The organism is Kitasatospora sp. YST-16 (assembly GCF_026802215.1).
Classification (GTDB): Bacteria; Actinomycetota; Actinomycetes; order Streptomycetales; family Streptomycetaceae; genus Kitasatospora; species Kitasatospora cineracea.
The window spans coordinates 6,539,324-6,770,009 of the sequence record NZ_CP113837.1 but is presented as its reverse complement, the minus strand read 5'-3'; the positions used below and the strand labels follow the sequence as shown (position 1 = coordinate 6,770,009).

The window sequence follows — 230,686 nt, the reverse complement described above, 5'->3', positions numbered from 1 at the left end:
CGGAACTCGTTGACCACCAGGGCGGTGACGAAGGGGGCGAAGAAGCCGAAGAACAGGGCGATGCCGGTGAACTCGAAGGTGTTCTTCCAGGCGGGCCAGAACTCGGGGTCGGCGAAGATCTGCCGGAAGTTGTCGAACCCCACCCAGTGGGTCTCGCCGTAGCGGACCTTCTGGAAGGACATGACGATCTCACGGACCATCGGGTACCAGGTGAACAGCGCGAAGCAGAGCAGTGCGCCGATCAGGAAGGCGTGGGCCCGCAGGTTGCGGGCGACCGCCCGGCGCAGTCCGCCCGGGGTCCGGCCGGGGTGGCGGGTGCGGGTGCGGACCGCTTCGGCGTCGGGGCGACCGCGGGTCAGTGCGGTGGTCATGGTGGTGACTCCTCGTCAGGTGGCCGGCCACCGGCCGGGCCGCGGGAGGCTGCGGCCCGGCCGGTGGCGCGGGGTCACTGGTTGGCCAGGATCTGGTTGGCCTGGGACTCGGCGGTGGCGAGCACGCTGTCGAGGTTCGCGTTGGCGTCGGTCATCGCGGCCGACATCGCGGTGTCGAGGATCTTGTAGAGCTGCTGCGCGGCCGGGGGCTCGGTGATCGACTTGGTGGGGTTCTTGACGTACGGGTCGTAGTTGGACAGCGGCAGGTTGCCGTTGGTCTTCAGCGACTCGGTGATGGCCTTGATCTGCGACGACTCGGCGGACCAGAAGTAGGGCTGCGGGACGGCGATCGCCACCGGGTCCTTGCTGCTGCCGGCGAGGGTCTTGGAGCGGGCGAAGTTGAACTGGCCGGCGTCCGGGGTCTGGTACTGGAAGTTGATCCAGGCGATCTCGGCCTTGATCTGGTTCGGGGTCTGGCCCTTCTTGATGTAGTAGAGGTCGCCGCCGCCGAGGCTGTTGCCGGGGCCGGTGGCGCCGGGCATCGGGCCGAGGCCGTACGCCTTGGCGTCGGCGCCGAGGACCTCGATCAGGTGCTTGACGACGTCGGGGGCGCCCAGGAACATGCCGACCTTGCCGGTGGCCAGCGGCGGGAAGGCGTCGGCCCACTGGGTGACCGGGGTGGCGCTGATGCTCTGGTCGGTGAAGCGCATGTCGTGCAGGCGCTTGAGGACCTGCTTGCCCTCGGGCGAGTTGAACGCGGCCTTCTTGCCGTCGTCGGTGACCATCTTGCCGCCGAGGCTGTAGAGCTCGGAGGTGAAGTGCCAGCCGCCGGTGTTGCCGCCGGAGTAGTCCTCGTAGCCGCTGATGCCGTTGCCGAGCGCGGCGATCTTCTTCGCGGCGGCCTGCACCTCGTCCCAGGTGGTCGGCGGCTTGTCGGGGTCGAGGCCGGCCTGCTTGAACAGGTCGCGGTTGTAGATCAGGCCGGTGGTGTAGTAGTTGATCGGCAGGGCGTAGACCTTGCCGTCCACCGTCATGTTGTCCTTGACGGACGGCAGCATCGAGGAGAAGCCGGGCAGCGTCTCGTCGTTGACGTACTTGGTGATGTCCTGGGCGTCGCCCGAGTTGAGGGTGGCGTCGCGGTCGGTGAAGTAGGCGTGGAACGCGCCGGTCTCGTTGTGCGCCTTGTACTGCGCGGTCTGCTGGGCCGGGACCTCGCACTGGCCGACGTACGGCTTGGCGTTGATGGTGACGTTCGGGTACTTCGTCTTGAACAGCGCCAGGTCGTCGGCGTAGTTGGCCTTGCCCGCCGCCTGGTCCGCGCCCGGGGCGCAGTCGATGGAGATGGTGACGGTCGCGTTCGGGTCGAGCGGCTTGCCGTCCGCCACCCCGGCGGCGGCGTCCGTCTTGCTGTCGGAGGAGCCGCTGCTGCACGCGGCGGTGGTCAGCAGCATGCCCGCGGCGAGGGCGACAGCGGCCATCCTGCTCGATCTGTTCAGCTTCATGCGTGTACCCCATGGGTGGGAGAGGTTTCGGAAGAGGCCGGGACGAAAACCGACGTGTGAGGAACGTAGGTCCTTGAACCACTTCACGCAAGAGGTTGACGAGAAAGTGAAAAGTTACGACTGAGCATCGACGGGCGGATGCCGCCCCGGCGAGCGCTCCGCGCCAGGCAGAACCCGGCCTCGGCCTGCTTGCAGACATCCTTGCCGCTTCTTGCTTGATTCTGTTCTACTTTTGCGCATGAAGAGCAAGCTCTCCGTGGTGGCGCAGCATGTCGGAGTCAGTGAGGCCACGGTCAGCCGGGTCCTGAACGGCAGACCCGGCGTCGGCACCGCCACCCGGCTCGCCGTCCTCACCGCGCTGGACGTCCTGGGCTACGAGCGGCCGAGCCGGCTGCGCGGCGAACGCGCCCGGCTGATCGGCCTGGTGCTGCCCGAGCTGCAGAACCCGATCTTCCCGGCGCTGGCCGAGGTGGTCGGCGGCGCGCTCGCCCAGCGCGGCTTCACCCCGCTGCTGTGCACCCGCACCGCGGGCCTGGGCGAGGCCAGCCACGTCGGCGCGCTGCTCGACCAGCACGTCTCTGGGGTGGTCTTCGCCGGCGGGCACTGCGCCCAGGCGGACGCCTCGCACGAGCACTTCGCGCAGCTGCGCGAGCGCGGCGTCCCGGTGGTGCTGCTGAACGCCTCGGTGGAGGAGCTGGGCTTCCCGCAGGTCGCCACCGACGACGCCGTCGCGGTGGCCCAGGCGTTCGCCCACCTGGACACCCTGGGGCACCGCCGGATCGGGCTGCTGGTGGGACCGGAGGACCACGTGCCGTCCCGCCGCAAGCTCGCCGCCTTCACCCGCCAGTACGCGCTGCGCGGCCGCGAGCCGCGCCCGGAGTGGGTGGCGCACACCATGTTCGGCCTGGAGGGCGGCCACGCCGCCGCCGAGCGGCTGCTGGAGGCCGGGGTGACCGGTGTGGTCTGCGCCAGCGACCCGCTGGCCCTGGGGGTGGTGCGGGCCGCCCGGCGGGCCGGGCTGGACATCCCCGGCGACCTGTCGGTGATCGGCTTCGACGACTCGGCCTTCCTCAACTGCACCCGGCCGCCGCTGACCACCGTCCGGCAGCCGATCGAGGCGATCGGCCGGGCCGCGGTCTCGCTGCTGGTCGGGCGGATCGACGGCGCCCCGGCGGGCCCGGGCGAGCTGCTGTTAGAACCCGAGCTGGTGGTGCGGGGCTCCACCGGCCCGGCCCCGCGGCGGCCCGCCTGAGCGCTCCCGGTGACCGCTCCCGGTGACCGCTCCCGGGCACGACGAAGAGGGCGGGCGCCCGGGGCGCCCGCCCTTCCCGCGTGCGGGGTGCTACGGGTTGACGGTGATGTGCATCGTCGAGGTGGTGTTCTGGATGTCCTTGTAGTTGTTGCTCAGGGTCAGGTGGTTGAAGGTGACGTCACCGACCGCCGGGCCCTGGCCGGACTCCGGCATCTCGTTGGCCCACAGGCCGAACCCGGACTTGGCGTCGAAGGCGTCGCCGCTCTTCTGCGCCCCGCTGATCGACACGTTGGTGAAGACCGTGTCCTTGATCGGGTTCTGCGGCTGTCCGCCCACGTAGTTGGTCTGGAACATGATGCCGCTGTAGGTGGGGTCGACGATGTCCACGTCGCTCACCCGGATGCCCTGGAACACCTTGGAGGCGGAGAACACCCAGATGCCGGGGAAGGTCTGCCCGCCCCAGAAGTGGCCGCCGGCCCGGACGATGGAGATGTTCTGCAGGTTGGTCGGGTCCGTCCCGAAGCCGTTCATCGGGTAGCCGAAGTCCAGCGAGGAGATGGTGATGCCCGAGTAGCAGAGGGTGTCCGCGATGTAGATGTTGCGGAAGGTGTTGGCGTAGCCGCCGTACACCGCGACGCCCGCCGCGCGCCAGGTCAGGATCGAGGTGAGGTTCTGGAAGACGTTGTTCTTCTCGTCCGCGCCGCCCGCGTCGATCGCGGAGAACAGCGCGAAGGAGTCGTCACCGGTGGCCCGGGCCTCGTTGTTGGAGACCAGGTTGTCGGTGGAGCCGTTGGTCATGTTGATGCCGTCGGCGAAGGTGTCCCGGATCCGCGAGTTGGTGATCGTCATGAAGTCCGTGTTGGCACCCCAGTACATGCAGACCATGTGCTCGGTCCAGATGTTGTCGATCGTGATGTTCGCGACGTTGGCGAAGTCGAACACCTTGCCGGGGCCGTCGATCCGCGAGGTGTAGTTGCCGAAGTAGGCGAACCCGCTGAAGGTCGAGCCGTTGGCGGTGGCCTCGGCCCGGAAGCCGACGTCGGTGTTGGACTGGCTGGTCGGGGCGTAGAACCGGGTGAACCAGGGGCCCGCGCCGATCACCTTGACCGGCTTGCCGTAGACCTGGAACTTGCTGGCGGTCTGGTAGTCGCCGGCCGGCAGGTAGACGCCGACCAGGGTGCCGGTGGTGTCCATCCGGACCTTGTCCAGGGCGTTCTGCACGTCCTGGTGCGCGAAGCCGGTCGGGACGACGTACTTGGCCGGGTCCGGGTTGGCGATCTGGGTGGCCTGCTCCAGGCTGACGAAGTCGATCGCGTACTGCGAGGTGTTCGCGGCGTCCTTCTGCAGCTTGATCTTGTGCCCGGCCGGGACGGTGGTGCCGAGCAGGACGTTGGCCTCGTCGTAGACGTGCCGCGGGCTGCCGGCGCTCGGGCCGTTGCCGGGGCTGGTCTCCGAGCCGTACAGCCAGGCGTACTTGGAGGTCAGGTCGATGGCCTTGAGGAAGGTGCCGTCCACGTAGACGTTCAGGGTGGCGCTGGTGCCGTCGCCGCCCGCCGCGTCCGGGATGGAGAACCGGGTGACCAGGGTGTTGGTCGCGGCCTTGGTGGTGAACTCCACCGAGGAACCGGTCGAGTTGAGCGTGACGGCCTTGCGGCCGGACGCCTCGCCCGCCAGGTCGCCGATGGTGCGGTTGGGGCCGACCACCTGGGCGCCGCCGCCGAGCACGCCGTCCTCGGCCTCGTAGTTGTCGAACGGCATGTTGGCGCCGCGGCCGACGTAGAGCGACTGGGTGCTGGTGTTGTTGGCCTGCTTGACCGGCAGCTCGTTGCCGTCGTTGGCGATGACCGTCTTGATCGTGTAGCGGCCGTTCGCGGCGGTCCAGCTGCCCAGCGAGACCGGGCTGCCGGTGGCGCCGGGCGCCAGGGTGCCGCTGTAGGCGCCGGTCAGGGTCTTCAGCACGGTGCCGGTGGTGGCGTCCGCGACGGTGACCGTGATGCCGTGGCTGCCGGCGGAACTGGCCACCGTGCCCTGGTTCTTGACCGCGACGGTGAAGTTCACCGCGCTGCCGTCGGCGGGGTTGGAGGGCGACCAGGTCGAGGGGGCGGCGACCAGGTCGGAGGAGGCCACCTGGGTGACGGTGAGCGGGCTCGCGGCGGTGAACGAGTTGTTGGTCTCGTCCTGCTCGATGACCTTGTTGTCCTCGTCGACCTTCGCGGTCAGCTGGTAGCTGCCCGCGTTCTGCGCCGGGACCTGCGCGGAGACGGTGGTGGAGGCACCGGCCGCGAGGGCGCCGACACTGGCCGTGCCGACCTTGGTGGTGCCCAGGTAGAAGTTGACCGAGGTGGCACCGGAGGGGTTGGTGCCCGCGTTCTTCACCACGGCCGACAGGGTCGGGGTGTCGGTCTCCACCGGGGTGGCCGGGTTGCTGCTCACCGAGCTGACGGTCAGGTCCGGGTTGGGGGCCGGGACGCCGATCACCTGGAACTCGGCGGCCTGGCCGCCGGTGGAGCCGGAGTTGGCGGTGATCTTCAGCTGGACGTCGGCGACGGTCGCCGACACCGGGATGGTGACGGTGTTGCCGCTCGCCGGGTCGAAGGTGTAGCTCTGCGCCGGGACGAGGGTGCTGAAGCCGCTCGCGCTCTGCTCGCGGCCGTCCACCTCGATGGTCTGGGTGCGGGTCGACCAGGCCGAGGCCGGGTTGAGCTTGACCACCACCGCGCTGGTGGTGGCGTTGGCGCCCAGCTTCACCCCGAGGGTGTTCGGGTAGCTGCCCGCGGCGGCTTCCCAGTAGGTGGAGGTGTCGTTGTCGTTGGCGTTGGTCGCCACGAAGGTGAAGGTGGACGAGGAGGCCGAGATCGGCTTGCCCGCCGCCAGGTTGGTCCCGGTGCCCGTCCCGGTGCCGGTGCGCACCACCGTGTTGGAGGCCGCGGAGGTGTTGCCCGCCGCGTCCTTGGCCTTCACGTAGTAGGAGACGGTCGCGGTGTCCGGCTGGCTGTCGGTGTACGTCAGGGTGGTGCCGGACACGCTGCCGCGCAGCGCGCCGTTGGCGTACACGTCGTAGCCGGTGACGCCCACGTTGTCGCTGGAGGCCGCCCAGGTCAGCTTGACCTGCCCGGAGCCCGCCGCGGCGTACGCCAGGCTGCCCGGCGCGCTGGGCGCCTGGGTGTCGCCGGACTGGCCGGTGCGGGTGACGGTGTTGGAGGCCGCGGACTGGTTGCCCGCCGCGTCCTTCGCCTTGACGTAGTACGAGACGGTCTCGCTGTCGGCGCGACTGTCGGTGTACGTCAGGGTGGTGCCGGACACCGAGGTGAGCAGCGTGCCGTTGGCGTACACGTCGTAGCCGGTGACGCCGGTGTTGTCGGTGGCGGCGTTCCAGGTCAGCTTGATCTGGCCGGCGGCGGGCGAGGTGTAGGCGAGGCCGGACGGGGCGGTGGGGGCCTGGGTGTCGCCGGTGGTCGGGCCGTACGCCTCGAACTCGGAGAGCTGGCCGGCCGGCCACGCGGTGTTGGCGGTGAAGGTCAGCCGCAGGTACCGGGTGGTGGTGGTCGACAGGTTGACGGTGACCGTGTTGCCGGCGGCCGGGTCGAACACGTAGCCGGCCGAGGCGACCAGGTCGGTGAAGTTGCTGCCGTCGGTGGAGCCCTGGACCTTGAGCGTCTCGGTCCGCTTGTCCCAGCCGGCCGGCAGCTTGAGCACCAGCTTGTTGACCGGGACGGCGGAGCCCAGGTCGCCCTGGATCCACTGCGAGAAGGCGTTGTTGGTGCTCTCCCAGTAGCTGGCCTGGTCGCCGTCGCCGACGTTGGCCGGCCCGTAGTTCTGCGAGGTGCCGCTGGCGGTGAAGGTGCGCCCGGCCAGCAGGTTCGCCGAGGCGGAGGTGGTGCCGTAGACCTCGAACTCGGAGATCTGGGCGGCCTGCCAGCCGGTGTTGGCGGTGACGTTGACCCGCACGTAGCGGGCGGTGGTGGCGCCGAAGGAGATCGTCGCCCTGTCCCCGGAGGCCGGGTCGAAGGTGTAGTTCGCCGAGGCGGTGATGGTGGAGAAGTTGGTGCCGTCGGTGGAGCCGAGCACGCTGAGCGTCTCGGTCCGGGCGCCCCAGGAGCCGGGGACCTTCAGCACCACCGTGTCGATGGAGGCCGCCGAGCCCAGGTCGACCTGGACCCACTGCGCGGAGGCGATGCCGTTGGACTCCCAGTAGCTGTCCTGGCTGCCGTCGTTGACGTTGGCGGCCGTGTAGCTGCCGTTGGCGCTGGAGGCGGTGACGGTCTTGCCGAGGGCCAGGTTGGGCCCTCCGGCCGCCTGTGCCGCCGGGAGCAGGGGCCCGGCGAGCAGGAGCATTCCCAGCGTGGCCGACGACGCCGTCAGCCGCGTGGTTATGCGCTTCGATCTCATGATGTCCCTTCATAAGGTCGAGAAGATGACAATCTTCTGTCCATCTTTTGCGTGATGGCAGCCAAGAGTTACAGCGGGGCTACGGGCATGTCAACGGATCGGTGCAAGCGTGCGCATACGAAAAGCGGGCGGGCACCGAAGTGCCCGCCCGCTCGGCGGTCCTGTCCTGTCGCCCCGTCAGGGGCCCGCTACCCGCCGGCCGGTCAGCCCCGCTCGCGGGCCGGCGCGGTCGATCCGCGCACCACCAGCTCCGGCTCGAACAGCAGCTCGTCGTGGGTGACCCGGACCCCGGCGATCTCGCCGACCAGCAGGTCCACCACCGCGCGGCCCATCGCCTCGATCGGCTGCCGGACGGTGGTCAGCGGCGGGTCGGTGCACATCATGAACGAGGAGTCGTCGTAGCCGACCACCGACACGTCGTCCGGCACCGCGAGCCCGGCCCGGCGCACCGCGCGGACCGCGCCCAGCGCCAGCGGGTCGCTCGCGCAGACCACGCCGGTGACGCCCCGGCGCAGCAGCCGGGTGGTGGCCGCCTGGCCGCCCTCCAGGCTGAACAGCGCCCGCTCCACGTGCTCGTCCGGCAGTTCGAGGCCCAGTTTGGCCACCACCGCCCGGGCCGCGGCCAGCTTGCGCTGCGAGGGCATGTGGTCCAGCGGGCCGAGCACCAGGCCGATCTTCGTGTGCCCCAGCTGCCGCAGGTGGCCGAAGGCCTGCTCGACCGCCACCGCGTCGTCGCAGGAGACCCGGGGGAAGTCCAGGTGCTCGATCGCGGCGTTCAGCAGCACGGTCGGCAGGCTGCGCTCGGCCAGCCGCTGGTAGTGGTCGTGCGGGGCGTCGCCCTGGGCGTAGAGGCCGCCGAAGAACACCACGCCGGAGACGTGCTGCTCCAGCAGCAGGTCGACGTAGTCGGCCTCGGAGACCCCGCCCGCGGTCTGGGTGCACAGCACCGGCGTGAAGCCCTGGCCGGCCAGCGCGCCGCCCACCGCCTCGGCGAACGCCGGGAAGATCGGGTTGCCCAGCTCCGGCAGGACCAGCCCGATCAGCCGGGCCCGCTCCCCGCGCAACTGGGTGGGCCGCTCGTAACCGAGCACGTCGAGGGCGGTGAGCACGGCCGCCCTGGTCGCTTCGGAGACACCGGGCTTCTCGTTCAGCACCCGGCTGACGGTCGCCTCGCTGACCCCGACCTTCTTCGCCACCTCGGCAAGTCGTCGTGTCATGGGTGGAGTGTACGACAGAAAACGCAAGCGGCTTGCGTGGATTTGCAGAAGAGGACGGAACCGACCGGTTCCGTCCTCCGCCCGCGGCCCGCGGCTTGCGGGGTCAGCGCAGGTCGAACACCAGCCGGGCCGAGACCTTCCCCGCGAGCACCTCCTCGAAGCAGGCGTTCACGTCCTCCAGCTTGCGGGTCTCCCGGATCACCTTCGTCCGGCCCAGCTGGTGCAGCCGGAACACCTCGGCCAGGTCCTGCCGGGTGCCGACGATCGAGCCGATCACCTTCGTCCCGTTCAGCACGGTGTCGAAGACCGGCAGGGTCAGCTCGCCCCCGGCGGGCAGGGCGACCAGGGCGAGGGTGCCGCCGCGGCGCAGCGCGTCGTAGGCGGCCCGGAACGAGGCGTTGGAGACGGCCAGCGAGACCGCCGCGTCGGCGCCGCCGAGCTTGTGCACCTCGGCCGCGACGTCCTGGGTGCGGGCGTCGATCACGTGGTCGGCGCCGAGCTGCTTCGCCAGCTCCAGCTTCTCGTCGGTGATGTCGACGGCGACCGTCTCGGCGCCGAAGATCCGGGCGTACTGCAGCGCCAGGTGGCCGAGGCCGCCGATCCCGGAGATCAGCACCCGGGAGCCGGGGCGGGCACCGGCCAGCTTGACCGCCTTGTAGGTGGTGACGCCCGCGCAGGACAGCGGGGCGGCGTCCATCGGGTCCACCCCGTCCGGCACCGGGACGACGTAGTCGCCGTGCGCCAGCGCGTACTGGGCGTACGCGCCGTCCACCGAGTAGCCGGAGTTGTGCTGGCTCAGGCACAGCGTCTCCCAGCCGGTCACGCAGTGGTCGCACCGGCCGCAGGCGTCGGCCAGCCACGGGATCGCCACCCGCTCGCCGACCTGGACGTGCCGGACGTCCGCGCCGGCCGCCTCCACGATGCCGACGCCCTCGTGGCCGGGCACGAACGGCGGGGTCGGCTTGACCGGCCAGTCGCCGTGCGCGGCGTGGATGTCGGTGTGGCACAGGCCGGAGCACTCGATCCGCACCAGCACCTGGTGCGGGGCCGGGGCGGGCACCTCGCGCTCCTCGATCCGCAACGGCTCGGTGAAGTCCCGGACGACGGCTGCCTTCATGTCCTGCTCTCCTCGCGGTGCTGGGCAATTCCCAGGATTCCGACAATTCGGGGCACATCCCCACCCCCAGCCTGCTGGCTCCCCGTCCGCCCGGCGAACGGACGCGCCGCAGCCCCGGCGGCCGGGCCCCGCCGGGGGGCGTCCGGGGGACGTCCGGGGGCGTCCGGAGCTGACGGTCCCTCACGGTAGGTTTGACGAAAACCCGTCACGCCAGGGCGGGTTGGGCGGTTAGCCTGCCCCACGGACCACCGCACGGGTACGGAGGAAGACCCATGACGCGCACCCTCACGCGCACCGCCGTCAGCGCCCTCGCGCTGCTCACCACCGGGCTGCTGCTGGTCGGCTGCGAGTCCGCCAAGAACGCCGGGGCCGCGCCGCCCGGCCCCAGCGTCGGCGCCGGTGCCTCCCCCTCGCCGACCGCGACCGGGCCCGGCGGCTCCGCCAGCGCGTCCTACCGCGCCCCCACCGGCGCCGCCGTCCCCAGCTACCAGCCGCCCAGCCGGCTCGACGACTCCTACTTCGCCGAGGGTTCCTGCGCCCGCGTCGTGCCCGGGTCCTCCTCGCGGTACGAGACGGTGCCCTGCGACTCCCCCGAGGCCGAGGCCAAGGTCACCAAGCGCAGCAGCACCGCGACGGGCGTGGCCGCCGCCCTCCCGCGCGGCGCGGACTGCCCCGACGGCACCGACGCCGCCCTCGACCTGACCCAGAACGCCCTGGTCGACGTCAAGCAGAACCGGGCCGCCTGGGCCTGCCTGCGCAACCTGCACGACCCGCACCCCGGCGACCCGGGCGGGGGCGGCGGCACCGGCATCGTGGTCGGCGACTGCGTCTACCGCACCGACTCCGGCGGCGCCGCCGAGACCCGCTGCGACGGGAAGGGCGAGCACCCGCCCCAGTACAAGGTGGACAAGGTCTTCATCCGCCAGACCCTGATCGACACCACCAAGCCCAAGCCGACCTGCCCCGAGGAGGCCACCGTCAGCTTCACCCTGCCCAACCCGCCGGGCACGCTCACCCTGGACCCGACCACCGCCTGCGCCGAACCGGTGGACTGACACCACTACGCTGGGCACTTCGACCGGCCCGCGGCGGCATTCAATGCCCGTAGGCTGGGCAGTAAGGGACAACGGGGGCGGCAGTGCCCCCGCCACTGACGGAGGGAGATGCCGGGTGATCGAGCTGGAAGACCTTCCCGAGTTGATCGACCCGGTGATGATCTGCGCCTTCGAGGGCTGGAACGACGCCGGCGACGCGGCCTCCGCCGCGCTCGGGCACCTCGACGAGACCTGGGGCGGCAAGGTGTTCGCCGCGCTCGACGCCGAGGACTACTACGACTTCCAGGTCAACCGGCCCACCATCTGGCTCGACGGCGGGGTCCGCCGGATCACCTGGCCCACCACCCGGCTCTCGGTGGTCCGGGTGACGGAGCCGAAGCCACGGGACCTGGTGCTCGTCCGCGGCATCGAGCCCAGCATGCGCTGGCGCTCGTACTGCAACGAACTGCTGGGCTTCGCCCACGAGTTGGGCGTCGAGCTGGTGGTCGTCCTGGGCGCGCTGCTGGGCGACACCCCGCACACCCGCCCGGTGCCGGTCTCCGGCGTCACCTCGGACCCGACGGTGGCCCGCTCGCTCGACCTGGAGGAGAGCCGGTACGAGGGCCCGACGGGCATCGTCGGCGTCCTCCAGGAGGCCTGCGCGCACGCCGGGGTGCCCGCGGTGACGTTCTGGGCCGCCGTGCCGCACTACGTCTCCCAGCCGCCCAACCCCAAGGCCACCCTCGCCCTGATCAACAAGGTCGAGGACCTGCTCGACCTGCGCATCCCGCCGGGCGAGCTCGGCGACGACGCCCGGGCCTGGCAGCTGGGGGTCGACCAGCTCGCCGCGGAGGACTCCGAAGTCGCGGAGTACGTCCAGCAGTTGGAGGAGGCGCAGGACACCGCGGAGCTGCCGGAGGCGTCCGGGGACGCGATCGCCCGGGAGTTCGAGCGGTACCTGCGGCGGCGCGACAACCAGGGGCCGAAGGGCGAGAAGCCGATCACCGGTCATGCGACCGAGCGGCCGAAGGACGACGACGAGGAGTAGGCGCTTTACGCGCAGCGTGACGCGCACCGCGTGGATCGGCCCCGGGAGGGTGGTGACTCTCCTGGGGCCGATCTTGCTGTGGGTGCCGGGTTGCCCGCGCAGTTCCCCGCGCCCCTGGCAGGGGCGTAGGAAACTGCGTTAGAGGGCGACGCCGAGCAGGGCGTCCACGGTGCGGGAGACCAGGCCGGGGGCGCCGGTGTCCTCGCCGCCCTCGGCGTGGGCGGTGGCGGCCCAGCGGTCGACGGCCGCGAGGGCCGCGGGGGCGTCGAGGTCGTCGGCGAGGGCCGCGCGGACCTCGGCGAGCAGGGCCTCGGCGGGCGGGCCGTCGGGGCGGGAGACGGCGGAGCGCCAGGTGGCGAGGCGGGTGAGGGCGGCGTCGAGGTCGGCGGCCGTCCACTCCCAGTCGCTGCGGTAGTGGTGGGCGAGCAGGGCGAGCCGGATCGCGGCGGGGTCGATGCCGTCGCGGCGCAGGGCCGAGACGAAGACCAGGTTGCCGCGGGACTTGGACATCTTGTGGCCGTCCAGGCCGACCATGCCGGCGTGCACGTACGCGCGGGCGTAGGGGTGCTCGCCGAGGGCGGTCTGGGCGTGGGCGGCGCCCATCTCGTGGTGCGGGAAGGACAGGTCGCTGCCGCCGCCCTGGATGTCGAAGTCCATGCCGAGGAACTCCAGCGCGATGGCCACGCACTCGATGTGCCAGCCGGGGCGGCCGCGGCCGAGTTCGGTCTCCCAGGCGGGTTCGCCGGGGCGGGCGGAGAGCCAGAGCAGGGCGTCCAGCGGGTTCTTCTTGCCGGGGCGCTCGGGGTCGCCGCCGCGCTCGGCGAAGACCGGGAGCATCTGCTCGCGGGTGAGGCCGGAGACCTCGCCGAAGCGCGGGTCGGCGTCGACCGAGAAGTAGACGTCGCCGTCGACCTCGTAGGCGGCGCCGGAGGCGAGCAGCCGCTGCACCAGCGGGACGATCCACGGGATGGACTCGACGGCGCCGATGTAGTGCGCGGGCGGGAGCATCCGCAGCGCGGTCATGTCCTCGCGGAACAGCGCGGTCTCGCGCTCGGCGAGCGCGGTCCAGTCCTGGCCGGTGGCCGCGGCCCGCTCGATCAGCGGGTCGTCGACGTCGGTGACGTTCTGGACGTAGAGGACGTCGTGGCCGGCGTCCTTCCAGACCCGCTGCACCAGGTCGAAGGTGTTGTAGGTGGCGGCGTGGCCCAGGTGGGTCGCATCGTAGGGGGTGATGCCGCAGACGTAGAGCCGGGCGGTCGGGCCGGTGGGCACGACCTCTCGGACACTGCTGGTGGCGGTGTCGTGAATGCGCAGGGGAAGCCCCTGACCGGGAAGGGCGGGAACCTCGGAGGCGGGCCAGGCATGCATGGCACCGACTCTAACCTTGCGATCATTTGAAAGACCAACCTATGGACGCGATCGGCCGGAATCCGTTCGTCCTCGGTTTCGGATCGGTATCAGACCGGCGGCCAGGGAATAGAAGGCCACTCCGCTGACGGCAGCGGATGCCGTCCGGCGGTCCGCAGCGCGGCGGTCCGGGCCTTCAGCGCGGCGAGCTCACCGGGCGTCAGGTGCGGGCGCAACCGCTCGCCGAGCGGTCCGTCGAGGTCGGCGGCGAGCGCGGCCAGCACCTCCAGGGCCTCGGCGGTGAGCGGCTGCTCGGCCCAGCCCCAGAGCAGGGTGCGCAGCTTCGGGTCGGTGTGGAAGGTGACGCCGTGGTCGATGGCGTAGATCCGGCCGTCGGCGGCGGGCAGCCAGTGGCCGCCCTTGCGGTCGGCGTTGTTGAGGACGGCGTCCAGCACGGCGAGGCGGCGCAGCCTGTCGTCGTCGCGGTGCACCAGCCAGACCTGGCGCCCGGCCTCGACCTCGGCCCGGACGACCGGGAGCCAGCCGTCCCGGACGCCGTCCAGGGGCTGCAGGTCGAGCAGTTCGGGCGCCTGCGGGTCGGGTTCGATCCACAGCTGCACCATGCCGGGCCCGGCCGGGCCGTCGCGCAGCACGGTCGGCGGGACGAGGTTCCAACCGGTGGCGGCGGAGACCTCGTGCGCGGCGGTCTCCCGGCCGGCCAGGGTGCCGTCGGGGAAGTCCCACAGCGGGCGCTCCCCCGCGACCGGCTTGTACACGCAGGGCGCGGTGACGCCGTCCAGGGTGGCGGTGCAGTACAGGACGGCGTTGGAGGCGTCGGTGACCCGGCCGTGCACGGCCAGGGCGCCCGTGCGCAGCAGGGTGAGCGCGGTGGCGGGGTCGGCGGCCAGGGCGGCGCTGGTGGCCGGGTCGGTGCCGGGGGCCTCCACCTGTTCCACCTGCTCCCCCGTCCCTTCCGGTTGCTCGCTCAGCGCCGGTAGCCGTTCGCGCGCGGGCACAGGTGGCCCTCCGGGTCGAGCGGCAGGTTGCAGAACGGGCAGGGCTTGCGGCCGGCCGCGACCAGGTCCAGGGCGCGCTTGGCGAACACCCGGGCCATCGCGCCGCTGAGCCGGACCCGCAGCAGGTCGGGGCCGTTCTCGTCGTCGAAGACCTCGGCCTCGTTCTCCTCCTCGGACTCCTCGACGTACGCCTGCGCCTCGACCACCAGGCACTCGTCCCGGGCGTCCCAGGCCAGCGCCATCGTGCCGACCCGGAACTCCTGTTCCAGCGGCAGGTCGAGCGGGGCGGTGTCGAGCAGTTCGACGGGGGCGACGGCCGGGATCGCGGCCTCGCCGCCGCTGCGCCGCAGCGCCTCGTCGAGGACCTCCTCGACGCGCTCGGCGAGCGCGGCGACCTGGGTCTTCTCCAGCAGGACGCTGGTGATCCGGCCGCGCGAGGACGCCTGCAGGTAGAACGCGCGGGCGCCGGGCTGGCCGACGGTGCCGGCCACGAACCGCTCGGGCTGGTCGAAGAAGTGGACCTGACGGGACACGCTGTTCGCTCCGGAAGGGGTTGCGGTCTTCTCGATCTCACCCTACGGCCAAACGGGCCGTGAGCGGCACGCGGGGCGGGCGGTTTCCGCGTGCGGTCGGGCAGTTGTGCGCGGGCGCGGCGGCCGGGTGCCGGGACGCTCAGGCGGTGCCGGTCTCGCCGCCGACCACCGCGTCGTCGCCGGCCGAGTGCCCGTGCGGGCGCGGGGCCAGCGCGGTGAGCGAGCCGGTGTCGCCCAGGCGCAGCAGGTAGGGGCGGTGGGGGGTGTAGCGGATCGCGGTGACCGAGCAGGGCTCGACCGAGATCCGCTGGAAGTGGTCGAGGTGCAGGCCGAGGGCGTCGGCGACGATCGTCTTGATCACGTCGCCGTGGGTGGCGACGGCCCAGAGCGCGTCCGGCCCGTGGTCGACGGCGACCTTGTCGTTCCACTCGCGCACCGCGTCGACGGTGCGGTGGCTGAGCGCGCGCAGCGACTCGCCGCCGGGGAAGGCGGCGGCCGAGGCGTGGTCCTGGACGGTGCGCCAGAGCGGCTCGTCGGCGAGCTCGGACAGCGGGCGGCCGGTCCACTCGCCGTAGTGGCACTCGCCGAGCCGCTCGTCCAGCGCGGGGGCGGCCAGTTCGGGGCGGGCGGCGAGCAGCGGCTCCAGGGTCTGCCGGCAGCGCTCCAGCGGGCTGCTGACCAGGCGGGCGATCGGCAGCCCGGCGAGCCGCTCGGGCAGCGCGGCGGCCTGGGCCCGCCCGGTGTCGTCCAGGTCGACTCCGGGCGTCCATCCGGCGAGGATCCCGGCGGAGTTGGCGGTGGACCGGCCGTGGCGGACGAGCAGCAGGGTGGGCATACCTGAAAGGGTACGGGGTCCGCCCCTGCCCGCGGGCGGCGCCGGTCGGTCACAATGGCGGGCATGATCGTGGACTGCGGCACCTACCGGGACGGCAAGCGCACCGAGGGCCCCGAGGACTTCTCGGACGCCCTCGCGGAGGTCCGCGCGGCCGGGGACGGGTTCCTGTGGATCGGCCTGGCGGACCCGACCGCGGCGGAGTTCGACCACGTCGCCGAGGAGTTCGGCCTGCACCCGCTGGCGGTCGAGGACGCGGTGACGGCGCACCAGCGCCCGAAGGTCGACATCTACCAGGACTCGGTGTTCACCGTCCTGAAGACCGCCGCCTACCACCAGCAGGACGAGACCGTCTCGATCGGCGAGCTGATGATCTTCCTGGGCGACTCGTACGTGATGACCGTCCGGCACGGTCCGGAGAGCCCGCTCAAGGACCTGCGGGCCAAGCTGGAGAAGCAGCCCGAACTGCTCGCGCACGGGCCCGCCGCCGTCCTGTACGCGGTCTGCGACCTGGTGGTCGACCAGTACCTCGACGTGGCCACCGAGCTGCAGACCGACCTGGACGAGCTGGAGGAGGAGATCTTCTCCCCCGGCCGCTCGCGCGGCGCCGCCGAGCGGATCTACGGCTTCAAGCGGCAGGTGGTGGGCTTCCGCAAGGCCACCTTCCCGCTGATGGAGCCCGCGCTGCGGCTGACCCGGGTCGGCGCCGACGTGCAGGTGCCGTTCGTCGCGGACGGGCTGCGCCCGTACTTCCGGGACGTGGCGGACCACCTGGCCAAGGTCAACGAGGTGGTGGAGAGCCTGGACCGGCTGCTGTCCGACATCCTCTCCGCCAACCTCGCGCAGGTCAGCGTGCAGCAGAACGACGACATGCGGAAGATCTCCGCGTGGGCCGCGCTGGCCGCCGTCCCGACCATGATCGCCGGCATCTACGGGATGAACTTCGAGCACATGCCGGAACTGCGCCAGCCCTGGGGCTACCCCGTCGCCCTCGGCCTGATGGCGGGCGTCTGCGTCGGCCTGCACCGGCTCTTCAAGCGCGCGGGCTGGCTGTAGGCCCCGGGCCGGGGGCGATCGACCGGCGGATGTTCAAGGGTCCCCCGGGGAAGCGGTGCGCGTGGGAGCCACCGTCGCGGTGCGTGGTCACACGGCGGTGTGCGCCGGGGTTCGTATCGGAACCTTTCGCGCGGTCATGACGCCTGCTTTTCCCGCCCTTTGCCTTCGGCCGGCCCGTCGCGTCCGGTTTCCGCCGCCCCCGGAAAGGGGCGGGCCCGGGCCGGTGGATCACTTGTCGGCGAGGGCCGCTACGTTTCTCGCCAGTCGAAAGCAGCAGCTGGGAGGGCGTCGTCGTGGCGTGGGTGGCAGCGGGTGACTACGAGGTCGCGCTGGAGGGGGACGGGAAGGTCGCGTGCCGGAACGCGGCCGGGCGCCGGTTGAAGGCGGTGCCGTCGAAGCTGAAGGACGACCCGGCGGTGGTCGGGCTGCGGCAGCTCGCGGAGTGGCTGGCCGGGCACGAGCGGCAGTGCCTGGCGGACGTGGAGCGGTGGATGGTCCGCTCGCTGCCCGTCCCGGCCGCGGTGCTGGTCGCGGTGTGGGCGGACGAGGCCTGGCGTTCGGTGCTGCGCGACCTGGTGGTGACGGGTGCGGACGGCGCGGTCGCCGGGTTCCTGCGCGACGCCGATCCGGAGCGCGGCATCGGCGTGGTCGACCTGGACGGCGACACCGTCCGGCTGGCCGATCCCGAGATCCGCGTCCCGCACCCGGTGGTGCTGCCCGACCTCGACGAACTGCGGGAGTTCGCGGCCGAGTTGGGCGTCACGCAGCGGCTCGGGCAGCTGCACCGGGAGGTCTGGCACCGCCCGGCCGACCACGACCCGGCGGCCACCCGGGTGGATGCGTACGCGGGCGGCCGCTACAAGGAGCTGCGCGAGCTGCTGGGCCGCTGCGCCCGGCTCGGGTACCGGGTGCGGGGCGGGTACGCGGTGGTGCCGCTGGTCGAGGGTGGGCGGGCGCTGGAGGCCCGGCTGTGGGTGGGCGACTACTACGAGTACGACGAGTGCGAGACCGGGCCGCTGAGCTGGGCCGCCCCGGACGGGCGGCTGCTGCCGCTCGCCGAGGTGGGCCCGGTGGCCTGGTCCGAGGGCATGCGGATGGCTGCCGCGCTGCACGCCGGCCGCACGATCGAAGGGGAGGAGTCGGCATGACGGGGAGCACCCTGACCGACGCGCAGTACACCGAGCGGCTGCTCGACGCGGGGGCGGTCCTGCCGGCCGGCACGGCGACCCGGGACGACGGGGCCGACGGGGCGGACCGCACGGTGGACGTGCTGACCGCCCGCGGCTACCGGCACCCCGGGCTGGACGGGCGGACCGTGGTCCGGCTGGTGCCGGGGGCGCTGGGCGCCGCCGAGGACCTGGCGGCGGAGTTCCTGGGCCTGCGCCCGGCCGCCGACCCGGTCGAGGTGGGCCTGGTCCGGCAGGAGGCGCTGGGCTTCCCCGCCTGGGCGCTGGTCCACGACCCGGCCAACGGGCACCACGCGCTGGCCGTGGTCAAGGAGATGGAGCGGCTGGCCCGCCAGGCCAAGTCCAAGCCGGGCCACGCCAAGGACGGCTTCGAGGAGCTGGCCACCCGCCTCGGGCGGGCCGTCCCGCACTTCCTGCCGACGTACTGCGAGCAGGTCGGCCGGATCTTCCTGGAGCAGGGCAACCAGACGTACGCGGCGATGTTCTTCGGCCGGGCCCGCGAGGCCGAGCGCACCCACGGCCTGGAGGTCGACGAGGAGCGGCTGCGCGCCGTCTTCCTGGAGTTCGCGCTGAACGGGGCGCTGACCGTCAAGGCGCTGCGCCAGTACGTCAAGGAGCTCGCCGCCCGCTCGGACGCGCTGACCGCCTGGCAGCGCTTCCGCCAGCTGTGCACCGAGCGCTCGGCGGCCGGCATGGCCCCCTACGCGGGCATCGCCGAGGACGCCCGGTCGCTGATCCGGGCCGCCGGGCTGGACCAGCGCGAGCAGGAGCAGGCGCTGATCACCGAGCTGCTGGCCTCCTCGGCGGTCGGCCGCACCCCGTCCGCCGTCTGGAAGGCCTGGCGCGCGCCGCTGGTCGAGGCGGCCCGCCGGGACACGGCCGTCCGGGCCCGGCTGCTGGAGATCCTGCCCGACCCGTCGGGTGCGAAGGACAACGCCGCCGTCGACGCCGAGTGGCTGGACATCCTGCGCGACAGCGGCGCCGAGGAACTGCTGACCGGCCCCCGGGAGGACGGCGCGGAGCCCGCCGCGCGCTGGCTGCAGCGCTGGACGGCGCACCTGAACCGGGGCTGGCGGGCCCGCTCCGCCTGCGAACCCACGCTGGAACTGGCCGCCCGGATGGTGGAGCGGCTGCGCGCCGACGCCGTCCCGGTCGAGCTCCAGCAGAACCACCCCACCGCGCTCGACCTGCTCGACCTGCTGCTCGCCGCGGGCGTCCCGGTCGCCGACCCGTCGTCCGGCCCGTCCTTCCAGCTCGCCCCCTGGCTGGCCGGGGAGCGCCCCGGCCGCCGCGACCTCACCGCGGTCGCCGCCGACCCCCGGTTCCGCCCCGCCCTGCGGCAGGCCGTCGCCCCCGTCTGGGGCGAGGCCGCCGCCGACCGCCTCGCCGCCCTGCAAGAGCAACTCCCGGCACTGCACGAGCTGTTCGTCGAATGGGCGGACAACTGGGCCGAGGAGCTGGAGGCCACCCGCGGCCTGGCCGGCCTCCACCGCCTGCTGACCGGGCTGTCCCGGTTCCGCCCCGCCCTGGCCCACGCCAACCCGGCCGCCGCCGCCCGGATCGCCGGCCTCGACATCGCCGCCCGGCTCGGCCGCACGCTGCGCGCCGGCATCCTGGACGAACTCGGCTGGCCCGCCCTGGAGGAGGGCCTGCGCCGGCTCGGCTACGACTACTCCGCCGGCGCCCCCGGCCGGGTCGTCCCCAAGGACCTCCAGGTCGAGAACGCCTGGCCGGAGCTGGTCCTGGTCCGGCACGACAAGGCCGTCGTGGTCGGCCCCGAGGGCATCCTGCTGGAGCACGACCTGCGGGTCCCCGCCGGCCTGTCGCGCTGGCACCGCCCCCGGCTGCGCTACGTCGACGGCGAACTGCTGGTCGCCTGGATCGAGGACAACGAGCAGCGCGCCTACTGGTCCGGCCGCCCGGACCGGCAGTTCACCCTGACCGGCGAGCGGATCGTCTCCGGCTACCACGGCGCGCACAGCCTCAACCCGCTCTCGCTGCCGCTGCCCGGGGGCGGCCGCGCCACCGGCGGCCGGGTGCTGCACGCCGGCGACACCGCGATGCCCGACGAGCAGGAGGTGTACGGCGACGGCACCGGCCACTGGGTCCGCCGCTACAGCAACGGCCGCCCCGTCCTCACCGAGTACGACCCGCAGACCGGGCAGCACGGCCGGACGTCCGTCCCGCCGCTGTTCGCCGCCGGCGGCGAGAACGGCACGCTGCGCCCCGAGCGCTCCCGGCTGCTGCCGCTGCAGCCCGGGCTGGAGCGCACCCCGCTCGGCACCGACGGCACCGTGCTGGGCGGCGCGGTCCGCTCCGAGGGCGGCCGGACGGTCTTCCGCGGCGTCGACGGCCGCCGGGCCGAACTCTCCTGGACCGGCGTGCCCCGGTACGTCCCGGTCGGCCTGCTCACGCTGCCCGGCGACCCCGCCCCCGTGCTGGCGGAGACCACCCGCGACCTCGACCTGATCGACCCGGACGGCGACGGCCGCCCCGGCGACGTGCTGTCCGGCGTCACCGTCCTCGCCCCCGGCCGCCTGGACGCCGCCGGAACGGCCCTGGTGCCGCCGCTGGAGTTCTGGCACGCGCTGCGGCTGCGCGACGAGGCCGGATCGAAGCTGCTGCGCGACCTGACGGACCGCCAGGCGTTCGAGCTGATCGAGGCGGGCTGGCCGGTGGACGCGCCCGACACCGAGCCGGCCCGCCGGCCCGAACGGCTGCTGATCCAGGGCACCGTCCGGCAGCTCGCACAGACCTCCGCCGCCACCGCCGTCCCGCTCACCGCGACCGCCGACCTGCTCCCCGGCCTCACCGACCCGCTGCTGCTGGCCGGCGTCGCGGGCCTGGTCCGGATGGCCACCGACGCCGCGACCCGGGCCGCCCGCTTCGTGCCGCTGCCGCAGCCCGGATCCGAGGCCGGTGCCGCCGCCGGGCGCCCCGCCGAACCCCCGCGTACCGGCCCGAGCACGGCCGGGACGGCGAGCTGGACGAGGCGCTCAAGGAGGCCTTCGGCAGCGTCGACGGCTTCCGGACCTGGAACCACTCCACCGACCGCTGGCACGTGCTCGGCAACCTGCGGACGGTCGCCGAACTGCTGGCCGCCGGACCGGCGGAGCAGCCGGCCGACTGGACCTCCGGCTCCGTGCCGCTCGCCCCGCCCGGCCGGCACGACGGCGAGGGCCTGCGGCTGCCGCTGCTCGGCGGCGACCACTACGGCTGGGCGCCGCTGCTCGGCCGCACCGCCGCCATGGTGCTGGCCGCGGCCTCGCCGCTCACCGGCGAGCCGGCCCGCGCCTCGCTGCTGCTGATGCTGTCCGAACTCACCTCCGGCCCGTTCGCCGACCGCGGCCCGGCGTTCCGTCAGGTCACCCTCGGCGAGCAGGGCGACCGGCACGGATCGACCGCCCGGATCGGCCAGGTGCTGCGGCGCGGCGGGCGCACCGTGGTGGTGCTGGCCTGCCGCCGCTACGGCGAGGAACTGCAGTGGGAGGCCCTCGACCACGACCCGTCCGGCGCGTTCGGCCCGATCGGGCACTTCACCGTCGTCCGGGAGCGCCGGGTCCGCGACGAGCTGCCCGCCGCCTGGATCGCCCGGTTCGCCGAACTGCTGCGCGCCCACGGCCCGGTGGCGTGGCGGCCCGAGCAGGCCGCCGCCTTCGATGCCGCCACCGGCATCGGCCTGGCCCGCGCCACCCTGCTGCTCGCCGCGCCCCCCGGCCGGCTGCGCCGCTACGGCGGCCCGGTCCCCGCCGACCGGCTCGCCGAGTACGGCCTGAAGAACGCCCAAGTCGACCCGGCGCGGCGCTGGCTGCACGAGACCGGCTCCGCCGACCTGGACGCCGTGCTGGCCGCGCTGCTGCCCGCCGACCCCGCCGAGCTGTGGACCACCGGCCTCGACGCGGACGCCGCCGCCGCGTGCTGGACCGCCCGCCGCGGCCGCCTGGTCACGCTGCCCGACGAGGTCCAGGCAACCGTCAACGGCGCCGACATCTCCACGATCGAGGACCTGCTGAACCCGGCCGCCACCCCCTGGCTGGCCCGCACCACCGTGCAGCGGGTCCGCACCACCGGCTCCGGGCTCGAACTCGCCGCCGACGACCCGCGGGCACTGCCCAGCGCCCGCACCCTGTCCGGCGCCGTCCGGGCGCTGCGCTGGCTGGCCCACCAGCTGCCCTACGGCTCGGAGTTGCGCCCGCTGCTGCCCCCGGCCCTGGCCGCGGTCCGGGCCCGGATCGCCGACCCCGGCCTGCTGCTCGACCTCGGCTCCTACTCCAGCGTCCGCGACCGCACCCTCCCCGACGTGCTGCGCGCCCACTTCGGCCTGCCGGAGCAGGGCACCGTGCGCAGCGAGCAGCCGGTGGCGTGCGGCGAGGCGATCGTGCTCGCCCCGAACCCGTACGGCGAGCGGGCGTACCTGCGCCCGGCCGCGCTCACCGGGGCCGACGACCCGCTGCTCGACCTGCTGGCCGGCCTGACCGTCCAGCACTACGGCCACGACGACCTGGAGGCGCTCCGCGCCCTGCTCGGCGAGGACCTGAACGCCCTCGTCACGCACGGTAGTTCGGCCGACGAACCGGCCGGCTGGCCGCAGGACCCGCAGCGCAGCGCTCCCGAGCTGGTCGCCGAGGTGGCCGCCGCCACCGGCCTCGGCCCGGACGCCGCCGCCCTGTACCTGCAACTGCTCGCGCTGCCCGACCCGACCGACCGCAACACCGTCCGCTGGACCGGCTGGAAGCCCGCCCGCACCAAGCGGGCCCGGGCCGAACTCGCCGCCACCGACCTGGTGCTGGAGGCCAAGCGGTCCCGGGCCGGCCGCAGCCTCTTCCTGCCCGGCGGCTGGCAGGAGTCCAAGGCCCCCGGCCTGCCGGTGGAGGTCTGGAAGGCCGGCCTGTACGGGATCCCGGCCGGCCTGGTGATCCTGCCGCCGGTCGCGGCCCCCGAACTGTTCGCCCGCGCCTGGCGCCGGATCACCGCCGGCGACCGCCCCGGCTACGAGCAGCTCGTCACCAACACCCGGGGGAGGAAGCGCAGTTGACCTCCCGAACCGCCCACTCGACGTCTCCGTGGAACAGTGAGGACCAGGCATGAGCACCACCCCCGCGCCGGACCGGCAGATCGTCCCGCCCGAGGAGAGGTACGCCGCCGAACTGGAGTTCCTCGCCGCGTACGACAGCGGCCCGCGCCCGCCGGGCTGGCGGCTCACCCCGCGCGCCGTGGTCACCTTCGTGCTGGGCAGCGACGGCGCGAAGCTCAAGCACGGCCGCCGGAGCCTGGCCGTCGAGCGGAAGTTCGTCGGCGAGCGCGCCCTGGTCGAACGCTGCGTGGTCACGCTGGCCGGCGAGCGCGGCCTGCTGCTGGTCGGGGAGCCCGGCACCGCCAAGTCGATGCTCTCCGAACTGCTCGCCGCCGCCGTCTGCGGCACCAGCGCGCTCACCGTCCAGGGCACCGCCGGCACCACCGAGGACCAGCTCAAGTACGGCTGGAACTACGCCCTGCTGCTCGCCAAGGGCCCCAGCCGGGAGGCCCTGGTCCCCTCGCCGGTGCTCACCGCGATGACCGGTGGCGCGGTCGCCCGGGTCGAGGAGGTCACCCGCTGCCTGCCCGAGGTGCAGGACGCCCTGGTCTCGCTGCTCTCCGAACGGCGGATCGCCGTCCCCGAACTCGCCGGCAGCCCCGACGCCCAGCTCCACGCCGCCCCCGGCTTCACCCTGATCGCCACCGCCAACCTGCGCGACAAGGGCGTCTCCGAGATGTCCGCCGCGCTCAAGCGGCGCTTCAACTTCGAGACGGTCGGCCCGATCGGCGACCTCGACGCCGAGATCGACCTGGTCCGGCGCCAGTCCACGGCCGCCGTCGCCCGGGCCGGCGCGCCCTACGCCGTCGACGACGCCGTCCTGGAGGCCCTGGTCACCGCCTTCCGGGACCTGCGCACCGGCCGCTCCGTCGAGGGCTGGGACGTCGAGCGCCCCTCCACCGTGATGAGCACCGCCGAAGCCGTCTCGGTCGCCACCGCGCTCGGCGTCACCGCCGCCTACCTGGACGGCGACGGCGACGTCCTCGGCCGCCTGCCCGGCCAACTGGTCGGCGTGGTCCGCAAGGACGACCCCGCCGACGCCGCCCGGCTGCTCGGCTACTGGGACGGCGCCGTCCGCCGCCGCGCCGAACGGGGCTCCGCGACCTGGCGCACCCTGTGGGACCTGCGCCCGGAACTGGGGGACTGACCCCCGTGACCCCCGCGGCCACCGACCTCTCCCCCGATTCCCCCGATTCCCCCGATTCCCCCGCTGAGGGCCTGGCGGCCCTCGCCGCCTCCGGCACCGACCGGCCCGGGCCGCACCTGATCGGCGTCCGCCACCACGCCCCGTCGGTCGCCGCCGTCCTGCCCGCCCTGCTCGACGCGGCCCGGCCGGACGTCCTGCTCGTCGAGCTCCCCGCCGAGTTCCAGCCCTGGCTGGACCTGCTCGCCGACGCACGCACGCAGGCCCCGGTCGCCCTCGCGGCCGCCGCCCCCGAGGAGGGCGCCACCCCGGCCTTCTACCCCTTCGCGGACTTCTCCCCCGAGCTCGCCGCCCTGCGCTGGGCCGCCGCCCACGGCGTCCCCGCCGTGGCCTGCGACCTGCCGCTCGCCGCGGGCCTGCCCGGCGGCGGCCGGAACGGGAACCCCGGCGGGGACCGCCCGCCGGGCCTCGCCGAGGCGCTGCGCCGCCGCCTGACCGGCCGTCCGGACGAGGACCTCTGGGACCGCCTGGTCGAGGCCCCCGCCCCCGGCTGCACCCCGGAGGCGGTCCGGCGGGCCGCCCTGCTGGTCGGCTGGGCCCTCCGCCGGGACGCCGGCACCGTCGACCCGCACGACCTGCGCCGCGAAGCCTGGATGCGGGACCGGATCCGGGACGCCGCCACCGGCGGCCGCCGGGTCACCGCCGTCGTCGGCGCCTTCCACGCCCCGGCCCTCCTGCCCGGGCCCGCGCCCTCCGAGGCTGCCGCCGCGGGCCGGGGCACCGACGGCGGGGCCGAGACCCCCGCTCCCGCCGGGGTCGTCGTGTCGTTGATCCCGTACACCTACCCGTTGCTGGACGCCCGTTCCGGGTACCCGGCCGGGATCCGTGATCCCGAGTGGCAGCACGGGGTGCTGGCCGCCGGCGGGGATCCGGGGCGGCTCGCCGAGCAGCTCACCGGGGCCGCGGTGCGGGTCTGCGGGGCGCTGCGCGGGCAGGGGCATCCGGCCGGGCCCGCCGATGCGCGGGAGATCGTCCGGCTGGCCGGTGACCTGGCCCGGTTGCGGGGGCTGCCCGCGGCGGGGCGGGGAGAGCTGGTCGAGGCGGTCCAGACGGTGCTGGCCCAGGGCGAGCCGCTGGGTCGCGGCCGGGCCGTGGCCCGGGCGCTCGAACGGGTCCTGGTCGGTACCCGCACCGGCCGGCCGACTCCGGCGGCGCCGCGGAGCGGTCTGGGTCCGGCGGTCGAACTGCTGGCGACGGAGCTCGGCCTGCCGGGGCCGGACGACGCCGCCGAGCCGGCGCCCCGCGACCTGCGGCTCGATCCGCTCCGTTCGCCGCTGGACGCCCGCCGCGAGCTGCTGCTGCGCCGCCTGGGGGTGTGCGGGGTGCCGTACGGCGAGCAGCTCGCCGTCGTCGGGGCGGGCGGGACCGATGCCCTGGGTTCCCGTTGGCGGGTGCGGTGGACGCCCGCGGTCGCGGCCATGCTGGCGGTCGCGGGGGTGCGCGGGGTGACGCCGGGTCAGGCCGCGGAGGGCACGCTCCGCGAGCGGCTGCGCCGGGAGGACGAGGAGGGCGGGCCGACCGCCCGGCAGGTCGTCGACGGCCTCGCCGCCGCCGCGGACTGTGCGCTGCCCGCGCTGGCGGGCGCCCGGCTCGAACAGCTCGCCGAGCGGCTGCCCGCCGTGGCCACGCTCCCCGAACTGCTGGACGGGCTGGCCCTGTTGGACCGGTTGGCGGCCGGCCACCTGGCCGGGCAGGAGGCGGTGGCGCCGCTGCTCGGGCGGGTCACCGAGGCGGCCGGCCTGCTCACCGCCGCCGCCGTCCGCGGGCTCGACGGCCTGCTCGGTTCGGACGAGCCGGCCGACGCCCGCGCCCTGGTGGAGTTCGCCCGCCGGGCCGACCCGGACGGCGGCCTCCGGCTCGGGCACACGCTGCGCCGGCTCGCCGACGGCGGTTCGCCGCTGGTGCGGGGCGCGGCCGGCGCGGCCCGGGTGCTGCTGGGCCACCAGCCGCCCGCGGCCCTCGGCGAGCGGGTGGTCTCCTGGGTGGACGCCGCGTCCTCCCCGACCGGCCGGGCCGCGCTGGGCCGCGCCCTCACCGGTCTGCTCACCGCCGCGGAGGGCCTGCTCGCCGCCGCCCCGGCCGCGCTGGAGCCGCTGCTGACCCGGGTCACCGAGCTGTCCGACGACGCCTTCCTGGAGCGGCTGCCCGCGCTGCGCGGCGGCTTCGACGCCCTCAGCCCCGCCGCCCGGGACCGGCTGCTCGCCGTCGTCGAGGAACGCCTCGGCACCCACGTCGACACCCTGCCGGCCGACCTGGCCCCGGCCGCGCTCGCCGCCTGGGCCCGGGCCGACCTGACGGCACGTCAGGCGCTCGCCGCCAGGGGGCTGCTGCCCGAAACCCCCGCCGTGGCCGAACTCCCGCCGCCTGCTCGTTCCCCGTCCGTCCCCTCCACCCCTTCCGCTTCCCCGTCCGCCCTGCGGCCCGCCGACCGCTGGCGGCTGGTGCTCGGCCGGCCCGGCAGCGGGGCGGAGCCGGGCGGGCGGGCGGCCCGGCTGGCCCTCGCGCTGGACGAGCTGTACGGCACCGGGCGGGGCGAGGGCTCCGGCCCCGGCCTGACCGGCGGCGACGGCGGCGGCCGGGAGGCCCCGTACCCCGGGGTCCGCGAGTGGGCGGAGGAGTTGACGGCCCTGTTCGGGCCGGGCATCCGCGAGGAGGTGCTCGCGGCGGCGGTCGCCCACGGCCGCACGGACGTCCTGCCGGCGGTGGACCCGGACGCCGTCCGCCCCTCCGTCGAGCTGCTGCGCACGGTGCTGCAGCACGCGGGCGGCCTGCCCGAGTCGCGGCTGGCCGCGCTGCGCCCGCTGGTGAAGCGGCTGGTGGACGAGTTGGCGCGGGAGCTGGCCAGCACCCTGCGCCCGGCGCTGACCGGTCTGACCCTGCCGCGGCCCAGCCGCCGCCCCGGCGGGCGGCTCGACCTGGACCGGACGATCCGGGCCAACCTGGCCGGTGCCCGTCCGGGGCCCGACGGCGCTCCCCTGATCGTGCCCGAGCGTCCGGTCTTCCGGACCAGGGCGGGCCGGGCCAACGACTGGCGGCTGGTGCTGGTCGTCGACGTGTCCGGCTCGATGGAGGCCTCCACCGTCTGGGCCGCGCTGACCGCCTCGGTCCTGGCCGGCGTCCCCGCGCTGACCACGCACTTCGTGGCGTTCTCGACCGAGGTGGTCGACCTGAGCGGGCAGGTCGAGGACCCGCTGGGGCTGCTCCTGGAGGTGCGGGTCGGCGGCGGCACGCACATCGCGGCGGGTCTGCGGTACGCCCGCGGCCTGGTCACCGTGCCGTCCCGGACCCTGGTCGTGGTGGTGAGCGACTTCGAGGAGGGCTATCCGCTCGGCGGCCTGCTCGCCGAGGCCAGGTCGCTGGTCGGCGAGGGCTGCCACCTGCTGGGCTGCGCCGCCCTCGACGACACCGGCCGGCCCCGCTACTCGCAGGCCGTCGCCGGACAACTCGTGGCGGCGGGCATGCCGGTGGCGGCGCTCAGCCCGCTGGAACTGGCCCGCTGGGTGGGGGAGAAGATCGCATGACGGAGAACGCAACGGGTGCCCCCGCCGGGTCGTGGCCCGCCGTGTCGGCCGAGGTCGTCGCGGAGGTGGTGTCGGCCCTGTCGGAGCGGCTGCGCAAGCGGCTCGACGGCGCGGCGGCCAAGCTCGCCGCCCGGCCGGTCGTCCGGGCCGGTGACGAGTGGACCGTCCGGATCGACGAGGAGGCGGTGCTCGTCCTGCGCGCCCCCGGCGGCACGGTCCGCGCGGCCGCCGACGTCCGGTGCACCTGCCTGCTGGCCCCCGGCTGCCTGCACCGCGCCGCCGCCGTCACCGCCGCGCCGCTGGCCGAACCCGAAACCGGGGCTGGTGGCGGGGCCGAACCGCCTCCGGCCCCGGAGGCCCCGGACACCGGAGCGGCGCAGGAGCCGCTCACCCCGGCCGAGGCCGAGGCCGTCCACCGGCTGCGCCGGGCCGCCGCCCACACCCTGGCGGCGGGGATCAGCGGCGCGGGCAGCGTCGTCCAGGCGGAGCTGCTGCGCACCGCCCACCAGGCCCGGCTGCTCGGCCTGCACCGCCCGGCCGCCCTGGCCACCACCGTCGTCACCCGGCTGCGCGCGGCCCGCGCCGCCGAGCCCGACCACCGGCTCGCCGACCTGGCCGCCGCCCACCGCGACCTGCTCGACGCCACCACCGTCACCGCCGCCACCGACCCGCGCACCCTGCGCGGCACGGCCCGGCAGACCTACCGGGAGGTCGGCTCGCTGCGCCTGTACGGGCTGTTCGCCGAACCGGTGGTGACCGCGACCCACGCGGGGGTCGCGGTCTGGACGGTGGACGCCGACGGCACCCTCGCCACGGTCTCCGAGGTCACCCCGCACGGCGACCCCGCCGAGGCGGCCCGGCTCGCCCGGGCCGCGGCCGACCGGCCGCTGCGGCTCGGCGAGACCTCCCTGACGCACCGCGACCTGGCCCGGGGCGGCCTGATCCTCCGGGGCGCCACCCGGACGGCCTCGGGCGGCTCGGCGCGGGCGCCGGGGTCCGCGCGGTGGGCGCCGCCGGGGCCCACTGGCACCAGCCGCCGGTGGCCCGGCTCTGGGAGGTCCCGGCCGGGGCCCAGGTCGAGCGCGCCCTGCGCGCCGAGCGCACCCCGTACGAGCTCCGGGCCGCCGGGTCGGACCTGCTCTTCCTGGACGTCACCCTGCTCGGCGCGCGGACCGTCCCCGGCTCGGCCGCCCCGCTGCTGTTCGCCGACTGCGCGGGCCTGCCGGTGGCGCTGCTCGCCGCCCAGGGCCATCCGCGGCTCGCCTTCGCGGCCAATCTGGCGCTGCTCGCCGCCGTCCCCGGCCTGCGGCTGCGGATCGTCGGCCGCCTGGAGCGCGCCGCCCACCCGCGTCTGCACCTGCTGGCGGCCGCCCCGGCCCCGGAGTCTGGTCCGGGGCCGTCCCTCGCCCTTCCCGAGGCGTACCGGCAGCGGGTCAGCCTCGGCTTCGACGCGTTGCAGCACGCCGACCTGCCGCCCGCCCCGGCCGGCCCGGCCGGCGCTCCCCCGGCCGCCGACCTGGCCCCGCAGCCGCCGCTCCACCTGCTGGCCCGTCCGCTCGAACAGGCCGTCACCGGCGGCCGCAGCGCCCTGTCGGCCCGGCTCGCCCGGAGCGCCGCCGGGGAGGAGGCCCACCTGCGCACCGCGGGCCTGGCCACCGCCGGGCACCTCCTCACCGCGCTGCGCGCCGCCGCGGCCGACCAGCGGCGCGACACCTTCGGCCGCCTGCGCACCGACGACCACCACGCCTACGCCACCGCCTGGTTGGCCGCCGCCGCCTACCGGGAGGAACTCGCCACGGCCCTGTGCGCCGCCGCCTGGTCGGCCGGCTGACCGGCACCGCCCGGAACGCGGCGGCCCCGTGGCCGGACCCTGCCCCAGGAGGGTCCGGCCACGGGCTGCCGCCTCCGTTGCCACCCCGCGCGAACGCGGCAGTCCTGCGGCCGGAGCCGTCCCACGACGGGTCCGGCCGCAGGAGTGTGCGGGACCGGTCAGCCGATGGCGACGTCGTCGATCAGGAAGACGGTCGCCAGGTAGGCGTCCTCGGTGCCGGCGAACTCCAGCTTCACGCTCCGGCCCTTGTAGGCGGACAGGTCGACGGTCTTCTGGACGTACCCGGCCGAGGCGTTGGCGTTGGAGTAGGTGGCCAGCGTGGTGCCGTTGACGTTGACCTTGAGGGTGTCGTAGGCGGTGGCACCGCTCTCCTGGGTGCTGACCTTCAGCCAGAAGGTGAGCTTGGGGCTGCCGGTGGCGGGCACCGCGATGTTCGACTGGGACAGGGACTCGATCGCGGAGGTGCCGTAGCCCATCATCCAGGCGTACCAGGAGCCGCCGTGCGCGGCCTGGAGGGTGGAGTTGGTGATGTCGTTGTCGCTCTGGGTCCAGCCGGCGGTGCCCTGCTCGAAGCCCCCGTTGGTCAGCGCGTTGCCCGGGTTGGGGTTGTCGGTGGACGACGGGGACGGGGACGGGGAGGGGCTGGTGGAGGTGGAGGGCGACGGGGAGGGGCTGCCGGTGCCCGGGTCGGGCAGGGCGGTGCCGACGCTGACGGCGGCCCACGCCTTGGAGACGAGGTACCGCTCCTGGGAGTTGGTGCCGTACAGGTCGGCGGCGGCCTGGAGGGTCGCGGTGCGGGCCGAGGAGTAGGTGGTGGTGGAGGTCATGTAGGTGGTGAGCGCCCGGTACCAGACGGCCGCGGCCTTGTCCCGGCCGATGCCGGAGAAGGTGTCGTTGTTGCAGGTGGTGCCGTTGTGCGGGAGGCCGCCGATGGTCTTGGCGCCGGTGCCCTCGGCGGTCAGGTAGAAGAAGTGGTTGGCGATGCCGGAGGAGTAGTGCACGTCCACCGAGCCCGCGTTGGAGCTGTAGCAGGACAGCGAGTTGCCGTCGACGGCGGGGTTGTCCATCCGGCGCATGTAGCCGCCGGGCATGTTGAGCTTCTCGCCGATGTAGTAGTCGCCGGGGTCGGAGCTGTTGTTGGCGTAGAACTCGACCATGGTGCCGAAGATGTCGCTGGTGGCCTCGTTGAGGCCGCCGCTCTCGCCGGAGTAGTTGAGGTTGGCGGTGGCGGCGGTGACGCCGTGGCTCATCTCGTGGCCGGCCACGTCGAGCGCGGTGACGGGGGTGTTGCCGTTCTGCGAGGAGCCGTCGCCGAAGGACATGCAGAAGCAGGAGTCGTCGTAGAACGCGTTCAGCAGGCTGCTGTCCACGTGCACGTAGGCGGGCGCGCCGCGGCCGTCGTTGCGGATGCCGGAGCGGTTGAACGTGCTCTGGTAGAAGTCCCAGGTCTTGGCCAGGCCGTAGGAGGCGTCGACGGCGGCGCTCTCCCGGCTCGAAGTCGAGCCGGTGCCCCAGGAGTTGGTGGTCTTGCTGAAGGTGCGGGCGTTCTGCTTCGGGTTGGACTGCGGGCTGTTGTACGAGTCGTAGACGATCGTGCCGCCGTGGGAGGCGTCGGTGAGGGTGTAGCCGGTGCCGGACTGGGTGGTCTCGATGGAGACCTGGCCGACGGTGACGCCGTTGCCGGTGCCGGTGACGCCCTGGTGCAGTTCGTACTGGTCGAGCGGCGCGCCGCTGCCCGCGTCGACGATCACCGCCTCCCGGGAGCCGGGGCCGCTCTCGCCCTCGCCGGTGACGGTCGAGCGGTACGCGAGGACGGGGACCTTGCCGACCGCGTACACCACCAGGGTGCTGCCGTCCGCGGCTTCGGTCCTGGCGTTCTTGACGTGCTTGGCGTGCTTGACGGCCGCGGCCGAGGCGTCGGAACCGCTGAGCTTCGGCGTGGTGCCCGCGACCTTGATCGCGCCCTGGTGGGCCCAGGTGGTCGAGGTGGACTTGCCGTTCTTGTCGTAGTGCACGACCAGGTCGCCGCCGATGACGGGCAGGCCGCGGTAGGTGCGGTCGTAGCGCACGTGCCGGGCGCCGTCGGTGTCGACCAGCACGTCCTTGGCCACCAGGCGCTCGTCCGCACCGAGGCCGAGTGCCTTCGCCACGGCGGCGGCCTCCCGGTCGGCGGTGCGCAGCGCCTCGGCGCGGACGTCGGCGCTCACCGCCTTGAACCCGGCGCCGGGTCGGGCGGTGGAACTGGCGGCGGCGGTGGACTGGGTGGCCACCACGGTCACGGTGCCCAGGGTGAGGGCAGCCGCCACGGCGGCCGCGAGGGCGTTCTTGCGGGACATCGGATTCCTCCCGCCGAGCTGGGGTTGAGGGGGAGGGCCGCGGGACGTCGTCGGGGGTGGGGGCGTCCGGCGGCCGGATGACAGCTCGACTGTGGCGATGAGGCTAGGGAAGGCCGGGGGCCGCCCACATCAGGGCAATCCCTTGACCTGGACCGCAGCGGCGCCGGGGGCGCACCATGGCCCGGTGCCAGACTCTGCGACGCGGGTGAGCGAGCTTCAGGGGGCGGCCGGCACCGTGCTGCCGGTGGTGCCGGACGACGTGCCCGGCACCCGCCGGGTGGTGCTGTTCGGGCCGCCCGGGATCGGCAAGACCACCGCCGCCGGCGTCCTGGGGCGGCGGCTGGGCCTGCCCGTGCTGCGGCTGGCCCCGGGCCCGCAGGACGCCCGCGTCCCCTACGCCGGGCTGCTGGAACTCGCCCTCGCCGCCCAACCGCTGCCCGCCGCACGGGAACTGGCGGCGGGTCTGGACGGGGCCGCCGGCGACCCGGACGGCGCCGGGGCCTCGCTGCGGCTGCGCCGGCTGACCGCCGCCCTGCTGCGGGAGGCGCCGCCCGTGACGCTGGTGGTGGACAACGCCCAGTGGCTGGACCCGGCCAGCGCGGCCGTGCTGCGCTGGGCCCTGCGCCTGGCGCCGGACCTGCCCGTCATCGCCGCCGAGCGCACCTGGCGGCCGGAGGCCGGCGGCCACTGGATCGGCGAGGACGCGCACCCGGTGCGGGTACCGGCCCTGACGGACCGTCAGGTCGCGGCGCTGCTGGCGCCGCACCGGCCGACCCTGCGCGAGGTCGCCCGGATCCGCACCGCCGGCGGCGGGAACCCCGCCCTGGTCCTGGCCCTGGCCGAGGACCTCGACCGCACCGCCGCCCCGTCGGCCGCCCATGGCGCCGAGGACGGCCCGGCGCTGCCCCCGGCGGCCCGCCGGCTGTTGGGCGAGTGGCTGGGCACCGTGTCGGAGGAGGTCCGCGAACTGCTGACGCTCGCCGCGCTCGACGACCGCCCCGACCGCACGCTGCTCGCCCGGCTCGCCGGTCCGGCCGCCGGGGCCCTCCTGGCCGAGGCCGAGGCCGCCGGGCTCCTCGACACCGACCGGCCCGACGGGCAGGTGCGCTTCACCGCCTCCGCGATCGGCGCCGAGCTGACCGCCCGGCTCCCGGAGACCGCCCGCCGGCTCCTGCACGCCCGCCTGGCCGAGGCCAGCCACGACGGCCTCCGCCGCGACCGGCACACCGCGCTGGCCTCCGACGCCATCGACCCGCGCACCGCCCGGCGCGCCGCCCGCGCCGCCGCGAGCGCCCGGCTGCGCGGCGAGCACGCCCTGGCCGCCGAACTCTCCCTGCTCGCCGCCCAGCGCACCCCGCGCGAGGACACCGGTCTGCTCACCGAACGGGCCCTGACCGCCGCCCGCGACGCCGCGCACTACGGGGACCTCCCCCGCGGCCGGGTCGCCGCCCGCTTCGTCCTGGAGCACGACACCGGCCCCGCCCGGCGCGTCGAGACCCTCATCGCCCTGATCGACGCGAGCGGACAGCACCTGGACGACGCGGACCACCTGTTCGCCGACGCCCTCCACGCCGCCGCCGGACGCCCGGACCTGACCTCGCAGGTGCTGATCCGCCAGGCCGTCTGGGCCAACGTCAGCGAGGGCGACCCCCACCGGGCGTGCGTCCTGGCCGAACGGGCCGCCGCCCTCGCCCTGTCCGCCGGCGACAGCGCCACCGGCGCGCTGGCCCTGACCATGCAGGCCCGCGTCCAACGGATCCTCGGCCACCCCGGGAGCGAGGCCACGCTCGGGCACGCCCTGTCCCTGCCGCGCACCGCCGCCGTCCCCGTCAACGGCGCGCCCCAGCACCTCGCCGCCCGGCACGCCCTCTTCGACGACCTCCCCGACCGGGCCCGCGCCCTGCTGCTGCCGCTGCTCGTCGAGGCCGAACGGATCCCGGACGCCGAAGCCACCGTCGACGTCCTGCGCAGCCTCGCCGAGGCCGAACTGCGCGCCGGACGCTGCGCCCGGGCCCTCGAGCACGCGCACCGCGCCCAGGCCCTGACCGACCGCACCGCCCTGTCACCCGCCCCCGCCTGCTACACCTCCGCCCTCGCCGAAGGCGCCGGCCGGAGCACCGGCACCGCCCTGGAGCACGCCCGCCGCGGCATCGACGCCGCCCGGCACGAGGACAACAAGGTCTTCCTCTCCCGCAACCTCTACGCCCTCGGACACCTGCTGCTCGCCACCGGCCGGCCCAGGGAGGCCCTGGAAGCCCTGGCGGAGGTCCGCGACCTGGAACGGCAGCAGCAGGTCCGCGACCCCTCCGTGCTGCGCTGGCACGCCGACCTGGCCGAAGCCCTGGTCGCCGTCGGCCGCCTCGACGAGGCCGACGACCTGCTGGCCGACACCCACCGCACCGCGACCGGCCTCGGCCGGGCCTCGGTGCTGCCCGCCCTGGCCCGCACCCGGGCCCTCCTGGAGGCCGCCCGCGGCGACTACGACGCCGCCGCCCGGCGCCTCACCGGCACGGCCGACCTTCTCCGCCACCTTCCCCTCGAACGCGGCCGCACCCTGCTGGCCCTCAGCCACACCGAACGCCGCGGCCGCCGCCGGGCCGCCGCCCGCGCCGCGGCCCGCAGCGCCGCCGACCTCTTCACCGCCCACCGGGCCCACCCCTGGGCCGACGCCGCCGCCCGCGCCCTGCACCGGCTGGAGCCCGGCCCCCGGAGGACGGCGCGCTCCCCCGCCTCACCTCGGCCGAGGAGCGCTGCGCCCGCCTCGCCGCGGCCGGCGCGAGCAACCGCGACATCGCCGCCGACCTCACCGTCAGCGTCAAGACCGTCGAGGCGACCCTCACCCGCGTCTACCGGAAACTCGACCTGCACTCGCGCGTCCAGCTCGCCCGCGCCCTCGCCCCGGCCGCCGACCGACCGGCCGACGCCTGACCGGCCGACGGCTGACCGGCCGGCGGCGGGTGCGGATCAGGCCAGGCCGGCGCGCTCCAAGGCGTCGACGCCGGTGCGCAGGGCGGTGATGCGCTCGTCGAGGGTCCAACCGGACGGGGCGAGGGTGAGGGTGGTGACGCCGGCGGCGGCGTACGCCTGCATGCGGTCGGCGATCCGGGCGGTGTCGCCGAGCAGGGCGGTGGCGTCGATGAAGTCGTGCGGGACGGCGGCCGCGGCGGCGGCCTTGTCGCGGGCCAGGTAGTGGGTCTGGACCTCGTCGGCGGCCTGCTCGAAGCCCATCCGGCGGGCGAGCCGGCTGTAGAAGTTCTTCTCCTTGCTGCCCATGCCGCCGAGGTAGAGGGCGGTGTAGTCGCGCAGGGTGTCGGCGGCGGCCCGGACGTCGTCGCCGACCACGATGTTGACGGTGGGGCAGAGGTCGAAGCCGTCCAGGGTGAGCCCGGCCTTGGCGCGGCCCGCGGCGAGGGCGTCGACGGAGAGCGCGGCCTGCTCGGGGGAGAAGAACAGGCCGAGCCAGCCGTCGGCGATCTCGCCGGTGAGTTCGAGGTTCTTCGGGCCCATCGAGGCGATGTACAGCGGGAGGTGCTCGCGGACGGGGTGGACGGTGAGCTTGAGCGGCTTGCCGGGGCCGCCGGGCAGCGGGAGGGTCCAGTTGGCGCCCTCGTGCACCAGGCGCTCGCGGGACATCGCCTTGCGGATGATCTCCACGTACTCGCGGGTGCGGGCCAGCGGCTTGTCGAACTTGACGCCGTACCAGCCCTCGGAGACCTGCGGGCCGGAGACGCCGAGGCCGAGCCGGAAGCGGCCGCCGGAGAGGGTGTCGAGGGTGGCGGCGGTCATCGCGGTCATGGTGGGGGTGCGGGCCGGGATCTGGAAGATCGCCGAGCCGATGTCGATCCGCTCGGTCTTCGCGGCGACGTAGGACAGGACGGTGGCGGCGTCCGAGCCGTAGGCCTCGGCGGCCCAGCAGACGGAGTAGCCGAGGCGGTCGGCCTCCTGGGCGACCGCGATGTTGTCGGCGTCCAGGCCGAGTCCCCAGTAGCCGAGGTTGATCCCGAGTCGCATGTGCCCAAGCCTTCCAGTCGGGTGGTGCGGGTGAGCGTAGCCGCCCCGCCGGACGTCATGCTACTGACCGGTAGTGGCGGTCGGGCCGCACCGGGGCGCGGACGGCGGCGCGGCACGAGGGCAACGGCGCGGCGCGGCGCGCGGACGGCGGCGCGCGGACGGCGGCGCGGCGCGCGGACACGTCGGCCGAGCGGGTCGTCCCGGGCCCCGGGGGGTTTCGCCGCTACCCTCACACCACGTGGGGGCACCGCCCCCGACCTGCGCCGACACGATTGGCACAGCGGGCTTGACGGAGGGCGCGATGGAACAGCGACAGCTCGGCCGGACCGGCCTGCGGGTCTCCCGGCTCGGCCTGGGCACCCTCACCTGGGGCCGGGACACCGACGAGCACGAGGCCGCCGAGCAGTTGAAGGCGTTCGTGGACGCGGGCGGCACCCTGGTCGACACCGCCGACGTGTACGCGGACGGCGGCGCCGAGTACCTGCTGTCCCGGCTGACCGACGGCCTGGTCCCGCGCTCCGAGCTGGTGATCGCCACCAAGGCGGGCGCGCGGCCCGGCTCGCGCCGCCCCGACGCCTCCCGCGGCCACCTGCTGGACGCCCTGGACGCCTCGCTGCGCCGCCTGAACACCGACCACGTCGACCTGTGGCAGGTGCACGCGCACGACCCGGTCACCCCCACCGAGGAGACCCTGCACGCGCTCGACCTGGCGGTCGCCTCCGGCCGGGCCCGGTACGTCGGGGTCTGCCAGTACAGCGGCTGGCAGCTGGCCAAGTCCGCGGCCCGGCAGCACGCGGTGCCCGGCCGCACCCCGCTGGCCTCCGTCCAGCTCGAGTACTCGCTGCTGCAGCGCGGCATCGAGCGCGAGGCGCTGCCCGCCGCGCTGGACGCCGGGGTCGGCCTGCTGGCCTGCTCGCCGCTCGGCCGGGGCGTGCTGACCGGCAAGTACCGGCACGGCGTGCCGCCCGAGTCGCGCGGCGCCGCCCCGCACCCCGCCGGGTCGGTGCAGCCGTACCTGGGCGAGGCGTCCCGGCGGATCGTGGACGCGCTGGCCACCGCCGCCGACGGGCTCGCCTCCACCCCGCTGAAGGTGGCGCTCGCCTGGGTCCGCGACCGCCCGGGCGTGTCGGCCACCCTGCTGGGCGCCCGCACCTCCGCCCAGCTGCAGTCCTCACTGTCGGTCGAGGCCCTTACGCTTCCGGGTGAGATCCGCGCTGCGCTGGACGACGTGTCGGCCCCGGTGCACCGCTACCCGGACCAGGGCTGGACGGAGCTGTAGCCGCCCCGCCCGTCGAAGGAGCCTTTCCGCGATGACCACCCCCGAGGAGGGCCCGGCCGCGAGCCGGGCCGAGGGCCGCGCCGAACGCCCGGCCGAGAGCCCGGCAGCGCCGACGGGCGCCCCGGACACCCCGGACGGCGGCGCCGGACGGCCCGCCGACGCGCCGCTCAGCGGCGAGCAGCGCGCCGCCGCGGTGGCCGCGCTGGCCAAGGCGATCGGCGCGATCAACGCGAACGACATCGTCGCCCCGCCCCGTCCCCCGCGCGAGATCGACCTGGCGACCCCCGACGAGCCGTCGGACGGGCCCGAGTCGGAATCGGAGCCGGGGCCCGGGCCTGGGCCGGTCGAGGACGCCGCCGAGCGGCCCGAACCGCCCGCGCCGGTCGGGGAGTCCGCGCCCGCCGAGCGCCCCGTCCGCCGGCCGGCCGCGCCCGCCGGGCGCCCCGACGTCCCGCTCGACGACGCGCAGCGCAGGGCCGCGCTGGCCGCCGTCGGCGAGGTGCTGGCGGCCGGCGGTGCGCCCGCCGAGCTGGCCGGGCCGGCGCTCGCCGAGTTCGGCGAGGGTGCGGCCGAGCAGCTGCGGGAGGACCCGTGGGCGGTGCTCGCGCTGCCCGGGGTCCGTCCCGAGCACGCCGACGGCTTCGCCAAGGCGCTGCTCGGCCCGGCCGCCCAGCCGGGCGACCCGCGCCGCGCGCAGGCGCTGGTGGCCTGGCTGCTGGAGCAGGCCGCGCTGCGCGGGCACTCGGCGCAGGAGCTCGGCGAGGTCGCCGGGGCGCTGCGCGCCCAGCGCGTGCCGGACCCGGAGGCCGCGCTGCAGGCGGTGCTGGAGGACGGGCGGGTGATGCCGTTCCAGGAGGAGCTGCCGCTGCCGCCCGGCAGCCACGACGAGGACGAGGAGCCGCCGGTCCGCACCATGCTGGCGCTGGAGCGGCTGGCGCTGGCGGAGGAGAGCCTCGGCGAGGGCCTGGTCCGGCTGCTGTCCACCGTCGAGGACGGCCCGGGTCCGGACGCCTGGGAGGAGGCCGCGGCGGCGGCGCCGCGCTCCGCGCAGGAGCTGGTCCGGGCGGTGTCCGCGTCCGGGCTGGTGCTGCACACCGGCGGCGAGGCGGCCCGGGCCGAGCCGGCCGCGCTGCTGCACGCGGCGGCCGGGCTGGGCCTGCGGGTGTGGGCGGCCGTCTGGGCCGGCCAGGGGCGGGACGCGCTGGCGGCGCTGCTGCCCGACGGCTCCCCCGCCGCCGGGCGGATCGGCACCCTGCACGAGCTGCTGTACGGCGCGGACGTGCCGCGCGCGCTGGACGGCACCCTCGAACTGGACGTGCTGGTGGTGCTGGACGCCCCGCTGCTGGACGTGGAGACCGCGGCGACGCTGCTGGAGGCGATGGCGGACGGCGCCCGGCTGGTGCTGTCCGGGGATCCGGGCGGCCTGTGGTCGGCCGGTCCGGGCCGGTTCTTCGCCGACCTGCTGGCCGCCCGGGCCTGCCCCGCGGTGGCGTCCCGGACGCCGGACTTCGGGCCGATCGGCGAGCTGGTGTCCGGGGTCGGCGTCGGCGAGCTGCAGCCGGTGGACGCCCCGGACAAGGAGGTGGTGATCCTCACCGCGCAGGACGGCGGGGAGGCGGTGCACCGGGCCGTCCAACTGCTGACCGACTCGATCCCGCGGGCGCTGTCCGTGCCGCCCGAGCAGACGGTGCTGCTGACCCCGGGCCACGGCGGCCCGGCCGGCACCCGGGCGCTGAACGCGGCGGCCAAGGCCCGGCTGAACCCCGGCCCCGGCCGGTTCGGCGGCTTCGACCCGGGCGACCGGGTGGTGCACTCCCCCGCGCTGGGCGTCAACCTGCCCGGGCGGGTGCTGGACGGCGACGCGAGCGGCCTGCACGTGGAACTGGCCGACGGCGGCCGGATCACGCTGTCCCCGGCGCAGGCCGGGAAGCTGCGGCACGGCTGGGCGGTGACCGCGCACCAGGCGGTCGGGCGGCGCTGGCCCGCGGTGGTCGTGGTGCTGCCGCCGGAGGCGGCCGGGCAGCTGACCAGGCAGTGGGTGTACTCGGCGTTCGGCCGGGCGGAGCGGCACCTGTCGGTGGTGCACGCGGCGGGCCCGGCGCTGGCCCAGGCGGTCACCGAGCGGCCCGCGCCGGACCGCACCACCCGGCTGCGGTCGGTCCTGACCGCGCAGTGAACGCGCGGTGAAAGCGCTGCGGGCGCGGTGGCGGGGCGAGGCCCCGGCCGCCGCGCCCGCAGGGCGGTGCAGTACCCGCTGCCGCCGGGCCGACCGTTCGGCGGGGTCAGGTGGGAGGGAGAGCCGCCGCAATCCCCCCGGGGCGCCTCGTCGTTGAGCCGCTCGTCCGCTTCCCCCGCCGCAGCCCGGCAGCAGTCCCCCGTGCGACGTACGACCGCACCGGTAGCCGGGTGCCGGCACTCCGCTCCCCCCGGACCGGAGCCCCGGAACGCGTCTCCGTCGCTGCCCGAACGCTAGCCGAGATCCGGTCCGTTCGGGCAAGAATCAAGAAGGCCGGGCGATCTTCCGGGCACGGGCGCGGGCGCGGGAAAGGGCCCGGGAACGGGAACGGGAACGGGAACGGCCCCCGCGCGCCGGGCGGCCGGACGGGGCCGGGGCCTGGCGCGCGGGGGCCGGGGGTTGCTCAGAGCTCGTCGAGCTCGTCGTCGTAGACCTCGCTGACGTCGAAGCGGCAGATCAGCAGCTCCGGGTCGGCGCCGTCGAACGGTTCGGGCAGCCACTCGCCGGGGTCGGCGGGTTCGGCGGCCGACACCCAGAGCGTGGAGTCGCCCTCCTCCAGGCCGAACTCCTCGGCCCGGGCGGCGATCTCGTCCGGCTCGTACTCGCCGAACAGCACGCCGAGCGCCGCCGTCACCTCGCCCTCGGCGCCCGCGCCCGGCGGGAGCGACTCGTCGACCCGTTCGGCCTGGGCGCGCAGCCGCTTCGGGTCGGCGATCAGGTAGTCCCGGCGGATCAGCACGCTGATCGCCTCGGGGTGCTCGGGGCCCTGGTAGCCGGACCCGGCGTCGTCGCCGGGGATCTCGAAGGGGGTGACCTCGTCGTAGACCTCGTACAGGATCTGGTCGTAGGCGATGGCTGCCGCCGCGAGTTCCTCGTAGGCGTGGACGACGACCGGATCGCCGGGTTCGGTGGAGCTGGAGACGGCCTGCAGGTGGCGGTCGATGGCGGCCTTGACCGCCTCTGCGGCGGCCCGTACCTCGGTGATGGTCAGCTGCGCGGCATCAGACATGGTGCAGACGCTATCCCCACCCGGCGACGACACGCACAGCGGTTGTCATCTACAGCCGGGAAAACCGGGCAAGTTCACCCCCGATGTCCGTTCCGGGCGGTTCTGCGCCCGCCGCCGCGCGCGGTTTCCCGCCCGCCGGGCCGCCGACCGGACCGCCCACCGGGCGTGCGTGGGGCGCATCGGCGCGGCCCGGCGCGGGTATCCCTTCCGGTACCGGAAAACTGATTGACGATCAGCTCCGGCCGGGACGAGGCTCGGACCGTCCGCCCGGGCGGGCCGACCCGGACCGGCCACCTTTCGGCGACGCGCCGTAGGCTTGCAGGCAGCACAGCAGCGGAGGAGACGCCTTGATCCCTACCAAAACGGTCCGGCTTCCGGAGTACGAGTACCAGTCGCTCCGCCTGCCCCGCGGCACCACCCGGAACGCCGCGCGCCAACTGCTCACCGAGCACGCCGAGTACGGGAATTGGGAGCTCGACCGGCTCCGGCTGTTCCCCGACGGCAGCCGGACGGTGCGGCTGAAGCGGCGGATCATCCGGCAGGTCCGTTCCAGCTGGTAGGAAGCGCACCCGCGCCCGGGCGCCCCGCCGCCGGCCTGAGCCGTGGCGGGGCGCCCGGGCGCGGGCGTCAGGGGCGGGCGGGCGCCGTCAGCGGCGGGCCAGCGAGCGCGAGCGGCGGTAGAGCACGCCGCCGCCGAGCAGCAGCGCGAGGCCGGCCGGGGCGATGACCTCCAGGCCGGAGACACCGGTGGAGGCCAGGGCCTGCTCCGCGACGGGGGCGGCGGCCCGGGCCTGGACCACGGGGGCGACCGGCGCCGGGGTGGCGGGCCGGTCGCCGCCGGGGCCGCCGGTGCGGTCGGTTCCCGGGGGCCGGGCGGCGTGCTGTGCTCGCCGCCGGTCTGCTCGGGCGGGCAGTCGCAGTCGTGGCCGGGCGGGGTGACCGGCGGCGGGGTGACGGGCGGCGGGGTGACGGGCGGCTGGTGCGCGGTGGACACGTTCGCGCAGTTGTTGCCGTACGCCGGATTGCCGAGGCCCACCACGTTGACCGAGTTGCCGCAGGCGTCGACCGGCGCGCTGATCGGCACCTGGACGTTGTTGCCGGAGGCGACGCCGGGCGAGTTGCTGCTCGTCCCGCCGGCACCGGAGCCCGCGGTGCCGGAGCCCGCGGTGCCCGAGCCGGACCGGTCGCCGGTGCCGGTCTGGCTGCCGCTCCCGGTGCTGCCGGTGCTGCCCGCGCTGCGGCCGGTGTGGCTGACGTTGGAGCAGTCGTTGCCGTACGCCGGGTTGAGCAGGCCGATCACGTTGATCGTGTTGCCGCAGGCGTTCACGGGGAGCTCCACGGGCACCTGCACCGCGTTCCCGGAGCCCACGCCGGGCGAGTTGGCCGCCACGCCGTGCGCATCGGCGGCCGCGTGGGCGTAGCCCGCGGTCGAGGCCAGCACGCTGCCGGTGGCCATGGCCGTGAGAAGGCCTTTCCTGGCGACCTGTCGCATTGACTCCCCTTGGTTTCTCGTTCGGTGGTCCGATCCGGTTCCGGGCCGCCGCCGGGACGGTTCCCCGGCGGATTTCCGGCGGCTCCGGAGTTCCGGTCGATCCGATAGTCGGAATTGCCTGCCGCGAAGGCGGCGGCACTACTTCAACGACCCTTAACGGTGAAGGTTGAGCCATCTGCAGTCACTTCATCCGATCGGGTGAGCTCTCCCTTTCCCCGGGAACCGCACCGTTCACCCGACCGGGGCCGACGCCCGCCTCCCCCGCCCCGGACGCGCGTCCGGACACGCGTCCGCCCCCGCGCGACACAGGGGTCGCGCGGGGGCGGGAACTCGGGGTCGGCGGCCCGCCGGTCCTCGGCGGGGCCCGCTCAGACGTTCTGGCAGGCGTTGCCGAACGCGGGGTTGAGCAGGCCGATCACGCTGATGGTGTTGCCGCAGACGTTCACCGGGACGTGCACCGGGATCTGGATCAGGTTCCCGGAGAGCACGCCCGGGGAGGCGACCGCGGCACCGTCCGCGCCCGCACCGCCGTGCGCCGAGGCGACGCCGGCGCCCGCGAGCACCAGGCCACCGGTGGCGGCGACAACGGCAGCGATCTTCTTGGCCTTCATCTGAACTGCTCCTCCTGGTCGTTTCCAGCCCGTTCCCCCGGGCTGCACACGGAAGAACGAAGCCTCCGCGACCGGGACACGGGGCCGGATCCGCATTCACCCGTTGAAGTGATCAAGCGAACAGGTGATCGCCATTTCGGATGCTCGAAAGCTCTGATGCTGGACCGATTAACCGCACTTCCCCGGCTCAGGCCAGGTCGATGAACCGGTCCAGCACCCGGACGCCGAACTTCAGGCCGTCCACCGGCACCCGCTCGTCCACGCCGTGGAACATCCCGGCGAAGTCCAGGTCCGGCGGGAGCTGCAGCGGCGCGAAGCCGAAGCAGCGGATGCCCAGGTCCTGGAAGGACTTGGCGTCGGTGCCGCCGGACAGGCAGTACGGGACGGCCCGGGCGATCGGGTCCTCGGCGCGCAGCGCGGTCTGCATGGCCTCGACCAGGGCGCCGTCGAAGCTGGTCTCGATCGCCTTGTCGTGGTGCAGGCTCTCGCGCTTGACGCGCGGACCGAGGACGCTGTCCAGCTCGGCCAGGAACTCCTCCTCGTAGCCGGGCAGGAAGCGGCCGTCCACGTGCGCGGTGGCCTGGCCGGGGATGACGTTCACCTTGTAGCCGGCGCCGAGCATGGTCGGCTGGGCGGTGTTGCGCAGGGTGGTGCCGATCATCTTGGCGATGCCGCCGAGCACCCGGAGCGTCTCGTCCATGTCCTCCGGGTCGAGGCGCACGCCCAGCGCGTCCGAGAGCTCGTCCAGGAAGGCCCGGACGGTCTTGGTGATCCGCAGCGGGAACTGGTGCCGGCCGAGCCGGGCCACCGCCTCGCACAGCTCGGTGATCGCGTTGTCGTCGTTCTCCATCGAGCCGTGGCCGGCCCGGCCCTCGACGGTCAGGCGCATCCAGTGCATGCCCTTCTCCGCCGTCTCCACCAGGTACAGCCGGGCCTGGTCGTTGACGGTGAAGGAGAAGCCGCCGACCTCGCCGATCGCCTCGGTGACGCCCTCGAACAGCTCGGGGTGCCGGTCCACCAGGAACCGGGCGCCGTAGGTGCCGCCGGCCTCCTCGTCGGCGAGGAACGCCAGCACCAGGTCGCGCGGGGGCTTGCGGCCGGTGCGCAGCCGGTCGCGGACCACCGCGAGGGTCATCGCGTCCATGTCCTTCATGTCGACGGCGCCGCGGCCCCACACGCAGCCGTCGGTGATCTCGCCGGAGAACGGGTGCACCGTCCAGTCGTCGGCGTTGGCCGGGACCACGTCGGTGTGCCCGTGGATCAGCAGGCCCGGCCGGGAGCGGTCCTCGCCCTCGATCCGCACCACCGTGGAGGCCCGGCCCTTGGCCGACTCGAAGATCTGCGGCTCCAGCCCGAACTCGGCGAGCTGCTCGGCCACGTACTCGGCGGCCTTCCGCTCGCCCGGGCCGGAGCCGTCCCCGTAGTTGCTGGTGTCGATCCGGATCAGGTCCCGGCAGATCTCGGCGACCTCCGACTCGGCCGTCACCGCGCGCTCGCTGCCCACGCTCATCGCTCCCACCTCGTGTCTGCCCGCCCCGGCGCGGCTGCGGCCCGCGCCGCCCCGACCCCGGCCGGGGACCGCGGGCGCCGTCCCGTCATCCTCCCCCACCACCCGTCCGGCCCCAAGGGCATATCTCCCCGACACTCCTGACCGACGCCCCGTCGCCCCCGCATTCGAAGCCCCGCCCACCCCGCCACCCCCGGGTTTTGGGTCTGGCAGTCGATCTTTGCTACTGTTGTCCATGTCAGCGCGGGGAACGCCCCGCGAGGACGACACCCGGTCCGGGTGGCGGAATGGCAGACGCGCTAGCTTGAGGTGCTAGTGCCCTTTATCGGGCGTGGGGGTTCAAGTCCCCCCTCGGACACCAGCGTGAAACCCCTGTTGATCAGGGGTTTTTTGCTTTTCCGGGCAGTGGCGCGACCAATCACGTGACCAACGGCCCCGGAAGTTCCCGCTCCGCCGTGGACAGCCGTCGAACCGGAAGACGCGCAGCGGCGGGAGGCCCCCGGGCGGCAGCGCTTCACGCACGACCGGGCGGACGACCGGAACGGGGCGGGGCCCCGGGCTCAGGTCGAACTCGCACCAGACGTGGTCCCGGCCGCCCCGCCGCCGGTGGCCGTACCGGTCGCCCTCCGTCAGCGCCTCCGTGACGGCCTGGTGGTCCACCCCGCTCCCGGGCACTTCCGGGTTCAGCCGGATGCCCTGCGCCGGAGCGATCCCCTCGGCGCCCCCGTTGTGATCCGTGCCACTGTCCGGTGGGTCGTGCAGCGCTGGGGCGGGGTGGGGCGTCTTGGGGGCAGTTGACCGGAGTGGTGGAGTGGGAGGAGGGGCGAGTGAGGTTGCGCAGGGGTGATCCGGGGGCCGGGTTCGCGGAGTTCGTGGGGCAGCGGTCGGGGGCGTTGTTCCGGACCGCGTACGCGTTGACGGGTGATGTGCACGCGGCCGAGGACCTGGTGCAGGAGGCGTTGGAGCGGGCCTGCCGGCACTGGCGGAAGGTGGCGGCGGCGGATTCGCCGGAGGCCTACGTGCGGCGGGTGCTGGTGAACCTGGCCAACGACCGGTGGCGGCGGCGGTTTCGGCGTGGGGAGCGGACCGGGCTGGCCGGACTGCCGGAGCCGGTGGAGCCGCGGGACGGGTTGGGGCAGGCGGAGTTGCGCGCCGAGCTGATCGGGGCGCTGCTGGGGCTGCCGATGGGGATGCGCAGCGTGGTGGTGCTGCACTACCTGCACGACATGGGGACCGAGCAGGTCGCCGACGTGCTGGGGATTTCCGCGAGCGCGGTGCGCTCCCAACTCGCGCGCGGCCTGGCCAAGTTGCGTGAGTCCTTGACGGCTGACAGGGCGCCCGGGGCGCCGATCGGAGGGGTGCGGTGAGCGGGACGGGCGGGACGGGGCCGGGTTTCGACGAGGAACTGCGGGCGGCGCTGGTCTCGTTCGCGGACGGCCCGGCGGCGCCGGTGGTCGACGCGGCCGCGATCGAGCGGACGGTGGGGCGCCGCCGGGTGCGCCGGGGTCTGCTGGGCGGCGCCTCGGTGGCGGGTGTCGCGGTGCTGGCGGCGACGGGGTTCTTCGCGCTGCGGCCGGAGTCGGCGCCGTCGCCCGCGGCGCTGCCGCCGACGGGCAGTTGGTGTGTTCCGATGCCGACGGCCGGGCCTGCGACGGAGGGCTCGGCGGAGGCCACACCGACCCCGGCGGCGGGGGCGGGGCCGCATTCGGGGGTGGTGCTGCCGGATCTGCAGGGGATGACGGTGGACCGGGCGGGTGAGGTGCTGCGGGGGCTCGGGCTGCGCTGCTCGGTGGTGTGGCACACCGACTGGAAGGCGCCCGCCGGGCAGGTGCTCAACACCGCGCCGAGGGGGGGCCGGGGCCCGGTGGAGCCGGATTCGACCGTGCTGGTGTTCGCCTCCAGGGGCAAGCCCGGCGGTCGGTGACCTGCGGCGTCCCGTCGGTGGCCTGCGGCGTCCCGTCGGTGGCCTGCGGTGTCCCGTCCGGGCCCGGTCGTCGTCGGATCTCCCGGATTCCGGGTTCCGGCCGGCAGTGGCCGGGCCCGGCTTCGGGTGAACGTTCGGGCGGGGGCCGCCGGTCGTTCACGACTCATTGCCGACTCTTTACCTTCGCTGGTTACGGTCCACCGGATTCCGATCCGAGAGAGTGGGCCCGACCCGTGCACCATCCCCGTCCGCGCGCGTTCCGTGCGCTTCCCGCTTCGTTGGCCCTGGCTGTGGTGGTCAGTGGCGTCGGCGTCGCCCGGGCCGTTTCGGCCGGGGGCGGGGCGACGTCCGATCAGGTTCCGCCCGGGGCCGGGCTGTTCGTCTCGGAGGTGCACCCGGACAACGGGGCTCCGGCGAACGTCCCGGACGACTTCGAGTTCTTCGAGGTCACCAACACCACCGGCGAGGCCGTCGACCTGGCGGCCCGGCAGATCGGAGTGGGGTACAGCACCGATGCCGCGCCGACCGACGCCTCGTTCGGGTCGGCGCTGAAGTTCGCGGTCTCGGACGGGGTGGCGGGGAACGCCGTCACGCCGGGGCCGCTGGCGGCGGTGGTGCCCGCGCACGGCAGCACGGTCTTCTGGCTGGACTACAGCGACGGCGGGGTGAACACGTAAGCGAGGTCGGAGGCCGACTTCCGGGCGTTCTACGGCAACGTGCCGGACGACGTGGCGATCGTCCGGGTGGAGGGGCAGGCCGGGATCGCCAACGGCGGGCAGCGTGCGCTGGGGCTGGTGGACGCCTCGGTGCCCTCCGCGTTGAAGGTGCTGAGCTGGTCGTTCGTGCCCGCTCGGGTGCCGGCGACGCCGGGGGTCTCCACGCACTTCACGGTGCCTGTGGGCGGGGCGCGGGCCGCGCTGTTCTCGAACGGGCCGGCCACGCCGGGGACGGTGGTGCCCTCGCAGCTGGTGCCGGGGACGGACGGGAACCCCGAACCGACCCCGGCCCCGAGCCCCGGTACGACACCGACGGCGGGCCCGAGCGCGGGCCCGGGCCCGACGCCCACGCCGTCGCCGTCGCCGTCGCCGTCCGCGTCGGGCGTCCCGCCGGTGGATCCGGCGTTGCGGGCGCCGCTGTTGCAGGTCACCGAGCTGGCGCCGGACACCGCGAACGTGAACGGCTCGGACGGGTACGAGTTCGTCGAGGTGTACAACGCCTCGCAGTCGCCGGTGCGGTGGAACGACTTCACGCTGGAGTACCTGTACCTCGACGCGAGCCGCGTGGTGACCAGCAGCGCGCTGTGGCCGTCGGTGCCCGCGGACACCGTGATCGGGCCGGGGCGGACGCTGGTGCTGTGGGTGCGCAACGGGGCCAACCGGGCGTTGACCGCGGCCGACTTCAACAAGCACTGGGGCAGCGGCCTGACCCCCGGGGTGGACCTGGTCGAGACGTTCAACGGCGGGATGGCGAACGGCGGGCCGCGCGGCATCCGGGTGTCCACCAACACGGGGTACGAGATCAGCCGGGCCGACTACCTGAACGACGACCAGACGGTGGCGGACGAGCCGATCCAGTACCGCTGGGAGTCGGGCACCGCGCAGACCATGATCGGCCCCGGCCCGGCCACCCCCGGCCGGACCGATCCCGGGCAGGTGCCCGCCGGGCTGGTCGCCGACCCGGCGAGCGACACCGCGCCGGTGGTCACCGACTTGCGCGGCACCGGCGAGGCGCCGGTCACCGACGACCTGGAGCTGACCTTCGAGGTCACCGACGACCACCAGGTGCGCACCGTCGAGCTGACCCTGGACACCGACACCGCCGAGCCGAGCACCCGCCGACTGCGGGCCGGCGCGCCGGGCCGCTACTCCTGCACCGTCCCGAAGGTCGACCTGTTCGGGAAGGGCTGGATCGAGTACCGGGTGGTGACCCGCGACGGGGCGCACTCCACGGTGCTCGACACCGTCCGGATCGACCTGCGGGGCGGCGGCGCGCCGGAGCCGGTGCGGCTGAACGTGACGGACGGTCAGTACGTCGGCGGGCAGGTCCGGTTGGCGGGCACCACGGCCGGGAAGCCGGACGGGCCGGGGCTGCGGGTGGACGGGGAGCCGGTGGCGCAGGGCGTTCCGGCGCTGGAGCAGGGCGCGTACTTCGCGTTCGAGGCGACCAGCACCGACGCGTTCTTCCGCAACGGCGTCAAGCTCGGCGACCAGGTGCTGAACGTCTTCGACGAGGGCTACTACGAGCGGGTCGTCACCGTGCCGACCCGGGTGCCGGTGGAGCGGATCCGCAAGGGCGAGCCGCTGACCCTGAGCATCTGGGCCGGGACGAAGGGCTACCCGGAGCTGAGCACCGCCGACAACAACGACGACTTCTCGGTGCGGAACCTGCGCCTGGCGCTGCCGGACGGCCGGGTGCTGCGCCCGGTGGTCGTCGGCGTGAACGCCACCAACGGCGCCACCGCGTACGACCCGCCGGTCCGGACGGTGCTGTCGGCCGGCGAGGACACCCTGATCGCGATGGGCGACGGCGCCGCCGACTACGACTACCTGGAGGCCACCTTCACGCTGCCCGACGACGCGTTCACCTCGCTCGCGCACGTCTGGGACACCACGGCGGTGCCCGACGGCCCGCACACCGTGAGCGCGACGGCCGACGGGCGCACCGTGACCCGCACCGTCCAGGTCGACAACACCCGGCCGCAGCTCACCCCGACCGTCGAGCCGGGCCGCCGCTACCGGGGCGGGTTCACCGTGGACGCCACGGCGGGCGACGCCGGGTCGGGGGTGAAGGCGGTGAGTGCGACGCTGGACGGCAAGCCGGTCGCGCTGCCGTACGCGACCTCCTCGCTGACGCTCGCCCCCGGCGCGCACACCGCCGTGTTCACCGCCGTCGACGCGATCGGCAACACCGCCACCAGCCGCGTCGATTTCAGCACCGGCGACGAGTCGGCGAGCGCCGCCCCGGGCGGCCCGGCCGACGGCGGGCAGGTCCCGACCGGGGACGTCACGCTCTCCGCGACCCCCGTCTCGCCCGAGGGCGACGCGTTGGACCTGCGCTTCCGCGAGGGCTACACCTTCGACCCGGCCACCCCGGGCGTGCGCGTCTGGAGCGGCACCACCGACGACGCCCGGGAGACCGCGCGGGCCGGGCGCAGCGCGATCGGCGGCGCCGACCTGGCGAAGCTGACCGGCACCGACGGCGTCGAGCCGGCGGTCTCCTCCCGGACGGCGCTGCCGTACCAGCTGTTCACCGTGCCGGTGCCGGAGGGCGCCGGGGCGGACGCGCAGGTGCGGCTGTCCTGGGCGGGGTCGGCGAACACCGGTGCCAAGGTGCTGCTGTACGCGCTGAACTCCGCCACCGGGAAGTGGGAGGAGGTCGACCGCCGCCTGACCACCGGCGCGGAGGGCGAGCGGGCCTCGTTCACCCTGGGCGGCACCGTGCCGGTCGCCGACCACGTCAAGGACGGCCAGGTCACCGTGCTGGTGCAGCACTCGGAGGGCTTCTCCGGCGGCGACCGCTCGGCCCGCGACAGCGCGGTCACCCCGTACAGCGCGGGCGCGACCCCGCGCGACGCCTACGACTTCACCATCGGCTGGCAGTCCGACACCCAGTACTACAACGAGAACCAGGGCTGGGCGGCCGGCAGCGGCGGCCCCGACACCTGGTACGCGCACCAGTTGGCGATCAACGACTTCTTCCTGTCCCAGCGGGACGACCTCAACCTGCAGTACGTCATCCACACCGGCGACATCGTGGACGACTACCGGGCCACCGACTTCCGGGGCGACAACCACGACCCGGCGTACGAGTGGAAGAACGCGGACGCCGCGTACCAGCCGCTCGACGAGGCCGGGCTGCCGTACGGCGTGCTGGCCGGCAACCACGACGTGGGCCACGCGGCCGACGACTACTCGCAGTTCGGGACGTACTTCGGCGCCGACCGCTACCGGGACAACCCCTGGTACGGCGGCGAGACCGGCAACAACCGCGGCCACTACGACCTGGTCAGCGCAGGCGGCGTGGACTTCCTGATGCTCTCGATGGGGTGGGACCCGGGTGACGAGCAGATCGCCTGGATGAACTCGGTGATCAGGCAGTACCCGGAGCGCAAGGTCTGGATCGACCTGCACAAGTACCTGCTCACCACCGGCACCCTCGGCCCCGTCCCGCAGCGGATCCACGACGAGGTGGTCAAGCCCAACTCCAATGTCTTCGCGGTGAGTTCGAGCCACTACCACGACGCGTACACCCGTACCGACGGCTTCGACGACGACGGTGACGGCGTCGCGGACCGCACCGTCCACTCGATGCTCTTCGACTACCAGGGCCTGGAGCAGGGCGGCCTCGGCTTCCTCCGGCTGCTGCACTTCGACAACACCGGGCAGAAGATCGTGGTGCGCACCTACTCGCCCTCGCTCGACACCTTCGACTCCCCCGAGCCCTCGCTGAACGACCCGGCCGGGCAGCAGGAGTTCGAGATCCCGTACGCGGCCGTCGGCCTGCGGCCGCAGGACAAGGTGCTGGGCACCGACTCCTTCCGGGCCGACGTGCTGACCGGCAAGGACATCGCGGTGGTGAAGGGCGTGCCGAGCGGTGCTCGGGCAGACGCTGACGGCCGAGACCGGCGGCTGGGGGCCGGCGCCCGTGCAGGTCTCCTACCAGTGGTACGAGAACAAGAAGGCGATCGACGGCGCGACCGGGGCCACCCTGGAACTGGACCGGAACAACCTGTCCGGCAAGAACATCAGCGTGCGGGTCACCATCAGCAGCCCCGGCTACACCACGGTGGTGCGGACGGCGGCGCCGGCGGAGAAGGTCCGGCACGGCTGAGCCGTCCCGCACGCACCGGGGCCGGAGCGTCACCCGGCTCCGGTGCGTGCGGGGCGGTGTCGGGGGACGTCGCTAGGGTTCCGGGTGTCGATCATCGGATGGTCAGGGCGCGGAGGAGTGGGCTGTGCGGCGCTGGGAGCTCGTCGGGGACGGTTCTGCGAAGTTCTGGGAGGCGGCCGTCGAGGGCGCCGGGGTGCGGGTGCGCTACGGGCGGATCGGCACCGACGGGCGGGAGCAGCTGAAGGAACTGGCCTCCGCCGAGGCCGCGGCGGCGCACTTCGCCAAGCAGGTCGCGGAGAAGGAGCGCAAGGGGTACGCGGAGGTGGCGGCCGGGGAGACCGGGACTGCGCAGGCCGCGGGCGTCGAGGTGCGGGAGCTGCCGGACGAGGACGCCTTCGTGATGCCCGCGGCCTGGTGGAAGGCGGTGCTGCCGCGGCGCGCGGGCCGGATCCCGGAGGTGGCGTGGCCCGGGCCGGAGGCGCTGGAGCGGGAGCGGCGGCGGATCGACGGCCGGCGGGAGTGGGTGGAGCGGGTGCTGGACGCCCCGGCCTCCGACCCGGAGCTGGTACGGGCCGCGCGCGCCTACCTGGAGGGTGCGCCGGACGTGCTGGGCGCGGTCGCGGTGGCGAGCATCGTGCCGGCCCCGTGGCAGGCCGACGCCGAGGAGAAGGCGCTGTTCGCCGACGTCTGGACGGCCCGGCACGGGCTGCCCTTCGCGGTGCGCGCGGCGCTGGAGCGGCACACCGTGGAGACCAACTACCTGCAGTCCGGGTCGGACATCTCGAACATCTCGCTGCGGCGGCGGGTCGGCCCCCTGCCCTACTACGGGCAGGACAGCCGCCCGGTCGAGAGCCGGCTGCGCGCGCTGCTCGCCGCCGCCCCGGAGCCGGAGTACCGGGAGGCCCTGGCGGCCGCCGCCGAGCACCGCGGCACGCCGCGGCACCGGGCGCTCGCCTGCTACCTCGCCCCGAACGTGCCCGGCTGGCTGGCGCAGTGCCTGGCGGACATGCCGGGCTACGGCGACGAGCGGGCGGGGCTGCAGGTGCTGCTGCTGCACGCGCTGGACGACCCGGCGCAGGTGGAGCCGATGGCCGCCGACCTCCAACGGATGTGGCGCGCCTGGCCGGTGACGCTGGTGGCGACGCTCGCCGAGAGCGTCGGCACGGCCTTCGTCCCGCTGCTGCGCGAGGCGTTCGAGCAGGCGCACGACGCGACCGAGGCCAGGGAGCTCGCCGCCGTGCTGGCGCAGCTGCCGACCGACGCGGCGTTCCGGCTGCTGCTGGCCCGGCTGGAGGACAAGCAGGTCCGCCCGGCGCTGCAGGAGGCCCTCCGGCGGTACCCGGTGCGGGCGGTGCGGCTGCTGGCCGAGGCGGCGGCGCGGGACGGCCGGGCCGCGGCGACGGCCCGCCGGCTGCTCGACACCCACGTCCTGCTGCACCGGGAGCTGCTGCCGCAGATCCTGCCGCGGCTCGACGCCGCGGCGGCCGCGCTGGTCGCGGAGCTGGACGGCGCCCGTCCGCAGGCGCCCGAGGCCGCGCCGGAGGCACTGCCGCCGCTGCTGGCCGCGCCGCCGTGGACGCGGCCGCGCACCCGGCGCAAGGCGCGGGTCGTCGAGGGCCTGCGGCCGGACGAGGGCGTGGAGCTGGCCTGGCGGGCCGGTGAGCGGGAGGGCTGGGCCCGGTTCGAGTTCGCCGGGTGGCAGTACCCGGCGGACACCGACTGGGCCGCCGAGGCGAAGACGGGGTTGGAGAGCCACAACCTCTGGTACCCGGTCCGGCTGCTGGTGCAGGGCCCCGCGGAGGTGCTCGCCCCGGCGGTCGCCGAGTGGCGGCCCGCCGACCTGTGGGGCGGGTCGGAGTACCTGCCGCCGGTGGTCGCCAAGTACGGCCCGGCCGCGCTGCCGATGGCGCTGCACGCCGCCCGGGCCAAGCCCGGTGTGCTCTCCTCGCTGCTGCTGCCGTTCCGCGAGGTGCGGGCGGCCCGGCTGCTGGCGGACGGCCTGGTGCGGCTCAAGTCGGTGCACGCGACGGCCCGTTCGTGGTTCGCCCGGCACGGGGTGGCGGGTGCGCTGCTGCTGGTCCCGGACGCGGTCGGCCCGGCCGGGCGGGAGCGGGCGGCGGCCGAGCAGGCGCTGCGGCTGGTCGCGTCCTCCTGCGGGGACGGGGCGCTGCTGGCCGCGGTGGCCGACCGCTACGGCGCCCCGGCGGCGGAGGCGGTCGGCGAGGTGCTGGCCGCCGATCCGCTGGAGACCGCGCTGCCGGCCCGGATGCCGGTGCTGCCCGTCTGGGCGGATCCCGCCGTCCTGCCCCAACTGCTGCTGCGCGCACCGGTGGAGGGGGCGGGGACGGCGCTGCCCGCGGAGGCGGTGCGGCACGTGCTGACCATGCTGGCGCTGTCCAGGCCCGGCGTGCCGTACCCGGGGCTGGCCGTGGTGGCCGAGAGCTGCCGGGCGGACGGGTCGGCCGCGTTCGGGTGGGCGCTGTTCGAGCAGTGGCTGCAGGCCGGGATGCCCGCGAAGGAGAGCTGGGCGCTGCACGCGCTGGGGGTGCTGGGCGACGACACGACGGTGCGCCGGCTGACCCCGGTGCTGCGCGACTGGCCGGGGCAGGGCGCGCACCAGCGGGCCGTGGAGGGCCTGGACGTGCTGGCCGCGATCGGCACCGACCTGGCGCTGCTGCACCTGCACGGGATCTCGCAGCGGGTGAAGTTCAAGGCGCTCAAGGCCCGCGCGCAGGAGAAGATCGCCGAGGTGGCGGAGGGCCTGGGGCTGACCGCCGAGCAGCTCGCGGACCGGCTGGTGCCCGACCTCGGCCTCGGCCCGGACGGCACCACGGTGATCGACTACGGTCCGCGCCGGTTCACGGTCGGCTTCGACGAGCAGCTGCGCCCGTTCGTGCTGGACGGCGACGGCAAGCGGCGCAAGGACCTGCCGGTGCCGGGGGCCAAGGACGACCAGGAGCTGGCCCCGGCCGAGCGCAAGCGGTTCGCCGCGCTGAAGAAGGACGTGCGGACCGTCGCGGCCGACCAGATCCGCCGGCTGGAGGCCGCGATGGTGGCCCAACGCTCGTGGAGCGCCGAGGAGTTCGGCTCGCTGTTCGTCGAGCACCCGCTGGTGTGGCACCTGGCGCGCCGGCTGGTCTGGACGGCCGACGGCACCGCGTTCCGGGTCGCCGAGGACCGCACCTTCGCCGACGCGGCCGACGAGCCCTTCGTGCTGCCCGCGGACGCGACGGTCCGGCTGGCCCACCCGCTGCTGCTGGGCGAGGCGGCGGTGGCGGTGTGGTCGGAGCTGTTCGCCGACTACGAGGTCCTCCAGCCGTTCCCGCAACTCGGCCGCCCCGTACGCCGGTTCACCCCCGAGGAGGCGGCCGCCAACCGGCTGCACCGCTTCGAGGGCTGCACGGTGCCGGTCGGCCGGCTGCTCGGCCTGACCAAGCGCGGCTGGGAGCGCGGCGCGCCGCAGGACGCCGGGGTCGAGCGCTGGTTCTCCAAGCGGCTGGCCGACGGCTGCCACCTGGTGATCCAGCTCGACGAGGGCATCGCGGTGGGCCTGGTGGACGAGTTCCCCGACCAGACCTTCCAGACGGTCTGGCTGGACTCCTCGCCTGGCGACCACTGGAGCAGCCGCGACTACCCGCTGCGCTACGGCGGCCTGGACCCGGTCGCCGCCTCCGAGCTGCTCGCCGAACTCGAGGAGGTCACCGCCGGGTGACACCCGGCGGTGGCAGCCGGTCCCGGCCGCGCCTGCGGGAAGCGAGACGCGGCCGTGGCCGGGATGTGACGCGGCGTCGGAACACTCGTTCCCATGCGGAACGACGGGGGGCGGGCGCTGCGCTGGGCGGGGCACCCGGGGACGTTGCTGGCGGTCGCCGTGCTGGCGTTCAACGACCGGGTGGGCAAGCGGGCCTGGCCCGGGGCGGTGACCGGCAAGGTCAGTGACGCGGCCTGGATGCTGGTCGTCCCGCCGGTGCTGGCGCTGGTGGCGTCGGCGGTGCCGCGGCTGCGCGGGCGGCCGGCGGCGCTGCTCGGGGTGGCGCTGACGGCGGTGAGCTTCGCGGTGGCCAAGTCCTCCGCCGCCGGGGCGGAGCTGGCCTCCGCGGGCTGGTCGGAGCTGACCGGCGTCCCGAGCCGGACGGTCGCCGACCCGGGCGACCTGCTGGCCCTGCCGGTGCTGGCGCTGTCCTGGTGGCTGTGGCGGCGCAGCGCCCGCCCCCGTCCGCTGCGGCGGGTGCTGGCGCTGGTCGGGACGCCGCTGGCGGCCGCGGCGATGGTGGCGACCACGCCGGTGCCGCAGACCGCGCCGCGGCTGTGGAGCCAGGACGGCCAGCCGATGGTGTACGACGGCGTCTGGTGGACCACCCGCGACGGCGGCCTGACCTGGCAGGCCGTCCCCTACGGCAAGAAGCACCCCGCCCCGCCCGCCGTCACCCCCGACCCGGCGGCCGGACAGTGCCTGCCCGCGCCGGACCGGCTGTGCTTCCGGCTGCGCGGCTACGGGCTGCCGGTCGAGGCCAGCCGGGACGGCGGCCGGACCTGGCAGCCGGAGTACACCCCGCCGCTGCGGCTGACGCCGGTCGACGGGTACGGGTACTGGTACGGCGGCGGGACGGGGACGGACGCGGACCCGGTCCCGGTCCCGGTCCCGGATCCGGACGCTTCTCCGCACTCGGAGGCCTCGGCGGGGGCGGGCGCTTCGGCCGGAACCGGGGCGGCGGCTTCGGCGGGGCGGGGCGGGCTGGTGGTGGCGGCCGTCCCGGGCGGGCACACGGTGATCGTGGACTATCCGCTGCGCGGGCTGCAGGTCCGGGACGTGGACGGCCGGTGGCGCGGGGTCGAGCTGCCGCCGCAGTCCGACTCGGCCCGGGCGGGCGGGTACGAGCTGGTCGGGGTGCCGTTCATGTGCCTGGTGGTGGCCCTGGTCGCGGGCTGGGCGGCGGTCTTCACCGGCCTGGGCGCGTACCGGCTGCGGCTCGACCGCGCGTCCGGGCCGCCGTACCTGCCGTGGTGGCTGGTGTTCCGTCAGGCGGTGCCGTTCGGCTGGCTGGTGGCGGCGCTGGTCCTCGGCGGGGGCCGGGTGCCCTGGCTGGCCTGGCTGGTGCCGGCCACGGTGGTGGCGCTGGTGGTTCCGTGCTGGCGGCGGCCGCTGCCCGCCCGTCCGATGGGCGGCGGGAGCACGGCGGGGGTGTTCGCGGTGGGGGCGGGGGTGTTCGGCGTGACGTCCGTCGGCCTGCTCGGGTCGCTCGGCTCCCGGTTCTCCTGGCAGGGGTACTGCGGTCAGGCGCTGCTGTGGGCCGTGCTCGGCAGCGGGCTCGCCGCGGTCGTCGGCGCCTCGGCGCGCCCGTCGCTCCCGCCGCGCTACCCGCTGCCGGTGCCCGCCCCGCCGTCCGCACCGTCCCCGCCGTCCCCGTTGACGCTGCGTCCGCCGTCCGTGCTGCCCGCTCCCCCGCCGGGCGGGCCGGGGTCCAAGCCGGTGCGGCGGCTGGGGCGTTGAGGTGGCGGGCGGGCGGGGTCAGTCGGCCGGCTACCGGTGCCAGGGGGCGTCCGGGCGGGTGGGGGCCGGGGTCGCGGTCAGGCGCAGGGCGTACGTCCCGGGGGCGGGTTCGCCGAGGTAGTGGTGGCCGGTGAGGTGGCACCAGGCGGGGAGGTCGAGCGGGGCGGCCGGGTCGGTGGCGAGGACGTGCACGAGGGTGCCGGCGGGGGCGTCGGCGACGGCGGCGCGCAGGCGCAGCAGCAGGGTGACGCAGAGCAGTCCGCGGCCGTCGACGGTGCGGTCCGGGAGGTGACGGTCCGTCATCGGCGGGTCCGGGTGGCGGTGGTGGCGAGGGCGGGGAGGATCACCAGGGCGAGCAGGCCGCCGCCGAGGGCGAGGACGGGGTAGCCGGCCAGGTCGACGACGGCGCCGGAGGCGAGGCCGCCGGTGGTGCCGGAGACGGCGATGGCGACGTCGACGGCGCCCTGGGTCCTGGCGCGGGTGGCGAGCGGGGCGGCGTCGGTGATGATCGCGGTGCCGGAAACCAGGCCGAAGTTCCAGCCGAGTCCGAGCAGGGCCAGGGCGAGGGCGAGCAGGGCGACCGAGTCGGCGGGGGCGAGGGCGGCGACGAGTCCGGCGGCGAGCAGGGTGAGGCCGGCGGCGGCGCCGACGAGCAGCGGCCCGCGCCGGTCGACCAGGCGCCCGGTGAGCGGGGAGGGCAGGTACATCGCGGCCACGTGCAGGGCGATGACCAGGCCGGACGCGGCGGTGCCGTGGCCGTGGTCGTGCATGTGGACGGGCGTCATCGTCATCACGGCGACCATCACCAGCTGGGTGACCACCATGACCTGCGCGCCGAGCAGCACCCGGTTGCGGATCCGGGCGGCGGCGGCCGGGTCGGCGGGGACGTCCGCGGTGGTGGCGGGGCCGTCGGTGGCGGTGGCGCGGGCCAGCAGCAGCGGGTCGGGGCGCAGCCGGGCGGCGAGGACGAGGGCCGCGGCGGCGTAGGCGGCTCCGGCCAGCAGGAACGGTCCGGCGAGGCGGGGCAGGCCGAGCGCGGCGGCGAGGTCGCCGGTGGGGGCGGCCAGGTTGGGGCCGAGGACGCCGCCGAGGGTGGTGGCGACCAGCACGGTGGAGACGGCGCGGGCCCGGTGGCCGGGGGCGGCGAGGTCGGCCCCGGCGTAGCGGGCCTGGAGGTTGGTGGCGGTGCCGGCGCCGTACACGAAGAGCGCGGCGAACAGCAGGACGGGGCTGTCCAGGGCGGCCGCGGCGATGACGCCGGCGCTGCCGACGGCCCCGGTCGCGTACCCGGCGGCGAGGCCGGGGCGGCGGCCGCGGGCGGCGGATATTCGGCTGACCGCGATCGCGGCGACGGCGCTGCCCGCGGTGAACAGGGCGCTGGGCAGCCCGGCCAGTCCGGTGCTGCCGAGCATCTCCTGGGCGAGCAGCGCGCCGACGGTGATGCCGGCGGCGAGGCCCGCGCCACTGAGCACCTGCGAGACGACCAGCACCCGCAGGATGCGCCGCTGCACGGCGGGGTCGACGGCCGTACCGGCGGGCGGGGCGGGGGTGCTGCTCACGGGCTCTCCTCTGTTATCCAAATTTCCATGGATAATGCTATCAATCCGCCCCCCGCCCTGCGGGCAACAGGGCACACCGGACAGGGCGGGCCGAACAGGGCGCACCCCAAAATGACGGGTCCCGGTCAGGACTGGAAGTTGAAGGTCAGGTAAAGTTCTCCCGATGTCGAAGCACGGGGGGTGCTTGATGGGCGTCGTTCTGCCCGATGAACTGGCCTGGGTCCTGGATCTGATCGGGATCAACTGGCCGAACGTGGACGAAGACGACTACCGCGAAATGGCGGACGCCGTACGGCAGTTCGCCGAGGAGATCGACCAGCACCGGGGTGATCTCGAGCAGGCCGTCGCGGAGATGGCGGGCGAGAACGCCGGCCTTGCGCTGGAGGCCTTCCAGGCGCACTGGGGGAAGGTCAGCGGTACCCACATCCACCAACTCGCCGAGGGCTGCCGCCTGGTGGGGACGGCGCTGGACGGCGTCGCGGTGGTGATCACCGGCGCGAAGATCGCGGCGATCGTCCAACTGGGCGTCCTGGCCGCGGAAGTGATCGCGGCTCAGGCGGCGGCGCCGTTCACCTTCGGCCTCTCCGAGGCGGGCGCGATCGGCGCCACCCAGGTCACCCGGGTGATCGTCCGCCGGCTGCTCAAGGAGGCCGAGCAACAGATCGTCGACCAGCTGATCTCGGCCGCCACCGGCCCGATCGTCAGCGCACTCGGCAGCATGGCCGGCGAACTGGTGCTGCAACTCGGCGAGGAGGCCCTCGGCATCGGGGACGGCGTCGACCTCGGCCGGGTCGGCGACGCGGGCAAGCAGGGCCTGAAGGACGGCGTCAACGACTCGTTGGGGCAGCTCGGCATCGGCGACGGCACGGGGGCGAGGGCATGAGCGACGGGTTCCGGCACGACCACGAGGCGACCGAGAAGCTCGCCGGGCACTTCGAGACCGGCGCGTCCAGGCTGACCTCCTCCGGCGAGAACCACCTCGGCCGGGCCAAGCACCACTTCGGCCGCACCAGGGGCCGCGGCGGCCTGGCCGCGGCCGCCGAAAGCGGCATCGAGCAGATGCTGGGCAGCCTCACCTCGGGCAAGCAGGCGCTCGGCAAGCACCTGGGAGACGTCGGCACCGGCCTGAAGAAGACCAGCGCCAACCATCGGGCCAACGAGGAGCGGCTCGCCCACTCGATGACCCAGCTGGCCGGCAACCGGTCCGCCCCCAACCGTCCCGGCTACGCGTCCGCGGCGGCCGGCGGCGGGAGCTCCGCGCCCAAGCCGGGCCCGCCGCCCAAGCCCCGGCCGGTGCCCAGGCCGCCGACCGTCCGGCTGAACAACGCCAGGCCCAAGGTGCAGGGCAAGCCGTTGAAGGCCCGCCCGGTCAAGAGCGACCCGGTCGACATCGCCACCGGCGACGTCCTGCTCACCCAGACCGACGTGGGCCTGGACGCCGCGCTGCCGCTGGTCCTCTCCCGCACCCACCTGTCCAGCTACCGGGTCGGCGGCTGGTACGGGCCGAGCTGGGCCTCCACCCTGGACCAGCGGGTCGAACTCGACGACCAGGGCGTACTGTTCGCCGCCGAGGACGGCATGCTGCTGGAGTACCCGGTGCCCGAGCCGGGCACCTCCGTGCTGCCGGTGGAGGGCCCGCGTTGGCCGCTGCACTGGGACGGCACCCCCGGCGGCGGCATCCGGATCACCGACCCGCACACCGGCCTCACCCGGCACTTCGCCACCCCCGCCGCCGGCCCCGGCCCGCACGCCCGGACCGCGGGCGCCCTGCAACTGCCGCTGCAGGCCGTCGAGGACCGCAACGGCCACCGGGTCGAGGTCCGCTACGGCGACGACGGCGCCCCCGTCGAGGTGCGGCACAGCGGCGGCTACCGGATCGGCGTCACCACCGAGCGCCGCCGGGTCACCGCGCTGAGCCTGCTGCCCCGGCCGGACGCCCCGGAGGACACCGAGCCGGTCGAACTGGTCCGGTTCGGCTACGACGGCAACGGCCACCTGGCCACCGTCACCGATTCCTCCCGCCTCGCCCTGAGCCTCACCTACGACGGCGCGGGCCGACTGACCGGCTGGACCGACCGGGTCGGCCACCGCTACCGCTACGTCTACGACCGGGACGGGCGCTGCGTGCAGACCCGCGGCGACGACGGCTTCCTGGACGCGGTGTTCGGCTACGACGCCGAGCAGCACACCACCACGATGACCGACGCGGTCGGCCAGCGGACGGTCTACCAGTTCGACGAGGCCGGGAGGCTGGTCCGCGAGACCTCCCCGCACGGCGCGGTCGCCGTCTTCGAGTGGGACCGCTACGGCCGCCTGCTCTCCCGCACCGACCCGCTCGGCAACACCAGCACCTTCGCCTACGACGAGGACGGCAACCTCGCCGTCTCCACCCTGCCCGACGGCACCACCAGCGGCGCGCGCTACGACGACCGGCACCTGGTCACCGAACTGACCGCGCTGGACGGCGCGCGCTGGTGCTACGAGTACGACGAGCACGGCAACACCACCGCCACCGTCGACCCGACGGGCTCCCGCACCACCTACGCCTTCGACGAACGCGGCCGGCCCGTCGCGGTGACCGACGCGCTCGGCAACACCAGTCGGCTGACCTTCGACGCGGCCGGCCTGGTCACCTCGCTGACCGACAGCGCCGGCGGCACCAGCCACAGCACGCGCGACGCGTTCGGACGGCTGAGCAGCGTCACCGATCCGCTCGGCGCCACCACCACCTTCGGCTGGACCCCGGAGGGCCGCCCCGCCTGGCGGCAGGGCCCGGACGGCGGCCGGCACGAGTGGACCCACGACGCCGAAGGCCGGGTCATCGCCTACCGGGACCCGAGCGGCGCCGTCACCCGCGCCGAGTACGGCCCGTTCGGCAAACTCACCGCCCGCACCGGCCCGGACGGCGACCGCTACGCCTTCGAGTACGACGGCCAACTGCGGCTGACCGCCGTCACCGACCCGGCCGGCGCCCGCTGGACGTACCGGCACGACCCGACCGGCAACGTGGTCGAGGAGACCGACTTCTCCGGGCGCACGATCCGCTACGAACGCGACCTGACCGGCGCCCTCACCGCCCGCGTCAACGCCGCCGGCCAACGGGTCGAGTACGTCCGCGACGCACGCGGCCGCACCGTGGAAATGCGCGCCGACGGCCGGACCACCCGGTACACGTACGACGGCGCCGGCCGACTGCTGACCGCCGACGACGGCACCGGCCCGGTCCGCCGCGGCTACGACGCGCTCGGCCGGGTCACCAGCGAGGAGCACGAGGGCGGCACCACCGCGTTCACCCACGATCCGCTCGGCCGCCGCGCCTCGCTACGCACCCCCAGCGGCGCCGAGTCGCACTGGACGTACACCCCGACCGGCCTGCCCGAGACCCTCACCGGCCCCGGCGGGGTACTGCGCTTCCACCACGACCCGGCCGGACGCGAGGTACGCCGCGAGTTCGGACCGCTCGCCTTCGAGCGCCACTACGACGCGATGGACCGGCTCACCACCCAACTCGTCGGCGCCGGCGGGTGGTTGATCAGCCGCCAGGACTACGCCTACCGCCCCGACGGGGCCCTCACCGGCACCACCGACCAGTTGCTCGGCGCCCGCACCGCCGGCTTCGACGGCCGCGGCCGGGTCACCGCCCTCACCGGCGCCACCTGGCAGGAGACCTACACCTACGACCGGTCCGGCGACCTGGCCGGCATCCGCCTCCCCGACGGCGGCCCCGGCGACCTGGAACTCGCCGACGGACGGCTGCGCCGCTCCGGACCCGACTCCTACGCGTACGACGCCCAGGGGCGGCCGGTCCGCCGCACCCGGAAACTGCCCTCCGGCGGCACGCTCCGCTGGGAGTACGGCTGGGACGCGCACGACCAGCTCACCTCCGTCGCCCTGCCCGACGGCACCCTCGCCCGCTACCGCTACGACCCCTTCGGGCGCCGCCGGGCCAAGCAACTGCTCAGCGCCGACCGCACCACCGTGCTCGACGAGACGGTCTTCACCTGGGCCCACGAAGTCCTCGTCGAACAGGTCCGCACCCGCGCCGACCGCCCCGGCCGCCACATCACCACCTGGGAGTGGAACCTCGGCGGCCAGCACCCCCTCACCCAGACCGACCGCTTCCTCCCCGCCGCCGACGCCCCGCAGCACGAGATCGACCGGCGCTTCCACGCCATCGTCACCGACCTGATCGGCACCCCCACCGAACTCGTCGACGCCGACGGCACCGTCCGCTGGCAGCAGCGCACCACCCTGTGGGGCAACCCCCTGCCCGGCGCGATCGAGGACGTCGACTGCCCGCTGCGCTTCCCCGGCCAGTACCACGACGCCGAGACCGGCCTGCACTACAACGTCTTCCGCTACTACGACCCCGCCACCGCCCGCTACCTCACCCCCGACCCCCTCGGCCTCGGCGGCGGCCCCAACCCGTACGGCTACGTCCACGACCCGCGCCGGATCGCCGACCCACTGGGCCTCGACCCGGACATGATCGACCTGTACCACGGGACCAACGGCGTGGGCGCCAGCAGCATCGAACGCCTGGGCATCAACCCGCGCTTCGAGAACCCCCCGCGAGCGATGGACTTCGGCCACGGCGGCTTCTACGTCACCAACGACCGCGACCAGGCCCACCGGTGGGCCAGACGGCAGGGCCAGGGGACGGACTCCGGCGGCCCAGCGGTGCTGCACTTCCAGGTCTCCCGCTCGGAACTGGAGCGGTTGAACGGAAAGCGGTTCGACAACGACGACGAGGTGATCGACTTCATCACCCGCCACCGCAACGACCGCAACGGCAGCCAGATGCACGACTACGACAACGTCGAGGGCCCGATGCTGCTCAACCTCAAGGAATGGCGGAGGGAAGGCGCCCCGATGGACCTCGGCGGCCACCAGATAGCCTTCTACCAGCAGCAGGGTGTCGACCTGCTGAGCAACGGATACGTCGGAAGGGACCGTCGGCGATGAGGGAGTTCCGCCTGGAAGCGGACGAGCAGATGCAGGAGTTCTTCTCCGAAGTCGCCGACGAGATCCAGAAGTTCGGCGTCTCCCGGGCCGAGGCCGTGGCCCGGGTCAATCGGGCCTGGGAAGGCGTGGAGTTCGAGCCCTACCCCGACCTGGTCTGCCACGAGGAGCCCGAGTACTGGGCGCACCGCTTCTACTACGACAACGGCCCCGGCCGGATGGTCCCGTACTGGGACCCGGACGCCGACCGGAGCACCTGGACCGTCAAGCCGGCCCCTCCCGCCGACGACCCCGCGTGGACGCTGCCCCGTGAGGCTTGAGGACGACCGTTCCCCCGGAAGGCCGACGCTCCCCGCGTTCGGGCTGGTGATGACGGCGGATGCCGGAATGACCGAGTTCCTCCTGGAGATGACCGCCGTACTCGAGTCCTTCGGCATCACCCGGGCCGAGGCCGTGGCCCGGATGAACTACTCCTGGGGGAAGCGGAAGTTCGGTCCCTACCCCGACCTGATGTGCCACGAGGCGCCCGAGCACTGGGCGTACGGCATGTACTACGACGACGGCAGCACCGCCACCGTGGCGTACTGGGACCCGGACACCGACCGGAGCACCTGGACCGTCAACCCGCCCCCGCCGGACGGCGATCCGGCGTGGACGCTGCCCCGGGAGGGGTGAACCGGGCGGGGGTGTGCGCCCCGGTGTGCTTCGAGCGCCCCCGTGCGGGTGACTGGGGGTTCGTTCGTGCGCGGAGACCGCGTGTCGGGCGGGTGGGCGCTGCCAGGGTGTGGCGGGTGATCTCTCGACGTGGATTGTTCCTCGCCTCCGGCGGTGCGATGACCGCCGCCGCCCTGGTCGGCCCCGGCACCGGCCCCTCCCGCGCAGCCGGTGCGGCCGCCCCGCCGCCCGACCCGGCGCGGCAGGAGGCGGCGCTGACCATGGCGCGCCGGATCCTGCTGACCGACGCCGACCACCGCGACCTGACGCTCGACTACCTGAAGCTGCTGACGGGCCGTCAGCGGCTGCGTCCGGTCGCGCCGCGCGACGTGCTGGTGGTGGGTGCGGGCGTGGCGGGCATGGTGTGCGCGCGGCTGCTGCTGGCGGCCGGGCACAAGGTGCGGGTGCTGGAGGCGAACCGGAGCCGGGTCGGCGGCCGGGTGAAGACCTTCCGCGGCGACCTGTGGCAGGACTCCCGGCTGCACGCGGAGGCGGGCGCGATGCGCATCCCGTCCAGCCACGTGCTGACCCTGGCGCTGGCCGACCACCTGAAGGTGCCGCGCCGCCCGTTCCACCTGGTGGACGTCCCGCCGCAGCCCGACCTGGTCTCCGGGGACGCCCGGGTGGTCTACAAGTCGTGGACCGGCGAGGAGTTCGCCACCGGCACCGCGCCCGCGTACACCGCGCCGAAGGGCCTGGGCGGCCGGCTGGTGCACGTGAACGGACAGACCGTCAGCAAGGCGGCGTACGCGGCCGACCCGGGCCCGGTGAACAAGAGCTTCGGCTGGGACAGCACCCAGACCGCCGCCGCCGCCTTCGACCGCGCCCTGGACACCGCCCGCGCGTACACCATGGTGAAGAACGGCGACGGCTCCTGGAGCGACAAGCCGATCGAGCAGCGGGTGACCGGCATGGCGCAGCTGCTGTACGACATGGACGGCTACTCGCTGCTGCGCTACCTGCAGGAGAGCGAGGGCTGGAGCGACGCCCAGGTGCAGGCGGTGGGCACGCTGGAGAACCTGACCAGCCGGCTGTCGTACGGCTTCCTGCACTCGGTGTTCGACGCCTCCGACATCAACCCGGCGGTCACCTACTTCGAGTTCAGCGCGGGCACCGACGCGCTGACCGAGGCGCTCGCCAAGGACCTGCCGATCGAGCGCGGCAAGGTCGCCACCCGGGTGCGGTTCGGCGACGACGGGGTGACGGTGGTCGCGGAGCCGGAGAGCGGCCCCGAGGACGAGGCGTGCGAGGGCGCGATCGGCGGCGACCGGTGCGAGTACCGGGCGGACGCGGTGGTGCTGGCGGTGCCGTACGCGGCGCTGCGGCACGTCGACTTCGACCCGATCCTGCCCTACGGCAAGCGCCGGGCGATCGCCGAGCTCAAGCACGACACCGCGCACAAGGTGCTGGTGGAGTTCACCGAGCGCTGGTGGGAGTGGGACGAGGACACCTGGAAGGCGAAGCTCGGCGCCGACTACCGGCCCGCCCCGCACGGGGACGCGGTGGCGGCGGTCGGCGGCGGCTGCGTCTCGGACGAGGCCAGCCGGTTCGTCTACTTCCCCTCCCACCCGAGCGACGACGGCGCGCCCGGCGGCATCGTGCTGGCCGCCTACAACTGGGCCGAGGACGCGCTGCGCTTCGACGCGCTGACCCCCGCCGACCGGCACACCGAGGCGCTCGACCACCTGGCGGGCCTGTTCGGCGAGCGGATCCGCCGCTACGCCACCGACCGGCACGTCTCGCAGTCCTGGCTGCGCAATCGCTGGGCGCTCGGCGAGGCCGTGATCGAGACCCCGGGGCAGTTGCTCAGCCTCGGCCCGCACGTCCCCGCCCCGGTCGACGGCCGGCTGTTCTTCGCGGGCGACCACTGCCAGCCGCGCTACCACGCCTGGATCTCCGGCGCGATCGCCTCCGGCGTGGAGGCGGCCGTCCAGCTCACGGCCGGCTGACGGGGCTGGCAAGGGCTGACGGGACCCACCAGGCCGACCGGGCCGGCGGACGGGCCGTCAGCCCGGGCCGCCGGGCCGGGCGGGGCGGGGCTGACGGGCGGTCAGTTCCCGGTCCGGCGGGCGGAGCTGCGGGAACGCCGATAGCATCGGCACATGCCTGACGCCGGCCGGAACCAGAGGCCCTCGGTGCTGCTGGCGTTCCGCTCGGCGGTGGCACTGAACCGGCTGCTGGACGTGCTGCCGGTGTTCGGGGGCGATCCGCGGATCGACCGCTGGTTCACCCAGGTGCCCGGCTCCCGGTTCGGGCTGGACGCGCTGGCCGCGCTGGACCGCTCCGGCGCCCGGGTGATGGACTTCGAACAGGCCCGGCACGAGCGCTTCGACCTGATCCTGTCCACCAGCCCCAAGGGCGCGCTGACCAGCCTGTCCGGCCGGGTCCGGGCGCTGCTGCCGCACGGCGCGGGGTTCAACAAGGCGTTCGGCACCGAGGGTTCGCCCAGCCTGCCGTCCGGCCTGGACCCCGCGTTCCTGCTCTCCGAGGGCGAGCCGTGGGCCGACCTGCACGGCCTCGGTCACCACGAGCAGCTGGCCCGGCTCACCGAGTACTGCCCGCCCGCCGCCGCCCGCGCCGTCGTGGTCGGCGACCCCACCCTGGACCGGATGCGGGAGTCCACCGGCCGCCGGGAGACCTACCGGGAACGGCTCGGCGTCGGCGACCGGACCCTGCTGGCGGTGCTCACCACCCACGGCGGGGAGAGCCTGCTGGCCCGCCGCCACGACCTGCCGCTGGAACTCGCCCTCCACCTGCCCGTCGACGACTACCGGGTGGCCCTGGTCGTGCACCCCAACGAGGTCAGCGAACGCGGCCCGCACAACCTCGCCGAGCAGCTCCGCCCCGCCCTGCAGGCCGGGCTGCTGCTGCCCTCCTCCGCCCAGGAGTGGGCGTCCGTCCTGGTCGCCGCCGACGCCGTGCTCACCGACCACGGCTCCACCGCGCTGTACGCGGCCGCGCTCGGCCGCACCGTCGTCCTGGACGGCTACGACGGCGGGACGGAGCTGATCCCCGGCACGCCGATGGCCCGGCTGCTCGCCGTCGCCCCGCGCTTCACCGGGGCCGCCGCGCTGCCGGACCTGCTGCGCGACCACCCCGGCCACGGCCCGGACCCGGCGGAGTTCGCCGCCGCGGCCTTCGCCCACCCCGGCCGGGCGCTGCCGCTGCTGCGCGCCGAGCTGTACCGGCTGCTCGGCCTCGCCCCGCCGCGGACCCCGCTGACGCCCGAACTGCTGCCCGACCCGGCGCCGGCCCGCCACCCGGCCCCGGCGCTGGCGGTGCGCGCCGAGGTCGACGGGCGGCGGGTGCGGGTGGAGCGCTTCCCGGTCGCCACCGAACTGCCGGTCCACCACCGCTCCGCCCGGCACGGCGCCGCCGGCCTCGCCGAGCAGCGCAGCGCGGAGGTGCTCTGGCGGCACCCCGGCACCGGCCGCTGGACGGCGGCCGGCTGGGCCGCGCACGTCCTGGACGAACTCCCGGGCTGCCGGGTCGCCGCCGCCCTGCTCTCCCCCGAACGCTGCCTGCTGGTGCACCGCCGCCACGGCCCGTTCGCCCTGCGGGTCCCCCCGCACCGCGCGGCCGGCCGGGTCCGCCGGATCGACCCGGCGGCGGCGGTCTCCGCCGTGTACGCCTGGCTGGTCGCCCGGCCGGACTCCGCCGGGGACCTCCCGCTGGAACTCGACTGCACCGTCGGCCCGGTGACGGTCCGGCTGGAACTGGGACCGGCCGGTCCGGACGAGCGGGACGCCGAGTTCTGAGCCGGGAGGGGGGCTTCGGGGCGGCTCAGCCGGACGGCTCCGGCTGCGGGGGTGCGACCGCCGGTTCGAGCAGCGTCAGCGTGCGGCGCTCCGCGTCGAGGCCGGCCCGGACGCCGACCGGCAGCGGCAGGTTCGGCCCGGCGTGGCCGAAGTCGACGTTGCCCAGCACCGGGACGTCCCGGTCGCCGAGGACGTCGAGGACGATCTCCCGCAGGGTCGGGGACGCGCCCGGTTCGAGGCCGGCGATCTCGCGCGGGACGCCCACCACCATGCCGCCGATCCGGTCCAGCACACCGGCGTGCCGCAGCACCTGCAGGTAGCTCCACACGTGCGAGGCCAGGCCGCCCGTCTCCTCCCAGAACAGCACCGCCCCGTCGAACCGCTCGGGCGGCAGCGCGAACCGGGTGGCCTGCGCCAGCACGATCCGATTGACCACGCCGCCGATCAGCGGGCCCTCGGCCCGGCCGGGGCGCCAGCACTCCCAGGACGGGCCCGCGGGCAGCGGGCCGGGCGCCCCGGTGCCGGTCAGCAACCGGGCGTAGAGCGCCTCGAGTTCGGCCTGCCGGGCGGCCGGCGCGGCGGGCCAGGAGCCGCCGAAGCCGGGCACGGCCATGTCGGCGTGGAAGCCGACCAGGCCGGTGCGCGCGTGCAGCACCAGGTGCAGCAGCGAGACGTCGCTGTAGCCGAGGACCGGCTTGGGGTCGGCCCGGACCGCGTCGAAGTCGATCAGGTCGAGGTAGCCGAGCGCCGTCTGCCCGCCGTCGCTCGCCACGATCGCCCGCACCTCCGGGTCCCGCAGCAGCCCGTTGAACTCGGCGGCGATCCGCTCCGGCGTGGCCGCGCTCCACCAGTGGCTGCGCCCCGCCTCCACCAGCGGGGCCCGCCGCATCCGGAACCCCATCCGCCCGAACAGCGCCACCGTCCGCTCGACGTGCACCTCGTGGACCTCCGCCAGCGGACCGGACAGCGCGGCGACCACCACCAGGTCCCCGGCCCGCAGGGCCCGCGGCCGCAACAGCGGCGTCGTGGTCGCCGTCACCTGCCGCCGGCCTTCCCGTTCTCGACCGTCATCTTCCTACGATCCGCTTTCCTGGAAGGCCGGTTGGCGGCACCGGGCGGTGCCCCGGGCCACCCTACCGACCGGGCGGGACGGCGGACGCCCGCTTTTCCGGCAGTGGGTCGGCCGGTCGGTAGGGTGCCCCGAGGCGGTCAGCGGATGCTCATGACGTACCACTGCCTGAGCGTTGCGCCGTGCAGGTACAGGTGCGGCCCCCGGCAGACGGGGCGGGCGTACTTCTTGAGCGGTGTGCCGTTGGGCAAGGTGAGGTGCGCTTCCTCGACCGGCAGGACCTCGGTCTCCGTCATCCGGCAGCGGTGCAGGCGGTCGCCCTGGCGGTCACCCCCGAGCAGGACGACCTGGTCCCCGTGCACCGCGATGCCCCGCGGCGCGGTCACCGGTGTTCTCCGGACCCTGATCCGGCCGTCGGAGCGGGCCTCCAGCAGCGGGAAGGTCGGGTAGTAACTGGCCCAGGCGACACCGTCGTCGACGTTGAAGGCGTAGACCGTGTCGATGTGTGCGACACCTCCTGGGGCCGCGTAGCCCCACCGCCGGCTCCCGCCGCTGTCCCAGCGCACCAGGCCGTCGCAGCTGATCGGATCGCTGTAGACGCCCTCGTCGCCGTAGGCGCTCCACAACCGGTGCTGCCGGTCGGCCATCAGGAACTCGATCCCGCGCCCCGGCTCGAAACCGTGGCGCCGCCGCCCGTCCCGGCCGTGGATCTGCGCGTTCCGCCCTTCCGGGGCGCCATGGCCCGCGAGGAGGAACCGGCCGTTGGGCAGCGCTTCGAGGCGGTGGACCCACAGGTTCACGCCGTAAAGGGTCTGCTCCCTGGTCTCGCCGCCGTCGTCGATGACGAGCAGCGCGTCGTAGGGGTAGCGGCGGGGCCGGACAAAGGGCCTGCCGTGCCGGCTCGGTTCGAGTTCCGCATCGGGGCAGAGCAGCCAGAGCGCCCTCCCCCAGGCGTCCACGGTGGTCGCCAGGATCTTGCGGTGGTCGTACTGCCTGGGCAACAGCGCATGGGGACGCAGTGCCGCTCTCCTCAAGGGATCACCTCACGGGCGGAAGGACGGGACCCACCCATGATCCCGGGCCCGAACCTCCTCGTCCTCCCCACCCTCCTCGCTGTCGCCCGTGCGCGAGCGCCCCGCGTTCCTCAGCCCTTCTCGGCGCGGAGGGCGGCGGCGCGGGAGCGGTGGTGGGCGGCGGTGGTGGGGTGGCCGGTGGCGTCGGCGAGGGCGGCGAGTTCGGTGCGGATCCGGGCCTCGTCGTAGCTGGAGCCACGGGTGGTGGCGGCGGTCAGGGCCTCGGTCAGCAGGGGTTCGGCTGCTTCGTGGCGGCCGAGTTGCCGCAGGGCGCGGGCCAGGCCGAAGGAGGTGCGGGCGGTCATGCGTTCGCGCCCTGGCCGAACTGTGAAATAGGCATGAGCCTTGGCGAAGAGCTTTGCAGCGGTCGACGCGTCAGCAGCGGCTGCCGCGGTCTTGGCGAGCTGGTATGTCTGCAGCGTTGCGCCGTACACGTTGCCGATCTTCCATTGAATCTCCCGAGAGGCTGTGAAATCGGCTCGGGCGTCGGCAAAACTAACGAGTGCAATCTCCCGACGGCCCTGGGCGGCAGCGTATCTGCCGTAGGCAAGGGCAAGTTGGCCGCGGAATTCGATGGCGGAACCGACCATTCGGCAGTGCTCATACGAGCTGTCGAGCGACCTGGCCAGTTCACAGGCCTTCTCGACCAAGGCAGTAGCTTCACCGAAGCGACCCTGTTCCCACAAGGAGCGGGCCAACATGTCGCGGGTACGGATCCGAGCGAGCCTGTGACCGGAGCGGTCGGCAGCAAGAACAGCGACACGGAAAGCCTCGACAGCAGCCGAGTTGCAGTGCTCAAGGAACTCCATGCCCTTATGCCGGGGGTGGTCGAGGAAGTGTGTCCAGAGCGATTCGGCGAGGGCGACGGCGTCCTCGTCGCGGTGGCTGGCATAGGCGAGACCGACGGCCCCGTACAAGGCGTGCCGGTTGGCTTCCATCCAGCGCAACGCATCGGCCTTGGCGGCGCCGAGGTCGGCGTCGGGGACGCCGGACAGCGGCGGGAGCTCGACCTGCACAGTGGCTCGGGGGCCGGCGGCCAACAGATCGGCGCGGGCACACTGGCGGCGCAGCCAGTGCAGCAGACGGGCACGGGCGGCAGCGCGTTCGGAGTCTGCCGCTCGTGCGGTCTGGCGGACATGGTCACGGACCAGGGGGTGCTGGTAGTAACGGCCGAAGCGGTAGTCAAGCAATCCGGCGGCGGAGAGTTCAGCCAGGGCATCCTCGGTGTAGAACAGATCACGGCCAAGCAGGGCGGCAGCGGTCGACAGAACCACAAACGGGCCGGGGCATTCGGGCAGGAGGTGGTACAACAGGGCCGCACCAGGGCTGAGTTCGGCGAAGGTGACGTCCCATAGGGCCTTCATCGGAGTGCTTCCGTGTTCGTGCAGAGCGGCGGCAAAGTGCTTGGCCAGCAGAGCCGGGCTACGCCGCGAATACTTGCGGAGGAGTCCGCCGACCACCTCTACAGCCATCGGCAGTCCGTCACAGACCGCTGCGAGGGCCTTGGTGACGGCAGGGTCGGCATGGGGTTGCTTGCCGAGAAGCAAGTGCAGCAGTTCGGCGACGTGCTCAGCGCTGAGTGGTGCGAGGACCAACTCCTCGATGGCAGCGAGATTGCCCAACGGATTACGGCTGGTGACCAGGACCAAGCTGTAGGCAGAGGCGGGCAACAGCGGTTCGACCTCTGAGGCAGTACGGGCGTTGTCAATAATCATCAGCAGGCGCTTGCCACGGGTGCGCTTGCGGAACTGGTGGATTCGACCACGGTAGTCGTTGCGCAACCACTCCGGTTCGACACCCAACGCAAGCAGCATCCCGGTCACGACGCTGAAAAGATCAATGCCGCCGTCGTGTCGGTCTCCGTCCAGGTCGAGGTAATACACGCCATCTGGGTAGCTGTCTGCGAGCCGGTGGCCGACCCGAACGCACAGGGCAGTCTCACCGGGGCCCCTCACCGCGAAAATCCGGGGGTAAGAGCCCTCACTGTCTCCAGCGGCGGTTGTCTCCGAGATCCGTTGCTGCTCGTTCGCACGGCCGACGAAGTACGTCTTCTCCGGCGGGAGTTCGAAAGAGGGGTGGTGGACCAGCGTCCTCGCCCCGTGGATGTGAACGGTGCCGATCTCGTCGGCCTTCACCAGGTGTCCGACCGAAGGCTGCCCGCTGACCACGTTGTGTGTCTGCTCGCTCACCGGTCAACCCTACGCGTTCAAGGGGTTCCTGGTTGGTAATCGGGCGCGGACACGGTGAGGGCGGCCGGTGGCGGTCAGCCGTAGAGGTAGTGGGTCCAGACCGGGCTCTCGGTGACGGAGCGCCAGAAGGTCAGGTCGAGCGGGGGGCGGTAGCGGCCGGAGCGGACGGGTTCGCCCTTGGTGGTGACGGTGCCGGAGTACTCGGTGAAGTCGAGGATGGCGCCGTCGGGGCGCCAGATGACGACCCGGTAGCCGAACAGGCCGGGGACCTGGGCGTCGTTCACCGCGACCATCTCCCAGCTGCCGTCGAAGCGGTAGCCGGAGAAGCAGGACTCCTCGTCGTTGTCGGAGGTGCCGCTGTTGGTGCCGCACCGGAAGGGGGCCAGGTCGGGGTCGGGGGCGGCGCCGTTCGCGGGGAAGGGCGTCTTGGAGTAGCGCAGCGACAGTTCGAGGGCGACCGGGCCGGCCTCGTCGGCGTAGGTCAGGTGGACGGTGGAGGCGCCCCCGGGGCGGTCGGCCTTGAAGTCGGTGCCCTGGGTGAAGCGGTTGCGGTAGGTGGGCATCAGGTTCTCGAGGTCCCTGAGCACGGAGTACGTGGTGAAGTCGACGGGGGTGCCGGCGGTGCCGGCGGCGGTGCCGGTGGCGCCGAGTTGGGGGGCGGCGGGCAGCGGGATCGGCTTCCAGCGGTCGCCGGCGGCCGAGCCGGAGGGGTCCGGCGAGGACCTCACGTCCGGGCTGGGGCTCCGGGAGGCGGTGCCGGGGGTGTCGGGGGCGGTGGGGGTGACAGGGATGGCGGGGGTGGCGGGGGGCGCGGAGAGCGGGCGGGTGCGGTCGGCGGGGCCGACGTTCGCGCCGGTCCGCGGTTCGGCGGAGATCAGCGGCAGTCCGGCGCTCGCACCGGCGAAGGCGATGGCGGCGACGGTCAGGACCGTTCCGGCGATCCGCAGCCGCCGGGCCACCTGGCGGCGGCGGCCGCGGCGGCCGCTCTCGGCGACGATCACCGAGACGGGCACGCTCAGGTCCTTGACGCAGGTCTCCATCATCGCGGAGAGCTCAAGGTCCGGGTCCGGGTCCAAAGTTCCGATGCCTTCCGTGACTGGCAGGTGGGTGGTGCGGCGGGGTGCGGCGAAGCGGTGCGCGGGGTCAGTCCTGGAGCAGCAGGGCCCGGTCGGGGCCGAGGATGGTGCGCAGGCGGGCCATCGAGCGGGAGTTGAGGCTCTTCACCGCGCTGACGGTGATGCCCATGGCCTCGGCGGTCTCCTCCAGGCTGTAGTCCTCCAGGTAGCGGAGCACCACGGCGGCCCGGTTGCGGGGCGGCAGTTGGCCGAGGGCGGCGACCAGGGTGAGCCGCAGGGCCGCCGCGCTGCCCTCGTGCGCGCCGATCGACGGCTCCTCGGGGAACTCGGCGACCACGAGTTCGCTGGAGCGGCGCAGCCGCCGGTGGGAGAGGTAGCAGCGCAGCAGCACCTTGCGGGCGTACGCGTCGATGCCCGCTTCGCCGTCGCCGCGCCGCAGCCGCCCCCAGACCGGGTAGAGCTTGGACAGCGCGGTCTGCACCAGGTCCTGCGCCTGGTGCCAGTCACCGCACATCAGGTACGCCAAGTGGAACAGGCGGCGCGCCCGGCTGGCCGCGAACTCGTCGAAGTCGAGCCCCTCGGTCATGTGGTCCCCCGGATGGAAAGCGTTTCGTCGACGTCCTGAAGACACGCGGCGGGCGGTGCGGTCCGTCGCACCCGGAAGGTAAAGACTCCGTAACGATGATCGCCGGCGGGGCGGCGGGGAGTCAGTTCGGCTGTCCGGCGGGCGGGTCCGGGGGTGCCGGCGGTCGGCGGGTCATTCGACGGTGAGCTTGATCCGGCTGCCGTCGGGCAGGTCGCGGGTGGCGTGGACGAGGGGGCCGCGCAGGCGCATCGCGGTGGCGGCGTCCTCGGGGCGCAGGTTGTCGTGGGTGTAGCCGCCGCCGAGCACGAAGGGCTGCCGGGGGACCAGGCGCCGGTCGACCGGGAGCGGGCCGTTGGCCTGCATGTAGGCGTGGGCGAAGGAGTGCGCGCCGTTGACGTCGGGGTCGGCGAGCAGCCAGGCGGCCCAGTCCTCCAGGCTGTCGCCGAGGTCGTCGGTGGCGGCGGTCTCGGGGTCGAAGGTGACCACCCGGGTGCCGTCGACGATGCCGAACTGGACGCCGAACAGGTCCTGGCCGAAGCAGAACACCGAGTCGGCGAGGCCCTGGTAGCTGGACTTCCAGGTGTCCGCGCCGTTCCAGTCGAGCAGTTCGGGGCCGAGGCCCTCGTCGCCGACCCGGTAGACCTGGATGCCGCCGTTGAAGGCGAAGAAGCCGTTCATCCGGCCGAGCAGCGCGGCGAGTTCGGCGAGCGGGCCGCGGTCGGTGCCGAGGTCGAGTTCGACCCGCGGGCCCATCGGGCCGCGGGCGAGGTCGAGCAGCCGCTCCAGCGCGCTGCCCGTCGCGTCCGGCGTGCCTGCGGTGGCGGTGTCCGTGGTGCTCATGGTGCGGTCTCCGTGTCCGTTCCCCGTGGGTGCGCCGGCCGGGCGGTGGTCGCGGGCCGGCCGGTCCGACGATACCGGGGGGCGGGTCAAGTCCGTTGACCGGCACTGGCGTTCGGTTCCGGTCGCGGTCCGGCGTGGTGCACCATGGGAGCGGACGGCCGATCATGACGGGCCGATCGCGACGAAGGGAAATCCACCGCATGAGTGCGGACGACTGGCTGCGCCGCTACCACCCCGGGGAGCCCGGGACGCCCCGGCTGGTGTGCTTCCCGCACGCGGGCGGGACGGCCAACTACTGGCACCCGCTGTCCGCGGCGCTCCGGGGCCGGGTCGAGGTGACGGCCGTGCAGTACCCGGGCCGGCAGGACCGGTGCGGGCAGCCGCCGATCGGCGACCTGCACGAGCTCGCCGACCGGGCCGCGGCGGCGCTGCTGCCGTCCTGGCTGCCCGAGCCGCCCGCGCTGCTCGGGCACAGCATGGGCGCGGTGCTCGCCTACGAGACGGCCCGGCGGCTGGCCGACGCGACCGGGCGGGGGCCGCGCCTGCTGGTGGTGTCCGGGCGCCGGGCGCCGCACGTGGTCCGGGCGGAGTCCGGGCTGCACGAGGCGTCGGACGCCGAACTGGTCGACCACCTGGCCTCGTTGGGCGGGACGCTGGAGGCCGTGCTGGCGGACCCGGAGCTGCGGGCGCTGTTCCTGCCGCCGCTGCGCGCCGACTACCGGGCGGTGGAGACCTACCGCCACCGGCCCGGCCCGCCGCTGGCCTGTCCGGTGACGGTGCTGATCGGCGAGTCGGACCCGCAGGTCACCCCGGACGAGGCGGTGGCCTGGTCGGTGCACACCACCGGCCCGCTGGAGGTGCGCGGCTACCCGGGCGGGCACTTCTTCCTGGCCGAGCAGCGGCAGGCGGTCACCGCCCTGCTCGCCGATCGCCTGGCCGCCGAGGCTTCTTGACGGTCCGTCAGGCCCGGGGCCGCCACACCCGCAGGTAGTCGGCGGCGGTGGAGATCGGGTTGCCGTCGGCCGGTGCCGGGTGCCAGGAGCCCGCGCAGATCGACAGGTTGAGGATCAGGTAGGCGCTCCAGTCGGGCCCGGTGCCGGTGTGGTCGGAGAACACCAGCTTGTGGTTGACGTACCAGTCGTTGTTGTGGGCCCCGTAGTGGACGCCGATGCTGACCCAGGCGCCGGGGTGGATCGCGTCGGCGTCGGTGTAGTAGGTGCCGGCGCTGTTGATCCGGTTGGAGAGCTCCAGCAGGTTGGGGTTGTCGGGGTGGTACTCGAAGGAGTCGATCTCGTTGCCGCCGTCCTTCCAGGTCCACAGCGCGGGCCAGGCCCCGGTGCCGCCGGGCAGTTGGATCCGGACCTCCGCGTAGTCGCCGGGCCGGACCTGGAAGCCCTGCTGGGTGTACTCGGTGGTGAGCAGGCCGGTGTCCCAGGACTGCCGGCCGTTCTCCAGCCGGTTGGCGCCGGGGGTGGCGGTGAAGGTGTTGGCGCCGTTCTCGGTGCTGAGCGCGTCGGCCTGGAGCCAGTCGAGCTTGTCGTCGTCCGGGTTGTGGTTGCCGTACCGGTAGGCGCTGGTGCTGGTGTCGTGCCAGGTGGTGCCGATCGCCGGCGGGTTGGTGAAGTCCTCGTCGAGGACGAGCTGTCCGGCCGGGATCGGCGGGGTGGGCGGGATGACGGAGCCGCTGACGGTGAGCGTCCGGCTCGGCAGGTTGTGGTACTCGCTGCCGGTCCGGTACCAGCCGAACTCGGTGTACGTCCCGGCGGGGAAGCTGCGGGCGGCGGTGGTGAGCGTGTAGCCCTGCGGGCAGATCCGCACGTCGGTGGCGGTGCCGGGGAAGTCCAGGTTCTGCTGGTTCGCGTCCCGGACGCCGACGCCGACCTCGTCGGCGGTGAGGCAGGCGGTGGAGTCGAGGGCGAGGGTCGCGGTGACGGGGGTGTCGGCGACGGCCCGGGCCGGGACCAGGGCGACCTGCCGGACGGTGGGCGCGGCCACCGTCAGGGTCTGGCCGGGCAGGTCGTAGTACGTCGAGCCGATCCGGTAGAAGCCGAACTCGGTGTACGTCCCGGCGGGGAAGCTGCGGGTGCCGGTGGTCAGGCTGTACCCGCCGGGGCAGATCCGGGTGCGGCCGGCCGAGCCGGGGAAGTCCAGGTTCTGCTGGTTCGCGTCCCGGACGCCGACGCCGATCTCGTCGACGGTGAGGCAGCCGGAGAGCGAGCCGACCGAGAGCGTCGCCGCGACCGGCGTGTCGGGCAGGGCGCTGGCGGGGGTGAGGCTGCGCTGCTGGATCCGCGGGGCGGCGGCGGCCGGGGCGGCGGCGGGCAGCAGCGGGACGACGAGCAGCAGCGACAGCAGCGCTACGCGGCGGGGCAGGGACACGGAGCTCCGATCGGCGGACGAGGTGCTGGGGGCGGGGCTACGGGGGGCTACTGGACGTCGATGGTGAACGCCCGGCTCGGGACGGTCCGGGTCGGCCGGTCCGGGTCCTGAACGGAGACCGCGCCGCCGGAGAGCCGCTCGCCGGGGCGCACGTCGTCGGCGATCCGCAGCGGGAGCAGCACCGTGGCGGTCCGGCGCAGCGCCAGGCCCTTGCGGAAGTCGCAGGTCAGCTCCCGTCGCGCGTCGTCGTACCGGCAGCTGTCCGGGAAGGCCCGGCCCTCGACGGTGACGTGCTTGGGCAGCTTCACCGTGGCGTGGAAGTGGTCGCTGACCTCGTGCGGGCCGAGGTTGGCCACCAGGGCGCGCACCACGGTGAGGCCGCGCGCTCGGGTGCGGTCCACCGAGACGTTCACCACCTGCAGGCCGTCCTCGCTGCCCGGGGCCCGCTGCTCGTCCGCGCTCGCCGCCGTACGGCCGCCGAGCGGCACCGCGCCGGAGGCCACCGCGGCCGTTCCGGTCCCGGCTGCGCACAACGCGGCCGCGAGGCCGATCCGCCACCACCCGCGCCGACCGATGCCCACCGTCCAGCCACCTCCCGCCGTCGTCAACTCCCGGCAGGATCGGCCGTGCTGGCGGGTGCGGGGGCGGCGGCGCACCGCCGCGCGGGCACGAGAACCCGTGCGGCGGACAATGGTCGGACTATCGGCCGAAGTCGCCTACGGCGCCTTGCCGGTGGCGGCGACCGCGGTCAGGCCCTGTTCGGTGGGGCCGTAGACGCGGCCGCCGCCGGCCCACAGCGGGATGTCCAGCGAGGTCGGGGAGGCGGTGAACTGGTAGGACCAGCGGGCGTTGCCGGTGGCCGGGTCGAGCGCCCAGACCTTGCCCTGGGCCCAGACGTAGAGGGTGTCGTCGGCGAACAGCGCGGCCAGGTTGGTGAGCAGCACCCCGGCGGGCAGCTTCCCGGCCCAGCGCACCGCGCCGGTCCCGGCGTCCAGGGCCTGGACCCGCAGGCTGACGGTGGCGTAGTCGGCGGCCACCGCGTACACCGTCTTCCCGTCCGTACTCGCCACCGCCGACTGGTAGCTGAGCGGTGCGGCGGACTTCCACGCCACCGAGCCGTCCGCCGGGTCGAGGGCGTAGACCCGGTCGGAGAGGTGGATCAGGCGGCCGCCGGCCGAGGTGTGCGGGCCATCGGTGGCGGACTGGGTGAGGGCCGAGGCGGAGAGGGCGTTGCCGGGGGCGGCCTGGGTCCAGGCGGTGCTGCCGCCGTTCGCGGTGTCGATGCCCTGGAGGGTGACCTTGCCCGCCGACATGTCGGTGAGCCGCAGCAGCAGCCGGGTGCCGGTGGAGGGAACGGCGAGGCGGCTGCTGCTCATGGCGCCGCTGCGGATCCGCTGCTCCCAGCGGGTCTTCCGGGCGGCCGGGTCGACGGCCCACAGCAGTTGGTCCTGTCCGCCGCCGTTCGGGTCGGAGACGACGCCCTGCACGTAGAGGGTGCCGTCGAGCAGGCCGCAGACGCTGCCGGCGCCGCCCAGCATGTCGGTGCCGGAGCGGGGGATCGCCCAGGCGGTCTCGCCGGTGGCCAGGTCGACGGCCTGGAGCGCGGTCTTGACGTCGTACGCGGCGGTGCCGTTCTGGTACCAGCCGAGGTAGTAGCCCTTGCCGTCGGCCGCCAGGGCCGGGCCCAGGGTCAGGACGGGGAAGGCGCCGGGGGCGGTGCGGGGGGCCCAGCGGGCCTTGCCGTCGAGGTCGAAGCCCTGCATGTTCTTGGCGCTGACGGTGAGCAGCGTGCTGCCGTCGCTGACGAGTTGGGTGATCGGGTCGGTCAGCGGGGTGGTCCACAGCGGGGTGGCCAGGGCGGCGGTGTCCAACTGGCGTTCGGGGTCGGTGAGGTCGCGGGTCGGCGCGGCGCCGGGGGTCTTGCCGCCGCCGTCCTTCCCGGTGGGCCGGTCGTCGCCGAGGGTGAGGTACAGCGCGGTGCCGCCGCCGGCCAGGGCCAGGGCGCCGCCGGCGAGGCCGTACAGCAGGGTGCGCCGGGCGGGCCGGGGCGGGTCCGCGGGGAGCGGCACGGTGGGCGGCAGCGGGGGCGGGGGCGGCGGGAGCAGCGGCGGCCGGTCGGCCGGGGCGGGAGCGGGAGCCGGACCGGGGACGGCGGCGGGGGGCAGGGCGGGGGCGAGGACGGCGGCGGAGCGTTCGATCGCGGCGACCAGTTCGGGGTGCAGCCAGGTGCCGGGGCCGTGCGGGGCCAGGCCCAGGGCGGCGATCAGCTGGCGGGGGGTGGGCCGGTCGGCGGGGTCCTTGGCGAGGCAGGCGGCGATCAGCAGGCGCAGCCCGGCGGGCACGCCGCCGAGGTCGGGTTCCTCGGCGGCGACCCGGCGGACCACTTCGAGCGGGTGGCCGGGGCCGAAGGGTCCGGCGCCGGTGGCGGCGTGCACCAGGGTGGAGCCGAGCGAGAACACGTCGGCGGCGGGCCCGGCCGGGCGGGCCAGGGCCTGTTCGGGCGACAGGTAGGCGGGGGTGCCCAGGACGGTGCCCTGCGCGGTGAGGGCGCTGTCGTCGGCGGCCCGGGCGATGCCGAAGTCGATGACGTGCGGGCCGTCGAGGGCGAGCAGCACGTTGCTGGGTTTGAGGTCGCGGTGGGTGAGTCCGGCGGCGTGGATGGCGGCGAGTTCCTCGGCGACGCCCGCGGCGAGGATCCGCAGCGCCGGTTCGGGGAACGGGCCGACCAGCCGGACCGCCTCGTCGAGCGGCACCCCGGGCACGTACGAGGTGGCCAGCCAGGGCAGCGGGGCGTCGGGGTCGGCGTCCACCACGGGCGCGGTGAACGCGGAGGAGGCGGTGCGGGCGGCGGCCACCTCGTGCCGGAAGCGGTCCCGGAAGCGCGGGTCGTCGGCGAGTTCGGGGCGGATCAGCTTGACCGCGACGGCCCGCCCGCCGGCCGAGCGGCCCAGGTAGACCGAGCCCATGCCGCCGGAGCCGAGCCGGCCGAGCAGCGTGTACGGGCCGACCTGGCGGGGGTCGGCGGCTTCGAGCGGACGCATCGTCAGGTTCCTTTGGCGGAGAGGGCCGTGAGGGTTCCGGGGTTCTGGTCGGCGACGCACAGCCGGCCGGCTCCGGCGGTCCAGGTGAGCTTGCCGGGGTCGGCGCCCTTGAGCCCGGAGTACTTCCAGCGGGCCCGCCCGGTGGCCGGGTCGAGGGCCCAGAGCACCGCGTCGGGGCCCATCCGGTACAGGGTGCCGTCGGCGTACAGCAGGTCGGCGCCGGTCGTTCCGGTGCCGGTGCCGTCCTTGGGCAGCGGGGTGCGGTAGCGCGCCCTGCCGTTCTTCAGGTCGAGGGCGCCGACCGACTGGCCGCCGTCGACGTCGCTCCACAGGCAGTACGCCTGGCTGCTATCGGGGCCGTGGGCGAAGGCGTTGCCGCGCAGGGCGGGGCCGGCCAGGTGCGGGCTGGTCCAGACGGGTCTGCCGGTGCCGGGGTCGAGGCCGGTGAGGGTGCCGTCCTTGTCGGGGGCGGCGAAGTACCCGGCGCCCGCGGTGATGCCGAAGGACTGCAGGGCGGCCTGCCAGAGCAGCCCGCCCTTGCCGTCGAGGGCCTTGAGCCGGTCGGCGCTGGAGACCAGCAGCCGGTCGTCGTCGGGCAGCAGGGCGGCTTCGAGCAGCAGCGCGTCGTCGGCGTGGTACCAGGCGCTGCGCCGGCCGGCCAGGTCGACGGCCCACACGTAGCTGCCGGTGCGCCCCTGGCTCTGGCCGACGCCGAGCACGTAGGCGGTGCCGCGGCGGACGCCCGCGAAGCGGAACACCGCGCCGGTCGCGTCCTTGCCCGGGTCGGTCCGCCAGTCGATCCGGCCGTCGGCGGGGTCGAGGGCGAGCAGGACGCTGCCCAGGCCGCCGGCGCCGCTGGTGCCGCCGCTGCTCGTGCTGCCGCTGCCGGCCAGCAGGATGCGGCCGCCGTCGTAGCCCGCGACGGGGCGGATCTGGGTGGCGTCGAGGCCGAAGACGGCGCCCGCGGCGCTGCTGTCCAGGGTCCACCCGGCCTTGCCCGCGCCGTCGACGGCCCAGACCTGCTGGGGCGTGATGCCGACCACCGCGCCGTCCAGCGACAGGAGTTGGACGCACGGCAGGGTGACGTCGCGGTTCTGCCAGACGGCCTTCGCCTCGGGCACCGCGGCGCCGTCCGGGCGGTGCGGCGGCCGGTCGGCCGGGTCGGTGCGCTGGCGGCTGAGCAGGGCGTACGCGGTGCCGCCCGCGCCCGCGGCGAGGACGGCCCCGCCGAGGGCGAGCAGGGTGCGGCGGCGGGGACGGCGCGGGTCCGGGCCGAGCGGGACGGTGGGGGTTCGGCGGGCGGCTGCGGCGGTTCGGCGGGGAGCGCGGGCGGGGCGGGTGGCGCGGGTGTCGCGGTGAGCACCGCGCGGACGGCGCGCACCTCGGTGGCGACGGCGGGCGGCAGCCAGCCGTCGGGGTCGGCGGGGTGCCCGGCCTGGGCGACGTGCGCGACCAGTTGACGGGGCGTCGGGCGGTGCGCGGGGTTCTTGGCCAGGCAGGCGGCGACCAGGGTGCGCAGGTCGGCGGGGAGTTCGCCGAGGTCGGGCTCGGTGTTGACGATCCGGAACAGCACGGCCGCCCCGGCGCCCTCGCCGAACAGGTGCCGGCCGAGAGCGGCGTAGGCGAGGGTCGCGCCGAGCGAGAAGACGTCGCTGGAGGGCTTGAGCGGCTGGCCGAGCGCCTGCTCGGGGGACATGTAGGCGGCGGAGCCGATCACCGATCCGGTGGTGGTCAGGCCGCCGCCGTCGGCGGAACGGGAGATGCCGAAGTCGATGACGTGCGGGCCGTCGAGGGCGAGCAGCACGTTGCCGGGCTTGAGGTCGCGATGGATCAGCCCGGCCCGGTGCACCTCGCCGAGCGCCTCGGCGAGACCGGCCGCCAGCGTCCGGACCGTCGCCGCGGGCAGCGGGCCGTGCCGGTCGACGGCCTGCCGCAACGGCAGGCCCGGCACGAACGCGGTGGCCATCCACGGGACGGCCGCCTCGCTGTCCGCGTCCACCACCGGCGCGGTGAACGCCCCGGAGACCCGCCGGGCCGCGGCCACCTCGTGCCGGAACCGCTGCCGGAAGTCCTCGTCCTCGGCCAGCTCCGGCCGCACCACCTTCACCGCGACGGCCCGCCCGCCGGCCGACCGCCCCAGGTACACCGCCCCCATGCCACCGGACCCGAGCCGTCCCGCCAGCGCGTACGGCCCGACCTGTCGCGGGTCGCCCCCGTCGAGTGGCTGCACCCGGCCGCCCCCTTGTTCCGTCTCCCCCGTTGCAAGGCGACATTGTGGGGGCGCGGACGGACCCCTGCGGGCGATCACACCGAATCCCCACGATCACCACGCCTCCCGCGTACACTCCGGGCCGGCCCGGAGCAGCGGGCGCTGTGCCGGGAGGGCCTGTCGGGCGGGCGGGGGTGGGCGGCACACTGGGGGGATGGAACCTGTCGAGTCCGAGGGCGGCGAGCCCGCCTGCTTCCTGAACCTGGTCTGCGAGGAGTGCGGCAAGGTCCGTGAGAACGGGCGCTGCCCGCTCTGCGATCCGCCGGCCGCTCCGGTGCCCGACTCCCCCGACCGGCCGGAGGACTGACGCCGCGCCGGGGCCCGGGTCACTGCGGCAGGGGGCGCAGCCGTCCGCTCGTCCGGAGGTCGTCGACCACGCCGGGGACGGTCAGGCCGAGGCCGAAGGCGCTCTCGGCCAGGGAGAGCAGGCCGTGCGGCGGGACGGGCCGGCCGGGGAGGAAGCCGAGCGGCCGCAGGCAGCGGGTGAGGCGGGACGGTTCGGTGCCGGCGGGTTCGAACGGCAGGAGGTCGCAGATGTCGGCCAGGACGGTGCCGTCGGCCGCGTGCTTGAGCTGGTTCGCGTCCTCGGTGTGGTGCAGGACGACGGCCTCGGTGCCGGCCGAGACCGCGCGCAGGACGCGTTCGTCCAGGCCGTGCGCGCCGCCCTGTTCCCAGGCCCAGGTCCAGCCGTTGTCGGTGCCGGTGGTGACCACCGGCTGCTCGTCGTCGAGGAGGTCGTCGGGGAAGTCCTCCTCGAGGTCGATGCCGTCGCGGAGGGCGAGGCTGTCCGGGTCGGCGCCCATCCGCAGCAGCAGTTCGGCCGGGTCCGGGCCCAGGACGAAGGTCAGGGTGTAGTACGGGAAGTCGCCGTCCCGGAAGGTCTGCAGGCCGCGGGGCGCGGGCGCGCCGGTGGCACCGGTCGTGTCGGTCATGCGGGGCAGGGTGTCACGGCCCGCCGACAGCGCTCCCCGGGGGCAGGGTTCAGCGCAGCAGGCCGTGCAGCAGGAGTTCGGCCAGGTGCCCGTACGCCTCGGCGTCGGCCAGGCCGGTGGCTTCGGCGACCTGGCGCTGCTGGATGCGCACCATGACGGAGCTGATCACGTCGGCGGCGAAGGCGACGTGGGTCTCGCGGAAGGCGCCGGCCGCGACGCCGTCCTCGATCAGGCGCTGGATCTGGCGGGCGGCGGCCCGGGTGTTGCGGCCGTAGACCTCGGCGGCGGGTTCGAAGGCGGCCAGGTCGTCGAAGAAGCGGGCCGAGCCGGGGGCGAGTTCGGCGGAGACGGCGCGCAGGTAGGCGGCCAGCCGGGCGGCCGGGTCGGTCTCGGCGGCCAGGGCGGCGCCGACCCGGGTGGTGGCTTCGCGGAAGAAGTGCACCACGGCGGCGCGGACCAGTTGCTCCTTGGAGCCGGCCAGCCCGTACAGGGTGCGCTTGGAGCAGTGCAGGCGGGCGGCGAGGTCGTCCAGGGTGAACCGGGCGAAGCCCTCGGCCACGAACAGCGCCACCAGTTCCTCGAAGAGCTCACTGCGGCGGGCGGCGCCCCGTCCGGTGGGCCGGTCTGCGGCTGCGCTGTCGATCACCCGGCCAGTATGACAGTCGCCCCTGCCGGCCCGGCCGTTTCCCTCCGCCCGGCCGGTTCCACCCGTCCCGCCGTCCGCTCCGCCGTCCGTCCCGCCACCCGTCCCGCCACCCGTCCCGCCGTCCGGGTGCCCGCCGGCCCCTCCGTTCGGACACCCGCCCGTCCGGGGTCTGCCCTGGCCCGGCCCTGCTGCGCTACGCTTTCCGGTACTGACGTACCGCTTTGCGTACCGCTTGGAGCCGGAACATGGCCGTGGATCGCTTGCTGCCCACCGAGGAAGCCGCGGACCTGATCGCGTTGACCCGCGATCTCGCCGACAGGGAACTCGCGACCAAGGTCGCCTCCCACGAGAAGGAGGAGCGCTACCCGGAAGGGCTGTTCGCGCTGCTCGGGCAGGCCGGGCTGCTGGGCCTGCCCTACCCGGAGGAGTTCGGCGGCGGCGGCCAGCCGTACGAGGTGTACCTGCAGGTGCTGGAGGAGCTGGCGTCCCGCTGGGCGGCCGTCGCGGTGGCCACCAGCGTGCACACCCTGGCCTGCCACCCGCTGACCGCGTACGGCACGCCCGAGCAGCAGGAGCGCTGGCTGCCCCGGATGCTGGCGGGTGAGCTGGTGGGCGGCTACAGCCTGTCGGAGCCGCACGCGGGCTCGGACGCGGCGGCGCTGAGCTGCAAGGCCGAGCCGGTGGAGAAGGGGTACCGGATCACCGGCACCAAGGCGTGGATCACCCACGGCGGCAAGGCCGACTTCTACGCGCTGTTCGCCCGCACCGCACCCGGCCCGCACGGGGTGTCGTGCTTCCTGGCGCCCGGGCAGGCGGAGGGCCTGACCTTCGGCCCGCCGGAGGAGAAGATGGGCCTGAACGCGGTGCCCACCACCGCCGCGTACTGGGACGGTGCGGTGCTGGAGCGCGAGCGGCTGATCGGCGCCGAGGGCCAGGGCCTGCCGATCGCGTTCTCCGCCCTCGACTCGGGCCGGCTCGGCATCGCGGCCTGCGCCACCGGCCTGGCCCAGGCCGCGCTGGACCACGCCGTCGCGTACGCCAACGAGCGCACCACCTTCGGCCGCCGGATCGTCGACCACCAGGGCCTGGGCTTCCTGCTCGCCGACATGGCCGCCGCCGTCGACTCGGCCCGCGCCACCTACCTGGACGCGGCCCGCCGCCGCGACCTGGGCCGCCCGTTCAGCCGGCAGGCCAGCGTGGCCAAGCTGGTCGCCACCGACGCCGCGATGAAGGTCACCACGGACGCGGTGCAGGTGCTCGGCGGCTACGGCTACACCCGGGACTTCCCGGTCGAGCGGTACATGCGCGAGGCGAAGATCATGCAGATCTTCGAGGGCACCAACCAGATCCAGCGCCTGGTGATCAGCCGCCAGTTCGCCACCCGCTGACACCGACCCGCCTTCTCGGAAAGGACGTTCCACCATGCAGTTGTCCAACTCCGCCGCCCTGGTCACCGGCGCCGCCTCCGGCCTGGGCGCGGCCACCGCCGCCCACCTGGCCTCGCTCGGCGCCACCGTCTACGGCCTCGACCTGCCCAAGGCCGTCGAGTCCGCCCCCGCGCAGCCCGCCGGCGTCACCCTGCTCGGGGCGGACGTCACCGAGGAGCAGCCGGTCCGCGAGGCGCTGGAGCGGATCGCCGCCGACGGCCGCCCGCTGCGGCTGGCGGTCAGCTGCGCGGGCATCGCCCCGTCCGCGCGGGTGGTCGGCCGGCGCGGCCCGCACGACCTGGACCTGTTCCGCGGCGTGCTGAACGTCAACCTGGTCGGCACCTTCAACGTGATGCGGCTGGCCGCGGAGGCGATGTCCGGGCAGGAGCCGGACGGGGCCGGGCAGCGCGGACTGGTCGTCAACACCGCCTCGATCGCCGCCTTCGAGGGCCAGGTCGGACAGATCGCCTACGCCGCGTCCAAGGCGGGCGTGGCCGGGATGACCATCACCGCGGCCCGCGACCTGGCCCAGTACGGCATCCGGGTGGTCACCATCGCCCCCGGCATCGTCGACACCCCGATGATGGCGGGCTTCTCCGAGGAGGTCCGCTCCGGCCTGGCCGCGACCGTCACCTTCCCGCAGCGGCTGGCCCGCCCCGAGGAGTACGCCAAGCTGGTCGCGATGATCGCCGACCACGACTACCTGAACGGCGAGACCATCCGGATGGACGGCGCGCTGCGGATGGCCGCCCGCTGACTCACCCCTCCGCGGCGGCGGTGCGGTGCACGCTGTGCACCGCCGCCACGTCCGGGGCGAGGGCGGGCGGCGGGACGGCCGCGCTGAGGGCGTTCAGGCGGTGCCGGACGGTGGCGGCGACGCCCTTGCCCAGCAGGTAGCGGGTGGGGGTGGCGGCGCCCGCCGCGTGGTCGAGCAGGCGGTGCGCCTCGCGGCTGCGGACGCCGGTGCGGGTGAGCACCAGGTGGTCGAGCCGGTGCGGGGCGGCGGCCAGCGCGGCGCCGATCCGGTCGGCGGCAGCCAGGTCGATCCGGTTGTCGGCGGCGCCCAGCGCGTGGGCGGCCGCGACGCGGCCCAGGTCGAGCAGTTCCACCCCGGCGGCGGCCGCGGCGGCCGTCAACTCGGCCGCGGCGTCCGGCCCGAGGCCGGAGCTGGCCAGCGAGAGGCGGCGCAGCGCGCCGTACGGGGCGGTGCGCAGTGCGGCCGCGAGGGTGCGCGCGCCCGGGTCGCCGAGGCCGGCGGCGGAGGCGTACAGCTCGTCGGTGGCCCCGGCGGCGACCAGCCGGGCCAGCGGTTCGGCGCCGGCCGGGCCGAGCGGGTTGCCGCCGAAGTACAACCGTTCGAAGTGGCGGCCGCCGGTCAGCAGGGCGTCGACGAGGACGGCCAGGCCGGCCGGGTCGAGGCCGGTCTGCACCAGGTCGAGGGTGCGCAACTCCTCTGCGGCGGCGATGAGTTCGGTGGCGGCCTGGCCGGCCCGGATGCCGAGCGGGTTGCGCTTGAGCCAGAGCGCGCGGACGGTCTGCGGCGAGGCGCGCAGCCGGTCGGCGATCCGGCAGGCGCCGGCCGCGGTGATGCCGTTGCAGCCCAGGTAGAGGGTGCGGACCGGGGTTTCGGCGGCGCGGGCGGCGAACGCGTCCGCGCCGTCGTCGCCGAGGCCGTCGGTGCCGAGCAGCAGGTGCCGCACGGGGGCCTCGCCGTCCTCCGCGCTCCGGGCGGATTCGGCGAGTGCGTCGGCGACCAAGCGGGCGCCCTGCGGGCCGAGTTGCTGCTTGCACAGGTCGAGCCGGCCGTCCGGCAGGGCGGTGCCGGCCGGGAAGTCGATCCGCCGGTCGGTGCCGGTGCCGGTGCGCAACCAGGCCAGCAGCGGGGCGAGTTCGGCGGCCGGGCGGGGCACGACCGACGGGACTCCGGCGAACTCCTGGACCATTCCCGCTCCTTGCCACTCGTCTCCGCCGCCCGCGGCTCTTCGCCGGGCCGGACCCGGGCGACCGGGCCCGACGACCCTGTTGGACGGCTCTGCCCGATTTGTTGGACGGCTCTGCCCGACTTGTTGGACGGCTCTGCCCGACGGGGCTCTCCCGGGGGCGGGACCGACCGGATTCGAACCGGCGTCCTCCGGCTAGGCAGGCCGGTGCATCTGCCGCTGTGCTACGGCCCCACCCCGGGGTGACGGACCCGGTCGGATTCGAACCGACGTCCTCCGGTTCTGGAGACCGGTGCGCCTGCCTCTGCGCTACGGGTCCGTCGCGGTGATGCTAGGGGCTGCGCTCACCACTCCGCCACCCGATAGTCCTTCAGGAAGACGCCCACGGACGGATCCCCGGCCTCGCCGCGGACGATCGGGTCGTAGACCCGGGCGGCGCCGTCCACGATGTCCAGCGGGGTGCGGAAGCCGCGGCCGGCCAGCCGGGACTTCTTGGGGGCCGGGTTCTCGTCGGTGATCCAGCCGGTGTCGACCGCGCACATGTAGACGCCGCGGGTGGCGAGTTCGTCGGCGCTGGTGCGGGTGAGCATGTTGAGCGCGGCCTTGGCCATGTTGGTGTGCGGATGGCCGGGCATCTTGTTGCGGACCGCGAAACGGCCCTCCACGGCCGTCACGTTGACGATGTAGCGGCGCGGGTGCTCGGACGCCTCCAGCAGCGGCAGCAGCCGGTCGCAGAGCAGCGCCGGGGCGAGCGCGTTGACCAGCTGGGTCTCCAGCACCTCGGCCGGGTCGAGGCCGCCGAGCGTCGCCGACCAGGAGTTGCGCGGCGCGCTGTCGGGCAGCAGCCCGGCCTCGTCGACGGCCGCGGTGTCGACCCCGGCGGGCAGCAACGTGCCCGGGGCGGTGGCGAGTTCGGCGGCGGGCCAGGCGGCGGTGAGCGCGGGCATCGGGCGGAACCCGGGCGCGTGGACGACCTGCGCGGGCCCGGTGCCGGACTCGGGCAGGGCGGCCCGCTCCCCCGCGGCCAGCAGCGCGTACGACTCGGGCGGGCGGCGCAGGGTCTGCGCGGCGTTGTTCACCAGAATGTCCAACGGCCTTCCCTCGGTGCGCAGTTGCTCGCACAGGCCGAGCACCTGGCGCGGGTCGCGCAGGTCGATGCCGACGATCCGCAGCCGGTGCAGCCAGCCCGCGCTGCCCTCGGCGGCCCGGAAGCGGCGCAGCGTGTCGTGCGGGAAGCGGCTGGTGACGACGAGCTCGGCGCCGTCGCGGAGCATCATCAGGGCCAGCTGGAAGCCGATCTTGACCCGGCCGCCGGTGAGCAGCACCCGCCGCCCGGCCAGGTCGGTGCCGAGCGCGCGGCGGGCGGTGTTGTCCTGCGCGCAGCCGGGGCACAGCCGGTGGTAGAAGCCGTCGACCTGCCGGTAGGGCTGCTTGCAGACGTAGCAGCGCTGGGGGCGGGCGAGTTCGCCGACCGGGGCGGGCCCGGCGGCGGGCAGCGGGGCGTCCTCGCGGCGGCCGGTGCCGCCGGTGGCGGTGGCGCCGACCAGCGCGGCGTCGGCCCGGGCGGTCTCGGTGCGGCGGGTGCGGCGGCGGGCGTGCCGGCCGTCGCGGACGAAGGACTCGGCGCCGCGCTCGGCCCGCAGCCGCACCGGGTGGTCGGCGGGCAGCAGCCACAGCCGTCCCAACGTCCGCTCGAAGGCGGCGAGTTCGGCCTCGTCCGGCTCCTCCGGGGGGCTCGACGGGGGCGTGCTCATCGGGCGGTCCTCCGGGGGTGGCGGTACGGGGGCGGCGGTACGGGGGTGGCGGTACGGGGCGGCGAGGTGGGCCCGGCCGGATTCGAACCGGCGTGCTCCGCATGTGCAGTGCGGCGCGTCGGCCTCTGCGCTACGGGGCCCGTCGTGCGGGCCTCCCGGGGGCCGGATTCGAACCGGCGTGATCCGCCATGCGATAGCGGCGCGTCTGCCTCTGCGCTCACGCCCGGGAGGTGCGGTGATCCTATCGGCGCCCCGGTGGCGGGCGGAAACCCTTTTCCGCCCGCCCCTCCTCTACCACCCTCCCGCCCTACCCGCCCTCAGCCCTGGCGCAGTTCCGGGAAGTCGGTGTCCCAGTACTCGTCCGGGTTGCGGTCCTCGCCGCGCTGCGCCTCGTGGGTGCGCAGCTCGACCCGGCGGATCTTGCCGGAGATGGTCTTCGGCAGGTCGCCGAACTCCAGGCGGCGGATCCGCTTGTAGGCGCTGAGCTTCTCCCGGGTGAACTTGAGGATGTCCCGGGCCAGTTCGGGGCTCGGCTCGCGCCCCTCGACCAGCAGCACGTACGCCTTGGGGACGGCCAGCCGCAGCGGGTCGGGCGAGGGGACGACGGCGGCCTCGGCGACGGCGGGGTGCTCGATCAGGACGCTCTCCAGCTCGAACGGGGAGATCCGGTAGTCGCTGGCCTTGAAGACGTCGTCGGCTCGGCCGACGTAGGTGATGTAGCCGTCGGCGTCCCGGGCGGCGACGTCGCCGGTGCGGTAGTAGCCGTCGCGCATGGCGTCGGCGGTGCGTTCGGCGTCGCCCCGGTAGCCGCGCATCAGGCCGAGCGGGCGGCGGGCCAGTTCGAGGCTGAGCTCGCCCTCGTCGGCGGGCTTGCCGTCCGCGTCGAGCAGGGCGACGTGGTAGCCGGGCAGCGGGCGTCCCATCGAGCCGGGCTTGACGGGTTGGCCGGGGCTGTTGCCGATCTGGCAGGTGGTCTCGGTCTGGCCGAAGCCGTCGCGGATGGTCAACCCCCAGGCGGCGCGGACCTGTTCGATCACCTCGGGGTTCAACGGCTCGCCGGCGCCGACGAGTTCGCGCAGCTCGGTGCGGTGCGCGGCCAGGTCGGCCTGGATCAGCATCCGCCACACGGTGGGCGGCGCGCACAGCGTGGTGACCTTGCAGCGGGTGATCACGTCGAGCAGCTGCTGGGCGTCGAACCGGCCGTAGTTGAAGACCAGGACGGTCGCCCCGGCGTTCCACGGCGCGAACAGGTTGCTCCAGGCGTGCTTGGCCCAGCCCGGCGAGGAGATGTTGAGGTGCACGTCGCCGGGGCGCAGGCCGATCCAGTACATGGTGGACAGGTGGCCGACCGGGTACGAGGCGTGGGTGTGCTCGACCAGCTTGGGCTTGGAGGTGGTGCCGGAGGTGAAGTACAGCAGCAGCGGGTCGGCGGCGAGCGTGACGCCCTCGGGGGTGAACTCCTCGGCGGCGGTGTCGACCTGCGCGTAGTCCTGCCAGCCCTCGGGGGCGGGGCCGCCGACGGCGATCCGCAGCGGCGCGCCGGGCAGTCCGGCGAACCGGTCGGCGACCTCGGCGGCGGCGATCACGGCGCGCACCTCGCCGCGCTCCAGCCGGTCGGCGAGGTCCTCGGCGGACAGCAGCAGGGTCGCCGGGATCAGCACCACGCCCAGCTTGATCGCGCCGAGCATCACCTCCCACAGCTCGCTGACGTTGCCGAGCATCACCAGCACCCGGTCGCCGCGGCCCAGGCCGAGCCCGCGCAGGTGGTTGGCGACCCGGTCGGAGCGCCGGGCCAGCTCGTCGAAGCTGTGCACCCGCTCGGTGCCGTCCGGCTCGATCACCCACAGCGCGGGCCGGTCGTTGCCGCGCGCCATCGGGTCGAAGTGGTCCAGCGCCCAGTTGAACTCGCCGAGCTCCGGCCAGGCGAACTCCCGGTACGCCGCCTCGTAGTCCTCCGCGTACCGCCACAGCACCTCGCGCGCGGCCCGGAAGTTCGCCGCCGACTCGGCCGCGCCGGGCAGCGCGCCGTCCTGCCGCTCGTGGTGCTGGACGTTCTCGGCAGGGCCCATGGCCTGACTCCTCTGTCTCTCGGTACCGACGGCCCCCATGTTTCCCCAGGCCACGGGCGTCCGGTACCCCTGCCGGGGGAGAAGTTTCCACCCGGGTAACGAATGGCTCCCCGCCCGTACCGTACGGCTCCCGGTGATCGGCAACCAGCCGCCACGTCCGGCCCCGGCCGACCGGACCGGTCCGGTCGGACCGGCCCGCTAGGGTGTGGCCCCACGGGCCCGGCGGGGTGCCGGAGCGTCCGGGGTCGGAGGAGGAACGGCATGCGGGACCGCGCCATCCGCATCGGCACCGAGGACGCCCGGGTGGAGCTCACCTACCTCGGCGGCGGCGAGTGGCGGGTGACGGCCGACTGGGCGTCCGCGCTGCGCGCCGACTTCACCACCGCCCTGGACGACCCGGAGGTCGGGGACTTCACCGCGCGGGTCCTGGCCGGCCTGCGGGCGCCGCACGCCCGGGTGTTCGACGGCCGGCTGACCGAGGGCCGCAACAACCCGCTCCACCTCACGATCGAACGCCACGGGCCGTCCCGGCTGGTCCTGCTCGCCGTCCTCACCCCGAACGGCGACGACGGGACCTGCCTGCTGCGGATGGAGTCCGGCCCGGTGGACGCGGCGGAACTCGAGGCCGCCTTCGCCGGCCTGCACCGGTCGGTCACCGGCGGCTGACGCCCCGGCCGCCGGGCGGCGGGTTCACCAGCGCGGTGCGGGGCCGTCGGGCTGCAGGAACTCCAGCCGGTTGCCGGAGTTGTCGCAGGCGTAGAACCGGCGGTGGCCGGGGAAGGCGCCGTCCCAGGTCACTTCGACACCGGCGGCGGTGAGCCGGGCGGCGAGGCCGTCGAGGTCCGCCACCCGGATGCCCGGGTGGGCCTTGCGGGCCGCCCGGAAGTCCTCTTCCACGCCCAGGTGGATCTCCAGGTCGTCGGCGCGCACCCACAGGCCGCCGCGCGCGGCCAGCACCGGCGGCTTGGCCAGTTCGGTCATGCCGAGGATCCCGACGTAGAAGGCCCGGCACGCCTCCTCGCTGCCGGGCGGGATCGAGAGCTGCACGTGGTGCAGCCCGAAGCCGGTGCCGGTCGGGCAGGCCCGGCCGTAGTCCTGCTCCGGGGCGGCCGGTCGGTTCATGGCGTCCTCCGAGATCCGCGAGCCCACGAGCCCGCGCAGGGGGGATCGGCAAGGTCCACGACCCGCCGGTCGACCGGGTCGCCGGTGGGACGGGGCTCCGGTCGGGCGGGGCTCCGGCCCCATTCTGGCCACCGGGCCGACGGTGATCAAGGGTTCGGCGTCCGGTTTCCGGACAGGGCGGACGGGCCCGGCGGCTCAGGTGCTGCCGTTCCGGTCCGCCGGCTCGCGCCAGGCTGCGACGAGGGCCCGGAAGTCCGGGAAGCGGCTGCCCGGAACGGTCTCGCCGCTGACCGTCTCGCCGTTGAGCCAGCAGATGTCGTAGCTGCCGGTCTCGGTGTCGAGCAGGCAGCACACTCCGCCGGCGGCGGCGGTGAGGTCGGTGAACACCTTCCTGACGCTGGCGGACCGCTCGAACATCCGGCTCATGTCCGAGGTGGCCGCCGTGAACTCCAGTGACGTGAAGCCCGGGTATTCCCGGGGCGAGAACCGGACGGTCAGGTAGACGTACCCGACCCGCGTCCTTCCCCGCTCGTCGGTCCCGCGGTCGTCGCGGAGGTGGAACTCGCGCACCGCGTCGTCGACGCCGATCATCAGCGAGGTGTCCAGGTCGAGCGTGCCGCCTGCGGAGCAGTCGACCGGTTCGCTCCGGAAGTGCGAGGTGAACGGTACGGTCAGCCGCTCGCCGCCCGGCAGCGTGACCGGGAGCGGCGGCGCGTTGCGGCCCCGGGGTGCGAGTTCGACCAGCCGGGCCAGTGCCCGGGCGACGTTCTGCGGGGGCACGATGACCTCGTAGCCGTAGTCCAGTCCCATGCCCGCCCCACCTCTCCCGTCCCGGGCGGGCATCCTTCCACCGCACGGACCGGTCGGCCCAACTGTTTTCCGGAGCGGCTGCAACGGCTGCAGCAGTTGTACCGACCGCACCGGCCTCGCGCGCGGCTGCAACGGGCTCCGGGGCCGGCTGTCGTGGGGTGTGGGGTTTTCCGGCGTGGCGGTTTGGGGCGGTCGGGTCGGGCGGCGATGCTGGGAAGGACGGCCTGGTGGTTGCTGCTCCGAGAGGGGATGGACGGACATGGCGACTCGGGTGACGGGCCGGGCGGCGACCGCGACGGTCGACGGCGGCGGGGTGGTGACCGGCTGGTCGGTGGCGGCCGAGCGGTTGACGGGGTTCGGGGCGGGCCGGGTGCTGGGGCGGCCGGCGGTCGAGCTGTTGGCGGGCGAGGCGCCGGTCGCCCTGCTGCGGGCGGTGGTTCGGCACGAGCCGTTCACCGGGATGCTGCGGCTGTGCCGGTCCGAGGAGGAGCCGGTGGCGGTCGAGTTGGGCGCGGTGCCGGTGCGGACGGCGCGCGGCGAGCCGGCCTGGGTGGTGTCCGCCCAGCCGCTGCGCCCGGCGGCGGCCGGGTCGGCCGGGCCGGGGCCGGTGGGGCCCGCGTTGGCGCCGGGTTCCGTGGAGGAGCGGGCCCGGCGGCGGCTGGCGCTGCTCGGCGAGGCCGCCCTGCGGATCGGCTCGACGCTGGAAGTGGAGCGCACCGCCCAGGAGTTGGCGGAGGTGACGGTCGGCGGCTTCGCCGATTTCGTCGGGGTCGACCTGCTGGATTCGGTGTTCGGGGGCGGTCCGCCGTCGAGCGCGGGGCTGGTGTTCTACCGGGTCGCCCAGCGGTCGGTGCTGCCGGGCTGTCCGGAGTCGGCGGTCGCGGCGGGGCGCGGGGACGTGATCGTCCCTGATTCGCCGATGGCCCGGGTGCTGGCCGCGGGCCGCCCACTGCGTTCGGACTACCGGGATCCGGAGATCCGTTCGTGGATCGCCCAGGAGCCCGAACGGGAGCGCCGCGCCGAGGAGTTCGGCATCCACTCGGCGCTGCTGGTGCCGTTGACCGCGCGCGGGGTGACGCTGGGCGTGGCGATCTTCCTGCGGCACCGTTCGCCGGAGCCGTTCGACGAGGACGACCTGCTGCTGGCCACCGAGTTGACGGCGCGCGCCGCGCTGTCCATCGACAACGCCCGCCAGTACACCCAGCAGCGGGACACCGCACTGGCGTTGCAGCGTTCGCTGCTGCCCAGCCGGACGCCCCGGCAGGCCGCGGTCGAGGTCGCCTTCCGGTACCTGCCCGCGGGCGGCCGGGAGGGTGTCGGCGGCGACTGGTTCGACGTGATCCCGCTGTCCGGCGCCCGGGTGGCCCTGGTGGTGGGCGACGTGGTCGGCCACGGCGTGCCCGCCTCGGCGGCGATGGGGCGGCTGCGGACGGCGGTGCGCACCCTCGCCGACATCGACATGCCGCCGGACGAACTCCTCACCCACCTGGACGACTTGGTGCTCCGGGTCGACCTGGACGAGCTCCCCGAGGGCGGCACCGCCTGGGCGGGCAGCAGCGTCGGCGCGACCTGCCTGTACGCGGTGTACGACCCGGTCACCCGGACCTGTTCGCTGGCCCGGGCCGGGCACCCCGGCCCGGCCCTGGTCGGCCCGGACGGCACCGTGCTGTTCCCCGAGCTCCCGGCCGGGCCGCCGCTCGGCCTCGGCGGACTCCCGTTCGAGGCCGTCGAGTTGGAGGTCCCGGAGGGGAGCGTGCTGGCCCTGTACACCGACGGGCTGCTGCGCGCCTCCGAGCTGCGCGGCGACCCCGGGCTCGGCCTCGACCGGCTCGGCTCGGCGCTCACCGCGCCCGCCGGCTCCCTGGAGGACCTGTGCGACCAGGTGCTGTCGTCGACCCTCGGCCCGGACGCCCCGTCCGACGACGTGGCCCTGCTGCTGGCCCGCACCCAGTCCCTGCACACCCAGGACGTCGCCGACTGGGCGCTGCGCCACGACCCGTCCGAGGTGGCCCGGGCCCGCAAGCTGGCGGCCGCGAAGCTCACCGAGTGGGGGCTCGAAGAGGCGTCCTTCGTCACCGAGTTGGTGGTCAGCGAGCTGATCACCAACGCCGTCCGCTACGGCCTGCCGCCGATCGGGCTGCGGCTGATCCGGGACGGCTCGCTGCTGATCTGCGAGGTCTCCGACGGCAGCAGCACCGCCCCGCACCTGCGCCGGGCCCACAACGACGACGAGGGCGGCCGCGGCCTGCTGCTGGTCGCCCAGCTCTGCCGCAACTGGGGCACCCGGCACACTCCGCGCGGCAAGACCATCTGGGCCGAGCAGGAGTTCTGACGGCCCGTCAGTTCCCTTCGGCGGTACGGGAGTTGGTGAGGGCGTCGCGCAGCCGTCCGTCGTGGCGGGCCAGCAGGTCGGCCGCGCGGGGCGCGTCCACGTCCGCGAGCAGCAGCAGGATCGCGTCCTTGACCCGTCCGCCGGTGGCGGCCAACGCGGCGTCCACGGCGGCGGGTTCGGCCTCGGTGGCGAGGGCGACGATCCGGCGGGCCCGGGCCCGCAGCTTGTCGTTGCTCGCCCGGAGGTCGACCATCAGGTCCCCGTAGGTCTTGCCGAGCCGGACCATGGTGATCGTCGAGATCATGTTGAGCACCAGCTTCTGCGCCGTCCCGGCCTTCAACCGGGTGGAGCCGGACAGCAGTTCGGGCCCGGTGACCACCTCGATCCGGTGCTCGGCGGCGGCCCCCAGCGCGGAGCCCCGGTTGCCGGCCAGCGCGACGGTGAGCGCCCCGAGCGCCCGGGCGTGCTCGACGGCGGCCAGCGCGTACGGGGTGCGGCCGGAGGCGGAGACGCCGACCACGGTGTCGGCGGCGCCCAGGCCCAGCGCGTCCAGGTCGGCGACGGCGGCGGCCCGGCCGTCCTCGGCGCCCTCGACGGCGGCGGTGACCGCGCCGGGGCCGCCCGCGATCAGCCCGACCACCTGCCCGGGCGCGGTACCGAACGTCGGCGGGCACTCCCCCGCGTCCAGCACGCCCAGCCGCCCGGCCGTCCCCGCCCCGGCGTACACCAGCCGCCCGCCGCGCCGCATCCGTTCGGCGATCGCGTCCACGGCCGCCGCGATCGCGGGCAGTTCCTCCGCGACCGCCTCCGGTACCGTCCGGTCCTCGGCGTTCATCAGCCGGGCCAGTTCCACCGTCGGCAGCAGGTCGATCCCGGCGCCCCCGTCCCGCCGCGCCTCGGTCACCAGCCGGTCCAGTCCCTCCGGCTCGTCCAGCCCCTCCGGTTCGCCGGGCTCGTCGGGCTCGTCGGGCAGGGGCTGCTGCGTCATCGGGGTGTCGGCCACGGCCCCCACCCTAAGCGCCTCGGGCAGGCCCAGGGCGGGGCGGCCCAGCAGGGCGGTCAGGGCGTGGCGCTGGCGGGCGGTCAGGTCGGGGACGAAGACGGCGGCCGCGGCGGCCGTCCGCTCGCAGAGCCGGGCCACCTCGCGGGCCTTGCCGCCGCTCAGCAGGGTCCGCTCCGAGTGCGGCAGCCCCATCTTGCGCGCCCCGCCCGCCGAGACGCCCCGCCGCTGCACCGCCCGGGCCACCACGCGGGCGCCCCGGGCGGTCAGCGCGGCGGCCGCGGCGTCCATCAGCGCCTCGAAGTCCCGCTGCTTGGCGGAGAAGTGCCCGACCAGCACCACCTCGGCCCCCGCCACCACGAACCCGCCCCGCGGCGCGCCCGCGCCCCCGGCCCGCCCCCGCCGGGGCGGCCGCCGATCAGGTCTACGGGGCCGGTGCACGGGGTCCAGGCTACGGGGCCGGTGCACGGGGACCGGGCTACGGGGACGCCGTGGCGGGGGCGGGGCCGACCGGGGCGCGATGCGAACGGGCTTGCGGGGGGCGGGGGTTGTTCTCCGGCAGTTGACCCCGGCATGGTGGCTTCGTTGCCGCCGGGGTGGATACGCTGCGGGTGGGTGCGGGACCGGCGGGACCGGGATGGCGGGCCGGGCCTTTCGACTCGGGGGTTCTCATGGCGCGGCGCGTCGTCCGTGCGGTGGTGCTGTTGGCCGTCGCGGTGTTGTTCCCGGCGCTGTCCGCCGTCGGGTCGGCCTCGGCCGACCCGGGTGGCGGCCAGGGGGCCGGGCCCGGGAACGGGTACCTGGTGACCGGGATCTCCGGGGTCCCGTCGCGGGTGGCGGGCGGGGGCGGGTTCACGGCGGTCGTCACGGTCGCTTCGACGTCGCACTACCGGCTGCTGGTGGACTCGCTGTTCCTGCGGGTGTCCGACCTGGACGACCCGTCCGGGCCGCAGGACGGCGTCTCGGTCGAGTGGCAGGACCCGGCCACCGGTGACTGGCGGCCCTCCGACACGCACAGCGGGACGGGGTGGGGCCTGGCGCCGGCCCGGCCGTTCGCCGTCGAGCCGCGCGGGACGCTGACCTTCCAGGCCCGGATCGGGCTGGACGCCGCGCTGCCCGGCGGCCGGTACGCGGTGGGGACGAACGGGGTGGCCGGCTACCGGCTGGTCGACGCCGCGGGGCGCGACGTGGGCCTGCTGGAGGGGCGCAGCCAGCCGCAGGCGGTGTTCCGCTACGCCGGTCCGTCGCCTTCCCCTTCTCCTTCCCCGTCGCCCTCGCCCTCCCCGTCCGGTTCCGCGTCCGCGTCCAGGTCCGCGACCTCGAGCGCTTCGGCGTCCGCCCCGGTGTCGCCCGATCCGGTGGTGGCGGCGCTGCCGTCCCCGGCGGGGTCGTCGGCCGGTGCCGACGAGGGGACGGGGACGCCGTCGCCCGCCGCCGGCTCGGACCCGCCCGTTCCGGCCGGTTCGCCGGCCGCGCTCTCCGCGCCAGCGGGTCCGGGCGAGGGCGAGGGCGAGGGCGCGGGGGCCGGGGAGCTGGACGCTGCGGGGCGGCGGCCGGTCGGGGTGACGCTGGTGCTGGGGCTGGTGTCGATCGCGGCCGGTTTCGGGCTGGGCGCGGTCTCGCTGCTGTTCCGGCGCCAGGACGTCCACCGGTAGGAGCCCGCCACCGGTAGGAATCCGCCACCGGTAGGAGCCCGCCACCGGTAGGAATCCGCCACCGGTAGGAGCCCGCCATCGGCCAGGACCGAACCGTCCGGTTTGGCGGGGGCCCGGGCCGGGCGTAGGCTGCGAACCGGGCCGAACCGAACCGTTCGGTTCTGGATCCTGCGCACTGGAGGCTTCTCATGCAGCAACGGACACTCGGCAGCCGGGGCCTGACCGTCTCCGCGATCGGCTACGGCGCGATGGGCCTGACCATGGCGTACGGGCCGGGCGACGAGCGGGCCGGTGTCGCGGCGCTGCGGCGGGCGTACGAGCTGGGCGTGACCTTCTTCGACACCGCGGAGCTGTACAACTGGGGCACCGGTTCGAACGAGGAGCTGGTGGGCCGGGCGGTGCGGGGCTTCCGCGACGAGGTGGTGCTGGCCACCAAGTTCGGCTTCGCCCGCACCGAGCGGGGCTTCGGCTTCGACAGCCGCCCGGAGAACATCCGCAAGGTCGCCGAGAACAGCCTGCGCGCCCTGGGCACCGACCGGCTGGACGTGTTCTACCAGCACCGGGTGGACCCGGCCGTCCCGATCGAGGAGGTGGCCGGCACCGTCAAGGAGCTGATCGAGGCAGGCAAGGTCGGCCACTTCGGGCTGAGCGAGGCGGGCCCGGAGACGGTCCGGCGCGCGCACGCCGTCCAGCCGGTGTCGGTCCTGCAGACCGAGTACTCGCTGTTCGAACGGGACGCCGAGCAGCTCTTCCCGACCCTGGACGAGCTGGGCATCGGCTTCGTCGCGTACTCGCCGCTCGGCCGCGGCTTCCTCACCGGCGCCACCAAACCGGCCGGCCAGTACGACCCGAGCGACATGCGCAACCACGACCCGCGCTGGCAGCCCGGCGCCTACGAGCAGAACCTGGCCGCGGTGGCCCGCCTGCGCGAACTCGCCACCGAGAAGGGCGCCACCCTCCCCCAGCTCGCCCTGGCCTGGCTGCTCGCCCGCGGCGAGCACATCGTCCCGATCCCCGGCACCCGCAGCGCCACCCGGATGTCCGAGAACGCCCGCGCCGCCTGGCTCACCCTCGACGCCGACGACCTCGCCGCCGTCGACGCCGTCCTCCCCACCGGCGGCTTCGGCGCCCGCTACCAGGAGGGCAGCCTCCCCGCCTGGACCTGACGCCCCCCCTTGTCCCGGAGCGACCCTGACGGGGCATCAGGGTTCTCCCCGATGGGCGGGGCGGGCGGGCTCTGCCACACTCGCGCCATGGGCATTCGGGGGAACGCGCCCGCCGGTGGCGGCGTCGTGCGGGCCGGGGGCCCGGCGGCCGGCCTGCCGCGCTTCGCGGTCGGGCCGGTGCTGGGGATCGCGGCCGCGGTGGTGGCGGTGGAGGCCGCCCTGGCGGGGCGGTACGGGTTCCACCGCGACGAGCTGTACTTCCTGGCGGCGGGGCGGCACTTGGCGTGGGGGTACGTCGACCAGCCGCCGCTGACACCGCTGTTGGCGCGGCTGTCCACGGCGGTGTTCGGTACCGGTCCGGCCGGGCTGCGGGCGGTCGCGGTGCTGCTGTGCGGGGCGACGGTGGCGCTGGTCGCCTTCGCCGCACGGGAGTTGGGGGCACGGCGGGCCGGGCAGGCGCTGGCGGCGGCCGGGGCGGCGGTGTCGGCGATGGTGCTGGCGCTCGGGCACATGCTGAGCACGGCGAGCTTCGACCTGTTCGTCTGGACGGTGCTCGGCGTGCTGGTGCTGCGCCTGCTGCGCACCGGCGACCGGCGCTGGTGGCCGGTGATCGGCGCGGTGACCGGGGTCGCGCTGCTGAACAAGGACCTGGTGCTGCTGCTGGCCGTCGCACTGCTGCCCGCGATCGCCCTCGCCGGGCCGGGCCCGGGCGACGGCGGGCCCGGGCCGCGGGCGGTGCTGCGCGGCCGGTGGCTGCCGGCCGGGGCGCTGCTGGCGCTGCTGGTGGCAGCACCCAACCTGTACTGGGAGGCGGTGCACGGCTGGCCGCAGCTCACCGTCGCCTCGGGCATCAGCGACCAGGACGGCCTGACCAACCGGCTGACCTTCGTCCCGATGCAGCTGGTCTACCTCTCCCCCGTGCTGATCCCGATCTGGCTGGCCGGGTTCCGCCGCCTGCGCGAGGACGAACGGGTGCGCTGGGCCCGGCCGTTGGGGTATGCGTACCTGGTGCTGTGCGGGCTGGTGCTGCTGCTCGGCGGCAAGCCGTACTACGCGCTGCCGCCGCTGCTGCTGGTGCTGGCGGCCGGGTGCGGGCCCGTCGCGGAGCGCTGGTGGGCGTCCGCGGGCACTGGCAGTGGTGGGGACGGTGGCGGGACGCGGCGCGGTCGGGTCCGGCTGGTGGGGCTGCTGCTGGTCGCGGCGCTGGTCAACTCGCTGATCACGCTGCCGGTGCTGCCCGCCGGCCGGTTGGCGGCCGTCTCCTGGATCTATCCGGAGTCGGCCGAACAGGTGGGCTGGCCCGAGCTGGTGGCGGCGGTCGGCGCGGGGTGGGCGCAGGTCCCTCCGGAGCAGCGCGGGCGGGCGGTGGTGTTCGCCACCGACTACGGCGAGGCGGGGGCGCTGGTGCACTACGGCGACCGCTACGGCCTGCCCGCCACGTACTCGGGCCACATGTCCTTCTACGACTGGGGCCCGCCGCCGGACTCCGCGACCGGCCCCGTTCTGCTGGTCCACCCGGAGCCGTACCCGCAGGTCGAACGGGCCTTCACCGGCTGCCGGCAGGTCGCCGTGGTGGACAACGGCCGGGGCGTGGCCAACGAGGAGCAGCACGCGCCGGTGCTGCTCTGCACCGGGGCGGCCGCCCCGTGGTCACGACTGTGGCCCCGGCTGCGGCACTTCTACTGATCCGCTGATCCGCCCTGCCGTCAGCGCTCCCGGTCCGCGCCTGCCTCCGCGTCCGTGTCCGTGTCCGTCTCCGTGCCCGGGAGCCTGCGCAGTTCGGTGTCGGTGATGCCGCCGGGGCACTCGCGGTCGCGTCCCCAGCCGGCCAGGTCGGCGCCGGCCCGGTAGGCGGATTCGAGGAACTCCAGGGCGGTGGCCCACGGGTCGGTGGCGGTGCGCACCTCGTCGTACGTCAGCAGGGCGAGGTGGCTGCCCCGGTTCGGGATCCAGCGGGCGGCGGCGGGGTGCAGCGGGCGGGTGTCGAGGCCGGCCGGTTCGGGGGCGGTGTAGGAGTAGAAGGCGGGGGCGGGGACGTTGTCGTCGCCGAACCAGAAGCCGGCGCTGATGACCTCGCGGGAGTACGCCTCGCGGGTGACCGGGTCGGCGGCGGGCTGGGGGACCTCGCGGTCGGAGAAGCGGGTGACGGCGAGGTCGAAGGTGTGCCAGAAGTGGTGGACGGGGCTGGTCTTGCCCGCGTACCCGGCGGCGTACTCCTCCAGCAGCAGGGCGACCTGGCTGAGGACGTGCCAGTAGGTGGTGACGGCGGCCGGGTCGTAGCTGCGGTGCTCGTGGTCGTCGGCGAACGGGCGGTGCGCGTCGGGCAGGTCGTAGGGGTAGGGGTGGTCGGGGAGCACGTCGATGTCGAGGTGGACCAGGGCGCGCAGGGTGTCGCGGTAGAAGTCGGCGACGGAGCGGCCGGTGAGCGGGAAGGAGTCCTCGGCGCCGTCGAGGGTGCGCACGTACAGGCGGTGGTCGGTGAAGTCGAAGTCGACGGTGAACGCGTCGCCGCCGCGGGTCGGGCCGGTGGGGCGGGTGGTGATGCCGCGTCCGGTCAGGTGGAAGGGGACGTTCCACCAGTGGTTGCGGCGGGTGCTGCCGGCCAGCCGGATCTTGCCGACGACCTGGGCGAAACGGTGCAGTGTCTCCTTGGTGTCCCGCCACGACTCCAGCGGCAGGGGCGGGAACAGCTCCATGGTGCACTCCGGCATGAGAGGAAGGGGGATCGCTGCCCATCCTCACCGCCCCGCCCCACCCCCGACGCCACGACGCGCCCGGACCGGAACCCGGCTGCTCCGTCCGGACGACTCCGGCCCGTTCAGTCGCGGCCGGTGCCGGTGGCGTGCGGGAGGACGTAGCGCTGGGGGGCCATGGCGGTGTCGTGGCCGGGGAGGGCGGTCATGACGGCGGTGTGGGCCTGGGCGGGGGTGAGGGGGGTGGGGCCGGGGTCGATGGTGGCTCTCAACTCGTCGTGTTCCCAGGTGACTTCGATGTCGCGGGCGGTGGGGAGGGCGGTGCGGAGCAGGTCGGCGACGGCGTCCAGGTCGATCCAGTTGGTGCCGACCCGCTGCCAGCGGGCCTTGTCGCGGCGGGCGGTGGGCAGGCCGCTGAGGGGGGCGATCTCGCTGTCGGGGCCGAGGGTGACGTTGCGGGTGCCGGCGAGGTCGAGCAGGCGGAGCAGGGCGTGGGCGAAGAGTTCGGTCTCTTCGCGGTCGAGGACGTCGGGGTGGGTGTGCAGGGTGAACTCGAGGCAGCCGGCGGTGCGCCAGATGTTGAGCATCAGCCGGGTGGGGGTGGGTTCGGCGGGGTACCAGGCGAGGTCGGGTTCGGTGGGCGGGAGCGGGCGGGCGGCGGCGATCTCGGCGGGGACGGTGGCGCTGAGGTCGTTGACCACGACGTGCCGGGCGAACCGGGCGCCGCGGCGGACGGCGACGTCCTCGATGAGCTGCCAGATCCGTTCGGCGTCGAAGGTGGCGTGCCAGTAGCCGGAGAGGGCGTGGGCCTGGGTGCGGGCGATCAGGGTGTCCAGGTCGGGGCAGTCGGTGTCGACGGCGAGCAGGGCGTCCTGGGCGAGGGTGCCGATGTGGTCGGCGAGGCCGGGGCGGTGGCGGTTGGCGGAGAGGGCGGCCATCACCACGGTGGAGCGGGCCGCCCGGTGGGCGGCGAGGACGGCGTAACAGGCCAGCAGGACGGCCGAGTTGGAGGCGCCGGTGCGGGTGGCGGCGCGTTCCAGGGCGGCGGCGCCGGCGGTGGAGCGGACGCCGAGGGTGGGCAGCAGGGTGTCGTTGGGGCCGATCCGGTCGTCGGCGAACACCGAGGTGGGCCGGTCGGCGAGGATGTGCTCCCAGTGCCGCAGGGCGGCCTTGGTGCGGCGCTGCCCGGAGACGGACTGCTCCTGTTCGGCGACGTCGACGGGGGTGGGCGCGGTGGGCGGGGGCAGGGTGCCGCCGGCGGCCAGGGTCAGCCACTCCTGGAACAGCAACCCGGTGGCGACACCGTCGAGTTGGGCGTGGCAGATGACCACGGCGAGCAGCACGGGCGCGCCGTCCCGGGTGAGCAGGGCGAACCGGAGCGGGAACTCGGCGGCCAGGTCGAACGCCTGCCGCCGCCCGTCCCAGCAGTACGCCTCGGCCCGGGCGGCCGGGTCCTCGCCGTCCGCGAGCGCGATCACCTGGACGGTGAACTCCCCTGCGGCACGGACGCGTTGGCGCTCGGGGTGGCGGTCGGCGGGGCCGGGGAAGACGGTGCGCAGCGCGGCGTGCCGCTCGGCGAGGGTGCGCAACGCATCGAGGCAGGCCGGGAGTTCGGCGCCGGGCGGGACGCTCCAGGTGGCCTGCTTGTTCATGTGCGAGGGTTCGTCGTGGCGCAGGCAGCGGATCATGTTGTCCTGGCCGAGGGTGAGCGGGCCCTCGGCCTCGGGCGCGGTGGAGCGGTAGTGCAGGGTGAGGGTGGTGTGCTCCGGGGTGTTCCCGGCTGGTGCGGCTGACACGGTGTCAGTCTCCGTTCAGGGCGGTGCCGATGTGCGGGGGCCAGTCGACGGGGCGGGGGCCGTGGGCGTGCAGCAGGGCGAGGGCGATCCGGTCGAGGCCGAAGGCGGTGCAGGCGGTGTGGCCGGTGGCGCCGTCGGCGGTGAAGTCGAAGGCCTCGCCGAAGTGGTCCTTGTGGATGTTGGCGGAGGCGATCGCCTGGGGCAGGCCGTCGGCCACCGGGACGCGCAGCTCGAACTTCAACTCCTGGGCGCGCTGGGCGGCTTGGTAGAGCTTGCGGCCGCCACCGAAGAACGGGTCGTCGGCGAGTTCGACCGAGGGCTTCAGGCCGAGGCCCTCCAGCCAGTCGGCGACCCGCCGCAGCCAGTGCTCGCGCCACTCCTGGCAGTGCGCGGGGGTGCCGGCGGTGACGAGTTCGGCCATCTTGAAGCTGCGCAGCCGGCCGGGTTCGGCGGTGGCCTCCTGCCGGAAGCACTGCGCCTCGACGCTGTAGCGGACGGGCGCGGCGAGGTCCTGCCCGGTCAGGGTGGCGTAGACGGGGTAGCAGGCGGCGGGCAGCAGGACCAGGTCGGTGATCTCCTGCCTGGCGTGCCAGGGGCCGGACTCGGCGATCAGCGGGGCGAGGCCGCGCCATTCGGAGGCGCTGCCGGTGTAGCTGTGCACGGTGCCGAGCAGGTGCGGGAAGGAGGCGGCGAAGCCGGCCCGTTCGATGGTGGCGCGGGAGATCACCGGCGGGACGACCAGCCGTTCGAAGGGCTCGTCGGCGGCCAGCCGGGCGATCGACTCGCGCAGCGCGCCGAGCAGCTTCTCGTAGGCGGCGGGCTGGAGTTGGACGCCGGGCGCGGCGGTGGGCAGCGGGGTGGCGTCGTCGGGGTGGCGGGTGCTCATGGCTCTGCCTCGGTCAGGGTCGGGGCCGGTGGTCGGCGGCAGCGGCGGGGGCGAGGGCGCGGGGTGGCGTGGGAACGGCGGCGGGCCCGGCTGTGGGACCGGCTGTGGGCCCGGCCGGGCGGCGGTCACGGGGCGGGTTCCGCGGGTGCCCAGTGGGCGAGGTCGAGACGGCCGGTCTCCGGTTCGTGGTCGGCGAGCGCGAGGGGGCGGCCGGCCAGTCCGGGGTCGGCGAGGGCCGCGCCGAGGGCGGCCCAGCCGCCGGTGTACGGGTTGCCGGGGCGGGCGGTGCGGGTCCGCGGGCCGGGCGGCGGCGTGGCGGCGGCCAGGCCGGGGCCGAGCAGCAGCACCGTGTCGGCGGGCAGTTCGGCGCACAACTCCCTGAGTGCGACGTCGACTTGACGGTCCGTCAGGTCCGGTGTGCTGTGCAGTTCCCGCAGCGCGCGGCCGGGCGTTCCGGCCTCCGGGTCCGCTTCCCAGAGCAGGGCGGCGGCGGAGTGCCGGTCGGGGAGCCGGGCGGGCCGGTGCGGGCGGTGGTGCAGGTCGGCCTGTTCGACGGCGATCAGCAGGGCGCGCCGGGCCCCGGCGGTGCGGGCGTACGCGTCGGCGATCCGCAGCGCGCTGAACCCGGCGCCGGCGCCCTCGTCGCAGAGCGCGAAGGACAGCGGCGCGCCCGGGCAGACCCCGGCGAGGTGCAGGGCCACGGCCTGTCCGGGGCGGACGTCGGGCGTGGCGTACACCAGCAGCAGCAGGTCGACCGGGCGGGCCGGGTCGGTCAGGGCGTCGATGGCGCGTTCGGCCAGCGCGGCGTACGACTGCCCGCGGGCCCCGGCCAGCGCGTCCTCGTCGAGCTGCACGCCGTACGGGCGGGACAGGTCGGCGGTGAAGGTGCGCAGGTCGGGGTCGGCGGCGAGCGGGGAGTGGCCGGGCAGGTCGAGGGCGTGGGCGGCGGTCAGGCGCAGCGGGGAGGCGGCGCGCGACAGGGTGGTGGCGGGGAGCGGTCCGCGGACGCGCACGGTCGTCAGTCCTCGGCGATGACGTGTCCGGCGACGAAGCCCGCCAGGGTGCCGACCGAGCGCAGGTCGTCCTGGTCGATGCCCTCGACGTCGATCTGCACGTCGAGGTGGTCCTCGAGTTCGAGGATGAGTTCCAGGGTGGCGGCGGAGGTCAGGCCGACCTCGTCGAACAGGCAGGCGTTCTCGCCGATCTCGGGCAGGTCGCGCTTGAGCACCCGGGGCAGCAGCTGCAGGATCCCGTCGAGGGCGCGGCCGCGCAGCTCGGGGTCCACGTCGGCGGCGGTGCCGGTGGCGTCCGGGGCGTCCGGGGCGTCCGGGGCGTCCGGGCTGTCGGCGAGGGCTACCGCGCCGGTGGCGGTGTTTTCGGGCAGGGCGAGGTCGGTGGCGGAGTCGGTCATGGCGATCCCCTGATCTGGCCGGCACTCCGGCGGCGTGGCCGGGTGCGGGCGGGTGGACTGGGTGGCGTGGGCGCGCGGCAGCGTCGGCGCGCGGTGCAGCCGGGCCCCGGCGGACGTCCGGCCGCCCCCGGTGTGCGGAGGGCGGGACGGGTCAGTGCTGGAGCACCATGGCGGCGAAGGTCGCGCCGATCCCGGACGCGGCGACCAGGTAGCGGTCGCCGCGGCGGAGCAGGCCGCGGGTGGTGGCGGTGTGGTGGTTGAGCAGGATGTCGGCGGCGAAGCTGTGCCCCACCGCCGGGACGTTGTCCAGCACCACGCGTTCGGGCGGGTACCCGGTCCGGCGGCAGATCCGTTTCCAGGAGATCTGGTTGACGTTGTGCGGCAGCAGCAGCCGGATCGAGTCCCAGCTCTCGCCGGCCTCCTCCAGTGCGGCTTCCATCACGGCCGTCATCAGTTCCGGGTAGCTGCGCTGGTACTCCAGCATCAGCTCCGGGTCCTCGGCGAGCCGCCCGTCGAACTCGCCGTGCTGGTCGACCGCGTAGGACAGCACGCGGTCGCGTTCGCCTCCGGCCCGCACCAGGCAGGCCGCCGCCCCTTCGCCGAACAGGGCGGTGTCCGGGACGATGCGGGCGTCCCGGGTGAAGGTCTTCTCGCCCGCCAGGATCAGCGCCGTCGCCGCGGGGTCCGGGTCTGCCGCCAGCAGCCGGCCGGCCACGTCCAGGGCCAGCAGCGAGCCGGCGCAGGCGTGGTGGGTGATGGTGAGGGCACGGGCGTGCGTCAGCCCCAGACGGCCGAGCGCGTCGTGCAGCGGGTTGTGCGGGTAGGGTGCCGCGATCGGCAGGCTGCGCGCGTGCAGCACGTACTTCACGCGGTGTTCGTTGCCGCGCAGCGGGGCCAGGGCCTTCGCTGCGGCGGTGAGCAGGTCGGTCAGGTCTCCGTCGGGGTCCACCCTGACCTGGTCCAGGCCGTGGAACCGGCGGAACAAGCTGATCTGACGTCCTGTCAGTCCCAGGCGCTCCCCGACCAGTTCGATCGGTTCGGCGACGGGCGGCAGGTGGACGGCGACTGCCTCCAGAGCGGTCACGCGGGCTAGTATTCCGTCGCCTCACCGGCCCGCACAAGAGATCGCCGACGCTTCCTTCCCGGGATCCCCCTGTGGTCTGTACCACTCCTCCCTCGTTTGCACACGACTCGTGCGGGATTTCCGCTGGTGCCGCCCGAACCTCCGCCGATTCCGGCCCGCCCGGGGCCGGTTGACGACCCGTCGCGCCCTGTCCGCGCGCTCACGACCCGTCTCGCCCGGTGCGCGTGCACCGTGCGCGCACACCGGCTCCGTTTCCGTTTCCGCCTCCGAGGAGAACCGCCGATGTCCGCTCCCGCCGTTCCGCTGCGCCTGCTGATCGTGGTGCCCCCGCTGGCCGGGCACCTGCTGCCGGCCCGGGCGCTGGCCCTGGCCTGGGCCGCGCGCGGGCACGAGGTGTCCTGGGTGGGGCCGGAGCCGGCGCTGCGGCCGGTGCTCGGGCCGGACGCGGTGGTGCATCCGACCGGCGCCCGGCTGTTCCGCGAGCAGGCGGTGGGCGGGGCGGCGGCGGTGCGCTCGCTCTGGGAGGGCTTCGTGGTGCCGCACACCCGGTTCACCCTGGGCACGGTGCGGCGGGCCGTCGCGCAGTGGCGGCCGGACGTGGTGCTGGTCGACCAGCACAGCCCGGCGGGCGCGCTGGCCGCGCACGGCGCGGGCGTGCCGTGGGCGAGCTTCGCCCCGTCCTCGCTGGAGATCGGCGACCCGTTGGACGGCAGCGGTGGCGACAACGGCGGCGGCGGGCTGGCCGGTTGGCGGGACGGGGTGCTGCGCGGCCTGTGGGAGCGGGCCGGGCTGCCCGCCGGGCAGTACACCGATCCGCGCTTCTCCCCCGGCCTGGTGGTGGCCACCGGCAGCGCCGCCCTGCTCGGCCTGGACGCCGCGGCCGTCCCGGCAACGTACGCGCTGGTCGGTCCGCTGCTCGCGGAGCGGCCCGAACCGCCGTTCCCGTGGGAGCGGTTGGACCCGGCGCGGCGCCGGGTGCTGGTCACCATGGGGACGCTGTCCGCCGAGGTGGCGGGCGGTTTCCTGGACCGGGTGGCGGCCGCGCTGGCCGAACTCCCGGACGTGCAGGCGGTGGTGGCCGCCCCCGGGGAGGCCGCGCTGCCGCCGGGCGCGATCGGGTGCGCGCGCGTTCCGGTGCTGGAACTGCTTGAGCGCGGGGCGGTGGACGCCGTACTGTGCCACGGCGGGATGAACACCGTGGGCGAGTCCCTCGTCCACGGCAGGCCGTTGGTCCTCGCCCCGATCCGGCACGACCAGCCGGTGACCGCCGGACGGCTGGCCGCACTGGGTGCGGCCGTCCGGGTCGACTTCGCCACCGCCACCTCCGACCAGCTGCGTGCGGCGCTGCGCGCCGTCCTCGACCGGCCCGGGTACCGGGACGCGGCCGCGCTGCTGGGCCGTCAACTGCGGGCCGGGGGCGGGGCGGTGGCGGCCGCCGAGCGGCTGGAGCGGTTCGCGCGCGCACCGCACCGGACCGGTCCCGCCTGATGGTCCAGACCATTGTCGGCGGGCCGGGTCGGGCCCTAGGGTCTGCTCCGGCGTCCCCCGCCCCTCCCCTCCCCCGAAGCTCTCCCGAGCACCCGACCGCACCCGACCGCACGCGTGCACACCCGACCGCACCCGACCGCACGCGTGCACACCCATTCGCACCCACCGACCACAGGAGTCCGGGTTGATCGTGACCAAGGGGCTGCGCAAGTCCTTCCAGCCCCGCCGCGGCGCCGCCGCCGTCGACGCGGTGCGCGGCATCGACCTGAACGTCGCGGAGGGCGAGATCTACGGCCTCCTCGGCCCGAACGGCGCAGGCAAGACCACCACGCTGCGCATGCTCGCCACCCTGCTCGTCCCCGACGGCGGCGCGGCCACCGTGGCCGGCGCCGACCTGCGCGCCGAGCCCGGCGAGGTCCGCCGCCGGATCGGCTACGTCGCCCAGGGCGGCGGCACCACCGACCAGGCCACCGCCCGCGAGGAACTCGTCCTGCAGGCCCGGATGTACGGCGTCCGCAAGGCCGAGGCCGTGCAGCGCGCCGAACAGGGCCTGGCCGCCTTCGACCTGACCGAGTTCGGCGACCGGGTCTGCAAGACGTACTCGGGCGGCCAGCGCCGCCGCCTCGACCTGGCGCTCGGCGTCGTCCACCGGCCCGGCGTGCTGTTCCTGGACGAGCCGACCGTCGGGCTCGACCCGCGCAGCCGCGCCCAGGTGTGGGCCGAGGTCCGCCGCCTGCGCGAGCAGGGCATGACGGTGCTGCTGACCACCCACTACCTGGACGAGGCCGACGCCCTGTGCGACCGGATCGGCATCGTCGACAACGGCGGCATCGTCACCGAGGGCACCCCCGAGGAGCTCAAGCGGAAGATCTCCGGCGACTCCGTCACCATCGGCCTGCCCGACGCCGGGGCCACCGACCGCGCCGAGCGCGAGCTGGCCGAACTCCCCTGCGTGCAGCGCCTGGAGGCACTGCCGGACGGGGACGGGCTGCGCCTGCACGTGGACTCCGCGGCCACCGCGATCCCGCAGCTGCTGCGCACCCTGGCCGCGGCCGGCCTGGAGCCGGAGCACGTCCAGTTGCAGCGCCCCAGCCTGGACGACGTGTTCCTGGCCCTGACCGGCCGCGCGCTGGTCCACAGCAGCTGACCCCCGTCCCCCGTCCGGCACCGAAGCCCCCGAAGCCACCGAAGCCCCCGAGGTCCCCGTGAAGCTCGCCCGCGACACCTGGCTGGTCTACCAGCGCCAACTCCTCCTGATGGCCCGCTCCCCCGTGTGGATCGCCGTCGGTCTGCTCCAACCCCTGTGCTACCTGCTGCTGTTCGCCCCGCTGCTGACCTCCGCGCTGGCCGCGTCCGGCGCGCACGGCACCGCCGACGCCTACCGGATCTACGTGCCCGGGCTGCTGTCCGCGCTGGCGCTGATGGGCGGCCTGTTCACCGGTTTCACCCTGCTCGGCGAGCTGCACGCGGGCGTCATCGAGCGGTCCCGGGTGACGCCGGTCAGCCGGGTCGCCCTGCTGCTGGGCCGGGCGCTGCGGGAGACCACCGCGCTGCTGATCCAGTCGGTGCTGATCGCCGTGCTGGCGATCCCGTTCGGCCTGACCGTGGGCCTGGCCGACCTGCTGCTGGCGCTGGCGATGCTGGCGCTGATGGCCCTGATGGCGTCCTCGGTCTCCTACGGGCTGGCCCTGCTGGTGCCCACCGACGCGGCGCTGGGCCCGGTGGTCAACACCATCGCGCAGCCGCTGGCGCTGCTCTCCGGCACCCTGCTGCCGATCGCGCTGGCCCCGGTCTGGCTGCGCACCGCCGCGTCCTGGAACCCCTGCTACTGGGCGGTGGAGGGCATGCGCGCCCTGTTCGCCGGGCACCTGGACGCCCCCGAGGTGTGGCGCGGCCTGCTGCTGACGGCGCTGCTGATGGCCGTCGCGGTGGCCTGGTCGGCGCGGCTGTTCGCCCAGCGGATCCGCTGACGGCAGGCACGGCCGAGCGGGGCCCGGCGGCAGGCGTGCCGGGCCCCGCTCGGTGCTGTCCGGGTCAGCCCGCCGGGAGCTGCTCCTTGACGAAGGCGGCCAACCGCCGCACCCCGTCCGCGATCTGATTCGGCGTCAGGTAGGAGCAGGAGAGCCGCAGTTGGTACTCTCCACCGCCCCCGGGGTGGAAGCCGTCCATCGGCGTCCACAGCACGCCGTGCTTGCGGGCGCACGCGTCGAGGGCCCGGGCGTCGGCCCGGAACGGCACCGTGACGACGGCGAAGAAGCCGCCGTCGGGGTGGTTCCAGGAGACGCCGGGGACGTCCCGGAAGGCGGTCTCCAGCTCGGCCAGCAGGGTGTCCATGTTGCGGGCGTAGAAGCGCCGGGCGGGCTCGTTGGCGTCCCGCAGGCGCAGTCCGCCGTCCAGCAGCATGCCGCCGATGACGGCCTGGCTGAGCGCCGAGGTGTTGACGGTGGTCATGCTCTTGAGCTTGGCGAGCTCGTCGGCGAGCAGGCCCTCGCGGCCGTCCGGGGCGGCCACCCGCTGGTCGGCGACCACGTAGCCGACCCGGGCGCCGGGGAAGCAGGTCTTGGCGAAGGAGCCGAGGTAGACCACGTTGCCGCGGTCGCCGTCCAGGGCCTTGAGGGTGGGGCGGGGGTCGGCGGTGCGGCCGAAGAAGCCGTACGGGTTGTCCTCGATCAGCAGGACGCCGGTCTCCTCGGCCACCGCCAGCAGCCGGCGGCGGGCCGGCTCGTCCAGGCTGGCGCCGCTGGGGTTGGCGAAGTCGGGGACGACGTAGCAGGCCCGGGGGCGTTTCCCGGCGGCGCGCAGGTCGCGGACGGCCGCGGCCAGCGCCTCGGGGTCGAGTCCGCTGTCGCGTCCGGCCTCCGGGACGGGGTGCACGGTGAGGTCGAGCAGCCGGGCGGCGCCGGTGACGCCGACGTAGCAGGGCGCGGAGACCAGCAGCACGTCGTCCGGCCCGGCGCACAGGGCGCGCAGCACCAGCAGCATGCCCTCCTGGGCGCCGACGGTGACCACCAGCGCCTCGGGGTCGGCGTCGATGCCCTCGTCGGCGGCCAGGGCGCGGGCGATCAGCGGGGCGATCAGGCCCTTGGTGCGCCCGTACTGGAACACCTCCTGGCGGACCTGGCTCTCGGTCAGGCCGCGTTCCTCGCGCAGGTGGCGCAGGTAGGTGTCCAGGTGTTTCGGGATGTCGGCCGGGTCGAAGAACTCCTCGTGCGGGCGGCCGGGGGCGAAGGAGACCGCCTCGGGGTAGCGGCCGGTGACCTCGTTGAGGAAGGTCATCGCGTCCAGTAGCGGGTCGGCCAGCGAGCCGTGCAGGTCGGCGAGGTGCAGCACCCGGGTCACCGCTGCTGCTCCGCGGCCCGGTAGGCGGCCAGTAGCCGTTCGGCGGCGAAGAGTTGGGCCGCTCGGCCGTCGTCCAGCACGCCGGGCATGGCGAAGAAGCCGTGCGGCATGCCGTCGTAGCGGCGCAGTTCGACCGGGACGCCCGCGGCGCGCAGGGCTTCGGCGTACTGCTCGCCCTCCTCGCGCAGCGGGTCGTACTCGGCGGTGAGCACGGTGGCGGGCGGCAGGCCGGCCAGCGAGGGGGCGCGCAGCGGGGAGGCCAGCGGGTTCGCGCCGTCGGCCGGGTCGGCCAGGTAGTGGTCCCAGTACCAGGCCACCGAGTGCCGGTTGAACAGCGCCGGGTCGTCGTCCGTCCCGGGGGGCGGGACGCGGTGGTCGGTGTTGGGGTAGACCAGCAGCTGGTGCAGGATCGCGGGGCCGCCGCGCTCGCGGGCCAGCAGGGTGAGCGCGGCGGCCAGGTTGCCGCCCGCGCTGTCGCCGCCGACCGCGATCCGGGCCGGGTCGAGGCCCAACTCGGGTGCGTGGCGGGCGATCCAGTCGAGGGCGGCCCAGCAGTCGTGGACGGCGGCGGGGAAGCGGTGCTCGGGGGCGTGCCGGTAGCCGACGGCGAGCACGTCGGCGCCGGTGGCGTTGGCCAGGGCGCGGCAGACCGGGTCGCCGGTGTCGAGGGAGCCGAGCGCCCAGCCGCCGCCGTACAGGTAGAGCAGGGCGGGGCCGGGGGCGGCGTCCGCCGGGCGGGGGGCGGGCCGGTAGTGGCGCAGGGCGAGCGGGCCGCCGGGGCCGTCGACGGTGAACTCCCCGACGTGGTGGACTCCTTCGCCCGTTCCGGTGGCGGCCCGCAGGTCGGCGAGGTCGGCGGCGCGGGCCTCGGCGAGGCTGCGGGTGTACAGCGGCGGGGTGCCGGCGGCGGCGCGGCGGGCCCGCATCGCCTCGGCCTGGGGGTGCAGCGGCATCAGTGCGGTCCTCCGGGGGCGGCGTCGGGGGCGACGGCCTCCAGGTAGATCGACTCGTCCTTGCGGAAGGCGGTGTCGAGGGCGGCGACGTCCGGTCGGGCGCCGGTCTGGAACTCCCGTCGTACGACGGTGAATGCGCCGTAACCGGCGCGGTCCAGAACGTACCGCAGTTCGGCCTCGTCGTAGATCCAGCGGTGGCCGAAATGGTAGAAGATCTGGTTCAGCATGAAGGCCCGGCGCTCCGGCATCGGCGGCCCGACCCGCATGGTGCGCAGGCGGCGGCGGTGGCGGCGGAAGAACTGCTCGCGGTCGTCGAGGTAGCCGGTGACGTACGCGGCCAGGTCCGGGGTGGTGATCCGGAGCAGCCCGCCGGGGCGCAGGACGCGGCGCACCTCGGCCAGCCAGGTCACGGCGGTGCCGAGCGGGACGTGCTCGATCAGGTGCTCGGCGTACACCCAGTCGACGCTGTGGTCGGCGAACGGGAGCGGCCGGGCGATGTCGAGGCGGGTGTACAGGCTGCTGCCGTCGATCCGGTAGACCGGGCCGGGGCGGGTGGCGGTGACGGCGCCGTCGGCGTCCGGGTGGGCATCCGGGTGGGCATCCGGGTCGGCGTCGGTGTGCAGGCCGACCAGGTCGGTGCCGAGGCCCTGCGGGTGGCGGGTGCGGAACGCGGCGAACTCGATGCCGGTGACGCCGAGTTCGCGGAAGTCCTGGTGGGTGTGCGGCGCTTCGGGGCGGACCAGCTCGATCGAGGTGCACCGGGCGAGGTCGTCGGTGAACGCGTCGGTGCGGGCTTCGAGGCCCTCGGGGTCCTCCCAGTCCCAGTCCGCGAACAGCTCCGCGGCAGGACTCTCGGCGGGGCTCTCGACAGGACTCTCGGCAGGGCTCTCGACGAGGGGTTCGGTGGGGGGTTCGGTGGTCGTCATGCGCGTCGTTCCGTTCTGTTTGTCGGTGGTCCGTCATGGGCCCCTATATATAAGGAGAACGACGGCCGCTCAGCGATGCGTGGGGGCGGCCCCCGGCCGGGGCGCGAGGGCGCCGCGGTCGAGGTCCGCGAGGGTGGGCCGGCCGGCCAGCACCATGGTGTCGAGCAGCTCCTCGCGCAGCAGGTCGAGCACCGCCCGGGCGCCGTCCGCGCCGCCGTGCGCCAGGCCCCACAGCACGGGCCGCCCGATCAGGGCGGCGCGGGCGCCGAGGGCCAGCGCCCTGGCGAGGTCGGCGCCGTGCCGCAGGCCGCCGTCGACCAGCACCGGGAGGTCGGCCGGGACGGCGGCGACCACCTCGGCCAGGGCGTCCGGCGCGGGCGGGGTGCCGTCGAGCTGGCGGCCGCCGTGGTTGGAGACCACCAGGCCGTCCACGCCGTGCTCGACGGCGAGCCGGGCGTCCTCGGCGGTGAGCACGCCCTTGAGCAGCAGCGGCAGCGTGGTGCGCCGCCGCAGCCAGGCCAGGTCGGCCCAGGTGACCGTCGGGTCGAACTGCTGCCGGGAGTGCTCCTCGATGCCGGAGCGGCCCGCTTCGGCCCGCCCGGCGCCGCTGGTGAGCCGGGCCGCCAGGTTGGCGGCGGTCATGCCGGGCGGCAGCGCGAAGGCGTTGCGCAGGTCGCGCAGCCGGCGGCCGACCTTGGGCGCGTCGACGGTGAGCACCAGCGCCCGGTAGCCGGCCGCCTCGGCCCGCGCGACCAGTGCGGCCAGCGCCTCGCGGTCGCGCAGCCAGTACAGCTGGAGCCAGCGCGTCCCGTCGGGCGCCGCCTCGGCGATCTGCTCCAGGGTGCGCCCGGCGAAGATGCTGGCGACCAGCAGCGCCCCGGCCGCGGCGGCGGCCCGGGCGGTGGCGCACTCGGCGTCGGGGTGGGCGAGCCCGTGGTAGGCCATCGGGGCGACGCCGTACGGGGCGGCCAGCCGGTCGCCGAACAGCTCGGTGCGGCAGTCGGGGGCCGAGACGTCCACCAGGACGCGCGGGCGCAGCAGGTGCCGCTGCCAGGCGTCCCGGTTGGCCCGGGCGGTCCACTCGGATCCGGCCGCGCCGTCGAAGAAGTCCCAGATCACAGCGGGCAGTCGGGCCTTGGCCAGCGCGCCGTGCTCCGCCAGGGTGAGCGGAACCATCGCGTCCGAACCTCCTGATGATCCGTCAACTCGTGCGAAAACGAGGGACAGCGTAGGGGGCGACCAGCCACTGGTATAGACCTTGACCCTTGATGCGCTCCCGTGCAAAGGTCGGCACCGACGGGGGTTCCACACTGAAGCATCACAACTTCCGAACCTTGCTTCCCACACGAGCGCGTGGAGTTGCGTTGACGCTTACCCCAACCCCGGTACGCGGCGGCACGGTTGCCGCGGACTGGGTGGACGAGCAGTTACTCGCCGGACCGGACGGCGAACCGTGCCTGCGCTTCGGCGCTCCGGTGAACAGGGGCACCCTGCGGGCCCTGGTGGCCGAACGGCAGCGGCAGTTGGCCGCCGCCGGACTCGGCGAACACGGGACGGCGGCACTGCGGATGCCGCCGTCGGCGGAGTTCGTCGCGGCCCTGCTGGCCGTCTGGCGCTCCGGCGCCCGGGCGGTCCTGCTGGACCACCGGCTGACCGCCGCCGAGGTGGACCGCGCGGTGGACCGGCTGCACCCCGGGGTGCTGGTCGAACTCGCCGACGGCCGACCGCGGTTCACGCCGCTGCCGGACGCCGACGAGGCCCCGGCCGAGCACGCCCTGGTACAGCTCAGCTCGGGCTCGACCGGCCCGTCCAAGGTGATCGCCCGGACGGCCGCCGACCTGCTGCGCGAACTCGACTGCTACGCACGGCTGCCGGAGTTCCCGACCCGCGGCGAGCGCACCGTGCTGCTGTCCTCGACGGTGCACGTGCTCGGTCTGGTCGGCGGGCTGCTGCACGCCCTGCACGCGGGCGTGGAGCTGGTGGTGCCGCAGCGGACGACCCCGACCGGCATCCTGGCCGCGATCGCCGAGGGCGGCGCACCGACCACCGTGATCGGGGTGCCGTTCCACGCCGAACTGCTGGCCGCGGTCGCCGCGCCGCCCGAACTGCCGCAGCTGCGGCGGATGGTGGTGGCCGGCGAACTCGTCCGCCCGCAACTGCCCGCCGCGTTCCGCGCCCGCTACGGGGTGCCGCTGGGCACCATGTACGGGATGACCGAGACCGGCGTGATCGCCACCGACCTGAGCGGCCGCCACCACCCCGCGGTGGCGCCCGTCCACGGGATGCGGCTGTCCCTGGCCGGCGGCGAACTGCACATCGCCCGGGAGCACTCCCCGTACCTGGGGCCGACCGACCCGACCCGCTGGTCGGACGGCCTGCTGCACACCCGCGACGCCGCGCTGATCGAGGACGGCACCGGCCTGGTGACCGTGCTCGGGCGGCGCGACTCACAGATTTCCATCGGCGGCCTCAAGGTCGACCTGAACGAGGTCGAGCAGGCCCTCACCGGGCTCCCCGGTGTGGTCGAGGCCGTGGTGCTGTTCGCCGACGGCGCGATCGAGGCGTACGCCGCGACCGCCGAGGGCGTCACCTCCGCGCCGTCCGAACGGGGCGGCCCCGCCGAGCAGTTGCGCGAACTGCTGGGCAAGGAGCTGGCGGGCTACAAGCTGCCCCGCCGGCTGCACCTGATGCCGCAGCTCCCCCGGACCGCCACCGGGAAGCTGCTGCGGGACGCCGCCGCCCTGCGCCGACAGGCCGACGCCGCCCGCTGATCCACCCCGCTTCCCCTCCCCCCTTCCGGTGCGGTGCGCCCGGCCCGGTGGACGGCTCCAGACACCGTCCGTCCGGCCGTCGGCGCGCCCTGCCCGGAACCACCCCTTCCTTCCCCTCCCGATTGCGCTGGAGATCCTTCCATGCAGGAACAGATCCGCTCGTTCGTCCTGACCACGCTGGCCGCGATGAACTACGACGTCTCGAACGTCACTTCGGAGACCGACCTCGGCCCGGCCGGCCTCGACCTGGAGTCGCTGGCGCTGGCCGACCTCGCGGTGCAGGTCGAGGAGGAGTTCGGCATCCGCTTCGAACTGGACGACATGGAGTCCACCGCCCTGATGACCATCGACGAGTTCAGCGCCGAGGTCGCCGCCCGGATCGCCAAGTCCGCGGTGGGCACCGCCCGATGAGCACCGACGCCGGAACCCGGTTCGGCCGGGCGGAGGCCCTGGCCATGCTCGCCCGCTACGGCGACCGCGCCCCCGAGCAGGTCGACGAGCACCTGGGCTCGCTGGAACTGACCTGGCTGATCGCCGAGGCCGAGCAGACCTACGGCGTGCAGGTCGACCTGGACGACGAGCACCTGGACGCCATCCGCACCGTGGACGACGCGGTGGCCGCGCTCGGCGCCCAGCTCGCCGCGGCCCTGAACGCCGAGGTCCTGAACGCCGAGGCTCAGGACGGCGCGGGAGTCGCCGCGCCATGACCCCGACCGCACTCCGGAACGGCCCGCCCCGGCGCGCCGTCCTGGTCGGCGGCATCGGTGTGCGGTCGGCGTTCGGCGCCGGGCTCGACGCCCTGACCGACGGCGTGCTCGCCGGGCGGGCCGCCTTCGCCCCGGTGCAGCGCTTCCGCACCACCGCGCACCGCGCGGACCGGGCCGCCACCGGACCGGGCTCCCCCCGGCTGGCCGACCAGCTGGTCGCGGTGCTCGCCGAGGCAGGCGCGCTCTCCGGACCCGGCGGACCCGAACAGCCTTGTGCAGAGGAGGAGTTGCTGCTCGCCCTGCACGGCGACCGGCGGGCCGGACCGGTCGCCGCCGAGGTCGCCGAACGGACCGGGCTGCGGCCCCGGGTCTACACGGGGGCGTGCGTCGCGGCGTCCACCGCGGTCGCCGACGCGGCCGCGCTGATCGCCTCCGGGCGGCGCGAACGCGTGCTGGTCGCGGCCGGGTACCTGGTCGAGCCGGACACCTTCGCGGTGTTCGACGCCGGCCGGGCACTGGCCGGGGACGGCGCCGTCCGCCCGTTCAGCCTGGGCCGCAAGGGCATGCTGCTCGGCGACGCGGCGGTCGCCGTGGTGCTGGAGTCGGTACCGGCCCTGCGCCGGCGCGGCGGCCGCGCGCTGGCCCGGATCGCCGGGTGGGCCCGGACCGGGGACGCCTTCCACGTCTGCCGCCCGCACCCCGACGGCACCGGCCTGGCCCGGGCGGTGCACGGCGCGCTCACCCGGGCGGGCGCCGGACCGGACGCGGTCGGCTACGTCAACGCCAACGGCGCGGGCTCCAAACTCGGCGACCTGGCCGAGGCCGCCGCGCTGCGCGCCGTCTTCCCGTCCGGCACCCCGCCGGTCAGCTCCACCAAGTCCGTGCACGGCCACGCCCTGGAGGCTTCCGCCCTGCTCGAACTCGCCGCCACCGTCGGTACGTTGCGCGCCGGATCGCTCCCCGTGAACGCCGGCTGGCAGGCCGCGGACCCCGACTGCCCGCTGGACCTGGTGCTCGACCGCCCCCGCCCGGCGGCCCCCGCCCTGGCCCTCACCGTCAACGCCGCGTTCGGCGGCGCCAACACCGCCCTCCTGGTGGCCCCCGCCTGACCCCGCCCCCCGGTCACCGGTCCCGCCGGTCCCGGCGGTCCTGTCTCCTCTCGTTCCCCGGCTCCTCTCGTTCCCCGGCTCCTCTCGTTCCCCGGCTCCTCTCGTTCCCTGTCTCCTCTCGTTCCCGTCCGGCGCTCCCGGCCCGCACTCCTGGTGGCACCCGCATGACCGCCCCGAGACCCTCCCCCGTCCTCGCTCCCGACCATTCGCCTCCGCATCCGACACCGCAGGCACCGCAGGCTGCGCAGGCACCGCAGGCTGCGCCGACGGCGCCCCGCGTGCTCGCCGGGCCGCTGCGGGTGCTGGCCGCCGCCCGCTGGCCGGACGGGCCGGAGGACGAACTGCCCGCCATCGCGGGGTTCGTGGAGTCCGCGTTCAGCCCGCTGGTGGCCGAGGCCGCCGAGCGCTGCCTGCGGGCCCGCTACGGTGCGCCGCCCGCCGTCGGGGCGCCGCGCACCGCGCTGCTGCTGGCCAGTGCGAGCGGCGACACCGGTACGGCGGACGCGCTGGCCCGGGCCACCGCGGCCGGGCAGCGGGTCGCCCCGCTGCTGTTCTTCCAGTCGAACCCGAACGCCGTGCTCGGCCACGTCGCCGCCCGCTGGCAGCTGGACGGGCCGGTCGTCGCGCTCGGCCCCGGCTTCCCGGACGGGCCCGAACTGCACGAGCGGGCGGCCCTGTTGATCGAGGACGGCGACGCCGAGCAGGTGCTCGTGATCACCGCCGTCCAGGGCCCGCCCGACCGCGCCGGCGCCGTCCTGCTCGCCCCCTGAACCACCGCACCCCCGCAATCCCCCGTACCCCTGGATGCCCCCTCGCGCACCGCGGCCCGCCGAGGGGCCCTCCCCCCTTTCCCGCACCACGAGAAGAACGGGAACGATGAGCCTCCGCACCCTTCGCGCCGTGCTGTCCGCCGACAGCTCCGTCGGCGCCGGCAACGTCCTGACCACCCGCGCCGAGCAGGGCCTCGGCCCGGACTCGCCGACCCTGACCTTCGACACCCCCGTCGACGCCCACCCGGCGGGCCAAGCCCTGACGCTCAGTCAACTCGACCTGGCGGTAAGGGTCCGGGCCGCCGCCCTGCACGCCCGGGGGGTGCGCCGTCGCGACCCGGTCGCCGTTCAGGCGTCCGCCGCGGCCGACCAGGTGCTGTGCTTCCTCGCCCTGAGCCGCCTCGGCGCGATCCCGGCCCTGCTCAACCCGGCGCTGGACGCGGACACTTCGGCCCGCTACCTGCGCCGGTTGAACGCGGTCGGGCTGCTCGCCGACACCGCGCACGCCAAGGCGCTGGCCGACGCGGCCCCCACCGGTCCGACACCCGGCGATCCGGGCCCCGCCGGTCCGGCCCTCGCCAATCCGGTCCTCGCCGGTCCGGGCTGCGGCATCCCGCTGCTCGCCGACACCGCCGAACTCGCCGACGGCGACCCGGAGTCGGCGCCCGAGCCGTACCGGCACTGGCCGACCGACCCGGTGGCGATCACCCACTCCTCGGGCACCACCGGCCTGCCGAAGGCGGTGCTGCACACGCACGCCAGCCTGTACGCGGCGATCCGGCACCGCCTGCTGCTGCCCCGCCCGCAGGGCATCGACCGGGTGCTCAGCGCGCTGCCGGCCGCGCACGCCGCGACCCTGATCGCGGTCAACCTGGCGCTCAGCTTCGACGCCCAACTGCACCTGATCTCCGGCCAGTCGGGGCCGGCGGTGCTGGAGGCCATCGAGCGCTGGCGGCCGCAGGGCGTGTACGGTTTCGCCACCACCTGGGCCGACCTGGCCCGCCACGACCTCTCGGCCCGCGACCTGTCCTCGGTCGGCCTGTGGTGGAACACCGGCGACTGCGCGCACGAGGCGCACATCCGCCGCCTGGTCGCCCAGGGCTCGCGGGAGACCGCCACCCGGCAGGGCCGGGTCCGCACCGCCGGGTCGGTGTTCGTCGACGGCCTGGGCTCCTCCGAGATGGGCCACTCGCACTTCCACATCACCCACACCGTCGACTCCGCGCGCTACGGCCGCTGCGTGGGCCGCCCGCACACCTTCGTCGACTGCGCGGTCCTCGACCCGGACGGCAACGAGCTCGGCCCCGGCGAGGTCGGCGAGTTGGGCACCCGCTCGCCCACCCTGTCGCCCGGCTACTGGAACGACTCGGTCACCACCCACCGCACCCGGGTCCGCGACTACTTCCTCACCGGCGACCTGATGTACCGCGACGAGGACGGCTACTACTACCACGTGGACCGGGCCGTCGACACCGTCGACCTCGGCGACGGCCGCCGCCTGCACACCGCCGCCAGCGAGGAGCGCGTCCTGGCGGCCTGCCCGGACGTGCACGACTGCACCGTGGTCGCCTTCCGCGACGGCGACCGGACGGTCGCGGACGTGCTGCTGCAACTCGACCCGGCGGCCGCCGCACGGGACGCCGTCAGCACCACCGCCGAGGACGCCGCCCGCACCACCGCCGAGGACACCGCCCGCACCGCCGCCCAGGGCGCCGCCCGGACCGCGGCCCGGACCGCCGAGGTGCTCGCCGCGTTGGAGCCGCACGTCGCCGCCGTCGTCCGCTCGGTGCTGGTGGTCGAGGACGCGGACATCCCGCTCGGGCCGACCGGCAAGGTCCGCAAGGTGCTGCTGCGCGAGCGCCACCTGGCCGCGGTGGCCCCGGCGGCCGCCCGATGAGCACGGTCGCCGCGCAGGTCACCGGCATCGGCTGGGTGACGCCGCTGGGCCGGGCCGTGCCGGAGGCGTTCCGGGCGCTGGCGGCCGGCCGTTCCGGCCTGGTCGCCCCGCCGGAGGGGCACCCGGCGGCGGGCTGGCTGCGGGTGGCGGGCATCGCCCCGCCCGTCCCGGCCACCGAGGTGCTGCCGCCGACCGAGACCCGGGTCGCCGACCGCTTCCTGCTGCTGGCGCTGGCCGCCGCCGAGGACGCCCTCACCGACGCGAAACTGACGGTCCGTCAGGAAGCCGACCCGGAGCGGGTGGCGGTGGTGCTGGGCACCGGCGGCGGCGGGCTGGAGAGCTACGAGCAGCAGGCCGCCGGGCGGCGCGAACGCGGCCGGGCCGCGGTCAGCCCGTACCTGCTGCCGGGCATGCTGTCGAACATGGCGGCCGCCCGGATCGCCATCAAGTACGGCATCCGCGGCTACAGTTCGGCCGTGATCACGGCCTGCGCGGCGGGCGCGCAGGCGATCGCCGAGGGCCTGCGGCTGATCCGCGGCGGCGAGGCGGACGTGGTGGTGTGCGGCGGCGCGGAGGCCCCGCTGCACCCGACGATCGCCGCCGCCTTCGACAACTCCCGCGCGCTGGCTGCCGGTTGGGAGGATCCGACGCAGGCGTCCCGGCCGTTCGACGCCCGCCGCAACGGTTTCGTGCTGGGCGAGGGCAGCGCCGTCCTGGTGCTGGAGAGCGCCGAGCACGCGGCGGCCCGCGGCGCGTCCGGGTACGCCTCGCTGGCGGGCTGGGGCGCGGCCACCGACGCCCACCACCCGACCATGCCGCGCCCGGACGGGGCGGGCGCGGTCTCGGCGATGCGGGCCGCGCTGCGCTCGGCGGGCCTGGAGCCGTCGGCCGTGGACTACGTGAACGCGCACGGCACCGGCACCAAGCTGGGCGACGTCGCCGAATCGGCGGCGCTGCGCGAGGTGTTCGGCGGGCACGAGCCGTTCGTCAGCTCGACCAAGGGCGCCACCGGCCACCTGCTGGGCGCCTCGGGGGCGGTGGAGGCGGCGGTGTCGGCGCTGGCCGTCGCCGAGGGCCTGATCCCGCCCACCCTGAACCTCGAACAGCCGGACGGGGCCTGCGCGTTGCGGCACGTCCGGGGCGCGGCCGAGCACAGCGTCGTGCGGCACGCCCTGTCCAACTCGATCGCGTTCGGCGGCCACAACCTGAGCCTGCTGTTCGGTCCGCCGGGCATCACGGCCAAGCACCTCGGAGGGGACTCATGACCGTGCCGGGCATCGCGTACACCGAACTGTACGTGGAGGACGCCCACAAGTACGCCGCGCAGCTGCGCGACGACTGGGGCTTCACGCTGTACGAGCCGGCGGCGGCCGCGCCGGGCACCGCGCAGGTGGTGGCGCACCAGGGGTCGGTCCGGATGCTGCTGACCTCGGCGGTGGAGGCCGGCCACCCGGTGGCCGGCTGGGTGCGGCGGCACGGCGACGGCGTCGCGGTGATCGCGCTGCGGCACGCCGACGCGGCGTCGGCGGCCGCGGCGGCCGAGCGGGCGGTGGCGGCGGGCGCCGTGCGGCTGGACGGGGCGGGCACGGTGTCCGGCTTCGGCGACCTGGCGCTGCGCTTCACCGGTCCGGAGGACCTGCTGCCGCCGGGTGAACTCCCGGGCCGGGGTGCACTGTTGTCGCTGGACCACGTGGCGGTGGTGGTGCCGGGCGGGCAGTTGGGCGACTCGGTGCGGTGGGCGGTCGAGGGGCTGGGCCACCGGGAGGTGTTCCGGGAGTACGTGGAGGTCGGCGACCAGGCGATGGACTCCCGGGTGGTGCAGAGCCCGTGCGGGACGGTGACCTTCACCCTGCTGGAGCCGGACACCTCGCGGGCGTCCGGCCAGATCGACGGCTTCCTGACCGCGCACGGCGGCGCGGGCGTCCAGCACCTGGCCTACGCGACGGGCTCGATCACCGCCGCGGTACGGGAGTTGGCGGCCCGCGGGGTGGCGTTCCTGAGCACGCCGGGCGCGTACTACGACGCGCTGGAGTCCCGGCTCGGCCCGACGGCCATCCCGGTGGCGGAGCTGCGCGACACCCACGTGCTGGTGGACCGGGACCACGGCGGCGAACTGTTCCAGATCTTCGCCCGCTCCACCCACCCGCGCCGGACGCTCTTCCTGGAGCTGGTGGAGCGGCGCGGCGCCGGCAGTTTCGGCACCGCCAACATCAAGGCCCTGTACGAGGCGGTGGAGCGCGAGCGCGCCACCGCGGACAGCTGAGCAGAGGGGAGAGGGAAGTGACCACCGTCATCGAGCAGTTCGCGTTGACCGAGGAGGAGTCGGCGCTGCTGCCGACCGTCGAGGAGGTGCTGGAGTACGCGGAGCGCGGCTGGTACCTGTCGCGGCGGCTGTTCTCCGACGCCGAGCTGGACGCGCTGCAGGCCGCCACCGAGCGCTACTACGCGGGCGAGCGGGACCGCGAACTCCCGGCGCGGCCGCCGCACTTGGCGTCCTGGAAGCCGTCGGACGGGCCGGTGCAGCGGCACAACGACTACGTGCACTACGAGCACGCGGAGATCGGCCGGATCCTGTGCAAGCCGCTGCTGGGCGCGGTCGCGGCGCGGCTGGCGCAGGCGGCGGAGGTCCGGCTGTTCCAGTCGACGCTGATCTACAAGCCGCCGGTGCCGGGCGAGCCGAGCAACGTGGTGCCGTGGCACTTCGACAAGCACTACTGGCAGACCTCCACCTCGCAGCGGATGCTGACGGCGTTCCTGCCGTTCCACGACTGCACGGAGGAGATGGGCACCATCACCATGGTGGACGGCAGCCACCGCTGGGAGGAGCGGCCGGGCGGGGACGACTCGACCCGGCACTTCGCCGCCCGGGACCGCTCGGAGCTTGAGCAACTGCTGCACGAGAACGCCGAGTTCAACGGCTGTTCGGTGCACACCGTGCCGGTGGAGATCCCGCGCGGGCACGTGTCCTTCCACCACTGCCGCACCTACCACGGCTCCGGCCCGAACCGGTCCGCGCAGCCGCGCCGGGCGGTGTCGCTGCACCTGCAGGACGGGTCGAACCGGTACCGCCCGTTCCTGCGGCCGGACGGCTCGCCGGTGGTGTACAACCACGACGCGGTGGTGCGGCGGGACGCGAACGGCCGACCGGACTACGCGGACCCGGAGTTCTGCCCGGTGCTGTGGCGGTCGGAGCCGGGGCAGCCGGAGCCTCGGCGGTCGGAGCCGGGGCGGTCGGAGCCGGGGCGGTCGGGTCGGTGAGCCTGCCGCACCTGGCGGACCCGGCGGGCCGGTACCGGGCGATGCGGCTGATCCGCTCGTTCGAGGAGCTCGCCCTGGAGTGGGTGCGCTCGGGGCTGGTCGTCGGCGGCACCCACCCGTACATCGGGCAGGAGGCGGTGGCGGTCGGCGTGTGCGCGGCGCTGGATCCGGCCGACCAGCTGACCTCGACCCACCGCGGGCACGGGCACGTGCTGGCCAAGGGCGCCGACCCGGGCCAGCTGCTGGCCGAACTGCTGGGCCGGGTCGGCGGGTTGAACGGCGGCCGGGGAGGGTCGATGCACGCCGCGGACTTCTCGCTGGGCGTCCTGGGCGCCAACGGCATCGTCGGCGCGGGCGCGCCGATCGCGGTCGGCTCGGCCTGGGCGGCGCAGCAGCGCGGCGAACCCACCGTGGTGGCCTCGTTCTTCGGCGACGGCGCGCTCAACCAGGGCGTGCTGCTGGAGGCGTTGAACCTGGCGTCGATCTGGCGGGCACCGGTGGTGTTCGTCTGTGAGAACAACGGCTACGCGACGACGCTGCCGGCCGCCGCGGCGGTGGGCGGTTCGGCGTGCGGCCGGGCGGCGGCGTTCGGCATCCCGGCCGAGACGGTGGACGGGATGGACGTGGAGGCGGTCCGGGCGGCGGCCGAACGGGCCGTGCGGCGGGCGCGCGCGGGCGGCGGTCCGTCGTTCCTGGAGTGCCTGACGTACCGGTTCGAGGCGCACCACACGATGGAGCGGCGCTTCCGGCTGTCGTACCGGACGGCCTCGGAAGTGGCGTCCTGGCGCGAGCGCGACCCGCTGGCGACCGGCCTGCCGGAGGCGGCCGCCATCGACCGCGAGGTGGCCGAACTCCTGTCCGCCGCCGCCGAGTTCGCCCTCGCCTCGGCTGAGCCGGACCCGGCGACGGCCACTGACCACCTGTACGCGAGCGGGCTGCGGCCCCGGTCGGGAGCGGCCCTGTGACGCTGTTGTCGTACGCCAAGGCGATGAACCGGGCGCTGTCGGACGCGCTGGAGGCCGACCCGGCGGTGTGCGTGTTCGGCGAGGACGTCGGCGCGGGCCTGGCCGGGCTGACGCTCGGCCTGCAACGGCGCTTCGGCGCCGGGCGGGTGGTGGACGTGCCGCTGTCGGAGCAGGCGTTCACCTCGGCCGGGATCGGGGCGGCGCTGAACGGGATGCGGCCGGTGATCGAGTTGCAGATCCCGTCGCTGCTGTTCCTGGTGTTCGAGCAACTCGCCAACCAGGCGCACAAGTTCTCGCTGATGACGGGCGGGCAGGCCCGGGTGCCGCTGACCGTGGTGGTGCCGGGTTCGGGTTCCCGCAGCGGCTGGGCGGGCCAGCACTCGGACCACCCGTACGGCCTGTTCGCGCACGTGGGCATCAAGACGCTGGCGCCCGCGACACCCACCGACGCGTACGGGCTGCTGAGTTCGGCGATCGCGGACGACGACCCGGTGGTGCTGTTCGCCCCGGCGGGCGCGCTGGCCGTGCGCGAGGACGTGACGGCGCCGCTGGCGCCGGTGCCGATCGGCGCGGCCCGGACCCACCGCCCGGGCACCGACGTGACGGTGGTCGCGGTCGGCCACCTGGTGCACCAGGCGCTCGCGGTGGCCGAGGAGTTGGCGGACGAGGTGTCGGTGGAGGTGCTCGACCCGCGCACCCTGTACCCGCTGGACCGGTCCGCCCTGGTGGCGTCGCTGCGCCGCACCGGCCGGCTGGTGGTGGCCGACGACTCCAACCGCTTCGCCGGGTTCGCCGCCGAGGTGCTGGCGGTCGCCGCCGAGGAGTGCCGCCTGCTCGCCCCGCCGCTCCGGGTCACCCGCCCGGACGGCGCGGTCCTCCCGTTCGCCCCGGCCCTGGACCGGGCGATGCAGCCGGGCGCCGAGCAGTTGCGGGACGCGGTCCGGGCCGTACTGAAGTGACGGCCCGGCCCCGGCGAGGCCCTGCGGGCGACGGTCCGGCCCCGGGGCGGTGCGCACCGCTCCGGGGCCGGGCCGTTGCCCCGCCGGGACCGGGCCTTCCCGGTCATCCGCCGCTTCCCGCGCGGCAGTTGACGGCCCGGTCGGGGGTGGGCCCGCGGTCAGGCCTGGCCGAGCCACAGGTCGGGGCCGAAGACCTCGTAGTGGATGTCGGCGGCGGGCACGCCCGCGGCCAGCAGCTGGGTGCGGACGGAGCGCATGAACGGGAGCGGGCCGCACAGGTAGGCGACGGCGTCGGCGGGGACGTCCAGGCCGGTCAGGTCGACCCGGCCGGTGCGGTCGGCGGGCCACTCGCCCTCGGGGCGCTCGTACCAGACGTGCGCCTCGGCGTCGGGGAGCTTGTCGACCAGCAGCGCGAACTCCTCGCGGAAGGCGTGCGCGGACTCCTGCTGGTCGCCGTGCACGGCGATCACCTTGCGGGCGGCGCCGGTCTCGGCGAGGTGGGTGAGCATCCCGACGATCGGGGTGCAGCCGATGCCGGCCGAGGCCAGCACGACCGGGCGGTCGCCGTCGGCCAGTTGCACGTCGCCGAACGGGGCGCCGACCAGCAGGGTGGCGCCCTCGTCGACGTGCTGGTGCAGGTGGTTGGAGACCTCGCCGGCCGGGTCGCCGGCGACCTTCTTGACGGTGATCTGCAGGCCGCCGTCGGGCTGCCCGGACAGGCTGTACTGGCGGATCTGGTGGGCGCCGTCGGGGAGTTCGACCTGCACCGAGACGTACTGGCCGGGCTTGTGCGCCGGGACGGGGCCGCCGTCGGCGGGGCGCAGCAGGAAGGTGGCGACGTCGGCGGTCTCGGCGGTGCGGGCGGCCACCGTGTAGCGGCGGCGCTCGCCGCGGGTGCCGCTCTCCTCGTACAGGCGGGCCTCGATGGCGATCAGGGCGTTGGCCATCAGCCAGTACACCTCGTCCCAGGCGGCGGCGACCTCGGGGGTGACGGCGTCGCCGAGCACCTCGACGATGGCGGCGAACAGGTGGGTGTGGACCACCTGGTACTGGTCGGGGGCGATGCCGAGCGAGGCGTGCTTGTGGGCGATGCGGGCGAGCATGGCGTCCGGCCGCTGGTCGGGGTGCTCGATCAGCGCGGTGGCGAAGGCGGCTATCGAGCCGGCCAGCGCCTGGCGCTGGCTGCCGTCGGCCTGGTTGCCCCGGTTGAACAGGTCGCGCAGCAGCTCGGGGTGGGCCGCGAACAGCCGGTCGTAGAACGATCCGGTGATCTCCCCGATGGCCGCGCCCACCACGGGCAGGGTGGCACGCACGGTCTGCGCGGACTTCTCGGACAGCATCCGAAACTCCAAACTCGCATCTGAGATGCGCATTTAATGGCATGGAAAACGGCACGCGGAACCGGACGGAGGACCGACCGGGGACCGGCCGGGAACCGATCGGGAACCGGCCGGGAACCGATCGGGGACCGGCGGAGAACTGCTGGTGACCGCCTGGGGCCTGCCTGGTTGCTCACCCGGCGACTGCCTGGCGCCCGCCCAGGGCCCGCCTGGGGCCCGCCTGGGGCCCGCCTCGATGCTCGCTCGGACGGGCTACGGCGAGGAAGGGCCGAACGGTCCCGGCCCCGGCGGGCCACCCGGACCTCCGGACGGGCCCTCCGGTCTGCCCGGCCCCGACAGCGCCTCCGCCGCCGGCGGCGCCTCCGCCCCCGGCGGCGTCTCTGCCCCCGGCGGGTCGCCGAACACCGGCAGTCCGAGCAGGACCGGACCGCCGGGCTCGCTCGGCACGCCGACCAGGTCGTTGACGGTCAGCGGGTCGAGGGTGGCGAAGAACGCCTCCTGGGCCCGCCGCAACGCCCCGCGCAGCCGGCAGGAGTGGCGCAGCGGACAGGGCGGCTCGTCCTCGCAGCCGACCACGTCGCCGACACCTTCCAGCTCCCGGACGATCCGGCCGAGCGATCCGGTGCGCCCGGCGGCGGTCAGGGCGAGCCCTCCGCCGCGGCCGCGCCGGGCCTCGACCACGCCCAGGTGCTGGAGTCGGCTGACCACCTTCGCCGCGTGGTTGTAGGGGACGCCGACCGCCTCGGCCACCTCGCGGGTGGTCGGGGTCTGGTCCTCGTCCAGCACCGCCAGGCGCATGGCGATACGCAGCGCGATGTCGGTGCTCTTGGTCAGCCTCACGGGCCTGACTCTAATCAATTACGCATCTTGGATACCAATTACACCGGTGTCTGGTGCGTCACGTCCCGGCCCCCTTCGCCCCCGGCCTCCTTTCGCCCCCGGCCCCCCTTCGCCCCCGGCGCCCCTCCGCCCGGCCCCCGCGCCGCCGTCGCGGGCCGTCGTCGCGGGCCGGTGATCCTGCTCACCCTCGTGCGGCGCACCAGCAACCGGCCCCGCCGCCCCGCTAGCCTCGGTGACACCCGGCCACCCCGCCCCGGCCCGGGCCGCCCTTCCCCTTGCTCCCGCTCCTGTTCCCGTTCTTGTTCCCGTTTCCCCGCGACGGAGGCCCCCGGTGACGGCACGTCAGCTCCTCGACCGACTGGTCGACCCCGGCAGTCTGCACAGCTGGGACGAGCCGATCACCGCCGAGTACGCCGACCCCGGCTACCGGGACGCGCTGGCCCGGGCCCGGGAGCGCACCGGCCTGGACGAGGCCGTGACCACCGGCCGGGCCCTGCTGGACGGGCGGCCGATCGCCCTGGTGGCCTGCGAGTTCGCCTTCCTCGGCGGCTCGATCGGCGTGGCCACCGCCGAACGGATCACCCGCGCCGTGGAGCGCGCCACCGCCGAACGCCTGCCGCTGCTCGCCCTGCCGGTCTCCGGCGGCACCCGGATGCAGGAGGGCTCGGCCGCGTTCCTGTGCATGGTGCGGGTCACCGCCGCCGTGCACGCCCACCGCACCGCCGGACTCCCCTACCTGACCTACCTGCGCAACCCCACCATGGGCGGCGTGTTCGCCTCCTGGGGCACCCTCGGCCACCTGGTGCTCGCCGAACCGGGCGCCCGGCTCGGCTTCCTCGGCCCCCGGGTGTACGAGGAACTGCGCGGCGAACCGCTGCCGCCCGCCGTCCAGCGTGCCGAGACGCTCGCCGCGCACGGCCGGCTGGACGCCATCGTCCCGCCCGAGCGGCTGCGCACCTTCCTCTCCCGCGCCCTCACCGTCCTCACCGCCCGCCCCGCCGCCGCTCCCGCCTCCGCTCCTTCCCCCGTCCCCGCCTCTGCCCCCACTCCCCCGGACGCCTGGGAGTCGGTCCTGCTCAGCCGCCGCCCCGACCGCCTCTCCGCACTCGAACTCCTGCACCACACCGCCGAGTTGTTCCTCCCGCTGGACGGCGACAGCGCCCTCGTCCGGGGCCTGGCGCTGATCGGCGGACAGCCCGTCATGGTCGTCGCCCAGCAGCGCCAGGGGCCCGACCAGCCTGCGCTACCGGTCACCGCCGCCGACCTGCGGGCCGTCCGGCGGCAGGCGCAGATCGCCGAGGAACTCGGGCTGCCGCTGCTCACCGTGGTCGACACCACCGGCGCGGAACTCTCCGTCGAGGCCGAACTCGACGGCGTGGCACTGGAGATCGCCCACTGCCTGACCACCCTGGTCGGACTGCGCACCCCCGTGCTCGCCGTCCTGCTCGGCCAGGGCAGCGGTGGCGGCGCACTCGCCCTGCTGCCCGCCGACCGGGTGCTCGCCGCCGAACACTCCTGGCTGGCCCCGCTGCCGCCCGAGGGCGCCTCCGCGATCGTCCACCGCGACGGCGACCACGCCCCCCAACTCGCCCGCGCCCAGGGCATCACCGCCACCGCCCTGACCACCACCGGCCTGGTCGACCAGGTGGTCCCCGAGACCGACGACCCCGCCGACCTCCGCGACCGCCTCGCCACCGCGATCACCGCCACCCTCGCCGAACTCACCCGACTCCCCACCCCCGAACGCCTCGCCGCCCGCGCCACCCGCAACCGCCGCCTCGGCGGCCCCGTTTCGCCTCTCCCCCCGCGATGAACACCGCCCGGCGAGGCCATGCCGCCTGGTTGGTGCAGCCGCCTTCTAGTGCTGTGCTGTGGCGGAGGTGGAGGGGGGCATGAGGCAGCGGGTGCTGACACTGATGGAGAGCCAGTGGACACCGCCAGTGGTGCCGATGTCGATGAAGTAGCGGCCTTCGTCGTGTTTGGCGTACAAGAGCACGTCGGGCTGGCCGTCCACCGTCTCGCGGTAACCGGTGATGCGGAAGCCCTCCTTCTCCAGGGCGGTCCGGATCTTCCGGACGGCTTCGGGATGTTGATCCACGGGGACCGTGCTGGCGGCATGGTAGGCGAGGGTGTACCGGCCGTCCTCGGCAACCTCGCCGTTCTTTCCCTCGCAGTTGCTGAAGTAGGGCTTGATGGACTCCGGCGCCACGGTGACACCGCCGACCTCAGCCAGGTGCTCGGTCATGTGCTGGGCCCATGCCTGGGCATCGCTCTTGGCCATGACGGGCAACGGCTCGTTCGGATCCGGGCTGTTCACGCAGCCTCCCAGGAATAGTGACAGGAACAGGACTGTGGCGGCGTGCGAATGACGGCGCGCGCGGAATTTTGGTCGAGGCATGGGATTCGGTCTCTCTGCGGCAGCCGGCCTCACAGGCCGGGCACAATGGCGGAAGGCTCGTCCCGGTGGTTGTCCACAGTGTTCGGCCGCCGTCCGGCGATGATCCGTCCCTGGTTGTTCAGGCTCTCGCTGTCGGGGTCCCAGTAGCCGCTGTGCCCGTGGGTGTCGATGCCGAGGGTCTGCCCACCGAAGGCCCCGAGGGTGGGGTCAGGGCCGAGGGTCGCTCCGGTGACGAGGCTGATGTTGTCGTCATCTGCGGTGCCGGCCCAGAAGTGGTCGGGGTTGATGTGAAGGTTCGCGGCGTTGTCGGTGTCCATGCCGGGGCTGGCGATGGCGACGATGTCGTCGGCCTGCAAGCCTTGGCCACCGGCTGCGGCGGCCCCGACGGCGGTGGTGCCGTAGCTGTGGCCGATGACGGTGAGATTGCTGCGGTGATCGCCTTGAGCGGTGCGCACGCCATCAGTGAAACGGCGCATGTCCTCGGCTCCGTCCTCGGCGCGACCGGGCGTCAGGACACTGCCGCTCACCTCGGGCGCGTCGTAGCCGAGCCAAGAGATCACCGCGACTTTCGACCCCGGGTCCGCCCTTTCCGCCGAGTCCTGCAGCCTGCCGATGCGGTCGATCTGGCCCGACGTGGAGGTCATCGTCGTACCGGTGCCGGGAACCAGGACCGCGGTGTGGTCCGCGGTGTCCGGGTTGCCGGTGGACACCACCGCCTTGCCGTCGCCGCTCGCGTCCACCTGGAGCAGGAACAGCTGATGCTGCTCGTCCGCCGCGTCCCCCTTGTCGAGCGCCTCCTTGAGGGCATGGAGGTTGGTCTGCCGCTGGTTCCACTCCTCGTAGGTGATGCCCGACCCCTTGGCGTTGCCAGCCTTCAGGGTGTCGAGCTGCTGCTCCACAACGAGGCGGTTGGCCTGGTCCCGCACCGTAGCGGGCAGGCCGTCGAGGCGGCCGATCTCCTCGGGGTGCAGGGCGATGCAGCTCTGTTGCTGTTCGGGTGTCAGCGACTTCCACCACTCGGCGCTCTGCCGGGGGTCCTTGTTCTCCGGGATGTACGGGGCGGCCAGGCCCAGGTCCTTGGCGACGTCCTGGACGTCCTGCGCCGATTCGGCCGCCGCTCCGAACACCCGGGGCTGGGCGAGGATGTCGGCGCCGAGCCGGCCGAGGGCGCGGGCGCCCTGGTCGCTGGCCTCGCGGGCGGCGGCGAGCGAGGCGTTGATGCGGTCCTGGAGCTGGTCGCGCAGCAGGTGCTGGCTCTGTCGCTCCTCGCGGGCGTCCGGGTCGTGGCGGTCGGGTGCCGCCTGCGGCGGCAGGCCCACCGTGCCGTCGTCCGCCACCGGCAGGTTCCACTCGTCGGCCCGCTGGAGGGCGTTCGACAGGTTCGTCCGGGCCTGGTCCATCCGGTCGGCGACGGTGTCCAGCACGAGCGCAGCCGACTCGGCCTCCACCCGCACGACTTCCAGCTTCTGCTCGGTGGACTCCATCGTGAAGAACGCGCTGTCGGCATCCTTGCCCTGCCAGTGCCCTCGCAGCGGCCCGTTGACCCGGCGCCGGTGCTGGCCGCCGGCGTCCTCCGCCGCAGCGGACAGCCGGCGCCAGCCTTCGGCCGCGTCACGGAGCCCGGCGGGGTCGAAGCGCCGCAGCAGCGCGAAGTCGCCGCTCACCGTTGCCCCTGCTTGCGCCAGGCGTCGGCGATCCGGCCGTCGTTCCACTCGTGCCCCTGCGCACTGGCCTCCAGGGCCGCGGCGGTGGAGGCCAGACGCTCCGTCAACTTGTCGAGGGTCGGCGCCCAGCCGTCCGCGAGGCTCTGCAACCCCGCCCCGACCGACCACCCCGCCAACTCGCCCCCGGTCGAACGACTCGCACCGGTCGCGGTGGCGGCCGGCTGCCGCAACTCCTCGCCGATGTTCCGCGCAGCCGCGGCCGAGGCCCTCAGCTCGGCCGGGTCCACGCTGATCCGTTCGTTCACCGATCCCCCTTGGTCGCCACTACAAGCCGCGATCATACGGCTACAGAACGACAGGAAGTACTCGTACTAATACTCAGATCACCGGTCCGGACCGGCCCCGCCCCGGGCCGGACCGCGCACCGGAGTTGCAGGGCTGGATTGCCGAGTACGTGTCAGCCGATGCGGATGGCAGGGGCCAGATGCGGCAGGACGGCACAGAACTGGACGAACTTGTCCTCGATCAAGCGGCGCTTGCCTGCTTCGACCTGGTTCCCGTGCTCCTGCAGCGGACGCTGCCGTACCTCGCACCGGAACGGGCCAGACGCCGGACGTGCGCCGCCGCAGTCGTCGGGTCACTGGCCCGGCATCCCGCAGCCGTCTGCTCCACCAAGGCCTTCGCCACAGTGCCATCCGCACCTGCTACGACCCTGTCGAGCAGGACGGTGCCGAAGACGTTGTCGTGGACGGAGGCGGCCAACACCACGATCACCAGGCCCAGTGGGAGCCTTCCCCCGCCGCCCCTCCCGGGCGAGAACCTCTTCCCCGGGAACCGTACCCGCCCAGCCCTAGGATCTCCGCATGGCGAACCACTCGAACCACTCGAACCGCATCCGGACGCTGCTGGCGCAGCTCCCCCGCCGGACGGACGCCGGGCCGGTGGTCGAGGCCGCCGGGGAGGCGCTGGCGTCGGGGGACACCGCGTTCGTCGGCGAGCTCGGGGCGGCGCTGGCGGCCCGGTGCGGCGATCCGCGCACTCCGGGGTACCTGGACGCGTTCCGGCGGCTGTTCGACCTGGTCGCGGCTGGCCCCGGCCCCGAACGGGCGTCCCTGGCAGTGGAGTTGCTCGCCGCGATCCCGCCCGGAGGCTGGCAGGATGTGCGGCACCAGGCGTCCGCCCTGTCGGCGGGACGGCCCGCCGGGGAGCTCGCTGCGGCGTTCACCGGTCCGGTGCCGGATCGGCTGCGGCGTTGCCTGGTGCGGGAGTTGGAGCTGCGCGGCGACGACCCGGAGGAGGTCGCGGAGATCGCCGCGTGGGCCGCGCACCAGCGGCGCACCCACCGCCCGCTGCACTTGGCCGGGGCGGCGGACGACCCCGTGCTGCCCAGGTACGGCGGGGGTGACGGCCTGCCTGAGGTGGCGTTCGGCCCGGACTCCGGGAGCCTGCCCCCTCCGCCGGGTGCTCCGGCGCCGCTGCCGCCCGTCACGGAGACCACCGAGGCCACCGAGGAGGACGGGGCTGCCGCCCTGGGCTCGGCAACCGCGAACTGGTCCGCGGACTCCAACGGCCGGACCGAGGCCCGGGTCTTCCGCTTCCACAGCCCGCTCGACCCGGCCGCCGCCACCGACCCGTCCGTCCTGCGAACCCTCCTGCCGGGCCTGCCACTTCACTGCCTCGGCGACGCCCGCCGCCCCGCCCGCAACCGCCGGAGCACCGCACCGCGGACCGCCGGGCTCGCCGTCCGGGCCGCCGACGCCGAACAGGTGTGGTCGCTGCTGCACGCCGCCGCGGCGCACGGCGGCGCCTACAACTCGGGCATCGGCGACGCGCGCGGGCGGCTCGCCGCCTGGCGGTCGCTGGCCGCCCTGGCCGGCTGCCCCGGTAGTGCGAGCACCGCAGAGGTCGAGTCGGCGGCGGACGAGTACGCCTGGTTCACCTTCGTCTCCGACAGCACGTGGTTCGACCAAGTCGCCTGGGACCTCGGCGTGTTGGCGCTCTCTCCCGACCGCTGTCGACTGGCCGTGCTGGCCGCCACCGACACCGACTGACCCTTGGGCCGCAGCTCATGATCGATCTTGCGGTGGGGCGGACGGTCCCGCCGACTCCACGGCCTCCCGAGCGGGGTGCGGTCGTTGCCGCACTGGTCCTCCGGCCCAGGGCCCACCATTGCACTCAGTCCGAGTTGAACCACACCAGCACCCCGGGACCGTCCGGCGTGATCACCGGTACCCACGCCTCATCGGCAGCACGGATCCGGCTATCGTCCAGCCGCAGGGCGTGCGGCTCCTCAGCCGTCCCGTCGGACGCCCAGTAGTGGAGGGTGCCGACGGTCTCCCGGAGCCTGTCCCGCTCGTCGTCCGGCCACCCGTCATTCCAGGTACCGGCACCACTGAAGTGCTTCTCGAACAGCTCACGCAGCGCGTCCAGCCCGTCAGGGCCGAACAACGGCACCAGAAAGCCCTCGACCTGTCCCTGTCGACAAGCCGTTCCGCCGTACTGCTGCTGGTAGAAGACCCCGGTCTCCGCCTCGACCACCACAGACAACCAGCCGCCGGCGCTCATGCCATCGGGATCGAGGAAGACGAAGCGCCGAGAGTTCATGGCACCAGTCTTCCGGGCTGCCCACCACGGACTCAACGACATTCGGCCCCGCGAGATCAGTGACGAGGCAGGACCTCGGCCGCCACCCCGTCAGACCGGCGCGCGCAGCCACTCCTCCAGGGCGGTGAGGTCCTCGTCCGTCAGGCCCGTCCGGGGGTCGACCCGGAGCAGCAGCGCGGGTCCCGGGTGCCGGGCGGCCACCCACTCCCGGTCGGCCGTCCCGATCTCGTCGTCCACCCAGGCGAACGCCGCCCCGCCCGCGTGCCCCACCACCAGCGGCGCCTTCCAGTGCACCCCGGGCGGAAGGCCCGCCGGGCCCGCCCCGTCCGGCTCCTCCAGCACGGGCCACGGCGGCAGTCCGAGCAGCGGCGCGACGCACACGTTGGCCTCGTGCTCCCACGTGGTGGCCCACACCGGACGGCAGCGCAACCCCGCCAGCCGCGCCCCCACCCGGGGATCCAGCCGCCCCAACGACGGATGCCCCTCCGCCGCCCGCCCCACCACCTCCCGCACCCGACGCCCCGTCAGGTGCTCCACGTGCCACCCGGCCGGCCCGCCGAACGGAATCAACGGCCCGTCGACATCGAGGTACAGCAACGGCAGTCCCATTCCCCGCATTCTGCCGTCCCGCCCCGGGCGGCGGGCAACGGCGTGTAGCGTCCGACCGTGGCCTACGGACTGACGCGCCTGCTGCGCACCGAGGAGGACTGGTCGGACCTGCTCTGCTTCCTCGCCGAGCTGGACCCCGAACCGCTCCGGGCGGCGCTGCGCCTGGCGCCGGGGACGGTGGCGGTCCGGCGGGAGGCCCCGGTGGCGGGGGGCCGGGCCGACCTCGTGGTCCTGCTCGACGGCGCCGAGCGCGCGGTGCTGGAGGTGAAGATCGGCGCCGGCGTGCACGGCGGACAGTTCGCGGCCTACGACGCCTGGGCGGATTCGAAGGGCGTCCCGGCAGCGGACCGCCACCTGGTGGGCCCGAACACCGACCCCGTCCCGAACCAGCCGGCCCACTGGTCCCGCCGGCTCACCGTCCCCGGTCTGCTCGCCGGCTGGAACCGCTCCACGGACGACCTCGCCCGGCTGCTGTCCGTCCGGGCCCTCCGGCAGTTCACCCGGGTCGAAGCCGAGCTGACCGGCCCGGCGGACCGCGCCTCCGACGCGCTCAGCGACGCCCTGCGCCTGCGGCGGCTGGCAGGCATCACGCAGGCGGCCGCCCCGCCCGGCACGGTCTTCGCGGCCAGGCAGCGCTCCCGGGCCGGGAACCCGAACGTCTGCGCCTGGCGGCCGACGGAGGACGGGTACGCCGTCGCCGAGATCCAGCGCCTGAACCCGCGGAACGGCACGGGCACGCCGTTCGAGATCCGCCTCATGGTCCAGACCCGGCAGGCCACCTCCGCCGCCAACGGGGCCCTCGCGGACCGGCACCGGGACTGGCTGGCCCGCAGCAGCTTCGTCCGGTACGCCGGCCCCAGGGTGCGGGAGCTGGTGACGGAGCCGGAGGGCGACGGGTTCAAGAAGAAGCCGGGGGCGAAGGGCCACCCGCGGTACTACGGGTACGAGGGCGGCGGGCACGGCAGTTCCGTCCTGCTGAAGACCGCCGTCGACCTCGACGGCATGGTGACCGCGTTCGCCGCCGCCCTGCGCTACCTCGCCACCTACCCGGCCCGGTAGACGGGAGCCGGGCCGACACCCCCGCACCACCCCGCACCACCCGCCCCGACGGGCGGGAGAGCCGGCGGGCGAAGGTGCTGCGGACCGCCCGGGGTTCCTGCCATGATGCGCGTGACAGGACAACGGACGAGAAAGCAGGGCGAGTTGACTGGTGCACAGATACGGCTGTCCGGTGCCGACCCGATCGGCGAGACGGCCGCCCTGTGGGAGTGGCTGCGCGGCGAGGAGCAGCTCCGGGGCCTGGTGAGGGCGGTGACGCCGCCGCCCGGCGAGGGCGAGCTCGGCGGGGCCGTGGAGGTCCTGCAGGTGGCCCTCGGCGCGACGGGTGCCGCGGGGGTCCTGGCCCGGTCGCTGACGGTGTGGCTGCGCACCCGCCGCTCGGACCTGAAGGTCACCGTGACCCGCGACGGCGCGACCACGGTGGAGGTCAGCAACCTCGCCCCCGATCAGGTCGAGGGGATCCTGCGCCGGGCCCTCGACGGCGGGACGGAACCGGGCGGCGAGACGGAGCCGGACAGCGGGACGGAACCGGACAGCGGCACGGAACCGGACAGCGGGACGGAGCCCGACGAGGGACGGGGCGGCGAAGGGGATGCCTGAACCAGGCGGACCGGACGGACCGGACGGACCGAACGGGCCGGACGGGCCGGACGGATGGAGCGGGCCGGACGGGCCGGACGGATGGAGCGGGCCGGACGGGCCGGACGGATGGAGCGGTCCGGACGGATGGAGCGGGCCGGACGGGCCGGACGGATGGAGCGGTCCGGACGGACCCGGCGGGCCGGCCGGGCCCCGGGGGCTGCGCGGGCTGCCCGGACTGCCCGGCGGCCCCGGGCTGCCGGCCGGGCTGACCTCCCGGGCCATCCTGATCGGCACGTCCAGCTACCAGGACCCCGCCTTCACCCAGCTGCCCGCCGTGGCCAACAGCCTCGAACGGATGCGGCGCGTCCTCCTCGACCCGGAGCTCTGCGGCTGGTCCGAGGACGAGGTGACGGTCTTCCGGGACCCGCAGAACATCAAGGTGCTGGCCCCGCAGCTGCGCCGCTCGATCGAGAGCACCGACGGCGTCCTGCTGCTGTACTACGCGGGACACGGCCTGCTCCAGCCGAACGCCCAGCTCTGCCTGACGTTCACCGACACCAACCCGACCGACCCCGACGTCAGCAGCCTGACGTACGAGAAGGTCCGCGACAACCTGCTCGGCTGCCCCGCCCGGGTCCGGATCGTCATCCTCGACTGCTGCCACGCGGGCCGCGCCACCCGGGCGCTCTCCGGCCCCGGCGGGGCGGGCATCGGGGCGCTCGGCGGCGCGCACCTCGACATCGAGGGCACGTACATCCTGGCCGCCGCCGAGGGCCCCGCGGACGTCGTCCCGCTGGAGGAGCAGCACCGCACGGCGACGTCCTTCACCCGGCACCTGACCGGGCTCGTCGAGGAGGGCGTCCTCGGCGGGCCCCCGCTGCTCAGCCTCGGCGCGCTCTTCCCGCACCTGCGCAGCCGGCTCGTCGGCCACAACCTGCCGCTGCCGACCCAGTCGAACACCAAGTCGGCCTACCTCTTCCCGTTCACCCGCAACGCCGCCTGGGAGAGCGCCACCCGGGCCCTGCGCGAGTACCGGACGGCGATGGCCGACGCCCTCGCCCGGGCCGGCCGCCACGGCCTCGACGCCGACGCCCTCGCCACCGCGCTCGCGCTGTCCGCCGACTCGGCCCGCGCCTACCTCGACGGCCACTGGATCGTCCCGGCCGACATGCTGCGCGACTACCTCGCCGTCCTCGGCCGGCACGGCTGCGCGCCCGACCGCCCCGCCCGGGAACGCCTCGCCGAACTGCGCACCCTCGCCGAGGCCGCCGCCGCGAACGACCCGGCCGAGGTGCCCGCCCTGCTGGCCCGCAACCACGCCCAGGCCCGCGAGATCCGCGAGCTGCGCAGCGCCCTGGAGCGCGAACGCGCCGACGCCGCCGCGGCTGCCGGGGCCTCGGCGAAGGCCTCCGCCGCGCTGGAAGCCGCCGACCGGGCCCGGGCGGAGAGCGCGGCGGCCGCCGCCCGGGAGCAGCAGCGGGCCGAGGAGGAACTCGACCGCCTGCGCGACCAGGTCGACCACCAGCGCCGGCAACTCGTCCAGGCCACCCACTACACCCGGGCGCTGGAGTCGGAGCTGACCGACGTCCGGCACGAGGCGGACCAGATCTCCCGCGAACTACGGGTGCTGCGGCGGCAGTTGAACGCGATGACGGCCGCACCGGCGGTCCTGCCGCCACCGCGCGCCGCCGAGACCCCGCTGACGGCGGGAGCCACCGCCACGACCGCCACCGCCGTCGGCACCGGCACCGGCACGGGTGCGTCCGCGGCGACGGAGAGCGCCCCGCCGTCGCGGACCCGACCGGCGCCCGGCCCGACCACCGTCCCGCCGACGCCCCGCCCCGCCAGGGCCGCCGCACCGTTCGCGGCACCGTCCGCGGCGCGGTGGCGGCAACGGTTCGGCAGGGCCTACACCTCCCTCAGCGTCGATTACCTGTCGCGCGGGTCGTCCGGCTGGGGCCGGTTCACCGAGCGGGCGGTCCTGCTGTGCGGCCTCGCCGCCGTGCTGGGCGGCATCACCTGGGGCGTCCTGCTGCGGGCCGACGCGACCGCCGACGTGTTCGCCCCGCCGTGCGCCGCCGCGGCCGCCCCGGCGGCGGACTGCATCACCACCGAGACCGGCCAGGTCACCGACAAGAACCACCACTCCAGCGGCGACAGCGACACCTGGACCCTGAAGGTCACCCACGGGACGGCCCACAGCAGTTACGACGTCGGCCTGACGCTCTACGACTCGCTCCGCAGCGGCGACAGCATCGACGTCAAGAGCTGGAAGGGCCAGGTCGTCCGGCTCGAACACGCCGGCCACTCCGACCGGGTCCGGCCGGACTTCGCCCTGGACCGCCTCCTCGCCGTCCTGCTGGTCGTCGCGGGCCTGGTCGTCCCCGTCGCGGTCCTGCTCCGGGCCCACGTGCTGCGGACGGCGTACGTCCTGGCCTGGTGCTCGTTCTGGGAGGCGTTCCCCGGTCTGACGCTGATCACCAGCACCTCCTGGTGGGCCCTGCTCGCCATCCCGTGGGGCGCCATCGGCCTGGTGAGCCTGGCCGTCCTCGGCTGAGCCCCGCACGCACCGGCTCCAGCGCCTCCCGGACCTCTCAGCCCTCTCGGACCTCTCAGCCCCGCGCGTGGAGCCGGTAGCCTCCCTCGATCACGTAGAAGCCGGGGGCGGAGGCCGCGCACTTCACGGTCGTCGGCGGGGCGGTCGGGTCGTTGAAGTCCGGGACGCCCGACCAGCCGACCCGCGCCTGCCCGTCGCCATCATCCGAACTACCGCCACCGGCAACGCCGTTGCCCGCTCCGTCCAGGAAGAAGCTGAACCCGGTCTCCGGGTGCCACTCGCTCGACGGGACGGGCGGCTGGGGCGTGCCCGGCGGGACGGTGTAGGTCAGCGACCGCACCGTCCCGGTGACGACCGCGGTCCGGGCGGAGGCGTCCGTCCGCAGGCAGTCGACGTCCACCTCGATCCGCACCGTCCCCTGCCAACTCCCGTCCGGCTCGAAGAACTCGTGCTGGATCGTCGCGTGCCCCGAACCCCCGCCCGCGGGCCGGGACCGGGCGTCGACCGCCAACGTCAGGTTGCCGAACCCGGGCAACTCGGTGCTCTGCGGACTGAGCCCGCTCCACCCCCGCAGACTCGCCCCGGCCCCGGCCCCGGCCCCGACCCCGGTCGCGGACACGGCCGAGGCCGCCGAGGCCGAAGCGGCCGGAACGACGAGGGCCGCCACCGCCACGGCTCCCACCATCAGCTTACGCATCATCAACTTGCCACTCCCCCAAGGTAGTTGTGCCGATCCCCTGCGCACTGTCGCACGCTCCGTAGGGACGGAATCAAAGATCGCAGCCACCCCGGACCGGACGCGTCCCCCACAGGAAGGACCCGGATCACCCGTACGGAGGAAAACGCAGGCCCCCGTCCTCCTCCGGAACGACGGCGGCCCGGCCCACCGGAATCGTCCCGGCGGACGGCGCCAACCGTCAGTCCCCAGGGGCCCGTTGGACGTTCTTGCGCAGGGACATGGACGCCACGTCGTAACCGTTGCGGCGGTACAGGGCGACGGCCGCCTCGTTGGACCCGAAGACGTTCAGGCCGAGGGCGGTCCAGCCCTCCCGGGCCACCAGCGCCTCGGCGGCGGCGAGGATCGCGGAGCCGTACCCGCGGCGCCGGAACTCGGCACGGACGTCGATGTCGTACAGCCAGGCCGAACCCTCCGCGTCCGCCGCCCGCCGCGGGTCCGGACCGATCCACGCCTCCCCCACCACCTCGCCCGACCGGTTCTCGGCCACCACGAGGTGGTGGCGGTCCGTGTCGAGCCCGTCCGGGAGGAACTGCGCCGTGCCCTCCCGCGCCCGTTCCCACGCCGACTCCGCAGCCATGAACCGGCCCAACTCCCGGGCCGTCTCGGCCTCACGGCGCTCGGTGGCCGCCGCGTACTCCGCCGGTGTCATCTTCCGCAGGGTCACCTGCCGCGTCTCCATCCACCCATCTTCGACCGGCCCCCGGTGACCGCGGTACCGGGTTCCCGCCCCGAGGCCGGGAGCCCCGCCCGGCCTCTGCCGCCTAGGCCCTCGCCTCCAGCGTCTCCGCCAGCCAGTCGGCCAGGTCGGGGAGCCAGTCCGGCAGGGCGTTGCCGAGCAGGTGGTTGCCGTACGGGACGTGGAGCAGTTCGACGTCCGGCAGGTCGGCGGTGAGGGCGTCGGCGTTGGTGACGCCCGGGATGCGGTCCGCACCGCCCTCGACCAGCAGCACGGGCAGCCCGCGCAGCCGGGGCGCCAGGGCGGCCAGGTCGAGCTGCTCGACGAAGGCCCGGGCGGCGGACGCGTCGCCGCAGCGCCGGGCAAGGGTCGCCGTGACGAACGGGACCACCCCGTCCCAGTCCAACCGGTACGGCCCGCTGACCAGCGCCGCCGCCCGGACCCGCGGGTCGTGGGCGGCCACGGCGGCAGCCAGGTAACCCCCGAGACTGAGCCCGAGCACCGCGATCCGCCCCGGATCGATCACGCCCCCGGCAGCCTCGGCGCCTGCGCCCGGCCCGGCTGACGGCCCGGCTGACGGCATGGCGGGCAGCTCGGCGGCGGCGGCCAGGGCGTGGTCCAGGGCCCGGCCGATCGCGTGCCGGTGGTCCGGGCCGAGCGCCAGGCCGGTGGCCAGTACGCCCTGGCCGGGGCCGTCGACGGCCAGCACGGCCACCCCGCGGGCGAGCAGCGCGTCGGCCGGACCGTGGAACTCCTCCTTCGAGGAGTCCATCCCCGGCACCAGCACCACCAGCGGGAACCGCCCGCCTGCCGCGTCCGCCGTACCCACCGCGTCCGGCGGCTGCGGCAGCCGCAGCCACCCCGCGTAGCCCTCGCCGGCGATCCGCCGGGCCCGGGGTTCGAGCAGGGCGAGGGCGGCGCCCATCGAACGGTCCGCCTCCACGGCGACGGCGGCGGCCCGCTCGCGGTCCGGGTCCGGGAGCAGCGCGGCGAGGTGGAACCAGCGGGCCGCCAGCCGGTGGTGCTGCCCGGCGGTGCGTACCCGGCCGCGTTCGGCGGCCCGTTCGGCCCGGGCCCGGTGGTCGAGGGCGGCCGCCCGGCAGGCGTCCGGCCACTGCAACAGGGAGTCGATCGGCGCGGTGACCCGGTCGTACTCGTACGGGTCGATGCCCGCACCGTGGGCGCGCGGGCGGGTCTCGGCGATGAACCCGGCCGACATGCCGGGGGCGGTGAGGAAGGAGAGTTCAGTCATGGGTGCGCGGTCCTCCGGAGCGTGGCGGGTCCTGGGCGGTCTGCCGGGCAGACGAGCAGACGAGCAGACGGGCAGTCAGGCTGATAGATCGACAAATCAATGGCCTGGGCAGCCCGGCCGCCCCCAGCGTCAACAGCGACATCAACACCAGCCATAGTCATCAATGTGTTGATGACTGTCAACGACCATGATTGATGCGGGCCGCCCTGTAACATCGCCGCATGGGAATGCCCGTCAGTGACCGCCTCGGCATCGATCTGCACCGCGCCGGCCAGGAGTTGCTGGCCTCGAAACGCCTCGCGGTCGAACCGGCGGGGCTGACCGTGCCGCAGTACGCGGCGCTGTTCGTGCTCGCCGACAGCCCGGGCATCAGCGGGGCCGCGCTCGCCCGGGCCTGCCAGGTCACCCCGCAGGCGATGGCGATCCTGCTCAAGCACCTGACCCAGCGCGGGCTGGTGGAACGGGCGCCGCACCGCTGGCACCGCAACGTGCTGGAGACCCGGCTGACCGATCGCGGCCGGGCCGCCCTGGAGTTGGCCGACGACCGGGCGACCGAGGTCGAGCAGTGCCTGGCCGACGAGTTCACCGAGGCCGAACAGGAACAGTTCCGCACCTTCCTGTCCCGCGCCACCCGCGCACTGCGCCGCGCCGCCGACGACCTCGGCTGACCCGCCTCCGCCACCCGCGCCGCCCCCACCCCCCTCCCTCCCCCTTCGGTGTCAACCATGGGCAACCCCTGGGATTGCCAAGGAACATGACGGATAGTCAGTAGCGGCACGGTTCCCGTCGGGTGCACCCGGGTCGGGTGGCCGTGCCGTGGGCAGGCGTTACCGACCGAGGGAAGGTGTCCGTCCGTGATCGGCAGTTCTTCGACCCGTCGCCGTTCGAACGTCCTGAGGGGTGCCGCCGCAGCCGTCGCCGTCGTGGGCCTCCTGTCCGCCGCGGGGTGCGGCAGCGGGGGCGGCCCGGCGACGGATGCGGCCCGACCGTCCACCTCCGCGCCCCCGACGTCCACGTCCACGTCCACGTCCACGTCCTACGCCACCCCCTCCGCGTCCCGCAGTGGCGGTCTGACGATCCAGGCCGGTTGCGAGGACCACGCCGAGATCATGAAGGAACTGGACCAGGTCACCATCGCCGGGCGCTACGGGAACAAGCCCGAGCAGATCGGGGACCTGCTCCGGGAGGCGCAGGGCCGGTTGTCGGCCGATGTCGCCCGGGCGAAGGTCCCGGTGGTCAAGGAGGGCCTCCAGAAGGAGTTGGCGGGCGTCACGGCCGCGCTGGACGCCTACACGGCCGGGGACAGCAGCGGGGTCGACAAGGGGCTGCTGGCGGCCACCCTCGGCGGTGCGAGCTTCGCGTGCATCAAGGCCGCGACCGAGCCTCCGGCCTGACCCGCGCCCGGCACCCGTCCCCGCTCCGCTCCGCCCCCGCCGGGTACCACCGTCGAGGGCCCCCGCCGGGTACCACCGTCGAGGGCCCCCGCCGGATACCACCGTCGAGGGCCGCCGTTGAGGGCCGTCGCCGGTGTGGCCAATGTCGCACGGCGGATCTCCGCAGCTCGTGGGGGGTACAGCGGGCGGCTGCGGGTAGGCTGCGGCTGCCCTGTCCCGGAGTCGTGAGGAGTTGTGCGTGTCTGCGATCACCGTTGTCGGGGTGGGGGCGGACGGCTGGCCGGGGCTCTCGGCGGTGGCGCGGGAGGCGTTGGCCGCGGCGGAGGTGGTGCTCGGCGGGGCGCGTCAGTTGGCGCTGCTGCCGGAGCAATCGGCGGAGTCCGCGGAAGCGGCGGGGACCGCGGGAACGGCAGGGGCAGCGGGGGCAGCGGGGGTGACGGCGGAGCGGGTGCCGTGGCCGTCGCCGTTGCGGCCGGCGGTGCCGGGGTTGTTGGAGCGGTTCGCGGGGCGGCGGCTGGTGGTGCTGGCCAGTGGTGATCCGATGTTCCACGGGATCGGGCGGACGCTGCTGGAGTGCGGTGTCCCGGCGGAGTCGTTGCGGGTGCTGCCGCATCCGTCGTCGGTGTCGCTGGCGTGTGCCCGGTTGGGCTGGCCGGTGGAGGAGACCGAGGTGGTGACGCTGGTCGGCCGGCCGGTGGAGTCGTTGTACGCGGCGCTGTACCCGGGGCGCCGGCTGCTGGTGCTGAGCGCGGACGTGTCGACGCCCGCGCGGGTGGCGCGGGTGCTGGTGGAGCGCGGGTTCGGGCCGAGCCGGGTGCGGGTGCTGGAGCAGTTGGGCGGTGCGGCGGAGGCGGTGCGCGAGGGGGTGGCGGCGGGTTGGTCGCTGCCGCCGGGCGATCCGCTGAACGTGCTGGCGGTGGACTGCGTCCGCGATCCGGCCGTCGCGGCGGAGGCCCCTCGGCAGCAGCTGGTTCCCGGCCTGCGGGACGAACTCTTCGAGTCGGACGGGCAGTTGACGAAGCGTCATGTCCGGGCGGCGACGTTGGCGGCGCTCGCGCCGGCGCCGGGCGAGCTGCTGTGGGACGTCGGCGGCGGTTCGGGGTCGATCGGCATCGAGTGGCTGCGGGCGCACCGCAGTTGCCGGGCGGCGAGCGTGGAGCGCGATCCGGTGCGGGCGGAGCGGATCGTCCGCAACGCAGCCGCGCTGGGCGTGCCCCGGCTGCGGGTGGTGACGGGGGCGGCGCCGGGGGCGCTGGCCGGGCTGGCGGCCGAACTCGGCCGTCCGGACGCGGTGTTCGTCGGCGGCGGGCTGACCGTGCCGGGGCTGCTGGAGGCGTGCTGGTCGGCGCTCGGTCCGGGCGGGCGGCTGGTGGCGAACACGGTGACGCTGGAGTCGGAGGCGCTGCTGACGCAGTGGTACCGGCGCCACGGCGGCGAGTTGGTGAAGCTGTCGGTGGCGCACGCGGTGCCGGTGGGCGGGTTCACCGGGTGGCGGCAGGCGATGCCGGTGACGCAGTGGAGCGTCGTCAAGGGCGAGGTTTCCGGTGCCGGGGCTACCGGTGCGGACGAGGTTGGCGGAGGAGCGAAGTGACGGTCTATTTCATCGGTGCCGGTCCAGGTGCCGCGGATCTGATCACGGTGCGCGGCCAGCGCACCCTGGCCCGCTGCGGGGTGTGCCTGTACGCGGGCAGCCTGGTCCCGCCGGAGCTGCTGGCGGACTGCCCGCCGGACGCCCGGCTGGTCGACACCGCGAACCTGGACCTGGACCAGATCCTGGCCGAGATCGTCCGCGCGCACGGCGAGGGCCTGGACGTGGCCCGGCTGCACTCCGGCGACCCGTCGGTGTTCTCGGCGATGGCCGAGCAGATGCGCCGGCTGGACGCGGCGGGCATCCCGTACGAGGTGGTGCCGGGGGTGCCCGCGTTCGCCGCGGCGGCGGCGGCGCTGAAGCGGGAGCTGACGGTGCCGACGGTCGGCCAGGCGGTGATCCTGACCCGGGTGGCCCGGCAGGCGACGCCGATGCCGCCCGGCGAGGAGCTGTCCGTCCTCGGGAAGAGCGGCGCGCTGCTGGTGCTGCACCTGGCGGCCCGTTACGTCGACAGCGTGGTCGAGGAGCTGCTGCCGCACTACGGGCCGGACTGCCCGGCCGCGGTGGTCGCGATGGCCAGCCGCCCGGACGAGCTGGTGCTGCGCGGCACGCTCGGTGACATCGCCGTGCAGGTGAAGGCCGCGGGCGTGCTGCGCACCGCCGTGATCATCGTCGGCCGGACGCTGGCCGCGACGGAGTTCCGCGACAGCCACCTGTACTCGACCACCCGGGCCCGCTGACCCTCCCCGCTCTGCCCTGCCACGCCCCGCCCCACCCCCAGCTCACCGGACGCCGGACGGCTCGGGTTCGCTGTGGCGCGGCTCGCCCTGGTGCGGCTCGCCCTGGTGCGGTTCGTCGGACAGCAGGCCGTCGACGGCGCCGTCCAGGAGGCGCTGCATGTCGGCGGACCGGGGCAGCATGGTCGCCTCGTAGGCGCGGACGGCCCCGGCGAGGGTGTCGTGTCCGGCGATCGCGAGGGCGAGTTCGCAGGCGTCGAGCATGGCGAGGTTGACGCCGACGCCGAGCGGGGGCATGAGGTGGGCGGCGTCGCCGAGCAGGGTGACGGCGGGGTCGTGCGTCCAGGTGTGCGGGACGGGCAGGGCGTGGATCGGGCGGTCGACGTAGGGGCCGTCGTTGTCGGTGAGGAGTCGGCGCAGGCCGGGCGCCCACCGGCGGTAGCGGTCCAGGAGGAGGGCGCGCAGGGCGTCGGTCTCCTGGACGGTGTGACCGGCCCGGGCGATCCAGTCGGCGGGGACGCGCTGGATGACGTAGACCCGGATGTGGTCGCCGCTGTTGCGCTGGGCGAACAGTCCGCGCGCGCCGTCGGCGGCGGAGGCGCTGCCGGGGCCGACGAGGGCGGCGAGGTCGGGGTGGCGGCGGTCGACGTCGTGGAACCAGGCTTCGAGGAAGCCGACACCGGTGTACTGGGGGGTGGCCGGGGAGAGCGCGCGGCGGACCTTGGACCAGGCGCCGTCGGCCCCGATGACCAGGTCGGCTCCGGCGGTGGTGCCGTCGGCGAAGTGCAGGCGGCGGGGGCCGCCGGCGGGGCCCTCCACGGAGCGCAGGGCGCGGCCCCAGCGGACGGTGTCCGGTGCGAGCGAGCGCAGCAGGAGGTCGCGCAGCTGGCCCCGGTCGATCTCGGGCTTGAAGCGTTCGCCGGCCTCGGGGACGTGGTGGAAGCCGATCTCCCCGGTCAGGGCGTCGAGTTGGCGCATCTCCTGCCCTTCGGCGCGGGCGAGGCGGAAGAAGTCGTCGAGCAGTCCGGCTTCGCGCAGGGCGAGTTGGCCGTTGTCCTCGTGCAGGTCGAGCGTGCCGCCCTGGTCGCGGGCGTCGGGGCCGCGGTCGTGGTCGTACACGGTGACGGCGATGCCGTGGCGCTGCAGGATGCGGGCGCAGGTCAGGCCGCCGGGCCCGGCGCCGACCACGGCGATGCGGGGAGTGGAGGGGGTGGTCATGGTGGGGCTCCTTCCGGATGGGGGGCGCGGCGGTGCCGCGTTCCCAGAGGACCACAACGAGTGCAAAAGTGCAACGACTCAACTTTTGAATCGAGTGAACCCGACAGGTAGGATGCCCTCATGCCCGACACCCCACCGCCGCCTCCGCCTCCGAGCCCCGCACCCCCACCGCCACCCCCGCCGAGCCCCGCGCCTCCGGGGCGGCGTGAGCGCAAGAAGGCCGCCACCCGCCAGGCCATCGCCGACGCCGCGCTGCGCCTGTTCCTGGAACGCGGCTACGACGACGTCGGCATCCGCGAGATCGCGGACGCCGCGGACGTCTCCACCACCACGCTGTTCAAGCACTTCCCGGTCAAGGAGGCGCTGGTCTTCGACGAGGAGGCCGACCTGGAGGCCGACCTGCTCGCCGCCGTGCGCGAGCGTCCCCCCGGCCGGTCCATCCCGGCCGCCCTGTGCGACCACGCCCTGCGCCACCGCCGGGCCGCCGGCGACGGCGATCCCCGTTTCGCGGCCTTCACCGCCCTGGTGGACTCCGTCCCGGCCCTGCGCGACTACCAGCAGGCCATGTGGCTGCGCCACACCGCCGCGCTCGCCGCGGTGATCGCCGAGCAGAGCGGCCGTCCCGCCGACGATCCCGCCTGCACCGCCCTGGCCCACTTCGCCCTTGAGGCACCCCGGGCCGCCCGGGCCGCCCGGGCTCACGAGGACGTCCGCGGGGCCGTGATCCGCGCCTTCGACCTCCTCGACCGGGGCTGGAGCGGCCTCGGCTGAGGCACCCGCCCAGGTGCCGCGCGGGCGCGGGGGCCCATGAGTGTGGCGCGAGGGCCGTGCCGGTGGGCACGGCCCTCGCGCCGGGTGTGGGCTCCCCGTTCCCGCCCTCGTCGCCCGGATCTGCACGTGGTGGTGAACTGTGCATGGTGCACGGTCACTTGTGCGTGGTGCTGAGCTGCACTGTTGACGGGGAGTCGAACCCCTGCGTTGCTCTTCACGCACCAAGGGCCGGATGAACCGCCGGCCGCGGTGTGTGCACGCCTCCGCTGCGACTACCTGCTCCCACACCCGGTTCGCGGGGGATCAGCCGTCGGCCGTCCCGTCCTCGATCAGGTCGATCTCCCAGTTGGTGCGCTGGATCAGGGTGTCCACCTCGCGGATCTCCTTGGCCAACAGATCGGCGCGGGAGCGGAGTTCGGCGACCGGCAGGGCGGGCAGCATCCGGAGCTCGGAGCGCAGTTGCCGCACCGAGCCGCGCTGGTCCTGTCCGGCGGCGGCGTCGGCGGCGGCGCTGGTCACCGCGTGGCGCAGCCGCAGGACGTCCCGGCGGGCGAGCGCGTCGGTGAGGGTGCCGCCGCCTTCGACGCGGGTGGCGGAGTTGGTGCGGTTGATCCGGCGGATCAGCTCCTCCAGTTCGTCCAGCACCTCGCCGGTCCGGGCCAGCACCTCCGCCGCGTTCTCGGCGGGTTCCTCGCCCTCCTGGTAGCGGGCGCTGCCGACGACGCGCGCCCGCAACTGCTCGACCTGCCGCATCGCGGCCGTGCGCTGCGCGAGCGCCTCCGCCAGTTTCACCGCGTCCTCGCCATCGTCGCCGCCTGCCCACCTGCCGGTCCGTCCGGAGACCTTCCGGCGCGGGTGCGGCCGCTGTGCGCACCGCCGCCCGACGGCATGCTACCGGGGGCCGCGCCGGGAACCGGGCGCGGGCCCGGGACCGGCTGCGGCCGGAGGGGGCTGGCAGGATGGGCGCCATGACGGACGACATCCCGGAGATCTTCGAACGGGCGGGCTGCGAAGGCGCGTTGTGCGTCCGGCCGCTGGAGGGCGACGCCGAGGTGGGGTTGCGGGCCGACGCACCGGTGGTCCCGGCCTCGGTGTTCAAGGTCCAGGTCGCCCTGGAGGTGGAGACCGCGTTCGCCGAGGGTCGGTTGGATCCGCGCGAGCGGGTGACGCTGCGCGCCGCCGACCGCACGCCGGGGCCGGTCGGGCTCTCGCTCTTCGAGGACGACGCGGTGCTCTCCTGGCGGGACCTGGCGGTCCTGATGCTCACCATCAGCGACAATCCGAGCACCGACGCGCTGCTGCGCCGGGTCGGCGTCGACGCGCTCAACGCGACGGCGGCGCGGCTCGGACTGACCGGGACCGTCGTCGAGTCCGACCTGCGGACCATGCTCGACTCGATCGGCGAGGACCTCGGCCGGGCCGGCTGGGAGGACGCCGTGGCGTGGGCGGCGGGCGCCTCGGCGGACGAACTCGCCCGGGCCGACGAGCAGTTGCCGTCCGCCCGGGCCCTGGATCCGGCTCGGGGGACCCGCACCACTCCCCGCGACATGGCCGACCTGCTGCGGCTGATCTGGACCGACCGGGCGGGGCCGGCCGCCGCGTGCGGGCGGGTGCGGGACGTGATGGCCAGGCAGTTGACCCGGCACCGGATCGCGGGCGGGTTCCGTCCGCCGGTGCGGGTCGCGGCCAAGAGCGGGAGCCTGCTGGGCGTGGTCCGCAACGAGATCGGCGTGGTGTCCTACCCGGACGGCCGCCGGTACGCCGCCGCCGTCTTCACCCGGTCCCGGCCCGGCGCGGACGAGGCCGCGATCAGCCGCGCCATCGGCGCCGCCACCGCGCGGGCCGTCACCACCCTGCGGGAGGCCGGCGTCTGAGCCCCGCCACGGCCGCGCCTGACCGGGCCCGGTCAGGTCAGGTCAGGTCAGGTCAGGTCAGGTCAGGTCAGGTCAGGCCGAGGCCGTCCAGGACGGTGCGGGCGCCGTCGGTGAAGGCGTGGGCGGGGTCGGTGGCGGCGCGGGCGGCCAGGGCGGCGGAGAGCAGCGGGAAGGTCTCGGGGACGAGCGGGCCGGCAGGGGCGGTTCCGGTCGCGGTGGCGGTCGCGGTGGCGGTCGCGGTGGCGGCAGCGGCCTGGTGCTCGAGTTCGAGTTCGCCGATCACGTAGGAGACCAGGGCGTGCAGGGCCGCGGCGCGCTGTGGTGCGTCGAGTCCGGCGTCGGCCAGGGCTTCCAGGAGCTGTTCGCGCCAGCGCAGCGCGGGCAGGCAGCTGCTGTGGTGCCGGACGGCGAGCGGGAGGATGCCGGGGTGGGCGCCGACGGCTTCGCGCATGAGGTCCAGCAGGGTGAGCAGTCGGGCCCGCGGGGAGGGCGCCGCGGGTGCGCGGGTGGCGCGGTCGAGGACGGGGCCGAGGGCGAGGTCGACGACCAGGCACTCGAGTTCCTCGCGGTCCTCGACGTAGCGGTAGAGGGCCATGGTGCGGCGGTCGAGTTCGGCGGCGACGGTGCGCATGGAGAGGGCGGGCAGGCCGTCGCGGTCGATCACGGCGAGGGCGGCGGCGGCGATCTGGCGGGTGGTCAGGGAGCGTGGGCGGGGCACGGGTTGACAGCGTACGGCATACGCCTACAGTTTTGGCGTACGGTCTACACCTACGAGGAGCCCCCGAGGAGCCCGCGTGTCCCGACTCCGGACCGGCACCACCGCACCTGCCCTCCCCGCCACCGACGCCGCCGGCGCGCCGCTGCCGCCGGTGCCCCCGGACGGCCTGACGCACCTGCAGTTCCGCCGCTTCGCGGGCTGCCCGATCTGCAACCTGCACCTGCGCGGCTTCGCCGTCCGCCACCCCGAACTGCGCGCGGCGGGGGTCCGGGAGGTGGTCGCGTTCCACTCCCCCGCCGACGAACTGCGCCCGTACGCCGACGGGTTGCCGTTCCCGCTGCTGGCCGACCCGGAGCGGCGGCTGTACCGCGCGTACGGGGTCGAGCGCGGGGCGCGGGCGCTGCTCGACCCCCGGGTGTGGCCGTCGATCGTGCTGGGGGTGCTCAGCGGCGTGCCGCAGGTGCTGCGCGGCCGGGAGCGGCTGCCGTCGGCCCGTCCGTCGGGCGGCCGGCTGGGCCTGCCGGCCGATTTCCTGATCGCCGCGGACGGGCGGCTGCTCGCCGCCCACTACGGCACCCACGCGGCCGACCACTGGCCGGTGGACCGGGTCCTCGCCCTGGCCGCCGAACACCGCCCGGCCCCGACCCCGACCCCGGACCCGACCTCGGCCCCCGCCCCCGCCCCCACACCCGCACCCGCACCCGCACCCGCAGCAGCCCCGACCCCCGCGGCGGCTCCGGGCCCGGCCGCCCTGCCCGACTGATCCCCCGGTTCGGTCCCCGTCAGCCCGCGAGGGGCGCGACGGCTGCCCGGACCAGGGCGGTCACGTGGGCGGCGGCCTCCGCCACCGGCACCTGGACGGTCTCGCCGGTGGCCCGGGTGGTGACCTCGACGACGCCGTCCTTCAGGCCGCGCGGGCCGACGGTGATCCGGTAGGGGATGCCGACCAGTTCGATGTCGGCGAACTTGACGCCGGGCCGCTCGTCCCGGTCGTCCAGCACCACGTCGATGCGCTCGGCACGCAGCCGGCCGTACAGGTCGTCGACCACGGCGGCGGTCTGCTCGTCGGCCTTGCCGATCGGGACGACGGCGACCTCGAAGGGGGCGACGGCGACGGGCCAGGCGATGCCCTTCTCGTCGTGGTGGGTCTCGACGATGGCGGCGATGGCCCGTTCGATGCCGATGCCGTAGCTGCCCATGATCGGCTTGACGGCCGCGCCGTCCTGGCCGAGCACGGTGACGTCCAGCGCCTCGGTGTACTTGCGGCCGAGCTTGAAGATGTGGCCGACCTCGACCGTCCGGACCACCTCCAGGGCTTCGCCGCACTGCACGCAGGGCTCGCCGGCCCGGACTTCGCGCAGGTCCGCCCAGCGGGTGACGGCGATGTCCCGGGCGACGTCGACGCCGCGCAGGTGGACGCCGTCCTGGTTGGCACCGGTGGTCATGCCGGTACGGCCGGCCAGGGCGTGGTCGGCCAGCACGGTGAGGCCGGTGCCGTCGGTGCCGCCGGTGCCGCCGGTGCCGCCGGTGCCGTCAGCGCTGCCGGTGACGCCGGTGACACCGGCGACGCCGACCGCGCCGAGGCTGCCGGGCAGGGCGCCGAGCAGGCCCTTGATCTCGTCGGCGTCGGCGGGGCGGACCGTGCGGGCCCCGGTGGCGTCGAGGAGCTTCTGCTCGACCAGGCTGTGGTCGCCGCGCACCAGGGCGAGCAGCGGGCGGCCGTCGGCGACCAGCACCAGGGTCTTGATCTGCTGTTCGGCGGGGACGCCGTGCAGCCGGGCCAGTTCCTCGATGGTGCGGGCCTCGGGGGTGTCGAAGCGCTCGGGGGCGGCGAGCGCTTCGCCGTCCGCCGCGGCGGGCAGCGCGGAGTCGGCCTTCTCGACGTTGGCCGCGTAGCGGCAGGCGGGGCAGTGCACGACCAGGTCCTCGCCGGCCGGGGTGGGCGACATGAACTCGACCGACGCCGAGCCGCCCATGCTGCCGCTGGACGCCTGGACGGGGATGGCGGGGATGCCGACGCGGGCGAAGATCCGGGTGTAGGCGGCGTGGTGCAGGTCGAAGGAGCGGTCCAGGCCGGCCTGGTCGAGGTCGAAGCTGTAGGAGTCCTTCATGGTGAACTCGCGCACCCGCAGCAGGCCGCTCTTGGGGCGCGGCTCGTCGCGGAACTTGGTCTGGAACTGGTACCACATCTGCGGGAGCTGGCGGTACGAGGAGAGTTCCTGGGCGAGGGTGGTGAAGATCTCCTCGTGCGTCATGCCGAGGGCCAGGTCCGCGCCCTTGCGGTCCTTGAGCCGGAACATCTCCTCGCCCATGCCCTCCCAGCGGCCGGTGCGCTGCCAGATCTCGGCGGGGTGCACGGCGGGCAGGATCCACTCCTGCGAGCCGATCCGCGCCATCTCCTCGCGCACCACGTCGACGATCTTGCCGCGCACCCGCACCGCCATCGGCAGCAGCGAGTAGTGCCCGGCCATCAGCTGCCGCACGAACCCGGCCCGCACCAGCAGCCGGTGGCTCGCCGCGTCGGCGTCCGCCGGGTCTTCGCGCAGCGTGGGGACGTACAACTGTGACCAGCGCATGGGAGTGTCTTCCTGCTCGGGAACCGGGGTCGAATCGTATGCCAGGACGCCCCGGCCGCCGGGCCGCCTGCCCCGGCCCCCGTTCAGCCGAGCGAGGCGGTGAACTCCTTGGCGCGGCGGGTGATGTCGGCCCAGTCGCCGTCCGCGACGGCCCGGGGCGGGACGACGTCGGTGCCGGCGCAGACGGCGAGGGCGCCGTGGTCGAGGAAGGCCCTGGCGTTGCCGGCGTTGACGCCGCCGGAGGCGACCAGCGGGACGTCGGGGTAGGGGCCGCGCAGGTCCTTGAAGTAGCCGGGGCCGAACGCCTTGGCGGGGAAGATCTTGACGGCGGCGGCGCCGAGGTCGACGGCGTCGGCGACCTCGCTGGGGGTGAGCGCGCCCATCACGACCGGGACTCCGGCTTCGCGGGCGACGTCGGCGACGGCGGGGCGCAGGCCGGGGGTGACCAGGAAGCCGGCGCCGGCGGCGATCCCGGCCCGGGCCTGGTCGGCGGTGAGGACGGTGCCGACGCCGATCCGGCAGCCGGCCCCGGCGGCGCGGGCCAGGTGGCGGGTGACGTCGGGGGTGGTGAAGGTGAGTTCGGTCCAGGCGATGCCGCCTTCGGCGAGCGCCTCGCAGAGCGCGACCGCGTCGGGTATCACGGGGGCGCGCACCACGGCGATCACCGGCTGCCGCGCCAACGCCGCCCGCAGTTCGGCCGTTTCGGTTCCCATCCTGGCAACTCCTCTTCACACGTGAATCATTCGAATTGGCAATGCGGAACCAGCGGTAGCCGCAAGGAAATTGACGGCCCGTCAGCCGATCGCGCGGACCTTCCGGTCGGCGCCGCGCCGCAGGGCGCGGCCGGCCAGGTCGCCGGTGGGCTTGCCGTCGGTGAGCGCGGGGACGCCGTTGACCAGGACGTGCCGGATGCCTTCGGCGGGCTGCCGGGGGTGGTCGAAGGTGGCGGTGTCGCGGACGGTGTCGGGGTCGAACAGGACCAGGTCGGCGTGGTGGCCGGGGCGGACCAGGCCGCGCCGGTCGAGGCCGAGGCGGCGGGCGGGGCGGCCGGTCATCCGGGCGACGGCCTGTTCGAGCGTGAGGACGCCCAACTCGCGGCTGTAGCGGGCCAGGTAGCGGGGGAAGGTGCCCCAGGCGCGGGGGTGCGGGCGGGCGCCGACCAGCAGTCCGTCGCTGCCGACGGTGTGCGCGGGGTGGCGCATGATGGCGCGGACGTTCTCCTCGTGGCCGACGTGCTGGAGGATGGTGGTGCCGAGCTGGTCGGCGCGCAGCAGGCCGAGGAAGACCTCGGTGCCGGTGCGGCCCTGGGCGGCGGCGAGTTCGGAGATCCGCTTGCCGACGACGGCGGACAGCTCACTGTGCCGGACGCCGGAGACCTGGATGGTGTCCCAGTCGGTGACGACGCCGTGGCAGCCGTCGCTGCCGTGTTCCTCGACGTCGGCGCGGATGCGCTCGCGGGCGGCGGGGTCGGCGAGCCGGGCGAGGGTGGCTTCGGGGCCGCCCTCGGTGGACCAACTGGGCAGCAGGGCGGCCAGGGTGGTGGAGCCGGGCAGGTAGGGGTAGCTGTCGAGGGTGAGGTCGACGCCGTCGGCGAGGGCGGCGTCGACCAGGTCGAGGAACTGTCCGGCGCGGCCCTCGTTGACGCCGAAGTTCATGGTGGCGTGGGTGAGGTGCAGCGGGCAGCCGGAGCGCCGGGAGATCTCCACCATCTCCGCGTAGCCCTCCAACGCGCCCGCGCCGTAGGAGCGTTGGTGGGGGGCGTGGAAGCCGCCGCGGGCGGCGACGGTGGTGCACAGGGCGACGAGTTCGGCGGTGTCGGCGTACATGCCGGGGGTGTAGGTGAGCCCGGTGGACATGCCGACCGCGCCGTCCGCCAGCGACTGGTCCAACAGCTGCTGCATCCGGGCGAGTTCGGGCCCGGTGGGGGGACGGTTGTCCCAGCCCATGGCGAGCATCCGGACGGTGCCGTGCGGGACGAGGTAGCAGGTGTTGACGGCGACCCCCGAGCCGGAGCCGGTGTCGAGGCGGTCGAGGTACTGGGCGACGGTGCGCCAGTTCCAGTCGAAGTCCTCGTCGGCGGGGTCGCCGTTCCAGCCGGCGAGTTGGCGGCGCAGCGCGGCGAGGGTGGTGTCGTCGGCGGGGGCGTAGGAGAGGCCGTCCTGGCCGAGGACTTCGAGGGTGACGCCCTGGGTGATCCGGGAGGGGTGGTCGGGTTCGAGGAGCAGCCGCAGGTCGGAGTGGGCGTGCATGTCGATGAAGCCGGGGGCGAGGACGAGTCCGTCGGCGTCGATCGTCCGACGGCCCGTCAGGCGGTGTCCGGCCGGGCGAGGGCCGGTCCGGCCGGTCCGGTCGATCCGGTCGATCCGGTCGATCTGGTCGATCCGGCCGTCGGTGACGGTGACGTCGGCGCGGTAGCGGTCGGCGCCGGTGCCGTCGACGACGGTGGCGGCGCGCAGCAGCAGGTCGGCCATCAGAAGTACGTCCGGACCAGGTCGACGACGCGGGGGTGGTCGGTGTCGGCGTGGTCGAGGACGGGGATGAGGCTCCACTTGTCGAAGGCGGTGCAGGGGTGGGAGAGGCCCAGGCGCAGTACGGCGCCGACGGGGGCGGCGGGTCCGGCGCCGCGCAGGAAGGCGTGCTGGTCGTTGAGGGCGGTGACGGTGGCGCCGGTCAACGGGCCGGTGCCGCGGACGAGTTGGGGTTCGGGCAGGCCCTCGTCGAACGGGAGGTCGCGCTTTCCGGCGTCGAGCAGGGCGAGTTCGGGTTCGGGGTGGGAGACGACCCGGGCCCAGCCGTGCATGGCGGAGCGCAGCGGGGTGGCGTCGGAAGTGCGGGAGAGCGGGGAGATGCCTCGGTAGAAGCCGTCGTCGTGGGCGAGGTAGGCGCCGGCCCGGACGACGACGACGGTGCCGGGGACCTGCCGGGTGAGCGGGGTCAACTCCTGGGCGACGGTGTCGAAGTAGGCGCTGCCGCCGGCGGTGACCACGGGGGTGGCGGTGGGGTAGTCGGGGGCGAGGCGGCGGTGCAGGTCGGCGAGGTCGGCGAGGTAGCCGCGGACGGCGGCGAGGGCGGGGTCGGAGGCGTCGTGGGCGAGGGCGCCCTCGTAGCCGCCGACGCCGGCCAGGCGCAGGGTGGGGGCGGCGAGGACGGCGGCGGCGACCTCGAGGGCGGCGGGGACGCCGCGGGCGCCGGTGCGGCCGCCGGGGCCGCCGAGTTCGACCAGGACCTCGACGGGGCGGCGGGCTCCGGCGGCGCGCAGGGCGGCGTCCATCTGCCGGACGCTGTCGGCGGAGTCGACCCAGGAGGTGAAGGCGAAGCCGGGGTCGCGGTCGAGTTCGGCGGCGATCCAGGCGAGTCCGGCGGGGTCGAGCAGGGTGTTGGCGAGCAGCAGGCGCTGGACGCCGAAGGCGCGGGCGACGCGCAGCTGCGGGAGGTTGGCGAGGGTGATGGCGTGGGCACCGGCGGCGAGTTGGGCCTGCCAGAGGGCGGGGGCCATGGTGGTCTTGCCGTGCGGGGCGAGCAGCACGCCGGCGTCGCGGCACCAGGCGGCCATGGTGTGCAGGTTGTGGTCGAGGGCGGCGGCGTCGAGGGTGAGCAGGGGGGTGCCGAGGCCGTCGAGGGTGGGGCGGGTGGCGAGCCAGTCGCGGACGGTGCGTCCGTGGGCGGCGGCGGGGACGGCCTTGAAGCGGAAGTCGAGCGTCTCGTCGGCGAGGGCGGCGACGGCGGCGGTGTCGAGGCCGGGGCCGGACGCGGGGTCGGCGAAGTGCCGCGGGCCGCCGGGGGCGCTGTGCTGCGGGCCGCCGGCGAAGTGCCGCGGGCCGCCGGGGGCGCTGTGCTGCCCGGTGCCCGGCTGTTCCGACCGCCGCCCCGACGACCACTCTGCCGGCCGCTCCGACGGCCGCTCCGACGACAAGCCCGACGACGGCTCCGACGGCCGCTCCGGCCGCCCTTCCGCGTCCGCCCGGTCCACCGTTTCGCCCATCGCCGTGCCTCCGTTCGCAACCCCGACCCACCTGCGAGCTGGGGAGTTGCAACATGCGCAACCTCTATTGCGTATGTTGGTGATACGGTTCTAGCATTCACGCCGGACGGCGGTCAACGGACCGCGACGCGGCCCGTCCACCCCTCCCACCAGGCACGCAGCACCGGGGCTCACCGCCGAGCGCCGGGCCGCGCGGGCGCCGGGCGGTGGGAGCGGGGCACGGGCCCGAGGGTGAGGGAGCGGGTTTGATGGCGGATCAAGGCGGTGCGGCGGCTGCCGCCCGGGCGGTGTGCCTGGGCGAGTCGATGGCGGTGCTGCTGCCCGACCGGCCGGGGCCGTTCGAGGCCGTCGGCGCGTTCCGCCCCTCGGTGGGGGGAGCCGAGTCGAACGTGGCGGCGGCGCTGGCCGCGCTGGGCGTGCCGACGGCGTGGATCAGCCGGGTCGGCGCGGACGGCTTCGGCCGCCGGCTGACCGGCGACCTCGCGGCGGCGGGCGTGGACGTGTCGGCCGTCGCGGTCGACCCGCACCGCCCCACCGGCGTGTACCTGAAGGAGACCGGCGGCTCCGGCCTGCCGCACGACCTCGGCCCGGGCCGCTCCCGCCTGCACTACTACCGCACCGGTTCGGCGGCCTCGGCCCTCTCCCCCGCACTGCTGGACGACCCGGCGGCCGCCGCGCTGCTGGACGCCGCGCCGCTGCTGCACCTGACGGGCATCACGCCCGCGCTGTCGGACGACTGCCTGGCCCTGGTGCGCGCCCTGCTGGCCCGCCGCCGCCCGGGCCGGCTGGTCTCCTTCGACCTGAACTGGCGCCCGGCGCTGTGGCGCCGGCGCGACCCGGCGGTGCTGCCGGAACTGCTGGACGCCGCGGACGTACTGCTGCTCGGCGCGGACGAGGCGCAGGACGCGTTCGGCGCGGGCGACCCGCAGGCGCTGCGCCGCCGCTTCCCCTCGCCCGCGACGCTGGTGGTCAAGGACTCCGGGCACCTGGTCACCGCGCTGGACCGGGACGGCAGCTCGGTCACCGAACCGGCGCTGCGCGTCGAGGTGGTGGAGCCGACCGGCGCGGGCGACGCGTTCGCGGCCGGCTACCTGGCGGGCACCCTGCGCGGCCTGGACCAGCGCTCCCGGCTGCGGCTGGGCCACCTGGCGGCGGCCGGCGCCCTGACCGCGCCCACCGACCACGGCACCCTGCCGGACGCCCGGACGGTGGCCGCGCTGCTGGCCGCCGACGAGCGGGACTGGGCGGCGACCCGGGTCCGCGCGTCCGGCATCGACTCCCCCGTCCTGCCCGCGCCCGTCCCGCCCGCCCCGGACCCCGTCCCCGATCCCGTCCCCGTCCGTTGAAGCACGTCGCCCGAAGCCCCGGTCCGAACCACCTGCCCTGAAGCACCCGACCCGAAGCACTCGACCTGAAGCACTCGACCCGAAGCACCCCGCCACTCCCGGCACCCTCGAAGAACCCTCGGGACACCCATGAGCCAGACCGTCACCCGCGCCCTGCGCCTGCTCGCCGAACTCGGCGAGGGCGAACGCTCCCTCGACCAGTTGGCCGACCTGATCGGCGTGCACAAGACCACCGTGCTGCGGCTGCTGCAGAGCCTGGAGGAGGAGCGCTTCGTCCACCGCGACGCCCAGTACCGCTACCACCTCGGCGCGGGCCTGTTCGCGCTGTCCAGCCTCGCCCTGGAGCAGCGCGGCATCCGCCGCACCGCCGCACCGCACCTCGCCGAGCTGAACGCGGCGACCGGCCAGACCGTGCACCTGGCCGCGTACGAGGGCGGCGAGGTGGTGTACATCGACAAGTACGACTCGCGGCACCCGGTGCGGATGTACTCGCGGATCGGGCTGCGCGCGGCGCTGCACAACACGGCGGTGGCGAAGGTGCTGCTGGCCGACCTGTCGCCGACCGAGCGGCGCCGGGTGGTGGACGGCATCGAGTTCACCGTGCACACCCCGAACACGATCACCAGTCCGCACGCGCTGCTGGCCGAGCTGGACCAGGTCGGCGCGCAGGGCTGGGCGCAGGACCACGCCGAGCACGAGGCGTTCATCAACTGCGTGGCCGCGCCGATCCGGGACGCCTCGGGCCGGGTGGTGGCCGCCGCGTCGATCTCCGTGCCGGACGTGGTCCTCCCGTACGAGCAGGTGCTCGACCTGCTGCCCCAACTGCTCGCCTGCACCCGGGCGATCTCCGCCGACGCGGGCCTGCCGGTCCGCGGCACCGTTCACTGACGAACCGTCAACACCCCTATGGAGCAATGCACATGAGCGACAAGATCGAGGTCCGTACCGACGGCGCGCCCGCCCCGGCCTGGATGTTCTCCCAGGGCGTGCGCAAGGGCCCGATCCTGCAGGTGTCCGGCCAGGGCCCGCAGGACCCGGCGACCGGCGAGTACCTGTACCACGGCGACGTGAAGGCGCAGACCCGGCGCACGCTGGAGAACGTGAAGGCGATCGTCGAGGCGGGCGGCGCGAGCATCGAGGACGTGGTGATGTTCCGCGTCTACCTGACCAAGCGGGCCGACTTCCCGCTGATGAACGAGGTGTACGCCCAGTTCATCGAGGAGAACGTCGCGCCGGGCGGCGTGAAGCCCTGCCGCACCACCGTCTTCGTCGAACTCCCGCAGGAGCCGATGCTGGTGGAGATCGACGCCCAGGCCGTCGTCACCTCCTGACCCCGGTCCCCGCCGGGCCGGCGGGGGCGGCCCGGCCGACGATCGTGCCCGCGCGGTCGATGCAGATCACGTCGACCGCGACGGGCGCGCCGAGCAGCACGCCGAGCGCGGTGGCGCGGGCCCGTTCGGCCACCAGGTCGCCGAGCGGGACGCCCGCCGCCGCGCACGACTGCAGCGCCTCCAGGGCGGTGTTGGCGGCGGCGACCCGCGCCACCAGCTCCGCGTCCGCGCCGCCCTCCGCGGCCAGCGCGGCCAGGTAGCCCTTGTCGACCTGGGAGCGGCCGGAGTGCAGGTCGAGGTGCCCGGCGGCGAGCTTGGAGAGCTTGGCGAAGCCGCCGCAGACCGTCAGCCGCGGCACCGGGTGGCGGCGCAGGTACTTCAGGACGGCGCCCGCGAAGTCGCCCATGTCGAGCAGCGCGTCCTCGGGCAGGCCGTACTCGGTGACCACCACCTTCTCCGAGGTCGAGCCGGTCGCGCCCGCGACGTGGGTGCGCCCGGCGGCCCGGGCCACGTCGATGCCGCGGCGGATCGACTCGATCCACGCCGAGCACGAGTACGGGACGACCACGCCGGTGGTGCCGAGGATGGACAGGCCGCCGAGGATGCCCAGCCGCGGGTTCCAGGTGTGCCGGGCGAGCTCCTCGCCGTGGTCGACGGAGAGTTCCACCTCCACGTCGCCGGTGCCCCCGAACCGGGCCGCCACCTCGGCGACCACCTCGCGGATCAGCTGCCGGGGCACCGGGTTGACGGCCGGCTCGCCGACCGCCAGCGGCAGGCCCGGCTTGGTGACCGTCCCCACCCCGGGCCCGGCCCGGAACACCACGCCGCTGCCCGCCGGGCCGATCCGCACGGTGGAGCGCACCAGCGCGCCGTGCGTCACGTCCGGGTCGTCGCCCGCGTCCTTCACCACCCCGGCACTGGCCCGGCCCTCGCCCAACTCCTCGACCGCCAGCGCGAACCCGGGCTGCTCGCCCCTCGGCAGCGTGATCACCACCGGGTCGGGGAAGCCCCCGCCGAGCAGCGCCGTGTACGCGGCCTTGGTCGCCGCGGTCGCGCACGCCCCCGTCGTCCACCCGGGCCGCAGCCCGCTGCTGCGCAACTGCCCCTTGCGCCCGCCGACACCCCCGCCCGCACCCTCACCGACCGCAGCCCCGCCACCGCCGCCGCCGCCACCGGCCGCAACCCCATCACCGACACCCCCGCCGACCGCAGCAGCACCACCGCCGCTGCCGCCCTGCGCCTCGTCGCCGCTCACCGCTCGCCCTCCGCTCTCCTCGTCCGCTCCGGCTCCCGCTGCCCCCACCGTCCCACGCCGACCGCCCGGTTAGGGTGGTGTGTCCTGATCGCACCGGCCCCGGGAGTCCGCATGCACGTCCTGATCCTCGGCGGCACCAGCGAGGCCCGCCGGCTGGCGGACGCGCTGGCGGCCGACCCGGCGCTGCGGGTGACCAGCTCGCTGGCCGGGCGGGTGGCCCAGCCCCGGCTGCCCGCCGGGGAGGTCCGGATCGGCGGTTTCGGCGGCCCGGCCGGCCTGGCCGCCTGGCTGCGCGCGCACGCCGTGGACGTGCTGCTGGACGCCACCCACCCGTTCGCCGAGCGGATCAGCCGCAACGCGGCGCTGGCCGCCGCCGACACCGGCACCCCGCTGCTGGCGCTGCGCCGCCCGAGCTGGGCCGCGCAGGACGGCGACCGCTGGCACCCGGTGCCGAGCCTGGCCGCCGCCGCGGACGCGCTGCCCGCGCTCGGCACCCGGGTGTTCCTGACCACCGGGCGCCAGGGCATCGGCGCTTTCGCGCACCTGGACGGCCTGGTGTTCCTGGCCCGCTCGGTGGAGCCGCCGGTGCCGCCGATGCCCGCCGTCACCGAAGTGCTGCTGGAGCGCGGCCCGTTCACCCTGGACGGCGAGCGCGCGCTGCTGCGCGCGCACCGGATCGAGGTGCTGGTGACGAAGGACAGCGGCAGCGCCGCCACCGCGCCCAAGCTGACCGCGGCCCGCGAACTGGGCCTGCCGGTGGTCGTGGTGGAGCGCCCGGCCGCCCCGGCGGGGGTGCGCACCGCCCCGGACGTGGCCGGGGCGGTCGCCTGGGTCGGCGGGCTGAGGGGCTGACGGTCCGTCAACTCCCCTGCTGCTCCTCGGGGTAGCGGCGCGGCGTCCACACCACCTCGGTGTCGCCGCCGCGCCGCACCCACCGGGTCTGGGTGGAGCCGACCAGCAGCAGGGTGCGCATGTCGACGTCGGCCGGGTCGAGTTCGGCGAGCGCGACGGTGCGGACCCGCTCGGTGGGGCCGCCGACGTCCCGGGCCAGCACCACGGGGGTCTGCGGGGAGCGGTACTCCAGCAGCAGGTCGCGGGCCGAACCCACCTGCGTGGTGCGGGACTTGGAGCCGGGGTTGTAGAGCGCGAGGACGAGGTCGGCCTCGGCGGCGGCGCGCAGCCGGCGGGCGATCACCTCCCAGGGCTTGAGCCGGTCGGAGAGCGAGATCACCGCGTAGTCGTGGCCGAGCGGCGCCCCGGCCCGGGAGGCGGCGGCGTGCGCGGCGGTCATGCCGGGCAGCACCCGCACCGGGACGTCCCGGTAGGGGTCCTCGCAGGCGGCCTCCAGGACGGCGGTGGCCATCGCGAAGACGCCCGGGTCGCCGGAGGAGACCACCGCGACGCGGCGGCCGCGGCGGGCCAGTTCGAGGGCGAACTCGGCGCGGACGCCCTCGACCTTGTTGTCGGAGCCGTGCCGGACCTGCCCGGCCCGCACCGGCACCCGGTCCAGGTAGGTGGTGTAGCCGACCAGGTCGGTGGCGTTCGCCAGGGCGCCGCGCGCCTCGGGGGTGAGCCAGAGCGGCCCGGCGGGCCCGGTGCCGACCACCACGACCTCGCCGACCGGCTCGGGGGCTTCGCCCGCAGCGGCGTCCAGGGCCTCGAACGGCCGCCCGGCGGAGTCGAGCGCGGCGACCTTGCTGGGCAGCACGGCGACCGAGAAGTACGGGACGCCGTCGGGGTCGACGTCCGCCAGCCGTCCGGTGCGCTCGCCGTCCATGGTGGCGCGTTCCACGTACCGGGCGTCGTCGAGGCGGCCGGTGCGCTCCAGGGCGCGGCGGACGGCGGGGAAGGTGCGGCCGAGCTTCATGACGACGGCGGAGTCGGTGGCGGCGAGCCGGGCGGCGAGCTCCTCCTCGGGGAGGGTGCCGGGGATGATCGTGAGGATCTCCTCGGCCTCGACCAGCGGGGTGCCCAGGCGGGCGGCGGCGGCGCTGATCGAGGTGACGCCGGGGACGACCTCGGTGGGGTAGCGGTGCGCGAGCCGCTTGTGCATGTGCTGGTAGGAGCCGTAGAACAGCGGGTCGCCCTCGGCGAGGACGACGACGTCGCGGCCGGCGTCGAGGTGGGCGGCGAGCCGTTCGGAGGCTTCCCGGTAGAAGTCGTCGAGGGCGCCGCGGTAGCCGCCGGGGTGGTCGGTGGTCTCCACGGTGACGGGGTACATCAGCCGCTCCTCGACCTGGCTGCCGGTCAGGTAGCGTTCGGCGATGGCCCGGGCGTGCGAGCGGCCGTGCCGGGCGCAGTGGTAGGCGATGACGTCGGCCTTGCCGATGAGTTCGGCGGCGCGCACGGTGACCAGCGACGGGTCGCCGGGTCCGACGCCCACCCCGTAGAGCTTTCCGGTCGTCTGACGGTCCGTCATTCTTCTTCGCTCGCAATCGCGTTGATGGCGGCGGCGGCGATGGCGCTGCCGCCGCGGCGGCCCCGGACCACGAGGTGTTCCAGGGCGGCGGGGTGGTCGGCGAGGGCCTGCTTGGACTCGGCGGCGCCGATGAAGCCGACCGGGACGCCGATCACGGCGGCGGGCCGGGGCGCGCCGGCCTCGACCATCTCCAGCAGGCGGAACAGCGAGGTGGGGGCGTTGCCGACGGCGACGACGGCGCCTTCGAGCCGGGGCAGCCAGAGTTCCATCGCGGCGGCGCTGCGGGTGGTGCCCATGGTGCGGGCGAGTTCGGGGACGGCGGGGTCGGTGAGGGTGCAGATCACCTCGTTGTCGGCGGGCAGCCGCTTGCGGGTCACGCCGCTGGCGACCATGTTGACGTCGCAGAGGATCGGCGCGCCGTCCAGCAGGGCGCGGCGGGCGTCGGCGACGGCGTTCGGCGACCAGAGCAGGTCGTCGACGAGGTCGGTCATGCCGCAGGCGTGGATCATCCGGACGGCGACCCGGGCGACGTCGGCGGGCAGGTGGGCGAGGTCCGCCTCGGCCCGGATGGTGGCGAAGGACTGGCGGTAGATGGCCGCGCCGTCCTTCTCGTAGTCGATCATTTGGGCCTCCGCCATGGGGTGTTCCGGGCTTCGGCGACTGCCTCGGCCGTGTCGTTCTCTTCGGTGTCGCGGACGGTGCCGTCGACGGTGACGCGGTGTCCGGCCGCGGTGGCCAGGACGTCGACCCAGCGGCCGGCGGGGTGTCCGCAGCGGCGGGCGCAGCCGGACCAGTGGACGGGCAGTCCTTCGGCGGGGACGGCGGCGACGGCGCGGGCGGCCTGGGCGCGGACGTCGGCGAGCGACTTGGCGCAGCCGGGCAGGCCGGTGCAGGCGGTGACGCCTTCCCAGGGGCCGCCGGGGGTGGTGCGCAGTCCGGCGTCGGCGAGGTGCGGGAGCCGGGCGGGGTCGGCGCCGGGCAGGACGACGCCGCGCCAGGGGGTGAGCCGGGCGGTGCGGCCCGCAGGGAGGGTGTCGGCGAGCAGCCGCCACTGGGCGCTGTCGGCCCGGCCGAACCGCAGGCCGACCGAGAGGCCGCCCCCGACCTGCCCCAGCGCGGGCGGTTCGCCGGCGAAGGGGGGCAGCGGGACGTCGCCGTCGGGCAGTTCGTCCTGGATCTCGCGCGGGTGCCAGGCGCGGCCGGCGGCGAGGTCGAGGAAGCGGCGGGCGGCGTCGAGGGCGGCGGGCACCGGGTCGTGGACGGCGGTGGCGCGGCGGGCGCGGCCGAGGCGGAGCAGGGCGCGGCCGTCGCCGACTGCGAGCAAGGTCACATCGGCGTTGAGGGCGGCGACGTCGCCGCGGCCGTCGTCGAGGGCGAACAGGAATTTGCCGGACAGTGCGGCGGCCCACGGCGCGGCGCACAGCGCCTGGTCCAACTCCCGTACCCAGTCGGTGATTTCGTTTCCTCCGGCGCCGCGGCCGTCGAGTCCGGCGAGCGGGGAGGCGACGATGTTGCGGACGCGTTCGTGGGTGTCGGAGGGCAACAGTCCGACGGTGCGCAGGCGTTCGGCGAGGTCGGCGGCGCAGCCCGCGGCGAGGCCGCGCAGCTGGAGGTTGCCGCGGGAGGTGATCTCGGCCTCGCCGTCGCCGAGGGTGTCGGCGGCGTCGGCGACGGCGAGCAGCTGACGGTGCGTCAACTGTCCGCCGGGCAGCCGGAGTCGGGCGAGGTGCCCGTCCTCGGCGGGGTGCAGGCGGAGCGCGCCGGGGCAGGCGTCGGCGCGGCCTCGGTCGGGCCCGACGGAGGGTGCCTGGGCGGCGTCGGGTGTGGGTGGCATGGCGGCGAGCATACCCATCGGTCCGGCGCGCGCCACCGCCTCGTGCGTCACACCGCCGCTCCGGGCGGGCGGGCGATTGCCCAGCTCAGCGCGGGGTGGGCCGGGGGTGGGCGGCGCGGACGGTCGGGTTTCGGTCAGCGTCGCAGGTCACACTCCCCCGGGGGCCGATCACCCCGTACGATGCTGGCGGGCGCCTCTCGGGGCGTCCGCTGCCAGCGACGGCACAGCGGAGGAAGTCCGGTGCGAATCCGGTGCGGTCCCGCCACTGTGACCGCGGCTCAGTGAGCCGCGGGAGCCAGGAACTCCGGCCGTCCTCCACTGCCCGGGGCGAGGACCCCGAGGAAGGCTGTTCCATGCGCTGCCGCATGTCCGTGCCCCGCCGGGTGCCCGCCGTCGCCGGGCCGTCCCGTGCCGCCGGGCCGTCCTGTGCCGCCTGTCCCGGGCCGTCGCGCTCCGCCCGCCCCGTGCCGTCCGAGACGCCCGGGAGGGCTTCCGCATGATCCTGCTGCTGTCGACGTCCGACACCGACCTGCTGAGCGCCCGGGCGGCGGACGGCCCGGTGCCGTTCCGCTGGGCCAACCCGGCCCGGCTGTCGCCCGCGGAGCTGCCCGCGCTGCTGACCGGCGTGGAGCTGGTGGTGGTGCGGCTGCTGGGCGGGCGCCGGGCCTGGCAGGAGGGGTTGGACGCGCTGCTGGCGGGCCCGTTGCCGGTGGTGGTGCTGACGGGCGAGCAGGCGCCGGACGCGCAGCTGATGGAGCTGTCGACCGTCCCGGCGGGCATCGCGGCGGAGGCGCACGCGTACCTGGCGCACGGCGGTCCGGCGAACCTGGCGGAGCTGGGCGCGTTCCTGTCCGACACGGTGCTGCTGACCGGGCACGGTTTCGCGCCGCCCGCCTCGGCCCCGTCCTGGGGCCCGCTGGAGCGCGAGGCGCGCACCGCAGAGGGCCCGGTCGTCGCCGTGCTGTACTACCGGGCGCACCACATGAGCGGGAACACGGCGTTCGTGGAGACGCTGTGCCGGGCCCTCGAGGAGCAGGGCGCGCAGGCCCGGGCGTACTTCTGCGCCTCGCTGCGCGGGGCGGAGCCGGAGCTGCTGGCCGAGCTCGGTGCGGCGGACGCGATCGTGACGACCGTGCTGGCGGCGGGCGGTACCCGTCCGGCGGACGCGCAGGCGGGCGGCGACGAAGAGGCGTGGGACGCGGGCGCGTTGGCGGCGCTGGACCGTCCGATCCTCCAGGCGCTGTGCCTGACCTGGTCGCGGGCGCAGTGGGAGGGCAGCGACGACGGCCTGTCCCCGCTGGACACGGCGACCCAGGTGGCCGTCCCGGAGTTCGACGGCCGGCTGATCACCGTCCCGTTCTCGTTCAAGGAGGTCGACGAGGACGGGCTGACGGTGTACGCGGCGGACCCGGAGCGGGCGGCCCGGGTCGCGGGCATCGCGGTGCGGCACGCCCGGCTGCGGCACACCCCGGCCGCCGAGCGCCGCCTCGCCCTCGTCCTGTCCGCGTACCCGACCAAGCACGCCCGGGTGGGCAACGCGGTCGGCCTGGACACCCCGGCCTCCGCGATCCGGCTGCTGGAGCGGCTGCGCGCGGAGGGCATGGACCTGGGCGACGGCCTGCCCGGCTTCCACACCGACACGAAAAACGGCCACGAGGGCGACGCGCTGATCCACGCGCTGATCGAGGCCGGCGGCTACGACCAGGCGTGGCTGACCGAGGAGCAGTTGGCCCGCAACCCGGTGCGCATCCCGGCCGCCGACTACCGCCGCTGGTACGCCACCCTCCCGGCGGCGCTGCGCGAGCGGGTCGAGGAGCACTGGGGCCCGGCGCCGGGCGAGCTGTACGTGGACCGCTCGCAGAACCCGGACGGCGACCTGGTGCTCGCGGGCATCCGCTCCGGCAACCTGCTGGTGCTCGTCCAGCCGCCGCGCGGGTTCGGCGAGAACCCGGTGGCGATCTACCACGACCCCGATCTGCCGCCCAGCCACCACTACTTGGCGGCGTACCGGTGGATCGCGGCGGACCGCGCGGACGGCGGTTTCGGCGCGCACGCGGTGGTGCACCTGGGCAAGCACGGCAACCTGGAGTGGCTGCCGGGCAAGACCGCCGCGCTGTCCGCGGAGTGCGGCCCGGACGCGGCGCTCGGCGACCTCCCGCTCGTCTACCCGTTCCTGGTGAACGACCCGGGCGAGGGCACCCAGGCCAAGCGCCGGGCGCACGCCACGCTGGTGGACCACCTGGTGCCGCCGATGGCGCGCGCCGACTCCTACGGCGACATCGCCCGCCTGGAGCAACTCCTCGACGAGCACTCGAACATCGCGGCGATGGACCCGGCGAAGCTGCCCGCGATCCGGGCGCAGATCTGGACGCTGATCCAGGCCGCCAAGCTGGACCACGACCTGGGGCTGGCCGAGCGGCCCGAGGACGACGGCTTCGACGACTTCCTGCTGCACGTCGACGGCTGGCTGTGCGAGGTGAAGGACGCCCAGATCCGCGACGGCCTGCACGTGCTGGGCCAGGCCCCGGCGGGCACCGACCGGGTCAACATCGTGCTGTCGATCCTGCGGGCCCGGCAGATCTGGGGCGGCGTGAGCGCCCTGCCGGGCCTGCGCGAGGCGCTGGGCCTGGACGAGGCGGCGCTGACCCTGGGCGCGACGGACGCCGCCGAGGCCAAGGCCCGTTCGCTGGTCGAGGCGATGGAGGCCGAGGACTGGAACCCGGCCGCGGTCGCCAAGGTCGCCGAGGGCCTGCCCGCCCCCGTCGCCGACGTCCTGGCCTTCGCCGCGACCCAACTCGTCCCCCGACTGTCCGCCACCACCGACGAGTTGGACGCGGTGCTGCACGCCCTCCAGGGCGGTTTCGTCCCGGCCGGGCCCTCCGGCTCCCCGCTGCGCGGGCTGGTCAACGTCCTGCCCACCGGCCGCAACTTCTACTCGGTCGACCCGAAGGCCGTCCCGTCCCGGCTCGCCTGGGAGACCGGCCAGGCGCTGGCCGCCTCCCTGATCGAGCGCTACCGGGCCGACAACGACGGCCAGTTCCCGCCGTCCGTCGGGCTGTCCCTGTGGGGCACCAGCGCGATGCGCACCGCGGGCGACGACATCGCCGAGGCGTTCGCGCTGCTCGGCGTGCGCCCGGTGTGGGACGACGCATCGCGCCGGGTCACCGGCCTGGAGCCGGTCCCGCTCGCCGAGTTGGGCCGCCCCCGGATCGACGTGACGCTGCGCATCTCCGGCTTCTTCCGGGACGCCTTCCCGCACGTGGTGGCGCTGCTGGACGACGCGGTGCGGCTGGCCGCCCGCCAGGAGGAGCCGGACGCCGACAACTTCGTCCGGGCCCACGTCCAGGCCGACCTGGCCGAGCACGGTGACGAACGCCGGGCCACGGTACGGGTGTTCGGCTCCCGTCCGGGCACCTACGGCGCGGGCCTGCTCCAGCTGATCGACAGCCGGGACTGGCGCACCGACGCCGACCTGGCCGAGGTGTACACGGTGTGGGGCGGCTACGCGTACGGGCGCGGCCTGGACGGGCGGCCCGCGCGCGAGGAGATGGAGAGCGCCTACCGGCGGATCACCGTCGCCGCGAAGAACACCGACACCCGCGAGCACGACATCGCCGACTCCGACGACTACTTCCAGTACCACGGCGGCATGGTGGCCACCGTGCGGGCGCTGACCGGCTCCAGCCCGGCCGCGTACATCGGCGACTCCACCCGCCCGGAGACGGTGCGCACCCGCACCCTGACCGAGGAGGCGGCCCGGGTCTTCCGGGCCCGGGTGGTCAACCCGCGCTGGCTGGAGGCGATGCGCCGGCACGGCTACAAGGGCGCCTTCGAGATGGCCGCGACCGTCGACTACCTGTTCGGCTACGACGCGACCACCGGCGTGGTCGCCGACTGGATGTACGAGAAGCTGACCCAGGAGTACGTGCTCGACCCGGTCAACCGCGAGTTCTTCGCCGAGGCCAACCCGTGGGCCCTGCACGGCATCGCCGAACGCCTGCTGGAGGCCGCCGGGCGCGGCCTGTGGGCGGAGCCGGACGCGGCGCTGCTGGACGAGCTGCGGCAGGTGCTGCTGGAGACGGAGGGCGACCTCGAGGGCGAGTGAACCGGGCCGCGGGCGCGCGTGTCCCCGACGTCACGTTCCCGGGCTGGACGTCACGTTCCGGGGCCGGACGTCACGTTCCGGTCGCGGCGGTGAACCTCCGGTGGAGTTGACATGCCGGTGACCGGATAGTGCTGCCTTCCGGCCCGGGCAGGCGGACAATCTTCGCATGAGCCTGCGAACCGCACTCACCCGCCCGGCCCGCTACGGCGCGCTGGCCTCGGGTGCGCTGCCCGTCCTGACCTTCCCCGGCGTCGGCCTGGCCTGGCTGGCCTGGGCGGCGCTGGTGCCGGGGCTGCTGCTGATGCGGGCGGCGGACGGCCCGCGCGAGGCGGCGGTGCGCGGCTGGTGGTTCGGCGCCGGGTTCATCCTGACCGGGATGTACTGGCTGATCCCGTCGATCGGCCCGGCGCTGCCGGTGCTGGCGGTGCTGTTCGGGGCGCTGCAGGCCCCGTTGGGCCTGGCCGCGTGGTGGCTGCTGCACGGCGAGCCGACGGCGCGCCGGGCCGCGGCGGCGCTGGCGGTGCTGCCCGCGGTGTGGGTGAGCGCCGAGTTCGTCCGCTCCTGGGACGCGCTGGGCGGGCCGTGGGCGCTGCTCGGCGCCACCCAGTGGGAGCACCCGGCGGTGCTCTCGCTGGCCTCCATCGGCGGTGTGTGGCTGGTGAGTTGGGCGCTGGTGACGGTGAACACCGCGCTGCTGGTACTGCTGTGCGCGCACGAGTTGCGGCTGCGCGCGGCGGCGGGGGCGGCCGCGCTGGCGGTGGTGCTGGCGGGGCCGCTGGTGTTCGCCGAGCAGGCCGCCCCGGCGACCGCCGGCTCGGCCTCGGTGGGGCTGGTGCAGTCCGGTCCGACGCCGGACGAGCAGGCCCGGCTGGAGGCCAACATCAAGATCACCCGCTCGCTGGCGGGACGCCCGGTGGACCTGGTGGTGTGGGGCGAGAGCTCGACCACCGACGACCTGGACCGGAAGCAGGCCACGGTGGACCGGCTGGCGGCCCTCTCCCGCAGCACCGGCGCGCAACTGCTGGTCGGCGAGGACGCCCGGAAGGCGGACGGCCGGATCTCCAAGGACGCGGTCCTGGTGGACGGTTCGGGCCTGGTCGCCCGCTACCGGAAGATCCGGCTGGTCCCGTTCGGCGAGTACATCCCGCTGCGCCCGCTGCTCGGCTGGATCGCCGGGGTGAGCGCGGCCGCGGGCGAGAACCGGGCCCCCGGCAGCGCGGTGCACCTGCTCCCGGTCGCCGACCGGGACGGGCGCCCGCTGCCGGTCGGCACCCTGATCTGCTTCGAGTCGGCGTTCCCCGACATGTCGCGCACCAGCGCCCGGCAGGGTGCCGCCCTGATCGTCTACCAGTCCGCGACGTCCACCTTCCAGTCCACCTGGGCCCCCGCCCAGCACGCCTCGCTGGGCGCCCTGCGCGCCGCCGAGACCGGCCGCCCCGTCGTCCAGGCCGCCCTCACCGGCGAATCCGTCGCCTACGACGCCCAGGGCCGGCGGCTGGTCCGGCTGACCACCGACGAGTCCGGCGCCGTGACCGTCCGGCTCTCCCTCGCCGACCCCGCAGCCCGCACCTGGTACGTCCGGCTGGGCGACTGGGTCCCGCTGACCGCCCTCGCCGTGGTCCTCGCCGCAGCCGCCACCGCCGCCTTCCCCCTCCTGCGCGACCACCGCCGCCCGGGCCCCCCGCCGTCCACCACCCCCACCGGCGCACCCCCGGCCCGGGTCTGACCCCCGTCCCTTCCCTCTCCTCCTACTTGCCGTCCCTCTGCTCCGCGACCACCGCCACCCGAGCCCCCGCCGTCCACCACCGGCCCCCCGGCCCGGGTCCGACCCCCGTCCCCCCTCTCCTCCTACTTGTCTCCTCCTACTTGCCGTCCGTCCCCTCCGCCACGTGGATGCCGAAGACCGCGCCCTGCGGGTCGCGCAGGACGGCCAGCCGCGGCCCGTCGGGGACGTCGGTGGGCGGGAGGGTGACGGTGGCGCCGAGCAGGGCGGCGCGCTCGGCGCCGAGGTCGACGTCGGCGACCGCGAAGTACGGCATCCAGTACGGCGGCACCTCGGCCGGGAACTGGTCGGACATGTCCATCATGCCGCCGAAGTCCCGTCCGCCCAGGCCGAATTCGGTGTACATTTCGCCGGTGTTGACGCTCCAGCCGAACACCCGGGCGTAGAACTCGGCGGCGGCCCGCGGGTCCCGGGTGGCGAGTTCGACCCAGCCGAGGGCGCCGGGCTCGTCGCGCAGGTCGACGCCGCGCGGCCCGGCGGGCTGCCAGGTGGCGAAGACCGCGCCGGTGGGGTCGGCGGCGACCGTGTAGCGGCCCAGGTCCGGGGCGTCCGTCGGGGGGACGATCAGCCGGCCGTCGGCGTCGGCGATCTCGTCGGCGGTGCTGTCGGCGTCGGCGGTGTGGAAGCCGATGGTCCAGGCGGTGGCCCGGCCGGGCCGCAGCAGGCCGCCGAGTCCGGCGACCAGGTGCTCGCCCAGGTACAGCCGGGTGTAGCCGCGGGCCTGCTCGTCGGCCGCCGTCTCGGCGCGCCAGCCGAACAGCTCGTGGTAGAAGACCCTGGCGGCGGCCGGGTCCTCGGTGGCGAGCTCCACCCAGCAGGGCGCGCCGGGGCTCGGTTCGGTGATCTTCACGGTCGGCTCATCTCCCAAGCTCGCGCTGCCTCGGGCCGGGTCCGCGTCCCGTCGCCGGGTCGTCGCGTCGCCCCGCCCGCTCCGTCCTACCTGTCCACCTTGCCGGGGTACCGGCGGGTAGCCGGGGGCTGGTGGGCCGAACGGGAGGGCCGTGCGTCCGCACGAACGACGGGGCCGGCGGGGCGGGGAATGCCGTCCGGGACGCCAGTTGTTCGAATTGGAACAACGGTGTAGCGTCAGGCGAGCACGATCCGGTTCGAATTTGAACAACCCGGCGGCCGCCCGTCGGCCCCTCGCACCGGACCGCAGACGACCACCACTCGCGGCCCCGGAGGGACCAGACATGACGCACCAGCTCCCCACCGCCACCGTGCGCTCCCGCGTGCGCGTCCCCCTCGCCTTCGCCGACGGCTACCGCGTCGAGGCCGACGTGCACACCTTCCACGGCCTCGCCGACGGCGCCGAACACCTCGCCCTCGCCCTCGGCGACCCCACCGCCACCGCCACCCCCCTGGTCCGCCTGCACTCCGAGTGCCTCACCGGCGACGTCTTCGGCTCCGCCCGCTGCGACTGCGGCCCCCAGCTGCGCGAATCCGTCCAGCGGATCGCCGAGACCGGCGGCTACCTCCTCTACCTCCGCCAGGAGGGCCGCGGCATCGGCCTCTACAACAAGCTCGACGCCTACGCCCTCCAGGACTCCGGCCTCGACACCTACCAGGCCAACGCCGCCCTCGGCCTCCCCGAGGACGGCCGCGACTACACCGCCGCCGCCCAGATGCTCACCACCCTCGGCGCCCCCGCCGTCCGCCTCCTCAGCAACAACCCCGACAAGGCCACCCAACTCACCACCCACGGCATCACCATCACCGAACGCGTCCCCACCGGCGTCCACCTCTCCCCCAGCAACCTCCGCTACCTCCGCGCCAAGGTCGAACACACCCAGCACACCCTCGCCCTGGCCCCCCTGGTCGGCTGACCCCGCCACCCCCGCCGGGCCGGCCCGGGTGCGGGGCGGGTCAGTGGCGGCGGGTGAGGAGGGCGGCGGTGCGGGCGCGGTGGTGCCAGGCGATGGCGGCCAGCGGGACCATGAAGAGGAATGGGGTGCCGGCGTTCTCGCCGTGCATCGTGGCCAGATATGGGATGTCTCCGCCCCGAGCCTCCAGGTGTCATGGAAGAGGCACAGCAGAACGACCCTGGTCGGGTCGACACCCTCCATCATGGCGAGCACTGCACCGACAATCCCGGTCCAGAACGAGTGCTCGGCCATCGTCGCCCCCGGCCCTCACACTGAGACGCAAGGGCGGGGGCCGGGGTGCGACTGAGGCAAAGCCTCAGAGGGCGTTTACGCCGCTTCTGGTGGATTTCGGGGCGATTTTCGCCTCGGGCTGGATGGGGGCGCTGATACTCAAGGGGCCGACGATGCTGGAGGGATGACAAGGCTGTGGTCTTGTCCGTCATGCTCCTGTTTCATCCCCAGGCGCCGGTTGTGTGCCGTGTGCTTCGGGCGCTGGTGAGCGCGCCGGGCCCGGGCGGGTACTTCCAGGTCATGCCCGAACGACGCCGGTACCCGAGCGACTTGTCCGATGCCCGGTGGGCCCTGGTTGAGCCAGTGCTGACCGCATGGCGGGCCGAGCACCGTGGCCGCGGCCTGGACATCGGCCAACCGCCGGACCATGACCTGCGGAGCCTGCTGGACGCGATCCTCTACGTGAACCGCACCGGCGTCCCCTGGCGCTACCTGCCGCACGACTACCCGCACTGGAACACCGTCTACGCCTACTTCGCCCGCTGGCAGGCGAAAGGCGTCTTCGACCAGCTCAACAGTCTGCTGAGGCGTCAAGTCCGCTGCCAGGAAGGACGCGAAGAAGAGCCAACCGCCTGGGTCATCGACTCCCAGAGCATCAAGACCCCAGCAACGTTCACTCCTGCGAGCAGGGCATCGACGCCGGCAAGAAGATCGTCGGCCGCAAGCGCAGCATCGTCATCGACACCGTCGGACTCCTACTCGGGGCCCTGGTCACCGCTGCGAGCGTGCAGGACTCGGTTGCCGGCCAGACCCTCATCGAACGAGTCGCCTCAGAGCATCCCGGGATCCGAAAGACCTGGGTCGATGGTGGCTACCGCCAGCACCTCGTCGAGCACGCCGCCACCTGGGCATCGACATGCACATCGTCCGCCGCGACCCCGCCACCAGAGGCTTCGCTGTCCTGCCGCGGCGGTGGACCGTCGAGAGAACGCCCGGTTGGCTCATGAACCACCGCCGCCTGGCCCGCGACTACGAAGCACACGCGCACCGCTCCGAAGCCATGATCTACGTCGCGATGATCAACCTCATGACCCGCAGACTCACCGGCGAGAGCACCCCGACATGGCGTGGCACATAAACCACTACCAGCCAGACAATACGGGACTAAACAACGGGACGAAACGCCCTCCGAAAAGGCTCACTGTTCGCGGTGAGGATGGCAGCATATACGTTGATCGTCTCGGAACGTCAGATCACCGGCCTGTCGCAGATGGGGAGCGCCGACCCGGTGGCCGAGTTGGGGTCGATGTGGCAGGCCAGGCGTGACGCAGAACTGCGTGACCGACAATGGCGGCGGTCGCCCTCGCCGATGCCATATGCATCCGCGAGGGCGACTTCACTTACCTGGAAATCAAAAATGGAGAGATGGAGTCCGGAAACCGCTCAAATAGTCCCCAGGATCCTCAATTACCACCCCAAATATCATCGTCCTCGACAGGTTCCCCATCAACCCCATAAGGGCGCCATTGAATACACCCCGGCAACTTCCCTCCCGATGATAGAAATTCCTTGACGCCCTCGCGGATGAGGGGGATTGGAATTCCAGAGTCACTGGGAAGTTCGATCGGCTGCTCCGCAACGTGGTAAAAATTCTTTCCATTCGAGCCCGGAGGGCCCACCGAAACGAGACATCCGGTTTCGGGAAGCGAAAGGATCAGCACCCCGACAGATGATTCCCCGTCAACGCCCACATAGAGTTCATGGTCTGGAAATCCGATATCGACTCGAGGTCGCGCCGTCGATAGGACATGGGCAGCGTCGTGAAACTCAGCCCCTTCCAGCAGTGCATCGATGAATCGATCCACCCCTTCAGGAGTTGAGATCAGGACTGGTTCCTGCATATCTGCCTTACGATAGCGCACCTCCAGCCGGTTTTCGACGTCCACGCAAAAACCCCTCACTGGAAATCAGCCAAACCATAATATATGTGAGTATTCAGAACGCCTTCATGGCCCCAGAAATAGACCGTCAGCGACTACCCCTTGTTCAGCAGGTAGGGTGCCACCATATCGCATCCGAGAGGCTCGTCACATACTCCACCCCTGTTACTGATCAACAGGCTCACATGCTCGAAACCCTCGCGTGTTGCTCCATCTGCGTTGAGCATGCCGGCCGCAAAGTTTTGCTCCACATCGCTCGAACGCATAGTGGGGGAACGGAAACCCCACTGCTTCAACCTGGAATTGACCCGCGCCACCAGGCTAACGAGCTCAGTTTTTGAACTGGCGATAACGTTCGTCACCACCCCATGGCCGTTTGTGGCAACCCCAGAAGTTGCACCTCAATTCCTTCTTGCTGATCGTTGCTGGTGGGGCGTGACCGATGTGACGATTCGTCCGTTCGTGATGGCGTGAGCAACAAACCGTGGATCGTGGACGACGAGCTGTGGCCCGGATCGAGCCGCTGCTGCCGGCCTGGCCGGAGCGGGCGCCGGGCCCGCGCCCGGTGGACGACCGGCGGTGCCTGCAGGGCATCCTGTTCGTGCTCTACACCGGCATCACCTGGCAGCAGTTGCCGCCGGAGCTCGGCTTCGGTTCCGGGCAGACCTGCTGGCGCAGGCTCGGCCGCTGGCAGGAGGCCGGGGTGTTTGAGGCCCTGCACCGCATACTCCTGGCCGAGTTGAACGCGGCCGGACTGATCGACTGGACGCGCGCCTGCGTGGACGCCTCCCACGTACGCGCGAAAAAGAGGGCCAGGCAACCGGCCCGTCGCCGGTCGACCGCCGCAAGACCGGCAGCAAACACCACCTGATCAGCGACGGCGGCGGCATCCCGTTCCACGTGATCACCACCGCCGCCAACGTCAACGACGTCACCCAGACCCTTGCCCTGGTCGATGGCATCCCGCCGGTCGCCGGCCAGGTCGGCCACCCCCGCAAGCGCCCGGACGCCCTGCTCGGCGACAAGGGCTACGACAGCAACCCCAACCGCCACCAGCTGCGCAAACGCCGAATTCTGCCGGTCATCTCCCGCAAGGGATCACGGGACATCATCGGCCTCGGAAAGCTCCGCTACGTCGTCGAGCAGACCTTCGCCCAACTCCACCAGTTCAAGCGCCTCGCCGTCCGCTGGGAACGACGTCTCGACCTCCACAACGCCTTCGTCTCACTCGCCTGCGCACTCAGAGGGCGTTATGTGAGGTCTTGTCCTTCACGCATCACGGCAGTTGTGTGAGTGGGGCAGGATTCGGTCATGGACTTTCGGATCGAGTGGCCCGTACCCATGGACGAGTTCGACTGGGCGAATCAGGAGGCCAAGGGCTGGCTGGATGTGACTGTCGCGTGGGATGGCGGCAGGCGAGTGGTCGAGGTCTACGACCCGGTTCGACTCGCACAGTCGGTAGGGAGTGAAACTGCCCGGCTGGGGCGATTCACGGCGAGGAACCTGCTCGTGGTCCCGAGTGTTACACGCGAGAACATCGAATCCGCCGTGTCCACGATCGCCCAAGAGGGCTTCTTCGATCACGAGTAGCCGTGCGTGGTGTTGGCGGCCTCGAAAGGCCCGCCAGCACCGGCCTACGGACTTTCGCTCTGCGCGCCGGCCTTCGTGACGAGGGCGAACAGGCCCGCCTCGGGCTCAGCCAGGATGCCGCGGGCGACGAGCTTCTTGAGCTTCGAGCGCATCCCCTCCGTGTGTCGGGGATCGGTGCCCGTGCCCAGGGCCTGGCAGACCTCCTTCGCGCGCAATCGGCCGGCGCCCTCCGTGAACACGGCAATGATCTGCGGGTAGGCAGGGGCGACCGGGAGACGGGCGAGGGTGTCAGGCTCGGGGTCGCCTTCGGCGGCCAGGGCCAGGACGGTCTCGCGCGTGCATGCCCACCGGTCGCGTTCGCGCTCCGCGGCCGCGGGGGTGACGGAAAGCTTGCCGATCTGCTCGCGCAGGTCGGTGATTTCCGCTTCTGCCGCGGCGTGGCGGGTGGCGAGCTTGTCGAGCAGCAAGGGGAGCGTGAGCGGACCGGTCACGCCCACCGACAAGGCACGGTGCGCTCGTGGGTCAGCCGCCGGGCCATGTTCGCACTCGCGGCCCAGGAGACCCGGGAAGCGGTCGAGTCGGGGTCATGCTCGTAGTCACGCACCAGTCGGCGGTGGAGTATCAGGGTGCCCTGCGTCTGCTCGACCACCCACCTCTTCGGCAGCGGGCGAAACCCGCTCTCGCCGTCCAGGCGGGAGACGGCCTCTACATCGATTCCGACGATGGCGCCGTGGATGGCGACCTGGTCTTTGAACCCGGCATCGACGAAGGCCTTGGACACGCGCGGGTTCTCGGCGGCGACTCTCGAGAGCAGGGCGATGCCGATCTGGTTGTCGTGAGCGCTGGCGGCCATGACCACGACCGCGATGATCAGCCCCATCACGTCCACAGCGAGCCCGCGCTTGCGTCCCGGGGTCTTCTTCCCGGCATCCAGGCCCGTCGTTGTCTTGGGCACGCCGGCCGCCGCCCGCACCGACTGCGAGTCGAGCACCACCGCGCTCGGATCCTCGGCCCGACCGGCGTGCTCGCGCACTTGCATGCGCAGCAGGTCGTGGATCTGCCTGTCCGTGCCGTCCTTCCGCCAGAGCGCGAAGTAGTAGTACACGGCCCCGTACGGTGGAAGATCACGTGGCAGATAGCGCCACTGGCAGCCGGTGCGGGTCTGGTAGAGGATCGCGTTCACGATCTCGCGCATCTCGTAACGACCCTGATGACCCGAAACCGAGGGATGCGCAGCCTTTCAGGCCTCGATCACCGGCCGGATCAACTCCCATCGCTCGTCCGACAGGTCGCTCGGATATCGCACCTCGTCGTATCGCACCGGGCCAGCTGAGCATGGCGCTCCGCGCCGCAGGGTGGAACGGCGACACCGTCACGCCAACGAGCGATGGGCAAACCACCAAAACCTCATATAACGCCCTCTCATCTGCTGGCGACGCCTCAACAACCCACCCTCATGATCGTGTTACGAGTTCTAAGGAACGGAGACAACAGTCGAGCACGACACCAACGTGCAGAGCGGAGACCCCGTGCCAGTTCCTCTCCAGCACACCCTCGCCCTGGCCCCTGGTCGGCTGACCCCGCCACCCCCGCGGGGCCCGGGCCGGGGGCGGGGCGGGTCAGTGGCGGCGGGTGAGGAGGGCGGCGGTCCGGGCGCGGTGGTGCCAGGCGATGAAGGCCAGCGGGAGCATGAAGAAGAACGGGGTGCCGGCGTTCTCGCCGTGCATCGCGGTCAGTTGGGTGACGAACGCGCACAGCAGGAAGCCGATCAGTGCGGTCGCGGCGGGCCCGGCCAGCCGGGGCAGCAACAGGCCGACGGCGCCGGCCAGTTCGACCGCGCCGGTCAGGTACATGAACCAGTCGCCGACGCCGATCGCGTCGAAGACGGTGGTGGCGGCGGGCAGCGCCAGCAGTTTGGGCGCCGCGCTGGCCAGGGCGAAGAAGAGCGCCAGCAGGATCCGCAGCGTCAGGACCGTGCGGGCCACGGCCTTCTTCGGAGCGGCGGCAGTGGCGGCGGCGGTGGTGGCAGTGGCGGTCGTGGTGGTGGTGGACATCTTGTCGGTTCTCCCCGGTCGGGTCGGTCGGTTGTCGTTGCTCTCACTGGCTTCGACGGACCCCATCGCCCGGACTCATCGGTCCGGGGAGGAGAAGTTTCCGTTCCCGCAGGGACGTTCACGGTACCGGGGGGACGTCCCACCAGCGGTCGGCGGTGGCGCGGGCGAGTTCGGCGTCGTACTGCCGGGCGTCGAAGTGGAAGTCGGGCGGGACCGGTTCGTCGGCCGGGGTCTCCCAGTCGGACCAGACCACGAGTGCGCCGTGCCGCCGGACGACAGCGGCCAGGTAGCCGCAGCAGCCGCCCGTGCACTCGGGTTCGCCGAGCTCGACCCGCCGGGCCTCGCCGGTCGCCCGGAGCGGGCCGTCCCCGGCGGCGGGCAGCAGCCACGGGGCGTGGGCGCCGAAGCCGTCCGGGCCGGCCGCCGTGTCGACGAGGTCCTCGCCGTCGACCCGGATCCGTGCTTCGGCGGGTGCGCGGACGCCCGTGCGCACCTCGATCTCCAGTCGGTTGAGCACCGCCCCACCCTAGGACGCAACGGCGCGCGGGCACCGTGCGTTGCGGCTCCGTCACCGTACGCCTCCGACGGTCGACCCACCGCGTCCGGGCGGGTACGGCGGGTGGATCGGGCGGCGGGCGGGGCGGGGTCCGCGTTGCGGTCGCGGGCGGGCGGGCGGACGGTGGAAGCAGCCGTGTCCGGCAGCCCGCCGCTCCCCCGGAGAGCGTTCATGACCGCAAGGCCGATCAGTCCCGCCAGGCCCGTGCCCGGGGCCGTCGCGGTCCCGTTCGCCGGTCCGGCGGATCCGCACGCGACGGTGGCGGAGCTGGCCCGGCAGCTGGCCGGGGCGGCTCGGGCGGGCGATCCGCTGGACGCCTTCCTGTACGCGGCGGGCATGGTGCAGGCCGCCGAGGACCGGCTCGCCGGTACCTGGACGGCTCCGCGCCGCCTCGCCCGCCACCTGCGCGACCGCACGGGCCCGCCGACCGAGCCTCCCGCCGGTCCACCCACCGGTCCGCCCGCCGATCCGCTCGGGTCCGCGCTCGACCGGGCGGCCCGGATCGCCGCGCGAACTCCCGTGCTGGACAAGGCCGTTCGCTGGACGCGGGATCTCGCCGACGCGACCGACGAGTTGGCCGCGCCGGTGCTGGACTCGGCGCCGCTGCCCTCCGCGCTGTACCGGCGGCTGTTCCGGCTGGTCGAACGGTTCGACGCCGCACCGGTGTTGCGCCGCACGCTCGGTTCGGCGGTGCGCCGGCCGCCGTCCTGTTTCTGCAGCTTCGACCAGTATCCGGCGGACCTGGCCGAGTTGGCCCGCCGGTTCGACGCGGCCCGCCCGCTGCCGGCCGGGCTGCCGCTGCTGGTGGTGGGGGTGCGGACCTCCGGGAGCTACCTGGGGCCGCTGCTGGCGGCCGCGTTGCGGCGGGCCGGGCACCGGGCGGTGACGGGCTGCACGGTGCGGCCGGGGCAGGCCGTCCTGCCGGGCCGGGAACGGGAGTTGGCCCGGCTGCTGGCGGCCGGCGGGCAGGCGCTGGTGGTGGACGATCCACCGGTCACCGGGCGTTCACTGGCCGAGGTCGCGGCCGGGCTGTGCGGGCAGGGGTTCCCGGTGGACGCGGTGAGCGTGCTGGTCGCGGTGGAGCGGGAGCCGCCGTCGCTCGGCCCGTACCGGGTGGTCGCGCTGGCCCGACCCGACTGGGAGGTCGACCGGTTGACCTCGCCCGACGCCGTCCGGGCGCTGGTCCGCCGGGCCGTCCCGGGCGCCGCCGACTGGGCCCGGCTGGAGGTCGGCCCGGCCGGTTCCCCGGGGCGCGGCCTGCACCGCACCGTCCCGGTGACGGGGCACCCGGCGGACGGGCCGCCGGTGCCGCTGCGGGTGGAGACCGTCGGGCTGGGCCATCTCGGCCGCCGGGCCGCCGAGTACGCCGCGCTGCTGCCCGGTCTGGTGCCCGAAGTCCGTTGGCTGGAAAACGGGTTGATGGTCCGTCAGGATATTCCTTCTGCCGCCCCCGTCCGGGCGCTGGACGCGGCCCGCTACGTGGCCGCGCGGCAGCGGGCGCTGGCCGTGGGCGTCGACCGCAGTGTCCGGCTGGTCGGGCGCGGGCCGGTCTGGGAGGAGGCGGGACGCCTGTTCGCGCCGCTGTTCGGCCGCGGGGCGGTGGTGCTGCGTCCGCTGCTCGCCGACCCGGTGGCCCGCGCGCTCACCCGCGCCGCCCGGCCGTACGTGGTGGACGGGCGCACCGGCGCCGACCGGTGGACGGGCCGGGACGGGCGCTGGGTGAAGACCGACTGGGCGGAGGGCGCGTTCAGCCACCTGGACCTGGCCGCCTACGACCCGGCCTGGGACCTGGCGGGCCTCGCGCTCTCCCCGCCCCACCACGCCGGCGCTACGGACGAGGGCCCCGGGGCCCGGTACGGCGCGGAGGTCCGCTCCGCGTACGAGCGGCTGACCGGGGAGCGGATCGACCCGGCCCGCTGGTGCCTGGCCCGGCTGGTGCAGGTGCAGCACGGGGTGTCGGCGCGGCCGCTGGGACGGGCGGAGCGGCGGCGGGCCTCGGCGCGGGCGGTGCAGGAGTTCCTCGCCGAGGTCTACCTGCGCGACCTGCCCGCCGCTCCGACCGAGGCGGACGGGGCGGACGGGCCGGGCGCGGGGTGGTGCGTGCTGGACCTGGACGGGGTGCTGGAGACCGATCCGCTGGGGTTCCCGGCCTCGTCGCCGCTGGGCATGCTCGCGCTGCGGGCACTGCGGGCGCACGGGTTCCGCCCGCTGCCGGCCACGGGGCGTTCGCTGCCGGAGGTCCAGGACCGTTGCCGGACCTACGGGTTGGCGGGCGGCGTGGCCGAGTATGGGGCGGTGCTGCACCTGCCGGGCCGGCCGCCGCTGCCGCTCGCCGACCGGGACGGCAGCGAAGTGCGCGCCGTGGCAGGGGAGTTGGATGGCCTGGTGGTCGATCCGCTGGCCCGCTGGACGGCCCGGATCTCGCGCCGCCACCCGGGCGGGCGGTACACGGGGCTGGACCGGCGCACCGCGGACCGGATCGCCGCCGCGACCGGCACCCGGGCGGTGCGGGGCGAGCAGCAGACCGATTTCCTGCCGCCGGGGGTCGGCAAGGCGGCCGGAGTGCGGGCGCTGCTGGCCGAGTTGGGCGATCCGGGCGCGGTGCCGGTGTTCGCGGCCGGGGACGGGCCGGCCGACCGGGAGCTGCTGCGCTGGGCCCGGCTGGGCACGGCGCCCGCGCACGCGTCGCCCGAGGCCAAGGCCGTGGCCCGGGTCGGCGGCTCGTCCTACCAGGCGGGGCTGGCAGAGGCGGTGGCCGTCCTGCTCGGCCACCGCCCGGGCGGCTGCGCCCGCTGCCGCCCGCCCCGCCCCTCGGCGCAGAGCCGGGCCCTGCTGGCGCTGCTGGCCCTGCCGGAGGCGGGGATGCCGGGCCTGCCCGCCCGGCTGCTCCGACTGGCCTGCCGGTCGGGCGGGTTGGCGGTCGGCGGCGGCGGACGGAGGGCGGGATGAGTGTCGGCGGCCGCGTCCCGGTGTACGAGCTGATGGGGGTGCGGGAGGTCGCGGGCGGGCTGCTGCTGGTGCCGCCGGGGTCGGCGGGCCGGGCCGCGGACGAGCTGCGACTGCGGCTGGCGGCACGGGAGTTGGGGCGCGGCCGGTGGGAGGCGGTGGCGCAGGGGTTCTCGGACGTGCTGGTGGCGCGTCGGCGTCCGGCGGACGGCGGGCCGCCGGTGCTGGTGAAGTGCCCGCGCACCGGGGAGGCGGTGCGGGCGCTGGTGCGCGAGCGGGACGCGATCGCGGTGCTGGCCGCACAGGTGCGGCGTCCGGAGCTGCGCGAACTGCTGCCCCGGACGCTGGACTCGCGGCTGGGCGGCCGCCCGCCGGTCCTGGTGCAGGAGGTCCTGCCGGGCGTCCCGGGCGACGTGCTGCTCTCCCGCCGTCCCGAACTGGCCGCCGCGCTGACCGCGTCCGCGTTCGACGCCCTGGCCGAACTGCGCGGCGCGACGAGCGGATCGAGCCGGGACGGGCGGTTGGTGGACGGCTGGCTGGGCCACCGGCTGGCGGTGCTCTCCGACCGGGTCCGCTGGTGCCGGGGCGCGGAGGGCACGGCGGGCCTGCTGGCGCTGCGCGCCCGCCTGCGCCGCGAGTTGACCGAGCACCCGACCGAAGTGGCCTGGACGCACGGCGACTTCACCCCCGGCAACCTGCTCCTGCGCTCCCCCGTCCCGGACGAATCACCCGACGAATCGCCCGACGGACAGCCCTCCGCCCCCTCCTCCGGCGGGCAGCCGACCGTCACCGGCCTGGTCGACTGGGCGGACGCGCTCGCCGACGGCCCGGTGGTGGTCGACCGGGCGAGCTTCGCCCTGGCCCTGGGCTGGCTGCTGGAGGGGCGTTCCTGGGGGGAGCAGGTCGTCCACGCGCTGCGCACCGGGGGCCTGCGGCGGCCCGAGACCGGCGAACTCCCGCTCTCCGGCGTCCTGTTGGCCTGGCTGTGGCACGTCTCGGCGAACCTGGAGAAGTCCCGCCGCTTCGCCCGCAACCGGCGCTGGCTGCGCGAGGTCCTCGTCCCGGTCCTGCGCGAACTCGCCGGCTCCGCGCCACCGCCCCGGTGACACCGGCCGGGCGGCGGTTCAGTGCTGCCAGACGCCGATCCAGGCGACGTGGAGTTGGGCGGTGTCGGTGGTCGGGGCCTCTTCGAAGCCGACGGCCAGGTTGATCAGGAGTTCCATGGGGGTGTCGGGGATCGCGGCGGGGTCGGTGACCTGGAGGCGGGGGGTGCCGTCGACGTACCAGGTGATGCCGTCGGGTTCCCAGTCGACGCCGAAGACGTGGTAGCCGGCCGCGAAGTCGACGGGGCCGTAGCGCTGGTGGGCGTTCGCGTCCCGGCCCTGGGGGGTGCGGCCGTGCAGGTTGAGGTCGACGTAGCGGTTGGAGTTGATGAACTCGGCGACGTCGATCTCGGGGAGGCCGCCGCGGGTGGCGGCGGGCAGCAGCCAGAAGGCGGGGAACATGCCGGTGGAGTCGGTGGGGGCCTGGATGGCGGCGGCGACGTAGCCGTAGGTGAAGGTGTGCCGGGGCTGGGCGTTCCAGTTGTCGCGGCCGGTGGAGACCAGGCCGGAGGTCCAGGGGTAGGTCTTGCCGTCGCTGCCGGTGGTGGCGCGGCGGGTGGCGGTGAGGGTGAGGGCGCCGTCGGCGACCGTCACCTGGCCGGGGCGGTACCACTCGCTCTCCTGGTTGCCCGCGTTGGTGCAGCCGTTCTGGTTCCAGTCGTAGCAGGTCGTCCAGTTCGCGGAGTCGAGGCCGTGGCCGGTGAAGTCGTCGTACAGGGCGGGGTGCCAGGGCCGGGGGCTGTCGGGCGGCGCGGCGGGGGGCTCGGTGGCCGGGACGCCGGTGGGGACGGTGGAGGCGGTGGAGGCGGAGCCGCGCGGGTCCTGCATGCTGCCGACGGCCGGGCCGCCGCAGGCGGTGGCGGTCAGCAGCGCGGCGGCCATCCAGATCCGCCCGCGTCCCTTCCGCCCGGGCCCCGCCGCTCCTCCCGATCCTCCCGGTCCTCCCGGGCCTTCCGGGCCGCCGGGTGGCTCCCGCCGGACCGCCAGAACCAGCACGGTGGTCAGTACGGCGAGCACCAGGACCACCCGGGCGGAAGTGAACTGCCGTGCCAGGTACAGGGTTTCGGTGACCAGCGCGGTGAGCGCGGCACTGACCGCGACGGCCAGCACCGCCGTCGACCACCACTCGCCGGGCCGCAGCGCCGGGCGGGCGAGCCGGACGGCGGCCGCACCGGGGCAGCCGAGCAGGAACGCGGCGACGGCCGCGACCCGCAGCGGGCCGGCGGCGGGCAGCGCGGTCGCGGCGAGCGCGATCCAGCCGGAACCGGCCAGCAGCAGCGGCCACCGGCTCCCGGGGTGTCGCCGGACGGCTTCGAGGGTCCTGCTCATGACGCGCCTCCTTCCGTGACGGATCCGACGGATCCGACGGATCCGACAGGCCCGACGGGCCCGGCGCCCCGGACCGGCCCAGCACCCCCGGCGCCCCCAGCACCCCCGCCAGGCCCGACCGGAGCCCTCGGCCCCGAAGGCCCCGCCGGCCCCGCAGGCCCCGCCGGCCCCGTGGGCCCGGCCGGGGCGGTGGGCGGCAGGTACTGGTAGACGATCGCGTCGGGGCTGCTGTACACCGGCCGCAGGGCGGTCAGGTGGGCGGCGGTGTACTGGATCTCGTCGACCGCGGCGGCCGGGAGCAGGCCGGTGAGCCGGCAGGCGGCGAGCTGGGCGCGGGTGAGCACCAGGTAGGAGGGCTGTCTGGTGGAGAGCGCGTCGGTGAGGGCGGTCTGCGGGTCGGTGGCGAGCAGGAGGCGGCCGGCGGGGTCGGCGTCGGTGAGGATGATCCACGCGTGCTGGTCGTAGTGGAGTTCGCCGCCGGGTTCGTCGGAGGTGAGGGAGACGATCCGGGAGCCGGGTGGGGTCTGTTCGGTGGCGTAGCGGACGGCGGCGGCTTCCTGCGGGGTGAAGTGGTTGACGGCTTCCTTGCTGTAGTAGCCGAACAGCAGTCCGCCGAGCAGGGCGAGCAGGACGGTGCCGGTGACGGCGGGCCGGACGGGCGGGTGGGGCAGGCCGGGGGCGAGCAGGGCGGCGATCAGGAAGGAGGTGGCGGGCAGCGCGAACAGGTAGGCGCGGAACAGCATTTCGCCGTCGTAGCCGTTGGCGAGGAGCAGCACGAGCGGGGCGAGCAGCAGCAGCGGCAGGGTGGTGCGGCGGACCCAGCGGCGGCGCAGTACGGCGGCGAGGGCGAGCAGCAGGACGGCGGCGGTGGTGGCCCGGTCGGTCCAGGAGGCGAGGACCTGTCCGGCGGCGGCGGCGCCGAGTTGGGCGAGGCCGGAGACGGCGTTGCGGTCGGGGGCGGCGAGGGCGGCGATCAGGCTGTGCAGGTTGGCGGCGACGAACGGGCGGGCGACGGTGGCGTCCCAGGCGACGGTGAGGGCGAGGGCGGCGGCGAGGACGGGCAGCACGGTGCGGCGGTTGCGGCGGGGCAGGGCGAGGACGGCGAGCGAGCTGACCAGCATGACGGGGGTGAGCTGGTGCGAGGAGGCGATCGCGGCGATCAGCACCAGCAGCAGCGCGTACGGGCCGGCCCGCCAGCCGAATCTCCCCGCTTCCCGTCCTCGCAGCGAGAGTTGACGCATCGTCAGGGCGATGACGGTGACGTACAGCAGGTAGGCGAAGGCCTGCGGGGAGAAGTAGTCCTGGCCGACCCAGGAGGTGGCGTAGTAGAGCCACAGGGCGCACCAGACCAGGCGGCGGTCGCGGGTGAGGCTGCGGAAGAGCAGCAGCAGCGGGCCGAGCAGCAGCAGGTTGGCGATCAGCGGGTACCAGGAGGCGTAGCCGAGGGCGGAGTGCAGGCCGGTGGCGCGCAGGACGAGGGCGTGGAGGGCGAAGAAGCCGGGCCACTGGTTGTAGACGTCGAGCTTTCCGGCGTCGGGGACGGTGCCGCCGTGGCGGAGCATCGCGTCGACGACGGCGATGTGCTTCCAGGCCCAGGAGTAGCGCAGGGTGGGGTAGAGCAGGCTGGGGGTGGCGTGCACGAAGGCGATCAGGGCGAGGACGTACCGGGCGAGGTGGCGCTGCGGCAGCCAGGGGGTGCGCAGGGCGGTGAGGAAGCCGGCGGTGAGGACGGCGAGCGCGGCGTAGTAGGTGGGCGGGAGGGCTTGGAGCAGGCCGAGGTCGCCGATCCGGTCGAGGCGGGTGGTGCGCAGGGCGGTCAGCCAGAGCAGGACGGCGAGCGGCAGGGCGTAGCGGACGGTCCGGGCCCGCCGAGGGGTGGCCGTCCGGGTGGCGACGGGGCGGCGGTCGGGGTGGCGGGGGGCGGCGGGGCGCAGCGGGGTGGCGCCGGCCGGGGGTCGGTGGCGGGTGCGGTCCTGGCGGGTGCGGTCACGGCGGGCTCCTGGCCGGGGGTCACTGGCGCGGCGGTCCGCCGGTGGGGCGGCCGAGGCGGGCGCGCAGGCGGCGGTAGGCGCGCCAGCCGAGGGTGGCGGCGCTGTCGCGGAGCGGGCCGGTACGGGTGGCGCGCAGGTGGATCCAGTCCTCGAAGGTGCGGGGGGTGGTGGTGTTCAGGACCATCAGGCGGCAGATCCGCAGCGGGTCGTCGGCGGCGGAGCTGAGCGCGTTGCCGACGGCGGCGGCGGAGGTCCAGCCGGCCCGGGCGACTTCGCGGCGGACGGCGGGGCTGTGGTAGCCGTGGGGGTAGGCGAAGGCGGTGGCGGGGTGGCCGAGGGCGTCCTCCAACTCGCGTTTGCTGCCGGCGACTTCCTGCCGGAGCCGGTCGGGGCGGGCGGTGTCGAGCGGGAGGTGGGTGCGGGAGTGGCCGCCGATCTCCAGGCCGAGGGCGTCGAGGGTGGCGACCTGCCGCCAGTTGAGCATGGGGGTGGGGGGCAGCAGGCTGCCGCCGGGGAGCGCGCCGGGAGCGTGGACGGCGCCGGTGGTGAGGTAGACGGTGGCGGGCAGGCCGCGGTCGGAGAGGATCGGGGCGACCGTCCAGTAGAAGTCGGCGTAGCCGTCGTCGAAGGTGAGCACCGCGCAGTGCGCGGGCAGCGGCGGGCCGCCGTGCAGGGCGGTGACCAGCCGGGCGAGCGGGACGACGGACAGTCCGGCGTCCTGGATGCGGTCGAGCTGGGCGCGGAAGGTGTGCGGGGCGACGGTGTAGGGGGCGAGCCAGGGCGGCGGGTCGTCGGACACCGAGTGGTAGAGCAGCACGGGGGCGACGCTCATGGCGCACCCCGTCCCTGTCGTGCACCGTCGTTCTGACGGTCCGTCAACTGCCGTGCCCTTCCCAGGAGGTAGCCTCCGGTGGTGAGCAGGACGCCGGTGGTGAGGGCGGTGGCGGTGCCGAGCCGGCCGTGGCGCAGGGCGGTGCCCAGGGCGGCGGGGACGGTGCGGCGCAGGTAGGCGCGTTCGCTGGCGAGGGCGGGGCCGGGGCCGCTCCGGCGGGCGACCAGGGCCTTGGAGCGGCCCTCGGCGAGGCAGCGGGCGGCGAAGTAGCGGGGGGTGGCGCGCTGCCGGGGCACCTGGTGGCGGACGGCGGCGGCCGGGTCGTAGTGCATCCGGGTGCCGGGGTGGCGGGCGGTCAGGCGCAGGCACAGTTCGGTCTCCTCGCAGCCCGCGGGGTGGCGGCCGACCCGGCCGAGTTCGGTGCGGAAGCCGCCGGCGGCGCGGGCGGGCGCGGTCCGGAAGGACATGTTGGCGCCGATCAGGTTGCGGACGTCGCCGGGTTGCCGGGGCATGCCGCTGTGGCTGCAGCCGACCACCCAGTCGAAGGCGGGCGGGAACCAGCGGGGGCGGCCGTGCTGCCAGTGCGGGGCGACGAGTCCGCCGGCGCCGAGGACGTCCTGGTCGCGGTAGGCGGCGAGCAGGGCGGCGGTCCAGCCGGGGCGGGCGGCGGCGTCGTCGTCGAGGAAGGCGGTGACGGTGCCGCGGGCGGCGGCGAGCGCGGTGTTGCGGGCCCCGGACAGGCCGGGCCGTTCGCGGTTGGCGAGCACCGTGACGTCGGGCAGCTCGCGGGCCATCCGCTCCAGCCGGTCGTTGTGGTCGATGACCAGGAGCAGTTCGCCGGGCGGCGGGCTCTGCCGTCGCACCGAGTCGACGGCGGCCTGCAGCAGGGTCCAGCGGTCCGGGGTGTAGGCGCAGATCGCCACCGTCAGCTCGGCGGCGGTCGGGGCGGGGCTGGTGCTCATGTCGGCTCCTCCTCGGGGCGGGGGCGCCCGGACGCCGGCGCGGGGGCCAGCAGGCGGGGCAGGGCGGCGAGCAGCGGCAGGGCGATCGCGCATTCGGCGATCAGCCAGGCGGCGCCGATGCCGGTGAGGCCGAACGGCGGCAGCAGGGCGGCGGTCAGGGCGACGACGGTGGCGGCGAAGGCCAGCCGGATGCCGACCATCCAGGGCAGTGCGCGGCGGACCCGGGCGATCTGCAGGACCACGTTGGGCACCGTGTTGGGGATCGCGGACAGCGCCATCAGGCGCAGCGCGGTGCTGCCGCGGGCGGCGTAGTCGGGGCCGAACAGGCCGAGGATCCAGGGTGCGGCGGCGGCGATCGGCAGGGCGGCGGCGGTGACCAGCAGGGTGGAGTGGCGCAGCAGGCGGCGGGCGTGCTCGGCGAGCCGGGCCGGGTCGCGGGTGCCTTCGACGACCAGCGAGTGGCCCATGCTGAACGCGGCGACGTACAGGGTGGAGGCGATGACGTACGCCAGCGAGTAGTAGGCGCTGCCGTCGGCGCCGAGCCGGTCCAGCACCATCAGCGGGAGCACGGTCGTCCCGGCGAAGGTGAACAGGTTGCCGAGGTAGTCGGCCCCGGCCCAGCGGGCGATCCGTTCGGGCGGGCGGGGGCCGCCGGTGTCCGCGGCGGGGGCGGCCTGGTGGGCGGGGACGGCGCTGCGGAACAGCACCAGGTTGGTGGCGGCGATGGCCAGGACCAGGGCGGCGGCCCAGGAGACCAGGATGCCGGTGCCGACGGCCAGCGCGGCGCACAGCGCGAGCAGTGCGGCCTTGGCGACCGCGAACAGGGTGTTCTCGCCGAGCACCCAGCCGGCCCGGCGGACGCCGGTGAGCGCCCCGTCCTGGAGCACGAACACGGCGTACCCGGCGGTGGCGGCGACGAACGCGACGGCCAGCACGGGGCGGCGCAGTTCGCCGAGCGCGGGTGCGACGACCGGGACGAGCAGCAGGAACGCGACGGCGACGACGGCGCTGCCGGCCGCGGCGACCAGGTAGCAGCGCAGCACCAGGCTCCGGGTGCGGCGTCCGGCGGTGGGGACGAACCGCACCAGGGCGTCGCCGAGGTTCAGGCTGCCGAGCGTGGACAGGAACATCGTCGCGGACAGCGCGGTGTAGCTGCGGCCGACCTCGGCGGCGCTGTAGGAGCGGGTGGCGAGCACCCAGAACAGCGAGCCCAGTCCGGCCGACAGCAGCGAACTCGCGGCCAGCAGGTGGCCGTTGTGCAGCAGCGGCTCCTGCCGGGAGCGGGCCGTCAGCGCCCGGACCCGGGCCCGCAGCAGCGTCGGGTAGCCGCACGTGCAGGGTTCCGCGGCGGGGTGGGGCCGGATCCGGGCGCCGGTGCTCATCGCCCGGCCCCGTCCGCGGGCCGCCCCGGGTGCCGTTGCCGGTCGGTGCGGCGTTGGGCGTGCAGGCTGCGCAGGTAGCCGAGCGGGCCGTACAGCAGGCCGAGCAGTTCCCGGCGGCGCAGCGCCCGCAGCAGCGGGTCGTCGGCTCCGGCCGGGGCCGCGCCCCGGTGGGCGGTGCGCCACAGGCCGCGCGGCAGCAGCGGCAGCAGCCCGGCCAGCAGCCGGGGTTGGCGGCGGACGGCGGCGGCCAGGTAGGCGCCGAAGCCCGCGCCGAGGCCGAACGCCTGCGGCGGCAGGGTGTCCAGGGCGCGCCGGTGCGGGTGCCACACCAGCGCGTCGGGCCGGTAGCTGACGGTGTGTCCGGCGGCCAGCACCTGGAGGAAGGCGAGCAGGTCCTCGCCGCCGTACGCGGGGGTGCCGGTGCCGGTCGCGGGGTCGAACCCGCCGACGGCCCGCAGCACGTCGGTCCGGAAGGCCATGTTGGCGCCGGTGCCGAGCCGTCCGGTGGCGAACGGGTACAGCGGGTCGCCGGTCCGGGTGCGCAGCGTGTAGTCCCGGGGGGCGAACCCCTTGCCGTAGCCGCTGTAGCGTTCCAGCAGCAGTTGGGCCAGGGTGTCGAGCTCGGCCGGCATCACCAGGCCGGTCACGCAGGCCGGGCCGGGGGCCGCCCGGAACCCGGCGACCAGGGCGGGCACCCACCGCTCGTCGAGGATCAGGTCGTCGTCGGCGAACGCGCAGATCCCGCCCCGGGCCGCCGCCAGCCCCCGGTTCCGGGCCCGGGCCAGCCCCGCCACCGGCTCGCGCACGTACCGCACCCGGTCCCCGTACCGCTGCGGCAGCAAGTGCCGGACGGCGTCGTCGGCGGGCGCGTTGTCCACCACGATCACGTCGAGGGACGGGTAGCCGCCGCGCAGCAGCGAGTCCAGGCAGCGCACCAGCAGTTCGGGCCGGTTGTGCGTGCAGACCACCACGCTGACCACCGGCCCGGCCGTACCGGCACCGTCCTCCGGCTGCTCCCCGCCCGCCCCGAACCGCTGCCGCGCCGCGGCGTACAGCGCGGCGTGCAGGCGGTCGGGGCGGTCGGCGTCGGCGGTGACGGTGCCGAGGGGGTGGCCGGCGGAGCGGACGAGGGCGAGGGTGGGGCCGGTGGGGTGGTAGGGGGTGCGGTGGCCGGGGCGGTGGAGTTCGCCGGGGCGGGCGAGGTCGAGTTCGGCGACCCGGACGGGGGGTGCGGTCGGGGTGTTCATGGTCGGTCAGCCTCCGCCGGGGGTGCGGTGCTGCTGTCGGCGGGTGTAGAGGTAGCGGGGCGGTCCCTGGGCGAGGCCGCGGCGTTCCATCCGGCGCAGGGCGCGCAGGCGGCGGCAGTCGAGGGGGGTGTCCGCGGCGGGGGGCCGGTGGCCGCGGTGCCAGCCGATCGCTCCGGCGGGCAGTCGCAGCAGCAGGTCGCCGAGCAGCGCGGGGTGGTGGCGCAGGGCGGCGGCGAGGTAGGCGCCGAAGCCGATGCCGAGGCCGCTGACCTGGACGGTGAGGGCGTGCAGGGTGCGCCGGTGGCGGTGCCAGACGACGGCGTCGGGCCGGTAGGCGACGGTGTGTCCGGCGGTCAGGACGAGGTGGAAGGCGAGCAGGTCCTCGCCGCCGCGGGCGGGGGTGCCGGTGCCGGTGGCGGGGTCGAACCCGCCGAGGGTGCGCAGCAGTTCGGTGCGGAAGGCCATGTTCGCGCCGATGCCGCAGCGTCCGGTGGAGTACCGGTCGAGCGGTCCGGCGCCGGGGGCGTCGAGGTTCCAGTCGCGGGGGGTCCAGCCGCGTTCCGTCCCGGCGTAGCGTTCGAACAACTGCTGGGCGGGGGTGTCGAGTTCGGCGGGGACGACGAGTCCGGTGACGCAGCCGGCGCGGGGGTCGGCGGCGAACGCGGCGGCCAGGGCGGCCAGCCAGCCGGGGTCGGCGAGGGCGTCGTCGTCGGTGAAGGCGCAGAGCGTGCCGCGGGCGGCGGCCAGGCCGCGGTTGCGGGCCCGGGAGAGTCCGGGGGCGGGTTCGCGCAGGTAGCGGATCCGGCCGGGGTAGCGCTCCGCGACCAGCCGTTCGGTGTCGGGCCCGGCGGGGGCGTTGTCGACCAGCAGGACTTCGACCGTCCCGCCGGGGCCGGCCGCGGTGAGGGTGTCGGCGGCCCGCAGGACGGAGTCCAGGCAGTCGGCGAGCAGTTCGGTGCGGTCCCGGGTGCAGATCACCACGCTCATCCCGCCGGCCGGGCAGCGGGCCGCCCGCGGCGCCGGCCGCCGCGCCGACTGCCCTTCCGGCCCGCCGCGCTCGCCCGGTGCTGCGGGGGCGTCCGGCACTGCGGGGGCGCCCAGTTCCCGATGAGCGGCGGCGGCCAGCGCCCGGGCGAGCGCGGCGGGCGGCCGCTCGTCCCGGTGGCGTGCACCATGCCGAGCGGGTGTCCGTGCAGCCGCACCAACGCCGACACGCGTCCGTCGGGGGCGGCGGGGCCGCGGCCGCCGGGCGAGCGCACCTCGCCCGGGTCGGCCAGGTCGAGTTCGACCACGGTGACGGGGGTGTGCGGCGAGGCGGGTGCGGCGGGCGGCGGGCAGGCCGCGCGGTGGCGCCGGTCGCGGCCGTTCATCGTCCTTCCCCCGCGCCGGGGCGTTCGGCGAGCAGGGTGCGCAGCACTCTGCGGCCGTCGGAGACGGCGTGCAGGTGGGAGCGTCCGCTGCGGCGGGGGAGTTCCAGGCTGGGGACTTCGGCGATCCGCAGTCCCGAGCGCAGCGCGTGCGCGATCATCTCGGCCTCGATCTCGAACCCGGTGGCGCGCAGGTCGAGTTCGGCGAGGAAGTCGCGGCGGAACGCGCAGTAGCCGTAACACAGGTCGGTCAGCAGGGCGCCGTAGAGGCGGTTGACGACCAGCAGCAGGGCCTTGTTGCCGAGCGCGCGCAGCGGGGTGAGGTCGAGCGAGCCGCCGCCGGCCATCCGGCGGGAGCCCTTGACGAAGTCGTAGCCGTGGTCGAGGAAGTGCAGGAAGTGCGGGATCTCGCCGGGCCACATCGAGCCGTCCGCGTCGATCATCACGATGTACTCGCCGGTGGCGGCGGCGAATCCGGTGCGCAGCGCGCTGCCTTTGCCGGGGGCGCTCTGGGCGACGTTGCGGACGGCGGGGCGGCAGGTGCGGGCCATGGCGACGGTGGCGTCCCGGGAGGCGCCGTCGACCAGGATGACCTCGTCGACGCAGCTGGGGATCTGCTCGAACACCCAGGGGATGTTGCGGGCTTCGTCCCGGGCGGGGACGACCAGGCTGACGGTGTGTCGGGTCCGGTAGTCGCCGGAGCGCCGGCTGGGCCCGCGGGTCAGCGGCCGGGCGGGGGCCCGGTCGCCGGTGCGGCGCATCGGCGCGTGGTCGGCGATCCGGTCGGCGGCCCGCCGCCGGGGGCGGGCGTCGGTGGGTGAACTGCCGTCCAGCAGTGCGTGGTTGGCTGGGGGTTGCCCGGTGGGCAGGGTGGCGCTCATCGCGGTGTGCCTCTTCGCCGAGGCGGAAGCGGGCAGGTCGGTGCCCGCACGGAGGACGGGTGCGGCGGTCGGGGACGCCGGCGCGTCGAGGCGTCGGTGTGCCGGGGCGTCAGGACGTCGCCGCGGTGGTGGTGCTCCCCCCGGTGCTCCCCCGCTGCCCGGTCTCCCTGCCGGTCCCCCGTCGGGACGGTCGGCGCCGCAGAAGGGCGATCGACGTCCGGGGCGCGTGGTGCGCCGTGCGCGGCCCGCTCGGCGGGTTCGGGAAGAGTGCCCCGTACCGGCGGTGCCAGGTCCTCATCGTGCGCCCGCCGCCGACGGGCCGTCAACCCCCTTCGCCCACCTTTGTCCGTTTCTTCCGCATGCTCCGGGCGCTCCGCCGGCCCGGCCGTCCCGGGAACGGAGGGTCCGGGGGTCCGGAGCGCCCGGGCGGTCCGGCACCGTGTCCGAAACTGCCAACCCGGGCCGGGACCCGCGCGGAGGGGGCCGGCGGCGAGGTCTCAGCTCTCGGGGCCGGACTCGAAGGTCTCGGACGTCCCGTTCTCGGGCGACCCGTTCTCGGACAGCCCGTTCTCGAACGACCTGCTCTCGGACGGCCCGTTCTCGAACGTCTCGGCCTCGGCGATCCGGCGGGCGATCTCGGCGGGGCGCACGGGGCGGCCGAAGTGCCAGCCCTGGGCGAGGTCGCAGCCCATCAGGCGCAGGCGTTCGGCGTCGGCGCGGCTCTCCACGCCCTCCGCGGTGACCGACAGGCCGAGGGTGTGGGCGAGCGAGACGAGGCCGCTGACGATCCGCCAGCCGAGGTGGGTGTCCTTGGCGGGGTCGTGCAGGTCGCCGACGAAGGAGCCGGCGATCTTGAGGTTGGAGACGGGCAGGTCGCGCAGGTAGGCGAGGTTGGACCAGCCGGTGCCGAAGTCGTCGACGGAGAGCGAGACGCCCATGTCGACCAGGGCGTGCAGTGCCTTGAGCGCCTCGTCCTCGGGGCCGACCACGGTCGATTCGGTGATCTCCAGCTGGAGCATCGACGGGTCGAGGCCGGTGCTGCGCAGGGTGCGTTCGATGTCGCCGACCAGCCCGGCGTTGCGGGCCTGCCGGACGGCCAGGTTGACGCTGAGCCGGGGGGCCCGGTCGCCGAACCGGGCGACCCAGTCGGCGGCCTGCTCGCAGGCCTGCTCCAGCACCCAGCGGCCGAGCGGCATGATCAGCCCGGTCTCCTCGGCGACGCCGACGAACTCCTCCGGGCCGAGCACCCCGAGCTGCGGGTGGCGCCAGCGCACCAGTGCCTCGACGCCGGTCATCACGCCGGAGGAGAGGTCGACCATCGGCTGGTAGTCGATGAAGAACTCGCCGTGGTCCAGGGCGGCGGGCATCCGCACGGAGACGGCGTACCGGCTGACGGCGCGCGCGTTCTCCTTGGGGTCGAACAGCGTCCAGCGGCCGCGGCCGGCCTCCTTGGCGCGGTAGAGCGTGAGGTCGGCGGCCCGGACGGCGGCGCCGGGGGTGGTGGTGGCGATCCGCCGCTCCAGCACGCCGACGCTGGCGCCGACGGCCAGCCGGTGGTCGCCGATCACCACGGGTTTGGTGAGCGCGGCGAGGACGGTCTTGGCGGCGGCGACGGCCTCCTGCTCGCCGCGGCAGTTCTCCAGCAGCACCACGAACTCGTCGCCGCCGAGCCGGGCCACCATGTGCCCGAGCGGGCTGAGCGCGTTCTCCAGCCGGCCGGCCACCACGGTCAGCAGCTGGTCGCCCATGTCGTGGCCGAGGCTGTCGTTGACGATCTTGAAGCCGTCCAGGTCGACGTAGCACAGGCCGAAGCGGACGTCCGGCTCCGGGTCCTCGAAGAGCTTCTCCAGGCGCTCGAAGAACGCGGCCCGGTTGGGCAGGCCGGTCAGCGGGTCGTGGGTGGCCTGGTGGCGCAGCCGCTCCTGCAGGCGGTAGCGGTCGGTAACGTCCTCCAGCATGGCGACCTGGTAGAGCGGCGCGCCGTCGTCGTCGCGGATCAGCGAGACGGTCAGGTGGGTCCACACCACCTCGCCGTCGCGCCGGTAGTACGGCTTGTCGAACTGGAAGTACTCGCGCTTGCCGCTGATCAGCTCCTCGTACGCCTCCCACACGCCGGGGGTGTCCTCGGGGTGGACCAGGTCGTTGACCCGCACGCCCCGCATGTCCTCGGGGCCGCCGCCGAAGATCTCGCCCAGGGCCCGGTTGACGGCCAGGATGTTGCCGTCGGTGTCGCCGAGGCCGATGCCGATCGCCGCCGACTCGAACAGGGCGCGGAAGCGGGCCTCGGAGACCCGCAGGGCCTTCTCGACCTCCTGCCGGGCGGTGTCGGCGGCCAGCCGGATCGCTTCCTGCTCGCGCAGCGTGCGCTCGCGCAGGGCGGCCGCCCAGCCGGCCGCGAAGGCGCCGCCGAGCTCCGGGCCGCGGCCGTCGGGGACGGGGCGGCGCTGGAGCAACTGGACGGCGTCGGCGAGCAGTTGCGGGTCGGTGAACTGGTTGTCGATGAGCAGCGCCCCGACCTGGCCGGCCAGGTCGGGGCGGAACGGGTGCTCCCGGGCGGCGCGGTGCAGCAGTTCGGAGGTGCGGGCGATCAGCGGGTTGAGCACGCCGGGGCGGACCGCGGCGCCGTGCCCGGTGCGGAGCATGGCCGCCCAGGCGTCGTGGAACTCGGCGGCGTCCGCACCGGGCACCCCGTCCGGACCGGGCAGCCCGTCCGAACCGGGCAGCCCGTCCGAACCGGGCACCCCGCCCGCGCCGGGCGGTGCGTCCGCGTCGGCCGGCCCGGTCACCGTCCGGGGGTCCGGGTCGGGCGCCCCGTCCGGGCCGGGTGACTCGTTCACGACAGGCGCCCGACGCCGGCCATGCCCGTCATCCGCTCGGGGTGCGGGCCGACCGACGCCGCGTCGTCGGGGTGCCACTCGGGCAGGTAGACGACGCCGGGCTCGACCAGCTCGTAGCCCTCGAAGAAGGCGGTGATCTGCTCGCGGCTGCGCATGGTGAGCGGCGTGGGGGTGGAGCGGTACAGGCTCTGGTGGGAGCCGGCCTGGTCGGGGCGGCCCTCCAGGGAGGCGTGCGAGAGGATCAGCATGCTGCCGCTGGGCAGCGCCTCGCGGAGCTTGGTGAGGATCCGGTCGGGGTGGTCCTCGTCGGTGACGAAGTGCATGACGGCGTTCAGGATCACCGCGACGGGCTCGCCGGGGGCGAGCAGTTCCTCGACCTCGGGGCGGGCCAGCAGGTCGTCGGTGTTGCGCAGGTCGGCGTCGACGATCCGGCAGCGCGGGTCGTCGGCCAGGATGAGGCGGCTGTGGGCGACCGCGACCGGGTCCATGTCGACGTAGACGACCCGGGCGTCGGGCTGGTACTCGCGGGCCACCTCGTGGACGGCGCCGAAGGTGGGGATGCCGGAGCCGATGTCCAGGAAGCGGCTGATCCCCTCCTCGGCCGCGAACTGGGTGGCGCGGCGCAGGAAGGCCCGGTTCGCCCGCATGATCTTCGGCAGGTCGGGCCAGAGCTCGATCGCCTTGCGCGCCATCTGCCGGTCGACTTCGAAGTTGTGCGAACCGCCGAGGTAGTAGTCGTACACCCGGGCCGCGTTCGGCTTGTCGAGGTCGGTCCCTGCGGGCACCCAGTTCGGACGCGCCATGACGGCACTCCTTCCGGCCTTCCGGCGTGGCAGTCGAAAATGGCAAGAGGACATAAAGATCTTCCTACACCTGCGATCCGCGCCGCAAGCCACGGCGTCCGAACGGTGGCGTGGCGCGTCCCGCGTGGCGGTGGCCCGCGATCGGCGCAGAATCACCCCATGGGCGGTCGCATCGAGGACTACGCGCTCCTCTCCGATCTCCAGACCGCCGCCCTGGTCGGCAGGGACGGCTCGGTCGACTGGCTCTGCCTGCCCCGCTTCGACTCCCCCAGCTGCTTCGCCGCACTGCTCGGCACCCCCGAGCACGGCGCCTGGCGGATCGCCCCGGTCGGCGCGGGCGACTGCACCGGGCGCCGCTACCTCGGCGACACCCTGGTGCTGGAGTCCCGCTGGCGCACCCCGGACGGCGAGGTGAAGGTGACCGACCTGATGCCGCACCGGGACCGCGCCCCGCGGCTGGTGCGGATCGTCGAGGGCGTCAGCGGCGCCGTCCCGGTCCGCGGCGAGCTGCGGCTGCGCTTCCACCACGGCCGGGTCGACCCGTGGGTGCGCCGCACCGAGCACCACCGGGTGGCCGTCGCCGGGCCGGACGCCGCCTGGCTGCGCGTCCCGCCCGGCGTGCACACCTACGGCGCGAACGGCTCCGCGGCCGGACCGGGCACCGGGGCCGGGCTGGCCACCGTCTCCGAGTTCACCGCGCTGCCCGGCGTGCGGGTCCCGTTCGTGCTGACCTGGCAGCCCTCCCACCTGGCCACCGCCCCGCGCACCGACCCGGAGGCGCTGCTGGCCGCGACGCTGGCCGACTGGCGCGCCTGGGCCGGGCAGCTGAGCTACCGGGGCGAGTGGCGGGACGCGGTGCTGCGCTCGCTGCTGACCCTGAAGGCGCTGGCGTACGAGCCGACCGGCGGGATCGTCGCCGCGCCGACCAGCTCGCTGCCCGAGGTGCCGGGCGGGGAGCGCAACTGGGACTACCGGTTCTGCTGGCTGCGCGACTCCGCGATGACGCTCTCGGCGCTGCTGCGCGGCGGCTTCCGGCAGGAGGCGGCGGCCTGGCGCAAATGGCTGCTGCGGGCGGTGGCCGGCGACCCGTCCGACGTGCAGGCGGTGTACGGGGTGGCCGGGGAGCGCGGCCTGCCGGAGACCGAGGCCGACTGGCTGCCCGGGCACCTCGGCTCGCGGCCGGTCCGGTTCGGCAACGCGGCCGTCGGGCAGCTCCAGCTGGACGTCTACGGCGAGGTGGTGGACACCCTCGACCTGGCGCTGCGGGCCGGCCTGCCGATGGAGCGGCAGGTCTGGGGCCTGCTGCGCACCCTGCTCGGCTCGCTGGCCGCCCGCTGGCGGGAGCCCGACGAGGGGTTGTGGGAAGTGCGGTGCGGGCGGCGGCAGTTCACCCACTCCAAGGTGATGGCCTGGGTGGCCGCCGACCGGGCGGTGCGGATGGCCGAGGCCACCGGCCTGCCCGCCCCGCTGGAGCAGTGGCGGGCGCTGCGCGACGCGGTGCACGCCGAGGTGTGCGAGCGGGCCGTCGACCCGCGCCGCAAGGTGTTCGTCCGCTCGTACGGGGCGACGGAGTTGGACGCCGCCACGCTGTTCGTCGCCACCACCGGCTTCCTGCCGCCGGACGACGAACGGGTGGTGCGCACCGTGGAGGCCGTCCGGCGCGACCTGGACCACGGCGGGCTGGTGCGCCGCTACCGGACGGGGGCGGCGGACGGCCTGACCGGTTCCGAAGGGGCGTTCCTGGCCTGCTCGTTCTGGCTGGCGGACGCGCTGGCGGTGATCGGGCGCCGGGCCGAGGCGCGCGAACTCTTCGTCCGGACGGCCTCGTTGGCCAACGACCTGGGGCTGCTCAGCGAGCAGTGGGACCCGCTGGCCCGGCGCCAGCTGGGCAACACCCCGCAGGCGTTCACCCACGTCGCCCTGGTCAACACCGCTTTCCGGCTGGGGAGTTGAGGTCTTCCCGGATCGCCCGGCCCGGGAACGGCAACCGCCCACCTGCAGACTCTGCAGGTGGGCGGCGCCTTCGGGGTGGTGCGCTGCGGCTTCGTCCCGCGTCAGTCGGGCTCGGCCGCTACCCGCTGCGTGCTACCGGCTGCCTGGTGTCAGCTGGTGGCGGTGCAGGTCAGGGTCGGGACGGCGTTGCTGCCGGAGTAGCTGGCGCCGAAGCCGAAGCTGGTGGTGCCGTTCGCGGCGACCGCGCCGTTGTAGCCGGCGTTGTTGACCGTCACGGACTGGCCGGACTGGCTGACGGTGCCGTTCCACAGGTTGGTGACCTGCTGGTTGCCCGCGTAGGTCCAGGTGACCTTCCAGGACTTGATCGCGGTGTTGCCCGCGGTCACGGTGACGTCGGCGTTGAAGCCGGCGCCCCAGTCGCTGCTGACCTTGTAGGTGGCGGTGCAGCCGGCGCTGCCGGTGCCGGTGCCGGCCTGGGTGGTGGCGGTGACGGCCGCGGCGGCGGAGAGGTTGCCGGCCGCGTCCTTGGCCTTGACCGTGTACGAGTACGCGGTGGCGGCGCTCAGGCCCGAGTCGGTGTACGAGGTGCTGGTGGTGGACCCGATCAGGGTGCCGCCGCGGTACACGTTGTAACCGGTCACGCCGACGTTGTCGGTGGAGGCGCCCCAGGTCAGCGAAGCGCTGCTGGAGGTGGTGGTGGCCGCCAGGTTGGTCGGGGCGGTCGGCGCGGTGGTGTCGGTGGTGCCACCGGCGGAGGTGGTGACGCTGAGCGCCGCGGAGGCCGCGGAGACGTTGCCGGCCGCGTCCTTCGCCTTGACCGTGTACGAGTACGCGGTGGAGGCGCTCAGGCCGGTGTCGGAGAACGAGGTGCTGTTGGTGGACCCGATCAGGGTGCCGCCGCGGTACACGTCGTAGCCGGTCACGCCGACGTTGTCGGTGGAGGCGGTCCAGGTCAGCGCGACGCTGCTGGAGGTGGCGGTCGCCGCGAGACCGGTCGGGGCGGTCGGCGCGGTGGTGTCACCGGTGCTGGTGCCGAGCGCCGGGTAGGCGTTCTTCAGCAGCTCCTGGAACTGGGCCGAGAACCAGTGGCCCGCGAGCGGGGCGTTCGGCAGGGCGCCCGACATGTTGTTGTTGTTGCGCGCGTTGCCGGTGTACGTCGGGTCGCACATGGCGTCGAAGCCCTTGCCCTCGTCATTGGCGATGGCCGAGCTCGCGCCGTCCGACTCACCCGGAGGCTTCACCCACACGTACGCGGCGATGCCGTCCTCGGGGGCCGCCTTCGGGCGCTCGCCGAGGCCCGCACCGGACTGGTTGCACCAGTTGCCGGTCTGGAAGCGGCGGTCGATGCGGCTGCCGTCGACGTACGCGTCCACGGTGGTCTTCGGGCCCGGGCCGGTCGGACGGTTGGCGCCGCCCCAGCCGTTGCGGGAGGTGTCGATGATCATGCCGATGTTCGAGTTGAACCCGGACGCGATCGCCTTGGTGCGCCACGCCTTGGCGAAGGACGCCTCGTCGACGTAGTTGTTCCAGTCGACCCACTTGCTCTGGCGGACCGTGGTGCCGTTCACCGAGTCGGTGACGCTGAAGTTGGGCTCGTGCAGCGCGCCGTAGTTGGCGGTGTTGACGACGAAGCCCTGCACGTTGTTGAGCGTCGAGCCGGACGCCGTGGCGGCCTGCTTGATGACGTCGATGGCGGGCTGCAGGTTGGAGTCCCAGCCGAGCCAGCCGTGGTGGCCCGCGTCCACGTAGTTGTAGACGTTCGGGATCGCACCGAGCTTGTTCAGCGCGTAGCCGACGCCGTTGATGTAGTTGCCGTTGGCCTTCATGGTCTCGCAGTTGGTGGTCGACGTGTTCGTACCACCAGCGTTCGTGACCAGGTTCGGCAGCGAGTCGAGCTCGACCGTGGTGACGATCCGCAGGTTCGCGTAGGCCGGGTCGGCCAGGATCGCGGCGATCGGGTCGATGAACTCGCTCTCGTAGCGCGGCAGGTCGGTGGGGCCGAGCTCGCCGTTCGAGGCGAGGGCGGCACAGTCGCGGCCCGGCAGGTCGTAGATGACGACCTGGAACACGTACGGCTTGCCCGCGGCCTGCTTCACCGCGGCGTTCAGGTGGTCGCGCAGACCCATGCCGCCGTTCACGCCGTTGATGGCCGCGATGCGGTCCAGCCAGACGAAGGTCGGCTGGTTGGCGACCGCCGAACCGCCCGGCTCGGCGGCGGCGTTGGCGGACCACTCGGGGTTCACGTAGACCCCGGCGCCGACGAAGGGGTTGTCCACACGGGTCGCCGCGTGGGCGGCGGTGGTCGACATGGCAAGGGGGAGGACGGTCGCGGCGCTGAGCACCGCAGCCGCTGCCGCCGTCCGGAGACGGCGCGTCAGGTTCGACGACACGGTAAGGGAGTCCTTTCGGGTGGGGGACGGACTCGACGGAAACGCTCCCAACTAATGGGAGCGCTCCCATACTTGGCCTGGGCTGAGGCGAACTCAGCTCGGGGACAACCGATATGAAGCCATGACCTTGCACTCCCGTCAAGAAGTTCGACAGAAACCGTGGGAGCGCTCCCGCCGATCCCCGATGGGCACCGTCCGCCACGGGCGGCCGCCCCGCCGCTCCCCCGCCCCGGCCCCGGGCCGCCCGCCACCAGCGGCCCAACGGGCCTGCCGGGCACCACGGTTCACCGCCGCACCAGCAGGTTCCACCGGCCCCGGCCCTCGCACCCGCACCCGCACCCCGGCCCGCCCCACTCGGGGCGCCGGCCCGCGGCCCCGCCACCGCCCACCCCGGGGCCGCCCCGCCGCCCGGGCCTGCCACCGGCGGGACGGAACGCCGCCGGCCCGCGCGCGGGGACACGCCCCTCGGCGGGCGCTTTCCGGCCGAACTTGCTTCCTGCACAAGCCCGTTCACTTCCCTGGGCCCCGCTTCCACCCGGCCGGGAGCCCGCCGCGCCCCCGCAGCCGGCCCGCCCGGCGCCGCCGACCGGCCCGCGGCGCGAAACTTTCACGCCCGCCCCTCCCGGCGCCCCGGGGCCGCCCCTCCCGGAGCCCGAGCCACCGCCCTCGGCCCGGGCCGCCGGGCGAATTCGCGCGTCGCGGCCGGGTGCGGGGCGGGGGCGTGGCAGGCTGGTCCCTCGATCCGGAGGAGGAACCCGTGGCAGTGCGACCCCTGTTCGACGACGACCAGCGCCGGGCCCGGCTCGCCCGGCGCCATCGGCTCGCGCCCGGCACCGCGGCCGACCGGGCCGAGCAGGTGGTGGACGACCTGGTCGCCGTGCACGCCACCGACCCCGCCACGGTGTTCCTCGCCGTCGCGGCCCGGCTGGCCGCACCGGGCACCGCCGACACCGAACGGGCCCTGTACGCGGACGGGACGGTGCTGCGCCGCCACGGCATGCGCAAGACCCTGTTCGTGGTCCCCGCCGACCTCGCCCCGGCGCTGTACGCCTCCACCACCGCGAAGGCCGCCGCCGCCGAACGCACCCGGCTGCTCAAGGACTTCGCCGCCTCCGGCCGGGACGCCGCCTGGACCGCCGGTGCGCAGGACGCCGTCCTGGCGGCGCTGACCGCCGCGCTCCCCGACTCGCCCGACGGCCTGACGGGCAGTCAACTCGGTGACCTCGTACCGCAGTTGCGCGAGAGCATCGACTACGGCGTCGGCACCTCCTACCAGACCGCCCAGCCGGTCGGCATGCGGCTGCTGCGCCTGCTCGGCATGGAGGGCACCCTGGTCCGCCGCCGCCCGCTGGGCGGCTGGACCAGCAGCCGGCACCGCTGGGTGCCCGGCCCGCCCCTCCCCGCCGCCCCGTCCGCCGCCGAACGCGCCGCCGCGCAGGCCGAGTTGGCCGGGCGCTGGCTGGCCTCCCACGGGCCCGCCACCGAGGACGACCTGGTCTGGTGGACCGGCTGGGGCGTCCGCGAGGTGCGGGCCGCGCTGGCCGCGTGCGCGGCCGTCGAGGTCGAACTCTCCGGCGGGGCAACCGGGTTCGTACTGCCCGACGACCTCGCCCCGGTCGCCGACCCGGCGCCCTGGGCGGCCCTGCTCCCGGCCCTCGACCCCACCGCGATGGGCTGGAAGCACCGCGACTGGTACCTCTCCCCCGAGCACCGGCCCGACCTGGTCGACCGCTCCGGCAACCTCGGCCCCACCGCCTGGTGGAACGGCCGGATCGTCGGCGGCTGGGCCCAGCGCCCCGACGGCGAGGTCCGGCTCGGACTGCTCACCGACCCCGGCCCCGAGGCCCGCACCGCCCTCGCCGCCGAGACCGCCGCCCTGCGCACCCTGCTCGCCGACACCCGCGTCACCCCGCGCTTCCGCACGCCCCTCGAACGGCGGCTCGGCGACTGACCGGACCGGACCGGGCCGGACCGGACCGCCGGGCGGGCGGGCGGGCCCGGGGTCCGGCAGCCCGTGGCGGCGGGACGGCGGCGCCCGGTTCCAGTGCACGCCCGGTTTCAGTGCACGCTCGGTGGTGTCAGCGCACGCCCGGCGCCAGGCGGTCGAGCAGGGCCCGGAGGTCGTCCACGGTGGCGGCGGCCTGTTCGGGGTCGGCCAGCCGGACGGACTCCAGGCGGACCGCCGCGAGGTGGCGGGCGGTGTAGAGCAGGCGGCGCCAGGCGGCCTCGGGGTCGCCGGCGAGGGGGCCCCAGGTGTCCCAGAAGGCGTCGCGTTCGGTGCCGGGCCGGCGGGCGGCCATGAAGATCGTCCAGTCCGCCTCGGGGTCGCCCCAGTGGGCCCGGTCGCAGTCCAGGACGCCGGTGATGACGGGGGCGGGGGCGTCCGCGGCGATCATCAGGTTGATGTTCCACAGGTCTCCGTGCAGGAGCCTGGGTTCGGTGATCCGGTCGAGGACGGCGCGGTGGCGGCCGGCCAGCGCGATCAGTTCCTCGACGTCGTCGAACGGCGTGCCGGTGTCGGCCAGGTCGGCGGCGGTGTCGGCCAGGCCGGCCAGGACGGCCTCGCTCCAGGTGCGGTGCCCGGGCCCGGCCACGGGGCCGAACCAGGGACCCCGGACGCCGTGGATCTCCCGGGCCACGGTGCCGAGTTGGGCGTAGAAGCCGCGCCAGGCGGGGCGCGGGTGCAGCGGCAGGCCCTGCGGGGCGGGCAGCCCGTCCAGGAAGGTCTGGAACAGGTGGTCGCGGCCCAGCACCTGGTGGGTGAAGTCGGCGGCCAGCACCCGCGGCACCAGGTGCGCGACGGGGGCCAGGTACGGGACGGTCGCGTACTCGTTGCGCATCAGGGCGCGTTCGCTGCGGAACTGCCGGTCCGGCTCGGGGGCCACCCGCAGGACGGTCTGCCGGCCGTCGGCGAACTCCAGCCGGTAGGTGGAGTTGTACATGCCGCCGCCGAGTTCGACCGCGGCCAGGACCTCGGCGCCGGGGCCGAAGGCGCGCCGGCACATCTCCTCGATCGCCTGCGGCGGCACCGCCTGCTGGAACGCCCCGGGGGCGCGGTCGATGGGCTGGTACTTCATGGGTCCGGTTCACTCTTCCTTGTGGTCGGGGGACGTGCGGAGCTGCGGGGGCGGCTGCTTCTGCGGGGACCCGGGCCCGGAGTCGGGTCCGGAGCCGGGCTCGGGAGCGGAGTTGAGCTCGGCGGCCAGGTCGGCGATGCGCAGCAGGGCGTCCCGGCAGTCCTGTTCGGTGGCGGCCTCGACCAGCGCCGTGCCGATCCGGATGCCGGAGTTGGCGTCCATGGCGGGCATCACCTCGCCCGGCTTGATCTTGATCTCGACGTCGACCACGCCGGGGATCCGCTCGACGTGCTCGCGGCCGATCCGGTTGACCGCTCCGGCGAGGGTCGGGATGTCGGTGAATCCGACCACCCGTCCGGCCGAGCCGCCCGACTCGGGCAGTCCGCCCGGGTCGGCGGGTCCGCCGCCGCGGTCCGGTCGTTCGCCGGTCACCGCGCGGACTGCGGCGGCCCACAGGTCGATGCCGAGGACGCGTTCGGCGAGCGCGCCGATCATGTGGCCGCCGGGGCGGGCGGCCAGTTCGCCCGCGGTGAACCCGCCGGGGCCGCCGAAGACTTCGAAGTGGAACACCCCGTCGCGGTGGCCGAGCGCGGCCAGTGCCCGGCCGGTGAGTTCGGCGGCCTCGCGGTAGAGGGCGGGGTGGTCGGCGGGCGGCAGCGAGACGGTGGCGGCGGGGCGGCCGCGCTTGGTCTCGATCAGCGGGACGAGGTAGCGCGAGACCAGCAGGGCCGCGAGGGCGCCGTCGCGGACCAGCCCGTCCAGGTGCCACTCCTCGCCGGGCACCCGGTGCTCCACCAGCAGCCGTCGCCTGGTCTCCGACTGCGCCACCAACTCGGCTGCGAGCGCGTCGAGTTCGGCCGGTCCGTCGGCGGCGGCGACGCCGATGGTGGCCGCTCCGGCGGTCGGCTTGACCACGTACGGGGCGGCCACCCCGGCCGCGGCGGCGGCCCGGGCGACGCTGCCGCGGCCCGCGTCGGGGACGACGGCCCAGTCCGCGGTGGGGATGCCGGCGGCCCGCCAGGCCGCTTTCTGCAGGGCCTTGTCGCGGCAGCGCAGCGCCACCTGCGGGTCGATCGCCCGGGCGCCGAGCAGGCGGCCCAGCAGGGCGGCGGGCACCATGCCGTGCTCCTGGACGGAGACCACCGCGTCCACGGATCCGTCCGCCCCGTCCCCGTCCCCGTCCCCGTCCGGTCCGGCGGGGCCGAGCGCGCCGACGTGGTGCAGGGCGGACCACAGCGACTCCACCACCAGGTAGGAGTCGACGGCGCAGGCGTGGGCGAGGCGGTCGCGGTAGGGGTCGACCCGGCGGTGCTCGCCGCCCTCGTAGAGCAGGGAGACGGTGTGGCCGTCGGCCAGCAGTGCCTCGATCGCCTCCGACCGGGCGCCGATCAGCACCACGCGCATGGCAGTCCTCCTGGTCGTCTCGCGCTCACGCCTCGGCCGGGGCGTCGGCGGCGCGGTAGTGGGTGAAGGCCGGTGCGGCGACGCTGACCAGGGCGGCCGCGGCCACTGCGGCCAGGCCGCCGCCGAGCATCGCGGTGCCGGTGCCGAGCAGGGCGCCAAGCGTGCCGGCCCGGAGCCGGCCGAGCTGGGTGCCGCCGACGCCGACCACGAACTCGACCGCGCTGATCCGGCCGCGCAGCCGGTCGGGGGTGCTGAGTTGGACGACCGTGGAGTGGAAGACCACCGCCAGGGTGTCGGCGGCTCCGGCGAGGGCAAGCAGCAGCAGTGCGGTCTCCAGGCTCCTGGTGACGGCGAGGGCCGCGACGGTCGCGCCGTACGCGGCGCAGCAGAGCAGGGCGGCGCCGCCGGGGCGGGCGATCCGGCCGGCCGGGCCGGAGCAGGCGGAGGCGAGGACGCCGCCGACCGCGCCGGCGGCGGCCAGCAGGCCGAGGGTCTGCGGGTGGCCGCCGAAGCGTTCGGCGCAGAGCGCGGGCAGCAGGGCGGCGGGCGAGGCGACCAGGGCGATGCACAGGTCGGCGAGGAACGCCCCGGCGAGTTCGCCCCGGCTCCGTACCAGGGCGAGGGCCTCGCCGGCTCCGGCGAGGCGGCCGGGCGGGCGGTCGCCCTGCGGCGGCATGGCGGGGAGCCGGGCGATGCCGTACAGCGCGGCCGCGAAGCTGAGCGCGTCCAGCAGGTAGCAGGCGGTCAGGCCCCAGGTGGCGGCGGCGAGTCCGGCGCAGGCCGGTCCGGCGACCGCGCCGAACTGCATGGTCAGGGCGTTCAGTGCGGCGGCGGCGGCCAGTTGGCGGCGGGGCAGCAGCCGGGGGGTGCAGGCGCGCCGGGCGGGGGCGTTGACGCTGCCGACCAGGGACTGCAGGGCGACCAGCAGGTAGAGCAGGCCGGTCGAGTGCAGGCCGGCCAGGGCCTGGGCGGCGAACAGCACGGAGACGCCGGCCTGCAGGCTGCTGGTCCACAGCACCAGGCGGCGGCGGTCGGTGCGGTCGCCGAGGCTGCCGCCGACGGCGGCGAACAGCACCACGGGGACGGCCACCGCCAGGCCGAGCGCGCCGACCGCGGCGGAGCTGCCGGTGAGCCGGTAGACCTGGAGGGCGACGGCGAACACCGTCATCTGCCCGCCGATCTGGGAGAGACCCTGGCCGAGCCAGAGCCGCCGGAAGGCGGGTGAGTCGCGCAGCGGCGCGGTGTCGAGGAGCAGCCGGGTGGTCAGGACGGGCACAGTGCCCCGTCCAGGCGCCGCAGGACGTCGTCCTCCTCGGCCCGGTCCCGGTGGACGACGCAGAAGTCGAAGCCGCCGCGGACGCCGGGGACGGAGGGCAGCGAGACCAGGACGCCGCGGCGGGTCTCGGGGCGGTAGGCGCAGTCGGCCGCGGTGGCGGCGGCGAGGAAGTCGTCGAGGTCGAGGGCGGGCCAGTGGGCGGGGGTGCGGTGCTGGGTGACGCTGAGTCCGGGGTGGCGGGTGGTGTCGACGACCCGGCCGGCGATCGGCCCGTAGAGGTGGAGCGAGCCGGTGACGCGGGCGTTGAGTTCGGTGAAGACCAGGCGGCCGGTGGCGTCGACGACGGCGTCGGCGCTGAGGTGGCCGCGGTAGCCGAGGGAGCGGTAGGCCTCGGCGAGCCGGGCGGCGCCGGCCAGCAGCCGTTGCCGGACGTCGGCGGGGAGGCCGCGGGCGGGGGTGGATTCGCGGACCAACCGCCGTTCCCGGTAATCGAGTTCGCCGGTGGCGGTGGGGCGGACGCCGGTGTCCTCGGCCAGGTACTCGGCGTAGACGGTGCGCGAGGCGGGCTGGAACTCCTCGACCACCACGGGGTAGCGGTCGTCCCGGGAGGCCCAGGCCCAGTGTTCGGCGAGGTAGTGGGCGATCGCGTCGGGGCCGGGTGCGAGGCGGTGCAGGAGTTTCGCGCCGACGTGGTCGGTGCGGTGGTCGTCGTCGCGGACCACGAGCTGGTTGCCGGCGCCGGCGCCGTTGTGCGCCTGTTTGACCAGGACGGCGCCGGTGCCGGCCAGCAGCCGGGGGATCTCCCGGGCGGCCTCGTGGCTGCTGCGGCAGACCGCGCCGGGGGCGGTCGGGACGCCGGCGGCGGCCGCGATCGCCCGGAACTCGGCCTTGCTGTTGGCGAGTTCGCCGCCGCCCTGGTCGATGAAGGCGGCGCCGGGCACCAGGTGGCGCAGGCCCAGGGCGGCGGCGTAGCGCGGGACGAGCGGGCTGGGCCAGCAGGACAGCAGGCCGGTGGCGGGGCCGGGGGCGGCGGCGAGCGCTTCGGCGGTCCGGTCCAGGAAGTCCGGGTCGAGCAGGCTGTAGGGGTCGATCACCTTGCCCTGGTAGCGGCCGGGCGGCGGGACCAGGAAGGTCAGCGAGGCCGGGTCGGTTCCGGTGAGCGAGGTGGCGTGCCGCAGGAAGGCGGCGGGCGGCGCGACGGGCAGCACCAGGACGTCGCCGTCCTCGGCGAACCAGAGCAGCCGCTGCGAGTAGGACCGGAAGTCGACCCAGGACAGCATCGGGTCGACCTCGTTGGCGATCAGCAGGCGCATGTCGTGGTCCCGTTCCGCCGGTTCAGGCCGCGTAGTCTTCGAGCCCGCCGGTGCGGACGGTGTCCAGGGTGAAGCAGTGGAAGCCGCCGCCGAACAGCCGCCGGTGCCGGTGCCGGACCGGGACGACCGTGAAGCCCTCGTGTTCGAGGACCTTGACGAGTTCCGGGCACGCCTCGTTGACCAGGACCCGGTCGGGGCCGACCGAGAGGACGTTGAGGTCGATGTAGGGGGTGGTCAGGACCAGGTCGCCGTCGTCGTAGACCGGGAAGTTGGCCTCCTCGGGCTGTGGCGGCACGATCAGCTTCCAGCGGCGGAAGGGTTCCGGCAGCAGGTCGCGCAGGCCCTCGTGGCGGGCCAGGAAGAGGCCGGGGCGCAGGGCCAGCAGCATGCTGTCGATGTGGTTGTCGCTCATCCGGTGCACCCGGTGGACGCGGCGGGTGCCGCCGAGGTGGCGTTCCAGCCAGTCGCAGGCGGCGGCGTGGTTGGCGTTGGCGATGTTGACGATGAGGTCGCGGCCGAGCCGCAGGCACTGAGCGCCGTCGAGCATCATCTCGAACCCGACGTCGTACGGGGAGGGTCGGGGGGCGGAGATCGGTTCGGTCGGCCCGCCGAGGGTGGTCTCGGTGTCGCGGGCGTAGGAGAGGTCGAAGGAGGCGTCGGTGAGGACCGGCCGCGGCATGGTGGACCAGCGGGCGCCGCGCCGGAAGTACTCGGTGAAGACCGGGGCCAGCAGCCGGGTCTCCAGGTAGCGGGAGCGGATGGCGGGCGCGGTCTCGATGATCTCGTCGCCGAGGATCAGCGTGTTGTCGCGCAGGTTGAGCGGCGGCACCGGGGCGGCGTTCCAGCCGAACCCGGCGATCGGGTCCGCGTCGGGGGGCAGCGGGACGGGGCGGTGCACGGTGACGCCGAGGGCGGTGAGGGTGTCGGCCAGGCCCTCGACGTCCTCGTGGAGTTCCTCCGCGTACTGCTGCTTGATCCGCCAGGCGCGGTCGCCGACCGGGCCGTGGGCGTTCTGGCGCAGCCGGGGGTAGGCCCAGTCGGAACGGAACAGGTTCTCGTGGAAGAACAGGTCGAAGGAGAGCTCGCGGTCGTGCGAGGTGTAGTTCGCGGCGGAGCCGACGACGATCTCCTTCAGCGGCGACCACTCGTCATGGCTGTTCAGCTGCATGGGCCACTCTTTCGCGTGGTGGGCTGGCTGGTCACTTTCGCCTGGTGGGCGGGTCCGTGGGTGGGGCCGTGGGCTGATCCGTGGGTGGGGCCGTGGGCTGGTCCGTGGGTGGGGCCGGCGTGCCGCGTCGGGCGGTGCGCCGGCCCCACGTCTGACGTCTGCTCACGACGCCTGTTCACGGCGTCCGCTCATGACGTCCGTTCACGACGCCTGTTCACAACGTCTGCTCGGTCGGTGCTGCGGGACGGGGTTCAGTGGTCGTAGCTCATGGCGCGCTCCTTCCCTGCCGGGGCCCCTGTCGGGGGCGGGCTGCCGGACTGCTCACCGGTCGATGGCGACCGGGAGCACGTCCAGGCTGCGAACGGTCGCCGTCGGGCGCCGGGTCGGCGGGCCCGCGAGGCGGAGCCTCCCGGGTGCGCCGAGCAGGCAGACGATCAGCTCCCGTATCGCCACCTGGCCGAACACGGCCCCGACGCACGCGTGCGTTCCCCAGCCGAACCCCAGGTGACGGTTGGGGGTGCGGTCGAGCAGCAGGGTGTCGGGGTGGGGGAATTCGCGCGGGTCGCGGTTGGCCGCCGCCATCAGGGTCAGCACGATCTGTCCGGGCCGGACGGTCGTGCCGTGGATCTCGACCGTCCGGGTGGCGACCCGGCTGGTGCCCTGGGCGGGGCCGTCGTAGCGGATCAGCTCGTTGACGCCGGGGGTGAGCAGTCGCGCGTCCTCGAACTCCTGGAGCAGGCCGGGGCGTTGCAGGAGGGTGAGGACCACGTTGCCGACCGTGGCGTAGACCGTGCCGTAGCTGGCGTTGAACATCATGCCGGTGCTGTTGGAGATGTAGTGCGGCGGGAGGTCGGCCTTGACGGCCCGCTGCTTGACGTCCCGGAGCACCCCGGGCCGGTCGTCCGCGTCGGCGAACCACTCCTCGGCCAGCGCGTTCAGCCTGGTTCTGGCGCGGTCGCCGCGGGCGGCGTTCTCGGGCTTGAGGCCGGCGTCCATGCGTTCGGCGATGGCCGCGGATATCTCGGCGTAATCATCAGGATCGGGTTCCCGGACGCCCAGCAGGTCGGCGGTGATGGAAAGCGCGAGCGGTGCGGCGACTTCACGCATCAGGTCGAAGGAATCGCGCTCGGCGAGTGCGTCGAGGATTCCCGCGGTGCGCCGTCTGGCGCGCAGTCCCACTCCCGGCAGGTCCTGGGCGTGGAACGCGTTCATGATCAGTGAGCGCATCGGGGCCTGCGCGGGCGGGTCGAGGGTCTGCAGGCTCTGGCGGAACTCGGGGATCTCCTCCCCGGTGCGCCGCCGGTCGCGGGCGAACACCTCGTGGTTGCGCAGCACGTCCCGGCAGTCCTGGTAGCGGGTCAGGACCCAGGACTTCATGCCCTCGTGCCAGAAGATCGGGTGTTCTTCGCGCAGCCGGGCGTAGTGCGGATAGGGATTTTCGAGCATGGCCGGATCCAGCGGATCGTAGTGCGGGTCCACAGCACAATTCCCAACGGTTGCCTGTTTTGCAAGGAGTTGGTGATGATTTGGTCCGCATGATGAATGCGCCAGGAATGATCGTCTGTCGCCGGACCGGTCTTGTGCGCCGTAAGCGAATTTATCAATGCGACATGACCCTGGCAAGAGTCCCCAGGAAAGTATTGCGATAGCACCGGACGGAAGTATTCCGTCCGCAAATGTCCGGAAGTGTCGCGCGCCGCGGCCGGGGCTCGCGGCGGGTCGGTGCGGGCGGCGGGCCGATCGGGTGAAGCCGGGCCGGGCGCCGCTCCGACTGCGGTTAGGATCACCGGGGCTGACGTCGCGTCAGACCGATTCGGGGGAACATCGGGGGACGGCGCCTTGCGCATCCGCACGCACGCACGCATGCACGCTGCTCGGGCCTACCCGTGCCCACCCGCGCCCGTGCCCGCGCCCGCTCCTGCCCGCGCCCGCGTTCGCGCTCGCGCTCGCGTCGGTGGCGCGTCCTCCTCTCACCCCTCCCCCGCCAGAAACGTTTCGCCCACGCATCACCCGCTCCCTGACCCTGCCGGAGGACACTTCGCCATGACCACCACCGCCGCCGCGCCCGCCACCGACACGGAGTTGCTCCGGGCCGCCGCCGAGCACGTCCGCCGGCACGACACCGCCGCCCTGCTGCGCGCCCTGCTGCCCGGGCTGGACGGGGTGGAGCTGCGGGCACTGACCGACCGCTGCCGGTTCGCGCACACCGCGCTGCTGGTCTTCCCGCCGGACGCCGGCGCGCTGCACCGGATGCTCGCCGACGCCGGGCTGCCGGCCGATGCCCCGGCCCGGCCGAGCACGGTGGTGCGGGAGCGGCTGGCGGCCCGGCACGGCCGGGACGCCCCGGGGCTGGAGGTGGGCATCCTGCGGCCGCCGGTGACCGGGGCGGACGGCGAGCAGCGGGTGGTCGAGGTGTTCGCGCTGGCCGTGCCGCCGGGCTCCGACCTGTCCGAACTCGCCGAGTTGGAAAGGGAGTTGCAGCACGAGGCGCACCTCGGCTTCGAGGTGGACCGCCCCGACCCGCTGGTGCTGCGCGGCCTGTGCGCGCTGTGGGAGCGGCACGGCGCGCGCCCGGACGGCGGCGGCTACAACCCGCACGAGGACGGCACGGTGCTGTACTTCACCGCACCGGCCGGCTCGAAGGCGGGCTTCGCCCGGGTCGAGCTGTACGCGCCCGGCGACCACCGGGAGCTGCTGGCGGAGCACCTGGCCCGGCACCGCGCCGGGCAGCCCGCCGAGGCGCTGCTGCGGCAGCTGACCGGGGCGTGGACCACGCAGGCGCTGGCGGCCTTCGCCGAGCTGGGCGTCCCGGAGGCGATGGACCAGCAACTCCCGCGCAGTGCTGAGCAGTTGGCCCAGGCAGTGGGGGCGGACCCGGAGACCCTGCGCTCGCTGCTGCGGTACCTGGCGATGCTGGGCGCGGTGGTCCAGGACGGCGGCGGCTTCCGGCTCGCCCCGTCCGGGGAACTGCTGCGGGCCGACGCGCCGGGTTCGCTGCGGCCGCTGGCGCTGCTGTACGCGGGGCCGTTCTACCGGTCGTTCGGCGAGCTGGCCGGGACGGTCCGGACCGGGCAGGTGGCGTTCGACCGGCTGTTCGGCGAGAACCACTTCGACCACTTCGCCCGGGACCCGTACCTGGCCGAGCTGTTCGACCGGTCGATGGCGGCGAGCACCCGGATGTTCGACCCGCTGCCGAACCACCCGGCGGTGCGGGCCGCGGCCGCCGCCTCCACCCCCGGCGCACCGCGCACGGTGGTCGACCTGGCGGGCGGCACCGGCGAGTTGCTGACCCGGCTGCTGACCGCGCACCCGGCGCTGCACGGCGCGCTGCTGGAACGCCCGCAGGTCGCGGACGCGGCCCGGGAGTTCCTGGCCCAAGCGGGCTGCGGCGACCGGACGGAGTGCCTGCCGGGCGAGTTCGCGGACGTCCCGCCGGGCGGGGACGTGTACGTGCTCTCGCGGGTGCTGCACGACTGGACGGACGAACGCTGCCGGGAGATCCTGCGGCACCTGTCGGCCGCGATGCCCGCGCACGCGGACCTGCTGGTGGTGGAACGGCTGCTCCCCGAGGACGACTCCCCCTCCCTGGCCACCGCCTGGGACCTGCACATGCGCTGCAACGTGGGTGGCCGGGAACGCACCGCGGAGCACTACGCCCGGCTGTTCGCGGACGCGGGGCTGGAACTGGTCGGCCACGACCCGCTGCCGCTGGACGCCCACGTCCTGCACGTGCGCAAGTCCGCCCCCGCTTCCCGGATCTGACGCTCCGCCAGCTCACCTCACTGCCCGTCGAGTACGTCGATGACGTCAAGTGCGCCGAGCGCGGCGGGCGGCCTGGCGCCCGCCGCGGCCGAACCGCGCAGCAGCGCGGCGAGGTCGTGCGGGCCGGCCGGTTCGGGGGTCGGGTCGGCGCCGGTGATCCGGTCGAGGCGGAAGCCGCGGCCGGCCCGGCGGGTCCGGCACCAGGCGATCAGGTACCAGTGGCCGCCCGCGGTGAGCAGCCCGGCCGGTTCGACCAGGCGTTCGCTGCTCCGCCCGGCGGCGTCGGCGTAGTGCAGGCGCAGCACGGTGCCGGTGGCGAGGGCGTGTTCGACGGCGGCCCGGTGGGCGGCGGCGCCGGGCGGGGCGGGTGCCGCGGGGAGGGCGACGATCCGGCGGGCCAGGTCGCGGGCGGTGGCGGCGGCGTCGGCGGGCAGGACGGCGGCGAGTTTCTGCGCGGCGGTGCGGGCCGCGGCGGCGTAGGGCGCGCCGTGGTCGGTGGCGGCGAGCGCGACGGTGAGCGCGGCGGCCTCCTGCGCGGTGAACCGGACCGGCGGCAGGGTGGTGCGCGGGTCGATGGACCAGCCGCCTCCCCGTCCGGTGACGGACCGGACGGGGAGGCCCGCGGCCATCAGGGCCTGGAGGTCGCGCTGGACGGTGCGGGTGGCGACCTCGAACCGGGCCGCCAGCCGGGCGACGGTCAGCGGGCGGGGCGCGGCGGCCCGCAACTCCTCGACCAGGGCGTACAGGCGGGCCGTTCGGTTCACCCGGAGGACCCTACCGGCCCGCGGCGGCGAGGAACTCCCGCTCGCGGCGGCGTTCGCGGTCGGTGACGGTGAGCGGGTAGAGGGTGAAGCCGTGCATCGCCCCGGCCACCACGTCGAGCCGGGCCGCCCCGCCCGCCTCCCGCCAGCGCCGGGCCAGCAGCACCGAGTCGTCCAGCAGCGGGTCCTCGGTGCCGACCACGAGCCGGGCCGGCGGCAGACCGGCGAGGTCCGCGTAGAGCGGGGACAGCGCCGGGTCACGGCGCCGCCCGGCATCGGTGCCGGGGCTGAACATCTCGTAACTCCCTTGCAGACTGCGGGTGTTGCTCAGCAGCGCACGGTCGCCGAAGCTGCGCTGGCTGGGGGTCATGGCCAGGTCGTAGGGGCCGAAGGCCAACTGGGCTCCGCAGTAGGCCCCGGGATGCTCCGCCCGCAGGCGCAGCAGGGTGAGGACGGCGAGGTGCGCGCCGGCCGACTCCCCCGCGATCAGCAGCCGGTCGGTGCCGAACTCGGCGACGGCGTGCTCGGCGAGCCAGCGGGCGGCACGCTCGCAGTCGTCGGGGGCGGCGGGGTAGGGGTGTTCGGGGGCGAGCCGGTACTCGACGCTGACGACGGCCAGCCGGGCCCCCCGGGCCAGCTCCCACAGCCGCTCGTCCTGCCCGTCCGCCGACCCGAACGCCCAGCCCCCGCCGTGCAGATGGAGCAGGACGCCCTCGGGGCTGCCGGGATCGAGCACCCGGACCCGCACCCCGCCCGGGAGCCGCCGGTCCCGGGCCTGCGGAAGACGCCGGGGCGGCGTGTCACCCCCGAGCCGGTTGCGGCGCAGCCGGGCGAGCGTCTCCGCGTCGAGCGGTCCGCGGCGGACGGGCCGGCTGCCCGCGGCCCGTTCGAAGGCCCGGTTGAAGGCGAGCGTCTCCTCCAGGCAGTCGAGGTCCCGCAGGTGGGCGCGCAGGGGGTGCCCGTCGAGGGGCTCGCCGCGCAGGAAGTCGGGGAAGTTAGGGCAGTCGGGGAAGTCGGGCGTGGTGCGGTGCGTCGTCGTCATGCCGCAGACGATGCCGGGGCGTGGCGACAGCGGCGTGTCACCCTTTCCGGGTGATCCGGGTCACTGGGCGGGCTGCCGGGGCCCGCTCAGCCCTTCGGTGCACTCAGGACGCAGAACTCGTTGCCCTCCGGGTCGAGCAGGGTCACCCAGTGCTGCCCGTCCTGCACGGGGTCGACGCGCCGGGCGCCGAGGGAGATCAGCCGGGAGACCTCGGCCTCCTGGTCGTCGGGGCGGAAATCGGGGTGGAGCCTGTTCTTCGTCGTCTTGCCCTCGGGGACGCCGACGAAGAGCAGCCCCGGCATCCGGTCCGGCTCGGGCCGGATCTCGATGATCTCCTCGGTCTCGTCGACCACGACCCATCCGAGAGCCTCGGCCCACCAGCGTCCGAGGGTGATGGGGTCGGCGGAGTCGACCATGATCTGTTCCCATTCAAGTGCCATGGAGATGAGCATAGACAAGGCCGACCACCCCTCTGAGCAGGGACGATCTCCATCGGCCGCCGGTTGAACGAGCCGGCAGGAGCGGAAGACATGACGGCTCGTCAGGCGCGGTGCTCCGCAGGGCGTTTGGCCTCCACGATGGTCACTGTCCGTGCTCCGGCGGTCGCTGATCGGCGCTACGCTGTGAAGGATCGGAAAGTCGGAAGGGCGGGGCTCTCCGCTTCTGCGCGTGTCGACGGAGCCTCACGAAGCATCTGGGGAAAGGGGCGGACATGGCCTGGCCGGAACGCGAGGTGGATCCGAGCAAGAGCGCCCGGCACTTCTACGGCGCCGAGATCCGACGGCTCCGGACGGAGCGGGGGTGGTCACTGGCCAGGCTTGCCGAGGAGGTGCACTTCTCCCCGAGCACGATGTCCCGGGTGGAGAACGGGGACATCAGGGTTCCCGACAGCCTTTCGGAGCAGCTCGACAGCGTCCTCATGACCGACGGCTTCTTCGCCCGGATGTTCCCGCTGGCCCGACAGGAAAGCCATCCCGCGAAGTACCAGGAGTTCCTTTCCCTGGCCGACAGCGCCAGGGTGTACGAGTCCTACAGCCCTGGTATCCACGGCCTGCTCCAGACCGAAGCCTGTGCCCGGCGCATCCTCCGTTCCGGCATCCCCTATGGCCCGGACGAAGAGGTCGAGCAGCGGGTCCAGGCTCGGCTTGAACGACAGATCCGCATGTACAACAGCGCAGAGTGCCGGTACTGGTTCATCCTCGACGAGGCCGCGATCCGCCGTCAGATCGGGACTCCGGCCGAGATGACGGAGCAGCTGACCGCCATCCTTACGGCGGCTCAACTGTCGAACGTCGTGGTGCAGGTGCTCCCCTTCTCCGCCGGCGTCCACTCCGAGACCTCCTCCATGTCCATCCTCAGGCTGGAGGACAACCGGCAGGTGGCATACGAGGAGAGCACCCGGGCCGGAGTCTTCTTCGAAGAAGAGCGTGATGTAGCAGAACGCCGGGCACTCTACGATCTATTGAGGGCTCAGGCGCTGTCCAAGGCCGAGTCCGAGCGACTGATCAGAGCTGCGATGGAAGGACTAATCCCCGATGGCTCATGACGACCTCAAGTCACCCACGGATGAACGCCGTTGGCGCAAGAGCAGCTACAGCAACTCCGACGGCGGCGAGTGCATCGAAGTCGACGACGCCCACCCCGGCCACGTCCGGGACTCCAAGGACCCCCAGGGCCCGATCCTGACCTTCCCGCCCGCCGCGTGGAACGCCTTCTGCCACGCCGCCGCCACCGGAGAGTTCGGCGAGGTCTGACTCCCCCACCCACCCGCCGCCCGAGGCCCCTTCCTCCGCGAGGGGCCTCGCCCCACGAGGAAGGACTGACCCCCGATGGCTCATGCCGACCTCAAGTCACCTGCCGATGACCGCCGTTGGCGCAAGAGCAGTTACAGCAACTCGGACGGCGGTCAGTGCATCGAAGTCGACGACGCCCACCCGGGCCACGTCCGGGACTCAAAAGACCCCCGGGGCCCGATCCTGACCTTCCCGCCCGCCGTGTGGAACGCCTTCTGCCGCGCCGCCGCCGCCGGAGAGTTCGGCGAGGTCTGACTCCCCCGCCCACCCGCCGCCCGAGGCCCTTCCTCCGCGAGGGGCCTCGTGTCGTTTCGGGTGGTCAGGCGGCTTGGAGGATGGCGCGGGGGGAGGTCATTTCGATCAGGTGGGCGCCGGTGGTGCGGATCCGGTCGGCGGTGGTGCGGGCGGTGGTGGGGCAGAGGGCGAAGACCCAGGTGCCGGGGATCAGGACGGTGTCGACCCAGCCGACGGCGATGTCGGCGAGCAGGTGTTCGAGGCGGGGGGCGCGTTCGGTGGAGCGGGTGCCGTTGTCCAGGTAGAGGATCGGGCGGGCCAGTCCGCGGCGGTCGGCCAGGCCCTCGAGGGCGTGGCGGTGGGACATCATCTCCCAGCGGTCCTCGGGGTAGCAGCGCAGGTAGATGGCGGTGCTGTTCTTCGGCATGGGGTGCCTCGCAAGGTGGGTCCGGCCTACCGCGGTTCGACCACGGGTGCGATGGGTGGGTCCAGTCTGCGCGGCATCGGACAACGTTGTCCAGGGATTCCGGCCACGTTTCCGAAAGCCGATAGTTGTTAAGCAATGTTTAAGTAATCCATGGCGAAATTCCTCACTGAGTGCCAGTTCACAGACACGTACCGATTCAGTTCTCGACGGCCCGGCCCGCCGCGCACACTGCCCCCGCTCACCGGTGCGGGCCTAGCGTGAGGGGGACGGCGGCGGCGACGGAGGGAGCACTCGGTGTTCGGACGGTTCTCGCGGGCGGGGACGGGCAGCGCGAAGTGGGCGCGGGCGGGTGCGGGGCGGATCGCCATGGGGGTGGCGGACATGGACCTGCCGGGGCCGCCCGCGGTGGGGGCGGCGTTGCGGGTGCGGGCGGGGCATCCGGCGTTCGGGTACCCGGTGGCGGAGGCCGCGGACCGGGTGCTGGTGGCGGACTGGTACCGGCGGCGGCACGGGGTGGAGGTGGATCCGGGCTGGGTGATGCTGCTGCCGTTCGCGCCGGGCACGGCGGTGCGGCTGCTGCTGGAGGCGGTGCGGCCGCTGTCCGGTCCGGCGGTGTTCGTGACGCCGGAGTGGGGCGGGTTCGCCCGGGTCTGCGGGGCGGCGGGGGTGGCGGTGCGGGAGCTGCCGCTGCTGGAGACCGGCGATCCGGCCGACCCGTACCGGCTGCCGTTGGCCGAGGTCGCGGCGGCCCGGCCGGGCCTGGTGCTGCTGAGCAGCCCGCACAACCCGTCCGGGCGGATCTGGCCGGCCGCGGACGTCCGGGCGCTGGCCGCGGCGGCCGCGCCGGGGCTGCTGGTCTCGGACGAGGTGCACGGCGACCTGCGGCACCCGGACGCGGGCGCGGCGCAGCCGGTCGCGGTGGCGGTGACGGGCGGGGCGGCGAACGTGGTGACGCTGAACTCGGTCGGCAAGACCTTCAACGTCTCGGGCCTGCCGAGCTGTTTCGCGCTGGTGCCGGACGCGGGGCTGCGGGAGCGGCTGGCGGCGGTGATGGCGGGTTTCGGGCTGTGGGAGGGCGGGCTGCTGGGGGCGGTCGCGCAGCGGGCGGCGCTGGCCGAGGGCGGGCCGTGGCTGGACGGGCTGCTGGGGCACCTGGTGCGGGCCCGGGAGTTGGCGGTGGGGGCGCTGGGCGGTGCGGTGCTGGCCCGTCCGCAGTCCTCGTACCTGCTGTGGCTGGACGGTGCGGGGCTCGGCAGCCGGGAGGAGCTGCTCACCGAGCGTCATGTCGAGCTGGCGGACGGTGCGGATTTCGGAGCGGCCGGTTCCGGGCGGCTGCGGCTGAATTTCGCCCTGCCGTTGGACCGTCTCCGCACCGCCCTCACCCGGCTGACCTGCGAATAGGCGATCCGGGCGGCATCGAGGTTTGCCCCGGAGCAGACTGAGCAGGAACAACCGGGCTCAAGTCGCGAACCGAGGGATGGTGAAACCCGGTGACATCTGTACGTCCGCAACAGGCCGCTCCGACCGCCGATCCGGTACACAGCGTGACGCTTCGGGCGGAGTTGACCGAGGCGTCGGCCGAACGGCACCTGGGCGCCATCTGCTTCAAGATCGGGCCCCCGGCGCTGGTCGGGGTCGAGGCGGAGTGGTTCGTCCACGACGTCCGATGTCCGGGCTCCCCGGTGGATCCCGACCGGGTGGCGGCCGCGCTGGCGGTGCTGCCCGACTCGGCCGACGGCCCGGTGCTCCCGGCGGGCTCGCGGCTGACGCGCGAACCCGGCGGGCAGGTCGAGCTCAGCTCCCCGCCCGCCGCCGACCCGGCCGACTGCGCGGCCGGACTGAGCGCCGACCAGGCGGTGCTGCGGGCGGCGCTGGCCGCCGAGGGCCTGCGGCTGACCGGCAGCGGTACCGATCCGATGGACCGCGAGCGCCGGATGCTCGCCACCCACCCGCGCTACCGGGCGATGGAGCACTACTTCGACCGCGGCGGCCCGTGGGGCCGGATCATGATGACCGGCACCGCCTCCGTGCAGGTCTGCGTGGACGCGGGCACCGAGGCCGACCACGCGCAGCGCTGGCGCCTGGCGCACGAGTTGGGGCCGGTGCTGGTCGCCGCGTTCGCCAACTCGCCGCTGCTGGAGGGCCGTCCGACCGGCTGGAAGTCGACCCGGCAGCTGGTGTGGTCCCGGATGGACCCCTCCCGGACGCTGGCCCCGCCGCCGTCCGCCGACCCGCGCGCGGCCTGGACGGCCTACGTGCTGGACGCCGCGCTGCTGTGCGTGCGCCGCCCGGACGGGCTGCCCTGGGACGCGCCGGCCGGGCTGAGCTTCCGCGAGTGGCTGCGCGGCGCGGGCGAGCGGCCCGCGGTGCTGGCCGACCTGGACTACCACCGCACCACGCTGTTCCCGCCGGTGCGCCCGCGCGGCCACCTCGAACTGCGGATGATCGACGCCCAGCCCGGCGAGGGCTGGCGGGTGCCGCTGGCCCTGGTCAGCGCGCTGATGGACGACCCGGTGGCGGCCGACGAGGCCCGCGCCGCCCTGGAGCGGCTGGGCCACGCGGGCAGCCGCGCGCCCCGTTCGGGCCTGTGGCGGCGGGCCGCCGCGCTCGGCATGGCCGACCCGGACCTGCGCCGCGCCGCGCTGCTCTGCTTCGCCGCCGCGGAACGGGCGCTGGCCCGCCGGGGCGGGCGACTGCGCGCCGACCTGGTCGAGTTCGCCGAGCGCTACCCGGCCCGGGGCCGCTGCCCGGCCGACGACCAGCTGACCGCGCTGCGCACCGGCGCCGCCCCCGCCCTCCAGGAGGACGCCCCGTGCTGACCGCCCGCTCCTTCGCCCCGCAGGAGGCCACCTCGTGCTGAACGCCGACCGGACCGACCCCGCCCTGCTGCGCGACCTGATCGCCGTCGAACTGCTCGCCGCCCGGGAGCGCACCGGGCAGCTCACCGAGGCCGTCGACGACGCCGAACTCGTCGCCCAGCACTCGCCGTTGATGTCGCCGCTGGTGTGGGACCTGGCGCACATCGGCAACCAGGAGGAGCTGTGGCTGCTGCGCAACGTGGGCGGCCGCGACCCGATGCACCCGGAGATCGACCCGCTGTACGACGCCTTCGAGCACCCGCGGGCCGAGCGTCCCCGGCTGCCGCTGCTGCCGCCCGCCGAGGCCCGCGCCTACGCGCACGAGGTGCGCGGCCGGGTGCTGGACCTGCTGGCCGCCTCCCCGCTGGAGGGCGCGCCGCTGCTGGACGCCGGGTTCGCCTTCGGCATGATCGCCCAGCACGAGCAGCAGCACGACGAGACCATGCTGATCACCCACCAGCTGCGCACCGGCCCGGCCGTGCTGGACGCCCCGCCGCCGCCCGCCGCCACCGGCCCGCTGCCCGCCGAGGTCCTGGTCCCCGCCGGGCCGTTCACCATGGGCACCGACACCGAGCCGTGGGCGCTGGACAACGAGCGCCCCGCCCACCCGGTCGAGCTGCCCGCGTTCTGGCTGGACACCACGCCCGTCTCGGCCGGCGCCTACCAGCGCTTCCTGGCCGACGGCGGCTACCGGGACCCGCGCTGGTGGACGCCCGAGGGCTGGGCGCACCGGATGTCGGCCGGCCTGGAGGCGCCGCTGTTCTGGGAGCAGGACGGCGGCCAGTGGCTGCGCCGCCGCTTCGGCCGCCTCGAACCCGTCCCGGCGGACGAGCCGGTGCTGCACGTCAGCTGGTACGAGGCCGACGCGTACGCCCGGTGGGCGGGGCGGCGGCTGCCGACCGAGGCCGAGTGGGAGAAGGCCGCCCGGCACGACCCGGCCACCGGCCGCTCCCGGCGCTTCCCGTGGGGCGACGCCTCCCCCGGCCCCGAGCACGCCAACCTGGGCCAGCGGCACCTGCGCCCGGCCCCGGTCGGCGCCTACCCGGAGGGTGAAGCGCCGTGCGGGGCACGGCAGTTGATCGGCGACGTGTGGGAGTGGACGGCCAGCGACTTCACCGGCTACCCGGGCTTCACGGCCTGGCCGTACAAGGAGTACTCGGAGGTGTTCTTCGGCCCCGAGTACAAGGTGCTGCGCGGCGGCTCGTTCGCGGTCGCCCCGGTCGCCTGCCGGGGCACCTTCCGCAACTGGGACTACCCGGTGCGGCGGCAGATCTTCTCCGGCTTCCGCACCGCGCGCGACGCCGAGCCGAGGACGGCCGAGCCCCGGACGGGGGCCGGGGCCTGATGTGCCGCCACTTCGCCTACCTGGGGCGGCCGGTGCCGATCCGCTCGGTCCTGCTCGACCCGCCGCACGGGCTGCTGCGCCAGTCCTGGGCGCCCCGGCTGCAGCGCTACGGCACCGTCAACGCGGACGGCTACGGCGTCGGCTGGTACGCGGAGGGGGACGAGCGCCCGGCCCGCTACCGACGGGAGGGCCCGATCTGGGCCGACGGCGACCTCGCCGACCTGGCCCGGGTGGTCAGCTCGCACGCCGTGCTCGGCGCCGTCCGCTCCGCCACCCCCGGCTGCGCCGCCGGGCCGCAGGCCGCCGCCCCGTTCGCCGCCGGGCGCTGGCTGTTCAGCCACAACGGTGCGCTGCCCGGCTGGCCGCGCTCCTTCGCCCCGCTGGCCGAACTGCTGCCCGCCACCGAGCTGTTGGAGCTGGAGGCGCGCACCGACTCGGCCCTGCTGTGGGCGCTGGCGCTGAACCGGCTGCGCGCGGGCGTCAAACTCGGCGAGGCGCTCGCCGAAGTCTGCCTGCTGACCGCCGAGTTGTCCGACGCCCGGGTCAACCTGCTGGCCACCGACGGCAGTTCGCTGGCCGCCACGGTGTGGGGCGACACCCTGTTCCAGCGCCGCGACCCGGACGGCTCCGTGCTGCTCGCCTCCGAGCCCTTCGATGACGGGCCCGGCTGGTCCGAAGTCCCCGACCGCACCCTGCTGGTGGCCGACGCGGCCGGCAGCTCGCTGACCCCGCTGGCCCCCGTCGGGCCGCGCACCCGAGAGGACGCCCCGCGATGACCGGATACCGGCTGACCCGCCTGCTGCCCCCCGACCACCTGCACCACGCGCTGCGCACCGACGCCCGCGAGGGCCTGAGCGGCCGGCCCAAACGGCTGCCCCCGAAGTGGTTCTACGACGCCCGCGGCTCCGAACTCTTCGAGGAGATCACCCGGCTGCCCGAGTACTACCCGACCCGGGCCGAGCGCGAGATCCTCGCCGACCGCGCCGCCGCCGTCGCCGCCGCCACCGGGGCCCGCACCCTGGTCGAACTCGGCTCCGGCTCCTCCGAGAAGACCCGCCTGCTGCTCGACGCGCTGCGCGCCGCGGGCACCCTGGAGCGCTACGTCCCGGTCGACGTCAGCGAGAGCGCCCTGGCGGCCGCCGGGAAGTCGCTGATCGACGACTACCCGGGGCTGGAGGTCTCCGCCGTGCTGTCCGACTTCACCCACGGCCTGGGCCTGCCCGACGGCGGCGGCCCCCGCCTGGTCGTCTTCCTCGGCGGCACCCTCGGCAACCTGCTGCCCGCCGAACGCACCGTCTTCCTGGCCGGCCTGCGGGCCCAGCTGATGCCCGGCGACTGGCTGCTGCTCGGCACCGACCTGGTCAAGGACCCCGCCGTCCTGGTCGCCGCCTACGACGACGCCGCCGGGGTCACCGCCGCGTTCAACCGCAATCTGCTGTCGGTGCTCAACCGCGAGCTGGGCGCCGACTTCGAGCCGGAGCAGTTCGCGCACGTCGCCCTCTGGGACGCCGAGAACGAGTGGATCGAGATGCGGCTGCGCTCGCTGCGCGAGCAGACCGTCAAGGTCACCGAACTCGGCCTGCCCGTGCACTTCGAGGCCGGCGAGGAGCTCCGCACCGAGGTCTCCGCGAAGTTCCGGCGCGAACGCGTCGAACGCGAGCTCTTCGCCGCCAGCCTGCGGCTGACCGACTGGTGGACCGACGGGGAGGGCCGCTTCGGGCTGTCGCTGTCCCGGCCCTTCGAGGACGGCTCCGACTAGGCCCTGCCCGAGGGGGCTTCCGGCGGGGCCGGTGGGCGGGCGGCCTGACGCAGCAGGCCCGTCCACAGGCGGGCGCGGCCGGTGCGGTCGAGCGCTTCGTGCGCGGCGAGCAGGCCGCCGGTGACCGCGCCCAGGAAGCCTCCGGCCAGGCAGTCCTGGCCGGAGAGGTAGAGGCCGTCGACGGCGGTGCGCGGGCGCAGCCGGTCCGCCCGGCCGGGCGTGCGGCCGTCGCCGAAGGCCGTGACGTCCTTGGCGAGCCCGTAGAGGCTGCCGCCGGGCCAGCCGGCGAAGTGTTCGGCCGTCAGCGGGGTGCCGAGTTCGTGGTAGGCCACCCGGCCTCGGGTGGACGGCAGTTGGCGGTGGAGCAGGTCGAGCAGTTCGGCGCTGAGTTCGGCCTTCAGCGCCAGGTAGGCCTGGTCCCGGTGGCGGTGGCGGGAGCCGTGGAAGGGCGCGAACAGTTCGGGGCGGACGTAGGCGAGGATCTCGCCGGTGGACCGGCCGGGGTACCGGCCGGTCCAGGTGGGGTCCTTGGCGCAGGAGAAGGAGAGGAAGCAGCCGCTGGTGCGTCCGCCGGTGCCGTCGAAGAAGGCGTCGCAGTCGCCGTCGGTGACCAGCAGGTTGTGCCGGGGCAGGCCGAGTTCCGCGGGGTCGCCGTCGAGGCCGAGGAAGAGCACCACGAACGGGAATCCGCGCCGCATGCCGTCCAGCGGGTCGGGGGCGGCGGGGCGCTCCGGGACGCCGGGCGGCCGCGGAGCGGGCAGCAGGGTGCGGTAGGTGTGGTGCGCGCCCGCCGCGCTGACCACCACCGGGGCCCGGACCCGGGTGCCGTCCGCCAGCCGGACGCCCGTCGCCCGCGTCCCGGTCAGTTCGATCCGGGCGACCGGGGCCCGGACGAAGACCTCGCCGCCCGCGGCGCGGATCGGGTCGAGCATCGCGCGGGCGATCGCGGCGCTGCCGCCCACCGGGTACCAGGCGCCGGTGCGGAAGTGCTCGAACATCACGGCGAGCAGGAAGAACGGCAGCTTGGCGGTGGAGTCGGCCAGCAGCAGGGCGCTGCGGGTGAGGACGGCCTGCCTCAGCCGCTCGTCGGCGATCAGCCCTTCCACCACGTCCCGGGCCGGGCGCATCGCCTCGGGGGGTACGGCGGCCGTCCGCAGCAGGCGGGCCAGCCCGCGGGCCACCGGGCCCGAGAGGCGGCCCACCGCCAGCGCCGGGAGCACCGCCCGGCACCGCCCGACCAGGGCGAACAGGGCGTCGATGCCGGCCCGTTCGGCCGGGAAGCGGGCGGTCAGTTCGGCCCGGTGGGCGTCGAAGCCGACCGGGCCCCGGTGCACCTCGCCGGCCAGCCGGTACTCGTCGCACGGGTCGCCGACCGGGGCCCAGCGCAGCGCGCCGCCGGTCAGGTAGTCGGAGAGCACCCGCACCGGTTCGCGCGGGCCCAACTGGCCGACGTAGTGGATCCCGACGTCCCACTCCCAGCCGCGGCGCCGGTAGGCGTGGGTGTAGCCGCCCGCGGTGTAGTGCTGCTCGAACACCGCCACCCGGCGCCCCTGGCGGGCCAGGCAGACCGCGGTGGTCAGGCCGCCCGCCCCGGACCCGACCACCACCGCGTCGTACCGGTCCGCGACCGCGCCCGCCGTCAGCGGCCTGCCCACCAGCACGCGTTCCGCCACGTCCGTCACCTCCGCCGCACCGGCCCGGGGCGGAGGGGATCCACCGCCCGCGGTACAACTCCCCCGGCCGTGCAGGGTTACGGTCCCGCCCCCGGACGGCGGTACGGGGGCGTCCGTTATTCGGTGGCGCGGGGGCGGGGCCGTCCGGAGAATGCCCGGGTGCAGATGACTGAGCAGCGGACGGCGACCGTCGTGGTCGAGTGGCAGGGCGAACTCCTGGGGGCGGTGGGCCCGTTCGCGGCGCAGTCGCCGTACTGGGCGCAGATCGGCGAGGTGGCCGCGGCGGCGTCGCGGGCGGCGGGGGTGCCGCTGGCGGTGCTGCGGCTGCTGTCGGTGGCGGGCGGCGAGGGCGGCCGGGGCGGCGGGGCGGTGTACCTGGCGGCGGCGTCCGGGCGTCCGACGGGCGCGCTGGCCGCGAGCCCGGTGCTGCCGGACGCCGGGCACCCGCTGCGGCTGCGGTGGGCGTCGGCGGACGGGCTGGCCGCGGAATGGGCGTGGGCGGACGGCGAGTTGGCCTCGCTCGGCCGGTCCAGGAGCGGCCCGGTGGAGCAGGTGCGCAGCTGGAACCTGTCGGCGCTGTCGCGCTTCCCGACCGCGGACGGCCCGGTGTGGCTGAAGAGCACGCCGCCGTTCGCGGTGCCGGAGGCGGCGGTGATCGCCCGGGTGGAGCGGGCCCGGCCGGGGCTGGCGCCGCGGGTGCTGGCCGCCGACGGGCGGCGGGTGCTGCTGGCGGACGTGCCGGGCGTGGACTGCTGGGGCGTGCCGGAGGACGGCATGCTGGAGGTGGTCGACCGCTGGGCGGCCGCGCAGGCGGCGGTCGCGGCGGACGGCCCCGGCGAGTTGGCGGACTGCTCGCCGGCCGCGCTCGCGGAGCGCTTCCCGGCGCTGCTGGAGCGGCTACGCCCCGACCTGTCGGAGCAGGAGTACGCGCAGGCCCGGGAGCTGGCCGGGCAGTTGCCCGCGCTCGCCGCCGAACTCGCCGCCTGCGGGCTGCCGTTGACGCTGGTGCACGGCGACTTCCACCCGGGCAACTGGCGCTTCGACGGCGAGCGGGCCACCGTCCTGGACTTCTCGGACGCGGCCTGGGGCCACCCGGCCCTGGACGGCCTGCGGCCCGCCCCGTTCCTCTCCCCCGCACGCTGGGCGGACGTCCGCTCCCGCTGGATCGACGCCTGGCGCGGGCTGCTGCCGGCCTGCGCCCCGGAACGGGCCCTGGAGCTGGCGCCGCCGCTGGTGCACGTGCACTTCGCGCTGCGCTACCAGGAGTTCCTGGACGGCATCGAACCGAGCGAGCACCCGTACCACGCGGGCGACCCGGCCGACGAGGTGCGGCGGGCGCTGCGGAGGGCGGCGGCCCGGTGAGCGGCAGGCTTCCTGCCGTCCCGGTCGTCCCGGTGGACGTTGCCGGAGCCCGGGGCGTGCGTCGGGGCTTCCGGGGCCGCGAGGCCGGGGCTTCCGGGACCGCGAGGCCGGGGCTTCCGGGACCGTGAGGCCGGAGCTTCCGGGGCCGCGAGTTCGGGGCCGCCGGGGCCGTGAGGTCGGCCGACCGCGGTTCAGAACAGGTCGCCGCCGGTGGCGAGGGCCGTGCCGAAGGCGGCGGCCAGCGCTCCGGCCAGCAGCAGTGCCGCCGCGCCGGTGAGGGTGCCGAGGGTGGTGAGGGCGGCGACGTGGCGGGGCCGGTCGACGGTGTCGGCGGGAAGGGCGCCCTCGGGGCGGCCGGGCAGGTAGCGGACGGCGATCCGGTCGCCGACGGCGCGCGGGGTGTCGCCGTCGTCCTCGACCCGGACGGGCAGGTGGTCGGCGGTGCGGAAGCCGAGGACGGCCCGGCGGTCGGTGTGCACCTGCCGGGTCTCGGTGTGCCGGTGGGTGCTGGTGTACGTCTCCAGGACTTCGGCCTCGGCGGTGAGGCCGTGGGCGCGCAGGCGGCGCAGCCGGGCGTCGTGGCGCAGCCGTTGGACGGCGAGGGCGGTGCCGAGGGCGGCGAGCAGCAGTCCTGCGGCGCCGATCGCCGTGCCGGCCGTCGCGTCCGCCCAGTCCATCCGTCCTCCTGGTCCTCGGTTCCGCAGCCATGGACGTGCGGGGCCGGGGGCCGGTTCCCCGGAGGGTTCAGGGCAGGCGGCGGTAGCGCAGGTCGAGGCCGTCGAGGAGGGCGTCGAGGCCGGTGGTGAAGGCGCCCTCGTCGATGGTGCGGCGGTGTTCGGCGAGGCGGTGGGCGTCGCCGAGGTGGGGGTAGTCGGCGGTGGCGTAGAGGGCGGCGTCGTCGGGGAAGCCGGCGGCGAAGGAGCCGAGGGCGGAGCCGGTGACGAAGTAGCGCATCAGGGCGCCGATCCGGGTGGCCTGGCCTCGGGGCCAGCCGGCGTCGACCAGGCAGCCGAAGACGGCGTCGGCCAGCCGCAGGGCGTTGGGGCGGCGGCCGGGGCCCTGGGCGAGGACCGGGACGAGGTGGGGGTGGGCGGTGAGGGCGGCGCGGTAGGAGCGGGCCCAGGCGTGCAGGGCGGTGCGCCAGTCGTCCGGCGCGTCGAACATGGTGAGGTCGACCTCGCCCATCACACTGTCGACGACGGCGTCGAGCAGGTCGTCCTTGGTGGCGAAGTGGTTGTACAGCGAGGGGCCGCTGACCGAGAGTTCGGCGGCCAGGCGGCGGGTGGAGAGGGCGGGCAGGCCCTCGGCGTCGACCAGGGCGAGGGCGGCGGCGATGATGCGGTCCCGGCTGAGCAGGGGGGTGCGGGGTCGGGCGATCTCCGCCTCCTGGGGTGCGGGCTGCTGGGTCGGGCCATTCTCGCAGGTGCCCGCGGGTGCTCTTCCGCATCCGGTGCGGGCGGGCTACAGTCACCATAAAACTTGCACTGCTAGTTTAAGTCGGGGTGCCCATCCGCATGGACCTGGAACTAACCGAGGAGCAGGCCGCCGTGCGGGAGCTGGCCGCCGCCTTCACCGACCGGGAGATCGTGCCGTTCGCGGCCGAGTGGGACCGGGCGGAGTCGATCGACCTGGGCATCCTCAGGAAGCTCGGCGACCTGGGCTTCCTCGGGCTGACCCTGCCGGAGGAGTACGGCGGCAGCGGCGGCGACCACCTGGCGTACTGCCTGGTGCTGGAGGAGCTGGGGCGCGGCGACTCCTCGGTGCGCGGCGTGGTGTCGGTGACGCTGGGGCTGGTCGCCAAGTCGGTCAACGCGTTCGGCACCGAGGAGCAGAAGCGGCAGTGGCTGCCCCGGCTGTGCTCGGGCGAGGCGCTGGGCTGCTTCGCGCTGACCGAGCCCGGCACCGGCTCGGACGCCGCCAACCTGACCACCCGGGCCGAGCGCGACGGCGACGACTGGCTGATCTCCGGCGCGAAGATGTTCATCACCAACGGGACGTGGGCGGACGTCGCCCTGGTCTTCGCCCGCACCGGCGGTCCCGGGCACCGCGGCGTCACCGCCTTCCTGGTGCCCACCGACGCGCCCGGCTTCGAACGGCGGCTGGTGCACGGCAAGTTGGGCCTGCGCGGGCAGGCCACCGCCGAACTCTCCTTCGACCGGGTCCGCGTCCCGGACGGCGCCCGGCTCGGCGAGGTCGGCAAGGGCTTCACGGTGGCGATGGCGGCCCTGGCCAAGGGCCGGATGTCGGTCGCGGCGGGCTGCGTGGGCATCGCGCAGGCCGCGCTGGACGCGGCGGTCCGCTACGCCGGGGAGCGCGAGCAGTTCGGAAAGCCCATCGCCGCCCACCAGTTGGTGCAGGAGCTGCTGGCCGACATCGCCGTCGACGTGGACGCGGCCCGGCTGCTGACCTGGCGGGTCGCCGACCTGATCGACCGCGGGCAGCCGTTCGCCACCGAGTCCTCGGTCGCCAAGCTGTACGCCTCCGAGGCGGCGGTGCGCTGCGCCAACAACGCGCTGCAGGTGTTCGGCGGGTACGGCTTCATCGACGAGTACCCGGTCGGCAAGTACCTGCGCGACGCCCGGGTGATGACCCTGTACGAGGGCACCAGCCAGATCCACAAGCTGCTCATCGGACGCTCGCTGACCGGCGTCAACGCGTTCTGACCCGCCTGCCCCCTTCCTTCCCACCCTCCCGACAAGGAGCCCGACGAAGTGCTTCCGGTCTTCATCGCCGCCGCCCGCCGCACCCCGATCGGTCGGCTGCGCGGCGCACTGTCCGCCGTCCGGCCCGACGACCTGTCGGCGGCCGTGCTGCGCGGACTGCTCGACTCGGTGCCCGCGCTGGACCCGGCGCGGATCGACGACGTGTACTGGGGCGCCGCCAACCAGGCCGGCGAGGACAACCGCAACCTGGCCCGGATGGCCGTGCTGCTGGCCGGGCTGCCCGAGGGCGTGCCGGGCGCGACCGTCAACCGGCTGTGCGCGTCCGGGATGGAGGCCGTCACCACGGCGGCCCGGGCGATCGGCTCCGGCGAGGCGGACGTCGCCGTGGCGGGCGGCTGCGAGTCGATGAGCCGCGCCCCGTTCGTGCTGCCCCGCCCGGACGAGGCGCTGCCGCACCGGATGGAGACCTTCGACACCCGGCTCGGCTGGCGCCTGACCAACCCGCGGATGCGCGAGCTGCACGGCGTGCTGTCGATGGGCGAGACCGCCGAGGAGGTCGCCGCCCGGTACGGCATCGGCCGCGAGGCGCAGGACGCGTTCGCGCTGCGCAGCCACCGGCTGGCCGCCGCAGCCCGGGAGGCGGGGCACTTCGACGCCGAACTGCTGCCCGTCGCCCGCCCGGACGGGGCGCTGGTGGAGCGCGACGAGTCGATCCGGCCGGACACCACCGCCGAGAAACTGGCCGCCCTCAAGCCGGTGTTCCGCCCCGGCGGGACGGTGACGGCGGGCAACGCCTCGCCGATGAACGACGGCGCGGCGGCGCTGCTGCTGGTCAGCGAACGGGCGCTGGCGGAGCTGGAGTTGGAGCCGCTGGGCCGGTACGTGGCGGGGGCGTCGGCGGGCGTGCACCCGGACGTGATGGGCATCGGGCCGGTGCCGGCCACCCGGCGGGTGCTGGAGCGCTCCGGCTGGAAGCTCGCCGAGCTGGAGACCGCCGAGTTCAACGAGGCGTTCGCGGCCCAGGCGCTGGCCTCGGTGGGCGAGTTGGGGATCGACCCGGAGCTGGTCAACCCCTCCGGCGGGGCGATCGCGCTGGGCCACCCGCTGGGCTGCTCGGGCGCCCGGATCCTCACCACCCTGCTGCACCGGATGCGCCGCACCGGCGCCCGGCGCGGCCTGGCCACCATGTGCGTGGGCGTCGGCCAGGGCTCCGCCGTGCTGGTCGAACGCGACTGAACCCGCTTTCCCCCCAACGGACATGACGACCCATCAGAAACGGAGTACGGCAATGGGCAGGTTCGACGGCAAGGTCGCGGTGGTGACCGGCGCGGCGCAGGGCATCGGGGCGGCGACGGCCCGGCGGCTGGCCGAGGAGGGCGCGGCGGTGGCCGTGGTCGACCTCACCGCGGAGCGGGCCGAGGGCACCGTGGCGGAGATCGCCGCGGCGGGCGGCACCGCGCGGGCGTACGGGTGCGACGTCGCCGACTACGACGCGGTCGAGGCGCTGTTCGCCACCGTGGCCGAGGAGTTGGGCGGGGTGCACGTCCTGGTCAACAACGCCGGGATCACCCGGGACAACCTGTTCTTCAAGATGCCCAAGCAGGACTGGGACGCCGTCCTCA

182 protein-coding genes, 5 tRNA genes, 8 pseudogenes and 1 riboswitch (2 of these 196 cut by a window edge) are annotated in these 230,686 nt (G+C 74.9%); of the genes and pseudogenes, 89 read left to right on the top strand and 106 right to left on the bottom strand.

Annotation, left to right across the window (positions count from 1 at the left end; translation table 11 throughout):
• On the bottom strand, positions 1–371 hold the 5' portion of the coding sequence (locus OU787_RS30455; protein ID WP_030458335.1) for a carbohydrate ABC transporter permease. 583 nt of this gene lie to the left of the window's left edge; 371 of the gene's 954 nt are visible here — the first part of the coding sequence; its start codon is at positions 369–371; its stop codon lies off the left edge, out of view.
• A 74-nt stretch (positions 372–445) separates the two neighbouring features.
• Positions 446–1,849: an ABC transporter substrate-binding protein gene (locus OU787_RS30450; protein WP_232794835.1), complete on the bottom strand. Its 1,404-nt coding sequence runs from the start codon at positions 1,847–1,849 to the stop codon at positions 446–448.
• A gap of 262 nt (positions 1,850–2,111) precedes the next feature.
• Here OU787_RS30450 and OU787_RS30445 point away from each other — a divergent pair, with 262 nt between their 5' ends.
• Positions 2,112–3,125 (top strand): LacI family DNA-binding transcriptional regulator, encoded by a 1,014-nt coding sequence (locus OU787_RS30445; protein ID WP_030458333.1) that lies wholly within the window; start codon positions 2,112–2,114, stop codon positions 3,123–3,125.
• Positions 3,126–3,215: 90 nt separating this feature from the next.
• Here the strand turns inward: OU787_RS30445 and OU787_RS30440 are convergent, their stop codons facing one another.
• The 3 genes from OU787_RS30440 to adhP all read right to left on the bottom strand — a co-directional run bounded on the left by OU787_RS30440 (position 3,216) and on the right by adhP (position 9,848).
• Entirely contained in the window at positions 3,216–7,514 is a 4,299-nt protein-coding gene (locus tag OU787_RS30440; protein ID WP_268661303.1) for a discoidin domain-containing protein, read from the bottom strand.
• A 203-nt stretch (positions 7,515–7,717) separates the two neighbouring features.
• The gene (locus OU787_RS30435; RefSeq protein ID WP_030458331.1) at positions 7,718–8,731 is read right to left on the bottom strand and encodes a LacI family DNA-binding transcriptional regulator; all 1,014 of its coding nucleotides are present in this window, start codon (positions 8,729–8,731) and stop codon (positions 7,718–7,720) included.
• A gap of 103 nt (positions 8,732–8,834) precedes the next feature.
• Complete coding sequence (adhP, locus tag OU787_RS30430) at positions 8,835–9,848, bottom strand: alcohol dehydrogenase AdhP (protein WP_030458330.1); 1,014 nt, start codon at positions 9,846–9,848, stop codon at positions 8,835–8,837.
• Positions 9,849–10,120: 272 nt separating this feature from the next.
• Between adhP and OU787_RS30425 the strand changes: the two genes are divergently transcribed.
• Complete coding sequence (locus OU787_RS30425; RefSeq protein WP_268661302.1) at positions 10,121–10,903, top strand: LppU/SCO3897 family protein; 783 nt, start codon at positions 10,121–10,123, stop codon at positions 10,901–10,903.
• Positions 10,904–11,018: 115 nt separating this feature from the next.
• Positions 11,019–11,930: a PAC2 family protein gene (locus tag OU787_RS30420; protein WP_030458328.1), complete on the top strand. Its 912-nt coding sequence runs from the start codon at positions 11,019–11,021 to the stop codon at positions 11,928–11,930.
• A 138-nt stretch (positions 11,931–12,068) separates the two neighbouring features.
• Here the strand turns inward: OU787_RS30420 and mshC are convergent, their stop codons facing one another.
• The 4 genes from mshC to OU787_RS30400 form a co-directional block, all read right to left on the bottom strand.
• Positions 12,069–13,298: a cysteine--1-D-myo-inosityl 2-amino-2-deoxy-alpha-D-glucopyranoside ligase gene (gene mshC, locus OU787_RS30415; RefSeq protein ID WP_030458327.1), complete on the bottom strand. Its 1,230-nt coding sequence runs from the start codon at positions 13,296–13,298 to the stop codon at positions 12,069–12,071.
• Positions 13,299–13,387: 89 nt separating this feature from the next.
• On the bottom strand, positions 13,388–14,224 hold the full coding sequence (locus OU787_RS30410) for an SCO1664 family protein (protein WP_442788657.1): 837 nt from the start codon (positions 14,222–14,224) through the stop codon (positions 13,388–13,390).
• 38 nt (positions 14,225–14,262) lie between these two features.
• Positions 14,263–14,826 carry a DUF3090 domain-containing protein gene (locus OU787_RS30405; protein ID WP_030458325.1) on the bottom strand — a complete coding sequence of 188 codons (564 nt, stop codon included), beginning with the start codon at positions 14,824–14,826 and terminating at the stop codon, positions 14,263–14,265.
• A gap of 139 nt (positions 14,827–14,965) precedes the next feature.
• Positions 14,966–15,661, bottom strand: a complete 696-nt coding sequence (locus OU787_RS30400; protein ID WP_268661301.1) for a histidine phosphatase family protein — start codon at positions 15,659–15,661, stop codon at positions 14,966–14,968.
• Between the two features lie 63 nt (positions 15,662–15,724).
• On the opposite strand from OU787_RS30400, the gene corA reads away from it, so the two are divergent.
• The 5 genes from corA (at position 15,725) to OU787_RS30375 (ending at position 27,700) form a co-directional block, all read left to right on the top strand.
• Positions 15,725–16,714, top strand: coding sequence for a magnesium/cobalt transporter CorA (gene corA, locus OU787_RS30395; RefSeq protein ID WP_030458323.1), 990 nt, complete (start codon positions 15,725–15,727; stop codon positions 16,712–16,714).
• A 293-nt stretch (positions 16,715–17,007) separates the two neighbouring features.
• On the top strand, positions 17,008–17,862 hold the full coding sequence (locus OU787_RS30390) for a DUF4132 domain-containing protein (RefSeq protein WP_268661300.1): 855 nt from the start codon (positions 17,008–17,010) through the stop codon (positions 17,860–17,862).
• Positions 17,859–21,209 carry a hypothetical protein gene (locus tag OU787_RS30385; RefSeq protein ID WP_268661299.1) on the top strand — a complete coding sequence of 1,117 codons (3,351 nt, stop codon included), beginning with the start codon at positions 17,859–17,861 and terminating at the stop codon, positions 21,207–21,209. Before OU787_RS30390 ends, OU787_RS30385 begins: the two co-directional genes overlap by 4 nt.
• A gap of 1,776 nt (positions 21,210–22,985) precedes the next feature.
• The gene (locus OU787_RS30380; RefSeq protein WP_030458319.1) at positions 22,986–24,122 is read left to right on the top strand and encodes an ATP-binding protein; all 1,137 of its coding nucleotides are present in this window, start codon (positions 22,986–22,988) and stop codon (positions 24,120–24,122) included.
• A gap of 5 nt (positions 24,123–24,127) precedes the next feature.
• Positions 24,128–27,700, top strand: coding sequence for a DUF5682 family protein (locus OU787_RS30375; protein ID WP_442788585.1), 3,573 nt, complete (start codon positions 24,128–24,130; stop codon positions 27,698–27,700).
• Here the strand turns inward: OU787_RS30375 and OU787_RS34675 are convergent.
• Positions 27,598–28,467 (bottom strand): hypothetical protein, encoded by an 870-nt coding sequence (locus tag OU787_RS34675; protein WP_327059434.1) that lies wholly within the window; start codon positions 28,465–28,467, stop codon positions 27,598–27,600. The genes OU787_RS30375 and OU787_RS34675 overlap by 103 nt on opposite strands.
• 236 nt (positions 28,468–28,703) lie before the next feature.
• On the opposite strand from OU787_RS34675, the gene OU787_RS34670 reads away from it, so the two are divergent.
• On the top strand, positions 28,704–29,531 hold the full coding sequence (locus OU787_RS34670) for a hypothetical protein (RefSeq protein WP_327059433.1): 828 nt from the start codon (positions 28,704–28,706) through the stop codon (positions 29,529–29,531).
• 158 nt (positions 29,532–29,689) lie between these two features.
• Here OU787_RS34670 and OU787_RS30365 read toward each other — a convergent pair whose 3' ends face one another.
• Positions 29,690–31,867 carry a M4 family metallopeptidase gene (locus tag OU787_RS30365; RefSeq protein ID WP_268661298.1) on the bottom strand — a complete coding sequence of 726 codons (2,178 nt, stop codon included), beginning with the start codon at positions 31,865–31,867 and terminating at the stop codon, positions 29,690–29,692.
• Between the two features lie 97 nt (positions 31,868–31,964).
• On the opposite strand from OU787_RS30365, the pseudogene OU787_RS30360 reads away from it, so the two are divergent.
• Together OU787_RS30360 and OU787_RS34665 are read left to right on the top strand one after the other, a co-directional pair.
• Positions 31,965–32,453: pseudogene (locus tag OU787_RS30360) on the top strand (AAA family ATPase); the annotation flags it as partial.
• On the top strand, positions 32,447–34,795 hold the full coding sequence (locus OU787_RS34665; RefSeq protein ID WP_327059458.1) for a helix-turn-helix domain-containing protein: 2,349 nt from the start codon (positions 32,447–32,449) through the stop codon (positions 34,793–34,795). The pseudogene OU787_RS30360 and the gene OU787_RS34665, both read left to right, overlap by 7 nt.
• A gap of 36 nt (positions 34,796–34,831) precedes the next feature.
• Here OU787_RS34665 and OU787_RS30350 read toward each other — a convergent pair whose 3' ends face one another.
• Positions 34,832–35,878 (bottom strand): LLM class F420-dependent oxidoreductase, encoded by a 1,047-nt coding sequence (locus OU787_RS30350; protein WP_030458314.1) that lies wholly within the window; start codon positions 35,876–35,878, stop codon positions 34,832–34,834.
• A 301-nt stretch (positions 35,879–36,179) separates the two neighbouring features.
• On the opposite strand from OU787_RS30350, the gene OU787_RS30345 reads away from it, so the two are divergent.
• Positions 36,180–37,157 carry an aldo/keto reductase gene (locus OU787_RS30345; RefSeq protein ID WP_268661297.1) on the top strand — a complete coding sequence of 326 codons (978 nt, stop codon included), beginning with the start codon at positions 36,180–36,182 and terminating at the stop codon, positions 37,155–37,157.
• A gap of 31 nt (positions 37,158–37,188) precedes the next feature.
• Positions 37,189–39,333 carry a helix-hairpin-helix domain-containing protein gene (locus OU787_RS30340; protein WP_030458312.1) on the top strand — a complete coding sequence of 715 codons (2,145 nt, stop codon included), beginning with the start codon at positions 37,189–37,191 and terminating at the stop codon, positions 39,331–39,333.
• Between the two features lie 463 nt (positions 39,334–39,796).
• Here the strand turns inward: OU787_RS30340 and OU787_RS30335 are convergent, their stop codons facing one another.
• Positions 39,797–40,402, bottom strand: coding sequence for a hypothetical protein (locus OU787_RS30335; RefSeq protein ID WP_030458311.1), 606 nt, complete (start codon positions 40,400–40,402; stop codon positions 39,797–39,799).
• A gap of 350 nt (positions 40,403–40,752) precedes the next feature.
• Here OU787_RS30335 and OU787_RS30330 point away from each other — a divergent pair, with 350 nt between their 5' ends.
• Positions 40,753–40,962 carry a DUF5703 family protein gene (locus OU787_RS30330; RefSeq protein ID WP_035954087.1) on the top strand — a complete coding sequence of 70 codons (210 nt, stop codon included), beginning with the start codon at positions 40,753–40,755 and terminating at the stop codon, positions 40,960–40,962.
• 87 nt (positions 40,963–41,049) lie between these two features.
• Here the strand turns inward: OU787_RS30330 and OU787_RS30325 are convergent, their stop codons facing one another.
• From OU787_RS30325 to OU787_RS30305, 4 genes and pseudogenes are all read right to left on the bottom strand, one after another.
• Positions 41,050–41,202 carry an LPXTG cell wall anchor domain-containing protein gene (locus OU787_RS30325; protein WP_268661296.1) on the bottom strand — a complete coding sequence of 51 codons (153 nt, stop codon included), beginning with the start codon at positions 41,200–41,202 and terminating at the stop codon, positions 41,050–41,052.
• Positions 41,203–41,456: 254 nt separating this feature from the next.
• Positions 41,457–41,858, bottom strand: a pseudogene (locus OU787_RS34660) (chaplin family protein); the annotation flags it as partial.
• A 404-nt stretch (positions 41,859–42,262) separates the two neighbouring features.
• A complete protein-coding gene (locus OU787_RS30310) occupies positions 42,263–42,505 on the bottom strand; it encodes a chaplin (RefSeq protein ID WP_123561176.1) in 243 nt (80 codons plus the stop codon).
• Positions 42,506–42,692: 187 nt separating this feature from the next.
• Positions 42,693–44,015 (bottom strand): M20/M25/M40 family metallo-hydrolase, encoded by a 1,323-nt coding sequence (locus OU787_RS30305; RefSeq protein ID WP_030458307.1) that lies wholly within the window; start codon positions 44,013–44,015, stop codon positions 42,693–42,695.
• A gap of 270 nt (positions 44,016–44,285) precedes the next feature.
• Here OU787_RS30305 and OU787_RS30300 point away from each other — a divergent pair.
• The 4 genes from OU787_RS30300 to OU787_RS30285 all read left to right on the top strand — a co-directional run bounded on the left by OU787_RS30300 (position 44,286) and on the right by OU787_RS30285 (position 46,613).
• Positions 44,286–44,373 (top strand) — tRNA-Leu (locus tag OU787_RS30300).
• A 472-nt stretch (positions 44,374–44,845) separates the two neighbouring features.
• Entirely contained in the window at positions 44,846–45,379 is a 534-nt protein-coding gene (locus tag OU787_RS30295) for a SigE family RNA polymerase sigma factor (RefSeq protein WP_369794903.1), read from the top strand.
• The gene (locus tag OU787_RS30290) at positions 45,376–45,936 is read left to right on the top strand and encodes a PASTA domain-containing protein (RefSeq protein WP_268661295.1); all 561 of its coding nucleotides are present in this window, start codon (positions 45,376–45,378) and stop codon (positions 45,934–45,936) included. Before OU787_RS30295 ends, OU787_RS30290 begins: the two co-directional genes overlap by 4 nt.
• A gap of 389 nt (positions 45,937–46,325) precedes the next feature.
• A complete protein-coding gene (locus OU787_RS30285; RefSeq protein WP_268661294.1) occupies positions 46,326–46,613 on the top strand; it encodes a hypothetical protein in 288 nt (95 codons plus the stop codon).
• Positions 46,614–46,642: 29 nt separating this feature from the next.
• Here the strand turns inward: OU787_RS30285 and OU787_RS30280 are convergent, their stop codons facing one another.
• Entirely contained in the window at positions 46,643–47,083 is a 441-nt protein-coding gene (locus OU787_RS30280) for a hypothetical protein (RefSeq protein ID WP_268661293.1), read from the bottom strand.
• Here OU787_RS30280 and OU787_RS30275 point away from each other — a divergent pair.
• The 3 genes from OU787_RS30275 to OU787_RS30265 all read left to right on the top strand — a co-directional run bounded on the left by OU787_RS30275 (position 47,073) and on the right by OU787_RS30265 (position 56,257).
• Positions 47,073–51,008: a hypothetical protein gene (locus tag OU787_RS30275; RefSeq protein ID WP_268661292.1), complete on the top strand. Its 3,936-nt coding sequence runs from the start codon at positions 47,073–47,075 to the stop codon at positions 51,006–51,008. The two genes, OU787_RS30280 and OU787_RS30275, sit on opposite strands and share 11 nt — an antisense overlap.
• Positions 50,891–54,478: a DUF4132 domain-containing protein gene (locus tag OU787_RS30270; RefSeq protein WP_268661291.1), complete on the top strand. Its 3,588-nt coding sequence runs from the start codon at positions 50,891–50,893 to the stop codon at positions 54,476–54,478. Before OU787_RS30275 ends, OU787_RS30270 begins: the two co-directional genes overlap by 118 nt.
• Before the next feature lie 93 nt (positions 54,479–54,571).
• Positions 54,572–56,257, top strand: coding sequence for a hypothetical protein (locus tag OU787_RS30265; RefSeq protein ID WP_268661290.1), 1,686 nt, complete (start codon positions 54,572–54,574; stop codon positions 56,255–56,257).
• Positions 56,258–56,287: 30 nt separating this feature from the next.
• Here OU787_RS30265 and OU787_RS30260 read toward each other — a convergent pair whose 3' ends face one another.
• Both OU787_RS30260 and OU787_RS30255 read right to left on the bottom strand, forming a co-directional pair.
• Entirely contained in the window at positions 56,288–56,560 is a 273-nt protein-coding gene (locus OU787_RS30260; RefSeq protein ID WP_268661289.1) for a sulfurtransferase TusA family protein, read from the bottom strand.
• Entirely contained in the window at positions 56,557–57,816 is a 1,260-nt protein-coding gene (locus OU787_RS30255; protein ID WP_268661288.1) for an MFS transporter, read from the bottom strand. Before OU787_RS30255 ends, OU787_RS30260 begins: the two co-directional genes overlap by 4 nt.
• 187 nt (positions 57,817–58,003) lie before the next feature.
• Here OU787_RS30255 and OU787_RS30250 point away from each other — a divergent pair, with 187 nt between their 5' ends.
• From OU787_RS30250 to OU787_RS30225, 6 genes are all read left to right on the top strand, one after another.
• Complete coding sequence (locus OU787_RS30250) at positions 58,004–58,699, top strand: WXG100 family type VII secretion target (RefSeq protein ID WP_268661287.1); 696 nt, start codon at positions 58,004–58,006, stop codon at positions 58,697–58,699.
• On the top strand, positions 58,696–62,781 hold the full coding sequence (locus tag OU787_RS30245; protein ID WP_268661286.1) for an RHS repeat-associated core domain-containing protein: 4,086 nt from the start codon (positions 58,696–58,698) through the stop codon (positions 62,779–62,781). The genes OU787_RS30250 and OU787_RS30245 overlap by 4 nt, the downstream gene beginning before the upstream one ends.
• Positions 62,778–63,098 (top strand): hypothetical protein, encoded by a 321-nt coding sequence (locus OU787_RS30240; RefSeq protein WP_268661285.1) that lies wholly within the window; start codon positions 62,778–62,780, stop codon positions 63,096–63,098. Before OU787_RS30245 ends, OU787_RS30240 begins: the two co-directional genes overlap by 4 nt.
• A gap of 67 nt (positions 63,099–63,165) precedes the next feature.
• Positions 63,166–63,453: a hypothetical protein gene (locus tag OU787_RS30235; protein ID WP_268661284.1), complete on the top strand. Its 288-nt coding sequence runs from the start codon at positions 63,166–63,168 to the stop codon at positions 63,451–63,453.
• Between the two features lie 116 nt (positions 63,454–63,569).
• Entirely contained in the window at positions 63,570–65,441 is a 1,872-nt protein-coding gene (locus OU787_RS30230) for a flavin monoamine oxidase family protein (protein WP_268661283.1), read from the top strand.
• A 153-nt stretch (positions 65,442–65,594) separates the two neighbouring features.
• On the top strand, positions 65,595–67,250 hold the full coding sequence (locus tag OU787_RS30225; RefSeq protein WP_268661282.1) for a translation initiation factor 2: 1,656 nt from the start codon (positions 65,595–65,597) through the stop codon (positions 67,248–67,250).
• Between the two features lie 25 nt (positions 67,251–67,275).
• On the opposite strand, the gene OU787_RS30220 is transcribed toward OU787_RS30225, so the two are convergent.
• The 6 genes from OU787_RS30220 to OU787_RS30195 form a co-directional block, all read right to left on the bottom strand.
• Positions 67,276–68,289 carry a S66 peptidase family protein gene (locus OU787_RS30220; protein WP_030458296.1) on the bottom strand — a complete coding sequence of 338 codons (1,014 nt, stop codon included), beginning with the start codon at positions 68,287–68,289 and terminating at the stop codon, positions 67,276–67,278.
• A gap of 170 nt (positions 68,290–68,459) precedes the next feature.
• Positions 68,460–69,320, bottom strand: coding sequence for a hypothetical protein (locus tag OU787_RS30215; RefSeq protein ID WP_268661281.1), 861 nt, complete (start codon positions 69,318–69,320; stop codon positions 68,460–68,462).
• A gap of 143 nt (positions 69,321–69,463) precedes the next feature.
• A complete protein-coding gene (locus OU787_RS30210) occupies positions 69,464–71,581 on the bottom strand; it encodes a tetratricopeptide repeat protein (RefSeq protein ID WP_268661280.1) in 2,118 nt (705 codons plus the stop codon).
• Positions 71,582–71,655: 74 nt separating this feature from the next.
• Positions 71,656–72,657 (bottom strand): hypothetical protein, encoded by a 1,002-nt coding sequence (locus OU787_RS30205; RefSeq protein ID WP_268661279.1) that lies wholly within the window; start codon positions 72,655–72,657, stop codon positions 71,656–71,658.
• Positions 72,658–72,724: 67 nt separating this feature from the next.
• Entirely contained in the window at positions 72,725–73,243 is a 519-nt protein-coding gene (locus tag OU787_RS30200; RefSeq protein WP_030464543.1) for a SigE family RNA polymerase sigma factor, read from the bottom strand.
• A gap of 171 nt (positions 73,244–73,414) precedes the next feature.
• Positions 73,415–74,083 carry an SMI1/KNR4 family protein gene (locus OU787_RS30195; protein WP_268661278.1) on the bottom strand — a complete coding sequence of 223 codons (669 nt, stop codon included), beginning with the start codon at positions 74,081–74,083 and terminating at the stop codon, positions 73,415–73,417.
• Positions 74,084–74,283: 200 nt separating this feature from the next.
• On the opposite strand from OU787_RS30195, the gene OU787_RS30190 reads away from it, so the two are divergent.
• Complete coding sequence (locus OU787_RS30190; RefSeq protein WP_268661277.1) at positions 74,284–75,036, top strand: thioesterase II family protein; 753 nt, start codon at positions 74,284–74,286, stop codon at positions 75,034–75,036.
• A gap of 7 nt (positions 75,037–75,043) precedes the next feature.
• On the opposite strand, the gene OU787_RS30185 is transcribed toward OU787_RS30190, so the two are convergent.
• From OU787_RS30185 to OU787_RS30165, 5 genes and pseudogenes are all read right to left on the bottom strand, one after another.
• A complete protein-coding gene (locus tag OU787_RS30185; protein ID WP_268661276.1) occupies positions 75,044–76,462 on the bottom strand; it encodes a glycoside hydrolase family 16 protein in 1,419 nt (472 codons plus the stop codon).
• Between the two features lie 47 nt (positions 76,463–76,509).
• Entirely contained in the window at positions 76,510–77,043 is a 534-nt protein-coding gene (locus OU787_RS30180) for a hypothetical protein (protein WP_268661275.1), read from the bottom strand.
• Between the two features lie 135 nt (positions 77,044–77,178).
• A complete protein-coding gene (locus OU787_RS30175) occupies positions 77,179–79,503 on the bottom strand; it encodes a protein kinase domain-containing protein (protein WP_268661274.1) in 2,325 nt (774 codons plus the stop codon).
• 2 nt (positions 79,504–79,505) lie between these two features.
• Positions 79,506–80,624, bottom strand: a complete 1,119-nt coding sequence (locus OU787_RS30170) for an outer membrane protein assembly factor BamB family protein (RefSeq protein WP_268661273.1) — start codon at positions 80,622–80,624, stop codon at positions 79,506–79,508.
• A gap of 335 nt (positions 80,625–80,959) precedes the next feature.
• Positions 80,960–81,733: pseudogene (locus OU787_RS30165) on the bottom strand (serine/threonine-protein kinase); the annotation flags it as partial.
• 193 nt (positions 81,734–81,926) lie between these two features.
• On the opposite strand from OU787_RS30165, the gene OU787_RS30160 reads away from it, so the two are divergent.
• On the top strand, positions 81,927–82,079 hold the full coding sequence (locus OU787_RS30160) for a hypothetical protein (protein WP_268661272.1): 153 nt from the start codon (positions 81,927–81,929) through the stop codon (positions 82,077–82,079).
• Positions 82,080–82,098: 19 nt separating this feature from the next.
• Here the strand turns inward: OU787_RS30160 and OU787_RS30155 are convergent, their stop codons facing one another.
• Positions 82,099–82,704, bottom strand: coding sequence for a DUF6461 domain-containing protein (locus tag OU787_RS30155; RefSeq protein WP_268661271.1), 606 nt, complete (start codon positions 82,702–82,704; stop codon positions 82,099–82,101).
• 49 nt (positions 82,705–82,753) lie between these two features.
• Positions 82,754–83,350 carry a TetR/AcrR family transcriptional regulator gene (locus OU787_RS30150; RefSeq protein ID WP_030463111.1) on the bottom strand — a complete coding sequence of 199 codons (597 nt, stop codon included), beginning with the start codon at positions 83,348–83,350 and terminating at the stop codon, positions 82,754–82,756.
• A 245-nt stretch (positions 83,351–83,595) separates the two neighbouring features.
• Between OU787_RS30150 and OU787_RS30145 the strand changes: the two genes are divergently transcribed.
• Together OU787_RS30145 and OU787_RS30140 are read left to right on the top strand one after the other, a co-directional pair.
• Positions 83,596–84,738, top strand: coding sequence for an acyl-CoA dehydrogenase family protein (locus OU787_RS30145; protein ID WP_030463110.1), 1,143 nt, complete (start codon positions 83,596–83,598; stop codon positions 84,736–84,738).
• 34 nt (positions 84,739–84,772) lie between these two features.
• Positions 84,773–85,534 carry an SDR family NAD(P)-dependent oxidoreductase gene (locus OU787_RS30140; RefSeq protein ID WP_268661270.1) on the top strand — a complete coding sequence of 254 codons (762 nt, stop codon included), beginning with the start codon at positions 84,773–84,775 and terminating at the stop codon, positions 85,532–85,534.
• A 1-nt stretch (position 85,535) separates the two neighbouring features.
• Here the strand turns inward: OU787_RS30140 and OU787_RS30135 are convergent, their stop codons facing one another.
• From OU787_RS30135 to OU787_RS30105, 7 genes are all read right to left on the bottom strand, one after another.
• Positions 85,536–86,720 (bottom strand): ribonuclease inhibitor, encoded by a 1,185-nt coding sequence (locus OU787_RS30135; RefSeq protein ID WP_268661269.1) that lies wholly within the window; start codon positions 86,718–86,720, stop codon positions 85,536–85,538.
• 158 nt (positions 86,721–86,878) lie between these two features.
• Positions 86,879–86,951, bottom strand: a tRNA-Gly gene (locus OU787_RS30130).
• Positions 86,952–86,963: 12 nt separating this feature from the next.
• Positions 86,964–87,036 (bottom strand) — tRNA-Trp (locus tag OU787_RS30125).
• 25 nt (positions 87,037–87,061) lie between these two features.
• Positions 87,062–88,471, bottom strand: a complete 1,410-nt coding sequence (locus OU787_RS30120) for an SDR family NAD(P)-dependent oxidoreductase (protein WP_268661268.1) — start codon at positions 88,469–88,471, stop codon at positions 87,062–87,064.
• Positions 88,472–88,538: 67 nt separating this feature from the next.
• A tRNA-Cys gene (locus OU787_RS30115) sits at positions 88,539–88,612 on the bottom strand.
• A 12-nt stretch (positions 88,613–88,624) separates the two neighbouring features.
• Positions 88,625–88,699: transfer RNA gene (locus tag OU787_RS30110), tRNA-Ala, on the bottom strand.
• 89 nt (positions 88,700–88,788) lie between these two features.
• A complete protein-coding gene (locus tag OU787_RS30105) occupies positions 88,789–90,540 on the bottom strand; it encodes an AMP-binding protein (RefSeq protein ID WP_268661267.1) in 1,752 nt (583 codons plus the stop codon).
• A gap of 261 nt (positions 90,541–90,801) precedes the next feature.
• Between OU787_RS30105 and OU787_RS30100 the strand changes: the two genes are divergently transcribed.
• Complete coding sequence (locus OU787_RS30100; RefSeq protein WP_268661266.1) at positions 90,802–91,206, top strand: hypothetical protein; 405 nt, start codon at positions 90,802–90,804, stop codon at positions 91,204–91,206.
• A gap of 24 nt (positions 91,207–91,230) precedes the next feature.
• On the opposite strand, the gene OU787_RS30095 is transcribed toward OU787_RS30100, so the two are convergent.
• A complete protein-coding gene (locus OU787_RS30095; protein ID WP_051817613.1) occupies positions 91,231–91,662 on the bottom strand; it encodes a VOC family protein in 432 nt (143 codons plus the stop codon).
• 195 nt (positions 91,663–91,857) lie between these two features.
• Positions 91,858–92,472 (bottom strand): hypothetical protein, encoded by a 615-nt coding sequence (locus OU787_RS30090; protein WP_268661265.1) that lies wholly within the window; start codon positions 92,470–92,472, stop codon positions 91,858–91,860.
• A 259-nt stretch (positions 92,473–92,731) separates the two neighbouring features.
• Between OU787_RS30090 and OU787_RS30085 the strand changes: the two genes are divergently transcribed.
• Positions 92,732–94,804, top strand: coding sequence for a SpoIIE family protein phosphatase (locus OU787_RS30085; RefSeq protein WP_268661264.1), 2,073 nt, complete (start codon positions 92,732–92,734; stop codon positions 94,802–94,804).
• A gap of 7 nt (positions 94,805–94,811) precedes the next feature.
• On the opposite strand, the gene murQ is transcribed toward OU787_RS30085, so the two are convergent.
• Positions 94,812–95,792: an N-acetylmuramic acid 6-phosphate etherase gene (murQ, locus tag OU787_RS30080; RefSeq protein ID WP_081967239.1), complete on the bottom strand. Its 981-nt coding sequence runs from the start codon at positions 95,790–95,792 to the stop codon at positions 94,812–94,814.
• 683 nt (positions 95,793–96,475) lie between these two features.
• On the opposite strand from murQ, the gene OU787_RS30075 reads away from it, so the two are divergent.
• The 3 genes from OU787_RS30075 (at position 96,476) to OU787_RS30065 (ending at position 100,311) form a co-directional block, all read left to right on the top strand.
• A complete protein-coding gene (locus OU787_RS30075; protein WP_030463100.1) occupies positions 96,476–97,459 on the top strand; it encodes a hypothetical protein in 984 nt (327 codons plus the stop codon).
• A gap of 188 nt (positions 97,460–97,647) precedes the next feature.
• Positions 97,648–98,625 carry an aldo/keto reductase gene (locus tag OU787_RS30070; RefSeq protein WP_030463099.1) on the top strand — a complete coding sequence of 326 codons (978 nt, stop codon included), beginning with the start codon at positions 97,648–97,650 and terminating at the stop codon, positions 98,623–98,625.
• Between the two features lie 87 nt (positions 98,626–98,712).
• Positions 98,713–100,311 carry a glycosyltransferase family 39 protein gene (locus OU787_RS30065; protein ID WP_081967236.1) on the top strand — a complete coding sequence of 533 codons (1,599 nt, stop codon included), beginning with the start codon at positions 98,713–98,715 and terminating at the stop codon, positions 100,309–100,311.
• A 20-nt stretch (positions 100,312–100,331) separates the two neighbouring features.
• On the opposite strand, the gene OU787_RS30060 is transcribed toward OU787_RS30065, so the two are convergent.
• The 6 genes from OU787_RS30060 to OU787_RS30035 form a co-directional block, all read right to left on the bottom strand.
• Entirely contained in the window at positions 100,332–101,321 is a 990-nt protein-coding gene (locus OU787_RS30060) for a DUF5996 family protein (RefSeq protein WP_051817611.1), read from the bottom strand.
• 122 nt (positions 101,322–101,443) lie between these two features.
• A complete protein-coding gene (locus tag OU787_RS30055) occupies positions 101,444–103,114 on the bottom strand; it encodes a condensation domain-containing protein (protein ID WP_051817606.1) in 1,671 nt (556 codons plus the stop codon).
• Positions 103,115–103,118: 4 nt separating this feature from the next.
• A complete protein-coding gene (locus OU787_RS30050; protein WP_030463095.1) occupies positions 103,119–104,000 on the bottom strand; it encodes an aminoacyl--tRNA ligase-related protein in 882 nt (293 codons plus the stop codon).
• A gap of 125 nt (positions 104,001–104,125) precedes the next feature.
• Complete coding sequence (locus tag OU787_RS30045; RefSeq protein ID WP_051817604.1) at positions 104,126–105,013, bottom strand: hypothetical protein; 888 nt, start codon at positions 105,011–105,013, stop codon at positions 104,126–104,128.
• Positions 105,014–105,018: 5 nt separating this feature from the next.
• Complete coding sequence (locus OU787_RS30040; protein WP_081967235.1) at positions 105,019–105,411, bottom strand: acyl carrier protein; 393 nt, start codon at positions 105,409–105,411, stop codon at positions 105,019–105,021.
• A gap of 151 nt (positions 105,412–105,562) precedes the next feature.
• Positions 105,563–106,495, bottom strand: coding sequence for a 3-oxoacyl-[acyl-carrier-protein] synthase III C-terminal domain-containing protein (locus OU787_RS30035; protein WP_030463092.1), 933 nt, complete (start codon positions 106,493–106,495; stop codon positions 105,563–105,565).
• A 282-nt stretch (positions 106,496–106,777) separates the two neighbouring features.
• On the opposite strand from OU787_RS30035, the gene OU787_RS30030 reads away from it, so the two are divergent.
• From OU787_RS30030 to OU787_RS30020, 3 genes are all read left to right on the top strand, one after another.
• Complete coding sequence (locus OU787_RS30030; RefSeq protein ID WP_030463091.1) at positions 106,778–107,983, top strand: glycosyltransferase; 1,206 nt, start codon at positions 106,778–106,780, stop codon at positions 107,981–107,983.
• A gap of 190 nt (positions 107,984–108,173) precedes the next feature.
• Positions 108,174–109,130 (top strand): ATP-binding cassette domain-containing protein, encoded by a 957-nt coding sequence (locus OU787_RS30025; RefSeq protein WP_198545072.1) that lies wholly within the window; start codon positions 108,174–108,176, stop codon positions 109,128–109,130.
• A 58-nt stretch (positions 109,131–109,188) separates the two neighbouring features.
• On the top strand, positions 109,189–109,953 hold the full coding sequence (locus tag OU787_RS30020) for an ABC transporter permease (protein ID WP_030463089.1): 765 nt from the start codon (positions 109,189–109,191) through the stop codon (positions 109,951–109,953).
• A 64-nt stretch (positions 109,954–110,017) separates the two neighbouring features.
• Here the strand turns inward: OU787_RS30020 and OU787_RS30015 are convergent, their stop codons facing one another.
• From OU787_RS30015 to OU787_RS30000, 4 genes are all read right to left on the bottom strand, one after another.
• Positions 110,018–111,322, bottom strand: a complete 1,305-nt coding sequence (locus OU787_RS30015; RefSeq protein WP_030463088.1) for an aminotransferase-like domain-containing protein — start codon at positions 111,320–111,322, stop codon at positions 110,018–110,020.
• Positions 111,319–112,275, bottom strand: a complete 957-nt coding sequence (locus OU787_RS30010) for an alpha/beta hydrolase (RefSeq protein WP_268661263.1) — start codon at positions 112,273–112,275, stop codon at positions 111,319–111,321. The genes OU787_RS30015 and OU787_RS30010 overlap by 4 nt, the downstream gene beginning before the upstream one ends.
• On the bottom strand, positions 112,275–113,201 hold the full coding sequence (locus OU787_RS30005; RefSeq protein WP_268661262.1) for a class I SAM-dependent methyltransferase: 927 nt from the start codon (positions 113,199–113,201) through the stop codon (positions 112,275–112,277). Before OU787_RS30005 ends, OU787_RS30010 begins: the two co-directional genes overlap by 1 nt.
• 69 nt (positions 113,202–113,270) lie before the next feature.
• Positions 113,271–114,377 carry an alpha-hydroxy acid oxidase gene (locus tag OU787_RS30000; RefSeq protein ID WP_030463085.1) on the bottom strand — a complete coding sequence of 369 codons (1,107 nt, stop codon included), beginning with the start codon at positions 114,375–114,377 and terminating at the stop codon, positions 113,271–113,273.
• A 239-nt stretch (positions 114,378–114,616) separates the two neighbouring features.
• On the opposite strand from OU787_RS30000, the gene OU787_RS29995 reads away from it, so the two are divergent.
• The 11 genes from OU787_RS29995 to OU787_RS29945 all read left to right on the top strand — a co-directional run bounded on the left by OU787_RS29995 (position 114,617) and on the right by OU787_RS29945 (position 125,637).
• Positions 114,617–115,972, top strand: a complete 1,356-nt coding sequence (locus OU787_RS29995; protein WP_035956928.1) for a class I adenylate-forming enzyme family protein — start codon at positions 114,617–114,619, stop codon at positions 115,970–115,972.
• Between the two features lie 141 nt (positions 115,973–116,113).
• Positions 116,114–116,383 carry an acyl carrier protein gene (locus OU787_RS29990; protein WP_030463083.1) on the top strand — a complete coding sequence of 90 codons (270 nt, stop codon included), beginning with the start codon at positions 116,114–116,116 and terminating at the stop codon, positions 116,381–116,383.
• The gene (locus tag OU787_RS29985) at positions 116,380–116,679 is read left to right on the top strand and encodes a hypothetical protein (RefSeq protein WP_030463082.1); all 300 of its coding nucleotides are present in this window, start codon (positions 116,380–116,382) and stop codon (positions 116,677–116,679) included. Before OU787_RS29990 ends, OU787_RS29985 begins: the two co-directional genes overlap by 4 nt.
• Positions 116,676–117,788, top strand: coding sequence for a beta-ketoacyl synthase N-terminal-like domain-containing protein (locus OU787_RS29980; protein ID WP_198545071.1), 1,113 nt, complete (start codon positions 116,676–116,678; stop codon positions 117,786–117,788). Before OU787_RS29985 ends, OU787_RS29980 begins: the two co-directional genes overlap by 4 nt.
• Positions 117,789–118,066: 278 nt before the next feature.
• The gene (locus tag OU787_RS29975) at positions 118,067–118,558 is read left to right on the top strand and encodes a hypothetical protein (protein WP_035956924.1); all 492 of its coding nucleotides are present in this window, start codon (positions 118,067–118,069) and stop codon (positions 118,556–118,558) included.
• Between the two features lie 106 nt (positions 118,559–118,664).
• Positions 118,665–120,455 (top strand): class I adenylate-forming enzyme family protein, encoded by a 1,791-nt coding sequence (locus OU787_RS29970; RefSeq protein WP_268661261.1) that lies wholly within the window; start codon positions 118,665–118,667, stop codon positions 120,453–120,455.
• Complete coding sequence (locus OU787_RS29965) at positions 120,452–121,720, top strand: beta-ketoacyl-[acyl-carrier-protein] synthase family protein (protein WP_268661260.1); 1,269 nt, start codon at positions 120,452–120,454, stop codon at positions 121,718–121,720. The genes OU787_RS29970 and OU787_RS29965 overlap by 4 nt, the downstream gene beginning before the upstream one ends.
• On the top strand, positions 121,717–122,718 hold the full coding sequence (locus OU787_RS29960) for a VOC family protein (protein ID WP_268661259.1): 1,002 nt from the start codon (positions 121,717–121,719) through the stop codon (positions 122,716–122,718). The genes OU787_RS29965 and OU787_RS29960 overlap by 4 nt, the downstream gene beginning before the upstream one ends.
• Before the next feature lie 17 nt (positions 122,719–122,735).
• A complete protein-coding gene (locus OU787_RS29955; RefSeq protein WP_268661258.1) occupies positions 122,736–123,713 on the top strand; it encodes a phytanoyl-CoA dioxygenase family protein in 978 nt (325 codons plus the stop codon).
• On the top strand, positions 123,710–124,678 hold the full coding sequence (locus OU787_RS29950) for a thiamine pyrophosphate-dependent dehydrogenase E1 component subunit alpha (RefSeq protein ID WP_268661257.1): 969 nt from the start codon (positions 123,710–123,712) through the stop codon (positions 124,676–124,678). Before OU787_RS29955 ends, OU787_RS29950 begins: the two co-directional genes overlap by 4 nt.
• Positions 124,675–125,637: an alpha-ketoacid dehydrogenase subunit beta gene (locus OU787_RS29945; RefSeq protein ID WP_268661256.1), complete on the top strand. Its 963-nt coding sequence runs from the start codon at positions 124,675–124,677 to the stop codon at positions 125,635–125,637. Before OU787_RS29950 ends, OU787_RS29945 begins: the two co-directional genes overlap by 4 nt.
• 158 nt (positions 125,638–125,795) lie before the next feature.
• Here the strand turns inward: OU787_RS29945 and OU787_RS29940 are convergent, their stop codons facing one another.
• Both OU787_RS29940 and OU787_RS29935 read right to left on the bottom strand, forming a co-directional pair.
• Positions 125,796–126,977 (bottom strand): globin domain-containing protein, encoded by a 1,182-nt coding sequence (locus OU787_RS29940; protein ID WP_030463073.1) that lies wholly within the window; start codon positions 126,975–126,977, stop codon positions 125,796–125,798.
• A 402-nt stretch (positions 126,978–127,379) separates the two neighbouring features.
• Positions 127,380–127,817: pseudogene (locus OU787_RS29935) on the bottom strand (RrF2 family transcriptional regulator); the annotation flags it as partial.
• A 331-nt stretch (positions 127,818–128,148) separates the two neighbouring features.
• Between OU787_RS29935 and OU787_RS29930 the strand changes: the two are divergent.
• Positions 128,149–129,630, top strand: a complete 1,482-nt coding sequence (locus tag OU787_RS29930) for a carboxyl transferase domain-containing protein (RefSeq protein ID WP_268661255.1) — start codon at positions 128,149–128,151, stop codon at positions 129,628–129,630.
• Positions 129,631–129,675: 45 nt separating this feature from the next.
• On the opposite strand, the gene OU787_RS29925 is transcribed toward OU787_RS29930, so the two are convergent.
• The 3 genes from OU787_RS29925 to OU787_RS29915 all read right to left on the bottom strand — a co-directional run bounded on the left by OU787_RS29925 (position 129,676) and on the right by OU787_RS29915 (position 132,184).
• Complete coding sequence (locus OU787_RS29925) at positions 129,676–130,134, bottom strand: hypothetical protein (RefSeq protein WP_268661254.1); 459 nt, start codon at positions 130,132–130,134, stop codon at positions 129,676–129,678.
• 110 nt (positions 130,135–130,244) lie between these two features.
• Positions 130,245–131,879: an alpha/beta hydrolase gene (locus OU787_RS29920; RefSeq protein ID WP_268661253.1), complete on the bottom strand. Its 1,635-nt coding sequence runs from the start codon at positions 131,877–131,879 to the stop codon at positions 130,245–130,247.
• Entirely contained in the window at positions 131,876–132,184 is a 309-nt protein-coding gene (locus OU787_RS29915; RefSeq protein WP_268661252.1) for a type VII secretion target, read from the bottom strand. The genes OU787_RS29920 and OU787_RS29915 overlap by 4 nt, the downstream gene beginning before the upstream one ends.
• Before the next feature lie 558 nt (positions 132,185–132,742).
• Between OU787_RS29915 and OU787_RS29910 the strand changes: the two genes are divergently transcribed.
• Positions 132,743–133,930: a DUF6183 family protein gene (locus OU787_RS29910; RefSeq protein WP_268661251.1), complete on the top strand. Its 1,188-nt coding sequence runs from the start codon at positions 132,743–132,745 to the stop codon at positions 133,928–133,930.
• A gap of 124 nt (positions 133,931–134,054) precedes the next feature.
• Here OU787_RS29910 and OU787_RS29905 read toward each other — a convergent pair whose 3' ends face one another.
• Together OU787_RS29905 and OU787_RS29900 are read right to left on the bottom strand one after the other, a co-directional pair.
• Positions 134,055–134,483 carry a DUF6210 family protein gene (locus OU787_RS29905; RefSeq protein ID WP_268661250.1) on the bottom strand — a complete coding sequence of 143 codons (429 nt, stop codon included), beginning with the start codon at positions 134,481–134,483 and terminating at the stop codon, positions 134,055–134,057.
• 90 nt (positions 134,484–134,573) lie between these two features.
• Positions 134,574–135,101 (bottom strand): hypothetical protein, encoded by a 528-nt coding sequence (locus tag OU787_RS29900; RefSeq protein ID WP_268661249.1) that lies wholly within the window; start codon positions 135,099–135,101, stop codon positions 134,574–134,576.
• A 48-nt stretch (positions 135,102–135,149) separates the two neighbouring features.
• On the opposite strand from OU787_RS29900, the gene OU787_RS29895 reads away from it, so the two are divergent.
• The 3 genes from OU787_RS29895 (at position 135,150) to OU787_RS29885 (ending at position 139,290) form a co-directional block, all read left to right on the top strand.
• Positions 135,150–136,151 (top strand): hypothetical protein, encoded by a 1,002-nt coding sequence (locus OU787_RS29895; protein ID WP_268661248.1) that lies wholly within the window; start codon positions 135,150–135,152, stop codon positions 136,149–136,151.
• 144 nt (positions 136,152–136,295) lie between these two features.
• Positions 136,296–136,751: an effector-associated constant component EACC1 gene (locus tag OU787_RS29890; RefSeq protein ID WP_268661247.1), complete on the top strand. Its 456-nt coding sequence runs from the start codon at positions 136,296–136,298 to the stop codon at positions 136,749–136,751.
• Positions 136,744–139,290 (top strand): caspase family protein, encoded by a 2,547-nt coding sequence (locus OU787_RS29885; protein WP_268661246.1) that lies wholly within the window; start codon positions 136,744–136,746, stop codon positions 139,288–139,290. Before OU787_RS29890 ends, OU787_RS29885 begins: the two co-directional genes overlap by 8 nt.
• Positions 139,291–139,345: 55 nt before the next feature.
• Here OU787_RS29885 and OU787_RS29880 read toward each other — a convergent pair whose 3' ends face one another.
• The 3 genes from OU787_RS29880 to OU787_RS29870 all read right to left on the bottom strand — a co-directional run bounded on the left by OU787_RS29880 (position 139,346) and on the right by OU787_RS29870 (position 141,957).
• Positions 139,346–139,990 (bottom strand): hypothetical protein, encoded by a 645-nt coding sequence (locus tag OU787_RS29880; RefSeq protein ID WP_030463063.1) that lies wholly within the window; start codon positions 139,988–139,990, stop codon positions 139,346–139,348.
• Between the two features lie 217 nt (positions 139,991–140,207).
• A complete protein-coding gene (locus OU787_RS29875; protein ID WP_030463062.1) occupies positions 140,208–140,708 on the bottom strand; it encodes a GNAT family N-acetyltransferase in 501 nt (166 codons plus the stop codon).
• An 82-nt stretch (positions 140,709–140,790) separates the two neighbouring features.
• Entirely contained in the window at positions 140,791–141,957 is a 1,167-nt protein-coding gene (locus tag OU787_RS29870; RefSeq protein WP_268661245.1) for an alpha/beta hydrolase family protein, read from the bottom strand.
• Between the two features lie 221 nt (positions 141,958–142,178).
• Between OU787_RS29870 and OU787_RS29865 the strand changes: the two genes are divergently transcribed.
• The 4 genes from OU787_RS29865 to cobM all read left to right on the top strand — a co-directional run bounded on the left by OU787_RS29865 (position 142,179) and on the right by cobM (position 145,679).
• Entirely contained in the window at positions 142,179–142,625 is a 447-nt protein-coding gene (locus OU787_RS29865; protein ID WP_232795147.1) for a MarR family winged helix-turn-helix transcriptional regulator, read from the top strand.
• A 441-nt stretch (positions 142,626–143,066) separates the two neighbouring features.
• Positions 143,067–143,351 carry a hypothetical protein gene (locus OU787_RS29860; RefSeq protein WP_268661244.1) on the top strand — a complete coding sequence of 95 codons (285 nt, stop codon included), beginning with the start codon at positions 143,067–143,069 and terminating at the stop codon, positions 143,349–143,351.
• A 238-nt stretch (positions 143,352–143,589) separates the two neighbouring features.
• Positions 143,590–144,942: a precorrin-6y C5,15-methyltransferase (decarboxylating) subunit CbiE gene (cbiE, locus tag OU787_RS29855; RefSeq protein WP_268661243.1), complete on the top strand. Its 1,353-nt coding sequence runs from the start codon at positions 143,590–143,592 to the stop codon at positions 144,940–144,942.
• Positions 144,939–145,679, top strand: coding sequence for a precorrin-4 C(11)-methyltransferase (cobM, locus tag OU787_RS29850; protein ID WP_268661242.1), 741 nt, complete (start codon positions 144,939–144,941; stop codon positions 145,677–145,679). The genes cbiE and cobM overlap by 4 nt, the downstream gene beginning before the upstream one ends.
• A gap of 42 nt (positions 145,680–145,721) precedes the next feature.
• Here the strand turns inward: cobM and OU787_RS29845 are convergent, their stop codons facing one another.
• The gene (locus OU787_RS29845; RefSeq protein ID WP_268661241.1) at positions 145,722–146,894 is read right to left on the bottom strand and encodes an FAD-dependent oxidoreductase; all 1,173 of its coding nucleotides are present in this window, start codon (positions 146,892–146,894) and stop codon (positions 145,722–145,724) included.
• 120 nt (positions 146,895–147,014) lie between these two features.
• Here OU787_RS29845 and OU787_RS29840 point away from each other — a divergent pair, with 120 nt between their 5' ends.
• Positions 147,015–147,665: a TetR/AcrR family transcriptional regulator gene (locus tag OU787_RS29840; RefSeq protein WP_268661240.1), complete on the top strand. Its 651-nt coding sequence runs from the start codon at positions 147,015–147,017 to the stop codon at positions 147,663–147,665.
• Between the two features lie 303 nt (positions 147,666–147,968).
• Here OU787_RS29840 and OU787_RS29835 read toward each other — a convergent pair whose 3' ends face one another.
• Positions 147,969–148,457 (bottom strand): DIP1984 family protein, encoded by a 489-nt coding sequence (locus OU787_RS29835; protein ID WP_030463306.1) that lies wholly within the window; start codon positions 148,455–148,457, stop codon positions 147,969–147,971.
• Positions 148,458–148,633: 176 nt separating this feature from the next.
• Here OU787_RS29835 and OU787_RS29830 point away from each other — a divergent pair, with 176 nt between their 5' ends.
• Positions 148,634–149,539: a serine hydrolase gene (locus OU787_RS29830; protein ID WP_268661239.1), complete on the top strand. Its 906-nt coding sequence runs from the start codon at positions 148,634–148,636 to the stop codon at positions 149,537–149,539.
• Between the two features lie 67 nt (positions 149,540–149,606).
• Here the strand turns inward: OU787_RS29830 and OU787_RS29825 are convergent, their stop codons facing one another.
• Complete coding sequence (locus OU787_RS29825; RefSeq protein WP_268661238.1) at positions 149,607–150,257, bottom strand: TetR/AcrR family transcriptional regulator; 651 nt, start codon at positions 150,255–150,257, stop codon at positions 149,607–149,609.
• A gap of 76 nt (positions 150,258–150,333) precedes the next feature.
• Between OU787_RS29825 and OU787_RS29820 the strand changes: the two genes are divergently transcribed.
• Complete coding sequence (locus OU787_RS29820; RefSeq protein ID WP_327059432.1) at positions 150,334–151,020, top strand: peroxiredoxin-like family protein; 687 nt, start codon at positions 150,334–150,336, stop codon at positions 151,018–151,020.
• 19 nt (positions 151,021–151,039) lie between these two features.
• Here the strand turns inward: OU787_RS29820 and OU787_RS29815 are convergent, their stop codons facing one another.
• The 4 genes from OU787_RS29815 to OU787_RS29800 form a co-directional block, all read right to left on the bottom strand.
• Positions 151,040–152,833 carry a proline--tRNA ligase gene (locus OU787_RS29815; protein ID WP_268661237.1) on the bottom strand — a complete coding sequence of 598 codons (1,794 nt, stop codon included), beginning with the start codon at positions 152,831–152,833 and terminating at the stop codon, positions 151,040–151,042.
• An 83-nt stretch (positions 152,834–152,916) separates the two neighbouring features.
• Positions 152,917–153,546 carry a bifunctional 4-hydroxy-2-oxoglutarate aldolase/2-dehydro-3-deoxy-phosphogluconate aldolase gene (locus OU787_RS29810; protein WP_268661236.1) on the bottom strand — a complete coding sequence of 210 codons (630 nt, stop codon included), beginning with the start codon at positions 153,544–153,546 and terminating at the stop codon, positions 152,917–152,919.
• Positions 153,547–153,627: 81 nt separating this feature from the next.
• On the bottom strand, positions 153,628–155,304 hold the full coding sequence (locus tag OU787_RS29805) for an N-acyl-D-amino-acid deacylase family protein (RefSeq protein WP_268661235.1): 1,677 nt from the start codon (positions 155,302–155,304) through the stop codon (positions 153,628–153,630).
• Positions 155,304–156,815, bottom strand: a complete 1,512-nt coding sequence (locus tag OU787_RS29800) for an alanine racemase (protein ID WP_268661234.1) — start codon at positions 156,813–156,815, stop codon at positions 155,304–155,306. The genes OU787_RS29805 and OU787_RS29800 overlap by 1 nt, the downstream gene beginning before the upstream one ends.
• Before the next feature lie 248 nt (positions 156,816–157,063).
• Between OU787_RS29800 and OU787_RS29795 the strand changes: the two genes are divergently transcribed.
• From OU787_RS29795 to OU787_RS29785, 3 genes are all read left to right on the top strand, one after another.
• Positions 157,064–158,161, top strand: coding sequence for a sugar kinase (locus tag OU787_RS29795; protein WP_268661233.1), 1,098 nt, complete (start codon positions 157,064–157,066; stop codon positions 158,159–158,161).
• A gap of 129 nt (positions 158,162–158,290) precedes the next feature.
• Entirely contained in the window at positions 158,291–159,049 is a 759-nt protein-coding gene (locus tag OU787_RS29790) for an IclR family transcriptional regulator (RefSeq protein WP_123561321.1), read from the top strand.
• Between the two features lie 32 nt (positions 159,050–159,081).
• Entirely contained in the window at positions 159,082–159,492 is a 411-nt protein-coding gene (locus OU787_RS29785) for a RidA family protein (RefSeq protein WP_030463315.1), read from the top strand.
• On the opposite strand, the gene OU787_RS29780 is transcribed toward OU787_RS29785, so the two are convergent.
• Entirely contained in the window at positions 159,482–160,591 is a 1,110-nt protein-coding gene (locus OU787_RS29780) for a cobalt-precorrin-5B (C(1))-methyltransferase (RefSeq protein ID WP_035957060.1), read from the bottom strand. The genes OU787_RS29785 and OU787_RS29780 overlap by 11 nt on opposite strands.
• 267 nt (positions 160,592–160,858) lie before the next feature.
• Between OU787_RS29780 and OU787_RS29775 the strand changes: the two genes are divergently transcribed.
• Positions 160,859–161,599, top strand: coding sequence for a cobalt-precorrin-6A reductase (locus tag OU787_RS29775; RefSeq protein ID WP_123820723.1), 741 nt, complete (start codon positions 160,859–160,861; stop codon positions 161,597–161,599).
• 7 nt (positions 161,600–161,606) lie between these two features.
• On the opposite strand, the gene OU787_RS29770 is transcribed toward OU787_RS29775, so the two are convergent.
• The 3 genes from OU787_RS29770 to OU787_RS29760 are packed head-to-tail and all read right to left on the bottom strand — an operon-like array spanning position 161,607 to position 165,000.
• The gene (locus OU787_RS29770; protein WP_268661232.1) at positions 161,607–163,166 is read right to left on the bottom strand and encodes a precorrin-2 C(20)-methyltransferase; all 1,560 of its coding nucleotides are present in this window, start codon (positions 163,164–163,166) and stop codon (positions 161,607–161,609) included.
• The gene (locus OU787_RS29765) at positions 163,163–163,789 is read right to left on the bottom strand and encodes a precorrin-8X methylmutase (protein ID WP_030909799.1); all 627 of its coding nucleotides are present in this window, start codon (positions 163,787–163,789) and stop codon (positions 163,163–163,165) included. Before OU787_RS29765 ends, OU787_RS29770 begins: the two co-directional genes overlap by 4 nt.
• On the bottom strand, positions 163,786–165,000 hold the full coding sequence (locus OU787_RS29760; RefSeq protein WP_268661231.1) for a hypothetical protein: 1,215 nt from the start codon (positions 164,998–165,000) through the stop codon (positions 163,786–163,788). The genes OU787_RS29765 and OU787_RS29760 overlap by 4 nt, the downstream gene beginning before the upstream one ends.
• 236 nt (positions 165,001–165,236) lie before the next feature.
• Positions 165,237–165,301, top strand: a riboswitch (cobalamin riboswitch).
• 195 nt (positions 165,302–165,496) lie between these two features.
• Between OU787_RS29760 and cobN the strand changes: the two genes are divergently transcribed.
• Together cobN and lnt are read left to right on the top strand one after the other, a co-directional pair.
• Positions 165,497–169,105, top strand: a complete 3,609-nt coding sequence (gene cobN, locus OU787_RS29755; RefSeq protein WP_268661230.1) for a cobaltochelatase subunit CobN — start codon at positions 165,497–165,499, stop codon at positions 169,103–169,105.
• Between the two features lie 166 nt (positions 169,106–169,271).
• On the top strand, positions 169,272–170,831 hold the full coding sequence (lnt, locus tag OU787_RS29750) for an apolipoprotein N-acyltransferase (RefSeq protein ID WP_268661229.1): 1,560 nt from the start codon (positions 169,272–169,274) through the stop codon (positions 170,829–170,831).
• 136 nt (positions 170,832–170,967) lie between these two features.
• On the opposite strand, the gene OU787_RS29745 is transcribed toward lnt, so the two are convergent.
• A complete protein-coding gene (locus OU787_RS29745; RefSeq protein ID WP_268661228.1) occupies positions 170,968–171,738 on the bottom strand; it encodes a VOC family protein in 771 nt (256 codons plus the stop codon).
• 343 nt (positions 171,739–172,081) lie between these two features.
• On the opposite strand from OU787_RS29745, the gene OU787_RS29740 reads away from it, so the two are divergent.
• Together OU787_RS29740 and OU787_RS29735 are read left to right on the top strand one after the other, a co-directional pair.
• Positions 172,082–172,714, top strand: a complete 633-nt coding sequence (locus OU787_RS29740; RefSeq protein ID WP_123820718.1) for a GTP cyclohydrolase II — start codon at positions 172,082–172,084, stop codon at positions 172,712–172,714.
• Positions 172,715–173,284: 570 nt separating this feature from the next.
• Positions 173,285–174,122: pseudogene (locus OU787_RS29735) on the top strand (IS5 family transposase).
• Positions 174,123–174,447: 325 nt separating this feature from the next.
• On the opposite strand, the gene OU787_RS29730 reads toward OU787_RS29735, so the two are convergent.
• Both OU787_RS29730 and OU787_RS34925 read right to left on the bottom strand, forming a co-directional pair.
• Complete coding sequence (locus tag OU787_RS29730) at positions 174,448–174,930, bottom strand: Imm1 family immunity protein (protein WP_268661227.1); 483 nt, start codon at positions 174,928–174,930, stop codon at positions 174,448–174,450.
• Between the two features lie 89 nt (positions 174,931–175,019).
• Positions 175,020–175,298: pseudogene (locus OU787_RS34925) on the bottom strand (DddA-like double-stranded DNA deaminase toxin); the annotation flags it as partial.
• 114 nt (positions 175,299–175,412) lie between these two features.
• Between OU787_RS34925 and OU787_RS29725 the strand changes: the two are divergent.
• Both OU787_RS29725 and OU787_RS29720 read left to right on the top strand, forming a co-directional pair.
• Positions 175,413–176,217 (top strand): annotated as a pseudogene (locus tag OU787_RS29725) (IS5 family transposase).
• 18 nt (positions 176,218–176,235) lie between these two features.
• On the top strand, positions 176,236–176,514 hold the full coding sequence (locus tag OU787_RS29720; protein ID WP_268661226.1) for a hypothetical protein: 279 nt from the start codon (positions 176,236–176,238) through the stop codon (positions 176,512–176,514).
• Positions 176,515–176,558: 44 nt separating this feature from the next.
• Here OU787_RS29720 and OU787_RS29715 read toward each other — a convergent pair whose 3' ends face one another.
• The 4 genes and pseudogenes from OU787_RS29715 to OU787_RS29700 all read right to left on the bottom strand — a co-directional run bounded on the left by OU787_RS29715 (position 176,559) and on the right by OU787_RS29700 (position 179,085).
• Positions 176,559–176,981, bottom strand: a complete 423-nt coding sequence (locus OU787_RS29715; RefSeq protein WP_268661225.1) for a hypothetical protein — start codon at positions 176,979–176,981, stop codon at positions 176,559–176,561.
• A gap of 20 nt (positions 176,982–177,001) precedes the next feature.
• A pseudogene (locus OU787_RS29710) lies at positions 177,002–177,835 on the bottom strand (IS5 family transposase).
• A 298-nt stretch (positions 177,836–178,133) separates the two neighbouring features.
• Complete coding sequence (locus OU787_RS29705) at positions 178,134–178,568, bottom strand: DoxX family protein (RefSeq protein WP_268661224.1); 435 nt, start codon at positions 178,566–178,568, stop codon at positions 178,134–178,136.
• Between the two features lie 118 nt (positions 178,569–178,686).
• The gene (locus tag OU787_RS29700; protein ID WP_268661223.1) at positions 178,687–179,085 is read right to left on the bottom strand and encodes a hypothetical protein; all 399 of its coding nucleotides are present in this window, start codon (positions 179,083–179,085) and stop codon (positions 178,687–178,689) included.
• A 210-nt stretch (positions 179,086–179,295) separates the two neighbouring features.
• Between OU787_RS29700 and OU787_RS29695 the strand changes: the two genes are divergently transcribed.
• On the top strand, positions 179,296–182,073 hold the full coding sequence (locus OU787_RS29695; protein WP_268661222.1) for an HAD hydrolase family protein: 2,778 nt from the start codon (positions 179,296–179,298) through the stop codon (positions 182,071–182,073).
• The gene (locus tag OU787_RS29690; RefSeq protein WP_268661221.1) at positions 182,070–183,176 is read left to right on the top strand and encodes a phosphotransferase; all 1,107 of its coding nucleotides are present in this window, start codon (positions 182,070–182,072) and stop codon (positions 183,174–183,176) included. The genes OU787_RS29695 and OU787_RS29690 overlap by 4 nt, the downstream gene beginning before the upstream one ends.
• Before the next feature lie 18 nt (positions 183,177–183,194).
• Here OU787_RS29690 and OU787_RS29685 read toward each other — a convergent pair whose 3' ends face one another.
• The 11 genes from OU787_RS29685 to OU787_RS29635 form a co-directional block, all read right to left on the bottom strand.
• Positions 183,195–184,502 (bottom strand): glycoside hydrolase family 16 protein, encoded by a 1,308-nt coding sequence (locus OU787_RS29685; protein ID WP_268661220.1) that lies wholly within the window; start codon positions 184,500–184,502, stop codon positions 183,195–183,197.
• The gene (locus OU787_RS29680) at positions 184,499–186,142 is read right to left on the bottom strand and encodes a glycosyltransferase (protein ID WP_268661219.1); all 1,644 of its coding nucleotides are present in this window, start codon (positions 186,140–186,142) and stop codon (positions 184,499–184,501) included. Before OU787_RS29680 ends, OU787_RS29685 begins: the two co-directional genes overlap by 4 nt.
• 370 nt (positions 186,143–186,512) lie before the next feature.
• On the bottom strand, positions 186,513–187,325 hold the full coding sequence (locus tag OU787_RS29675) for a polysaccharide deacetylase family protein (RefSeq protein WP_051817033.1): 813 nt from the start codon (positions 187,323–187,325) through the stop codon (positions 186,513–186,515).
• Positions 187,322–188,287, bottom strand: a complete 966-nt coding sequence (locus OU787_RS29670; RefSeq protein ID WP_051817032.1) for a glycosyltransferase family 2 protein — start codon at positions 188,285–188,287, stop codon at positions 187,322–187,324. Before OU787_RS29670 ends, OU787_RS29675 begins: the two co-directional genes overlap by 4 nt.
• Positions 188,284–189,669 (bottom strand): lipopolysaccharide biosynthesis protein, encoded by a 1,386-nt coding sequence (locus OU787_RS29665; RefSeq protein WP_030460678.1) that lies wholly within the window; start codon positions 189,667–189,669, stop codon positions 188,284–188,286. Before OU787_RS29665 ends, OU787_RS29670 begins: the two co-directional genes overlap by 4 nt.
• A complete protein-coding gene (locus tag OU787_RS29660; protein ID WP_268661218.1) occupies positions 189,666–190,916 on the bottom strand; it encodes a glycosyltransferase family A protein in 1,251 nt (416 codons plus the stop codon). The genes OU787_RS29665 and OU787_RS29660 overlap by 4 nt, the downstream gene beginning before the upstream one ends.
• Before the next feature lie 6 nt (positions 190,917–190,922).
• A complete protein-coding gene (locus tag OU787_RS29655) occupies positions 190,923–191,894 on the bottom strand; it encodes a glycosyltransferase family 2 protein (protein WP_268661217.1) in 972 nt (323 codons plus the stop codon).
• 5 nt (positions 191,895–191,899) lie between these two features.
• Entirely contained in the window at positions 191,900–192,286 is a 387-nt protein-coding gene (locus OU787_RS29650) for a hypothetical protein (RefSeq protein ID WP_268661216.1), read from the bottom strand.
• Entirely contained in the window at positions 192,283–193,164 is an 882-nt protein-coding gene (locus tag OU787_RS29645; RefSeq protein ID WP_268661215.1) for a glycosyltransferase family 2 protein, read from the bottom strand. Before OU787_RS29645 ends, OU787_RS29650 begins: the two co-directional genes overlap by 4 nt.
• 497 nt (positions 193,165–193,661) lie before the next feature.
• The gene (locus tag OU787_RS29640) at positions 193,662–196,001 is read right to left on the bottom strand and encodes an EAL domain-containing protein (RefSeq protein ID WP_268661214.1); all 2,340 of its coding nucleotides are present in this window, start codon (positions 195,999–196,001) and stop codon (positions 193,662–193,664) included.
• The gene (locus OU787_RS29635) at positions 195,998–196,804 is read right to left on the bottom strand and encodes an SAM-dependent methyltransferase (RefSeq protein WP_268661213.1); all 807 of its coding nucleotides are present in this window, start codon (positions 196,802–196,804) and stop codon (positions 195,998–196,000) included. Before OU787_RS29635 ends, OU787_RS29640 begins: the two co-directional genes overlap by 4 nt.
• A gap of 159 nt (positions 196,805–196,963) precedes the next feature.
• On the opposite strand from OU787_RS29635, the gene OU787_RS29630 reads away from it, so the two are divergent.
• Complete coding sequence (locus OU787_RS29630) at positions 196,964–198,757, top strand: glycoside hydrolase family 15 protein (protein WP_268661212.1); 1,794 nt, start codon at positions 196,964–196,966, stop codon at positions 198,755–198,757.
• Between the two features lie 149 nt (positions 198,758–198,906).
• Here the strand turns inward: OU787_RS29630 and OU787_RS29625 are convergent, their stop codons facing one another.
• Complete coding sequence (locus OU787_RS29625; RefSeq protein WP_268661211.1) at positions 198,907–201,066, bottom strand: glycoside hydrolase family 6 protein; 2,160 nt, start codon at positions 201,064–201,066, stop codon at positions 198,907–198,909.
• Positions 201,067–201,904: 838 nt separating this feature from the next.
• Here OU787_RS29625 and OU787_RS29620 point away from each other — a divergent pair.
• Positions 201,905–203,098, top strand: coding sequence for a winged helix DNA-binding domain-containing protein (locus tag OU787_RS29620; RefSeq protein ID WP_268661210.1), 1,194 nt, complete (start codon positions 201,905–201,907; stop codon positions 203,096–203,098).
• Between the two features lie 127 nt (positions 203,099–203,225).
• On the opposite strand, the gene OU787_RS29615 is transcribed toward OU787_RS29620, so the two are convergent.
• The 6 genes from OU787_RS29615 to OU787_RS29590 form a co-directional block, all read right to left on the bottom strand.
• Complete coding sequence (locus tag OU787_RS29615) at positions 203,226–204,224, bottom strand: phosphotransferase family protein (RefSeq protein ID WP_268661209.1); 999 nt, start codon at positions 204,222–204,224, stop codon at positions 203,226–203,228.
• 9 nt (positions 204,225–204,233) lie between these two features.
• A complete protein-coding gene (locus tag OU787_RS29610) occupies positions 204,234–205,628 on the bottom strand; it encodes a hypothetical protein (RefSeq protein WP_268661208.1) in 1,395 nt (464 codons plus the stop codon).
• A gap of 25 nt (positions 205,629–205,653) precedes the next feature.
• Positions 205,654–206,904 (bottom strand): MFS transporter, encoded by a 1,251-nt coding sequence (locus OU787_RS29605; protein WP_268661207.1) that lies wholly within the window; start codon positions 206,902–206,904, stop codon positions 205,654–205,656.
• Positions 206,892–208,217, bottom strand: coding sequence for a hypothetical protein (locus tag OU787_RS29600; RefSeq protein WP_268661206.1), 1,326 nt, complete (start codon positions 208,215–208,217; stop codon positions 206,892–206,894). Before OU787_RS29600 ends, OU787_RS29605 begins: the two co-directional genes overlap by 13 nt.
• Before the next feature lie 22 nt (positions 208,218–208,239).
• Positions 208,240–209,385: a glycine amidinotransferase gene (locus tag OU787_RS29595; protein WP_030460665.1), complete on the bottom strand. Its 1,146-nt coding sequence runs from the start codon at positions 209,383–209,385 to the stop codon at positions 208,240–208,242.
• Between the two features lie 321 nt (positions 209,386–209,706).
• Complete coding sequence (locus tag OU787_RS29590) at positions 209,707–210,831, bottom strand: cytochrome P450 (RefSeq protein ID WP_051817038.1); 1,125 nt, start codon at positions 210,829–210,831, stop codon at positions 209,707–209,709.
• A gap of 597 nt (positions 210,832–211,428) precedes the next feature.
• Between OU787_RS29590 and OU787_RS29585 the strand changes: the two genes are divergently transcribed.
• Positions 211,429–213,147 carry a methyltransferase gene (locus OU787_RS29585; protein ID WP_268661205.1) on the top strand — a complete coding sequence of 573 codons (1,719 nt, stop codon included), beginning with the start codon at positions 211,429–211,431 and terminating at the stop codon, positions 213,145–213,147.
• 17 nt (positions 213,148–213,164) lie between these two features.
• On the opposite strand, the gene OU787_RS29580 is transcribed toward OU787_RS29585, so the two are convergent.
• The 3 genes from OU787_RS29580 to OU787_RS29570 all read right to left on the bottom strand — a co-directional run bounded on the left by OU787_RS29580 (position 213,165) and on the right by OU787_RS29570 (position 215,390).
• Complete coding sequence (locus OU787_RS29580) at positions 213,165–213,911, bottom strand: helix-turn-helix transcriptional regulator (RefSeq protein ID WP_268661204.1); 747 nt, start codon at positions 213,909–213,911, stop codon at positions 213,165–213,167.
• A 10-nt stretch (positions 213,912–213,921) separates the two neighbouring features.
• A complete protein-coding gene (locus tag OU787_RS29575) occupies positions 213,922–214,950 on the bottom strand; it encodes an alpha/beta hydrolase (RefSeq protein ID WP_268661203.1) in 1,029 nt (342 codons plus the stop codon).
• Between the two features lie 86 nt (positions 214,951–215,036).
• A complete protein-coding gene (locus OU787_RS29570) occupies positions 215,037–215,390 on the bottom strand; it encodes a VOC family protein (RefSeq protein WP_198545009.1) in 354 nt (117 codons plus the stop codon).
• Positions 215,391–215,662: 272 nt separating this feature from the next.
• Between OU787_RS29570 and OU787_RS29565 the strand changes: the two genes are divergently transcribed.
• From OU787_RS29565 to OU787_RS29555, 3 genes are all read left to right on the top strand, one after another.
• Positions 215,663–216,496, top strand: a complete 834-nt coding sequence (locus OU787_RS29565; RefSeq protein ID WP_268661202.1) for a helix-turn-helix domain-containing protein — start codon at positions 215,663–215,665, stop codon at positions 216,494–216,496.
• Positions 216,486–216,704, top strand: a complete 219-nt coding sequence (locus OU787_RS29560; RefSeq protein ID WP_030460658.1) for a DUF397 domain-containing protein — start codon at positions 216,486–216,488, stop codon at positions 216,702–216,704. Before OU787_RS29565 ends, OU787_RS29560 begins: the two co-directional genes overlap by 11 nt.
• A 75-nt stretch (positions 216,705–216,779) precedes the next feature.
• The gene (locus OU787_RS29555; RefSeq protein ID WP_268661201.1) at positions 216,780–216,998 is read left to right on the top strand and encodes a DUF397 domain-containing protein; all 219 of its coding nucleotides are present in this window, start codon (positions 216,780–216,782) and stop codon (positions 216,996–216,998) included.
• 64 nt (positions 216,999–217,062) lie between these two features.
• Here the strand turns inward: OU787_RS29555 and OU787_RS29550 are convergent, their stop codons facing one another.
• Positions 217,063–217,404 (bottom strand): hypothetical protein, encoded by a 342-nt coding sequence (locus OU787_RS29550; protein WP_268661200.1) that lies wholly within the window; start codon positions 217,402–217,404, stop codon positions 217,063–217,065.
• Between the two features lie 294 nt (positions 217,405–217,698).
• Here OU787_RS29550 and OU787_RS29545 point away from each other — a divergent pair, with 294 nt between their 5' ends.
• The 5 genes from OU787_RS29545 (at position 217,699) to egtD (ending at position 223,366) form a co-directional block, all read left to right on the top strand.
• Positions 217,699–218,805, top strand: a complete 1,107-nt coding sequence (locus OU787_RS29545) for an aminotransferase class I/II-fold pyridoxal phosphate-dependent enzyme (protein ID WP_268661199.1) — start codon at positions 217,699–217,701, stop codon at positions 218,803–218,805.
• Between the two features lie 143 nt (positions 218,806–218,948).
• Positions 218,949–220,223 carry an ergothioneine biosynthesis glutamate--cysteine ligase EgtA gene (gene egtA, locus OU787_RS29540; RefSeq protein WP_268661198.1) on the top strand — a complete coding sequence of 425 codons (1,275 nt, stop codon included), beginning with the start codon at positions 218,949–218,951 and terminating at the stop codon, positions 220,221–220,223.
• A 34-nt stretch (positions 220,224–220,257) separates the two neighbouring features.
• Positions 220,258–221,607, top strand: coding sequence for an ergothioneine biosynthesis protein EgtB (gene egtB / locus OU787_RS29535; RefSeq protein WP_268661197.1), 1,350 nt, complete (start codon positions 220,258–220,260; stop codon positions 221,605–221,607).
• A complete protein-coding gene (egtC, locus tag OU787_RS29530) occupies positions 221,607–222,383 on the top strand; it encodes an ergothioneine biosynthesis protein EgtC (protein WP_268661196.1) in 777 nt (258 codons plus the stop codon). Before egtB ends, egtC begins: the two co-directional genes overlap by 1 nt.
• Positions 222,380–223,366: an L-histidine N(alpha)-methyltransferase gene (gene egtD / locus OU787_RS29525; protein ID WP_268661195.1), complete on the top strand. Its 987-nt coding sequence runs from the start codon at positions 222,380–222,382 to the stop codon at positions 223,364–223,366. The genes egtC and egtD overlap by 4 nt, the downstream gene beginning before the upstream one ends.
• Here egtD and OU787_RS29520 read toward each other — a convergent pair.
• A complete protein-coding gene (locus tag OU787_RS29520) occupies positions 223,363–225,039 on the bottom strand; it encodes a phytoene desaturase family protein (RefSeq protein ID WP_268661194.1) in 1,677 nt (558 codons plus the stop codon). The two genes, egtD and OU787_RS29520, sit on opposite strands and share 4 nt — an antisense overlap.
• A 159-nt stretch (positions 225,040–225,198) precedes the next feature.
• On the opposite strand from OU787_RS29520, the gene OU787_RS29515 reads away from it, so the two are divergent.
• On the top strand, positions 225,199–226,401 hold the full coding sequence (locus OU787_RS29515) for a phosphotransferase family protein (RefSeq protein WP_327059431.1): 1,203 nt from the start codon (positions 225,199–225,201) through the stop codon (positions 226,399–226,401).
• A gap of 191 nt (positions 226,402–226,592) precedes the next feature.
• Here OU787_RS29515 and OU787_RS29510 read toward each other — a convergent pair whose 3' ends face one another.
• On the bottom strand, positions 226,593–227,078 hold the full coding sequence (locus tag OU787_RS29510; RefSeq protein ID WP_268661193.1) for a DUF3592 domain-containing protein: 486 nt from the start codon (positions 227,076–227,078) through the stop codon (positions 226,593–226,595).
• A 67-nt stretch (positions 227,079–227,145) separates the two neighbouring features.
• On the bottom strand, positions 227,146–227,778 hold the full coding sequence (locus OU787_RS29505; protein ID WP_030460647.1) for a TetR/AcrR family transcriptional regulator: 633 nt from the start codon (positions 227,776–227,778) through the stop codon (positions 227,146–227,148).
• A 137-nt stretch (positions 227,779–227,915) separates the two neighbouring features.
• Between OU787_RS29505 and OU787_RS29500 the strand changes: the two genes are divergently transcribed.
• The 3 genes in view from OU787_RS29500 to fabG are tightly spaced (at most 52 nt apart) and all read left to right on the top strand, a layout consistent with a single transcriptional unit that may run on beyond the window.
• Positions 227,916–229,064 (top strand): acyl-CoA dehydrogenase family protein, encoded by a 1,149-nt coding sequence (locus tag OU787_RS29500; protein WP_268661192.1) that lies wholly within the window; start codon positions 227,916–227,918, stop codon positions 229,062–229,064.
• A 48-nt stretch (positions 229,065–229,112) separates the two neighbouring features.
• Entirely contained in the window at positions 229,113–230,300 is a 1,188-nt protein-coding gene (locus OU787_RS29495) for a thiolase family protein (RefSeq protein ID WP_268661191.1), read from the top strand.
• Positions 230,301–230,352: 52 nt separating this feature from the next.
• Positions 230,353–230,686 carry the start of a 3-oxoacyl-ACP reductase FabG gene (fabG, locus tag OU787_RS29490; RefSeq protein ID WP_268661190.1) on the top strand. Its footprint extends 425 nt past the window's final position, so only the first 334 of its 759 coding nucleotides appear in the window; it begins with the start codon at positions 230,353–230,355; the stop codon falls past the right edge of the window.

Excerpts from the sequence above, each read along its gene's own strand:
- OU787_RS30450 (WP_232794835.1), bottom strand. The coding sequence starts at position 1,849 with ATGGCCGCTGTCGCCCTCGCCGCGGGCATGCTGCTGACCACCGCCGCG.
- OU787_RS30445 (WP_030458333.1), top strand. The coding sequence starts at position 2,112 with ATGAAGAGCAAGCTCTCCGTGGTGGCGCAGCATGTCGGAGTCAGTGAG.
- OU787_RS30440 (WP_268661303.1), bottom strand. The coding sequence starts at position 7,514 with ATGAGATCGAAGCGCATAACCACGCGGCTGACGGCGTCGTCGGCCACG.
- OU787_RS30435 (WP_030458331.1), bottom strand. The coding sequence starts at position 8,731 with ATGACACGACGACTTGCCGAGGTGGCGAAGAAGGTCGGGGTCAGCGAG.
- adhP (WP_030458330.1), bottom strand. The coding sequence starts at position 9,848 with ATGAAGGCAGCCGTCGTCCGGGACTTCACCGAGCCGTTGCGGATCGAG.
- OU787_RS30425 (WP_268661302.1), top strand. The coding sequence starts at position 10,121 with ATGACGCGCACCCTCACGCGCACCGCCGTCAGCGCCCTCGCGCTGCTC.
- mshC (WP_030458327.1), bottom strand. The coding sequence starts at position 13,298 with ATGCATGCCTGGCCCGCCTCCGAGGTTCCCGCCCTTCCCGGTCAGGGG.
- OU787_RS30400 (WP_268661301.1), bottom strand. The coding sequence starts at position 15,661 with ATGCCCACCCTGCTGCTCGTCCGCCACGGCCGGTCCACCGCCAACTCC.
- corA (WP_030458323.1), top strand. The coding sequence starts at position 15,725 with ATGATCGTGGACTGCGGCACCTACCGGGACGGCAAGCGCACCGAGGGC.
- OU787_RS30385 (WP_268661299.1), top strand. The coding sequence starts at position 17,859 with ATGACGGGGAGCACCCTGACCGACGCGCAGTACACCGAGCGGCTGCTC.
- OU787_RS30380 (WP_030458319.1), top strand. The coding sequence starts at position 22,986 with ATGAGCACCACCCCCGCGCCGGACCGGCAGATCGTCCCGCCCGAGGAG.
- OU787_RS30365 (WP_268661298.1), bottom strand. The coding sequence starts at position 31,867 with ATGTCCCGCAAGAACGCCCTCGCGGCCGCCGTGGCGGCTGCCCTCACC.
- OU787_RS30350 (WP_030458314.1), bottom strand. The coding sequence starts at position 35,878 with ATGCGACTCGGGATCAACCTCGGCTACTGGGGACTCGGCCTGGACGCC.
- OU787_RS30345 (WP_268661297.1), top strand. The coding sequence starts at position 36,180 with ATGGAACAGCGACAGCTCGGCCGGACCGGCCTGCGGGTCTCCCGGCTC.
- OU787_RS30340 (WP_030458312.1), top strand. The coding sequence starts at position 37,189 with ATGACCACCCCCGAGGAGGGCCCGGCCGCGAGCCGGGCCGAGGGCCGC.
- OU787_RS30335 (WP_030458311.1), bottom strand. The coding sequence starts at position 40,402 with ATGTCTGATGCCGCGCAGCTGACCATCACCGAGGTACGGGCCGCCGCA.
- OU787_RS30310 (WP_123561176.1), bottom strand. The coding sequence starts at position 42,505 with ATGAAGGCCAAGAAGATCGCTGCCGTTGTCGCCGCCACCGGTGGCCTG.
- OU787_RS30305 (WP_030458307.1), bottom strand. The coding sequence starts at position 44,015 with ATGAGCGTGGGCAGCGAGCGCGCGGTGACGGCCGAGTCGGAGGTCGCC.
- OU787_RS30265 (WP_268661290.1), top strand. The coding sequence starts at position 54,572 with ATGCGGAACGACGGGGGGCGGGCGCTGCGCTGGGCGGGGCACCCGGGG.
- OU787_RS30260 (WP_268661289.1), bottom strand. The coding sequence starts at position 56,560 with ATGACGGACCGTCACCTCCCGGACCGCACCGTCGACGGCCGCGGACTG.
- OU787_RS30250 (WP_268661287.1), top strand. The coding sequence starts at position 58,004 with ATGGGCGTCGTTCTGCCCGATGAACTGGCCTGGGTCCTGGATCTGATC.
- OU787_RS30245 (WP_268661286.1), top strand. The coding sequence starts at position 58,696 with ATGAGCGACGGGTTCCGGCACGACCACGAGGCGACCGAGAAGCTCGCC.
- OU787_RS30240 (WP_268661285.1), top strand. The coding sequence starts at position 62,778 with ATGAGGGAGTTCCGCCTGGAAGCGGACGAGCAGATGCAGGAGTTCTTC.
- OU787_RS30235 (WP_268661284.1), top strand. The coding sequence starts at position 63,166 with ATGACCGAGTTCCTCCTGGAGATGACCGCCGTACTCGAGTCCTTCGGC.
- OU787_RS30225 (WP_268661282.1), top strand. The coding sequence starts at position 65,595 with ATGCCTGACGCCGGCCGGAACCAGAGGCCCTCGGTGCTGCTGGCGTTC.
- OU787_RS30200 (WP_030464543.1), bottom strand. The coding sequence starts at position 73,243 with ATGACCGAGGGGCTCGACTTCGACGAGTTCGCGGCCAGCCGGGCGCGC.
- OU787_RS30195 (WP_268661278.1), bottom strand. The coding sequence starts at position 74,083 with ATGAGCACCACGGACACCGCCACCGCAGGCACGCCGGACGCGACGGGC.
- OU787_RS30190 (WP_268661277.1), top strand. The coding sequence starts at position 74,284 with ATGAGTGCGGACGACTGGCTGCGCCGCTACCACCCCGGGGAGCCCGGG.
- OU787_RS30175 (WP_268661274.1), bottom strand. The coding sequence starts at position 79,503 with ATGCGTCCGCTCGAAGCCGCCGACCCCCGCCAGGTCGGCCCGTACACG.
- OU787_RS30160 (WP_268661272.1), top strand. The coding sequence starts at position 81,927 with ATGGAACCTGTCGAGTCCGAGGGCGGCGAGCCCGCCTGCTTCCTGAAC.
- OU787_RS30155 (WP_268661271.1), bottom strand. The coding sequence starts at position 82,704 with ATGACCGACACGACCGGTGCCACCGGCGCGCCCGCGCCCCGCGGCCTG.
- OU787_RS30145 (WP_030463110.1), top strand. The coding sequence starts at position 83,596 with ATGGCCGTGGATCGCTTGCTGCCCACCGAGGAAGCCGCGGACCTGATC.
- OU787_RS30140 (WP_268661270.1), top strand. The coding sequence starts at position 84,773 with ATGCAGTTGTCCAACTCCGCCGCCCTGGTCACCGGCGCCGCCTCCGGC.
- OU787_RS30135 (WP_268661269.1), bottom strand. The coding sequence starts at position 86,720 with ATGGTCCAGGAGTTCGCCGGAGTCCCGTCGGTCGTGCCCCGCCCGGCC.
- OU787_RS30120 (WP_268661268.1), bottom strand. The coding sequence starts at position 88,471 with ATGAGCACGCCCCCGTCGAGCCCCCCGGAGGAGCCGGACGAGGCCGAA.
- OU787_RS30105 (WP_268661267.1), bottom strand. The coding sequence starts at position 90,540 with ATGGGCCCTGCCGAGAACGTCCAGCACCACGAGCGGCAGGACGGCGCG.
- OU787_RS30100 (WP_268661266.1), top strand. The coding sequence starts at position 90,802 with ATGCGGGACCGCGCCATCCGCATCGGCACCGAGGACGCCCGGGTGGAG.
- OU787_RS30095 (WP_051817613.1), bottom strand. The coding sequence starts at position 91,662 with ATGAACCGACCGGCCGCCCCGGAGCAGGACTACGGCCGGGCCTGCCCG.
- OU787_RS30090 (WP_268661265.1), bottom strand. The coding sequence starts at position 92,472 with ATGGGACTGGACTACGGCTACGAGGTCATCGTGCCCCCGCAGAACGTC.
- OU787_RS30085 (WP_268661264.1), top strand. The coding sequence starts at position 92,732 with ATGGCGACTCGGGTGACGGGCCGGGCGGCGACCGCGACGGTCGACGGC.
- murQ (WP_081967239.1), bottom strand. The coding sequence starts at position 95,792 with ATGACGCAGCAGCCCCTGCCCGACGAGCCCGACGAGCCCGGCGAACCG.
- OU787_RS30075 (WP_030463100.1), top strand. The coding sequence starts at position 96,476 with ATGGCGCGGCGCGTCGTCCGTGCGGTGGTGCTGTTGGCCGTCGCGGTG.
- OU787_RS30070 (WP_030463099.1), top strand. The coding sequence starts at position 97,648 with ATGCAGCAACGGACACTCGGCAGCCGGGGCCTGACCGTCTCCGCGATC.
- OU787_RS30065 (WP_081967236.1), top strand. The coding sequence starts at position 98,713 with ATGGGCATTCGGGGGAACGCGCCCGCCGGTGGCGGCGTCGTGCGGGCC.
- OU787_RS30060 (WP_051817611.1), bottom strand. The coding sequence starts at position 101,321 with ATGGAGCTGTTCCCGCCCCTGCCGCTGGAGTCGTGGCGGGACACCAAG.
- OU787_RS30050 (WP_030463095.1), bottom strand. The coding sequence starts at position 104,000 with ATGAGCACCCGCCACCCCGACGACGCCACCCCGCTGCCCACCGCCGCG.
- OU787_RS30040 (WP_081967235.1), bottom strand. The coding sequence starts at position 105,411 with ATGACCGACTCCGCCACCGACCTCGCCCTGCCCGAAAACACCGCCACC.
- OU787_RS30030 (WP_030463091.1), top strand. The coding sequence starts at position 106,778 with ATGTCCGCTCCCGCCGTTCCGCTGCGCCTGCTGATCGTGGTGCCCCCG.
- OU787_RS30010 (WP_268661263.1), bottom strand. The coding sequence starts at position 112,275 with ATGCCGCTGCACCCCCAGGCCGAGGCGATGCGGGCCCGCCGCGCCGCC.
- OU787_RS30005 (WP_268661262.1), bottom strand. The coding sequence starts at position 113,201 with ATGACGACCACCGAACCCCCCACCGAACCCCTCGTCGAGAGCCCTGCC.
- OU787_RS30000 (WP_030463085.1), bottom strand. The coding sequence starts at position 114,377 with ATGGTTCCGCTCACCCTGGCGGAGCACGGCGCGCTGGCCAAGGCCCGA.
- OU787_RS29990 (WP_030463083.1), top strand. The coding sequence starts at position 116,114 with ATGCAGGAACAGATCCGCTCGTTCGTCCTGACCACGCTGGCCGCGATG.
- OU787_RS29985 (WP_030463082.1), top strand. The coding sequence starts at position 116,380 with ATGAGCACCGACGCCGGAACCCGGTTCGGCCGGGCGGAGGCCCTGGCC.
- OU787_RS29980 (WP_198545071.1), top strand. The coding sequence starts at position 116,676 with ATGACCCCGACCGCACTCCGGAACGGCCCGCCCCGGCGCGCCGTCCTG.
- OU787_RS29970 (WP_268661261.1), top strand. The coding sequence starts at position 118,665 with ATGAGCCTCCGCACCCTTCGCGCCGTGCTGTCCGCCGACAGCTCCGTC.
- OU787_RS29965 (WP_268661260.1), top strand. The coding sequence starts at position 120,452 with ATGAGCACGGTCGCCGCGCAGGTCACCGGCATCGGCTGGGTGACGCCG.
- OU787_RS29960 (WP_268661259.1), top strand. The coding sequence starts at position 121,717 with ATGACCGTGCCGGGCATCGCGTACACCGAACTGTACGTGGAGGACGCC.
- OU787_RS29940 (WP_030463073.1), bottom strand. The coding sequence starts at position 126,977 with ATGCTGTCCGAGAAGTCCGCGCAGACCGTGCGTGCCACCCTGCCCGTG.
- OU787_RS29910 (WP_268661251.1), top strand. The coding sequence starts at position 132,743 with ATGGCGAACCACTCGAACCACTCGAACCGCATCCGGACGCTGCTGGCG.
- OU787_RS29905 (WP_268661250.1), bottom strand. The coding sequence starts at position 134,483 with ATGAACTCTCGGCGCTTCGTCTTCCTCGATCCCGATGGCATGAGCGCC.
- OU787_RS29900 (WP_268661249.1), bottom strand. The coding sequence starts at position 135,101 with ATGCGGGGAATGGGACTGCCGTTGCTGTACCTCGATGTCGACGGGCCG.
- OU787_RS29885 (WP_268661246.1), top strand. The coding sequence starts at position 136,744 with ATGCCTGAACCAGGCGGACCGGACGGACCGGACGGACCGAACGGGCCG.
- OU787_RS29880 (WP_030463063.1), bottom strand. The coding sequence starts at position 139,990 with ATGATGCGTAAGCTGATGGTGGGAGCCGTGGCGGTGGCGGCCCTCGTC.
- OU787_RS29875 (WP_030463062.1), bottom strand. The coding sequence starts at position 140,708 with ATGGAGACGCGGCAGGTGACCCTGCGGAAGATGACACCGGCGGAGTAC.
- OU787_RS29870 (WP_268661245.1), bottom strand. The coding sequence starts at position 141,957 with ATGACTGAACTCTCCTTCCTCACCGCCCCCGGCATGTCGGCCGGGTTC.
- OU787_RS29865 (WP_232795147.1), top strand. The coding sequence starts at position 142,179 with ATGGGAATGCCCGTCAGTGACCGCCTCGGCATCGATCTGCACCGCGCC.
- OU787_RS29860 (WP_268661244.1), top strand. The coding sequence starts at position 143,067 with ATGAAGGAACTGGACCAGGTCACCATCGCCGGGCGCTACGGGAACAAG.
- OU787_RS29845 (WP_268661241.1), bottom strand. The coding sequence starts at position 146,894 with ATGACCACCCCCTCCACTCCCCGCATCGCCGTGGTCGGCGCCGGGCCC.
- OU787_RS29840 (WP_268661240.1), top strand. The coding sequence starts at position 147,015 with ATGCCCGACACCCCACCGCCGCCTCCGCCTCCGAGCCCCGCACCCCCA.
- OU787_RS29830 (WP_268661239.1), top strand. The coding sequence starts at position 148,634 with ATGACGGACGACATCCCGGAGATCTTCGAACGGGCGGGCTGCGAAGGC.
- OU787_RS29815 (WP_268661237.1), bottom strand. The coding sequence starts at position 152,833 with ATGCGCTGGTCACAGTTGTACGTCCCCACGCTGCGCGAAGACCCGGCG.
- OU787_RS29810 (WP_268661236.1), bottom strand. The coding sequence starts at position 153,546 with ATGGGAACCGAAACGGCCGAACTGCGGGCGGCGTTGGCGCGGCAGCCG.
- OU787_RS29805 (WP_268661235.1), bottom strand. The coding sequence starts at position 155,304 with ATGGCCGACCTGCTGCTGCGCGCCGCCACCGTCGTCGACGGCACCGGC.
- OU787_RS29800 (WP_268661234.1), bottom strand. The coding sequence starts at position 156,815 with ATGGGCGAAACGGTGGACCGGGCGGACGCGGAAGGGCGGCCGGAGCGG.
- OU787_RS29795 (WP_268661233.1), top strand. The coding sequence starts at position 157,064 with ATGGCGGATCAAGGCGGTGCGGCGGCTGCCGCCCGGGCGGTGTGCCTG.
- OU787_RS29790 (WP_123561321.1), top strand. The coding sequence starts at position 158,291 with ATGAGCCAGACCGTCACCCGCGCCCTGCGCCTGCTCGCCGAACTCGGC.
- OU787_RS29785 (WP_030463315.1), top strand. The coding sequence starts at position 159,082 with ATGAGCGACAAGATCGAGGTCCGTACCGACGGCGCGCCCGCCCCGGCC.
- OU787_RS29775 (WP_123820723.1), top strand. The coding sequence starts at position 160,859 with ATGCACGTCCTGATCCTCGGCGGCACCAGCGAGGCCCGCCGGCTGGCG.
- OU787_RS29770 (WP_268661232.1), bottom strand. The coding sequence starts at position 163,166 with ATGACGGACCGTCAGACGACCGGAAAGCTCTACGGGGTGGGCGTCGGA.
- OU787_RS29765 (WP_030909799.1), bottom strand. The coding sequence starts at position 163,789 with ATGATCGACTACGAGAAGGACGGCGCGGCCATCTACCGCCAGTCCTTC.
- OU787_RS29760 (WP_268661231.1), bottom strand. The coding sequence starts at position 165,000 with ATGCCACCCACACCCGACGCCGCCCAGGCACCCTCCGTCGGGCCCGAC.
- cobN (WP_268661230.1), top strand. The coding sequence starts at position 165,497 with ATGATCCTGCTGCTGTCGACGTCCGACACCGACCTGCTGAGCGCCCGG.
- lnt (WP_268661229.1), top strand. The coding sequence starts at position 169,272 with ATGAGCCTGCGAACCGCACTCACCCGCCCGGCCCGCTACGGCGCGCTG.
- OU787_RS29740 (WP_123820718.1), top strand. The coding sequence starts at position 172,082 with ATGACGCACCAGCTCCCCACCGCCACCGTGCGCTCCCGCGTGCGCGTC.
- OU787_RS29720 (WP_268661226.1), top strand. The coding sequence starts at position 176,236 with ATGGACTTTCGGATCGAGTGGCCCGTACCCATGGACGAGTTCGACTGG.
- OU787_RS29705 (WP_268661224.1), bottom strand. The coding sequence starts at position 178,568 with ATGTCCACCACCACCACGACCGCCACTGCCACCACCGCCGCCGCCACT.
- OU787_RS29695 (WP_268661222.1), top strand. The coding sequence starts at position 179,296 with ATGACCGCAAGGCCGATCAGTCCCGCCAGGCCCGTGCCCGGGGCCGTC.
- OU787_RS29690 (WP_268661221.1), top strand. The coding sequence starts at position 182,070 with ATGAGTGTCGGCGGCCGCGTCCCGGTGTACGAGCTGATGGGGGTGCGG.
- OU787_RS29685 (WP_268661220.1), bottom strand. The coding sequence starts at position 184,502 with ATGAGCAGGACCCTCGAAGCCGTCCGGCGACACCCCGGGAGCCGGTGG.
- OU787_RS29675 (WP_051817033.1), bottom strand. The coding sequence starts at position 187,325 with ATGAGCGTCGCCCCCGTGCTGCTCTACCACTCGGTGTCCGACGACCCG.
- OU787_RS29670 (WP_051817032.1), bottom strand. The coding sequence starts at position 188,287 with ATGAGCACCAGCCCCGCCCCGACCGCCGCCGAGCTGACGGTGGCGATC.
- OU787_RS29665 (WP_030460678.1), bottom strand. The coding sequence starts at position 189,669 with ATGAGCACCGGCGCCCGGATCCGGCCCCACCCCGCCGCGGAACCCTGC.
- OU787_RS29660 (WP_268661218.1), bottom strand. The coding sequence starts at position 190,916 with ATGAACACCCCGACCGCACCCCCCGTCCGGGTCGCCGAACTCGACCTC.
- OU787_RS29650 (WP_268661216.1), bottom strand. The coding sequence starts at position 192,286 with ATGAACGGCCGCGACCGGCGCCACCGCGCGGCCTGCCCGCCGCCCGCC.
- OU787_RS29645 (WP_268661215.1), bottom strand. The coding sequence starts at position 193,164 with ATGAGCGCCACCCTGCCCACCGGGCAACCCCCAGCCAACCACGCACTG.
- OU787_RS29635 (WP_268661213.1), bottom strand. The coding sequence starts at position 196,804 with ATGGCGCGTCCGAACTGGGTGCCCGCAGGGACCGACCTCGACAAGCCG.
- OU787_RS29630 (WP_268661212.1), top strand. The coding sequence starts at position 196,964 with ATGGGCGGTCGCATCGAGGACTACGCGCTCCTCTCCGATCTCCAGACC.
- OU787_RS29625 (WP_268661211.1), bottom strand. The coding sequence starts at position 201,066 with ATGTCGACCACCGCCGCCCACGCGGCGACCCGTGTGGACAACCCCTTC.
- OU787_RS29615 (WP_268661209.1), bottom strand. The coding sequence starts at position 204,224 with ATGAAGTACCAGCCCATCGACCGCGCCCCCGGGGCGTTCCAGCAGGCG.
- OU787_RS29610 (WP_268661208.1), bottom strand. The coding sequence starts at position 205,628 with ATGCGCGTGGTGCTGATCGGCGCCCGGTCGGAGGCGATCGAGGCACTG.
- OU787_RS29600 (WP_268661206.1), bottom strand. The coding sequence starts at position 208,217 with ATGCGCCTGCTGATCGCCAACGAGGTCGACCCGATGCTGTCCTGGGTC.
- OU787_RS29595 (WP_030460665.1), bottom strand. The coding sequence starts at position 209,385 with ATGCAGCTGAACAGCCATGACGAGTGGTCGCCGCTGAAGGAGATCGTC.
- OU787_RS29590 (WP_051817038.1), bottom strand. The coding sequence starts at position 210,831 with ATGCTCGAAAATCCCTATCCGCACTACGCCCGGCTGCGCGAAGAACAC.
- OU787_RS29585 (WP_268661205.1), top strand. The coding sequence starts at position 211,429 with ATGACCACCACCGCCGCCGCGCCCGCCACCGACACGGAGTTGCTCCGG.
- OU787_RS29575 (WP_268661203.1), bottom strand. The coding sequence starts at position 214,950 with ATGACGACGACGCACCGCACCACGCCCGACTTCCCCGACTGCCCTAAC.
- OU787_RS29570 (WP_198545009.1), bottom strand. The coding sequence starts at position 215,390 with ATGGCACTTGAATGGGAACAGATCATGGTCGACTCCGCCGACCCCATC.
- OU787_RS29565 (WP_268661202.1), top strand. The coding sequence starts at position 215,663 with ATGGCCTGGCCGGAACGCGAGGTGGATCCGAGCAAGAGCGCCCGGCAC.
- OU787_RS29560 (WP_030460658.1), top strand. The coding sequence starts at position 216,486 with ATGGCTCATGACGACCTCAAGTCACCCACGGATGAACGCCGTTGGCGC.
- OU787_RS29555 (WP_268661201.1), top strand. The coding sequence starts at position 216,780 with ATGGCTCATGCCGACCTCAAGTCACCTGCCGATGACCGCCGTTGGCGC.
- OU787_RS29550 (WP_268661200.1), bottom strand. The coding sequence starts at position 217,404 with ATGCCGAAGAACAGCACCGCCATCTACCTGCGCTGCTACCCCGAGGAC.
- egtC (WP_268661196.1), top strand. The coding sequence starts at position 221,607 with ATGTGCCGCCACTTCGCCTACCTGGGGCGGCCGGTGCCGATCCGCTCG.
- egtD (WP_268661195.1), top strand. The coding sequence starts at position 222,380 with ATGACCGGATACCGGCTGACCCGCCTGCTGCCCCCCGACCACCTGCAC.
- OU787_RS29510 (WP_268661193.1), bottom strand. The coding sequence starts at position 227,078 with ATGGACTGGGCGGACGCGACGGCCGGCACGGCGATCGGCGCCGCAGGA.
- OU787_RS29500 (WP_268661192.1), top strand. The coding sequence starts at position 227,916 with ATGGACCTGGAACTAACCGAGGAGCAGGCCGCCGTGCGGGAGCTGGCC.